Annotated in this window: 161 protein-coding genes, 2 tRNA genes and 2 pseudogenes (1 of these 165 only partly in view); 70 read left to right on the top strand and 95 right to left on the bottom strand. The window is 65.7% G+C overall.

Translation table 11 applies throughout. The annotated features are described in order from the left end of the window. The 5 genes from atpD to WJU17_RS10150 all read right to left on the bottom strand — a co-directional run. Positions 1-1,359 carry the 5' portion of a F0F1 ATP synthase subunit beta gene (atpD, locus tag WJU17_RS10130; RefSeq protein WP_346327203.1) on the bottom strand. Its footprint begins 84 nt before the window's first position, so only the first 1,359 of its 1,443 coding nucleotides appear in the window; its start codon is at positions 1,357-1,359; its stop codon lies off the left edge, out of view. Between the two features lie 23 nt (positions 1,360-1,382). After that, positions 1,383-2,279 (bottom strand): F0F1 ATP synthase subunit gamma, encoded by an 897-nt coding sequence (locus WJU17_RS10135; RefSeq protein ID WP_346327204.1) that lies wholly within the window; start codon positions 2,277-2,279, stop codon positions 1,383-1,385. 28 nt (positions 2,280-2,307) lie between these two features. Beyond that, positions 2,308-3,837: a F0F1 ATP synthase subunit alpha gene (atpA, locus tag WJU17_RS10140; RefSeq protein ID WP_346327205.1), complete on the bottom strand. Its 1,530-nt coding sequence runs from the start codon at positions 3,835-3,837 to the stop codon at positions 2,308-2,310. Beyond that, complete coding sequence (locus WJU17_RS10145) at positions 3,837-4,397, bottom strand: F0F1 ATP synthase subunit delta (RefSeq protein WP_346327206.1); 561 nt, start codon at positions 4,395-4,397, stop codon at positions 3,837-3,839. The genes atpA and WJU17_RS10145 overlap by 1 nt, the downstream gene beginning before the upstream one ends. 195 nt (positions 4,398-4,592) lie before the next feature. Continuing rightward, the gene (locus WJU17_RS10150; protein ID WP_346327207.1) at positions 4,593-6,758 is read right to left on the bottom strand and encodes a primosomal protein N'; all 2,166 of its coding nucleotides are present in this window, start codon (positions 6,756-6,758) and stop codon (positions 4,593-4,595) included. Between the two features lie 134 nt (positions 6,759-6,892). Between WJU17_RS10150 and fsa the strand changes: the two genes are divergently transcribed. The 4 genes from fsa to WJU17_RS10170 are packed head-to-tail and all read left to right on the top strand — an operon-like array spanning position 6,893 to position 9,593. Next, positions 6,893-7,549 (top strand): fructose-6-phosphate aldolase, encoded by a 657-nt coding sequence (fsa, locus tag WJU17_RS10155; protein WP_346327208.1) that lies wholly within the window; start codon positions 6,893-6,895, stop codon positions 7,547-7,549. Positions 7,550-7,552: 3 nt separating this feature from the next. Beyond that, complete coding sequence (locus WJU17_RS10160) at positions 7,553-8,248, top strand: DUF484 family protein (RefSeq protein ID WP_346327209.1); 696 nt, start codon at positions 7,553-7,555, stop codon at positions 8,246-8,248. After that, positions 8,227-9,201, top strand: coding sequence for a tyrosine recombinase XerC (locus WJU17_RS10165; protein WP_346327210.1), 975 nt, complete (start codon positions 8,227-8,229; stop codon positions 9,199-9,201). Before WJU17_RS10160 ends, WJU17_RS10165 begins: the two co-directional genes overlap by 22 nt. Beyond that, entirely contained in the window at positions 9,198-9,593 is a 396-nt protein-coding gene (locus tag WJU17_RS10170) for an SET domain-containing protein-lysine N-methyltransferase (protein WP_346327211.1), read from the top strand. Before WJU17_RS10165 ends, WJU17_RS10170 begins: the two co-directional genes overlap by 4 nt. 477 nt (positions 9,594-10,070) lie before the next feature. Here the strand turns inward: WJU17_RS10170 and lpdA are convergent, their stop codons facing one another. The 11 genes from lpdA to sdhC form a co-directional block, all read right to left on the bottom strand. Then, positions 10,071-11,474, bottom strand: a complete 1,404-nt coding sequence (gene lpdA / locus WJU17_RS10175; protein ID WP_346327212.1) for a dihydrolipoyl dehydrogenase — start codon at positions 11,472-11,474, stop codon at positions 10,071-10,073. Between the two features lie 36 nt (positions 11,475-11,510). Then, positions 11,511-12,812: a 2-oxoglutarate dehydrogenase complex dihydrolipoyllysine-residue succinyltransferase gene (odhB, locus tag WJU17_RS10180; protein ID WP_346327213.1), complete on the bottom strand. Its 1,302-nt coding sequence runs from the start codon at positions 12,810-12,812 to the stop codon at positions 11,511-11,513. Positions 12,813-12,830: 18 nt separating this feature from the next. Then, the gene (locus WJU17_RS10185; protein ID WP_346327214.1) at positions 12,831-15,734 is read right to left on the bottom strand and encodes a 2-oxoglutarate dehydrogenase E1 component; all 2,904 of its coding nucleotides are present in this window, start codon (positions 15,732-15,734) and stop codon (positions 12,831-12,833) included. A 70-nt stretch (positions 15,735-15,804) separates the two neighbouring features. Beyond that, positions 15,805-16,680, bottom strand: coding sequence for a succinate--CoA ligase subunit alpha (gene sucD, locus WJU17_RS10190; protein WP_346327215.1), 876 nt, complete (start codon positions 16,678-16,680; stop codon positions 15,805-15,807). Between the two features lie 2 nt (positions 16,681-16,682). After that, positions 16,683-17,852: an ADP-forming succinate--CoA ligase subunit beta gene (gene sucC, locus WJU17_RS10195; protein WP_346327216.1), complete on the bottom strand. Its 1,170-nt coding sequence runs from the start codon at positions 17,850-17,852 to the stop codon at positions 16,683-16,685. A gap of 85 nt (positions 17,853-17,937) precedes the next feature. Continuing rightward, positions 17,938-18,900: a malate dehydrogenase gene (mdh, locus tag WJU17_RS10200; protein ID WP_346327217.1), complete on the bottom strand. Its 963-nt coding sequence runs from the start codon at positions 18,898-18,900 to the stop codon at positions 17,938-17,940. Between the two features lie 94 nt (positions 18,901-18,994). Next, positions 18,995-20,179, bottom strand: a complete 1,185-nt coding sequence (zapE, locus tag WJU17_RS10205) for a cell division protein ZapE (protein ID WP_346327218.1) — start codon at positions 20,177-20,179, stop codon at positions 18,995-18,997. A 91-nt stretch (positions 20,180-20,270) separates the two neighbouring features. Further along, a complete protein-coding gene (locus tag WJU17_RS10210; RefSeq protein WP_346327219.1) occupies positions 20,271-21,050 on the bottom strand; it encodes a succinate dehydrogenase iron-sulfur subunit in 780 nt (259 codons plus the stop codon). 24 nt (positions 21,051-21,074) lie between these two features. After that, on the bottom strand, positions 21,075-22,865 hold the full coding sequence (sdhA, locus tag WJU17_RS10215) for a succinate dehydrogenase flavoprotein subunit (RefSeq protein ID WP_346327220.1): 1,791 nt from the start codon (positions 22,863-22,865) through the stop codon (positions 21,075-21,077). Between the two features lie 4 nt (positions 22,866-22,869). Continuing rightward, positions 22,870-23,250, bottom strand: coding sequence for a succinate dehydrogenase, hydrophobic membrane anchor protein (sdhD, locus tag WJU17_RS10220; protein ID WP_346327221.1), 381 nt, complete (start codon positions 23,248-23,250; stop codon positions 22,870-22,872). Further along, a complete protein-coding gene (sdhC, locus tag WJU17_RS10225; RefSeq protein ID WP_346327222.1) occupies positions 23,250-23,645 on the bottom strand; it encodes a succinate dehydrogenase, cytochrome b556 subunit in 396 nt (131 codons plus the stop codon). The genes sdhD and sdhC overlap by 1 nt, the downstream gene beginning before the upstream one ends. A 223-nt stretch (positions 23,646-23,868) precedes the next feature. On the opposite strand from sdhC, the gene WJU17_RS10230 reads away from it, so the two are divergent. After that, positions 23,869-24,384 carry a GNAT family N-acetyltransferase gene (locus WJU17_RS10230; protein ID WP_346327223.1) on the top strand — a complete coding sequence of 172 codons (516 nt, stop codon included), beginning with the start codon at positions 23,869-23,871 and terminating at the stop codon, positions 24,382-24,384. A gap of 65 nt (positions 24,385-24,449) precedes the next feature. On the opposite strand, the gene WJU17_RS10235 is transcribed toward WJU17_RS10230, so the two are convergent. From WJU17_RS10235 to coxB, 5 genes are all read right to left on the bottom strand, one after another. Beyond that, positions 24,450-25,502, bottom strand: coding sequence for a MaoC family dehydratase (locus WJU17_RS10235; RefSeq protein ID WP_346327224.1), 1,053 nt, complete (start codon positions 25,500-25,502; stop codon positions 24,450-24,452). A 1-nt stretch (position 25,503) separates the two neighbouring features. Beyond that, entirely contained in the window at positions 25,504-26,388 is an 885-nt protein-coding gene (locus WJU17_RS10240) for a CoA ester lyase (RefSeq protein ID WP_346327225.1), read from the bottom strand. 95 nt (positions 26,389-26,483) lie between these two features. Continuing rightward, positions 26,484-26,810, bottom strand: a complete 327-nt coding sequence (locus WJU17_RS10245) for a hypothetical protein (RefSeq protein WP_346327226.1) — start codon at positions 26,808-26,810, stop codon at positions 26,484-26,486. After that, positions 26,807-29,323 (bottom strand): cytochrome c oxidase subunit I, encoded by a 2,517-nt coding sequence (gene ctaD, locus WJU17_RS10250; protein WP_346327227.1) that lies wholly within the window; start codon positions 29,321-29,323, stop codon positions 26,807-26,809. The genes WJU17_RS10245 and ctaD overlap by 4 nt, the downstream gene beginning before the upstream one ends. Beyond that, positions 29,320-30,135, bottom strand: a complete 816-nt coding sequence (coxB, locus tag WJU17_RS10255; RefSeq protein ID WP_346327228.1) for a cytochrome c oxidase subunit II — start codon at positions 30,133-30,135, stop codon at positions 29,320-29,322. The genes ctaD and coxB overlap by 4 nt, the downstream gene beginning before the upstream one ends. Between coxB and WJU17_RS10260 the strand changes: the two genes are divergently transcribed. Then, positions 30,109-30,639, top strand: coding sequence for a DUF2231 domain-containing protein (locus WJU17_RS10260; protein ID WP_346327229.1), 531 nt, complete (start codon positions 30,109-30,111; stop codon positions 30,637-30,639). The genes coxB and WJU17_RS10260 overlap by 27 nt on opposite strands. On the opposite strand, the gene WJU17_RS10265 is transcribed toward WJU17_RS10260, so the two are convergent. The 12 genes from WJU17_RS10265 to ffh form a co-directional block, all read right to left on the bottom strand. Continuing rightward, positions 30,566-31,054, bottom strand: a complete 489-nt coding sequence (locus WJU17_RS10265; protein ID WP_346327230.1) for a CopD family protein — start codon at positions 31,052-31,054, stop codon at positions 30,566-30,568. The genes WJU17_RS10260 and WJU17_RS10265 overlap by 74 nt on opposite strands. Next, on the bottom strand, positions 31,054-31,800 hold the full coding sequence (locus WJU17_RS10270) for a cytochrome c oxidase assembly protein (RefSeq protein WP_346327231.1): 747 nt from the start codon (positions 31,798-31,800) through the stop codon (positions 31,054-31,056). The genes WJU17_RS10265 and WJU17_RS10270 overlap by 1 nt, the downstream gene beginning before the upstream one ends. Positions 31,801-31,991: 191 nt before the next feature. Then, positions 31,992-33,017, bottom strand: coding sequence for an aspartate-semialdehyde dehydrogenase (locus WJU17_RS10275; RefSeq protein WP_346327232.1), 1,026 nt, complete (start codon positions 33,015-33,017; stop codon positions 31,992-31,994). A gap of 18 nt (positions 33,018-33,035) precedes the next feature. After that, positions 33,036-34,151: a 3-isopropylmalate dehydrogenase gene (gene leuB, locus WJU17_RS10280; protein ID WP_346327233.1), complete on the bottom strand. Its 1,116-nt coding sequence runs from the start codon at positions 34,149-34,151 to the stop codon at positions 33,036-33,038. Positions 34,152-34,164: 13 nt separating this feature from the next. Further along, positions 34,165-34,785, bottom strand: coding sequence for a 3-isopropylmalate dehydratase small subunit (leuD, locus tag WJU17_RS10285; RefSeq protein ID WP_346327234.1), 621 nt, complete (start codon positions 34,783-34,785; stop codon positions 34,165-34,167). A gap of 93 nt (positions 34,786-34,878) precedes the next feature. Further along, positions 34,879-35,058, bottom strand: a complete 180-nt coding sequence (locus WJU17_RS10290; protein WP_346327235.1) for a hypothetical protein — start codon at positions 35,056-35,058, stop codon at positions 34,879-34,881. Between the two features lie 43 nt (positions 35,059-35,101). Further along, the gene (gene leuC / locus WJU17_RS10295) at positions 35,102-36,511 is read right to left on the bottom strand and encodes a 3-isopropylmalate dehydratase large subunit (protein WP_346327236.1); all 1,410 of its coding nucleotides are present in this window, start codon (positions 36,509-36,511) and stop codon (positions 35,102-35,104) included. A 20-nt stretch (positions 36,512-36,531) separates the two neighbouring features. Next, positions 36,532-36,930: a 50S ribosomal protein L19 gene (gene rplS / locus WJU17_RS10300; protein ID WP_346327237.1), complete on the bottom strand. Its 399-nt coding sequence runs from the start codon at positions 36,928-36,930 to the stop codon at positions 36,532-36,534. Between the two features lie 11 nt (positions 36,931-36,941). Then, entirely contained in the window at positions 36,942-37,649 is a 708-nt protein-coding gene (gene trmD / locus WJU17_RS10305; protein ID WP_346327238.1) for a tRNA (guanosine(37)-N1)-methyltransferase TrmD, read from the bottom strand. Between the two features lie 14 nt (positions 37,650-37,663). Beyond that, on the bottom strand, positions 37,664-38,206 hold the full coding sequence (gene rimM, locus WJU17_RS10310; protein ID WP_346327239.1) for a ribosome maturation factor RimM: 543 nt from the start codon (positions 38,204-38,206) through the stop codon (positions 37,664-37,666). Positions 38,207-38,209: 3 nt separating this feature from the next. Further along, positions 38,210-38,611 (bottom strand): 30S ribosomal protein S16, encoded by a 402-nt coding sequence (rpsP, locus tag WJU17_RS10315; RefSeq protein ID WP_346327240.1) that lies wholly within the window; start codon positions 38,609-38,611, stop codon positions 38,210-38,212. Positions 38,612-38,710: 99 nt separating this feature from the next. Beyond that, positions 38,711-40,060 (bottom strand): signal recognition particle protein, encoded by a 1,350-nt coding sequence (ffh, locus tag WJU17_RS10320; RefSeq protein WP_346327241.1) that lies wholly within the window; start codon positions 40,058-40,060, stop codon positions 38,711-38,713. 280 nt (positions 40,061-40,340) lie between these two features. On the opposite strand from ffh, the gene WJU17_RS10325 reads away from it, so the two are divergent. The 8 genes from WJU17_RS10325 to WJU17_RS10360 all read left to right on the top strand — a co-directional run bounded on the left by WJU17_RS10325 (position 40,341) and on the right by WJU17_RS10360 (position 47,810). Beyond that, a complete protein-coding gene (locus WJU17_RS10325) occupies positions 40,341-40,484 on the top strand; it encodes a hypothetical protein (RefSeq protein WP_346327242.1) in 144 nt (47 codons plus the stop codon). Between the two features lie 519 nt (positions 40,485-41,003). Beyond that, positions 41,004-41,714: a CPBP family intramembrane glutamic endopeptidase gene (locus WJU17_RS10330; RefSeq protein WP_346327243.1), complete on the top strand. Its 711-nt coding sequence runs from the start codon at positions 41,004-41,006 to the stop codon at positions 41,712-41,714. Between the two features lie 78 nt (positions 41,715-41,792). Beyond that, positions 41,793-42,593: a type II CAAX endopeptidase family protein gene (locus tag WJU17_RS10335; RefSeq protein ID WP_346327244.1), complete on the top strand. Its 801-nt coding sequence runs from the start codon at positions 41,793-41,795 to the stop codon at positions 42,591-42,593. 107 nt (positions 42,594-42,700) lie between these two features. Beyond that, on the top strand, positions 42,701-44,164 hold the full coding sequence (locus tag WJU17_RS10340) for a DASS family sodium-coupled anion symporter (protein ID WP_346327245.1): 1,464 nt from the start codon (positions 42,701-42,703) through the stop codon (positions 44,162-44,164). 49 nt (positions 44,165-44,213) lie between these two features. After that, a complete protein-coding gene (dapF, locus tag WJU17_RS10345; protein WP_346327246.1) occupies positions 44,214-45,047 on the top strand; it encodes a diaminopimelate epimerase in 834 nt (277 codons plus the stop codon). Beyond that, on the top strand, positions 45,044-46,303 hold the full coding sequence (gene mtaB / locus WJU17_RS10350; protein WP_346327247.1) for a tRNA (N(6)-L-threonylcarbamoyladenosine(37)-C(2))-methylthiotransferase MtaB: 1,260 nt from the start codon (positions 45,044-45,046) through the stop codon (positions 46,301-46,303). Before dapF ends, mtaB begins: the two co-directional genes overlap by 4 nt. Then, a complete protein-coding gene (ftsY, locus tag WJU17_RS10355; protein ID WP_346327248.1) occupies positions 46,300-47,253 on the top strand; it encodes a signal recognition particle-docking protein FtsY in 954 nt (317 codons plus the stop codon). Before mtaB ends, ftsY begins: the two co-directional genes overlap by 4 nt. After that, positions 47,250-47,810 carry a septation protein A gene (locus WJU17_RS10360; RefSeq protein ID WP_346327249.1) on the top strand — a complete coding sequence of 187 codons (561 nt, stop codon included), beginning with the start codon at positions 47,250-47,252 and terminating at the stop codon, positions 47,808-47,810. Before ftsY ends, WJU17_RS10360 begins: the two co-directional genes overlap by 4 nt. 1 nt (position 47,811) lies before the next feature. Here WJU17_RS10360 and WJU17_RS10365 read toward each other — a convergent pair whose 3' ends face one another. From WJU17_RS10365 to ccmA, 10 genes are read right to left on the bottom strand one after another with little or no spacing between them, the layout of a single operon-like run. Further along, on the bottom strand, positions 47,812-48,366 hold the full coding sequence (locus WJU17_RS10365; RefSeq protein ID WP_346327250.1) for an NUDIX hydrolase: 555 nt from the start codon (positions 48,364-48,366) through the stop codon (positions 47,812-47,814). A gap of 20 nt (positions 48,367-48,386) precedes the next feature. Further along, a complete protein-coding gene (ccmI, locus tag WJU17_RS10370) occupies positions 48,387-49,511 on the bottom strand; it encodes a c-type cytochrome biogenesis protein CcmI (protein WP_346327251.1) in 1,125 nt (374 codons plus the stop codon). Further along, positions 49,511-49,969, bottom strand: coding sequence for a cytochrome c-type biogenesis protein (locus WJU17_RS10375; protein ID WP_346327252.1), 459 nt, complete (start codon positions 49,967-49,969; stop codon positions 49,511-49,513). The genes ccmI and WJU17_RS10375 overlap by 1 nt, the downstream gene beginning before the upstream one ends. Further along, a complete protein-coding gene (locus WJU17_RS10380) occupies positions 49,966-50,496 on the bottom strand; it encodes a DsbE family thiol:disulfide interchange protein (RefSeq protein ID WP_346327253.1) in 531 nt (176 codons plus the stop codon). The genes WJU17_RS10375 and WJU17_RS10380 overlap by 4 nt, the downstream gene beginning before the upstream one ends. Further along, positions 50,493-52,466, bottom strand: coding sequence for a heme lyase CcmF/NrfE family subunit (locus WJU17_RS10385; RefSeq protein WP_346327254.1), 1,974 nt, complete (start codon positions 52,464-52,466; stop codon positions 50,493-50,495). The genes WJU17_RS10380 and WJU17_RS10385 overlap by 4 nt, the downstream gene beginning before the upstream one ends. Then, the gene (gene ccmE / locus WJU17_RS10390; RefSeq protein WP_346327255.1) at positions 52,463-52,927 is read right to left on the bottom strand and encodes a cytochrome c maturation protein CcmE; all 465 of its coding nucleotides are present in this window, start codon (positions 52,925-52,927) and stop codon (positions 52,463-52,465) included. The genes WJU17_RS10385 and ccmE overlap by 4 nt, the downstream gene beginning before the upstream one ends. Then, complete coding sequence (gene ccmD / locus WJU17_RS10395; protein WP_346327256.1) at positions 52,917-53,084, bottom strand: heme exporter protein CcmD; 168 nt, start codon at positions 53,082-53,084, stop codon at positions 52,917-52,919. The genes ccmE and ccmD overlap by 11 nt, the downstream gene beginning before the upstream one ends. Further along, positions 53,084-53,815, bottom strand: coding sequence for a heme ABC transporter permease (locus tag WJU17_RS10400; protein WP_346327432.1), 732 nt, complete (start codon positions 53,813-53,815; stop codon positions 53,084-53,086). Before WJU17_RS10400 ends, ccmD begins: the two co-directional genes overlap by 1 nt. A gap of 46 nt (positions 53,816-53,861) precedes the next feature. Further along, entirely contained in the window at positions 53,862-54,515 is a 654-nt protein-coding gene (gene ccmB / locus WJU17_RS10405; protein ID WP_346327257.1) for a heme exporter protein CcmB, read from the bottom strand. Continuing rightward, positions 54,512-55,156 (bottom strand): heme ABC exporter ATP-binding protein CcmA, encoded by a 645-nt coding sequence (ccmA, locus tag WJU17_RS10410; protein WP_346327258.1) that lies wholly within the window; start codon positions 55,154-55,156, stop codon positions 54,512-54,514. The genes ccmB and ccmA overlap by 4 nt, the downstream gene beginning before the upstream one ends. 145 nt (positions 55,157-55,301) lie before the next feature. Here ccmA and acnA point away from each other — a divergent pair, with 145 nt between their 5' ends. After that, complete coding sequence (gene acnA / locus WJU17_RS10415; protein WP_346327259.1) at positions 55,302-57,992, top strand: aconitate hydratase AcnA; 2,691 nt, start codon at positions 55,302-55,304, stop codon at positions 57,990-57,992. Positions 57,993-58,208: 216 nt separating this feature from the next. On the opposite strand, the gene WJU17_RS10420 is transcribed toward acnA, so the two are convergent. The 3 genes from WJU17_RS10420 to WJU17_RS10430 form a co-directional block, all read right to left on the bottom strand. After that, positions 58,209-59,141: a hypothetical protein gene (locus tag WJU17_RS10420; protein ID WP_346327260.1), complete on the bottom strand. Its 933-nt coding sequence runs from the start codon at positions 59,139-59,141 to the stop codon at positions 58,209-58,211. A 222-nt stretch (positions 59,142-59,363) separates the two neighbouring features. Continuing rightward, complete coding sequence (locus tag WJU17_RS10425) at positions 59,364-60,170, bottom strand: hypothetical protein (RefSeq protein ID WP_346327261.1); 807 nt, start codon at positions 60,168-60,170, stop codon at positions 59,364-59,366. After that, on the bottom strand, positions 60,167-60,634 hold the full coding sequence (locus tag WJU17_RS10430; protein ID WP_346327262.1) for a hypothetical protein: 468 nt from the start codon (positions 60,632-60,634) through the stop codon (positions 60,167-60,169). The genes WJU17_RS10425 and WJU17_RS10430 overlap by 4 nt, the downstream gene beginning before the upstream one ends. Positions 60,635-60,751: 117 nt before the next feature. Between WJU17_RS10430 and WJU17_RS10435 the strand changes: the two genes are divergently transcribed. From WJU17_RS10435 to WJU17_RS10460, 6 genes are read left to right on the top strand one after another with little or no spacing between them, the layout of a single operon-like run. Further along, positions 60,752-63,595: a monovalent cation/H+ antiporter subunit A gene (locus WJU17_RS10435; RefSeq protein ID WP_346327263.1), complete on the top strand. Its 2,844-nt coding sequence runs from the start codon at positions 60,752-60,754 to the stop codon at positions 63,593-63,595. Position 63,596: 1 nt separating this feature from the next. Further along, positions 63,597-63,947, top strand: coding sequence for a Na+/H+ antiporter subunit C (locus WJU17_RS10440; RefSeq protein ID WP_346327264.1), 351 nt, complete (start codon positions 63,597-63,599; stop codon positions 63,945-63,947). After that, positions 63,944-65,470 carry a monovalent cation/H+ antiporter subunit D gene (locus WJU17_RS10445; protein WP_346327265.1) on the top strand — a complete coding sequence of 509 codons (1,527 nt, stop codon included), beginning with the start codon at positions 63,944-63,946 and terminating at the stop codon, positions 65,468-65,470. The genes WJU17_RS10440 and WJU17_RS10445 overlap by 4 nt, the downstream gene beginning before the upstream one ends. Before the next feature lie 10 nt (positions 65,471-65,480). After that, complete coding sequence (locus WJU17_RS10450) at positions 65,481-65,972, top strand: Na+/H+ antiporter subunit E (RefSeq protein ID WP_346327266.1); 492 nt, start codon at positions 65,481-65,483, stop codon at positions 65,970-65,972. Beyond that, on the top strand, positions 65,969-66,238 hold the full coding sequence (locus tag WJU17_RS10455) for a K+/H+ antiporter subunit F (RefSeq protein WP_346327267.1): 270 nt from the start codon (positions 65,969-65,971) through the stop codon (positions 66,236-66,238). The genes WJU17_RS10450 and WJU17_RS10455 overlap by 4 nt, the downstream gene beginning before the upstream one ends. Positions 66,239-66,245: 7 nt before the next feature. After that, positions 66,246-66,653: a Na+/H+ antiporter subunit G gene (locus WJU17_RS10460; RefSeq protein ID WP_346327268.1), complete on the top strand. Its 408-nt coding sequence runs from the start codon at positions 66,246-66,248 to the stop codon at positions 66,651-66,653. On the opposite strand, the gene htpG is transcribed toward WJU17_RS10460, so the two are convergent. Next, positions 66,650-68,533, bottom strand: coding sequence for a molecular chaperone HtpG (gene htpG, locus WJU17_RS10465; RefSeq protein ID WP_346327269.1), 1,884 nt, complete (start codon positions 68,531-68,533; stop codon positions 66,650-66,652). The genes WJU17_RS10460 and htpG overlap by 4 nt on opposite strands. A gap of 510 nt (positions 68,534-69,043) precedes the next feature. Between htpG and WJU17_RS10470 the strand changes: the two genes are divergently transcribed. After that, a complete protein-coding gene (locus tag WJU17_RS10470; protein WP_346327270.1) occupies positions 69,044-69,385 on the top strand; it encodes a DUF2794 domain-containing protein in 342 nt (113 codons plus the stop codon). Positions 69,386-69,443: 58 nt separating this feature from the next. Here the strand turns inward: WJU17_RS10470 and WJU17_RS10475 are convergent, their stop codons facing one another. The 3 genes from WJU17_RS10475 to WJU17_RS10485 all read right to left on the bottom strand — a co-directional run bounded on the left by WJU17_RS10475 (position 69,444) and on the right by WJU17_RS10485 (position 73,500). Then, positions 69,444-70,184 (bottom strand): Bax inhibitor-1/YccA family protein, encoded by a 741-nt coding sequence (locus WJU17_RS10475; RefSeq protein ID WP_346327271.1) that lies wholly within the window; start codon positions 70,182-70,184, stop codon positions 69,444-69,446. 107 nt (positions 70,185-70,291) lie between these two features. Continuing rightward, complete coding sequence (locus WJU17_RS10480) at positions 70,292-72,802, bottom strand: FtsX-like permease family protein (protein ID WP_346327272.1); 2,511 nt, start codon at positions 72,800-72,802, stop codon at positions 70,292-70,294. Then, a complete protein-coding gene (locus WJU17_RS10485) occupies positions 72,802-73,500 on the bottom strand; it encodes an ABC transporter ATP-binding protein (protein WP_346327273.1) in 699 nt (232 codons plus the stop codon). The genes WJU17_RS10480 and WJU17_RS10485 overlap by 1 nt, the downstream gene beginning before the upstream one ends. Positions 73,501-73,512: 12 nt before the next feature. On the opposite strand from WJU17_RS10485, the gene WJU17_RS10490 reads away from it, so the two are divergent. The 3 genes from WJU17_RS10490 to thpR are packed head-to-tail and all read left to right on the top strand — an operon-like array spanning position 73,513 to position 75,854. Further along, the gene (locus WJU17_RS10490) at positions 73,513-74,187 is read left to right on the top strand and encodes an arylesterase (protein WP_346327274.1); all 675 of its coding nucleotides are present in this window, start codon (positions 73,513-73,515) and stop codon (positions 74,185-74,187) included. 26 nt (positions 74,188-74,213) lie between these two features. Beyond that, positions 74,214-75,251 (top strand): NADP(H)-dependent aldo-keto reductase, encoded by a 1,038-nt coding sequence (locus WJU17_RS10495; RefSeq protein ID WP_346327275.1) that lies wholly within the window; start codon positions 74,214-74,216, stop codon positions 75,249-75,251. Positions 75,252-75,269: 18 nt separating this feature from the next. After that, positions 75,270-75,854, top strand: a complete 585-nt coding sequence (thpR, locus tag WJU17_RS10500; RefSeq protein WP_346327276.1) for an RNA 2',3'-cyclic phosphodiesterase — start codon at positions 75,270-75,272, stop codon at positions 75,852-75,854. Between the two features lie 27 nt (positions 75,855-75,881). On the opposite strand, the gene WJU17_RS10505 is transcribed toward thpR, so the two are convergent. After that, positions 75,882-76,586: a DUF2125 domain-containing protein gene (locus tag WJU17_RS10505; protein ID WP_346327277.1), complete on the bottom strand. Its 705-nt coding sequence runs from the start codon at positions 76,584-76,586 to the stop codon at positions 75,882-75,884. Positions 76,587-76,653: 67 nt separating this feature from the next. Between WJU17_RS10505 and WJU17_RS10510 the strand changes: the two genes are divergently transcribed. Next, positions 76,654-77,184, top strand: coding sequence for a gamma-glutamylcyclotransferase (locus tag WJU17_RS10510; protein ID WP_346327278.1), 531 nt, complete (start codon positions 76,654-76,656; stop codon positions 77,182-77,184). 9 nt (positions 77,185-77,193) lie between these two features. On the opposite strand, the gene WJU17_RS10515 is transcribed toward WJU17_RS10510, so the two are convergent. The 5 genes from WJU17_RS10515 to ftsE all read right to left on the bottom strand — a co-directional run bounded on the left by WJU17_RS10515 (position 77,194) and on the right by ftsE (position 83,770). Next, complete coding sequence (locus WJU17_RS10515; RefSeq protein ID WP_346327279.1) at positions 77,194-80,634, bottom strand: LAGLIDADG family homing endonuclease; 3,441 nt, start codon at positions 80,632-80,634, stop codon at positions 77,194-77,196. Positions 80,635-80,769: 135 nt separating this feature from the next. Continuing rightward, positions 80,770-81,510 carry a lysophospholipid acyltransferase family protein gene (locus WJU17_RS10520; RefSeq protein WP_346327280.1) on the bottom strand — a complete coding sequence of 247 codons (741 nt, stop codon included), beginning with the start codon at positions 81,508-81,510 and terminating at the stop codon, positions 80,770-80,772. Beyond that, positions 81,507-82,115 (bottom strand): YdcF family protein, encoded by a 609-nt coding sequence (locus WJU17_RS10525; protein WP_346327281.1) that lies wholly within the window; start codon positions 82,113-82,115, stop codon positions 81,507-81,509. The genes WJU17_RS10520 and WJU17_RS10525 overlap by 4 nt, the downstream gene beginning before the upstream one ends. Before the next feature lies 1 nt (position 82,116). After that, on the bottom strand, positions 82,117-82,992 hold the full coding sequence (locus tag WJU17_RS10530; protein WP_346327282.1) for an FtsX-like permease family protein: 876 nt from the start codon (positions 82,990-82,992) through the stop codon (positions 82,117-82,119). A gap of 28 nt (positions 82,993-83,020) precedes the next feature. Further along, the gene (gene ftsE, locus WJU17_RS10535) at positions 83,021-83,770 is read right to left on the bottom strand and encodes a cell division ATP-binding protein FtsE (protein ID WP_346327283.1); all 750 of its coding nucleotides are present in this window, start codon (positions 83,768-83,770) and stop codon (positions 83,021-83,023) included. 149 nt (positions 83,771-83,919) lie between these two features. Here ftsE and WJU17_RS10540 point away from each other — a divergent pair, with 149 nt between their 5' ends. Continuing rightward, positions 83,920-84,879: a zinc-ribbon domain-containing protein gene (locus WJU17_RS10540; protein ID WP_346327284.1), complete on the top strand. Its 960-nt coding sequence runs from the start codon at positions 83,920-83,922 to the stop codon at positions 84,877-84,879. 7 nt (positions 84,880-84,886) lie between these two features. Here the strand turns inward: WJU17_RS10540 and WJU17_RS10545 are convergent, their stop codons facing one another. Continuing rightward, positions 84,887-85,753 (bottom strand): methyltransferase domain-containing protein, encoded by an 867-nt coding sequence (locus WJU17_RS10545; protein ID WP_346327285.1) that lies wholly within the window; start codon positions 85,751-85,753, stop codon positions 84,887-84,889. A gap of 114 nt (positions 85,754-85,867) precedes the next feature. Here WJU17_RS10545 and WJU17_RS10550 point away from each other — a divergent pair, with 114 nt between their 5' ends. The 6 genes from WJU17_RS10550 (at position 85,868) to WJU17_RS10575 (ending at position 89,415) form a co-directional block, all read left to right on the top strand. Continuing rightward, positions 85,868-86,701 carry an alpha/beta hydrolase gene (locus WJU17_RS10550; RefSeq protein WP_346327286.1) on the top strand — a complete coding sequence of 278 codons (834 nt, stop codon included), beginning with the start codon at positions 85,868-85,870 and terminating at the stop codon, positions 86,699-86,701. Between the two features lie 11 nt (positions 86,702-86,712). Next, complete coding sequence (locus tag WJU17_RS10555) at positions 86,713-87,288, top strand: histidine phosphatase family protein (RefSeq protein ID WP_346327287.1); 576 nt, start codon at positions 86,713-86,715, stop codon at positions 87,286-87,288. Positions 87,289-87,347: 59 nt separating this feature from the next. Further along, positions 87,348-87,890: a VOC family protein gene (locus WJU17_RS10560; RefSeq protein ID WP_346327288.1), complete on the top strand. Its 543-nt coding sequence runs from the start codon at positions 87,348-87,350 to the stop codon at positions 87,888-87,890. A gap of 15 nt (positions 87,891-87,905) precedes the next feature. Beyond that, positions 87,906-88,682 carry an SDR family oxidoreductase gene (locus tag WJU17_RS10565; protein WP_346327289.1) on the top strand — a complete coding sequence of 259 codons (777 nt, stop codon included), beginning with the start codon at positions 87,906-87,908 and terminating at the stop codon, positions 88,680-88,682. 97 nt (positions 88,683-88,779) lie between these two features. After that, on the top strand, positions 88,780-89,073 hold the full coding sequence (locus tag WJU17_RS10570; RefSeq protein WP_346327290.1) for a type II toxin-antitoxin system RelE/ParE family toxin: 294 nt from the start codon (positions 88,780-88,782) through the stop codon (positions 89,071-89,073). Positions 89,074-89,088: 15 nt separating this feature from the next. Beyond that, positions 89,089-89,415, top strand: a complete 327-nt coding sequence (locus tag WJU17_RS10575) for an addiction module antidote protein (protein WP_346327291.1) — start codon at positions 89,089-89,091, stop codon at positions 89,413-89,415. Positions 89,416-89,457: 42 nt separating this feature from the next. Here the strand turns inward: WJU17_RS10575 and WJU17_RS10580 are convergent, their stop codons facing one another. Beyond that, a complete protein-coding gene (locus tag WJU17_RS10580) occupies positions 89,458-90,831 on the bottom strand; it encodes an MFS transporter (protein WP_346327292.1) in 1,374 nt (457 codons plus the stop codon). Between the two features lie 145 nt (positions 90,832-90,976). On the opposite strand from WJU17_RS10580, the gene WJU17_RS10585 reads away from it, so the two are divergent. Then, positions 90,977-91,654, top strand: a complete 678-nt coding sequence (locus tag WJU17_RS10585) for an EthD domain-containing protein (RefSeq protein ID WP_346327293.1) — start codon at positions 90,977-90,979, stop codon at positions 91,652-91,654. A 6-nt stretch (positions 91,655-91,660) separates the two neighbouring features. Here the strand turns inward: WJU17_RS10585 and WJU17_RS10590 are convergent, their stop codons facing one another. The 4 genes from WJU17_RS10590 to WJU17_RS10605 all read right to left on the bottom strand — a co-directional run bounded on the left by WJU17_RS10590 (position 91,661) and on the right by WJU17_RS10605 (position 96,140). Continuing rightward, complete coding sequence (locus WJU17_RS10590; RefSeq protein WP_346327294.1) at positions 91,661-92,884, bottom strand: CoA transferase; 1,224 nt, start codon at positions 92,882-92,884, stop codon at positions 91,661-91,663. Between the two features lie 123 nt (positions 92,885-93,007). Continuing rightward, positions 93,008-93,547 (bottom strand): VOC family protein, encoded by a 540-nt coding sequence (locus WJU17_RS10595; RefSeq protein ID WP_346327295.1) that lies wholly within the window; start codon positions 93,545-93,547, stop codon positions 93,008-93,010. An 11-nt stretch (positions 93,548-93,558) separates the two neighbouring features. Beyond that, positions 93,559-94,836: an aromatic ring-hydroxylating dioxygenase subunit alpha gene (locus WJU17_RS10600; protein WP_346327296.1), complete on the bottom strand. Its 1,278-nt coding sequence runs from the start codon at positions 94,834-94,836 to the stop codon at positions 93,559-93,561. Between the two features lie 59 nt (positions 94,837-94,895). After that, entirely contained in the window at positions 94,896-96,140 is a 1,245-nt protein-coding gene (locus WJU17_RS10605; protein WP_346327297.1) for a cytochrome P450, read from the bottom strand. Positions 96,141-96,242: 102 nt separating this feature from the next. Between WJU17_RS10605 and WJU17_RS10610 the strand changes: the two genes are divergently transcribed. After that, on the top strand, positions 96,243-97,010 hold the full coding sequence (locus tag WJU17_RS10610) for an autoinducer binding domain-containing protein (protein WP_346327298.1): 768 nt from the start codon (positions 96,243-96,245) through the stop codon (positions 97,008-97,010). 1 nt (position 97,011) lies between these two features. On the opposite strand, the gene WJU17_RS10615 is transcribed toward WJU17_RS10610, so the two are convergent. The 7 genes from WJU17_RS10615 to WJU17_RS10645 form a co-directional block, all read right to left on the bottom strand. Beyond that, positions 97,012-97,374 carry a type II toxin-antitoxin system VapC family toxin gene (locus WJU17_RS10615; protein ID WP_346327299.1) on the bottom strand — a complete coding sequence of 121 codons (363 nt, stop codon included), beginning with the start codon at positions 97,372-97,374 and terminating at the stop codon, positions 97,012-97,014. Next, the gene (locus WJU17_RS10620; RefSeq protein WP_346327300.1) at positions 97,356-97,640 is read right to left on the bottom strand and encodes an AbrB/MazE/SpoVT family DNA-binding domain-containing protein; all 285 of its coding nucleotides are present in this window, start codon (positions 97,638-97,640) and stop codon (positions 97,356-97,358) included. The genes WJU17_RS10615 and WJU17_RS10620 overlap by 19 nt, the downstream gene beginning before the upstream one ends. Before the next feature lie 71 nt (positions 97,641-97,711). After that, positions 97,712-98,728 (bottom strand): acyl-CoA dehydrogenase family protein, encoded by a 1,017-nt coding sequence (locus WJU17_RS10625; RefSeq protein ID WP_346327301.1) that lies wholly within the window; start codon positions 98,726-98,728, stop codon positions 97,712-97,714. 5 nt (positions 98,729-98,733) lie between these two features. After that, on the bottom strand, positions 98,734-99,888 hold the full coding sequence (locus WJU17_RS10630) for an acyl-CoA dehydrogenase family protein (RefSeq protein ID WP_346327302.1): 1,155 nt from the start codon (positions 99,886-99,888) through the stop codon (positions 98,734-98,736). Between the two features lie 123 nt (positions 99,889-100,011). Continuing rightward, positions 100,012-100,716, bottom strand: a complete 705-nt coding sequence (locus WJU17_RS10635) for a hypothetical protein (protein ID WP_346327303.1) — start codon at positions 100,714-100,716, stop codon at positions 100,012-100,014. Between the two features lie 5 nt (positions 100,717-100,721). Beyond that, positions 100,722-101,669, bottom strand: a complete 948-nt coding sequence (locus WJU17_RS10640) for a GNAT family N-acetyltransferase (protein WP_346327304.1) — start codon at positions 101,667-101,669, stop codon at positions 100,722-100,724. A 31-nt stretch (positions 101,670-101,700) separates the two neighbouring features. Beyond that, complete coding sequence (locus WJU17_RS10645) at positions 101,701-102,651, bottom strand: polysaccharide deacetylase (protein WP_346327305.1); 951 nt, start codon at positions 102,649-102,651, stop codon at positions 101,701-101,703. Positions 102,652-102,744: 93 nt separating this feature from the next. On the opposite strand from WJU17_RS10645, the gene WJU17_RS10650 reads away from it, so the two are divergent. Next, complete coding sequence (locus WJU17_RS10650; RefSeq protein WP_346327306.1) at positions 102,745-103,398, top strand: MAPEG family protein; 654 nt, start codon at positions 102,745-102,747, stop codon at positions 103,396-103,398. 11 nt (positions 103,399-103,409) lie between these two features. Then, entirely contained in the window at positions 103,410-104,147 is a 738-nt protein-coding gene (locus WJU17_RS10655; RefSeq protein ID WP_346327307.1) for a glutathione S-transferase N-terminal domain-containing protein, read from the top strand. 6 nt (positions 104,148-104,153) lie between these two features. Here the strand turns inward: WJU17_RS10655 and WJU17_RS10660 are convergent, their stop codons facing one another. The 13 genes from WJU17_RS10660 to WJU17_RS10720 all read right to left on the bottom strand — a co-directional run bounded on the left by WJU17_RS10660 (position 104,154) and on the right by WJU17_RS10720 (position 124,926). After that, positions 104,154-105,431 carry a cytochrome P450 gene (locus WJU17_RS10660; RefSeq protein WP_346327308.1) on the bottom strand — a complete coding sequence of 426 codons (1,278 nt, stop codon included), beginning with the start codon at positions 105,429-105,431 and terminating at the stop codon, positions 104,154-104,156. 71 nt (positions 105,432-105,502) lie between these two features. Further along, a complete protein-coding gene (locus tag WJU17_RS10665; RefSeq protein ID WP_346327309.1) occupies positions 105,503-105,928 on the bottom strand; it encodes an RES family NAD+ phosphorylase in 426 nt (141 codons plus the stop codon). A 20-nt stretch (positions 105,929-105,948) separates the two neighbouring features. After that, positions 105,949-106,356, bottom strand: a complete 408-nt coding sequence (locus WJU17_RS10670) for an antitoxin Xre/MbcA/ParS toxin-binding domain-containing protein (protein ID WP_346327310.1) — start codon at positions 106,354-106,356, stop codon at positions 105,949-105,951. A 59-nt stretch (positions 106,357-106,415) separates the two neighbouring features. After that, positions 106,416-107,675, bottom strand: coding sequence for a cytochrome P450 (locus tag WJU17_RS10675; protein WP_346327311.1), 1,260 nt, complete (start codon positions 107,673-107,675; stop codon positions 106,416-106,418). A 77-nt stretch (positions 107,676-107,752) separates the two neighbouring features. Next, positions 107,753-109,123: an MFS transporter gene (locus WJU17_RS10680; protein WP_346327312.1), complete on the bottom strand. Its 1,371-nt coding sequence runs from the start codon at positions 109,121-109,123 to the stop codon at positions 107,753-107,755. 93 nt (positions 109,124-109,216) lie between these two features. Further along, a complete protein-coding gene (locus WJU17_RS10685) occupies positions 109,217-109,843 on the bottom strand; it encodes a nuclear transport factor 2 family protein (protein ID WP_346327313.1) in 627 nt (208 codons plus the stop codon). A 20-nt stretch (positions 109,844-109,863) separates the two neighbouring features. Continuing rightward, positions 109,864-110,388, bottom strand: coding sequence for a nuclear transport factor 2 family protein (locus WJU17_RS10690; protein WP_346327314.1), 525 nt, complete (start codon positions 110,386-110,388; stop codon positions 109,864-109,866). Further along, positions 110,385-110,921 (bottom strand): nuclear transport factor 2 family protein, encoded by a 537-nt coding sequence (locus WJU17_RS10695; RefSeq protein ID WP_346327315.1) that lies wholly within the window; start codon positions 110,919-110,921, stop codon positions 110,385-110,387. Before WJU17_RS10695 ends, WJU17_RS10690 begins: the two co-directional genes overlap by 4 nt. A 111-nt stretch (positions 110,922-111,032) precedes the next feature. Further along, the gene (locus WJU17_RS10700) at positions 111,033-113,795 is read right to left on the bottom strand and encodes a TonB-dependent receptor (protein ID WP_346327316.1); all 2,763 of its coding nucleotides are present in this window, start codon (positions 113,793-113,795) and stop codon (positions 111,033-111,035) included. 234 nt (positions 113,796-114,029) lie between these two features. Then, positions 114,030-116,579 (bottom strand): TonB-dependent receptor, encoded by a 2,550-nt coding sequence (locus WJU17_RS10705; RefSeq protein ID WP_346327317.1) that lies wholly within the window; start codon positions 116,577-116,579, stop codon positions 114,030-114,032. 236 nt (positions 116,580-116,815) lie between these two features. Next, positions 116,816-119,353: a TonB-dependent receptor gene (locus tag WJU17_RS10710; protein ID WP_346327318.1), complete on the bottom strand. Its 2,538-nt coding sequence runs from the start codon at positions 119,351-119,353 to the stop codon at positions 116,816-116,818. A 256-nt stretch (positions 119,354-119,609) separates the two neighbouring features. Beyond that, positions 119,610-122,171: a TonB-dependent receptor gene (locus WJU17_RS10715; RefSeq protein WP_346327319.1), complete on the bottom strand. Its 2,562-nt coding sequence runs from the start codon at positions 122,169-122,171 to the stop codon at positions 119,610-119,612. A gap of 268 nt (positions 122,172-122,439) precedes the next feature. Beyond that, positions 122,440-124,926 carry a TonB-dependent receptor gene (locus WJU17_RS10720; RefSeq protein ID WP_346327320.1) on the bottom strand — a complete coding sequence of 829 codons (2,487 nt, stop codon included), beginning with the start codon at positions 124,924-124,926 and terminating at the stop codon, positions 122,440-122,442. 262 nt (positions 124,927-125,188) lie between these two features. On the opposite strand from WJU17_RS10720, the gene WJU17_RS10725 reads away from it, so the two are divergent. The 4 genes from WJU17_RS10725 to WJU17_RS10740 are packed head-to-tail and all read left to right on the top strand — an operon-like array spanning position 125,189 to position 127,004. After that, positions 125,189-125,698, top strand: coding sequence for a nuclear transport factor 2 family protein (locus tag WJU17_RS10725; protein WP_346327321.1), 510 nt, complete (start codon positions 125,189-125,191; stop codon positions 125,696-125,698). A 4-nt stretch (positions 125,699-125,702) separates the two neighbouring features. Then, on the top strand, positions 125,703-125,954 hold the full coding sequence (locus tag WJU17_RS10730; RefSeq protein ID WP_346327322.1) for a hypothetical protein: 252 nt from the start codon (positions 125,703-125,705) through the stop codon (positions 125,952-125,954). A 4-nt stretch (positions 125,955-125,958) separates the two neighbouring features. Next, the gene (locus WJU17_RS10735) at positions 125,959-126,612 is read left to right on the top strand and encodes a flavin reductase family protein (protein WP_346327323.1); all 654 of its coding nucleotides are present in this window, start codon (positions 125,959-125,961) and stop codon (positions 126,610-126,612) included. Continuing rightward, a complete protein-coding gene (locus WJU17_RS10740; RefSeq protein ID WP_346327324.1) occupies positions 126,609-127,004 on the top strand; it encodes an MAPEG family protein in 396 nt (131 codons plus the stop codon). The genes WJU17_RS10735 and WJU17_RS10740 overlap by 4 nt, the downstream gene beginning before the upstream one ends. Before the next feature lie 76 nt (positions 127,005-127,080). Here WJU17_RS10740 and WJU17_RS10745 read toward each other — a convergent pair whose 3' ends face one another. Next, positions 127,081-127,860, bottom strand: a complete 780-nt coding sequence (locus WJU17_RS10745; RefSeq protein ID WP_346327325.1) for an enoyl-CoA hydratase-related protein — start codon at positions 127,858-127,860, stop codon at positions 127,081-127,083. A 115-nt stretch (positions 127,861-127,975) separates the two neighbouring features. Between WJU17_RS10745 and WJU17_RS10750 the strand changes: the two genes are divergently transcribed. The 8 genes from WJU17_RS10750 to WJU17_RS10785 all read left to right on the top strand — a co-directional run bounded on the left by WJU17_RS10750 (position 127,976) and on the right by WJU17_RS10785 (position 136,379). Beyond that, positions 127,976-128,773, top strand: coding sequence for an enoyl-CoA hydratase/isomerase (locus tag WJU17_RS10750; RefSeq protein ID WP_346327326.1), 798 nt, complete (start codon positions 127,976-127,978; stop codon positions 128,771-128,773). A 5-nt stretch (positions 128,774-128,778) separates the two neighbouring features. After that, positions 128,779-129,927 (top strand): CoA transferase, encoded by a 1,149-nt coding sequence (locus WJU17_RS10755; protein ID WP_346327327.1) that lies wholly within the window; start codon positions 128,779-128,781, stop codon positions 129,925-129,927. Between the two features lie 74 nt (positions 129,928-130,001). After that, a complete protein-coding gene (locus WJU17_RS10760) occupies positions 130,002-131,417 on the top strand; it encodes a malonyl-CoA decarboxylase (RefSeq protein ID WP_346327328.1) in 1,416 nt (471 codons plus the stop codon). Between the two features lie 142 nt (positions 131,418-131,559). Beyond that, positions 131,560-131,817 carry a hypothetical protein gene (locus tag WJU17_RS10765; protein ID WP_346327329.1) on the top strand — a complete coding sequence of 86 codons (258 nt, stop codon included), beginning with the start codon at positions 131,560-131,562 and terminating at the stop codon, positions 131,815-131,817. A gap of 76 nt (positions 131,818-131,893) precedes the next feature. Beyond that, positions 131,894-132,535 (top strand): Pr6Pr family membrane protein, encoded by a 642-nt coding sequence (locus tag WJU17_RS10770; protein ID WP_346327330.1) that lies wholly within the window; start codon positions 131,894-131,896, stop codon positions 132,533-132,535. 370 nt (positions 132,536-132,905) lie between these two features. Next, the gene (locus WJU17_RS10775) at positions 132,906-135,056 is read left to right on the top strand and encodes an ATP-binding protein (RefSeq protein WP_346327331.1); all 2,151 of its coding nucleotides are present in this window, start codon (positions 132,906-132,908) and stop codon (positions 135,054-135,056) included. After that, positions 135,053-135,706, top strand: coding sequence for a response regulator transcription factor (locus WJU17_RS10780; protein ID WP_346327332.1), 654 nt, complete (start codon positions 135,053-135,055; stop codon positions 135,704-135,706). Before WJU17_RS10775 ends, WJU17_RS10780 begins: the two co-directional genes overlap by 4 nt. Positions 135,707-135,710: 4 nt before the next feature. Then, positions 135,711-136,379 carry a hypothetical protein gene (locus WJU17_RS10785; RefSeq protein WP_346327333.1) on the top strand — a complete coding sequence of 223 codons (669 nt, stop codon included), beginning with the start codon at positions 135,711-135,713 and terminating at the stop codon, positions 136,377-136,379. On the opposite strand, the gene folE is transcribed toward WJU17_RS10785, so the two are convergent. Continuing rightward, positions 136,376-136,999: a GTP cyclohydrolase I FolE gene (gene folE / locus WJU17_RS10790; RefSeq protein WP_346327433.1), complete on the bottom strand. Its 624-nt coding sequence runs from the start codon at positions 136,997-136,999 to the stop codon at positions 136,376-136,378. The two genes, WJU17_RS10785 and folE, sit on opposite strands and share 4 nt — an antisense overlap. 170 nt (positions 137,000-137,169) lie before the next feature. Between folE and WJU17_RS10795 the strand changes: the two genes are divergently transcribed. Beyond that, positions 137,170-137,832, top strand: coding sequence for a DUF1971 domain-containing protein (locus tag WJU17_RS10795; protein WP_346327334.1), 663 nt, complete (start codon positions 137,170-137,172; stop codon positions 137,830-137,832). A 48-nt stretch (positions 137,833-137,880) separates the two neighbouring features. Here WJU17_RS10795 and WJU17_RS10800 read toward each other — a convergent pair whose 3' ends face one another. Beyond that, positions 137,881-139,128, bottom strand: coding sequence for a DUF5996 family protein (locus WJU17_RS10800; protein ID WP_346327335.1), 1,248 nt, complete (start codon positions 139,126-139,128; stop codon positions 137,881-137,883). Between the two features lie 126 nt (positions 139,129-139,254). Next, complete coding sequence (locus WJU17_RS10805; RefSeq protein ID WP_346327336.1) at positions 139,255-140,157, bottom strand: LysR family transcriptional regulator; 903 nt, start codon at positions 140,155-140,157, stop codon at positions 139,255-139,257. A 143-nt stretch (positions 140,158-140,300) separates the two neighbouring features. Here WJU17_RS10805 and WJU17_RS10810 point away from each other — a divergent pair, with 143 nt between their 5' ends. The 3 genes from WJU17_RS10810 to WJU17_RS10820 all read left to right on the top strand — a co-directional run bounded on the left by WJU17_RS10810 (position 140,301) and on the right by WJU17_RS10820 (position 143,001). Then, a complete protein-coding gene (locus tag WJU17_RS10810) occupies positions 140,301-140,954 on the top strand; it encodes a hydrolase (protein ID WP_346327337.1) in 654 nt (217 codons plus the stop codon). A 69-nt stretch (positions 140,955-141,023) separates the two neighbouring features. After that, positions 141,024-141,917: a pirin family protein gene (locus WJU17_RS10815; RefSeq protein WP_346327338.1), complete on the top strand. Its 894-nt coding sequence runs from the start codon at positions 141,024-141,026 to the stop codon at positions 141,915-141,917. Between the two features lie 82 nt (positions 141,918-141,999). Beyond that, the gene (locus WJU17_RS10820) at positions 142,000-143,001 is read left to right on the top strand and encodes a zinc-dependent alcohol dehydrogenase family protein (RefSeq protein WP_346327339.1); all 1,002 of its coding nucleotides are present in this window, start codon (positions 142,000-142,002) and stop codon (positions 142,999-143,001) included. Positions 143,002-143,217: 216 nt separating this feature from the next. On the opposite strand, the gene WJU17_RS10825 is transcribed toward WJU17_RS10820, so the two are convergent. Then, a tRNA-Arg gene (locus WJU17_RS10825) sits at positions 143,218-143,294 on the bottom strand. A 200-nt stretch (positions 143,295-143,494) separates the two neighbouring features. On the opposite strand from WJU17_RS10825, the gene WJU17_RS10830 reads away from it, so the two are divergent. Continuing rightward, positions 143,495-144,547, top strand: a complete 1,053-nt coding sequence (locus tag WJU17_RS10830) for a hypothetical protein (protein ID WP_346327340.1) — start codon at positions 143,495-143,497, stop codon at positions 144,545-144,547. Here WJU17_RS10830 and WJU17_RS10835 read toward each other — a convergent pair. Next, entirely contained in the window at positions 144,535-145,542 is a 1,008-nt protein-coding gene (locus WJU17_RS10835; protein ID WP_346327341.1) for a P1 family peptidase, read from the bottom strand. The two genes, WJU17_RS10830 and WJU17_RS10835, sit on opposite strands and share 13 nt — an antisense overlap. A 44-nt stretch (positions 145,543-145,586) precedes the next feature. On the opposite strand from WJU17_RS10835, the gene ggt reads away from it, so the two are divergent. Continuing rightward, the gene (gene ggt, locus WJU17_RS10840) at positions 145,587-147,311 is read left to right on the top strand and encodes a gamma-glutamyltransferase (RefSeq protein ID WP_346327342.1); all 1,725 of its coding nucleotides are present in this window, start codon (positions 145,587-145,589) and stop codon (positions 147,309-147,311) included. Here ggt and parA read toward each other — a convergent pair. Both parA and WJU17_RS10850 read right to left on the bottom strand, forming a co-directional pair. Continuing rightward, positions 147,308-147,940: a ParA family partition ATPase gene (gene parA, locus WJU17_RS10845; protein ID WP_346327343.1), complete on the bottom strand. Its 633-nt coding sequence runs from the start codon at positions 147,938-147,940 to the stop codon at positions 147,308-147,310. The two genes, ggt and parA, sit on opposite strands and share 4 nt — an antisense overlap. Before the next feature lie 67 nt (positions 147,941-148,007). After that, positions 148,008-149,405, bottom strand: coding sequence for a HAMP domain-containing sensor histidine kinase (locus tag WJU17_RS10850; protein ID WP_346327344.1), 1,398 nt, complete (start codon positions 149,403-149,405; stop codon positions 148,008-148,010). 199 nt (positions 149,406-149,604) lie between these two features. Here WJU17_RS10850 and rpmH point away from each other — a divergent pair, with 199 nt between their 5' ends. The 7 genes from rpmH to WJU17_RS10885 all read left to right on the top strand — a co-directional run bounded on the left by rpmH (position 149,605) and on the right by WJU17_RS10885 (position 154,027). Further along, a complete protein-coding gene (gene rpmH, locus WJU17_RS10855; protein WP_346327345.1) occupies positions 149,605-149,739 on the top strand; it encodes a 50S ribosomal protein L34 in 135 nt (44 codons plus the stop codon). A gap of 36 nt (positions 149,740-149,775) precedes the next feature. Continuing rightward, complete coding sequence (gene rnpA, locus WJU17_RS10860) at positions 149,776-150,156, top strand: ribonuclease P protein component (protein WP_346327346.1); 381 nt, start codon at positions 149,776-149,778, stop codon at positions 150,154-150,156. Further along, entirely contained in the window at positions 150,153-150,431 is a 279-nt protein-coding gene (gene yidD / locus WJU17_RS10865; protein ID WP_346327347.1) for a membrane protein insertion efficiency factor YidD, read from the top strand. The genes rnpA and yidD overlap by 4 nt, the downstream gene beginning before the upstream one ends. Further along, positions 150,431-152,224, top strand: coding sequence for a membrane protein insertase YidC (yidC, locus tag WJU17_RS10870; RefSeq protein WP_346327348.1), 1,794 nt, complete (start codon positions 150,431-150,433; stop codon positions 152,222-152,224). The genes yidD and yidC overlap by 1 nt, the downstream gene beginning before the upstream one ends. 1 nt (position 152,225) lies before the next feature. Continuing rightward, on the top strand, positions 152,226-152,879 hold the full coding sequence (gene yihA, locus WJU17_RS10875; RefSeq protein ID WP_346327349.1) for a ribosome biogenesis GTP-binding protein YihA/YsxC: 654 nt from the start codon (positions 152,226-152,228) through the stop codon (positions 152,877-152,879). A 60-nt stretch (positions 152,880-152,939) separates the two neighbouring features. Then, the gene (gene argB / locus WJU17_RS10880) at positions 152,940-153,842 is read left to right on the top strand and encodes an acetylglutamate kinase (RefSeq protein ID WP_346327350.1); all 903 of its coding nucleotides are present in this window, start codon (positions 152,940-152,942) and stop codon (positions 153,840-153,842) included. Between the two features lie 108 nt (positions 153,843-153,950). Then, a tRNA-Arg gene (locus tag WJU17_RS10885) sits at positions 153,951-154,027 on the top strand. A 44-nt stretch (positions 154,028-154,071) separates the two neighbouring features. On the opposite strand, the gene WJU17_RS10890 is transcribed toward WJU17_RS10885, so the two are convergent. Beyond that, entirely contained in the window at positions 154,072-154,509 is a 438-nt protein-coding gene (locus WJU17_RS10890; RefSeq protein WP_346327351.1) for an Rrf2 family transcriptional regulator, read from the bottom strand. Positions 154,510-154,595: 86 nt separating this feature from the next. On the opposite strand from WJU17_RS10890, the gene WJU17_RS10895 reads away from it, so the two are divergent. Further along, positions 154,596-155,375 (top strand): methyltransferase domain-containing protein, encoded by a 780-nt coding sequence (locus WJU17_RS10895; RefSeq protein WP_346327352.1) that lies wholly within the window; start codon positions 154,596-154,598, stop codon positions 155,373-155,375. A gap of 71 nt (positions 155,376-155,446) precedes the next feature. Here the strand turns inward: WJU17_RS10895 and WJU17_RS10900 are convergent, their stop codons facing one another. Further along, positions 155,447-156,790 (bottom strand): acyltransferase, encoded by a 1,344-nt coding sequence (locus WJU17_RS10900; RefSeq protein ID WP_346327353.1) that lies wholly within the window; start codon positions 156,788-156,790, stop codon positions 155,447-155,449. A gap of 352 nt (positions 156,791-157,142) precedes the next feature. Here WJU17_RS10900 and glf point away from each other — a divergent pair, with 352 nt between their 5' ends. The 5 genes and pseudogenes from glf (at position 157,143) to WJU17_RS10925 (ending at position 162,000) form a co-directional block, all read left to right on the top strand. Next, positions 157,143-159,371 carry a UDP-galactopyranose mutase gene (glf, locus tag WJU17_RS10905; RefSeq protein WP_346327434.1) on the top strand — a complete coding sequence of 743 codons (2,229 nt, stop codon included), beginning with the start codon at positions 157,143-157,145 and terminating at the stop codon, positions 159,369-159,371. 32 nt (positions 159,372-159,403) lie between these two features. Continuing rightward, positions 159,404-160,549 (top strand): annotated as a pseudogene (locus tag WJU17_RS10910) (glycosyl transferase family 1); the annotation flags it as partial. A gap of 82 nt (positions 160,550-160,631) precedes the next feature. Next, positions 160,632-160,943, top strand: coding sequence for a hypothetical protein (locus WJU17_RS10915; RefSeq protein WP_346327354.1), 312 nt, complete (start codon positions 160,632-160,634; stop codon positions 160,941-160,943). Between the two features lie 58 nt (positions 160,944-161,001). After that, the gene (locus tag WJU17_RS10920) at positions 161,002-161,310 is read left to right on the top strand and encodes a hypothetical protein (protein ID WP_346327355.1); all 309 of its coding nucleotides are present in this window, start codon (positions 161,002-161,004) and stop codon (positions 161,308-161,310) included. 264 nt (positions 161,311-161,574) lie between these two features. After that, the gene (locus WJU17_RS10925) at positions 161,575-162,000 is read left to right on the top strand and encodes an OsmC family protein (protein ID WP_346327356.1); all 426 of its coding nucleotides are present in this window, start codon (positions 161,575-161,577) and stop codon (positions 161,998-162,000) included. Positions 162,001-162,006: 6 nt separating this feature from the next. Here WJU17_RS10925 and WJU17_RS10930 read toward each other — a convergent pair whose 3' ends face one another. Further along, positions 162,007-162,753: an SDR family oxidoreductase gene (locus tag WJU17_RS10930; RefSeq protein ID WP_346327357.1), complete on the bottom strand. Its 747-nt coding sequence runs from the start codon at positions 162,751-162,753 to the stop codon at positions 162,007-162,009. Further along, positions 162,750-163,883: a PQQ-dependent sugar dehydrogenase gene (locus WJU17_RS10935; RefSeq protein ID WP_346327358.1), complete on the bottom strand. Its 1,134-nt coding sequence runs from the start codon at positions 163,881-163,883 to the stop codon at positions 162,750-162,752. The genes WJU17_RS10930 and WJU17_RS10935 overlap by 4 nt, the downstream gene beginning before the upstream one ends. 75 nt (positions 163,884-163,958) lie before the next feature. Between WJU17_RS10935 and WJU17_RS10940 the strand changes: the two genes are divergently transcribed. Beyond that, positions 163,959-164,390 carry a hypothetical protein gene (locus tag WJU17_RS10940; protein WP_346327359.1) on the top strand — a complete coding sequence of 144 codons (432 nt, stop codon included), beginning with the start codon at positions 163,959-163,961 and terminating at the stop codon, positions 164,388-164,390. A 7-nt stretch (positions 164,391-164,397) separates the two neighbouring features. Here the strand turns inward: WJU17_RS10940 and WJU17_RS10945 are convergent, their stop codons facing one another. After that, positions 164,398-166,068 carry an MFS transporter gene (locus WJU17_RS10945; protein WP_346327435.1) on the bottom strand — a complete coding sequence of 557 codons (1,671 nt, stop codon included), beginning with the start codon at positions 166,066-166,068 and terminating at the stop codon, positions 164,398-164,400. A gap of 629 nt (positions 166,069-166,697) precedes the next feature. Between WJU17_RS10945 and WJU17_RS10950 the strand changes: the two are divergent. Next, positions 166,698-167,855: pseudogene (locus WJU17_RS10950) on the top strand (hypothetical protein); the annotation flags it as partial.

Genomic DNA, 167,855 nt, shown 5'->3' on the forward strand with positions numbered 1-167,855 from the left:
ATGATCGTATTCGCCGCTGACCAGCGCCTTGAAGCCCTTGATGGTGTCTTCGATGGCGACCAGCTTGCCCGGCGAACCGGTGAAGATCTCGGCCACGTGGAACGGCTGGCTGAGGAAGCGCTGGATCTTGCGGGCGCGGGTCACGGTCAGCTTGTCGTCTTCCGACAGCTCGTCCATGCCCAGGATGGCGATGATGTCCTGCAGGTTCTTGTAGCGCTGCAGGGTTTCCTGGACGCGGCGGGCGACCTGGTAATGCTCGTCGCCGACCACGCGCGGATCGAGAATGCGCGAGGTGGAATCGAGCGGATCCACGGCCGGATAGATGCCGAGCTCGGCGATCGAGCGCGACAGAACGGTGGTCGCGTCAAGATGGGCGAACGAGGCGGCCGGCGCCGGGTCGGTCAGATCGTCGGCGGGAACGTAAATGGCCTGCACGGACGTGATCGAGCCCTTGTCGGTGGTGGTGATGCGCTCCTGCATGGAGCCCATGTCCGTCGACAGGGTCGGCTGATAGCCCACGGCCGAAGGAATACGGCCGAGCAGCGCCGACACTTCCGAGCCGGCCTGGGTGAAGCGGAAGATGTTGTCGACGAAAAACAGCACGTCCTGGCCTTCGACGTCGCGGAAATATTCCGCGATGGTCAGGCCCGACAGGGCGACGCGGGCACGGGCGCCCGGCGGCTCGTTCATCTGGCCGAACACCAGCGCCACCTTGGAGCCCTCGCTCGTCGGGTTGCCGTCGGCATCGCGGGCGATAACGCCGGCTTCGAGGAATTCGTGGTAAAGGTCGTTGCCTTCACGGGTCCGCTCGCCGACGCCCGCGAACACCGAGGTGCCGCCATGCGCCTTCGCGATGTTGTTGATCAGTTCCTGGATGAGCACGGTCTTGCCAACGCCGGCGCCGCCGAACAGGCCGATCTTGCCGCCCTTGGCGTAAGGCGCGAGCAGGTCGACGACCTTGATGCCGGTGACGAGAATTTCGGTCTCGGTCGACTGGTTGATGAAGTCCGGCGCCTGGGCGTGGATCGGGGCGCGCTGTTCGGCGCCGATCGGACCGCGTTCGTCGACGGGCTCGCCGATCACGTTCATGATGCGACCCAGCGTCTTCGGACCGACCGGCACGGTGATCTGCGTACCGGTGCTGGCGACGGACTGGCCGCGGACCAGACCGTCCGTGGTGTCCATGGCGATGGTGCGCACCGTGGATTCACCCAGATGCTGGGCGACTTCGAGCACCAGGCGGTTGCCGTGGTTGTCGGTTTCGAGCGCGCTCAGGATGGCGGGCAGTTCGCCTTCGAACTGAACGTCGACGACGGCGCCGATAACCTGGGTGATTTTGCCGGTAGTATTGGTGGTCATGGTCTAGCTCCCATACACGGGGTCTAAAGCGCTTCGGCGCCCGAGATGATTTCGATCAGTTCCGTCGTGATGACGGCCTGCCTGGTCCGGTTGTACGTCAAGGTCAGGCCGTTGATCAGGTCGCCGGCGTTGCGGGTGGCGTTATCCATTGCCGACATGCGCGCGCCCTGTTCGGAAGCGGCATTCTCCAGCAGCGCACGCAGCACCTGGACGGCGACGTTGCGCGGCAGCAGCTCGCGCAGGATTTCCTCTTCCTCCGGCTCGAACTCGTAGATCGCGCCGCCGAGACCTTCGTTGAGCGACGCCGAACCGGCCGGAATTTCCGGCAGCTGCGCCGGGATCAACCGCACTTCGGTGACGATCTGGCTGATGACGGACTGGAAGCGGTTGTAGAACAGCGTGCAGACATCGAACTCGCCGGCTTCGTACATGGCGAGCACGCGTTCGGCGATGGGCTGGGCCTGGGCGAAGCCCATCTGGCGCAGGCCGGGATATTCGATGCTGTCGATGATCAGGTGGCCATAGTTGCGGCGCAGCTGGATCGCGCCCTTGCGGCCGACGGTGAGGATCTTGACCGTCTTGCCCTGGCGCTTCAGCAGCTCGATCTTCTGGATCGCCGCCCGCACGATGGACGAGTTGAACGCACCGCACAGGCCGCGCTCGGCGGTCGCGACGACGATCAGGTGCACGTCCTCGCGGCCGTTGCCGACGAGCAGCTGCGGCGCCCCCGGCATGTTGATGAGCGAGGCGGCAAGCGAGGCCAGCACCTTCTCCATGCGCTCGGCATAGGGACGGCCGGCTTCCACCGCTTCCTGGGCACGGCGAAGTTTCGAGGCCGCCACCATTTGCATGGCGCGCGTGATCTTCTGCGTCGACTTGACGCTGTTGATCCTGTTCCTCAGGTCCTTGAGGCTAGCCATTCAATCGGTCCCGCTGCTGGGTTCAGGCCTAGACGAACGTCTTGGTGTAACGATCCAGCAGCTCGCGCAGCTTCGACCGGATTTCATCGGTCAGCTCGCGCTTGTCGCGGATCAGCGAGAGAACATCGGAGCTGCCGCTGCGGAGTTCCGCGAGCAGGCCTTTCTCGAAGCGGCCGATATCCGCGACGGCGATGCCGTCCAGATAACCGTTCACGCCGGCGAAGATCACCGCCACCTGCTCCTCGACCGGCATCGGCTGGTACTGGCCCTGCTTCAGCAGTTCGGTGAGGCGGGCGCCGCGGTTCAGCAGGCGCTGGGTGGACGCGTCGAGATCCGAACCGAACTGGGCGAAGGCCGCCATTTCGCGGTACTGGGCGAGTTCCAGCTTGATCGAGCCGGCGACCTGCTTCATCGCCTTGATCTGCGCCGCCGAGCCCACGCGGGACACGGACAGACCCACGTTGATGGCGGGACGGATGCCGCGATAGAACAGTTCGGTTTCCAGGAAGATCTGACCGTCGGTGATCGAGATCACGTTGGTCGGAATGTACGCGGACACGTCGCCGGCCTGGGTCTCGATGATCGGCAGCGCGGTCAGCGAACCGGCGCCATTGGCGTCGTTCATCTTCGCGGCGCGCTCGAGCAGGCGGGAGTGGAGATAGAACACGTCACCCGGATAGGCTTCACGGCCCGGCGGACGGCGCAGCAGCAGCGACATCTGACGGTACGACACGGCCTGCTTGGACAGATCGTCGTAGATCATCAGGGCGTGCATGCCGTTGTCGCGGAAGTACTCCCCCATCGCGCAGCCGGCGTAAGGCGCCAGGAACTGCAGCGGCGCGGGCTCGGACGCGGTCGCGGCGACGACGATGGTGTATTCCAGCGCGCCGGAATCCTGCAGCGCCTTGACGATCTGCGCGACGGTGGAGCGCTTCTGGCCGACGGCGACGTAGACGCAGTAGAGCTTCTTCGATTCGTCGCCGCTCTCGTTGATCGCCTTCTGGTTCAGGATGGTGTCGATGGCGACGGCGGTCTTGCCGGTCTGACGGTCACCGATGATCAGCTCGCGCTGACCGCGGCCCACCGGCACCAGGCTGTCGATGGCCTTCAGGCCGGTCTGCATCGGCTCGTGCACCGACTTGCGCGGAATGATGCCCGGCGCCTTGACGTCGGCGAGGCGGCGCTCGGCGAACATGATCGGGCCCTTGCCGTCGATCGGGTTGCCCAGCGCGTCCACGACGCGGCCCAGCAGGCCCTTGCCGACCGGCACGTCGACGATGTCGCCCGTCCGCTTGACGGTGTCGCCTTCCTTGATGTCCTTGTCGGTGCCGAAGATCACGACGCCGACATTGTCGCTTTCCAGGTTCAGCGCCATCCCCTTGATGCCGCCGGGGAATTCGACCAGCTCGCCGGCCTGGACGTTGTCGAGGCCGTAAACGCGGGCGATACCGTCACCTACGGACAGAACCCGGCCGATCTCGGAGACTTCCGCCCCGGCGCCGAAATTGTTGATCTGTTCCTTAAGGATATCGGAGATTTCTGCGGCGCGGATGTCCATCAGCCAATCCCTTTCATGGCAAGCTGCAGATTGGAAAGCTTCGTGCGAAGCGAGTTATCGATCATGCGCGATCCGACGCGAACGATCAGCCCGCCAAGCAGGCTGTTGTCCACGCTCGTCTCGAGCTGAATGGTGCGGCGGAGCTGGGCCGACAGGGTATCGCGCAGGGCGTTCGCCTGTTCGTCGGTCAGCGGGTGGGCCGAAACCACCTCGGCGGTCATTTCGCCGCGATGCTCGGCGAGCAATGCGGTGTAGGCATCGATCATGCCCCGCAGCGCGAACAGCCGGCGGTTGGCGGCGACCACGCCCAGGAAACGGCGGGTCAGCGGATCGGCGCCGGCGCGCTCCAGAATGGCGCCGATGGCGCGCGTCTGCTGGTCACGGGAGAAAAGCGGGCTGCGGACCAATTCGGCCAGATCAGCGTTTTCGGCGATCAGGTGCTTCAGGTCGGCGAGGTCCCGCTGCACGACGTCCAGCAGGCCGGCGTCCTTGGCCAGATCGAACAGCGCGGCGGCATACCGTCCCGCCACACCCGATGTCATGGAACTTTCAGCTGCCACGTTGGCGACTCTTCTTTGAGGGCGACTCTTATTGAGACGTTCTTCGGAGCAAAATCACCGGCGAACCGGCGTGTTTCCTCAAGCTATGGCGCGCTCGCGCTTCCCGGGGGAGCAGCGAGACGGCGGGAGTGTTAACACAGCGGTATTCACCATGCAACCAACCCCAACCGGCATTTTTCGGAAGCTGACCAGCGTTCACAGAAAGCTGTGCGGATCGATGTCGATGGCGGTGCGGACGCTGCGCCGTTCCGGCACTTGCGCCAGCCAGCCGCGCACCAGCCCCTGGATGTCCACGCCGCGTTTGGCGCGCACCAGGAAGCGGTGGCGGAAGCGCCCGCGGAGCCGCGCATAGGGCGCCGGCGCCGGGCCGAGCACGCTGATGTCGGGCCCGCGCGGCGCCCGCGCCGCCAGCGCGCGGGCATGGGCCAGCACCTCGCCCTCGTCCACGCCCGAGAGAATCAGCGCGGCAAGGCGGCCATAGGGCGGCCAGCCCGCCTCCTCCCGCTCGGCGGCCTCGTTGCGGTAGAAGGCAGGCCCGTCGCCGCCGATCAGCGCCTGCATCACCGGATGCTCGGGCATGTAGGTCTGCACCAGCACCCGCCCCGGACGCTCCGCCCGGCCCGCGCGGCCGGCCACCTGCCAGAGCTGCTGATAGGTCCGCTCGCCCGCCCGCAGGTCGCCGCCCGACAGTCCCAGATCCGCGTCGACGATGCCGACCAGGGTCAGCATGGGAAAATGGTGCCCCTTGGTGACCAGCTGGGTGCCGATGACGATATCCAGCTGATGCTTCTCGATCCGCTCGATGAAGTCCTGCGCCTCCCGCGCCGATCGCACCGTGTCGCTGGCCATGACCGCGACACGCAGCCCCGGAAACAGCGCCTCGACCTCCTCGCCCAGCCGCTCCACGCCCGGGCCATAGGGAATGATGGTGTCCTCGGCCCCGCATTTCGGGCACTTCTTCGGCATGGGCATGGTGAAGTCGCAGTGATGGCACTGCAGCCTGTTGCCGTAGCGGTGAACCACCAGCGGCGCCGAGCAATTGTCGCGCTGGACCCGGTTGCCGCAGGCGCGGCAGATCGCCGCCGGAGCGTAGCCGCGCCGGTTGAGGAACAGCAGCGACTGCTCGCCCGCCTCCACATTGGCGCGCAGCGCTTCTTCCAGGCGCGGCGAGATCCAGCGGCCGCGCGGCGTGGACTGGCGCCGCATGTCGACGGCCTCGATCGCCGGCAGGCTCGCCCCGCCATGGCGCTGCGGCAGCATCACCCGTTCGTACTTGCCGCTCCAGCAGTTCACCATGGTCTCGAGCGAGGGTGTCGCCGATACCAGGATGATGGGACAGGCCGACAGCGAGGCCCGCACCACCGCCATGTCGCGCGCATGATAGATGACCTGCTCTTCCTGCTTGTAGGCCGGGTCGTGTTCTTCATCGACCACGATCAACGCCAGATCACGAAACGGCAGGAACAGGGCCGAGCGGGCGCCGACGACGACGCGCGCGCCGCCGGTCGCGGCGCCGATCCAGGCGGCGCGGCGGGCCCGGCCGGTCAGCTCCGAATGCCAGGACATGGGGCGCGCGCCGAACCGCGCCTCGAATCGGTCGAGCAGCTGGTTGGTCAGCGCGATCTCGGGCACCAGCACCAGCACCTGCGCCCCGGACGCCGAGCGCAGCGCGGTCGCGATCGCCTCGAAATAGACCTCCGTCTTGCCGGAGCCGGTCACGCCCTCGAGGACCAGGGCCGCGAATCCATCGCCGATCTTGCCAGAGAGCCGGCCGGCGGCCTCGCGCTGGTCCGCTGACAGGACCGGGCCGGGCGTGTCCGGATCGGGCGGCGGCTCCAGGAACCCGGCGTCCGGATCGTTCTCGATGGCCTCCAGCACGCCTTGCTCGGCGAGCCCGCGCACCACGCCGTCGCTGACCGCCGCGGCCTCCGCCAGATCGGCGGCGCCGCGCGGCGGCCCGTCGCGCAGCACATCGATGACCCGCGCCCGCGCCGCCGTCTGCCGCTCGGGCTCCCTTCCGCTCCAGGCATAGGTGATGACCGGGCGCGACGGCTGGAACAGCGAGGGCGTGGCGATGGCCATGCGCAGCACCGAGCCCAGCGGCGCCATGGTGTAGCGGGCGACCCAGTCGATGAAGCGGCGCGTGCTGTCCGGCAGGCGCGGCAGATCCAGCACCCGCGCCACATTGCGCAGCTTGGCCTCATCGACCGCCGCCTCCTGCGGCGCCGGGTCCCAGACCACGCCGATTCGGCGCTTGGTGCCCAGCGGCACCTCGACGAACTGCCCGGGCGGCAACACCGCCTCTGGCGGAGTCCGGTAGTCATATGCTAGGTCAAGCGCCAACGGCAGCAGCACGCGCACGGTCGCCTGCCCGCCGGAGGACGCGTCGGGAGCCGATGGATCGATGTCGATGGCATGCGGTCTTGGCAGTGTCCGGCGCCTCTCATGGAACTGGCCCCGCGGGGCCTTCACAACGGAACCGAGGAATACCCTTCATGAAGTTCTTCGTCGACACCGCCGACATCGCCGAGATCCGCGACCTGGCCGAAAGCGGCCTGCTGGACGGCGTCACCACCAATCCCACGCTGGTGGCCAAGGCGGGCCGCGACTTTACCGAGATTCTGAAGGATATCTGCGACGTGGTCGATGGTCCGGTCAGCGCGGAAGTGACCGCCACCGACGCCAAGGGCATGATCGAGGAAGGCGAGAAACTCGCCCGGATCGCCGACAACATCACCGTCAAGGTGCCGCTGACCATCGACGGCCTGAAGGCCTGCCGCCACCTGACGGGCAACGGCACCATGGTGAACGTCACCCTGTGCTTCTCGGCCGTCCAGGCGCTGATGGCCGCCAAGGCCGGCGCGACCTTCATCTCGCCCTTCGTCGGCCGCCTCGACGACATTTCCCAGGACGGCATGCAGCTGATCCAGGACATCCGCCAGATCTACGACAACTACGATTCGTTCACGACCGAGATCCTGGTCGCCAGCATTCGCAATCCGGTCCATGTGCTGAAGGCCGCGCTGATCGGCGCCGACGTCTGCACCATTCCGCCGTCCACCCTGCGCCAGCTGGTCAAGCACCCGTTGACCGATGCCGGTCTGCAGGCGTTCCTCGCCGACTGGGCGAAGACCGGCCAGAAGATCGGCTGACGCATGGCCGCGAAACTGACACGGGAAAGCGTCCTCGCCTGGCTGGAGAAGCACCCGGACGTGCTCGCCGAACTGCTGCCGGCTGAAGGCGACAAGGGCCCTCGGGTCGTCGACTTCCACCGCCATCTGATCGAGCGTCTGCGCGAGGCGCTGAGCGCCCGCACCGCCGACCGTGACGCGCTGGTCGACACCTCGCGCAGCAATCTGGCCAGCCAGCATCAGGTCCACGAAGCCGCGCTGGCGCTGATCAGGGCCGCGACCTTCGACGATCTGGTCTGGTTCATCAATCGCGAGCTGCACGACCATGTGCACGTGGACGTGGCGCTGTTGTGCCTCGATCACCGCTGCGTCTGGCCGGAGCGCAAGCTCGAGTCGGTCCTGCTGCTGCCCGCCATGCTGCTGGAGGCCCAGTTCGCGCCGGGCCAGACCGTGGCGCTGTCGCCGGTGCGGCCCGATTCGGAGGAGTTCTTCGGTCCCGCCACCAGCCTGATCCAGTCCCAAGCCATGGTGAAGCTGGAGCTCGGCGACAACATCTTCGGCGTGCTGGCGCTGGGCGACCGCGACCCGGCGACCTTCGAGCCGGGTCACGCGACCCAGCTCGTCCGCTTCCTCGCCGATGTGCTGACCGTGCGCCTGCGGCAATTGCTGCCCGCGCCGGACGCCAGGGAAACGGCCCGTTGGTCGCGGCCGGAGAGCTGATCGAACGCCTGCTCGCCTCGCTCGCGGCGGACGACACCGCCGCGCCGCTGGCCCGTGACTGGGCCCGCAACCTGACCTCGGAACGGCGGCTCGCCGTCAATACCCTGACCTCGTACCTGCGCGACCTGCAGGATTTCTTCGCCTTCCTGCAGGGCCATCAGGGCGGCCCGGTCGGCAAGGACACGCTGGCCGGACTGGGCGTGCCCGAGCTGCGCGCCTGGCTGTCGGCGCGGCGGCGCAAGGGCCTGTCGTCCCGGTCCACCGCCCGCGCCCTGTCGGCGGTGCGCGGCTTCTACCGCTTCCTCGGCCGCACCGACGTCCTGACCAACGCGGCGGTGCAGGCCGTCTCCACGCCGAAAGTGCCCCATTCCGTGCCGCGTCCCCTGTCCGTCGGCGGCGCGCTCGCCGTGGTGGACGAGATCGGCGCGCTGAGCGAGGAGCCATGGGTCGCCGACCGCGACACCGCCATCGTCACCCTGCTCTATGGCTGCGGCCTGCGCATTTCCGAGGCGCTGACCCTGCTTCGGCGGGATGCGCCCGAAGGCGAGTCCATGGTGGTGCGCGGCAAGGGCGGCAAGCAGCGGCTGGTGCCGGTGCTGCCCGCCGTGCGCGACGCCATCCGCGCCTATCTGGCCGCCTGTCCCCATGTGCTGGCGCCGGATGGCCCGCTTTTCATCGGCGTGCGCGGCAAGCAGCTCAATCCCGGCATCGTGCAGCAGCGCATCCGCGTGCTGCGCGGCGCGCTGGGCCTGCCCGATTCGGCGACGCCCCACGCGCTGCGCCATTCCTTCGCCACCCACCTGCTGGCCAGCGGCGGCGATTTGCGCACCATCCAGGAACTGCTCGGCCACGCCTCGCTGTCGACGACACAGCACTACACCGAGGTGGACACCGCCCGGCTGCTGTCCATCTACGACGCCGCACACCCGCGCGCGGGCCGGGACACGCCGTGACCCACGTGCTGACACGCCTGGCCCCGCTGTCCATCGGCCCGTCGCCGCTCGGCGGCCGCGGCCTGTTCGCGGACGCTCCCATCGCCGAGGGCGCGCTCATCACCTCCGCCAGCGTGCTGGTGCTGCCGCCCGAGGAAACGCCGCTGACCGACCAGGGCCTGCTGCGCCACTACGTCTTCGACTGGACGCCTGACGCCGAGACCACACAGTACGCGGTGGCGTTCGGCGAGATTTCCTTCTGCAACCACAGCCCCGCGCCCAATTGCCGCTTCGACCTGGACAAGGAAAATCTGTGCATCCGCCTCCACGCCGCCCGCGACATCGCCGCCGGCGAGGAACTGACCATCGACTATGCGTATGAGGAATTTCCGTTCGAGGTAGTGGCGGGGTAGCAGGCTACGAGCAACCGGAAAGTTCGCTCAATTTCGGCGACAGCTTACGAAACTGCCTGTCCGCAACTCATCTATCGACCATCCAATCGTGAGTGTGAAGGCAAAGCCCTTCGCAGCGCAACGACACAAACAACTATACCGGTCACCACGGCGATTCCGCTCAGCCACATCACGTCGTAGGCGTCACTATACTGGCTGCCATCCGGACCGACGTACGCAGCATCCGCCCAGGCGATAAGCCCGAGGGCACCGAACGCCATTGCCAAAACCAGGCCGGTGACAAAAAGACCCCACGCCAAAAGCCTTCTGATCCCCACGATCATCGCCTTTGCCCCGCTGATTATCGGCACAGGTCGTGACGCAACGATACCGCGCCCCTCTCACCGTGACGAGCCATGCAGGCACCCAAAAACAAAGGGCACCGCGCTGGCGGTGCCCTTCGACGTTCTCCCGCCTGCGCGGGGATGACCGTGATGCCTAGAAGTGGATGGCCTTGCCGGCGACGGCGAGGGCGGCTTCCTTCATGGTTTCCGACAGGGTCGGGTGCGCGTGGCAGGTCATGGCGATGTCCTCGGCGGAGGCATCGAATTCCATGGCCAGCACGGCTTCGGCGATCAGATTGCCGGCATCGGGGCCGACGATGTGAACGCCCAGGACGCGGTCGGTCTTGGCGTCCGACAGGATCTTGATGAAGCCTTCCGGATGCAAGCCAACCTTGGCCTTGGCATTGGCCATGAAGGGGAACTTGCCGGCCTTGTAGTCGGCGCTGGCGCTTTTCAGTTCCTCTTCGGTCTTGCCGACCCAGGCCACTTCCGGCGCCGTGTAGATCACGCCCGGAATGGCGTTGTAGTTCACATGGCCGACCTTGCCGGCGATGGTGTCGGCGACGGCGACGCCCTCTTCCTCGGCCTTGTGGGCCAGCATCGGGCCGGCGGTCACGTCGCCGATGGCATAGATGCCGGAAACATTGGTGCGCCAGTGGTCGTCGGTCTTCACCAGGCCGCGGTCGGTCACCGTCACGCCCGCCTTGTCCAGGCCCAGATTGGCCGTGTAGGCCTTCCGGCCGACGGAGACGAGCACGTAGTCCGCCTCAAGCACCTCGGCATCGCCGCCCTTGGCCGCCTCGATGCTGACCTTCAGGCCATCGCCCGATGGCTCGACCTTGGTCACCTTGGTGCCGGTCTTGATGGTCATGCCCTGCTTGCGCAGGATCTTGTCGAATTCCTTGGCGACCTCGTTGTCGACGCCGGGCACGATGCGGTCGAGGAACTCGACCACGGTGATCTTGGCGCCGAGACGGGCCCAGACCGAGCCCAGTTCGAGGCCGATGACGCCGCCGCCGATCACCACCAGGTGCTTGGGCACTTCCGGCAGGGCGATCGCGCCGGTGGACGACACCACGCGCTTTTCATCGATCGTCACGCCCGGAATGGACGCGGGTTCGGAACCGGTGGCGATGATGATGTTCTTGGCCGTCACCGTGGAGGCAGAGCCGTCCTCGCCCTTCACCTCGACCGTGGTCTTGTCCTTGAAGCTGCCCCAGCCCTTCAGATAGTCGATCTTGTTCTTCTTGAAGAGGCCTTCGATGCCGCGGGTCAGGCCCTTCACGGTCTCGTCCTTGTAGGCCATCATCGCGGGCAGATCGAGTTCGACCGCGCCGACCTTGACGCCGACCTTGGCATGGGTGTGGCTGGCCGCGTCGAAGGTTTCCGAGGCATGGAGCAGCGCCTTGGAGGGAATGCAGCCGACATTGAGGCAGGTGCCGCCCAGCGTGCCGCGGCCTTCGATACAGGCCACCTTCAGACCGTTCTGGGCCGCGCGGATCGCCGCCACATAACCGCCGGGGCCGCCGCCGATTACCACCACATCATATTCGCTCATGTTTTCCCTCGTTTTATCTGTGTCCGCATCTGGCCGCTAGAGATCCAGCAGCAGGCGGTGCGGGTCTTCGAGACATTCCTTGACGCGGACCAGGAAGGTGACCGCCTCGCGTCCATCGACAATACGGTGATCGTAGGACAGGGCAAGGTACATCATGGGACGCACCACGATCTGGCCATCGACCACCACGGGCCGGTCCTGGACCTTGTGCATGCCCAGGATGCCGGACTGGGGCGGGTTCAGGATCGGCGTCGACATCAGGGACCCAAATACGCCGCCATTGGAGATCGTGAAGGTGCCGCCTTGCAGGTCTGCCAGCGCGAGTTTGCCGTCCCGCGCCTTCACGGCGGCCTCGCCAATGGCCTTTTCGATACCCGCCAGGCTCTTCTCGTCCACGTCGCGGATGACCGGCACGACCAGTCCCTGAGGCGCCGACACCGCCACGCCCACGTCATAGTGGTTCTTGTAGATGATGCTGTCACCATCCACCTCGGCATTGACCGACGGGATTTCCTTCAGCGCCATGACGCAGGCCTTGGCGAAGAACGACATGAAGCCCAGGCGCACGCCGTGCTTCTTCTCGAACAGGTCGCGGTACTGGTTGCGCACCTGGATCAGCGCGGTCATGTCCAGTTCGTTGAACGTGGTCAGCATGGCCGCCGTGTTCTGGGCTTCCTTCAGCCGCGCGGCGATGGTGCGCCGCAGGCGGCTCATCTGCACCCGTTCCTCGCGCTCCCCCGGCTCGCGCGGCGGCGCGGCGGGCTTGGCGGGCTGGGCCGCGGGCGCCTGGGCGGCGGGCGCGGCTTTCGGAGTCTCCAGCGCCTTGAGCACGTCGCCCTTGGTGATCCGGCCGCCGCGGCCCGTGCCCTCGATGGCGTTCGGGTCGAGCTTGGATTCCTCGACGAGGCGGGCGGCGGCGGGCGCCATGGACACGGCCTCGCGCGCGCGCATTTCCGGGTCGTGCTCCTCCGCGGGCGGCTCGGGCATGGCCGACGGCGCGGGCTCGGCGGGCGCCTTGGCCGCCGGGGCCGGCTTGGCCTCGGCCTTCGGCGCGGGCTTGCTCTCGGGTTTGGCCTCGGCCTTGGCGGCGGGCTTGCCCTCGCTGGCGCCGATGGAGCCGATCACGGCGCCAACCTGGACCGTATCGCCTTCCGCGACCTGGATCTCGCCCAGCACGCCGGCCGCCGGGGCGTTGACCTCGACGGCGACCTTGTCGGTCTCGAGCTCGACCAGCGGCTCGTCCTGCGCGACGGCATCGCCAGGTTTCTTGTACCACTTGGCGACAGTGGCCTCGGTGATCGATTCGCCCAGCGTCGGTACGACGATATCCGTGGACATTCGGCCGGTCCTTTCTTGTTAACCCAACAAAGCGTCATGGACGAGCTTGGCCTGCTGCGCCTGATGGCGCGCGAGCAAGCCAGTCGCCGGAGACGCGGCCGCCGGCCTCCCCACATACACGGGCCGCTTCACGAAATGGTCCAGATCCTCCAGCGTCTTCTCGATGAAGGGCTCGACGAAGGTCCAGGCGCCCATGTTCTGGGGTTCTTCCTGGCACCAGACGATCTTGGCGCGCGGGAAGCGCTCGATCTCTTCCGCCAGCGAATCGCCGGGGAACGGATAGAGCTGCTCGACGCGCAGCAGATAGACGTCGTTCAGGCCCTTGGCGTCCCGCTCCTCGAGCAGGTCGTAGTAGACCTTGCCCGAGCAGATGACGACGCGGCTGATCTCGTCATCGGGCTTCAGCTTGATGAAGCCTGTCTTTTCGGTCTGGGCATGGTCCCACATGATCCGGTGGAACGACGTGCCGCGCGCCATGTCGCTGAGGTGGGAGACGCAGAGCTTGTGCCGAAGCAGGCTCTTGGGCGTCATCAGGATCAGCGGCTTGCGGAACTCGCGGTGCATCTGCCGGCGCAGGATGTGGAAATAGTTGGCCGGCGTCGTGCAGTTCGCCACCTGCCAGTTGTCTTCCGCCGACATCTGCAGATAGCGCTCCAGACGGGCCGAGGAATGCTCCGGCCCCTGACCTTCGAAACCGTGCGGCAGCAGCAGGACCAGCCCGCTCATGCGCAGCCACTTCAGCTCGCCGGCGGCGAGGAACTGGTCGATGATGACCTGCGCGCCATTGGCGAAGTCGCCGAACTGGGCTTCCCACAGCACGAGCGTATTGGGCTCGGCCAGCGTGTAGCCGTACTCGAAGCCCATCACCGCCGCCTCGGACAGCATGGAATCGATGACCTCGAACTTGCTGTCTTCCTTGAGCGTGTCGAGCGGCGTGTAGCGCTCGCCGGTCACCTGGTCGGTGAAGACCGCGTGACGCTGCGAGAAGGTGCCCCGGCCCGAATCCTGGCCCGACAGGCGGACGCCGAAGCCCTCGTCGAGCAGCGAGCCGAACGCCAGCGCCTCCGCGGTGGCCCAGTCGATGCCGGTGCCGCTTTCCAGGGTCTCGCGCTTGCGGTCGAGCTGGCGCTGCAGCGTGCGATGGACGGTAAAGCCGGGCGGCGCCGTGGTCAGCGTCTCGATCAGCCGGCGCAGCGTGTTCACGTCCTCGGCGGTGCGGCCGCGCCGCACGGTGCCGCGCGCCCGCTTCAGCCCGGCCCAGCGGCCTTCCAGCCAGTCGGCCTTGTTCGGCTTGAACGATTCGGCGACCTCGAACTCCATTTCCAGCATGGCGCGGAACTCGTCGCGCATGCGCTTGGCTTCCTCGTCGTCGACCAGTCCTTCCTCGGCGAGGCGGCGCGCGTAGATCTGCGTCACCGACTGCTGGGACTTGATCCGCTGGTACATCAGCGGCTGGGTGAACATGGGCTCGTCGGTTTCGTTGTGACCGAACCGGCGGTAGCAGAACATGTCGATGACCACGTCCTTCTTGAACCGCTGCCGGAACTCGGTGGCGATCTTGGAGACGTGCACGACCGCTTCCGGATCGTCGCCATTCACGTGAAAAATCGGCGCCTGGATGCCCTTGGCGATGTCCGACGGATAGGGCGACGAGCGCGAATACATCGGCGAGGTGGTGAAGCCGATCTGGTTGTTCACGATGAAGTGGATCGTGCCGCCCGTGCGGTAGCCCTTCAGTTGGCTGAGGCCGAGGCATTCGGGCACGAGGCCCTGACCGGCGAACGCCGCGTCACCGTGCAGCAGCAGGCCCATCACCTCGCTGCGCGAGGTATCGCCGCGCTGGTCCTGCTTGGCGCGGACCTTGCCCATGACGACCGGATCGACGGCCTCCAGATGGGACGGGTTGGCCGACAGGGACAGATGCACGGTGTTGCCGTCGAACTCGCGGTCGGCCGAGCTGCCCAGATGGTATTTCACGTCGCCCGAGCCTTCGACCTCGTCCGGCGTGGACGAGCCGCCGCGGAACTCGTTGAAGATCGCCCGGTACGGCTTCTGCATCACGTTGGCGAGCACGTTGAGGCGGCCGCGGTGCGGCATGCCGATGGCGATTTCCTTCACGCCCAGTGCCCCGGCCCGCTTGATGATCGCCTCGAGCGCCGGAATCGTCGCCTCGCCGCCATCAAGGCCGAAGCGTTTGGTACCCGTGTACTTGACGTTCAGGAACTGCTCGAAGGATTCGGCCTCGATCACCTTCTGCAGGATCGCCTGCTTGCCCATGTCGGTGAAGGATACGTATTTGTCACGTCCTTCCATGCGCTCCTGGATCCAGGCCTTCTCCTCGGGCTCGGAGATGTGCATGTATTCGACGCCGATGGTGCCGCAATAGGTGCGCTCGAGCAGTTCAACGATCTCGCGCAGGGTGGCCATCTCCAGGCCCAGCACGTTGTCGAGATAGATCGGACGGTCGAGGTCGGCTTCCTTGAAGCCATAGGATTCCGGGTCCAGCTCCGGATGATCGGGCGACACCGCGAGACCGAGAGGGTCCAGCTTGGCGTGCAGATGCCCGCGCACGCGGTAGGCGCGAATCAGCATCAACGCCCGCAGGGAATCGATCGTCGCCGCGCGGACTTCCTTCTGGCCGACCGGCTGGCCCTTGGGCGCGGCTTTGGCGGGAGACGGCGCGCCCGGATCGAGCGCCGCCGTCATGTCGCCATTGGCGGGCGGCGGCCAGTCGGACCGCTGCCAGGATGGGCCGTCATCGCGCTTCACGGACGTGGCGGCGCCGGTCGACAGGCTGTCGAACCAAGCGCGCCATTCCGGATCCACGGACCCGGGGTCGCGTTCATAGCGATGATAGAGGGTTTCAAGAAAGGGCGCGTTGGCCCCGTTCAGAATAGCCGACAGTTCGGGATTTAGATCCATGCTCCTGGTCCGGCGCCGGATTTCAGCCGGCGCCCCTTCACGTTATCAGGCCGCCGGCATCCCCTCCGGATCAGCCCCTCAAAAGCTCCATCAAGGTCGTGCCCAGCGCGGCCGGGGATTCGGACACCCGGATTCCCGCCGACCGCATGGCCTCGATCTTGTCTTCCGCGCCGCCCTGACCGCCGGAAATGATCGCGCCGGCATGACCCATGCGGCGGCCCGGAGGAGCGGTACGACCGGCGATGAAACCCACCACCGGCTTCTTGATCTTCGACGACTTCAGGAATTCCGCCGCCTCTTCCTCGGCCGAGCCGCCGATCTCGCCGATCATGATGATCGACTCGGTGGCGTCGTCCTTCAGGAACAGCTCCAGCACGTCGATGAAGTTGGTGCCGTTGACCGGATCACCGCCGATACCGACGCAGGTGCTCTGGCCCAGGCCGACCGCCGTGGTCTGCGCCACCGCTTCATAGGTAAGCGTGCCCGAACGGGAAACAACGCCCACCGAACCCGGCTTGTGGATATGGCCCGGCATGATGCCGATCTTGCACTGGTTCGGCGTGATGACGCCCGGGCAGTTCGGGCCGATCAGGCGGGTGCCGCTGTTCTGCAGCGCGCGCTTCACCTTCACCATGTCCAGCACCGGGATGCCTTCGGTGATGCACACCGCGAGGCGGATGCCGGCGTCGATGGCTTCCAGGATGGCGTCGGCCGCGAAGGGCGGCGGGACGTAGATGACCGAGGCGTCGGCGCCGGTCTTCTCGACCGCGTCGGCGACCGTGTCGAAGACGGGCAGGTCAAGGTGCAGCGTGCCGCCCTTGCCGGGGGTGACGCCGCCGACCATCTTGGTACCGTAGGCGATCGCCTGTTCCGAATGGAAGGTGCCTTGCGAGCCGGTGAAGCCCTGGCAGATGACCTTGGTATTGCTGTCGACCAGAACGGCCATGATTACTGCTCCTCACGAACGGCTTTGGCGACCTTGGCGGCCGCGTCGGCCAGATCGTCGGCCGAGGTGATGGCGAGGCCCGATTCGGCCAGGATCTGCTTGCCCAGGTCCACGTTGGTGCCCGCGAGGCGAACGACCAGCGGCACGTCGAGGCTGACTTCCTTGGCCGCCGACACGATGCCCTCGGCAATGATGTCGCAGCGCATGATGCCGCCGAAGATGTTGACCAGGATGGCTTCCACGTTCGGATCGGACAGGATGATCTTGAACGCTTCGGTCACGCGCTCCTTGGTCGCGCCGCCGCCCACGTCGAGGAAGTTGGCGGGCGCTTCGCCATAGAGCTTGATGATGTCCATGGTCGCCATGGCCAGACCGGCGCCATTGACCATGCAGCCGATGCTGCCGTCGAGCTTGATGTAGTTCAGCTCGTGCTTGGCGGCTTCCAGCTCCATCGGATCCTCTTCGTCGGGATCGCGCAGCGCCACCACGTTCTTGTGGCGGAACAGGGCGTTGGAATCGAAGTTCATCTTGGCGTCGAGCGGGATGATCGTGTCCGCGCCGGTGACGACCAGCGGATTGATCTCGAGCATCGAGGCGTCGAGTTCGATGAACGCACGGTACAGCGACTGGATCAGCTTGCCGGCTTCGCCCACCTGCTTGCCGGTGAGGCCGAGGCCGAACGCGATCTGGCGGGTGTGGAAACCCTGCAGGCCGGTGACCGGATCGATGTAGATCGTCTTGATCTTCTCGGGCGTGTGCGCGGCCACCTCTTCGATGTCCATGCCGCCTTCGGTCGAGGCCATGATGGCGACGCGCGACGTGCCGCGATCGACCAGCAGCGCCAGGTACAGCTCGCGGCGGATGTCACAGCCGTCCTCGATGTAGACGCGCTTGACTTCCTTGCCCTTTGGGCCGGTCTGGTGGGTGACCAGGGTCATGCCGATCATCTGCTGCGCGGTCTCGCGCACGGCATCGGTCGACTTGACCACCTTCACGCCGCCGCCCTTGCCGCGGCCGCCAGCGTGGATCTGCGCCTTCACGACCCAGACCGGGCCGCCCAGTTCCTTGGCTTTCGCCTCGGCTTCTTCCGGCGTGTAGGCGACGCCGCCGGCCAAGACCGGTACGCCGAATTCCTTGAGGAGGGCTTTCGCCTGGTATTCGTGGATATTCATGCTGATGCTCTTTGCGTTTCCTCGCGGTCCCGGTTCGCGGACCCCGCGGTGCTTATATCACCGTGCGAATGACTGACAACCGCGATCAGGCGAGACCGGTGTCGATTTTCTTGCAGGCTTCGACCAGGCCCTTGACCGAGTCCACGGACTTGTCGAAGCCGGCCTTCTCCTCGCCTTCCAGCGAGATTTCCACCACGCGCTCGACACCGCCGGCGCCGATGATCACGGGCACGCCGACATACAGGTCGTCGACGCCGTACTGGCCGGTCAGGTGCGCCGCGCAGGGCAGCAGGCGCTTCTTGTCCTTCAGGAAGCTTTCGGCCATGGCGACGGCCGAGGTGGCGGGCGCGTAGAAGGCCGAGCCGGTCTTGAGCAGGCCGACGATCTCGGCGCCGCCGTCACGGGTGCGCTGGACGATCTGGTCGATCTTCTCCTGGCTGCTCCAGCCCATCTTGATCAGGTCCGGAACCGGAATGCCGGCCACCGTGGAGTAGCGGACCAGCGGCACCATGGTGTCGCCGTGGCCGCCGAGCACGAAGGTGGTGACGTCCTGCACCGAGACGTTGAACTCGTCCGCCAGGAAGTGGCTGAAGCGCGCCGAGTCCAGCACGCCGGCCATGCCGACGACCATGTTGTGCGGCAGGCCCGAGAACTGGCGCAGCGCCCAGACCATCGCATCGAGCGGGTTGGTGACGCAGACCACGAACGCGTTCGGGGCATACTTGCCGATGCCCTCGCCCACGGCCCGCATGACCTTCAGGTTGATGCCGAGCAGGTCATCGCGGCTCATGCCGGGCTTGCGCGGCACGCCGGCGGTGACGATCACCACGTCGGCGCCCTCGATGTCCTTGTAATCCTGCGTGCCGGAGAGCTTCGCGTCGAAATTGTCGACCGGCGCGGACTGCGACAGATCGAGCGCCTTGCCCTGGGGCAGGCCTTCGGCGATATCGAAGACGACGACGTCGCCCAGTTCCTTCAGCGCGATCAGGTGGGCGAGCGTGCCGCCGATCTGGCCACCGCCGATCAGCGCAATCTTCTTGCGAGCCATGAAGGTCTCCGGTTGTTGGTTCGGTTCGGATGGGCCTCGGGTTTAACGCGAATTTTGACCGCCCGCAAGAGCGAGAATTGGACTTTACTGTCTATTATATAGACAGGTCTGTAGTGTTGTAGCGGGTCGGCGCGAATTCGAAGTAATCATGGCTCTGCATCTCGAGCAGACGCGACACCGTCCGCTCGAATTCAAAGCTTCCGTCGCCCGCCGGGTACAGTTCGTCGGGCCGCGTGGCCGCCGAGCAGACCAGCTTGACCCGGTTGTCGTACAGCGCGTCGATGAGCGTGACGAAACGTTTCGCCTCGTTCCGTTTTTCCGGCCCCATCCGGGGAATGCCCGCCAGGATGACCGTGTGGAACGCAGCGGCGATGGCCAGATAGTCGGCCGCGCCGAGCGGCCGGGCGCACAGTTCCGAAAAGGTGAAGCGGGCCACGCCCTTGGCCGCCTCGGTCACCGGCAGCGCGCGTCCCTGCATCACCTGCAGGATGACCGGCTCGCCCCTCGGCAGGTCCGTCAGCGCGGTGAAGCTTTCGTCCAGTTCCCGTTCCGACTGCGGGCCGAGCGGCACGTGGTAGACCGGCATATCGCGGATTCGCTCCATCCGGTAATCGGTTGGCGAGGCGAGATGCAGCACGTCGAATTCTGTCTTGAGCATGTCGATGGACGGCAGGAAGAGCTGCCGGTTGAGCCCCCCTTCATACAGGTCGGCGGGCGCCCGGTTGGAGGTGATGACAATGACCACCCCCAGATCGAGCAGCGCCCGGAACAGACGGCCAAGGATCATGGCGTCGGCCACGTCGGTGACCTGGAACTCGTCGAAGCAGAGCAGCATTGCTTCACGCGCAATACTGGCCGCCACCGGAGCGATCGGGTCGTCGGCCTCGAATCCCTCCGCCCGGCGCTCCGCCGCCGACAGCTTGCGCCAGCGATGCACCCGCTCGTGAACTTCCAGCATGAAGGCGTGGAAATGGACCCGGCGCTTGGGCGCGAACGCGGTCGAGGCGAAGAACAGGTCCATCAGCATGGACTTGCCGCGCCCCACCCCGCCATAGATGTACAGGCCTTGCGGCGACTCCTGCCGTTCGCGGCGGAACAGGCTGCGCCAGCCGCCATTCTTGCCCGGCTGATAGGTCCTGAGCCGGCTGTGCAGGACCTCCAGCTTTTCCGCCGCCAGTTCCTGCGCGTCATCATGGGTCAGCGTCCCGTCGGCGACGAGCGCACGGTAGCCATTGAGCGGGCTGGAGAATTTCAGGGTCGCGGGAACTTGGGGCTTCATGGAGTCCGCAAAAGAAAACGGCGGTCCAACCGTGACCGCCGTTCGCTATCTACAGGCGCGGCAAGGGCCGCGCAACCGGTCATGACGCGGGTCAGACCCGACGTTCGACCATCAGCTTCTTGATTTCCGCGATCGCCTTGGCCGGATTGAGGCCCTTCGGGCAGGCATGGGCGCAGTTCATGATGGTGTGGCAGCGATAGAGGCGGAACGGGTCCTCGAGGTTGTCGAGGCGCTCGCCGGTGTGCTCGTCACGGCTGTCGGCGATCCAGCGATAAGCCTGGAGCAGCACGGCCGGCCCGAGGTAACGGTCCTGGTTCCACCAGTAGGACGGGCACGAGGTGGAGCAGCAGGCGCACAGGATGCACTCGTAGAGGCCGTCCAGCTTGCGCCGGTCTTCCTCGCTCTGCAGCCGCTCGCGCGCCGGCGCCGGGCTTTCGGTCTTCATCCACGGCTCGATGGAAGCGTACTGGGCATAGAAGTTGGTCAGGTCCGGCACCAGGTCCTTCACCACTTCCATGTGCGGCAGCGGGGTGATGGACACGTCGCCCTTCACCTCGTCCATGCCCATGGTGCAGGCGAGGCCGTTCTTGCCGTCGATGTTCATGGCACACGAGCCGCAGACGCCTTCACGGCACGAGCGGCGGAAGGTCAAGGTCGAGTCCATCTCGTTCTTGATCTTGATCAGCGCGTCGAGAACCATAGGACCGCACGTGTCCAGGTCCACCTCGTAGGTATCCATGCGCGGGTTCTGGCCATCGTCCGGATTCCAGCGATAGACGTTGAACTTGCGCACCCGCGTGGCACCTTCCGGCGCCTTGTAGGTCTTGCCTTTGCCGACCTTGGAGTTCTTCGGCAGGGAAAATTCGACCATCCCGAGCGATCCTTATCCTGAGCCTTAGTAAACGCGGGCCTTGGGTTCGATGTAGCTCGCCTCGTCGGTGAGCGTATAGGTGTGCACCGGCCGGTAATCGATGCTGACGTTACCGTCATCGTCGAGCCAGGCGAGGGTGTGTTTCATCCAGGTGGCGTCGTCCCGGTCCGGGAAATCCTCGCGGGCGTGAGCGCCGCGGCTTTCCTTGCGGTTTTCGGCCGAATACATGGTGACCATGGCCTGGCGGATCAGATTGTCGAGCTCGATGCTCTCGATAAGATCGCTGTTCCACACCAGCGAGCGGTCGGTGACGCGGATGTCGGCCATCTGGTCCCACACCTGCTTGATGAGGACCTTGCCTTCCTGGAGCACTTCACCGGTGCGGAACACCGCGCAGTTGTTCTGCATGGTGCGCTGCATGTTGTTGCGGATCTGCGCCGTCGGCGTGCCGCCCTTGGCATAGCGGTAGTGATCCAGCAGGGCGATGGCATTGGCGCCGGCGTCCTTGCCCAGATCCTTGTGCGGCGCGCCCGCCTTGATGATCTGGCCCGCGCGGTGACCAGCGGCGCGGCCGAACACCACGAGATCGATCAGCGAGTTGGAGCCGAGACGGTTGGCGCCGTGCACCGACACGCAGGCCGCCTCGCCGACCGCCATCAGACCCGGCACGACCGTATCCGGCTCGCCGTTCTTCAGGGTCAGCACTTCGCCATGATAGTTGGTCTGCAGGCCGCCCATGTTGTAGTGGACCGTCGGCAGCACCGGGATCGGCTCCTTGGTCACGTCGACGCCCGAGAAGATGCGGGCCGATTCCGAGATGCCGGGCAGGCGTTCGTGCAGAACCGCCGGGTCCAGGTGATCCAGGTGCAGATAGATGTGATCCTTGTGCGGACCGACGCCGCGGCCTTCGCGGATTTCCACGGTCATGGACCGGCTGACCACGTCGCGCGACGCCAGATCGCGAGCCGAGGGCGCATAACGCTCCATGAAGCGCTCGCCTTCGGAGTTGACGAGATAGCCGCCCTCGCCGCGCGCGCCTTCGGTGATCAGGCAGCCCGAGCCATAGATGCCGGTCGGGTGGAACTGGACGAATTCCATGTCCTGCAGCGGCAGTCCGGCGCGCAGCGCCATGCCGCCGCCATCGCCGGTGCAGGTATGCGCCGACGTGGCCGAGAAATAGGCGCGGCCATACCCGCCGGTCGCGAGCACGACCATGTGGGCGCGGAAGCGATGCAACTGGCCCGTCGCCATGTCGAGCGCGATCACGCCGCGGCACACGCCGTCGTCCATGATCAGGTCGAGGGCGAAGAACTCGATGAAGAACTGCGCGTCATGCTTCAGCGACTGCTGGTACAGCGTGTGCAGCATGGCGTGGCCAGTACGGTCGGCCGCCGCGCAGGTGCGCTGCGCCGCCGGGCCCTGGCCGAAATTGGTGGTCATGCCGCCGAAGGCACGCTGGTAGATCTTGCCTTCCTCGGTGCGCGAGAACGGGACACCGAAATGTTCCAGCTCGATCACGGCGGCAGGCGCTTCGCGGACCATGTACTCGATCGCGTCCTGGTCGCCGAGCCAGTCGGAGCCCTTGACGGTGTCGTACATGTGCCAGCGCCAGTTGTCCTCGCCCATGTTGCCGAGCGAGGCGGCGATGCCGCCCTGCGCCGCGACGGTGTGCGAGCGGGTCGGGAACACCTTGGTCAGGCAGGCGGTGCGCAGCCCCTGTTCGGCCATGCCCATGGTGGCGCGCAGACCGGAGCCGCCAGCGCCGACGACGACGACGTCATATTGATGGTCGATGAGCGGGTAAGCCTGGCTCATGCGGTCAGCCTCCAAACGCGATCTTGAGTACGGCGAACGCCGCGACGGCGCCCGCCGCGAAACAACCGAACGTATTGAGCATGTTGACGATCAGCTTGCTGCCCTCGCCATGCACGTAGTCCTCGATGATGACCTGCAAGCCCAGCTTCAGGTGATAGAAGCCGGCGATGATCAGCAGCAGCATCATGATGGCCGGGAACGGGCGCGACAGCCAGTCCAGCACATCGTCCCGGCCCGCGCCCGTCAGGCAGACCAGCGACGCAACCAGATAGAGGGTCAGCGGCACCAGGGCGACGGCGCTGACGCGCTGCACCCAGAAATGATGCGTGCCTTCCTTGGCCGAACCGAGGCCGCGGACCTTGCCGAGTGGTGAACGCAGGCTCATCAGTAGCCTCCCGTCATGGTGAGGCCGATGCCCCAGGCCAGAACGGTCAGCACCACGGACCCGATCACCACCGCCCAGCCCGAACGGGTGGCGGTCGCGACGTCGAAGCCGTGGCCCACGTCCCACACCAGGTGGCGGATGCCGTTGAGAAGGTGGAACATCAAGGCCCACGTCACACCGAGCAGCAGGATCATGCCGACGATGCTGGCGCTGAACGCCTGGACGCATTCGAAGGCTTCATAGCTGGTCGCGGCGGCGATCAGCCACCAAGCGAGCCAAACGGCGCCCGCCGCCAGCCCCACGCCCGTGGCGCGGTGCAGGATCGAGCTCGCCATTGTAACGGTCCAGCGATAGACCTGTAGATGCGGTGAGACAGGGCGTTTAACCTGCGCCATGACGGCTCCCCCGTTGACAGTCCCCGGTAAGATTGGCGCGCCATATTAGTCGTGAGACTAGTCAGGTCAACGCCATACTCCGATGTTCTGTCGCTTATACTCCGTTCATTCGTGCTGGTCAGCGCATAACGGCTATGCATGGAGCATTAAAGGGCTTCTTGTTGCGACTCGATTGCGTTTTGAGCGATTGGGGCTATCGTTGCAGACTGGAGGAACCCCGTCCGTGATCACCCAGTCCGGCATTTCGATCCGCCCCGGCAACGCCGCCGATGCCGAAGGTATCGCGCAGGTGCACGTGGAGACGTGGCGCGACACCTATCGCGGCATCCTGCCGGCACGGGTCCTGTCGGCGCAGACCTATGCGCGGCGCCTTGCCCTGTGGCGGCAGACGCTCAGCCGTGACGCGGAACGGCTGGTGCTCGTGGCGGAAAGCGGGCGCCAGATCGTCGGCTTCGCCACCAGCGGCCGCAACCGGTCGCCTGGCGTTCCGTTCACCGCCGAGATGTATACCCTCTATGTCCTGGAAGACTGGCAGAGCGAGGGCATCGGCCATGCCCTTTTCCGGCAGTCCTGCGCGCTGCTGGCCAAGGATGGTCACCGCAATCTGCTGACCTGGGTGCTGACCGAGAATCCGTCCGTCGGCTTCTACGAATGGCTGGGCGGCATCCCCGTAGCCGAACGCGACGAACGCTTCGGCCTCGCCATTCTGCGGCAGCGCGGCTACGGCTGGTGGCTGTAGCGGCCTGCTGACATGAAGAAGGCCCGCGAGCGGGCCTTCGTTTGGAATCGGTGCGCCTCGATGCGTCAGCCGCGCGGCATCAGCACCCAGTAATCCAGATCCAGCACGACGGCCGCGTGATCCTTGCCGTCAGCGCCCTTGTCGGGAAAATCCGTGGCGGGCTGGTTCTTGACGCCCACGGTGCGAATGCGCAGCGCGCCGATGTCCGGCCGGCCGGGGATCTCGGCCTTGTCGAGCACTTCCGACCACGCGAAGATCGTGTCGCCGGCAAAGCTGGGCGCCACGTGACGGCCGCCATTCAGCGCGGCGATGAAAGAAGCGTTGCCCAGCCCGTTGAAGCTGATGGCGCGGGCCAGCGAAATGATGTGGCCGCCATAGATCAGCCGCTTGCCGAAGCGGCTTTCGGCCTGCATCACCTGGTTGAAGTGGACCCGCGCCGTGTTCTGGTACAGGCGCGTCGCGAGCATGTGCTCGGCTTCCTCCATGGTGATGCCGTCCACATGGTCGATCTTCTCGCCCACCGAATAGTCGTTCCACAGATGAGCGGAGCCCGACAGGACCGTGTCATAGGCCGAGAAGTCCAGCTCCTCAGGCACCACCAGATCGCGCGCCGCGACGGCGGCGGGCAGCTCGGGAATGGTTTCCGCCGGAGCCGGCGCGTTGACGTCGCCCTTGTTGACCATCACCCAGCGCACGTAGTCCAGCACGACCTCGTCGGCCTGGTTGGTGCCCGTGGAGCGGACATAGACCACGCCCGCCTTGCCGTTTGACAGCTCGCGCAGGCCGATCACCTGCGAGACCGCCGTCAGCGTGTCGCCCGGGTACACGGGGCGCAGGAAACGGCCGTCCGCATAGCCCAGATTGGCCACCGCGTTGAGCGAGATGTCGGGTACCGTCTTGCCAAAGACGAAATGGAACGTCAGGAAATCGTCCAGCGGCGCGGCGGCCAGCCCCAGATCCATGGCGAACGGATCGGAGCAATTGACCGCGAAACGCGACCCGTAGAGCGCCGTGTAGAGCGCGACATCGCCCTCGGTCACCGTCCGCGGTGTCGCGTGGACGATCTCCTGGCCCAGGGTGAAGTCCTCGAAGAAATTGCCGCGCGCGGTCTTGGTCATGTCAGGCGCTCGCTTCCTGGAGGTTGTGGATCGCCTCGGCCAGCGCGACCACGCGCTTGGCGTTCTCCACGTGAAGATTCTCGACCAGCTTGCCGTCGACGACCACGACGCCCTTGCCTTCCTTCTCGGCTTCGGCGAAGGCTTCGATGATCCGGCGCGACAGATCGACCTCGGCGGCGTCGGGCGCGTAGACCTCGTTGCAAGGATCGACCTGCGACGGATGGATCAGCGTCTTGCCGTCGAAGCCGAATTCCAGGCCCTGCACGCAGGCATCGCGGAAGCCGCCCGCGTCCTGAAGGTCCAGATAGACGCCGTCGAGGATGGCGAGGCCTTCCGCGCGAGCCGCCAGGATGCACAGCGACAGGCTGGTCAGCATGGGCAGGCGCAGCGGCGTGTGGCGGGCATGCACGTCCTTCACCAGATCGGACGTGCCCATCACCAGCGCGGCGACGCGAGAGGAGGCCGCGGCGATCTCCTGCACCCGCAGCACGCCGCGCGGCGTTTCGATCATGCACCAGATCGCCGTGGTGGCGAGCGCGCCGCTGGCGTCCATCAGGCTTTCCAGCTCATGCACCATCTCGGCCGATTCGACCTTCGGGATCAGGATCGCGTCGGGCTGCGCCGCGCAGGCCGCCTTCACGTCCTCGACGCCCCAGGGCGTGTCCAGGCCGTTGCAGCGGATGATCATCTCGCGGCCGCCATAGCCGCCACCGATCACCGAATTGCACACGGTCTCGCGCGCGGCGGCCTTGGCGTCCGGCGCCACGGCGTCCTCGAGATCGAGAATGATTGCGTCGGCCGGAATGCTCTTGGCCTTTTCCTGCGCGCGAGCGTTGGAGCCCGGCATGTAAAGCACGCTGCGGCGAGGACGGAAAGTGGCGGCCATGGGAGACTCTCCTGCTGACGGATGGTTTTGGTGGCGCCAACCTAGAGGCGGTTCGCACCCGTGGTAAAGTTCAATTTCCGCGCGGGCCGCACCTTCTAGGCGCAGACCTTGAGCAGCACCGCCGGGACACCCGTCCACAGGGTGGCGCCGGCCGCCGCGACGGCGAGAACCAGCGAGACCCGCCGGATGAACACCGCACCGCCCGACGCTCCTCGCACGCGGCGCGCAAACCACCAGACCAGCAGCCCGTGGGCGATCAGGTGCAGCGCCAGCACCGCGATCATGCCGCCCCGCGCGAACGGCGCGCCGCCCGCCGCGCACAGCGCGCCATGCAGGCCATAGAAGGCGATGAACGCCGAACTCCAGATGCCGAACCCGGCGATCAGGCCGAGCGTCTCGGCCGGCTGGGCACCCTTGATCATGCGCCGGCCCATCGCGGCAACCCGTGGACCAGCACCAGAATTACCAGGCCGGTCAGGGCGGCGTACCGCCAGAACATGTCCTGGTTGACGGCGTCGATGGCCCGCATGGCCGACATGAACCCCGCCCGGCTGCGCAGGAAGCTGTAGGCCGAGGCGATGGCGGCGATCAGCGCATGAAAAGCGCCATAGCCCGCCAGCACCGCCACGACCGCGCCATAGGCATGCTCGGTCGGCGGCGGCGCCAGCCAGAAGGGCACCGCGAGGAACCCGGCCATGGCGAGCACACCGGCTATGGCGGCGGCCAGCAGCGCCGCCTCGCGTCCCGCCGCCGACCCGCGCGCGTTGCAGGCCCGCGCCCGCCGCGCCGCGAGGACGGCGACCGACAGGGCGAGCGTGGTCGCGGCAGGCACGCCCAGGCCGGGATCGACCAGACGCGGCGGCGGCCAGTTCGGCGCGATCAGCCACAGGAACAGATAGCCGAACACCAGCGCCGCGAAGAACGCGGCATCCACCGTCAGCGTGAACACCATCGCCCACCACGCCGTCGAACGGTCGCTGGCCGCGTGAGGCAGGACATGTTCGCCGAAGCCGATATCGATGGGCTCGGGGTCCTCGCGCAATCCCGAGCGCCACATCCAGATCAGGCTGAGCGCCAGCACCGCCACCGCGCCGATGGCCGAGAGCCAGTAGAGCTTGAACAGGAACGCGACGAAGAACAGCCCCGTCGCCAGCGCCGCGACCAGCGGCAGATAGGAGGGACCGGGCAGGACCAGAACCTGGTCCGGCTGTCCCGTCACCGGATCGACGCACAATGTCTCGCGCCGGTTGCGCGGTGCCCCGGCGAGATATCCCGCGCCAGCGGCAAGCGCGGCAGGCAGCGACGGATCGTGATGCAGCGGATCGCGGTGCTCGATTTTCGGAATGCTGGCGATGTTGTAAGTCGTCGGCGGGATCGCCATCGCCCACTCCAGCGTTCCCGCGCGCCACGGGTTCTTCTTCGCGTGAGGCGCGAAACGCCATTGCAGCACCAGGTCGATCAGCACCATGGCGAAGCCGATCGCCATCACGAAGCCGCCGATCGACGAAATCAGGTTGAGCGTATCCCAGCCCAGCCCGCCCGGATAGGTATAGACCCGGCGCGGCATGCCCAGCAGCCCGGTCAAATGCATCAGCAGGAAGCCGGCATGGAAGCCGGTGAACACCACCCAGAAGGCGGTTTTCCCCAGCCCGGTGTCCGAGCGCCGGCCGGTGATGTGCGGCAGCCAGTAATAGATACCCGCCATGGCCGGAAACACGAAACCGCCGATCAGCACATAATGGAGGTGCGCGACGATGAAATGGGTGTCGTGCGCCTGCCAGTCGAACGGCACCACCGCCACCATCACCCCGGTCAGCCCGCCGGCCACGAAGGTGAAGAAGAAGCCGAGCACATACAGCATGGGCAAGGTCAGCCGCGGCCTTCCGGACAGCAGGGTCGCCAGCCACGCGAAGACCTGGACCGCCGTCGGCACCACGACCAGCAGGCTCGCCGCCGAGAAGAACGCCAGCGACAGATGCGGAATGCCCGTGGTGAACATGTGATGCACCCACAGCCCGAAGCTGATGAACGCCTGCGCGATCAACGCGCCGACGATCCAGCCGTAACCGATGATCGGCCGTCCCGCGAACACCGGAATGATGGTCGAGATCACGCCCGCCGCGGGCAGGAAGATGATGTAGACCTCGGGATGGCCGAACAGCCAGAACAGATGCTGCCACAGCAGCGGATCGCCGCCGCGCGTCGGGTCGAAGAACGGCAGCCCGAACGCCCGCTCCAGCTCCAGCAATATGCTGCCCAGGATCAGCGGCGGAAAGCCCACCAGCATCATGGCGGCCGTGACCCAGAGGTACCAGCACAGCAGCGGCATGCGGGCCAGCGACATGCCTCCCGCCCGCACCTTCAGCACGGTGACCATGAACTCGATCGCGGCGCAGACGGCCGACACCTCGACGAAGGTGACCCCGATCAGCCACAGATCCGAATTGATCCCGGGCGAGAACGGCTTGGACGACAGCGGCGTGTACATGAACCAGCCGCTGTCGGGCGCCACGCCCGCCAGCATGCCGATGATCAGCAGCAGCCCGCCGAACAGATAGCACCAGTAGCCGAAGGCGCCGAGGCGCGGGAACGCGAGATCCCGCGTCCCCAGCAGCTTGGGCAGCATGTAGATGGTAAAGCCCTCGATCAGCGGAATGGCGAACAGGAACATCATCACCGTGCCGTGCATGGTGAAGACCTGGCTGTAGCTCGCCGCGTCGAGGAACTGGGTATGCGGACCGGCAAGCTGCGCGCGGATCAGCATGGCGAGGACGCCGCCGATCAGGAAATAGACCAGCGCCGTGACCATGAACCGCTTGCCGATCACCGAGTGATTGACGTCGGCGAGGAACCCGAATCGGCCCGGCGGCGCATCCCACAGCGGCTGGAGCAGACGGTGCAGCCGCAGCGCCTGCCTGTGCGTGTCCTTCATCATGGCGCCACTCCCAGCCAGCGCAGGACATTCTCGTAGGCGGCCCTGATCTGCCGCGAGACAGGCGGCGGCCTGTCGTCATGGAACACCAGAGGCGGCGCGGCGGCGGCGCCCGAGGCAGCCAGCGCCGCGTCGTAGTCGCCGGCCGCGTGGGCGCGCACGAGGAAATTCATGTGCGCGTGTCCCACCCCGCAATATTCGGCGCACAGTCCGGCATAGGTGCCGGGCGCATCGGCGGCGAGCACGATACGGTTGGTCTTGCCCGGAACCGCGTCGATCTTGCCGCCCAGCCGGGGCACCCAGAAGGCGTGGATGACGTCCGCGCTCGTCACCCTCACCTGGAACGGCTGGCCGGCCGGGACATGCAGGACGTTGAGCGTCGTCAGGCCCGCGTCCGGGTAGCGGAATTCCCAGCCGAATCGCACCGCATGGGCATGAATCACCGGCATCTGGTTCGCGCCACGCGCCAGCAGATGTTCGCCCCGGAACAGCGCCCAGCCCAGCAGAAGCCCCATGACGAGGACGGGAAACACCAGCCCGCCCCCGACCAGCATCAGGTTCTTCGGCACGTCGCGCCCGCCCCGACGGAGCGAGACCAGCACAGCACCCATCACGCCGGCAAGGATGACGAGAGCACCGGCGAACATGACCCACCAGATTTCCGCGACGTCGCGCGCGGCCGGCCCCGCCGGGTCCAGCGTGGACAGCGGACCCGCGCAACCGCCAAGGCCCAGCGCCGCCACGGCGAGCCATGGGGAACCCCACGGGATCGCCCGCGTTGGCTGGACATGGTCAAACACAATGAATCGCGGCATCTGGACGTCAGCTCCAGGATCGCCCTCGCCGGTCATCCCCTTCACGCCATGATGGTCACCTTCCCCATCGCGCTGGTCGCGGCGACGCTGGGCGGCGACATCCTCTACTGGCTGACGGCCGATCCGTTCTTTGCCCGCGTCAGCCTGTGGACCAGCGGCTGGGGTTTTGGCATGGGCGTGCTCGCGGGTTTCGCCGGTACCGCGGAATTGCTGGCAGGACGCGGTATCCGCCGCCGCCCGGAAAGCTGGACCCATGCGGTGGCCGCCATGATGCTGCTGGCCACCATCGGCACCAACTGGGGCATTCGCCTGATCGGCGCCGAGGCGGCCATCCTGCCCTGGGGCGTCGTGCTGTCGCTGGGCGGCCTGATCTTCGTCGGGCTCGCGGGCTGGCAGGGCGGTAAACTGGTGTTCGAGCATCAGATCGGCATCATGATCGGGGAAGAGGGCGAGGCGGATCGAGAAGACCAGGCTCCCGCATCCAGACCGGCAGGCGCTCGATAGAGAATTCCGGTTTCGCCAGGACCAGCCACAGGATCGACAGAATGGCGCCGCCGACGAGGCACCAGATCACGATGATCCGCCGGTGCGGCGGCGCGTGATCAGGATCGGCGAGATGCGCGATCAGGTGGCCTACCTGGATATGCGCGATCACCAGCACCCCCACGGCCATCAGCTTCACGAACATCCAGGGATGCAGCGCATCCGCCACGAAGACGAGAGCCGAGCCCGCCCCCACGGCGAGGAACGCCGCCGGCGACGCCAGCCCCATGTACCCCATGCGCACGGCCATGCGGACACGGCCGAAGGATTGCGGGTCCCAGGCGCTGCGATGCGCCAGCAGCAGGCCGGGCAGATAGAGCAGACCCGCGCACCAGACCAGCAGGCCGGCAATATGCACCGCCTTGAGCACCAGCATCAGGCGGATTGTTCCTTGAGAAGGGACCCCAGCCGGCGTCCCGCCAGCAGGAGGATCGCGCCGATATAGACCGGAATGCTGACGACCCACATGAGCAGGCCCGCGAGTTGCTGGTCCTCCAGCGCGGTCAGCCCCCAGGGACCGGTGGCGCCGAAATGAGGCGTGTAGAGCGGCGACGGCGCGAAGGTCAGCAACGCCCCCAGCAGCCCCATCTGCGTCATGGCGGCGAGCAGGCCGATGACCAGATCGGCGAGCGGCGCGTCGGGACGAAAGGCCTGCGTCCAGAACGCGGCGGCCGATCCGATCAGCGCCACCTGAAGAACCCAGTATAGCGTCGTGCTGGCCAGCGCCGCCTCGTACACCGCGGGTACGTGCCACACCCAGTAGACGGCCGTGCTCAGGACCAGAGCGGCGGTCATGCCGAGGCCGCGCCCGAACGCCGGCGCCGCGAGGGCGAGAAGCGGCGCCGCCACCGCGACGAGCAGCAGATGATGGGCGGCGCGGACCGAAAACAGGGCCGAGGTCAGCGCGCACAGAGGGGAAATGAACGCGGCGAACAGCACGAGAAGCGCCGCCAGAAACGCGGCGCGTTCGCGGGGCGATCGTGAGCAGGCCAGATAAAGTGCGGCCCCGAGCGCCATCACGGCCAGCAGCACCGGGTCCAGGTTCCACCGGTCGGCGAGCGTGGCGGGCAGCGGCGCGATGCCGCAATAGGGCGCGCCGGTCGCTGAAAGTGAATCGGACATCTCATCCCCGGGAAGTCGGCCGCATGCGGCTGCGCGGCCCTTCGGACCGTATTGGCTCTCAGTGCATACGCCGGGGGATGAAGAAGGTTCCCGGGAACTTTGACGAACGCAGGCCGGGGACCATGGCTGGCCCCATGAAAAAAGGCGCGCTCCGGTCGGAGCGCGCCCTCAATGCCGTGGCTGGCCGCGGTTCAGTCGCCCTTTTTGAGGTGCCGGCGGCCAAGCAGTTCGGCGATCTGGACGGCGTTCAGCGCCGCGCCCTTGCGCAGATTGTCGGACACGCACCACAGGTTCAGGCCGTGCGGCACCGTCGGGTCCTTGCGGATGCGGCTGATGAAGGTGGCATAGTCGCCGACACACTCCAGCGGCGTGATGTAGCCCTCGTCCTCGCGCTGGTCGACCACCATGATGCCGGGCGATTCGCGCAGCACGTCGCGGGCGCGGTTTTCGTCGATCGGGTTCTCGAACTCGATGTTGACGGACTCCGAATGGCCGACGAACACCGGCACGCGCACGCAGGTGGCGGTCAGCTTGATGTTTGGGTCGAGAATCTTGTTGGTCTCGGCCGACATCTTCCATTCTTCCTTGGTCGAGCCGTCGTCGAGGAACACGTCGATGTGCGGGATCACGTTGAACGCGATCTGCTTGGTGAAGCGTTCCTTCTTGATCGGATCGTTGACGAAGATGGCACGGGTCTGGGTGAACAGCTCGTCCATGGCTTCATTGCCCGCGCCGGACACCGACTGATAGGTCGAGACGACGACGCGCTTGATCTTGGCCATGTCGTGCAGCGGCTTCAACGCCACCACGAGCTGCGCGGTCGAGCAGTTCGGGTTGGCGATGATGTTCTTGGCGGTAAAGCCGTCGATGGCGTCCGGATTCACCTCCGGCACGATCAGCGGCACGTCCGGATCCATGCGGTAGAACGAGCTGTTGTCGATGACGACGCAGCCCGCGGCGGCGACCTTCGGCCCCCATTCCTTGGCCACGGTGGACCCGGCCGCGAACAGGGCGATATCGGTGCCGGTGAAGTCGTAATTCTCCAGCGTCTGGCACTTCAGGATCTTGGTGTCGCCGAAGGACACTTCCTTGCCCTGCGAGCGGCGCGAGGCCAGCGCGACGACTTCAGAGATCGGAAACTGGCGCTCGGCCAGAATCTGCAGCATTTCGCGGCCGACCACACCGGTCGCGCCGACGACGGCAACCTTGTAACCCATCTCGTGTCTCCTCGGCGCTTAGGCGGCGCGCTTGTCGAGCGCGGCCAGAATGGCGTCGCCCATGCCGGTGGTCGACGTCTTGGTCATCCCCGGCTGCATGATGTCGCCCGTCCGGTAGCCGGCGGCGAGCACGTCCTGCACCGCGCCTTCGACCAGATCGGCATCGGCGCCCAGATCGAACGAGTAGCGCAGCGCCATGGCGAAGCTCAGGATGGTGGCGATCGGATTGGCCAGGTTCTGGCCCGCGATGTCCGGGGCGCTGCCGTGCACGGGCTCGTACATGGCCCGGCGCTTGCCGTTGGCGTCGGCGGCGCCCAGCGAGGCCGACGGCAGCATGCCCAGCGAGCCGGTCAGCATGGCGGCGATGTCGGACAGCACGTCGCCGAACAGATTGTCGGTGACGATCACGTCGAACTGCTTGGGATTGCGCACCAGCTGCATGGCGCAGTTGTCCGCGTACATGTGCTGCAGATCGATGTCGGCATACTCGTTGTCATGCACCCACTGCGCTTCCTCGCGCCACAGGATGCCCGATTCCATCACATTGGCCTTTTCCGAGCTGGTCACCTTGCCGTTCGGGCGTGCCTTGGCGATATCGAAGGCAACGCGCACGACGCGGCGGATTTCCTCGGTGTCGTAGACCTGGGTATTGACGCCGCGGCGCTGGCCGTTGGGCAGGCTGGTGATGCCGCGCGGCTCGCCGAAATAGACGCCGCCGGTCAGCTCGCGCACGATCAGGATGTCGAGACCGGCGACCACGTCGCGCTTCAGCGAGGAGGCGTCGGCGAGCGCGTCGAAGCACACGGCCGGGCGCAGATTGGCGAACAGTTCCAGATCCTTGCGCAGGCGCAGCAGGCCGCGCTCCGGCTTGATCGAGAAGTCGATATTGTCCCATTTCGGGCCGCCCACGGCGCCCAGCAGCACCGCGTCAGCCTTGAAGGCCTTGTCCATCACCGCGTCGGTGACCGGCACGCCATGCGCGTCGATGCTGCAGCCGCCGACCAAGTCCTCGTCGAGGTCGAAGCTGAGCGAGCGGTTCTTCTCCAGCCAGGCAATGATGCGGCGGACCTGCGCCATGGCTTCGGCGCCAATACCGTCGCCCGGCAGGATCAGAAGGCTGCGATTGGTGGCCATGTGGTCTACTCCCTTAGACGGCGGCGCTGTAAAGCCAGGGCTGGGAAGCCTGCTGCTTGGCTTCGAAGCTGTCGATGTTGGTCTTCTTCTCCAACGTCAGGCCGATGTCGTCGAGGCCGTTCAGCAGGCAATGCTTGCGGAAGGGATCGATGTCGAACTTGATCTTGCCGCCGTCCGGCCCGGTGATCTCCTGGCCTTCAAGGTCGATGCTGACAATGGCGTTGGCGCCGCGCTCGGCGTCGTCCATCAGCTTGTCCACGTCGGCCTGCGGCAACACGATCGGCAGGATGCCGTTCTTGAAGCAATTGTTGTAGAAAATGTCGGCGAAGCTGGGCGCGATGACGCAGGTGATGCCGAAGTCCAGGATCGCCCACGGCGCGTGCTCACGCGACGAGCCGCAGCCGAAGTTCTCGCCCGCGACCAGAATCTTCGCCTCGCGATAGGCCGGCTGGTTCAGCACGAAATCGGGCTTTTCGGTTCCGTCCTGGTTGAAACGCATCTCATCGAACAGGCCGCGGCCGAGACCTTCACGGGAAATCACCTTCAGGTACTGCTTCGGGATGATCATGTCCGTATCGACATTGATCAGAGGCAGCGGGGCCGCCACGCCGGTGAGCTTGGTGAACTTTTCCATGAGTCTCTTTCCTCAATACCAAAGAGGGCCGGTTGACCGGCCCCCTGTCAGATGGTCGTTCCCGACCTCCGCCCGGGGGCGGAAGCGTCGGGGCTAGCCGTTCAGCACCTTGATGATGCCGTACTCGCCCTTCTTGCCCTCGAAATCGTCGGCGATGCCGAGCACGTGCAGCTTCTCCATCCGCTCCTTCTCGGACGGCGAGGCATGTTCCTTCGCCAGTTCGATGGCACGGCGGAGCGTTGCGGCCCAGAGTTCGTCACTGATCAGCGCCATGGTGTCGGTCTCCCCTTCTTCACCCGGTGGTCGATGCGAAAGACTATTGGAACTCGCGCACGTCGACCAGATGGCCGGCGATGGCGGCGGCGGCGGCCATGGCAGGGCTCATCAGATGAGTCCGTCCGCCACGGCCCTGGCGGCCTTCGAAGTTGCGGTTCGAGGTCGACGCGCAGCGCTCGCCCGGCTCCAGCCGGTCGGCGTTCATGGCCAGGCACATGGAACAGCCCGGCTCGCGCCATTCGAAGCCGGCTTCGACGAAGATTTTGTCGAGGCCTTCGGCTTCCGCCTGCTCCTTCACCAGACCGGAGCCCGGCACCACCATGGCGCTGGTCACGTTCGCGGCCACCTTGCGCCCCTTGGCGATGGCGGCGGCGGCGCGCATGTCCTCGATCCGGCCATTGGTGCACGAGCCGATGAACACGCGGTCGATCTGGACCTGATTCAGCGGCGTACGGGCCGTCAGTCCCATGTATTCCAGCGCGCGCTCGGCGGCGTGCCGGCGGTTGTCTTCGGCGTAATCCTCCGGCGAGGGCACGCTGCCGGTGATCGGCAGCACGTCCTGCGGGCTGGTGCCCCAGGTGACCTGCGGGATGATCTCGTTGCCGTCGAGCACGATCTCGGCGTCGAACTTGGCGCCCGGATCGGTCTTGAGGTCGCTCCAGGCGGCGACGGCCATTTCCCAGGCGGCGCCCTTGGGGGCCAGCGGACGGCCCTTGAAATACTCGAAGGTCTTTTCGTCGGCCGCGATCAGGCCGGCGCGGGCGCCTGCCTCGATGGCCATGTTGCAGACCGTCATGCGGCCTTCCATGGTCAGCGCCTCGATGACCGGACCGGCGAATTCGATGACATAGCCCGTGCCGCCGGCCGTGCCCAGACGACCGATGATCGCCAGCACCACGTCCTTGGCGGTCACCCCGACCGGCAGCGTGCCGGTGACGGTGACGCGCATGTTCTTCGAGCGCTTCTGGATCAGCGTCTGGGTGGCCAGCACGTGCTCGACCTCGGAGGTGCCGATGCCGAACGCCAGCGACCCGAAAGCGCCGTGGGTCGCGGTGTGCGAATCGCCGCAGACGATGGTCGTGCCCGGCAGGGTGAAGCCCTGTTCGGGACCGATGACATGGACCACGCCCTGACGGATGTCGTCCATGCCGTAGTAGGTCACGCCAAATTCCTTGGCGTTGTTCTCCAGCGTCTGGACCTGCGTGCGCGATTCGGGATCGTCGATGCCGTTCGCACGGCCGAGGGTGGGCACGTTATGGTCCGGCACGGCGAGCGTGGCCTCCGGACGATGCACCTTGCGCCCCGCCATGCGCAGACCCTCGAAGGCCTGCGGGCTGGTCACCTCGTGAACCAGGTGGCGATCGATGTAGAGGACACAGGTGCCGTCCTCCGCCTGATGCACCAGGTGGTTATCCCAAATCTTGTCGTAGAGCGTCTTAGGTCCGCTCATGCCGCAGGTCTCCCGCCGTCTTATTCCTGGGACGCGCCCGCTACCTTCTTGGTGCGGCCGTAATCCTTCTTTTCCACGATACGCGCCGACTTGCCGGTGCGGCCACGCAGATAATAGAGCTTCGCGCGGCGAACCTGGCCACGGCGGACCAGTTCGATGCTGTCGAGGCGCGGCGAGTACAGCGGGAACACGCGTTCCACGCCTTCGCCGTAGGAGATCTTGCGGATCGTGAACGACGAGTTGAGACCGTCATTCTTGCGCCCGATGCACACGCCTTCGAAGGCCTGCACACGCTCGCGGTTGCCTTCCACCACGCGCACGTTGACGCGGACCGTATCGCCGGGAGCGAAATCGGGGATCGTCTTCCCTTCGGTCAGCTTGGCAACCTGTTCCTGGTTGAGCTGTTCGATAATGTTCATTGCACCTGTCCTTAGCCGCTCTTGTTGTTCTTCTCGGCCACGTACCGCGCCCATAGGTCGGGCCGGCGTGACCGCGTTATATCCTCAGCCTTCCTTTTCCGCCAAGCCGCAATTTCGGCATGATGGCCGGAAAGCAAGACCGCGGGGATCTCTCTTTCTTCCCAGTTCTGCGGCTTGGTGTACTGGGGGTACTCCAGCAACCCGTCCGCGAAACTCTCCTCGTTCAGCACCGCCTCGTCGCCGACGACACCGGGGAGCAACCGCACCACCGCGTCGAGCATGACGATCGCCGCCGGTTCGCCCCCGGACAGCACGAAATCGCCGAGGCTCACCTCTTCAACCTGCCGCGCCTCGAGCACCCGCTCGTCGACGCCTTCGAACCGGCCGCACACCAGCGTGACACCGCCGGCTTCCACCCAGCGCCGCGCCATGGCCTGGTCGAAGACCTGGCCGCGCGGCGACAGATAGACCAGCGGTCGATCCGTCCTGCCCGGCTTCGCCAGCGCCGCGTCGATCGCGGCGGCCAGCACGTCCGGCCGCATCACCATGCCGGGGCCGCCGCCCGAGGGCGTGTCGTCCACCGTCCGGTGTTTCCCGAGCCCGTGATCGCGGATGTCCTGTACATCGAGCGACCAAGTGCCCCGTTCAAGGGCCTTGCCAGCCAGCGAATGGCCGAGCGACCCCGGAAACATCTCGGGAAACAGAGTCAGCACCGTCACTGCGAATGACGCGTCTATGCCGACTCTCCTTCCTCATCCTCGGCGTCATCGAGAAGCACGACGACGATGCGTCCGCCCTTGATGTCCACCACCGGCGCCGTTTCCCGCCGGAACGGGACAAGCACCGACTTGCCGGTCTCGTCGAGGCGGATGTCGAGCATGTCGCCCGCCCCGAAATCGTGAACGGCCTTGACCGTCCCCAGCACCGCCCCGCTCTCGTCCTCGGCCCGCAGGCCGATCAGATCCACGTGGTAGTAGCTGTCATCCTCGTCCGGCTCGCCCAGCGCCTCGCGGGGCACGCACAGCTGCGTGCCCTTCAGCGCCTCGGCGGCGTCCCGGTCCTCGACACCGTCGAGGCGGACCACCGCGCCGTCCTTGACCGACCGCAGGCTGCGGATCCGAAAGATCCGCCCGCCCGGCGAACCGGTCAGCGGACCGTAGGCGGCAAGGCCTTCCGGGGTTTCCGTGAAGACCTTGACCCGGACCTCGCCGCGCACACCGTGCGCCCCGGCGATCGCGCCCAGGCAGACCAGGCCCGTATCGGGCTGGCCAGCCAAGACTTACTCCGACGCTTCGGCGGCGTTCGCCTCTTCCGCGGCCTTGGCGGCGGCGGCGGCGGCGGCTTCCTCGGCGGCCTGGGCAGCGCGGATACGCTCCTGCGCCTTCGCCTTCGGCTTGCCCTGGATCGGGTTGTTCTTCTGCGCCGGCGCGGCGATCAGCTCGGCCGAGGCCAGGAATTTGGCGACGCGGTCGGTGGGCTGGGCGCCCTGCTGCAGCCAGTACTGCATGCGCTCGGTGTTGAACGTCAGGCGCTGCTCGTTGTCCTTGGCCAGCAGCGGATTGAAGCTGCCGAGACGCTCGATGAAGCCACCATCGCGGGCGGCGCGCGAGTCGGCCACCACGATGCGGTAGTAGGGACGCTTCTTCGCGCCACCGCGCGCCAGTCTGATCTTCAGTGCCATGAGGCTTTCCTTCGCTCCTCTATCGTTCTTCGTGTCGTTGCCCGGCGACGGGCGTTTTCTGTCTCTCGGCGGCCGCATGGCCACCGCCTTGCTGTTGCGCTAACGGGGCAGCAGACCGTCGAAGCCGGGCGGCAGTTGCATGCCTTTGCCGCCCTTGCCCATCTTCTTCATCATGTCGGCCATCTGCTGATGCTGTTTCAGCAGCTTGTTGACCTCCTGCACCGAAGTGCCGGACCCGGCCGCGATGCGCTTCTTGCGCGAGGCGGCGATGATCTTGGTGTTCTCGCGCTCCCGCGCCGTCATCGAGTTAATGATCGCGTCCTGGCGCACCAGCATGCTCTCGTCGATGTTCGCGCCGGCCAGCGCCTTCTTCAGCTTGCCCACGCCCGGCAGCATGCCGAGGATGCCGGCCATGCCGCCCATCTTGCGCATCTGCTGCAGCTGTTTCTGATAGTCGATGAGCGTGAACTGCCCTTTCTTCAGGCGCTTGACCAGCGCCTCGGCGTCCTTCTCGTTGACCATCTCCTGGGCGCGCTCGACCAGGCTGACCACGTCGCCCATGCCCAGGATGCGCGACGCGACCCGGCTGGGATGGAAGCCCTCGATCTCGTCCAGCTTTTCGCCCGTGCCGACCAGCTTGATCGGGCGGCCGGTGACGGCGCGCATGCTGAGCGCGGCGCCGCCGCGGCCATCGCCGTCCATGCGCGTCAGCACGATGCCGGTGACGCTGAGACGGTCGTTGAACTGCTTGGCCACGTTGACCGCGTCCTGACCGGTCAGCGCGTCGGCGACCAGCAGGATTTCGGCCGGCATGGCGGCGAACTTGACCGCGTCCAGTTCGGACATCAGGCCTTCGTCCACGTGCAGGCGGCCGGCGGTGTCCAGCATCACCACGTCGTAGCCGCCGAGACGGCCGGCTTCCATGGCGCGCTTGGCGATGTCCAGCGGCATCTGGCCGGGAATGATCGGCAGCGTGGCCACGTTGATCTGCTGACCGAGAATCTTCAGCTGCTCCTGCGCCGCGGGACGGCGCGTGTCCAGCGAGGCCATCAGCACCCGCTTGCGGTCCTTGGTGGTGAGCCGCTTGGCGATCTTGGCGGTGGAGGTCGTCTTGCCCGAGCCCTGCAGGCCGACCATCATGATCGGCACCGGCGGCACGGCGGCGAGGAAAAGCTCCTCGGCCTCGCCGCCCAGCATGGCGACCAGCTCGTCATTGACGATCTTGACCACCATCTGGCCGGGCGTGACCGACTTCAGGACTTCCTGGCCGACGGCGCGCGCGCGCACCTTCTCGACGAAGTCCTTGACCACCGACAGCGCCACGTCGGCCTCGAGCAGCGCCACGCGCACCTCGCGCATGGCGGCGCCGACGTCGGATTCATTGAGAACCCCGCGTCCCCGCAGCGTATCGAAGATGTCGCCTAAACGGCCTGACAGCGTCTCGAACATTTTTCCAAACACCAACGCCACCCGCGGGCGAACACTCGCTGACGGGTGGGTATCCTTGGACACGAAAACACGGCGCTTTCGTTGAGCGCGCGGAACCTAGGCGCGAAGCGGGGCTGAGTCAAGAGATCTGGCGTCGCGGGGCACGGCGCGGCCTGGCCGTGGTACCTGAAAACCGTGGCGATCGCGCCTCGGACAGCCAAGGTACCTTCAAATCGCCCCAATTCGCCGCCACATCCTCCCGGCGAAACGACAGAAACGCCAATAAAAGAAGGGCAGGACCATGAACTCCACCATACTGAAGCGGCTCGCCATCATCGCGCTGGCCACCCTGGCGACCGCCTGCAACACGGTCCAGGGCGCCGGCCAGGATGTGCAGAGCATCGGCCGTGCCGGCGAGAGGGCGCTGGACGGCGCGATGCGGTAGTCCGCCCTACGCCCAGTCTTCATTCGCCAGGCGTTTGCGGCCGGTAGGCTACCTCTATCTCTCCAAACGTCTCGGCCTGCTGGAAAGTGCGAGACCGGGGATCGTACGAGATCTCGAGATTGTCGGGCGTCAACCATCTCACGTCGGCCCAAGGTCCGCCCCAAGTCGACGGCTCGGCGGCCCCTCGCCCACCATCGGCGATGAATACGTTCCCTCCTTTATTCGGAAGCATGTCGCCAGTCTCGATGACCGAAATTTGCGTGGTTAAGCCAGTCGTGGCGCCGCAGTCACGCTGGAACAACACAGCTACATGACGCCCATCAGGAGAATCGGACCGCGAGACTTCGATATTCTCGCAACCGTCGGAACAACCGGCGAGAATGACCCCAGCAAAGACAACGATCATCCATCCATACATATCAGGGAGCTTATAAGGCGCCGTCCGGGTGTCAATGGACGCGGAGCTTCGCCCCACCTGCCCTATTGCCGCCGCACCGGCCCACTCCGTATGCTTGCGCCATGAACGCCGCACCGCCAGAAGCCGCGCCGCCTGTCCCTTACGGGCCGTGGGCGACGCTTGGGCTGACGGTGGTCATCTTCATCGGCGCGGGCATGATCGCCAGCGGACTGGTCGGCGTCGTCACCGGACGCGGCGTGCAGGACAGCGTCGCCGGCGGCGATACGAACGCCATGCTGACGGCCATGATCCTGAGCGGCATCATCGGCACCGCCATGACCGCCGAGCTGGTGCATCTGCGCGCGCCCGGCCGGGTCGCGGATTATCTGGCGCTGCGCTGGACCGACAACGGCACCGCCTGGCGCTGGAGCCTGCTGACCGTCGGCTACCTGTTTCTCGCGCTGCTCGTCGACAACATGGCCCGTGTGAGCTTCGACGTGGTCTCGCCGCACAATCCCCTGGCCAATGCGGCGATCGGCCCGCTGTTCCTGCTGGCCACGCTCTTCGTCGCGCCGGTGTTCGAGGAGGTCCTGTTCCGCGGCTTCGTGATGGAAGGCCTGTCGCCGACACTGCTGGGCCAGTCCGGCGCCATCACCATCGCGGCGCTGAGCTGGGCGTTGCTGCACAGCCAATACGACGTCATCACCATGTTGCTGCTGTTCGGCTTCGGCGTGCTGCTCGGCGTCGCGCGGGTGGTGACGGGATCGCTCCTCCTGCCCATCGTTCTCCACGCCGTTTTCAACACGGCGTCCATCACGCTTTCAGGCCTGTAACGAGCGGCGGGTTTCCTTTGCCAGCGGGCCCTGCCGCCGGTTACGCTTTGCGCCGACATGGCCAACGACCACGCCGAAATGACGAGGCCCGCACCCGCCTCCAGTAGCTACTGGGGCGGATGGCCCACCATTGGCCTGTCGGCGTTGATCCTGCTGGGCGTCGGCGTGGCCTACGCCGCCGGCGCCGTTTTCGTCGGGCTGGTGGGCAAGCTGCACATCGCTACCTTGCTGGTCGATCTGTTCCCGGTTCTCGCGATCCTGTTCCCGGACTCGTTCCAGTTGCCCGGCATGTTCAGTCCGCCGATCGAGACCGACGCGCTGATGCATATCTACTGGCTGGGCGCCCTGGCCGGCCTCGTGCTGATCTACGCGGCCATTCGCCGCCGCCGGGGCGTGAGCTTCGGCGAGTATCTCGACCTGCGGCCCATTCCGCATCTGGCGCTGCTGCCGTGGATCGGGGTGCTGGCGCTGTACTTCTGCCTGTTCGTGGTGCTGCCCGAGCTGGTGATGGCCCATGACGGCGTCGGCAGCGGCCTGATCGCCGGCGGCACCTTCTTCTACTTCGTCAGCGCCGTGACCATCGCGCCGGTGTTCGAGGAAATCCTGTTCCGCGGCTTCATCTTCGCCGGGCTGGCCCGCTCGAGGATCGGCATGGCCGGCGCCATCGTGCTGACCACCGCCATGTGGACCGCCGTCCACCGCCACTTCACCGTCGAATGGTTCAACGAGATTTACGGGCTGGGCGTGCTGTTCGGCGCCGGCCTGATCTTTGCCCTGGCCCGGGTGCGCACCGGCTCGCTGTTCGCCGCCATTGCCCTGCACGCCAGCTGGAACGCCACCCTGCTGCTCGTCGACGTCATGGTCCTGAAACGTCTGTGATCCTGCTTTTGGCTTGAGTCAGCTTTTGGCTTGAGTCACGGGCGCCGCGCCTCCTACAAGGCATGCGGGGAAACAGCGCAGCCGCGCCCGAAACGGGACAGTCCATCATGGCGGAAACTATGCCGGCCGCGTCGCGCGCCAGGATCATCGGCTTTGTCGCGGGCATCGCCGCGCTGGCATTGACGCTCGTCCTTCCTCCACCCGCCGGTCTTGGCGAGGCCGCCTGGCACACCGCCGGGGTCGCCTTCATCATGGCGATCTGGTGGGCGACCGAGGCGACTCACGTGGCGGTCACCTCGCTGCTGCCCATCACCCTGTTTCCCGTGCTCGGCATCACCGACATCGAGGGCGCGACCGCGCCCTATGGCAGCGCGATCATCTTCCTGTTTCTGGGCGGCTTCGTCGTCGCGCTTTCCATGGAACGCTGGGGCCTGCACCGGCGCGTCGCGCTGTGGGTGATCGCGCAGGTCGGCGCCGGGCCGCACCGGCTGGTCTTCGGCTTCATGCTGGCCACCGCCCTGCTCAGCATGTGGATCACCAACAGCGCCACCACCATGATGATGCTGCCCATCGCAACTTCCGTCATCGGCGTGCTGCTGGCCGATAGCGCGGAGGACGGCGATGACAGGGACAAGACCAATTTCGCCGTCTGTCTGATGCTTGGCATCGCCTACGCGGCCAGCATCGGTGGCGTCGGCACGCTTATCGGCACGGCGACCAACGTGGCCATGGCCAACATCCTGAAAGGCGCCCCCTTTTATATCGAGGTCGGTTTCGCCGAATGGATGATGGTCGGCATGCCGTTCGTCGCCATCATGCTGCCCTTGTCCTGGTTCGCGTTGACCCGCTTCGCCTATCCCTTCCGGTTCGCGCACGCCGACAAGGCCGGCGCCCATGTGGCCGAAGCGCGGCGCCGGATGGGCCCGATCACCGCGCCGGAGATGCGAGTCGCCGCCATCGCGGCGCTGGTCGGGCTGGCCTGGGTGCTGCGCGGCTTCTTCAAGGACGCCGTCCCCGGTGCCTCCGACGCCGGCATCGCCATCGCCGGCGCGCTGGCGCTGTTCCTGCTGCCCGCGGGCGGCGGGCAGGCCGGAACGCTGATGGACTGGAAAGGCGCCGGCCGCCTGCCCTGGGGAATCGTGCTGCTGCTCGGCGGCGGACTCGCTCTCGCCGACGCCATGGGCACCAGCGGCCTCGCCGCGTGGATCAGCGTGCATCTGGCGGTCGTGGGGACCTGGCCGCTTCTGGCGCTGATGGTCGTGATCGTGACGATCATCATCGGCGTGACCGAGCTGACCAGCAACGCGGCCATCGTGTCGGCCTTCGTCCCCGTGGTCGGCGCCCTCGCGCTCGGCATCGGCCTGGACCCCATGATGCTGGCCGCGCCGGTCGCCATCGCGGCCAGTTGCGCCTTCATGCTGCCGGTCGCCACGCCGCCCAACGCCATCGTCTTCGGATCGGGCTACGTCACCGTGCCGCAGATGATGCGCGCTGGCCTGTTGCTGAACCTGGTCGCCATTCCGCTGGTCACGGCGCTGGGCCTGCTGCTGGTGCCCTTGGTTTTCTCTTGAGTCGCCGAGGGCCCGGCCCATATAACCGCGCCAGGAACGAGCAGGCGCCATGGACCATCAGGCTACAGTGCGGGACTTCGTGAAGATGCACGGGCTGGGCAACGATTTCGTTGTCTTCGACGCCCGTTCCCATCCGCTCGTCCTGACGCCCGAACAGGCGCGCTTCGTCGCCGACCGCCATCTGGGCATCGGCTGCGACCAGATCATCACCATCCTGCCCTCCGGCAAGGCCGACGCCTTCATGCGCATCCAGAACGCCGATGGCAGCGAAGTCTCGGCCTGCGGCAATGCCACCCGCTGCGTCGCCAGCCGGCTGATGAGCGAATCCGGCCGCGACCAGGTGACCATCGAGACCGCCGCCGACCTGCTCCGCTGCGAGCTGGAAGCGGTGCAGGAGGAACTGGTCTCGGTCGACATGGGCGAGCCGCGCCTCGACTGGACGCAAATTCCCCTGGCGCGCCAAACCGATACCGCCGCCGCCGACTACGCGCTGGGGCCGCTGTCGGCGCCGGGCTGCGTCAATGTGGGCAATCCCCACGCCGTATTCTTCGTCGAGGACGCCGACGCGGTCGATCTGGCCGGTCTTGGCCCGCGCATCGAAACCGATCCGTTCTTTCCCGAGAAGGTGAACGTCAGCATCGCCCAGATCCTCTCCGGCGACGAGATCCGCCTGCGGGTCTGGGAGCGCGGCGTGGGCATCACCCAGGCCTGCGGCACCGCCGCCTGCGCGACCGCCGTCGCGGCCATGCGCCGTGGCCTGACCGGCCGCGCCGTGATGGTGCGGCTCGATGGCGGCCCGCTGGAGATCAGCTGGGGCGACGATAACCGCATCATCATGCGCGGCCCGGTCGCCACCAGCTTCAGCGGACAGGTGCGGCTGTGAGCGCGCCCGAGATCGTCACCTTCGGCTGCCGGCTGAACACGCTGGAATCGGAAGTGATCCGCCGCAACGCGGTGGCCGCCGGCCTCGACGACGCGGTAATCTTCAACACCTGCGCCGTCACCAACGAAGCCGTGCGCCAGGCCCGCCAGGCCATCCGCCGCGCCCGCCGCGAAAAGCCGGACGCGCGCATCATCGTCACCGGCTGCGCCGCCCAGACCGACCCCGCCGCCTTCGCCGGCATGCCCGAAGTCGACCGCGTGCTGGGCAACGAGGAAAAGCTGCAGCCGCGATCATTCGATTTCGGCATCGGCCAGACCGAGCGCGTCCAGGTCAACGACATCATGTCCGTGCGCGAGACCGCCGGTCATCTGGTCGACGGCATCGATGGCCGCACCCGCGCTTTCGTGCAGGTGCAGAATGGCTGCGACCACCGCTGCACCTTCTGCATCATTCCCTACGGCCGCGGTAATTCCCGCAGCGTGCCCATGGGCGCGGTCGTCGAGCAGGTGAAGCTGCTGGTCGATAGCGGCTACCGCGAGGTGGTCGTGACCGGCGTCGACATCACGTCCTATGGCGCCGACCTGCCTGGCGCGCCCTCGCTGGGCACGCTGTGCGCCAAGATCCTGAAGGCGGTTCCCGCGCTGCCGCGCCTGCGCCTGTCGTCCATCGATTCGGTCGAGGTCGATCCCGTGCTGATGGAACTGATCGCGGGCGAGGAGCGCCTGATGCCGCATCTGCATCTGAGCCTCCAGGCGGGCGACGACATGATCCTCAAGCGAATGAAGCGCCGTCACGGCCGCCAGCAATCCATCGACTTCTGCGAGCAGGTCCGTAGCCTGCGCCCGGAAATGGTGTTCGGCGCCGATCTGATCGCCGGATTCCCGACGGAAACCGAAGAGATGTTCGCCAACACGCTGGCCTGCGTCGATGAAGCCGACATCGCCTTCCTGCACGTCTTCCCCTATTCGGCCCGGCCCGGCACGCCCGCCGCGCGCATGCCGCAGCTGAAGGGCGATGTGATCCGCGAGCGCGCCGCCATTCTGCGCCTGCGCGGCGAACAGCGCCGCGATGCTTTCTATGCGCGCCAGCAGGGCCGCGACGCCGAGGTGCTGGTCGAAAAGGTCGAGGGCGGCGTCAGCATCGGCCACACCCAGCATTTCGCCCCCATCGTGATCGAGGGCGAAGCCGACGGGATCGTCCGCGCCCGCATCACCGGCCGTGAAGGCCTGTCGCTGACGGGGCGGCTCGCCGCGTGAGTGACACCGAGAAAAAAGGCTGGTTCACCCGTCTCAAGGACGGCCTGAAGAAAAGCACCTCGTCGGTCTCCGACGGAATCAGCGGCCTGTTCACCACCGGCATTCTCAGCGGCAAGCGCAAGCTGGACGCCGAGACCCTGGACGAGCTGGAAGACGTGCTGATCATGGCCGATTTCGGCGTGGTCACCGCCGCCAAGGTCACCGAGGAACTGGGCCGCACCCGTCTGGACAAGGAAGTCTCGTCCGAGGAAATCCGCCGTACGCTGGCCAGCGTGGTCGCCCGGACCCTCGCGCCCGTCGCCAAACCGCTGGTGATCGACCCGGCCAACCGGCCCCATGTGATCCTGGTCGTCGGCGTCAATGGCAGCGGCAAGACCACCACCATCGGCAAGCTGGCGCGCCAGTTCCGCGCCCAGGGCAAATCGGTGATGCTGGCGGCGGGCGACACGTTCCGCGCCGCCGCCATCGAGCAGCTTGCCGTCTGGGGCGAGCGCAACAACGTTCCCGTCATCGCCAAGCCGGTCGGCTCGGACGCCGCCGCCGTCGCCTATGAAGCGCTGGACGCGGCCCGCGCGGCCAATGTGGACGTGCTGATGATCGACACCGCCGGCCGCCTGCAGAACAAGCAGGGCCTGATGGAAGAGCTGGCCAAGGTGGTCCGCGTCATCCGCAAATACGACCCCTCGGCGCCGCACGACACGCTGCTGGTCCTCGACGCCACCACCGGCCAGAACGCGGTGCAGCAGGTCGACGTGTTCCGCAGCGTCGCCCAGGTGACCGGGCTGATCATGACCAAGCTGGATGGCACCGCGCGCGGCGGCGTCCTCGTGGCCTGCGCCGAGCGCTTCAAGCTGCCGATCCACGCCATCGGCGTCGGCGAGAGCATCGAGGATCTGCAACCCTTCGACGCCAACGAGTTCGCCAACACCATCGCGGGAGTCGCCTCATGAGCGCCGGACTGAAGCTGCTGCTCGATCTCGGGCCGCTCGTGGTGTTCTTCGGCGCCTATTTCGCCGGCCAGATCTATATCGCGACCGGCGCGTTCATGGTCGCCACCGTGGCCGCGATCAGCGTCTACTGGATCAAGACCCGGCACATTCCGGCGAACCAGCTCATCACCCTGGCCATCGTCCTGATCTTCGGCGGGCTGACCCTGTGGCTGCATGACGACCGCTTCATCAAGATGAAGCCGACCATGATCTATGCCCTGTTCGCCGCCATCCTGTTCGGCGGCCTGCTGACCGGCCGTCCGTTCCTGAAGCTGGTCTTCGAGGCGGCGTTTCCGCCCATGGTCGACCGGGGCTGGCGGCTGCTGACCATCCGCTGGGCCTGCCTGTTCGCGGCGCTGGCGGTGCTGAACGAGATCGTCTGGCGCAATTTCTCCGAGGAGTTCTGGGTCAGCTTCAAGCTGTTCGGCTTCCTGCCCCTGACCATGGTCTTCGCCATGGCGCAGATCCCGCTGATGAACCGCTACGCCATCCAGGAAAAGCCCGCCGACGAGGCTTAGGCTATTTCTTCACGCCGAGATTGCCCCACTCGCCCGGCGGATTGGTGAACGGGCTGAACGGCCCTTTTCCGTCGATCTCCCTGAACTGGTTGAGCGCCCAATGGACGCTGGGAAACGCCAGTTCGTCCCAGGGAATCTCGTCCCACGCGAACAGCCGGACATCGAGGCTCTCGGTTCCCGGCGAAAACACCGGCTCGTCCAGGACCGCCTTGTAGATCAGCTGCACCTGGCTGATCCGGGGCACGTTGTAGACCGCCAGAAGCTGCTCGATCCGGATATCCGCCGTCGCTTCCTCATAGGCTTCGCGGCGCGCACCGTCCTCGGTCGATTCATGTTCCTCGAGGAAGCCGGCCGGCAGGGTCCAGAAGTCGCGGCGCGGCTGGATCGCGCGGCGGCACAGCAGGAACCGGCCGTCATGGGTCACGACGGCGCCGACCACGATCTTCGGATTGTCGTAGAAGATCAGGCCGCAATTGTCACAGATCAGCCGGTCCCGGTTGTCGCCATCGGGCACGCGCTTGGTGAAGTTGTCGAGATGCATGGGATGATGGACCATGCCGCCACTTTGGCACGGCCTCAGTCGGCCTTCAACGCCGCCAGCGCATCCTTCGCCTGGACATTGCCGGGATCGATCCGCAGCGCCTGTGCATAGGCGGCGGCAGCTTCGTCCGTGCGCTCGAGCACCGTGTAGGCGCGCCCGAGACGAAGCCAGCCCTCCAGATCCTCGGGTGTTTCCTCAAGACGGGCGGCCAGGCGCTGCACCATGCCCTCGATCATGGCCGAGCGGTCTTCCGGCGCCATCTCCTGCGCGGCCGCCACATCGGCGGCGCTGGGACCCGGCGCGGGCGCCGCGACTGCAGCGGATGCCGGCAGGCCGAGGCGGCGCGCGGCGCGGTCGAGTCCGCGCTGGAGAATCTCCGCCCAGGCGGCATCGGGCGGCGTGTCGGCGGCCAGCGCGGTCCAGCGGTCGAACGCGGCGCGGTCCTTGTGATCCTGGAAATCGGCAAGCCCGAGATAATAGCGCGCCATGGGTTCGCCCGGTGTCAGCAGCAGCGCCTTGTCGAAGGCAGCGCGGGCCTCCCGGTTGACCATGCCCGCGTCCCGCGCCACATAGGCCTGCCCCAACGCCAGCCAGTGCTCGACCCGTCCAGGCTCGAGCCGGGCCGCGTTGGCATAGGCCTCGGCGGCCAGATCGTAACGGCCCACCGAACGGGCAAGCGGGCCGAGCATCAGCCAGCCCTGCATCTCGTCGGGGCGCGTGCGCATCACGGCGGCCATGCGGACGGCCAGTTCATCGGGAGTCGCGTCCTCCGCCGCCACATCCGCCTCGCGAACCGCCGGCGTGTCGGGCAGCCCCGGATTGCCGAGCGCCGCATAGGTCACGGCGGCGAGGATGACCGTCGTCAGCGCCACCGCCACCGCCCAGCCGCGCTGGCCGGCCGGAGACGCCGCGCTGCCCGGCTGCTCGTGCCGCTCGGAGGCCCGCAACAGGCGGCGCTCGATCTCGATCCGCGCGGCGGCGGCTTCCTCGCGCGGCACCACGCCCGCATCCAGCTCGACCTGCAGCTCCGACAGCTGCTTGCGGTACAGCGCCACGTCATAGGCGTTGCGATCCGGCAGACCGCCCCGCCGGCGCAGAAACGGCAGGCACAGCACCACCGTCACCAAAACCGCGAGAAGCGTGAACAGGGCGTAGAGCATCAGCGGTCCCGGCCCAGCAGCGCATCGAGCCGCGCCTGCTCGTCGGCATCGAGTCGTTCGGGCGCCGAGGCGGGCCGCTGGCGGCGGATGAATGCCCAGGCGCCGAAGCCGCCCGCGAGCAGCAGCAGCACCGGCGCCAGCCACAGCAAAGCGGTGCGGATGTTGAAGGGCGGCTTCATCAGGATCCAGTCGCCGTAACGGGTGACCATGAATTCCCGCACCTGCCGGTCGTCATCGCCCGCCGCGATGCGCTCGCGCACCACGACGCGCAGGTCCCGCGCCAGATCGGCGTTGGAATCGTTGATCGACTGGTTCTGGCACACAAGGCAGCGCAGATCCTCCATCAGCTCGCGGGCGCGCGTCTCCTGCGCCGGATCGGCCAGCATGGTCTCGTCGGCGCCGACCGCGAAGGCGGGTGCCGACCAGAGCAGCGCGAGCAGCAGCGCCAGCGCCCTCACTTCAGGCTCTCCAGCATGGGCTCGAGTCCTTTGGCGACAACAGCCTCGTTGAGCGCGCCCTGGTAGCGCCACACCACGTTTCCTGCCCGGTCGACGACGAAGGTTTCCGGCACGCCCGCCAGTCCCCAGTCGATGAAGACCCGGCCTGTCTCGTCGAAGCCGACCCGGCTGAAGGGATTGCCGTCGCGCGCGAACCATTCGGCGACGGCCGGACGCTTGTCCTTGTAGTCGATCCCGACCACGGCGACGCCGGTCCGTTCGGCGAGCCGCATCAGCACCGGATGCTCCTCGTGGCACGGCGCGCACCAGCTGGCGAAAAAATTGACGATGGTGACCTGTCCCTTGAGGTCGGCCGACGACAGGCCGGGCGTCCCGTCCAGGGCCGGCGGCAGGTCGAATTCCGGCACGGGCCTGTCCTTGATGGCGAACGGCGTCTCGGACGGATCCAGATTGAGATAGAACGCCGCGCCAAACGCCACGGCGATGGTCAGGAAGATGCCGAGCGGCAGGACATGCTGCGGCTTCATTCGGCGGGCACTCCCGCCGGCACCTTCGCCGCGCGCGGCGCGCCGACGCGCAGCCGCCGGTCGGACAGCGATACCGCGCCGCCCAGCACCAGGATCAGCGCCCCGGCCCAGATCCACGAGATCAGCGGCTTGTGATAGAGCCGCACGCCCCAGCGCCCGTCGCTCTGTGCCGCGCCGATCACCGCGTAAAGGTCGCCGGTAAAGAGCGGATAAATGGCCGCTTCCGTGGTTTCCTGCGGCGGGTTGCTGAAGCGTCGGCTTTCCGGATAGAGCCGGGCGATGAACCGGCTGTCATGATCATAGACCGAAAAAGTTCCGCGCACTGACGCGTAATTGGGGCCGCGCACCGGCCCCACGGCGTCGAGCACGAAACGGTAGCCGCCGACGGTCACGCTGTCGCCCGGTTCGATGACGGTTATTTCCTCGCGCTGCCAGGCGCTGGAGACGGCGATACCGAAGATCATCACTGCGATGCCCAGATGAGCGATAATCATGCCCCACGACCCGCGCGGCAGGCCCAGCGCGCGGCGCAGCGCCTGGCCGGGCGCGCGGAACAGATTGATGCGCTGGGCGAATTCGGTCAGCACCGCCGCCGTCAGCCAGACGCCATAGGCGACGCCGAGACTGGCCCAGAAAGGCCCCTCGGTCAGCAGCGCCACGGCGATGCCGGCGATGACCGCCAGCAGCAGCGCCGGCCGCAACTTTTTCAGCGCGCCGCGCAGATTGCCGCGCTTCCAGGCCAACAGCGGCCCCAGTCCCATGAACGGGATCAGCAGCGCCATCAGCGCCGGGAACACCGCGTTGAAGAACGGCGCGGCGACCGAGACCTGATAGCCCAGCTCCTTGGCGAACAGCGGATAGAGCGTGCCGAACAGGATGACGAAGGTCGCCACCGCGAGCACCAGATTGTTCACGATCAGGCTGGTCTCGCGCGAGATGGGCGAGAACATGCCGGTCGGGCGCAGGGACGGCGCGCGAATGGCGTAGAGCGCCAGCGAGCCGCCGACCACGACGACGAGGAACGCCAGAATGAAGACGCCGCGCTCCGGGTCGTTGGCGAAGGAATGCACTGAGGTCAGCACGCCCGAGCGCACGAGGAAGGTACCGAGCAGGCTGAGCGAGAACGCCAGGATGGCGAGCAGGATGGTCCAGCTTTTCAGCGTGTCGCGCTTCTCGACCACGATGGCGCTGTGCAGCAGCGCGGTCGCCGCCAGCCAGGGCATAAAGGACGCGTTCTCGACCGGGTCCCAGAACCACCAGCCGCCCCAGCCCAGTTCGTAATAGGCCCACCACGACCCAAGCGCGATCCCGGCGGTCAGGAACGACCAGGCGGCCAGCGTCCAGGGCCGCACCCAGCGCGCCCAGGCCGGATCGACCCGGCCCTCGATCAGGGCGGCGATGGCGAAGGAGAAGGCGATGGAAAGGCCGACATAGCCCAGATAGAGCATGGGCGGATGGAACGCGAGACCTGGGTCCTGCAGCAGTGGATTGAGGCCGGCGCCGTCCAGCGGCACCGGGTCCATGCGGGCGAACGGGTTGGAGGTGAACAGCGAGAAGGCGATGAAGCCGAGCGTGACCAGCGACTGCACCGCGAGCACGCGGGCGCGGAAGGCCGGCGGCAGGTTGCGCCCGAACGCGCCGACGGCGGCGCCGAACAGAGCCAGGATCAGGATCCACAGCAGGATCGACCCCTCGTGATTCCCCCACACGCCGCTGATCTTGTAGAGCATGGGCTTCTGGGTGTGGGAATTGAGCGCCACGTTCACCACCGAGAAGTCCGAGACCACATAGGCCCAGGTCAGCGCCGCGAAGGAGATCGAAACCAGGAACAGCTGCGCGAAGGCCGCCGGGCGGGCGAAGGCGATCAGGTAAGGATTGCCGCGATGGGCGCCGAGCAGCGGCAAGGTGCCCTGCAACAACGCGACCACCAGCGCCAGGATGAGGGCAAAGTGGCCGGTTTCGACGATCATTTTTCGTATCCCGCGCCGTCGCGCTGCCATTCGCCCGAGCGCTTGAGCGCGTCCGTCACTTCCGGCGGCATGTAGTTCTCATCATGCTTGGCCAGCACGCGGGTGGCGACGAACACGCCATCCGCGCCCAGCTCGCCCTCGGCCACGGCGCCTTGCCCTTCGGCGAACAGATCGGGCACCAACCCATGTTGCTTCTGGTCGTAGACCACCGGCACTTCCGCCGCCATGTCCGTCACCGTGAAGTGGACGATCATGCCGTCTTCCCGGCGCACGCTGCCTTCCTTGACCAGACCGCCCAGATGGAACGAGGCGGACGGCGGCGCCGCCAGCTGCTTCAGGTCGCCCGGGCTGTAGAAGAAGCGCACATTGTCGCCGATGGCGAAAAACACGAGCGCGCCGGCGAAACCGAGGATGGCCAGCCCGGCGGCGACGAACAGCATGCGCTGGGTCTTACGCTTCATCGGCGCCTCGCAGGGTCTCCAGCCGCTGCTCCAGCACCGCCTGACGGCGCAAGGCCGCGCGCAGCTTCAGATAGCTGGCCAGCGCGATCCCCGGCAGGATGATCGCCGCCGCCGCGTAGGACGACCAGATGTAGAACCCGTGCTCCCACATGGGCATCAGCCTTCCGCCTGCATGGCCTGGAGCGCGCGCACGCGCCGCTCGGCCACTTCGGCGCGGATGCGCCACAGCAGCACCGAGACGAAATACGCCTTGAACGCGAACAGCATTACAAACAGCGGCCACAGCATGGCCGGGTCGATGGTCGGCCCATCGCGGCGGAACACGCTGGCGGGCTGGTGCAGGGTGTTCCACCACTGCACCGAGAAGTGAATGACCGGGATGTTGATCAGGCCGACAAGCGCCAGGATCGCCGCGGCCCGCGCCGCCTTTTCCGGGTCCTCGAACACCTGCCACAAGGCCATGTAGCCCAGATAGAGGAAGAACAGGATCAGGAACGAGGTCAGCCGCGCATCGCCCCATTCCCACCAGGTGCCCCACATGGGCGCGCCCCACAGCGCGCCGGTGACCAGCGCCAGCAGGGTGAAGCCGGCGCCGATCGGCGCGCAGTTCTTGGCCGCGATGTCGGCGAGCGGATGACGCCAGATGAAGCCCATGGCGCTGAACACGGCCATGGTCACATAGGTGGCCAGCGCCATCCAGGCGGCGGGAACGTGCAGATACATGATCCGCACCGTTTCCTTCTGCTTGGCATCGGGCGGCGACCCGACCAGCGCCAGGTAAAGACCCACCGCGAACAGCAGCGCCGTCAGCGCCAGCGCCCACGGCAGAACCAGGGCGCTGAGGCGGGCGAAACGCGTGGGATTTGCGAAACGGTGCCAGCCGGACATGGCAGTCATGTAGCGGTCCCGTGGATTACGTGCAAGCGGAGTCGGATCATTCCAGCGCGAGCCGCAGCGCCGCCGCCGCGGCGACCGGCGCGAGCACCAGCGAAACCAGGCTGACCGCGCCCAGCAGCATCAGCGCCTCGCCGCCGGACTCGGCGCCGGACGCCGCCACGCCGAAGATCAGCGTCGGGATGTAGAGCGGCAGCACCAGCAGCGGCACCAGCACGCCGCCGCGCCGGATTCCGGCGGTCAGCGCCGCGCCGATGGCGCCGATCAGGCTGAGCGCCGGCGTGCCGATCAGGACGGCGAGCAGCAGGTCCGGAAACGCCGCCGGCGGCAGGTTGAGCAGCACGCCGAGCAGCGGCGAGGCGATCACCAGCGGCAATCCGACCACCAGCCAGTGCGCCAGCACCTTGGCCAGCACGGTCACGAACAGCGGCTGCGGCGACAGCGCCAGGATGTCCAGGCTGCCATCCTCGAAATCGGCCTGGAACAGCCGGTCGAGCGACAACAGCGTGGCGAGCAGCGCGGCGACCCAGATCACCCCCGGCGCCACCCGCCGCAGCGCCATGGGATCGGCGCCGATGGCGAACGGAAACAATGCCGCGACGATGACGAAGAAGCCGACCGCCAGCAGCGAGCCGCCGCCCTGGCGCCGGGCGATCAGCAGGTCGCGCCGGACGATGGCGAAAAAGCCGCTCATGCGAACACCGCCCGCCGCCGGCCGGCGATCTCCAGCACCTGCGCCCCCGGCACGTCGATGCCGATATGGGTGGCGATGACGACGCTGCCGCCGCCGGCCCGGTGCGCGGCGATGGCCGCCTCGATCCGGGCGGTCGAGGCTGTGTCCAGCGCCACAGTCGGCTCGTCGAGCAGCCACAGCGCCCGGCGCGTGACCAGCAGACGCGCCAGGTTGAGCCGGCGCCGCTGGCCCGCCGAGAAGAAGCGCACCGGCAGGTCGCGCAGCGCCGCCAGCCCGAACGCGTCCAGCGCGCCGTCCACATCGGCCGGCCCGCCCATCACTAGAGCCAGCGACGCCAGGTTCTCGGCCGCCGTCAGCACCGGCTTGAGCGGATCGAGATGACCGGCATAGTGAAGCCGCGCCCGGTACGCGGCGGGATCGGCCCACGCGTCCTCGCCATTCCAGCGCACCGAACCCTCGGCCGGCCGGATATAGCCCGCGAGGACTCGCAGCAGGCTCGACTTGCCGGCGCCGTTCGGGCCGCGCAGCACCAGCGCGCCGCCCGGTACCACCCCGCACGACAGCCCTGCGAAAACCTCATGTTCCCCGCGCCTGCAGGTGAGGTTTTCGGCGACAAGGCCGGTGGCGTCGGCATTTGGCATGAGGCGAGGAATTCTCCGCTGATCTGGCGCGAGACCTTATCCCCGTTGCCCGGCGCCCGTCCAACTTTGCGGTTGGCAAGGGAGTCGTATTGGTGCAAAACCGGCACGATCAGCCGGAAACCACACAATTCAGGAGCAGCGTGACGTGAGCGCAGGGCACGACACCTTGAAGACCCGCCGCCAATTGACGGTCGGTGACAAGACGTATGACTATTTCAGCATCGACGCGGCCAGCAAGGCCCTGGGGATCGACTTCACGCGACTTCCCTATTCCCTCAAGGTTCTGCTCGAGAACCTGCTGCGCTTCGAGGACGGGGTCACCGTCACCGTCGACGACATCAAGGCCATGGGCGACTGGCTGAAGGACAAGACCTCCGAGCGCGAGATCGCGTACCGGCCGGCCCGCGTGCTGATGCAGGACTTCACCGGCGTTCCCGCCGTGGTCGATCTGGCCGCCATGCGCGCCGCCATGCTGGAGCTGGGCGGCGACCCGAAGAAGATCAACCCGCTCGCGCCGGTCGATCTGGTCATCGACCATTCCGTGTCGGTGGATCATTTCGGCCAGAACCGCTCGTTCCAGGACAATGTGGACCTGGAGATGGACCGCAACAAGGAACGCTACGAGTTCCTGCGCTGGGGCCAGACCGCGTTCGACAATTTCCGCGTCGTGCCGCCGGGCACCGGCATCTGCCACCAGGTGAACCTTGAATATCTGGCGCAGACCGTCTGGACCAACAAGGTCGACGGCACCGAGATCGCCTATCCCGACACGCTGGTCGGCACCGACAGCCACACCACCATGGTCAACGGCCTCGCCGTTCTGGGCTGGGGCGTCGGCGGCATCGAGGCCGAGGCGGCCATGCTGGGCCAGCCCGTGTCCATGCTGATCCCGGAAGTCGTCGGCTTCAAGCTGACCGGCCGGCTGAAGGAAGGCACCACCGCCACCGATCTGGTGCTGACCGTGACCCAGATGCTGCGCAAGAAGGGCGTCGTCGGCAAGTTCGTCGAATTCTACGGCTCGGGCCTCGATCAGCTGTCGCTGGCCGACATGGCGACCATCGCCAACATGGCGCCGGAATATGGCGCCACCTGCGGCTTCTTCCCGATCAACAAGGAAACGCTGAACTACCTGGCCTTCACCGGCCGCGCGCCGGAGCGGGTCGCCCTGGTCGAGGCCTATGCCAAGGCGCAGGACATGTGGCGCGATTCCACCTCGCTCGAGCCGGTTTTCACCGACACGCTGGAGCTGGACATCACCACCGTCGAGCCCAGCCTCGCCGGCCCCAAGCGCCCGCAGGACCGCGTGCTGCTGACCGCGGTCGCCCCGTCCTTCGAGAAGGAGCTGGAGACCAGCTTCGGCAAGGCGGACAGCAAGGAGCTGCGCGTCGCCGTCGAAGGCGCCAATTACGACATCGGTAATGGTGACGTGGTCATCGCCGCCATCACCAGCTGCACCAACACCTCCAACCCCAGCGTGATGATCGGCGCCGGCCTGCTGGCCAGGAACGCCATCGCCAAGGGCCTGAAGGTGAAGCCGTGGGTGAAGACCTCGCTGGCCCCCGGCTCGCAGGTCGTGACCGAATATCTCGACCGCGCCGGCCTCACCCAGCCGCTCGACATGCTGGGCTTCAACCTGGTCGGTTATGGCTGCACCACCTGCATCGGCAATTCGGGCCCGCTGCCCGAGCCGATCTCCAAGGCGATCAACGCCAACGATCTGGTCGGCGTCTCGGTGCTGTCGGGCAACCGCAACTTCGAGGGCCGCGTCAGCCAGGACGTGCGCGCCAACTATCTGGCGTCGCCGCCGCTGGTCGTCGCCTACGCCATCGCCGGCACGATCCGCAAGGACATCACCACCGAGCCGCTCGGCCACGACCAGATCGGCAACCCGATCTTCCTGAAGGACATCTGGCCGTCCAACGCCGACATCGCCGCCGCCATGCAGCAGTCGGTCACGCCGCAGATGTTCAAGGAACGCTATGCCGACGTGTTCGCCGGCACGGAGGCCTGGCAGAAGATCGAGGTCGCGACCGGCCTGACCTATGACTGGCAGCCGGACAGCACCTATGTCCGCCAGCCGACCTTCTTCGAAGGCCTGGCCGGCGACGCGGCCCCGGTCGCCGACATCGCCAACGCCCGCCTGCTGGCGCTGCTGGGCGACAGCATCACCACCGATCACATCTCGCCCGCCGGCTCGATCAAGAAGAACGGCCCCGCCGGCAAGTACCTTATGGATCACGGCGTCGATCCCGCCGACTTCAACTCCTACGGCTCGCGCCGCGGCAACCATGAAGTGATGATGCGCGGCACCTTCGCCAACATCCGCATCCGCAACGAAATGGCCCCGGGCACCGAAGGCGGCGTGACCACCTACATCCCCACCGGCGAAGTCATGAGCATCTACGATGCCTCCATGAAGTACCAGGAACAGGGCACGCCCCTGATCGTGGTCGCCGGCAAGGAATACGGCACCGGCTCGTCGCGCGACTGGGCGGCCAAGGGCACGCGCCTCCTGGGCGTCAAGGCCGTGATCGCCGAGACGTTCGAGCGCATCCACCGCTCCAACCTGGTCGGCATGGGCATCGTGCCGCTGGTGTTCAAGGACGGCGAGACCCGCCAGTCCCTGGGCCTGACCGGCAAGGAGATCATCTCGCTGACCGGCCTGGCCGCCGGCATCACGCCGCGCATGGACGTGACCGCGACCATCACCTACGAGGACGGCACCACCAAGGTCACCACCCTGACCTGCCGCATCGACACGCTGGACGAGGTCGCCTACTACAAGAATGGCGGCATCCTGCAATACGTGCTGAAGAACCTGGCCAAGGCGGCCTAGCTCATTCCGCCAAGGACGACCGGACGGGAGGCTTCGGCCTCCCGTTTTTTGTTTAAGGTCATGCCTTCATCAAGTGTGCTGACACCGGGTCAATAGTCTTAGCTCAGCATCTCAGTCTGGGCCATGGTGGGCCGGTTTTTTCGGTTGAAAATAGCGAAAGTCGAGAAACGGCCCCGGAGCGCGTCTATGCCGATTAAGTACGGACACGCTTGCTCTCTATCGAGCGGCCTCAGCAATAAAGACAATCTTTGCTGCTGCTAGATGGAGAGCGTAGGCCGAGATATAGGCCGGCAAGTCCTTTGGCTTAGAGCCTTGGCCATGAGAAGCGTCGTTATCTCTAATTTTCGGAAGGCCGCTTTGCAGCGTCGCCAGCAACTGGTCGAAGCTATTGTCCATATAGTCAGGCCAAAGGACATTGGCGCGCGCGATCTTGACGAGATCAGAGATGCGCGCTCCTTTTTGATACGTCCACCCCTTCTGATCGAAGATCGCCTTGAAAGTACTCTCCAGAGCATTCGCCGCCATGGCCACCGCTTGACGGTGCTCCCCAGCGCGATAGTGGGTGTGAGCGGCGATGAATTCCTGCCGGGGTCCTTCAAAACCGGGGCCGCTCAAGAGGGCAAGGGCGGGTTTGACCACTTCAACGTGAATATATTGGCTGTCGACGCGGATTAACCGGTAATCTTCCACTTGATAGCCTACACCGGCCTGCTGGAGGCGGTAATTGATTTCTTCGATCGCTTGACCAGCAACTGTAGTGACCCTCCATCTCTGTCGATGCTGACGAAATTCATCGCTTCCGACCATGCCTACTCCGGTCGCGATCAATTCAACAAGGTCAAGCCAATCTTCGGTCGAGCAGTCGCGCATGAAGGTTAAAATCCGTGCGCCGGAAAAGGTCTCGTAATTCAGAGCTTCCAAACCTTTTTCGCGAAGAAACACACGCTCGATCTTGCCCCACGCCCCATTGTCCTCGTCCGCTCGTAGTACGGAATCTCCGCGATAGCCAACAGCCCCTATCGCCTCAAGTGCGATCTGTTGGATCTGAACGCGAAGGCTGGACGGGATAAGGGCATACTGAAAAAAATCAGCCTGACTCGTACCTTTGACTTCCGCCTGTCTCTTGGAGAATAGGTCGAAAATTGCCATTAATAGAATCCTTTCCCAAACCCCAGTGCAAGACGCTCGGTCTTCCCACCAAGGATAGCTGTTGCAGTCGATCTAAGGGTATAATCAGCTAGCTAATATGCCCTTATCTGTAGCGAACGCTCTTATTCGGGTACGAGTTGAATGCCTACGTCCGAGTCTTTCGAGGTCTGCTCCCCGACAAGACTTCGAAACTGGAGGCATTTTCACGTCAAACATCTATGTTTAGCTGAACATCGAAAAAAGAGGAGTCCAGATTGGAGCTGCTGCTATTGCGTTACCAGCTGCCCCACCAATGGCACCTTCAATTATCGTTTTCAACGATTTGCCTGCCGCCCTAATAATGGTAGGATCAGGCTCATCAATTAGTTGGGCTTCGATAGTAGCGACCTGCGCATCAGCTCGCCGACGTTGCGCTTTATCGAGACCGAGCTCGTCAACATGTCGCTTATATAGCGCTACAATGCTCTCAAGTTCGTCATATGAGTAAAAAGTCGCCTGCACCCCGTGCCCCCCGGGGGCAATATTTTGTATCGGAGAGTTATACATATTATTAATATTGTAAGCTACAGTGGGTGACGTGCTCGGGTTTTCCTGTGGAGGCGGCGGCAAAATTTCATTTACATAAGCCAAAAAATCACGGTTGAATGGTATTATAACTGAAGAGACGATCTTTCTAAGATTCCCAAGCAGCTTGGAGCCGCTGTAAAAATATCTAAATGCTAAATCGAGAAACCACTCTGGATTGTTAGCTGCTCGCTCGATAAGATGGATAGTTATCCCAAACTCTTCTTCGCGCACAGATGGCCAATTGAGTCGGGCACTTCCCGCCATTCCACCGCCTGGACTAGAATTCTCTAAAAATTTATCGAAATCTACTTTTGACTTCAGATCATCTGTTATAATTTTTAAGTCATCAGCGTTCAACGCTAATGCAAGTCGTTTAAGCGGGCGCTCAAACGTATTATAGTCAGCAGCCTGTAAATCCAACACTGCATAATTCACTTCACGTAGGGCCGTTTCGACCGTCACAACTCAGCACCCCGCTTCATACGGCTCTCAGCAGCACTGTCGAGGATTGCCTGCCGATACCGTTCCTTCACCTCGCTAACAAGCCCTTCGATCATATTGCTTCTGCCATAACCGCCGACGCGTTCGTCGATTGCTACTTCCACCTGCTGAATCGCAAGGTCGATGCTTTGGGGATCATGGGGGTCGAATTCAACGTTTGTGATTTCGCCGTCCAAGGCTGCTATCGCCTTTTCAAGGTCCTTCATATTCTGCATCAACTCGTTCAACCCTTTTTTGCCCATAAGAATACTCCAAAAAATTTGAATAAATTTTATCGTATCGCACGGCAGACTTCCACCATTTGTGGTCGCTGGTAGCACCAGCTGATTGTCGGGCCGAGTTCGAACACGAGCGAGCTTCAGCTCGCAGACGGATCCGGAGTGTGCTTGTTGTAGAAGGGCGCGGCGATGACACTCCAGTTCCAATCTGAGCCACTCCCGCTCCCACCCCCGACCGGTTTTGCTTGACCCCCGTGCCTCCCCCGGTACCTTGGGGAGCCAATCGCCCCGCCAACGGCGACTCCCGCTGACGCACGGACCCTCATGCGCCTTGCCCTGATCGTTCTGCTACCCTTCATCGGCAGCCTGCTGCCCGTGCTGTTCATCAGGGCCGGGCGCAATGCCTGCGCCATCGCCACCGGGCTGGTCACCGCCAGCGCCCTTGCCCTGCTGCTGTCGCTGGCGCCGGCCGTGCTGGCGGGCGAGACCATCCAGGCCCGCTGGGACTGGATGCCCGCTTTGGGCCTCAACGTCACCTTCTTCCTCGACGGGCTGGGCCTGCTGTTCGCCGGGCTGATCCTGGGCATCGGCCTGCTGATCATCGTCTTCGCCCGCTTCTATCTGGCGCGCCAGGACCCGATGGGGCGCTTCTTTGCCTATCTGCTGCTGTTCCAGGGCGCCATGGTCGGCATCGTGCTGTCCGACAACGTGCTGCTGATGCTGGTGTTCTGGGAACTGACCAGCCTGTCGTCCTTCCTGCTGATCGGCTACTGGCGCCATTTGCCCGAAGGGCGCCAGGGCGCGCGCATGGCGCTGGCCGTCACCGGCGGCGGCGGGCTGGCGCTGATCGGCGGCATGCTGATCCTGGGCCACATCGCCGGCTCCTACGACCTCACCGTCATTCTGGAACAGCGCGAAGTGATCCAGGCCTCGCCGCTCTACCTGCCGGCGCTGGTCCTGATCCTGCTGGGCTGCTTCACCAAATCCGCCCAGTTTCCGTTCCATTTCTGGCTGCCGCATGCCATGGCGGCGCCCACGCCCGTGTCGGCGTATCTGCATTCGGCCACCATGGTGAAGGCCGGCCTGTTCCTCATGGCCCGGCTGTGGCCGGTGCTGGCGGGCACCGACGAATGGTTCTACCTCGTCGCCACCACCGGTGCGGTCACCATGGTGCTGGGCGCCTGGTTCGCCCTGTTCAAGGACGATCTGAAGGCCCTGCTCGCCTATTCCACCATCAGCCAGCTCGGCCTCGTCACCATGCTGCTGGGCTTCGGCACCCCCATGGCCGCCACGGTCGCCGTCTTCCACATCATCAACCACGCCAGCTTCAAAGCGGCCCTGTTCATGACCGCCGGCATCGTCGACCACGAGGTCGGCACCCGCAGCACCCACCGCCTCGGCGGGCTGGCGCGCATGATGCCCATCACCGCCACCCTGGCCGTGGTCGCCGCCGCCTCCATGGCCGGCATCCCGCCGCTGAACGGCTTCATCTCCAAGGAGATGATGCTGGACGAGGCCGCCAACACCCTGTGGGCGGATTTCACCTGGGCGGTGCCGGCCGTAGCCACCCTGGGCGCGCTGTTCTCGGTCGCCTATTCGTTCCGCTACATCCTGCACGTGTTCTTCGGGCCCAAGCGCACCGACTATCCCAGCAAGCCGCACGACCCGCCTTTGGGCATGTGGCTGCCGGCGGCGCTGCTGGTGGCGCTGGTGGTGCTGATCGGCCTGGCGCCCGCGCTGATCGCCGGGCCGCTCGTCGCCTCCTCGGCCTCGGCCGTGATCGGCGGCGCCTTGCCCGACTACTATCTGTCGCTCTGGCACGGCGTCACGCCGGCGCTGTTCATGAGCCTGATCGCCATCGGCGGCGGCCTTTTGCTGCTGTGGCGGCACGACGCGGCCAGCGACCTGTGGCTGAAGGCGCCGCGTCCCGAAGCCAAGCTGCTGTTCGAGGGCGGACTGGACCGGGCGGTGCGCGCCGCGACGCGCCTCACCGACGCCGTCCACAACGGCTCGCTCCAGCGCATGATCGCCGTCACCCTCGGCGTCCTCGTGGTCATGGGGCTGGCGGTGTTTCCCGCCGCCGACGCCATCCAGGGCCCGCGCCCCATGCTGCCGGTGACGCCCGTGGCGCTGGCGGGCTGGGCGGTGCTGATCGCCGGCTGCATCGCCCTCGTGGTGCTGCACCGCCAGCGTCTCCTGTCGCTGATCGTGGTCGCCGTCCTCGGGCTGCTCGTCTCGCTCGCCTTCATCCACCTGTCGGCGCCGGACCTCGCCCTGACGCAGATCTCCGTCGAGGTGGTCACCCTGCTGCTGATGCTGCTGGCGCTGAACCTGCTGCCCAATGAAAGCCCGGTGGAAAGCTCGGTCGTGCGGCGCACGCGCGACGCCGTGCTCGCCGGCATGGTCGGCCTCGGCGTCGGCGCCGCCGTCTTCGGCGTCATGACCCGCGATTTCACCTCCATCTCCGACTATCACCTGGCCAATTCCTACACGGGCGGCGGCGGCACCAACGTGGTGAACGTCATCCTGGTCGACTTCCGCGGCTTCGACACCTTCGGCGAGATCATCGTCCTCGGCATCGCGGCGCTGGCCATCTTCGCGCTGATCAGCAGCGTCGGTACCGGCGCGGCGGGCCGCCGGCTGGCGCGCTGGATACCCGATCAGGCCCGCTCGAAGGATCATCATCCGCTGATGATGGTGGTCGCCACCCGCGTCATGCTGCCGCTCGCCTTGCTGGTCGGCGTCTACATCTTCCTGCGCGGCCACAACCAGCCGGGCGGCGGCTTCATCGCCGGGCTGATGGTCGCCATCGCCCTGATCATGCAGTACATGGCCTCGGGCTTTACCTGGACGCAGAACCGGATGAAGGCCGACTATCACGGCTTCATCGGCTGGGGCATCCTGGCCGGCGGCCTCACCGGCGTGGGTGCCTGGTTCGCGGGCCGGCCGTTCCTGACCTCGGATTTCGGCTACGTCACCCTGCCCATCGTCGGCACCTTCGAGCTGGCGACCGCCATGGCGTTCGATATCGGCGTCTTCCTCACCGTCGTCGGCGCCGTGATGCTGGCGCTCGCCACCCTGTCCCGCGTCGGCCGTCTCGCCGAACATCAGAAACTACCGGATACCCCCATGGACCACGATCCTTCCGCTGGCATGGCGAGGCCCTGACATGGAAATGCTGGTTGCCTCCGCCATCGCCGTGCTCACCGCCGCCGGGGTCTATCTCATCCTGCGGGCGCGCACCTTCCCGGTCGTGCTCGGGCTGGCGCTGCTGTCCTATGCGGTGAATCTGTTCCTTGTCTCCATGGGCCGCCTGGCCATCAATCAGCCGCCGATCCTCGGCGACACCGCCACCTCCTATACGGATCCGTTGCCCCAGGCGCTGGTCCTGACCGCCATCGTCATCGCCTTCGGCATGACGGCGGTGGTCGTCGTCCTGGCGCTGCGCAGCTTCATCGAAAGCGGCAGCGATCACGTGGACGGCCGCGAACCGGGCGCGGCGCCGGAGGCCGAACGGTGAACCACTGGATCATCGCCCCCATCGTCATTCCGGCCTTCAGCGCGGCGCTGATCGTGCTGTTCATGCGTCATCACCTGTCGCTGGCGCGCATCTTTTCCGTCGCCAGCACCGTCGCCGTGCTCGCCGTGTCGCTGGCGCTGACCTGGTCGGCCGCGCACAATCCGCCCGCGCTCTATGCCCTGGGCAACTGGCCGGCGCCCTTCGGCATCGTCCTCGTGCTGGACCGCCTGTCGGCCATGATGGTGCTGCTGGCCTCGGTCGTGGGCCTGATCGCGCTGCTCCATGCCGTCAATGGCTGGGATGCCAGGGGACGGCATTTCCACGCCCTGTGGCAGTTCCAGCTGATGGGCATCAACGGCGCGTTCCTGACCGGCGACCTGTTCAACCTGTTCGTGTTCTTCGAGGTCCTGCTCATCGCCTCCTATGGCCTCATGCTGCACGGCGCGGGGCGGGAACGGCTGCGGGCCGGCGTGCACTATGTGATGATCAATCTGGTGGGCTCGTCCCTCTTCCTGATCGGCGTCGGCCTGATCTACGGCATGACCGGCACGCTGAACATGGCGGACCTCGCGGTGAAGGTGCCGCTGGTGGCCGAGGCCGACCAGGCGCTGCTGCGGACCGGCGCGCTGGTGCTGCTGATCGTCTTCGCCATCAAGGCCGCGCTGGTGCCGCTGCATCTGTGGCTGCCGGGGACCTATGCCAACGCGCCGGCCCCGGTCGCCGCGCTGTTCGCCATCATGACCAAGGTGGGCGCCTACGCCATCATCCGCGTCTACACGCTGATCTTCGGCGGCGACGCCGGCGCGTCGGCGTGGATGGCCGCCGACTGGCTGCTGCCGGCGGCGCTGGTGACCATCGCGGTCGGGGCCGCCGGCGTGCTCGCGGCGCGCGGGCTGGGCTGGCTCGTCGCCTTCGCCACCATCGGCTCCATGGGCACCCTGCTGGCCGCCGTGGGGCTGTTCACCGAAACCGGGATGACGGCGGCGCTTTACTATCTGCTGCACTCGACGCTGACCGTGGCGGCCCTGTTCCTGGTGGCCGACCTGATCGCCGCGCGGCGCGGCGCCCATGGCGGCACCCTCGACATCGCGCCGCGTTTTGCCCAGGCCGAGGCGCTGGGCGCGCTGTTCTTCCTGGGCGCCATCGCCATGGCCGGCCTGCCGCCCCTGTCGGGCTTCATCGGCAAGCTGCTGATCCTCGACAGCGCCCGCGATCCCGGCACGGCGCCGTGGATCTGGGCCGCGATCCTGATCGCCTCGCTGGTCACCACCATCGGATTCGCCCGGGCCGGTAGCCGCCTGTTCTGGAAGAGCACGGCCGAGGATGGCACCATCGAGGCGGCACCCCAGCCCCGCCCGGCGCTGATGATCGGCATCGCCGCCCTGCCCCTGGCGCTGCTCGTGGGGCTGACCGTCGCCGCCGGTCCGGTCAGCGATTATCTCGCCGCGACCGCCGCCGACCTGTTCGATTCGTCGGCCTACATCGCCGCGGTGCTGCCCCCGGGCCTGAAGGCCGCTCCATGAGGACGCCGCCATGCTGAAACGCCTGCTGCCGCATCCCACCCTGACCCTGATCCTGACGGTCATGTGGGTCTTCCTGGTCAACGGTTTCTCCATGGGCGCCGTGGTGCTGGGGCTGATCCTCGGCGTGCTCATCCCGCTGTTCACCGCCCGGTTCTGGCCCGACAAGGCGCCCATTCGCAGCTGGCGGGCGGCAGGCGTCTACGCCCTGATCGTGCTGTGGGACATCATTGTCGCGAATATCCAGGTCGCCTACTGGGTCGTGTTCAAGCGCAACGACCAGTTGCACACGCGCTGGATCTCGGTGCCGCTCGATGTGAAGTCGCCCGAGGCGATCACCGTCCTCGCGGGCACGATCACCATGACGCCGGGCACCGTCTCGGCCGATCTGTCGGCCGACGGCCGCAGCCTGCTGGTGCATTGCCTGAACGCGCCGGACCCGGAAGACGCGGTCGCCCAGATCAAGACCCGCTATGAAGCCCGGCTGAAGGAGGTCTTCGGATGATCGACTATGCCCTGCTGTTCGCCATGGGCTGCCTGTCACTCGCGCTGGTGATGAATTTATGGCGGCTGCTGCGCGGCCCGCTCCTGACCGACCGCATCCTGGCGCTCGACACCATGGCGATCAACGCCATCGCGCTGATCGTCCTCGCCGGCATCCGCTGGAGCAGCACCCTCTACTTCGAGGCCGCGCTGCTGTTCGCCATGGTCGGCTTCGTCTCCACCGTCGCCTATTGCCGCTTCCTGATGCGCGGCGACGTGATCGAATGAGGCAGCCATGATCGTCGCCGAAATCGTCATCTCCCTGCTGCTGGTCATCGGCGGCCTGTTCGCGCTGGTCGGCTCCTACGGCCTGATCAAGCTGCCCGACCTGATGAGCCGTCTGCACGCGCCCACCAAGGCGACCACGGTCGGCGTCGGCAGCTGCCTGCTGGCCTCCATCGGCTATTTCATGCTGACCGAACAGCGCGTGTCGGTGCACGAGCTGATCATCACCCTGTTCCTGTTCCTGACCGCGCCGATCACGGCGAGCATGGTCGCCAAGACGTTCCTGCACCGCAATGACCGGGTGAAGGGCGACCTGCCGCCCACCAACGGCGAGACGGGATGGGCGACCTACGATCCCGCGCCCGGCCTGAAAGACGCGGACGCGGGCGCCAGGAAGCCCAGGGACGCGTCGGTCTAGGCGAGGCCCTTGGCCATCAGGTCGGCGAGGCGGCGGGCGAACGCCGCCGGATCGGCCGGCAGCTCGCCTTCCAGAATCCGCGCCTGATCCAGCAGCAGCAGCGCCGGATCGCCGAGCGCGTCCAGCGCGCCGGGCTGGTCGGCCCGCTCCGCCAGCGCCGCGATCAGCGGATGGCCCGGATTGATCTCCAGGATACGCTGCGCCTCGAACCCCAGCTGGTTGTGCTGCTTCAACAGGCGCTGCAGGTTGAGGTCCATGTCGCCATCGTCGGCCACCAGGCAGACGGCGCTGCCGGTCAGGCGGTCGGTGGTGCGCACGTCCTTCACCTGATCGCCCAGCGCGTGCTTGAGCGCCGCGATCAGCGTGACCATGCGCGCGTCGTCGGCTGGCTTCTCCGCGCTCTCGTCCTTGCCGTCCAGCTTCGACAGGTCGGCGCCGCCGCGCGTCACCGAGCGGAACGCCTTGCCCTCGTGCTCGGGCACCATGGACAGCCAGAAATCGTCGACCGGATCGGTCAGCAGCAGCACCTCGACCCCGCGCGAGGTGAAGCCCTCCAGATGCGGGCTGCGCCGCGCCGCGTCGATGTCCGGTGCCGAGACGTAATAGATCGCGTCCTGGCCCTCCTTCATGCGGGCGAGGTAATCGCCCAGCGTGGTCCAGCCGTCGCCATGGGTCGACCGGAAGCGGGCGATCTTCAGCAGCGCCCCGCGCCGCTCGCCATCCTCGTAGATGCCTTCCTTGATGACCGGGCCGAAGCTGGACCAGATCTTGTCGAACCCGTCCGCATCATCCTTCGCCTTGGCCTCGAGCGCCGAGACGACGCGGCCGGTTACCGCCTTGCGCATGCGCGCGACCACCGGGTTGTTCTGCAGCATCTCTCGGCTGACGTTGAGCGGCAGGTCTTCCGAATCGACCACGCCGCGCAGGAAGCGCAGATAGCCGGGGATCAGGTCGTCCGTGTCGTCGGTGATGAAGACCCGCTTCACATAGAGCTTCACGCGCGGCTTGCGCGCCGGGTCGAACAGGTCGAGCGGGCGCTCCTCCGGCACGAACAGCAGCGCCGTGTACTCGATCGCGCCTTCGGCCCGGTAATGCAGCGTCAGCGCCGGCGCATCGAAGGCGTGGCCCGCATGGCGATAGAACGCGGTGTACTGCTCGTCGGTGACCTCGGCCTTGGGCCGGGTCCACAGCGCCGAGCCCTTGTTGACCGATTCCTCCTCGGTCACCGCGCCGTCCTTCACCTCTGACAGGTGAATCGGGAAGGCGATGTGGTCGGAATAGGTGGTGACGATGTGGCGCAGGCGGTGGACATCGAGATATTCCGACTCGTCCTCGCGCACGTGCAGCACGATGGTCGTGCCGCGCCCGTCCCGCGCCGCCGGCTCGATGGTGTAGCTGCCCTGGCCGTCGGAGGTCCATTTCCACGCCTGCGCGTCACCCGCCTTGCGGCTGGTGACCTCGACCTTGTCCGCCACCATGAAGGCCGCGTAGAAGCCGACGCCGAACTGGCCGATCAGCGAGACGTCCTTCTTCGAATCGCCGCTGAGCTTTTCCATGAACGCCGCCGTGCCCGACCGGGCGATGGTGCCCAGATTGGCGATCAGATCGTCCCGGTTCATGCCGATGCCATTGTCGGCGATGGTCAGCGTCCGCGCGGCCGCATCGGCGGTGATGGCGATCCGGAACGCCGAATCGCCTTCGGTCAGCGACGGATCGGTCAACGCGTCATAGCGCAGCCGATCGCACGCGTCGGACGCGTTGGAGATCAGCTCGCGCAGGAAAATCTCGGTCTCGGAATAGACCGAGCGCACCATCATGTTGAGGAGGCGCGCGACTTCGGCCTGGAATTCGTGCTTTTCAACGGTCTCGGTGGTGGACATGGCTTTCTCCCGGTTCGCGGTCGGTTCGCTAGATAGGGAACCGGGACGGCGGCATCAAGACGTCAATTGATCGGGAGGGGGAAAGCAGGGCCTGAAAAGAGAAATGCCCGGCCGTCAGAGATGAAATGGGCTTGGGGGCTACAGATCCATCTCGAGACGACCGGGCGACGAGGCCAACAACGGTCATTCTACCCTGAAATGTGGCGGGATTTAGACTCGCCCGGGGCAAGGTTGAGACAGTGCGTTTTTTCTGGAAGGCGCGGCCGGACGGGAAACGACGTGCTCCGGACATGAAGATGCCCGGTCGCTTCAGACGGAATGGGCTTGGGGGCTACAGATCCGACTGATGCGACCGGGCGACGAGGCCAACAACCAGATAGTCGCTCCGGATTGTGGCGCGATTTGGCCCGACCGCGGGCAAACCGGAGGTCTTTTCGTCGCTTTTCCGAGACGGCCGCCCGGGTAAAAACCCGTGGACAACCGGCGTGTCACGGCAGTTTAATAATTGTCATGCAGAACGTTACATCGATCGCGGATTACCGCGCGCCGCCGCCCACCGTGTTCTTCCACCGGCGGGAGCTGGACCAGATTCTGCGCGTCTACGGACGCATGGTCGCCGAAGGCGAATGGCGCGATTACGCCATGAACGACGGCGCCGAACAGGCCGTCTTCGCGGTCTTCCGCCGCACCAGCGAAATGCCGCTGTACCGCATCGTCAAATGTCCGAAATGGGCCAAGCGCCAAGGCGCCTATGCGATCCTCGCGCCCGGCGACCAGATCCTCAAGCGCGGCCATGAGTTGGAGACCGTGCTGCGCTTCTTCGACCGGAAGAAGCTCAACGTCGTCGACTGACGCCCAAACGAGAACGCCCGGCACGAGGCCGGGCGTTCCGTAATCCGTGAGACAGCCGCTACTCGCGCGAGCTGCCGAACAGGCGGAGCATCATCAGGAACAGGTTGATGAAGTCCAGGTAGAGGGTCAGCGCGCCCATCAGGGACAGCTTGGCGAGCGTCTCCTCGCCATGGCCCTCGTAATACTGTTCCTTGATCCTCTGGGTGTCGTAGGCGGTCAGGCCCGCGAAGACCAGCACGCCGATCACCGAAACCACGAAGCTCAGCATGCTCGAGGCGACGAACAGGTTGACGACGCTGGCGATGATGATGCCGATCAGCCCCATGAACAGGAACTTGCCGACCGGCCCAAGGTCACGCTTGGTCGTGTAACCGTAGAGGCTGAGGCTGCCGAACATGGCCGCCGAGATGAAGAACACCCGCGCGATGCTCTCGCCGGTGTAGATCATGAAGATGCTGCTGAGCGAGAGGCCCATGAGGGCCGCGTAAACCCAGAATGTCGCCTGCAAGGCGAACACGCTGAGCTTGTTGACGCCGAAACTCATCAGCAGAACAAGGCCGAGCGGAGCGAACAGCACGACCCACTTCAGCGGCGACATGTAGATCGCCTGACCGAAAGAGGTCAGCTCACCCGCGTCCGTGACGGCCATGTTGGAAACGAGAAGGGCGATGATGCCCGTCAGCAGCACGCCCGACGCCATGTAGTTGTAGACGCCGAGCATGTACGAGCGGAGACCCTGATCGATCTCGGCCGCGGTGCCGGCGCCGACGCTATACGGCGTTCTGTAGTCTTGTGCCATTTCTGACCAACTCCTTTTCAAACAGGCCACGCACGAAGGCTAAACCAGTGGCCCCTAATATTGAGGGGAGTTCCCGGCAATTCAAGCGAATCAAGATTACGATATTGTCATTCCGTTCGAAGAAGCGGCGCGGGCTTCTCTCCGAGCGCGCGCCATGTGCCCAGGAACCCGAACGCGACCGTAACGATAAGTCCCCCGATGGCGGTAGCGACAAGAATTTCCGGCTGCCAGATCCAGCGCGCGTCCATGATCCGGGTAATGACCAGCCAGGCGCCCAGGGTGCCGAGCGCCATGGCGATGAGCGCCGTGATGAGGCCCATCAGCGCGTACTCGACCAGGTAGACCCGGGCGATGTCGCTGCGGCGCGCGCCCAGCACCTTCAGCACCACGGCATCGCGCACCCGGTCGGCATAGCCCGCGGCCATCGCGCCGGCCAGGACAACCACGCCCGCGACCAGCGCGGCAGAGGCCGCCGCCGAGACCGCCTGATTGATCTGCTCCAGCAGCGAACCGACGGTGTTCAGGATGTCGCGGACCCGCACTGCGGTGACGTTGGGATACGCCTCGGCCACGGCACGGTCGATGGCCGCCTCGTGCGCGGCGTCCACCTTGACCGTGGCCAGATGGGAGTGGGGCGCGGCCTCGAGCGTGCCCGGCGCGAAGATGACCGAGAAGTTCATGCCCATGCCGGACCAGTCGATATCGCGCAGATTGCCGATAGCGGCGGTGATCGGCCGGCCCATGATGTTGAAGGTCAGCGTATCGCCAATGGACAGGTTCATGCCTTCGGCGAGCTGGGCGTCGAAAGAGATCAGCGGCGGCCCGGCATAGTCCTTCGGCCACCATTCGCCCGCGACGACGCGATTGTCCTTGGGCAGCTCTGCCGCGTAGGTCAGCCCCCGGTCGCCGCGCACCGCCCACTGGGCATCGCCGGCGATCTTGGCGTCCTCGGCCCGCACGCCGTCGACCTCGGTAATGGTGGCCCGCAGCATGGGCGCGCGGGTGACGTCGCTGACGCCCGGCATGGCGCGCAGCATGGTCTCGAAGCCCTCGATCTGGTCGGGCTGGATATCGATGAAGTAATAGGCCGGCGCGTCGGCGGGCACGCCGTCCTCGATCTGCGCGCCCAGATTGGTGGTGATCTGGGCGACGGTGACCAGCAGGGTGAGACCGAGACCAAGCGAGAGCACCACGTTCGGCGTCGCCGCGCCGGGCCGGTGCAGATTGCCCAGCGCCATGCGCCACACCCGGCTCGACGGTCGCGGAAGCAGCGCGGTGAAACGCATCAGCGCCAGCCCCGCCAGCCAGAGCACGACGAAACTGGCCGCCGCCCCGAGCAGGAACCACAGAGTGAACCGCCGCTCGTCGGAGAACAGCACCGCGAGCCCGGCCAGGGCCAGCACGGCCGCGCCGGTCATGGCCATGTAGCGCCAGTGTGGTCGGCCCGAGACCGGCGCGACGATCTGCCGGAACAGGCCTGCCGCCGGCACATCGCGAGCGCGTCCCAGCGGCCAGACCGCGAAGGCGAGCACGGTGAGAACGCCGTAGGCGCTGGCGAGCAGCAGCGGCCCCGGATAGAGGCCGGCGCGCGCGGGGACCGGCAGCATGTCCTGCAGGAGCGCGATGGCGGCGAAGGGGATCGCGGCACCGATGACCAGACCGATGGCGACGCCCACCAGCGCGATCAGCAGCACCTGCCACAGATAGATCCGGAAAATGGTGCCGCCGCCCGCCCCCAGGCACTTGAACGTGGCGATCGCCTCGCGCTTGGTGGCCATGTAGCCGGACGTGGCGTTGGCGACGCCGACGCCGCCGACCAGCAGGGCGGTGAGGCCGGACAGCGATAGGAACACGGCCAGCCGCTCGAGGAAGCGCTTGACCCCGTCCGCGCCGTTCTGCCGGTCGCGCATGCGCCAGCCGGCATCGGGGAACCGTGTGTCCAGATCCTGCTTCACCTGCTCCAGATCGGTGTCCGGCGGCAGCTTCAGCCGGTATTGGTGGCGCACGATGCTGCCCTGCTGGATCAGGGCCGCCGCGCCGACGCTGGCGTCGGACACGATCACGCGGGCGCCCAGCGTGAAGCCGTCGCCCGCCTTGTCCGGTTCGGTCAGGGTCACAGCGCGGATTTCGTAATCCAGGTCGCCGATCCGCAGGGTATCGCCGACCGTGGTGCGTGTCTTGTCCAGCACCGCCTGTTCGGCGATGGCGCCCCAGCGGCCGTTCCGTTCGGCGAGCGCCTCGGCGAGCGGCATGGCGGGCACGAGCTCGACCGCGCCGTAGAGCGGATAGGCACCGTCGACGGCCTTGAGCTCGACCGTCGCCCGCCGGTCCAGATCGGCGGCGGCCATGGAGCGCAGCGTCAGGGTTCGGCTCACCGGATAGCGCGCCGTTATGTAGTCGAGCGCCGGCGCGGGGAGCGGCTCGCTGGTCATGCGCAACTCGATATCGCCGCCGAGGATGGGCCGTCCATGCTCGCTGATGCCTTGCATCACCGCCTCGCGCACACCGCCCACCGCCGCGATGGCCGCGACGCCGAGCACGATGCACAAGAGGAAGACGGTGAAGCCTTTCAGGCCGCCCCGCAATTCCCGCAGCGCCAGCCGCAGCGAGAGCGGCATCAGCCGGCTGCTCCGGCACGGGCGAGGATCGGGGCGCCGGACGCCTCAATGCGGCCATCTCGGACCCGGACCTGCCGGTCGCAGCGGGCGGCAAGGCCCGCATCATGAGTGATCAGGACCAGCGTGGTCCCGCGCTGCGCCTGCAGGGAGAACATGAGGTCGATGATGTCCGCACCGGTCGCGGCATCCAGGTTGCCGGTCGGCTCGTCGGCCAGGATGAGCCCCGGCTGCGGCGCCAGCGCCCGCGCCAGCGCGACACGCTGCTGCTCGCCGCCCGAGAGCTGGCCGGGATAATGTTCGGTACGCGCGCCGAGACCGACCACCTTCAATTCGCGGGCCGCCTTGTCGAACGCGTCCTTGTCGCCCATCAGCTCGAGCGGCACCGCCACGTTCTCGAGCGCGGTCATGGTCGGGATCAGGTGGAACGACTGGAAGACAATGCCGATCCGGCCGCGCCGGAAGGTGGCGAGCCCGTCCTCGCTCATATGGGTGACGTCCTGGCCGTCGATCTCGACACGGCCGCGCGACGGCTTTTCCAGCCCCGCCATCACGCTCATCAGCGTCGACTTGCCAGAGCCGGACGGGCCGACCATGCCGATCGCCTCGCCCCTGTCGATGGCGAGGTCGATGCCCCGAAGAATGTTGACGGGTCCTGCCCGGCTCTTAAGTGTTAGGTGGATGTCGTCGAGACGAATCATAAAGGAACACTCATGAGGCCGGACACAAGCCAGCGATATGGGACGTTCGGCCGGGTTGTCAATTTCTGCGCCGCGTTTCTTCTGGCCGCCTTCTGCTACGCCGCCACGGCGGCGGCGGATGACACCCTGGACGTGCTGGTGCTGGGCGACAGCCTGAGCGCCGGGTATGGGCTGGAACCCGGTCAGTCATTTCCGGCGAAGCTGGAAAAGAAGCTGATCGCGGGCGGGCTGAAGGTGAAGGTCCACAATGCGGGCGTGTCGGGCGACACGGCCAGCGCCGGCCTGAGCCGGCTGGACTGGGCGTTGGCCGGCGTGCCCGGCGGCAAGCCCGACCTGGCCATCGTGGAGCTGGGCGCCAATGACGCGCTGCGCGGCATCGACCCGAAAGTGACCATCAAGGCCCTGTCCGGCATCCTCGACCGCTTCCGCAAGGACGGCGTCCCGGTGCTCCTGGCCGGCATGAAGTCGCCGCCGAACATGGGCAGCGACTACCTGAAGCAGTTCGATGCGATCTATCCGGACCTGGCCAGGAAATATGGCGTCGCGCTCTATCCCTTCTTCCTGGAGGGTGTCGCGGGGATCAGGAAACTGAATCTGCCCGACGGAATCCATCCGACCGCCGAGGGCATCGATGTGATCGTGGCACGCATCACGCCCATGGTTCATAGTCTGCTGACCAAGCAGTAATCATAATCGAATCAGGGGGATAACACATGGAATACCGACGCCTCGGGCGCACGGATCTTACTGTCAGCGCCATCTGCCTGGGCACCATGACCTGGGGCCAGCAGAACACGGAAGCCGAGGCGCACGAGCAGCTCGACTATGCGCTGGGCGAAGGCATCAACTTCATCGACACCGCCGAGATGTATCCGGTGCCGCCCCGTCCCGAGACCCAGGGCCGTACGGAAGCCTATATCGGCAGCTGGATCGCCAGCCGCAAGAACCGCGACAGGTTCGTGCTCGCCACCAAGGTGTCGGGCGCCGGCCGCATGAACCATATCCGCGACGGCAATATCCGGCTCGACCGCAAGAACATCGAGGCCGCGGTGGACGCCAGCCTGAAGCGGCTGCAAACCGACTACATCGACCTCTACCAGTTCCACTGGCCCGACCGGAAGACCAACCATTTCGGCACGCTCGGCTATGTCCACAAGGACGACCCGGACACAATTCCCGTCGCCGAGACGCTTGCGGTGATGCAGGACATCATCAGGACCGGCAAGGTGCGCCATATCGGCGTTTCCAACGAAACCGCCTGGGGATTGCTGGACTATGTGCGCCAGAGCGAGACCAAGGGCCTGCCGCGGATCGCCACCATCCAGAACCCCTACAACTTCCTGAACCGCCTGTTCGAGATCGCGCTGGCCGAAATCTCGCACCGGGAAGAGATCGGCCTGCTGGCCTATTCGCCGCTGGCCATGGGCATCCTGTCGGGGAAATATCTGGGCGGCGCGAAGCCGGAAGGCGCGCGGCGCACGCTGTTCGACCGCTTCACCCGTTATGATCCGCCGGCCATCGACGGCCTCGCGGCCCGCTACGTCAAGCTGGCGCGCGATCATGGGCTCGATCCGTCGCAAATGGCGCTGGCCTTCGTCACCTCGCGTCCCTTCGTCGCCTCGAACCTGATCGGCGCGACCAGCATGGAACAGCTGAAGACCGACATCGCCAGCAAGGACGTCACCCTGAGCGAGGACGTGCTGAAAGGCATCGAAGAGATTCATAATTCGCATGCCAATCCGGCCTGCTGAGACGCTACGGTAGATGCCATGCTGCGCCTTTTCGTCGCTTTGCCCCTGCCCTTCGAGGTGCGTGAGCGCCTGACCGGCCTGATGGGCGGCGTTCACGGCGCACGCTGGCAGACCGACGCCCAGTTGCACCTGACGCTGCGGTTCATCGGCGAGGTGGACGAGGCGCGGGCAGAGGACATCGACAGCGCGCTGCGGGCGGTGCAGTTCACGCCGTTCCAAGTCCAGCTTGCGGGTGTCGGGCTGTTCGGCGACACCCGCAAGCCCCGCATGCTGTGGGCCGGCGTCGGACCTGAAGCGCCGCTGGCGCATCTGGCGCAGAAGATCGAGACGGCGCTGGTGCGGATCGGCCTGCCAGCCGAGACCCGCAAGTTCCTGCCGCACATCACCCTGTCGCGCTTCAAGGGGCCGAGCGGGCGGCTCGATCGCTTCCTGGCCGAATATGACCAGCTGTGGTCGCCGCCCTGGACGGTGGACCGCTTCACCCTGTACCGCAGCCACCTTGCCCATTCGGGCGCCATCTATGACCCGCTCGCCAGCTATCCCGACGACGAGGAAGCGGATGCCGGACCGTTCGAGGATGACGAGCCGGAACCGGCGCCCTGAAGGACCGGTGTCGTGACGGCAGCCCGACTAGTCGCCCCGAACCAGACGCCTGAGCGCTTCGCCATCGGCGGCGTCCAGCGCCTTGCCCCGGGCGTGATAGACGCCGTCCTTCTCGTCGATCACCAGCGTGAGATTTCCGTTCTGTCCGGGCTCGCCATAGCGCTCGAAGAGGCTGGCGAGGCGGCCGCTCGCCGCGCCGGGTGCCGCGTCCTTGACGGCGACGGACAGCGCCCGCTGTCCATCCGCCAGGAGCATGTGTCCCTGAACCCGTTCGACCATGACCGGCGCCCCGCCATCCACCGCGAGCGCCACGTTTACCGAATCGGCATCGAGACGCAGACGGCCGGTTTCGTAGCCCACCATGCTGGCAAGCCCGCGTTCGGCGGTGAAGCTACCCGACGCGCCGTCGATGGCGAAGGCGACGGGCGCATCCAGGTGGAAAATCAGATGATCGTTGTTGAGCGGCTGGAACATCACGGTCAGCGACGGCGTGGAGATCGTGTCCCCATCTCCCCAGGCCAGCGTCACATCGGTCAGCTGGACGTTCAGGCGGAACGGAAAGCCGTCCACACCGGCGACCGTCTGGCTCAAGCGCGCGCCCTCCGGCAAGGCCCGGGCCATGTAGCCCGGCACCGCGGCCTCGAGCCGGGCCGCTTCCCGGTGCCACCAGACCGCGTAACCTGCAAGGAGCAGGCCGAGGACGCCGAACAGCACCACATAGCGATTGAACATGGCGAGGCCTTTCCCTTGATCGCCCCGACTAACTAGGATGAGACGGCAGCAAGAGCAACCGAAGAGCATGCGGCAACAGGACGATCTGTGGATATTCGGCTATGGCTCGCTGATGTGGCGGCCCGGCTTCGACTTCGTGGAAGCGCAGCCGGCGCGGCTGCACGGCTTTCACCGCGCCTTCTGCATCTATTCCTGGCACCACCGGGGCACCCGCGAGCGGCCCGGACTGGTGCTGGGGCTGGATTCGGGCGGCTCGTGCCTGGGGCGGGCCTTCCGCGTCGCCCCGGAGCGGGCCGAGGAGGTCATCGCCTATCTGGACGCGCGCGAGATGGTCACCGCCGTCTACCGGCCCATCCTGCATCCCGTGCGGCTGCCCGAGGGGAAGGTACTGGCGCGCGCCTATGCGGTGGACCGCGCCCATGAGCAATATGCCGGCAAGCTGCCGGTGGAAGAACAGGCCCGGATCATGAACGGGGCCAGCGGCGTCTCGGGCGTGAACATCGATTATCTGGCCAGCACCATCGCCCATCTGGACGAGATGGGCATCAAGGACGGCCCGCTGCACCAGGTTTGGAAACTGCTGGGCGCGCCCGCCTGAGCGTCGATTCTATCCGCACTTGGAATAGCCACAGGAGATGCAGGTGTCGCAGCCTTCCTGGCGGATCAGCGACGGCGCGCCGCATTTGGGGCACGAGCGCATGGCGGGCCGCCCTTCCGCGTCGCCCACGGCCAAGCGCAGCCGCTCGGCCTTGGGATTGAAGTCCTGTTCCGCCTTGATGAAGCCGATGTCGATCAGATGCGCCTCGATCACCTCGCCGATGGCCGCGAGCAGCGACGGCACATAGTGGCCGCGCATCCACTGGCCGCCGCGCGGGTCGAACACGGCCTTCAGTTCCTCGACCACGAAGGACACGTCGCCGCCGCGCCGGAACACGGCACTGATCATGCGGGTCAGGCCCAGCGTCCAGGCGTAATGCTCCATGTTCTTGGAGTTGATGAAGATTTCGAAGGGCCGGCGCCGTCCGTCCTGCACCACGTCGTTGAGGGTGATGTACATGGCGTGGTCGCTGTCAGCCCATTTGATCTTGTAGGTCTTGCCCGGCAGCGCCTCGGGCCGATCGAGCGGACGGGTCATGTAGACCACGCCGCCCGCGGCGTATTCGTCGGCATGGCGCGGTGCGGGTTCCTCCAGCGGCAGGCGCGGCTCGTCGGCGTCGGCCTGCGGCGTCGCCTCCAGCACCGAGCCGGTGACGTCGTTGGGCCGATAGGTGGTGCAGCCCTTGCAACCCATCTCGTAGGCCTGCATGTAGACGTCCTTGAACGCCTCGAACGAGATGTCCTCGGGGCAGTTGATGGTCTTGGAGATGGAGCTGTCGATATATTTCTGGACCGCCGCCTGCATCCGCACATGATCCCGCGGCTGCAGGGTCTGGGCGGTCACGAAATAGTCGGGCAGCACGGCGTTTTCGCCGAACTGGCGGATGTATTGGCGGTAGGCGTGGTCGCTGACCGTCTCTTCCTTGCGCGTGCCGTCGGGCATCAGCACCTTGCGCGTGTAGGTGAAGCTGAACACCGGCTCCAGCCCGGACGAGACATTGTCGGCGAACAGGGAAATGGTGCCGGTGGGGGCGATCGACGTCAGCAGGGCGTTGCGGATGCCGTGGGTCCGGATCGCCTCGCGTACATCCTCGTCCATCTCGGACACGCTGGCGCCCGCCAGATATTTTTCCGCATCGAACAGCGGAAACGCGCCCTTCTCGGCGGCTAGCGCCGCCGACGCCAGATAGGCGGCACGCTGGATCCGCGCCATCCAGCGTTCGATCAGGGCGATGGCCTCGGGAGCACCGTAGCGCGCCCGGCACATGATGAGGGCGTCGGCCAGACCGGTCACGCCCAGGCCGATGCGCCGCTTGGCCCGTGCCTCATGCGCCTGCTGCTCCAGCGGGAAACGGGAAGTGTCGACCACATTGTCCATCATGCGGACCGCAATGGTGACGAGATCGTCCAGCGCGTCCATGTCGAGCGCCGCCGCCGGCGTAAACGGATCGGTCACCAGCATGGCCAGATTGACCGAGCCGAGCAGGCACGCGCCATAGGGAGGGAGCGGCTGCTCGCCACAATTGTGCACGTACAGACCGTTGGCGTCGAACGCGTTGACGCCAGGCACCTGCACGTCGAAAACCTCCGCGTCGCCATTGGGTTCGATGGCCTCGACCACGGCGACGAAACGCTCCTTGTTGAGCTGGCGGCGATAACCCGACAGGGACTGGCGCAGGCGCGCGTCCTTGTCGGTATCCTCGAATCCCACACGCTCCGCGAATACAGACAGATTATCGCCCGCGATCACCAGTTCGTGGTCGGCGCGGCATTCATAGGCCGCCTTGCCGCCCTTGCCGTCGGGCAAGAGGCGCGGGCCCGCGGGCCTGCGGTCACGGTACAGCCGGGACGCGATGCCAAAACGCGCCAGCATGCGCTGCACCGCCCGAAGGGTTTCGACATCGCTTTGCGCCAGCCTGACGCTGACACCCTTGGCATGAGTGCCCTGCACCGATCCATCGGCATCAAAGAGTGCCCGCAAAAAGCCGCGATGAAAGCCGGACGATGTGGTCTCGACCTGGGGGGTTGTCGCCTTGGTGCCCGGCGCCATGCCCAGCGATTCGGCGAGGGACTTGATGGCGGCCGACGACAGACGACGCTCGCCGCGCCCGGCAACGGCCGACCATCCCCTGAAGTCGCTGCGATGCGGCAGGCGGCGGGCCGCGTCCAGCGCGCGATCCATCACGGCGAGCACGCCAGGGCGCTCGACCGATCCGCAGACCACCATGCTGCCCGGCCATGCGGAGAGCACCGCCTTGTCGTCCTTCAGGGTGCCGTCGCCGACAAGAAGCCCCATCAGATAGCCTTCATCCTCGCCATAGGCGCCCGCCCAGCCCGGAGCGGCGCGGTGGTCATGCAGGACGACCCGGTCACCCGGTTGAAGCTCACCCGCCTTTCTCCATGCCGTTTCGCGGACATCGCGTGTCAGCCTGACCGTCACCTGCACGGGATGATCGGCTGTCAGGCGCAACTCATGCCCGGAGTCGGTGGACAGGCGCAGCACCGCCTTGCGGCCTGTCGAAAAGAATCCCTGTTCACCGGACGGCCAAACCTTGCCGTCCACCACGGCATCGAACGGCGTGCCGACAAGGCTGGAGACCTGGCGAGGGCCGCCGGCGGTCATCACCCATGTGTCGGCGGTCACGCACGGGTTAGTCGCCGCGATGGTTTCCGCGTACCACAGATTGTTTCGCTGGTTGATCCGGTCGATGAAGATCACGCCCGGTTCGGCGTAGGCATAGGTGGCGCGCATGATGCTGTCCCACAGCGCGCGGGCCGCCATGGTGCGATAGACGGTGCCGTCGAACACCAGATCCCAGGTGCCGTCGTTCCGGACCGCCTCGACGAAGGCGTCGGTGACCAGCACCGACATGTTGAACATGCGCAGCCGGCCGGGGTCCTGCTTGGCGGCGATGAACGCTTCGATGTCCGGATGATCGCAGCGCATGGTCGCCATCATGGCGCCGCGCCGGTGGCCAGCGCTCATGATGGTGCGGCACATGGCGTCCCACACGTCCATGAAGGGCAGCGGGCCGGACGCGTCGGCGCCGACGCCCTTCACCCGCGCGCCCTTGGGCCGCAGGGTGGAGAAGTCATAGCCGATGCCGCCACCCTTCTGCATGGTCAGCGCCGCTTCGCGCAAATTGTCGAAGATGCCGCTCATGTCGTCCGGGATGGTGCCCATGACGAAACAGTTGAAAAGGGTGACGTCGCGGCCCGAGCCGGCGCCGGCGACGATGCGGCCGGCGGGCAGGAACTTGAACCCTTCGAGCGCCGCGTGAAACCGCGCCGCCCAGGACTCGCGGCTGTCGGCGGCTTCCGGTTCGGCCAGCGCCCGGGCGATTCGCCACCACGTATCGTCGACCGATTTGTCCACCGCCGTGCCGTCGGCGGCCTTCAGGCGGTACTTCATGTCCCAGATCTGGGTGGAAATCGGTGCGGTCGCCGTCATGGCAGAATCCATCCTGTTGCTGCGGCCATGATAGGCCGTCCGCGGCGGACGGGCAACCGCGCGTGTTCCTGTTATGTTTCTGTCACAGAGAGCACTGAGGCGAGTTATCCACCGCCGCCCACAGGCTACGCGGCATTAATCCCCATTGTTATCCACAGGCCGGAAGCCCGACTCGGCGAGCAGCGCGGCGGTGGCGGGCTCGATCCGTCCAGCCAGCTCGGCCATGAACTCCCGCTTGTCGAGGCCGGGCGGGATGGGCGGCAGATAGTGGATGATCACCGTTCCCGGGTGCTTCGCGAGGGCGTTCTTGCCCCAGAACAGCCCGGAATTCAGTGCCACGGGCACGACGGGCACCTTGAGATGCCGGTAGAGGCCGGCCACGCCGGGGCGGTAGTCGGGCACCGCGCCCGGCGCCGACCGGGTGCCTTCGGGAAAGATCAGCACAGGGCGGCCCTCGGCCTTGATCCGGTCGGCGGCGCGCAGCATCTGCCGCATGGCGCCCGCCGAACCCGCGCGGTCGATGGGGATCATGCCCATGCGCTGGCTGAACCAGCCATAGAGCGGGATCGCCAGCAACTCCTTCTTCATGACGATGCCGGGATCGCGCAGCAGTATCTGGAACAGGAAGGTTTCGTAGGCCGACTGGTGCTTGGACGCGACGATGAACGTGCCTTCGGGCACATGCTCGGCGCCGCGCACCTCGTAGCGGATGCCGGCGATGTGGCGCACCAGCCATTCGGCGCCGGTCGCCCAGATGTTCTGCGCGTTCATCGACCAGCGCGGCGGCCCGACCAGCGCCGGCGAGAGCCCGATGACGGCGATGGCGGTCCACGCCCAGAACGACAGCGTGAACAGCACGGACCGGATCATCATCATGCGTTGGGCGCTCCGGCGATGCGGTCATAGAGGTTGGCTTTCGCCCAAACGACCAGCAGCTTGTTGTATTCGGCGAACAGGATGCGCGCGGAGGGCGCGTGACGCCACCATGTCGCGGGCCGGACGTAGTCGCTGAATACCGGATGGGGCACCAGCACCAGATCCCTTGTGTAGCGCCGGATTTCCAGCAGGCTGCGCTTCATGTGGAAATCGGCGGTGACCACCCGCAGCGAGCGGTACTCGTGCCGCGCGGCCCATTCGGCGATTTCCTGGGCATTGCCGACCGTGTCGAGCGCCTGCCGGCCAATATCGATGCAACAGGCGAACAGGTCGACGTCACGGCGCCGGTTGAGGCCCAGGCTCTGAATCAGCTCGGGGTCGTTGGTGCGGGCGTTGACGCCCGAGATCAGCAGCCGCTCGCCATGCCCGCCCGCCAGCAGCGCCACCGCCTCGCTGAGGCGCGAGGGACCGCCGGTCAGGACCACGATGGCGTCGGTGTGGCGCAGCTTGGTGGGCGGCACATCGGGCAATTCGTGGATGTAGTTGAGGAACCCCGCGAGCCAGCCCGCCGCCGCGAGCAGGACGAGGAGCAGCAGCTTGCGCATGTCAGTTCATGTCCGCCAGCGCGCGCTTCACCGCGAACCGCGCCGTCAGCATGGTGATCAGGCCGGCGGCGAAGGGCAGCACCAGCAGGCTCGCGAGCACGCGCCGGTCCGGAATCAGCTGCGGCAGCAGCGCGCCTTCCAGCCGCTGATTGACGAAATGGATCGCCAGCATGCCGAGGCCGAGGAAGATCAGGCCGAGAATGGCGCCCTTGATCCCGACCACAAGGAACCGCCGCTGGTAGGCGCCGGCGATCAGTCCGTCGCGCGCGCCCATCATGTGCACGATTTCCACCGTGTCGCGCTGCGCCGCCAGATTGGCGCGGGTGGCGAAGACGATGATGACCACCGTCGCCAGGCCGACGAGGCCGACGATGATGCCGCTGACCCATTGCACGATGCGCATCAGCACCAGCAGATCGGCGAGCCAGCGCTCGTGGGCGTCGACGCGCACGCTGGGCGCGACCTTGACGAGGGCCTGGCCCAACGCTTCCACATCCACCGTCGCCTCGGGCGCCAGCTTGACGTCGATCAGCGCCGGGATCGGCAGGTCGGGGCCGACATTGCCCTTGCCGAGCCAGGGCTCGAGCAGCGCCGCGACTTCGTCGCCTGTTTCCTCGCGCGCGTCGGCGATGCCGGGCGTGCGCCTCAGCTCGTCGAGCACGGCGGCGACTTCCCTGGCGCGGCCGTCCGGGTCGGCGTTGATGACCTGCACGGTCAGGCTGCGCGACAGGCCCTCGTGCCAGGTCTGCGCGGTGGCCTGCAGCCCGAGCGCGACCAGCATGGCCACGCCGGCCAGGAACACCATGACGGCGACGACCCAGGGCAACAGGCGGCCATGGACGTTTTCACTGGGCAGGAAGCGGATCTGTCGGAACATGAAACTCGCGAATGGTTCGGCCGGCCGGTCAGTCGCGGGAGGATCCCAGGGCCTGCGGCATGGCATCGGGCAGTTTGGGGCCGGCGAACGATCCCGGCAAGAGCGTGGCGTCGGCGCCCGGCGGCAGTTCTATCAGGTCTCCGGCCTCCAGATGAAGCCTCGGCACTTCGATACTCTCCACCAGCCGCATGTCGTGGGTGGCAATGACGGTGGTGGTGCCGAGACGATTCAGTTCGATGAACAGCCGCATCAGGCGGTCGGCCATTTCCTCGTCCACGTTGCCGGTGGGCTCGTCGGCCAGCAACACGGACGGACGGTTGATGACCGCGCGGGCGATGGCGACGCGCTGCTTCTCGCCGCCGGACAGGGTCGACGGCCGGGCCTGCATGCGGTCCTTCAGGCCGACCCAGACCAGCAGCTCCTCCACATGGTTCTTCACCTCCGATTTTGGCGCGCCGCTGATGCGCAGCGGCAGCGCCACATTGTCGTAGGCGGAGAGGTGGTCGAGCAGCCGGTAGTCCTGGAAGACCACCCCGATGTTGCGCCGCAGCCGCGGCAGCGCCGAGCGCTTGGCGGTGACGATATCGACGCCCATCATGCTGATCAGCCCGCGCGACGGTCGCTCGGACAGATACATCAGCTTCATCAGCGACGACTTTCCGGCGCCGCTGCGGCCGGTGAGGAAGTAAAAGGAACCGCGCTCCAGGTGGAAGGTTATGTCGCGCAGAACCTCCTCGCCCATGCCATAGCGCATTCCAACATTGTCAAAGCGGATCATGCATGACACCCTAACGCATCGGCTTTGGACTGTCTCAGTAAAGTGGACGGGATGGCTTCGTTCACGTTGACGCGCCCGTCGCGATCGGGGACGGTGCCCGGGCCAACCCAACCCAGTATATAACCGTTTCTCAGGTCGCATCGCCTCTTATGATCATTACATGCCCCAACTGCTCGACGCGCTACACGCTGCCGCAGGACAAGATCAAGCCGGGGGGACAACGGGTCCGATGCGCCAAGTGCGGCAATGTCTGGCATCAGCAGCCAGACGAGGCCGCGGCGCCTGAGCCGGTCGCCGAACCCGTCTTCGTGCCGCCATCGGGCGCCGATCTTCCCGCCGACGCCGCCGCGGCCATGCCGCCGGACGAGGCTCCGCCTGCCGCCGCCGCGCCGCCTGCACCTGCCGAACCGGCCCCGGCGGCCGCGGGCTTCGCCGATTTCCATCAGGAGACGAAACCGCTAAGCGGCTCCAAGGAGGAGTTGGTGCGTCCGAGGCCAGGCGACGACGGCGATGACTCGGGTGGCGCGGGTCGCAAATGGGCCATCGCCGCCGTGATCCTGGTCGTCTTCGCGCTCGGTGCGGCCGTCCTGTTCAAGGACCAGCTGGCGGCGCTGACAGGGCTCGGCGGACCGGCCGTCACCGAGACGGCCGCGCCGGCGGCGAGCGAGGCGCCGCCCGCGCCGGTCCCGGAAGAGCCGGTTCCCATGACGCTGGATTTTGAAAACGTCGAGTCCTCGGTCGAGGAAATCGACGGCATCCGGTACCTGCAGTTACAGGGCGTGCTGATCAACAAGGGCGACCGGAAGCAGACCGTGCCGCCCCTGTCCTTCGAAATGCGCGACAAGGACGGCAACAGCCTGGGGCAATGGGTATTCGAGGTAGAGACGCAGACCTTGGAGCCCTTTGCCAAGGCACCGTTCAAGAGCCGCAAGGACCTGCCGCCCGTGGCGCTTTACGAACTGGTGCCGGGCTTCTCCATTCCGGGTCAGGCGCAAGCCGGAACCGCCGGAGCCGCGCCGGGCGAGGCGGCGGCGACCGCCGAAGGCGCGCCCGCCGCTGGTACCGGCACCCCCGCGCAACCGGCGGCATCCGCGCCCGCGACCAACTGAGAGGGTCTCAGCCCTTCCGGGCGGTGACGATCCAGGCGCCCGCCGAGAGCATCACGCCGCGCTCGGTCCGGTAGGTCTCCAGCGCCGCGCGCACGGCCTCGCGCGCCTTGGCGCGGGTCGCTTCGTCCGCGTCCTTGAGCAGCGCCGAGACCGGACCGATCTCCAGACTGAAATCCACCGCGTCGTCCAGCACCAGCATGCCGCCCAGCACGACCTTGGGCGCGAAGGGCTCGATGGCGATGTCGGTGAAGCCGGCCTCGGTCAGGATGCGCCGGATGCGTTCGGGATCGCCGAACGAGAACGGCCCCGGATCCTCGGGTCCCGGCCGCTCGGGCGGCGGCACCAGCGGCAATACCGCCTTGAGCTGCAGCGACACCCACTGATTGCGGTCGAGCGGCTGCCAGCAGGCAAAGGCGATGCGCCCGCCGGGGCGTAGCGCGCCGTGGACGTTGCGGAACGCCGTCGCCGGGTTGCGGAAGAACATGACGCCGAAGCGGGAGAAGGCCAGATCGAAGCTTTCCTCGTGGAGCTTGCCGGTTTCCACGTCCACCAGTTCGAAAAACACGTTGGTCATCTCGGTCTGCGCCGCGAGATATTCGGCGCGCGCCAGCATGGGTTCCGAGATATCGACGCCGACCACCTCGCCGGTCACGCCGACGAGGCGCGAGAGGTCGATGGTGGTTTCGCCGCAGCCGCAGCCGATGTCGAGCACAGCCTCGCCGGAGCGGACGACGGCCTGGCGGATGGCCTCGGCGCCGAAAGGCTCCAGCATGGCGTCGAGGGCGTTCTGGTAGCGGACGAATTTCTCGCCGCCCTCGCCGTTCCAGAACTCGATCTGTTCGGCGTTGGGACCGGCCGCTTCAAGCGTCTGCATGAATTCCTCCCATGGACCAAGCCGGGAGTATGAGACGCGGCCCCGGTCAACGCAACATGGTGGACGGCGGCGGCGCCGCGCCATACAAATTCAACCGCACAGCGGGGAGCAGGCATGGACACGGGATTCGTCACCAGCGCGGACGGCACGCGCCTGTTCTACCGGGACAGCGGCCAGAGCGATCTGCCGGCCATCCTGTTCATTCACGGCTTCCTGCAGAACAGCCTGTCCTGGCAGTTTCAATTGGACGACCCCGAGTTGGGCGACGCCTTCCGGCTGGTCGCGTTCGATCTGCGCGGCCACGGCCAGTCCGGCAAGCCGGAAGCGCCGGAGGCGTATCTGGAAGCCCGGCGCTGGTCCGAGGATGTCAGCGCGGTGCTGGATGGCCTGGGCATCGACCGGGCGGTGCTGGTGGGCTGGTCCTATGGCGGCTATGTGATCGCCGATCATCTGCGCCATGCGGGACCGGCGCGCGCCGCCGGCCTGGTGATGGTCGGCACCAGCCTTCATCTGGGCGGAGAGGCGGCGGCCCGCATCCTGTCGCCGGACGTGGCCGGGATGTTCCCGCGCCTGGTGTCGAGCAATCCGGCCAAGAACATGCCTGCGCTGCAGGCCTTCGCCGGCTACCTGACCGCCGAGCCCATGCCGGAGTCGCTGTATTACGAATGCCTGGGCTATGCGGCGGTGGTGCCGCCCCATGCGCGCTTCAACATCCTGCACCGCGAGGCTGACAACACGGCGCTGGCGCGCGAGAGCGGCCTGCCCGTGCTGGTGCCCCATGGCAGCGCCGACATGCTGATGCCGCTGAGCGCGGGCGAGCATGTGGCGGCGTCCTTCCCGCAGGCCCGCCTGTCGGTCTATGAGGGCACCGGCCATTCCCCCTTCATGGAGGAGATGGACCGCTTCAACGCCGAGCTGTTCACTTTCGCCGCCGCCAGTTTCGCCTGAAAGGACCCATCATGAGCCAACCCGTCCGCCTTTATCTGATCCGTCACGGCCAGGCCACCGGCGGCTGGGACCAGGACATGGACCCCGGCCTGAGCGATCTGGGCTGGGAACAGGCCAGCGAGGCCGCCGCGTCCCTCGAGAGCCTCGGCCCGCTGCCGATCGTCACCAGCCCCATGCGCCGCACCCAGGAAACGGCAAGGCCCTTCGCAGCGCAGTGGGGCACCGTGCCGCGCATCGAGCCGCGTATTTCCGAAATCCCCTCGCCCAGCGAGGATCTGGAGGCGCGCAAGGCCTGGCTGCTCGAGGCCATGGCCGGGACGTGGAAGGACGACGCGGCCCAGCGCGCGGGCGAGCACGATCTGATCGCCTGGCGCGACGGCGTCATCGACGCGATCCGCGAAATCCGCGAGCCGACCGTCATCACCTCGCACTACATCGCCATCAACGTCATCGCCGGTCACCTGCTGGGCAATGACGCGCTGGTGTGCTTCCGGCCCGACAATTGCTCGATCACCGTCGTGGAAAACCATGACGGCGTGCTCAAGCTGGTGGCGCTGGGCCGCGAGGCGGAAACGGAAATCCGGTAAATCGCATTGCCAAACCCGTCCGGTCCGGGCTTCAATGGCCGCTCATCGGGGAGATGACCATGAGTGAACGCAAGGGAATGCCCGGGCTGCGCGGCGTCGAGCACATCGGCATCACCGTCCCGGACTTCGACGAAGCCTATGATTTCTTCGTCAACGTGATGGGTTTCCGGCCTTTCTACCGCCACGGCCCCTACAAGGGCGAGTGGATGGAGGGCACGCTGAACGTGCATCCGGAGGCCGAGATCAGGAAGGTGCAGCAGCTGTGCGGCGGCGCCGGCCTGAACATCGAGCTGTTCGAATACGCCTCGCCCGACCAGCGCCAGAAGATGCCGCGCAACACCGACTGGGGCGGCCACCACATCGCCATCTATGTGGACGACATGGACGCCGCCGTGGCGCATCTGAAGGCGCATGGGGTACGGATCATGAAGGGCGGCGATCCCGGCCCGGAGATCGCCAGCGGCCCCGAGGCGGGCGCGCGGTCATGCTATTTCCTGACGCCCTGGGATTTCCAGATGGAACTGATCAGCTATCCGGGCGGCAAGGCCTACGAGAAGGATTACGAGGAGCGGCTGTGGGACCCACGGCATCCTGGACGATAAGGGGGAGAACGAGACATGGTGGGACGGGTCGAAGGTAAGGTGTGCGTCGTCACGGGCGGCGCGATGGGATTGGGCGAGGCGGATTGCCGCTTGCTGGCGCAGGAAGGCGGCACCGTCATCATCGCCGACATCGCCGATGAAAAGGGCAAGGCCCTGGCGGCGGAGATCGGCGCCGAATACGTGCATCTCGACGTCACCACCGAGGCGGCGTGGATCGACTTCATCGCCCATGTGAAGCAGACATACGGCAAGCTGAACGTGCTGGTGAACAATGCCGGCATCGTCATTCCCGCCACGGTGGAAACCTGCACCGAAGACCAGTGGCGCAAGGTCAACGCGGTGAGCACCGACGCCACCTTCTTCGGCATGAAGCATGCCATTCCGCTGATGCGCGAGAGCGGCGAGCCCTGTTCGATCATCAACATGTCGTCCATCGCCGGCATTGTCGGCGTGCCTTATGTGTTCGCCTACGCGGCGGCCAAGGGCGCCGTGCGCCTGATGAGCAAGGCGGCCGCCGTGCACTGCGCTCAGAACGGCGACAAGATCCGGGTGAATTCGGTCCATCCCGGCGGCATCGTCACGCCCATGACCATCGCCGTGGGCAAGCAGGTCGCCGAAGCCCGCGCCGCCGACCCGCGCAACACCGCGCCGGTGCGCGGCACCCGCCCGGGCGAGCCCAACGACATCGCCTGGATGGTGGTCTATCTGGCCTCGGACGAATCCAAATACACCAATGGCGCCGAGATGATCGTCGACAACACGGTCACCGCCATGGAAGGCGTGGTGCCGTAGGACGCGGCGCTTCTCAGGCTATTGATGGGCTAGCACCGGTGGCCTGCGACGTGTCGATATAATTGACACCCGGGCAGAACTGTCTCATATATCAGACATGGACTACAGGGTTGAAACCCTTCCCGAGTTCGATGAGTGGCTTGACGCTATCACGGACGATGTCGCTCAGGCTGCCATCGCCAACCGGGTGGAGCGGATGCGCCGGGGTCTGTTCGGCGACTGGGCCGCTGTAGGCGACGGCGTCAGCGAACTGCGGGTGGATGTAGGACAGGGTTATCGCTCCTACTATGTCATCCGCAGGTTGACGACCGTGATCGTGCTCTGCGGCGGCACCAAGAAAACTCAGTCCAGGGATATCAGGCGCGCCAAGACATTGGCGGCGGACGTCTAGAAAAGGAGCCAACGCATGCCTCGTCAGACAAAGGCATTCGATGCGTCCAAGTACATCAGGACCCCGGCAGCCGAAGCCCGCTTCCTGAGTGACGCGCTGGAGAGCGGTCATGCCGGCCATATCGCCGATGCCCTTGGCGTCATCGCAAAGGCGCGCGGGATATCGAAGATCGCACGCGACAGCGGGCTCCCGAGAGCCACTATCTACTCGGCACTCAATCATGGCGCGAACCCCACGCTTGAGACCGTGCTGAAGATCGCGGCGGCGCTTGGCTATGGATTCACGCTGGCGCCGCAAGCAATCTCTGACAGTGAAGAGGCCATAGACCTGCAACAGGCCTGATGAGGCGGATTGCCCAGTCCGCTGGACCGCCGATCCGCCCCCCTATTCCGCAACCCCAGCCGCCGCCTGCCGCCGTCTTTCCAGTTCGGCGCGGACTTGCGCGTGGGATTCCTCGGTGATGGAGTAGCGCCAGGCGACCGCGCCGGCCGCGAGGAAGAAGACGGACGGGACCAGGGCGAACATGATCTTCAGGCCCTGGATCTGGTCGGGACCGTTGGTGAACACCTTCGGGTCAAAGCCGAACCAGGCCAGCCCCATCAGCGCCACCCAGGCGGCGAAGGAGGTCGAGGCTTTCTGCGCCACCGACCAGACGGCGAAATAGAGCGCGGCGCGGTCCTCGCCGCTGCGCAGGGAATCCACGTCGATGACGTCGGCTTTCATGGAGTTGGGCAGCGAGGCAAAGGCGCCGGCCGCGAAGCCCGAGAGGATGGTGAGCGGCGCCATCCACCAGAAATCGCCCGGGCCGTGCAGCATGTAGAACGGGTTGACGACGCTGATCATCACGAAGCTGGCGATCCAGGCCTTGTGCTTGCCGATGCGGCGCGACAGCCAGACCCAGAAGGGTACCGCGGCCATATTGAAGACGTAGAAGAACAGCAGCATGTAGATGCCGCGCTTCTCTTCGCCCACCACGTGCCGGATGTAATAGAGGTAAAGCGTGGTGGTGATGGCGAGCGCCGTGAAGCTGAGCAGGAACGCGAAGACCAGGCGCAGGAACGGCCCGTTGGTCCACATCAGCTTGAGGCCCGTCATCAGCGGCATGACCGAGCGAATGTAGTTCCGTTTCTCGTCCACCTGGGTCACGGTCAGCAGAATACAGACGGGAATCATCACGACGACGAGGATGCCGACCAGCTTCAGCGTCTCGCCGGTGCCGCCATAGCCGAACCACGCGAGCGCGATCACCGGCAGGACCTGGGCCAGCAGCTGGCCGATGACGCCGGCCATGGAGCGCCAGCCCGTGACCACCGAGCGTTCGTGGAAATCGGTCGTCAGCTCGGCCGCCCAGGCGTAATAGGGGATCAGCAGCATGGACCAGCCGATCCACATCAACATCATCCAGCCGGCCAGATACCAGATGGTGGCATCCGGCGGCGGCAGGAACAGCATGTAGAACGAGAGGGCCAGGATGGGCGCCGAGGCCAGGATCCAGGGCCTGCGCCGGCCCCAGCGCGACTGGCTCATGTCGCTGAGCCGCCCGATCAGCGGATCGACCAGCAAGTCGAGCAGCCGGGTGATCAACAGGACATTCGCCACCATGACCAGGTCGAGCCCCAGGTCGCTGGTGTAGAAGTTCGGCAGGAAAACGGCCAGCGGGATGAGCGCCATCATGACGGGCATGTCCGTCAGGCCGTAGAAGAAGATGGTCCGTTTGCTCAGGCGGGCGCCCGCGGGCGCGGTCTCATGGTTCGGCATCGCTAATTTTCTCCCCGGTAACATGTTTGCAGGCTGGTATCGGGGTTGCCAAGCGAAACCCGCGTTGCGGAAGGCCTTGAGCCTGTTACATTTCTGTCAGGAAAGCGGCGCGCAGGGGAGCGGCGGCGCGAAACAGGGGACAATCATGATCAAATCCTTCGGCATGCTGCACAAGCGCGGCGACATCAGTCAGGAACAGTTCCACGCCCATTGGCGCGGCCCCCATGCCGAGCATGCTGTGAAGCTGGTGCCCATCATGCGCCGCTATGTCCAGAACCACCGGGCGGCGACGCCCTATCCCGGATACGCGCCGCCATCGGACGGGTGCCCCGAGGTGTGGCTGGATTCGGTGGAGACGGCGAAGATCCTGACCACCATGCCGGAATACATGACCGGCGCCTTCATCGACGAGCCCGCTTTCATGCGGGTGCGGTCGGACGGCGTGCTGGTGCGCGAGACGGTGGTCAAGGAAGGGCCGAAACTGTCGCGCGACGACCGGCCCGTGAAGGCGCTGTTCTTCCTGAAGCGCGGCGCCTCCGTGTCGCAGCGGGCCTTCGAGGATTTCTGGCTGCACCGGGACACGCCGCTGCTGACGGGTGGCGATCATCTCCAGCGCTGGGTCAAGTCCACGCTGGTGCCGCAGGCCTATGCGGGCACGGACGCGCTCTATGACGGGGTCGAGGAGCTGTGGTGGCCCGACCAGGCGGCCCATGACCGCGACGCGGCGACCGCCGCGCTGTCGCTGCAGCTGGACAAGCATGTGGACCGCAAGGCGACGCGGGTCATGTTCGTCGACGAGAACCGGGTCGTCTGGGACGACTGAGCCGCCCTACTGCTTCGGCATGCGGCTGTGCAGCGCGCCCGAGGCCTCGAGCGCGCTGATCCGCTCGTCGGGCACGCCCAGCTCGCGCATGACCTCGCGGTTGTGCTCGCCAAGACCCGGCGGGTCGTAGCGGAACGAGGCGGGTGACGCCGAGAACTTGACCGGCTGGCGCATGGAGCGATAGCCGCCTTCCCACGGGTGCTGCCGGTGCTCGAAGAAGTCGACGGCGCTCAGATGCTCTTCCGTCTTCAGATCCTCGATCCGGTTGACCTTCATGACCGGCACGTCCGCCTCGGTCAGCAGGCTCATCCAGTCGTCGCTGGTGCGGGTCAGCGTCACCTCGGCCAGCATGCGGTAAAGCTCGCGGATGTTGCCGGCGATGCCGGCCATGGACTTGAAGCGGGGATCGTCATCGGCGACGGGCGTGCCGCCGAGGCGGAACACGGTGCGCCACTGTTCGCTCGAATAGGGCATGATGCAGACATAGCCGTCCTTCGTGCGGTACGGCCTGCGGTGGGCGTTGATCACCCGATGATAGCCGTAATCGCCCAGCGGCGGCTCGTAGGTGTGCCCGTTCAGATGCTCGATCATCAGGAACGAGGTGAAGCTTTCCAGCATGGGCACCTCGACGAACTGGCCCTCGCCGGTGCGCTCGCGGTGGAACAGGGCGGCGAGCGTGGCATAGGCGGCGTGCAGGCCGGTGGTCTTGTCGGCGGCCAGGGTCGCCATGTAGCGCGGCTCCTCGTCCGGGTCGATCATGGTGTTGAGGCTGACGGCGCTGGCCGCGGCCTGCACCAGATCGTCATAGGCCGGGCGGCCCGCATACGGCCCGTCACTGCCGAAGCCGACCGCATGGACATAGACGATGTCGGGCCTGACCGCGCGGACGGCCTCGTAACCGAAGCCCAGGCGCTCGACCGCCTCGAGCCGCACATTGTGGAGAAACACGTCGGCGGTCTTGACCAGCTCCATCAGCGCCTCGCGCGCGCCTTCTTTCTTCAAATCGAGGCACAGCGATCGTTTGTTGCGGTTGCAGTTCATGAAGATGGGGCCGAAGCCGGCATGGGGCGAGTTGCCCGCCCAGCGGGTCATGTCCGACTGGGGCGATTCGACCCGGATCACGTCCGCGCCCAGATCGCCCATGATCTGGCCGGCATAGGGGCCGAGCACCACGGTCGACATGTCGATCACCCGGATGCCGTCCAATGGCCCGCGCTTGTCCTGCGTCATCGATTTCCCCGTCTCAATAAAGCTGGTTGGAGGGGGATATTGCCGGGTTAACGCGACTGAAAAAAGGGCTCTGTTGTTCAAGCGGGCCGGGTCGGCCGGTTTTTATTCCAGAACCGGGACGCCTCAACCTTTCGGCGGCGTCCAGTCGATACGCCGGATCGGGTCGGTCTTGCCGTCCCACGCCTCGTGCACGTCCTTCCAGTTCTGGAAGGAGGCACGGACCTGCGGGTTGTCCTGATACAGCTCGACGAAGCAGCCGAACAGATGGCGGGCATCCATGTAGGCGACGCGGGCGGCCGAGAACAGCTCGGTCACCGTCTCGCAGCCCGCCGCCTCGTAACGGCGCTTTTCCTCGTCGATGTCCGGCACCAGAAGGGCGAAATGGTGAAAGCCCTGTTCGCCCTTCTTGTACATGTCGCCATAGCAGGACGGCACGTCGTTGTGCACCTGCACCAGCTGGATATGGGCGGGGCCGGCCTGGCCGAACGCATAGGACACGTCCACATCGCACGGCTTGCCCCGATAGACCACGTCCTTGGACTTGTGGTGCGGCATGAGGAAGAACGGTCCGGCCCCCACGAAATCGACCCAGCGCATGCACGCCGCCTCGATATCGTCGACAACATAGGCGTATTGCTGAACGGGGTACCGGACCAGACTCATGCCGTGCGCTCCTATTCCGCCGCCAGGGACTGCTGCTGGCGCAGCCGCTCATTGGTGTCGTTCGGGTGGATCCACTCGTCGGTCAGCACCGGCTCGACCTTCAGATGCGCCGGCACCTGGTTCGGGCCGATCATCTTGTCGATGTTCTGGTGCATGTGGTAGATGCGCGCTTCCTGGTAGCAGAGCGGCACGCCCTTGAACGCGTAGGATTCCACGGACTTCTGGATCCAGTCGCCGAACTGGGTGTCCTCGGTGACGACCACGTTGAACCATTCGATGTGCTGGCGCCATTCGGCGGGCACCGGGCCATTGCCCCAATCCATGGCGAACCAGCGCAGCTCGAACTTGGTCTCGCGGATGTTCACCGGCCAGAAGTTCAGCACCGGGAACAGGGTCGAGCCGAGCGGCGAGACCCAGTTCGGTTCCACGTGATAGGACTGGGTGCAGGTGCGGCCGATCTCGCCCACCGTGTCGATCTGCGGCAGGTGCGTCGCCGTGGAGGCATAGCCGCCGCGCTTCTCGCGCACCCGGTTCGGCGCCACCATGCGGGAATGACCATGCGGATAGAGCGTGTTGACGTTGCCGCGGTAATCGAGCGCCGGGTCCACCGTCTGCGGATGGATCGACTTCACATGGTAGACTTCCATGTTCGCCTCGATGGCGATCTTCCAATTGCAGTGCAGATCCCAGACGTAGTGATCAACGAGGCGCAGCTTGTCGAACTGGAATTCCTTCCACTCGTCGGCGATCGGACCGAGATACTGCAGCAGCGGCATGGCTTCGTCGTCGAAGTTGACGAAGATCAGCTTGCCGTACCGCTCGGTGCGCACCGGATACAGGCTGCGGCACTCGAAATCGAAATCGATGAAGTCGCGCTTGTCGCGGATGCCGATCAGGTCGCCCTGATGGTTGTAGGTCCAGCCATGATAGTTGCAGACCAGGCCGTGCTCGGCATGGCCGCGCTGTTCGGTGACGACCGGCGCGCCGCGGTGACGGCAGGTGTTGTAGAACGAGCGGACCTCGCCATCCTTGCCGTGCACGATGACGATGGGCTGGCGCGCCATCTCCCACAGCATGTAATCGCCCGGGTTGGGGATGTCGTCCAAGGTGGCGGCAAGCATCCAGGTCTTGCGCCAGTAGTGCTTGTTCTCCAGCTCGAAGAATTCCGGATCATTGTAGCGGCCGGCGGGCACGTCCGGGAATTTCGGGAAACCGGCGGGCGGCGACTTGCGCTTGAACTCGAAATCGATCTGTTGGCGGATTTCCTGGATTTGCTGTTCAGTCAGCATGTCACCGTCTCCTGATTGAGCATATTATGCACGGATGCATCTTTGCATGGTTCGCTGGATCAGCCAACAGCGGGGGTTAGCCGCAGCGGCAGTTTGGTCGGTCCCCGCAGCGCGAAGCTGGGGTGGTAATGGATGTCTTCCGGCGCGACGGCCAGTTCGATGGCGCTGAAACGGTCGAGGAAGGCGCGGAAGCTGACCAGCATCTCGGCACGGGCCAGCTGCGAGCCGACGCAGTGATGAATGCCGGAGCCGAAGGCGATGTGCGCGCCGTTGTTCTTGCGGTCCAGGTCGAAATCCTCGGCCCGCTCGAACTTGGCGGCGTCGCGGTTGCCGGCGGCATAACGGATCATCACCGTCGCCCCTTTCGGGATCGCGACGCCGCCCAGTTCCGTGTCCTCGGTCACATAGCGGAACAGGCCCTGCACCGGCGATTCGACCCGCAGAATCTCCTCGACGAACTTTGGCAGCAGGTCCGGCGCGGCGCGCAGCCGCGCCTGGAGCGCCTGATCCTCGGCGAGCCGCTGGAGGCCGTTGGCGATGCCGTTGGTGGTGGTCTCGTTGCCGGCGACGAGGATTTGCTCGACGATGGAGAGCACCTCCTTGTCCGTCAGCGGCCGCTCGCCATCATAGGTCGCCTGCACCAGGTCGCTCATGATGTCGTCGCGCGGCTCGATCCGGCGTTCGGCCATGCGGGCGATCATGTAGTGCTGCATTTCGACCACCTTCTCGGCGGCATCGATCAGCACCTCGTCCGGCACCTTCATGCCCAGACCGATCACCCAGGCGTCGGACCATTCCTTGAACTTCTGGAAGTCGGCGCGCGGCACACCGAGCTGGTCGGCGATGACGTACATGGGCACCGGCACGGCGAAATCGGCGACGCCGTCGCAGGCGCCGCGCGCCGCGAACTGGCCGACCAGCTCATCGACCACGTCGGTGATGTAAGCCTCCATCTGGCGGATGCGGCCCGCGCGGAAGGCGTCGTTGACCAGGCCGCGATAGATGGTGTGTCCGGGCTGGTCGTTGTTGACGATGGTCGGCATGAACCGGCCATAGCCCTTCTCGTTGATGATCCGCTCGGCTTCCTCGCAGTAGAGGCCGGCGCGGCGGCCCGACGGCGCCAGGTTGGAATAGATCTTCGGGTTCTTCATGACCTCCATCAGAAGGTCATAGGTCGTGACGATATACATGCCCGTCTCGGGCATCAGATAGACCGGCGCCTCGTTGCGAAGCACTTTGTAGTAGTCGAAAGGACACTGCTGCACGGCAGGATCCAGCAGGCTGAATTGCTGCGGCTTGTTCATCGCGAGACACTTCCCCGTATTCCCGATGTCATGGAGTTTGGGCGCTGAGGCCTGTAACGTCTACCTCTCGGAATCGACAGGTTGGGGGAGTGCCGCGCGAGGATGGGACTGAACGACGTCAATGCGTGCCTGGACGCGCTGGAGACCGCGACGCGCCTCGCCGACGGCGTCAGCCTCTTGCGACGGATCGGAGAGCTGATCGGGGTGCCGCTGGTGGCGGCGCTCGACGACATCTCGACGACCGTGCCGCTGACCGACGAGAAGGGCAACCGGCTCGCCGAGCTGTTCGGCTGGAACAAGGTGGCCATCGACGAATGGGTCGAGCAGAACTTCACCCTGCTGAGCCCGACGACGCATGCCTGCCGTTTCCAGCACCTGCCGTTCTTCTGGCAGGCCAACGACCCATGGCCGCACGAGGACACGCTGGAGCCGATCCAGCGCAAGGTGCTGGAATGGCAGGTGGCGCACGGTATCCACGGCGCCATCATCGTGCCGACGCACATGTCGCGCGGGCGGGTGGGATCGGTCTCGTGGCTCAACCGGGACCCGGATCTCGACCTGGAGCCGATCTGGCGCCGCCATCGCCGCGCGCTGCTGCTGGCGTCCATGCAGTTCATGCAGCTGGCGGACGCGGCGCGCGGCATCCAGGCGCCCGAGACCGAATTCATCTACCTGACCAGCCGCGAGATCGAGTGCCTGACCTGGGCGGCGCGCGGCAAGACCGATCAGGAAACCGGCGTCATCTTGTCGATCTCTCCATCGACGGCGCGGTTTCACATCGAGAACGCCACACAGAAGCTGAACGCGGTCACGCGGACACAGGCCGTGGCCAAGGCCGCGCAGCTGGGGATCATCGGGCCGATTTTCTAGGCTAGCGGCGCCAGTTCTCGACGAGCAGGTCCGGCACGCGCGTGAACTCCTTGGTGCTGTCGGTCACGACCGTGCAACCCAGCGCCAAGCCATGGGCCGCGATGAACAGATCGTTCGCTCCGATCAATGCGCCGTTCCGCTCAAGGTAGGAACGAATTCTGCCATAGGCTTCGTCCGCGGGGCTTTCGAACGGCAGCACGACAATTCGTTCAAGAAAGTCCTCGATCCGCCGCCGAAGACGGTCTGAGGCGCCCTTGGACAACCAGAAACGAAGCTCCGAGGCGACGACGATGCTGGTGCAGACATTCTCGCTTCCGACATCGGTCACATGCCGTGCCAGAGGACCTAGCGGATCGCGGGCCATGACCGAGAGAATGTTGGTGTCGAGCAGGTAGCTCGCGGATCGACGAGTTCCGGTGGCCGGTCGTCAATCTCAGGCAAATCCTCATCTATGGGCTCAAGCGTCGCCAGCCACTCCGCCAGGGGCTGCTTCCTGGCGGCTTCGATGATGATCCTGTCGCCTTCCTTACGCATGACGGCATCGTCACCCGGAAGCTCGAACTCCTTCGGGATACGCACGGCCTGGCTCCGGCCGTTTCTGAAAAGCTTTACCTGGCGTTCCACGCCCATGGGCGACTCCATCCGGCATAGGCCTTAGCATATGCCGGATAGTGCGCGTCGTCCAAGGCGCAAGAGCGGGATCAGGTCTGCGAGGCGAGGACCCAGAGCCGGTCGGCGCCGGCCTTGGCCACCTGGCGGCCCAGTTCGGCCTGCCAGTAGGGCTCGCCGCCGAACTCGTCGCGCCAGGCCCACATGCGGCGGGTAAACTGGTGCAGCGCGTATTCGTGGGTGAAGCCGATGGCGCCGTGGGCCTGATGGGCCAGCTCGGCGGCCACGCCGGCCGCCTCGCCCACGCGGGCCTTGGCGACGGCGATGTTGATGCCGTTATCGCCTGCTTCCGTGCTCTCGATCGCGGCATCGGCCGCCGCGGAGGCCGCCGCCACCTGACCGGCCATGGCCGCCATGGACTGCTGCACCGCCTGGAACTTGGACAGGGTGCGGCCGAACTGGACACGGTCCTGCACGTACTGCAGCGACATCGCGAGAATGCCTTCCATGGCACCCGCCATCTGTACCGAACGCGCCAGCGCACCGAGACGCATCAGCGCCTCGAACGCCACGGCGCCGCCGACGACGGTCGCGGGCGCGCCGTCGAAGATCACGGTGTCGCGCGGTTCGCCGGCCATGCTCTTGCCCGGCTCGATCGTCACCTGGGCAGGATCGACCACCACGAGGCCTTCCGAGGTCAGCACCACGATGGCCGACGCATTGCGGGCGAACGGAATACGCGTCGCCGTTCCGGAAAGCTTGCCGCCGACGACCGCGATGGTCTCGTTGGCACGGACCGGGGCGACGGTGAGCGGTCCCGCCGGCACATCGGCGCCGGCCTGCGCCAGCAGGACGCCGGCGATCAGGGTTTCGGCCAGCGGCAGCGGCGCCGCGTAACGGCCGGAGGTCTTCAGGAAATAGAGGCCATCGCCGAGCGTGCCGCCGGCACCGCCGCGTTCCTCGGGCACCGAGGCCTGGGTCAGGCCGGACTCTTCCAGGGTCTGCCACAGGCCGGCGGGCCACTCGCCCTTCTCGGCCTTGTCGATCAGAACCTGATCGCAGATGTCACGGAAGATGCGGTCCGCCGTGTCGAGGATAAGAGTGCGCATTTCGTTCATCGTAGGCCGAGCCCCCTTGCGATCATGCCGCGCAGAATTTCGCGCGTGCCGCCCTGAATGGTGAGAGACGGGGCGATCAGCGTCGCCGTCTTCAGCATGGATTCATAGGTGGAGTTGCCGCCGGCGCCGTCTTCCGGCGAGCAGATGAGGCGGGCGACCTCGGGCACTTCCTTGCAGTAATTGGTGCCGAGATCCTTCACCAGCGCCGCTTCGGTGATGGGCATCTTGCCGTCCGCCAGCATGCCGGCGACCGACAGCGCCATGCCGCGCAGGGTGGCGAGATGGGCGGTCAACCTGCCGATGGCGCGGGCCTCGGTCTCGGTCGGATTGTCGCCGACCGAGCGGACCAGCTCGACCAGGGTCTGGAAGGTGCTGAGAATGCGTTCAGGGCCGCTGCGCTCGTAGGCCAGCTCGCTCATCACCTGTTCCCAGCCATTGCCGACCTCGCCGACCACGTTCTCGTCCGGCACGAAGCAATCGGTGAAGACTTCCTGGTTGAAATGATGCTCGCCCGCCAGATTGTAGACCGGGCGCACTTCGACGCCGGGCGAGTTCAGATCGACGATCATCTGGCTCATGCCGGCATGACGGTGCTGCGGATCGAGCGGCGAGGTGCGCACCAGCGCGATCATGTAGTGGCAGACGTGGGCCAGCGAGGTCCAGAGCTTGGTGCCGTTCAGTAGCCAGCCGCCATCGACCTTGGTGGCCGAGCAGCGGACCGAGGCCAGGTCGGAGCCGCTGTCCGGCTCGGACATGCCGATGCAGAAATAGGATTCGCCGCGCACGATCGGCGGCAGGAAGCGCTCGCGCTGTTCCTCGGTGCCGTATTTCAGGAGAAGCGGGCCGCTCTGGCGGTCGGCGACCCAGTGGGCGCCGCAGGGCGCACCGGCGGCGAGGACTTCCTCGATGATCACATAGCGGTCGAGGAAGGTCAGTTCGCGGCCGCCATACTTTTTCGGCCAGGTGACGCCGATGAACCCGGCGGCGCCGAAACGCCTGGAGAATTCGATGTCGTAGCGCGCCATGGCTTCCTGGCCGCGGCTGAAGCCGCCAGCGGCATAATCCTTCTCGAGAAAAGCGCGGATTTCGGCCCGCATGGCGTCCTGTTCGGGCGCCAACGTGCGTGGCGGATAGGTCAATGCTGTGCTCATGGTCTCCCCCTGGGCATCCTGGGTTCCGGGATGGGTTGGTTCCTCTACGCGAGGGATCCGCCGCCGGATTGGTGGCGTGCAACTTAGGCCGGTTCAGGTCTGACCTGCAAGGCTGCAGGGACTCTAGAGACTTTCGAAAATGACGTAGCCGTCCGTACGTTTCAGCACGGCCCAGCGGGCCGGCCCGAAGACGTCGGCCATCTCCGGCTCGACATAGATGACCCGGACCGGCGCGCCGCCCGACGCGGCCTTGGCAGCCAGATTATCGGCGACCTGAACGAGCAGTTCGCGGCCGAAGGGATTGTAGAAATAGCAGACCAGCGGCCCGTCCGGCGGCACGAAGGCACCCGCATCGCAGCAGACGGATTCCAGATCGAAGCACTGCTGCCCCTCGCCGCGATAGACGCGGATATTGGCCTCGCAGATATCGTGCAGTTCCCGGCTGTACTCGACGCCCATGATCTTGCCGAACGGATAGGACGACGCGACCAGCAGCACGCGGCCCTTGCCCGAACCGAAATCGATGAAGGTGTGCTCGCGGTAATCCACATCGAGCGCGCCGATCACCTGGTTGATGACCTCGATGCTGGTCGCCTGATAGCGGTGGGCGAATTTCGCCGCCTCGGCATCCACATTCAGCTCGCCCACCTCGAGGGTGCGAGCGGTATCGACACCATGCTTCTCGTCGAAGTCCATGTCCTTGGACCAGGCCACGGCGCGGCGTCCGATCAGCCGCATGAAGGCGTACCAGACATTGTAGAAGATCAAATAGACGAACCGGACCGGTCCGTGCCGCTTCCATGCCAGTGCGAGCCGGCGAAAATCCATTCCGTTCATCCTTCCGCCGCCGGTCCGCGCCGCAGCCAGCGTTTCACCAGACGCTTCAGCCCCAACCGGTCGAGGAGGCTACCGGCGCCCGCGCCCAGCGCCTCGACCAGTCCGCGCGCGCCGACCAGTGCATAATGTTTCGCCGACCGGCGCAACAGGTAAACATCGGCGCACCGGACCGAGCCGGTCGCGAACAGCGTCTTGTGCGGCCCCTCGCCCTCGGTGAAGTCGAAATAGCGAAAGCGTCCGTCCTCGAACAGGGTGCGCAGGGCGAGCAGCTGCAGCACGGTGCCGGGAGAGAGTGCCGACAGCGCCGGGTCGAAGCCCACATAGGCATAGAGCAGCGCCTCGCCTTCGGCCGGGCAGTAGATATAGGCAGCGGGCGCGCCGCCAAGGAACAGCAGGAAGCCGTAGACGCGCCCGATCTCGGCCAGATCGCGCATCTCCGCCAGAAAGCCGGCATCGTCCGGCAGGCCGGCATCCAGCAGCCGTTCCTGGTAGGTGAGCCGCGATACCTGCCGCGCGAGATGGTGGAACTCAACCATCTCCGCTGGCGTCCGATAGACACGGAAATCCGCCGTGCCACCCGACTCAGTCTCGAATTTTTTCAGTTTGCGCAGCAGCGTCGAGCGGGTCTTGCCCGAGAACCGGGCCATGTAGCGCTCGTGGCCAAGCGACAGGTCGACGAAGCAGCGATTGTAGAGCGCCGGCACATAACAGATGTAGCCGTCGCGCGTCGCCAGCGGCGCCGGATCCCCGGCCACGGGCTGCGAGCGCCAGAGATAGCCGGCGCAGGCGCTCGGCAGCGGCTCGGCCGGCGTCCCCGGCAGGCCAGGCGCCCGGTCGAGAAAGGAGCCGCCGCGCACCAGCATGGTCAGCACCGGCGAGATCAGTTTCACGTCCCCCACCCGGAAAGGGAAGCGGACCTGCTGGATGCGCCAGTCGTCGTTCACCAGCGGCTTCCTGCTCAAGGACGGAGCGCGTTCACTGATAGAGCCGGCTGACCAGCTGCTCGACCATGCGGGCGCCGGTACGCACCGCGTTCGAACGGATGGGTAGGGCTTGCGGCGCCTCGGATAGCACCAGATCGGCGAAGCCTCGGGTCACGATGCCCTGCTCGCGCGCCCCGCCCAGAAAATGGCAGAGTTGTCCAAAGCGGTTGACCACCACCGGATCCGGCCTCGTGCGCGCGGGATTCATAAGCTCGAAGCCGTGCGACACCAGCACGGCGGTCGCCCGGCCCGCGACCTTGGCTGTCTTGAGCACCGCCGACATTTCGTTGAACGAAACGGCGCAGAGCTGCATGGGCCGCACATGGCCGGGGCGGTCGGAGAAATGGGTGACGGGGACTTCCCATATTCCGTCCACCTGGACAGCCGTTTCGAGTGGCTGGTTGAAATCGAGTGCGCAGTCCGAGCTCATATGGGCGAGATTGTAACTGGTATCGAAGACGAGGCCGCAGCGCGCCAGCGCCCGCAGGGTCGCACGATCGGCGCCGTAATTGCCGGCCCGGAACGCGACGATGTCGCCGACGCCGCAACGCGCCATCGCATCCAGGCCGATCTCGATCATGGCGGCCTGATCATCCTCGTCGAACTGGTGCATGTTGCGGCCCGTGCGGCCGCCGAAGGGATTGCCATCCCAGACACCGACCCATTCGGGATGCAGGTGCAACTGCACTTCGTGCCCGCCACCGCGGACCATGTCGACGGTGCGGGCCAGGAACTCGTCACCGAGCACGGCCGTATGCAGCGCCTCGATGAAGAACACGCCCTTAAGCCCGTGCGCGTTGAGGGCCTCGATCTGATAGCCAATGCCGTGCGCGCCATGCCGATGACGGCCGAGAATGCAGCGGGCGTAATTGTCGCGCGCGGCCTCGAGGTCGGTGCCGGCCGGCCAGAATTCCGTGTCCACGGTGATGAGCACATCGAGCATCCAGGCGCTCCCGCTTGTCGGCGCAAGCTGATTGTAAGGGCGCCGGAGCCATGCATTATAGTGCATGGGGAAGACACGGATAGGGGAGGAAAAATGGACGGCGTGAATCTCAGCGTATTCGGCACGACCGTGGGCCTGGCCTTCATCATGGTGGGCCTGGGCATTCTATATGCGTATCGCCGCATCCTGCCCTATGTGAAGGCGCCCGAGGCCCAGCCCCACAAGCCGCCGGCCATGATGATCGGCATCTTCGGCAACTTCATGAAGGGTTGCTATGCGTGCCTGACCGTGGGCGTGGCGCTGATCGTGGCTGCCAATGTGTTCGGCCCCGGCATTCCGCTGGCGCGCGGCCTGTCGCAGGTGCCCGTCACCCTGTACTACGCGGCGGCGCTGGGGTTGCTGTTGGTGCTCCTGACCTACAACGTGCTGCACCACCGGGTGCGCGCGGCGGTGGAGAATTTCGGCAACGAGGACAAGACGGCCGACCGGATCGCCCGGGTCCACGCCAATTACACCGAATATGTCCCCACCGGGCTGGGATTGCTGATCGCGCTGGAATGGTCCGGCGCGCCGACGGCCATGGTGCATTTCGGCGGCGCCCTGTTCACCCTGGCGCGCTACCTGCACGCCTGGGGTTACAGCAGGCATGAGATGGCCAGTTTCGGCCGCATCGTCGGCATCCAGTCGACGCTGCTGGCGCTGAGCTACATGGTGGTTGCCTCCGCCTACTTCATCCTGATTTCTTAAGGACCGGACCGATGATCGACCTGTATTACTTTCCGACGCCGAATACCTGGAAGGTCAGTATCTTCCTCGAGGAGACCGGCCTGCCCTACAAGATCATCCCGATCAACATCATGGTCGGCCAGCAATTCGAGCCCGACTTCCTGAAGGTAAGCCCCAACAACCGGGTGCCCGCCATCGTCGATCACGACGTGACCGGTCCGGAAGGCCAGCCCCTGTCGATCTTCGAATCCGGCGCGATCCTGATCCATCTGGCGGAGAAGACCGGCAAGTACCTGCCGGCCGATCCCTACAAGCGCGCCAAGGTGCTCGAATGGGTGATGTGGCAGATGGGCGGGATGGGCCCCATGGGCGGCCAGGCCAATCATTTCCGCGCCTATGCGCCGGAGAAGCTGGAGTATGCCATCAACCGCTACACCAACGAAGTGGCGCGGCTGTGGGGCCTGCTGGACGACCAGCTGGAAGACCGGGAATGGATCGCCAACGACGAGTATTCCATCGCCGACATGGCCTGCTGGGGCTGGATCACGCTACACGAGTTGCAGGGCCAGGACCTGAACGACACGCCGCACCTGAAGCGCTGGTTCGAGGCCATGGGCGAGCGGCCCGCAGTCAAGCGCGCCTATGCGCTCGGACGCGAGATCGCCGCCACGCCAGGCAAGATTTCCGATGAAGCCAAGAACCTGCTCTACGGCCAGACACGCGAGCAGTTGCTGGCGCGCAAGGCCGCCAAACGGGCGGCAAAGGGCTGACGGGTCTTACCTCTTCCTGAAGGTGATCGGCAGCTCGCGCAGCTGGTGCAGGAAGATGCTCGGCTCGTGGGTCTGTTCCGCCAGCGGGCGGGCCAGCTGGATGTCGTCCATGCGGTCGAGCATGATCTCGAACGCCGACTGAATCTCGCGCCGGGCGAGCATGGCGCCCGGACAGAAATGGGCGCCCATGCCGAAGGCAATCTGGGCGCCCGCGTTCTTGCGGGTCACGTCGAAGGTCTCGCCGTCGTCGAACTTGTCCTCATCCCGGTTGGCCGAGCCATAGGCCATGAAGATGATCGTGCCCTTTGGAATGGTGGTGTCGCTGAGCTCGACATCCTGGGTCGCCTGACGGAACAGGCCGAGAATGGGCGTCTCGTAGCGCAGTGTCTCCTCGACGAAATTCTTCACCAATGACCGGTCGGCGCGCAGACGCGCCATCTGCTCGGGGTTTTTCAGCAGGTTCCACAGGGCGTGGGAAATGGCGCTGGTCGTCGTCTCGTTCCCGCCGGTGATCAGCTGATGCATCATGTTCTGCAGTTCGTGCATGGACATGGGCTCTTCGCCGTCGAAGCGGGTGTTCACCAGCACGGACATGATGTCGTTGCGCGGGTTCTTCCGGCGATCCTCGAACACATCATAGAAGAAGTGTTGCGCGTCCAGTTCGACCCAGGCGCACTGCACGATCTCGTCGTCGGTCGCCATTAGGCCGCCGGGCATCAGCATGGCGTCGGACCAGGACTTGAGGCGCTGGTACTGGTCGCGCGGCAGACCGAGCTGGTCGGCGATCACCTTGCAGGGCAGCGGCACGCAGAAATCGCGGACGAATTCGCACTCGCCCTGGTCGATGAAGGCGTCGATCAGCTCGTGGACCATCTGGTCCACATAAGGCTTCATCTCGTTGACGCGGCTGGCCGTGAAGGTACGGTCGATATACTGGCGCCAGCGATTATGGGCCGGGGGGTCGGTCCGCTGCAGCACCTGCACATGCGCCCAGCCATAGGTGGACAGGATCTTCTCGTGTTGCGCGTGCGCCTCCTGCTGCTTGCCGCGCGACGAATGGGTCATGTCGGAGGTGAACAGTTCCGGATGCTTCTTGATGAAGCGGATGTCATCGTACTTCGTGACATAGAACATGCCGGTTTGCGGGCTCTGGTACACGGGGCACTGAGCGCGCATGGTCTGGTAATAGGGATAGGGGCAGCCCTGCACCTTGGGATCGAGGACGTTGAAGCCTTCGATGGGCAGGCCGCCCGTGGCGGTCGGTTTCTCGGCAAGCGTGCTCATGGCGGTCCCCGTTCTTCCCCGTGAATTTTCCCGCCGATCTTTACATTCGGGCGTGACGGCTTCAAGCCCGCTTACGCGAGCAGCCGGGGATCGAACGCGAATGACCGGCTGACCGGCGACGGCAACAGAGGAGCCAGCGGGTGCCGCACGTTCAGGATCAGGTTGGCGGCTTCCGGCACCAGAACGGAGGGGACCCGTGCCAGCGGCGAGCGCGCCTCGGCGATCCAGCGATCGCCCCATGCCCTGCTCTCAGGCACCTCCAGCGGCTCGGCGGGGCCGTCCTCGACGGCTGCCTCCAGCCGCGCGAGATCGACCCGCATCAACACGTAGTCGAGCGGCAGAAGATCCGGCGGTAGATCGAAATGCACCAGCACCTCCAGCACGGGCAGCGCTGCTTCCTGTGACAGATAGACCACGGCATGGCCGGGCGAGTGCCAGCGACCGCCGCGGCGCCGCGCTCCCTCGCCGGAAAGGTCCGCCCATGGCCGGCGCGCCAACCGCCAGCCGGTCAGCGGCATCAGGCGGCGAGGCCTTGATCGATGCGGTAAAGCAGATCGTCAACGAGCCGGGCGCCTTCTTCCGTATCGAGCAACGCCATGGGTGCCTGATCGCCCAGCGGCCGCGTCGGACGCTCCAGCCAGCGGCGGGCCTGATCGCCGCCGCCGAACGTATCCACAGCCCGCCGCCAGATACGGAAGAAACGGGCAACACGGTCGGACTGGGCAGGACTGAACTGGCCGCCCTGCCGGCTGTGGGACAGGGTCCGAGCGGGAATAATGCCGAAGGCGGCAAGATCGCCGATGGTCAGGCCGAGCGTCTCGGCCGCGGCGGTCACGGTTTCGAAAGGCAGCCCGACGCGAATCTGCTCGATCAACGCCAGCCGGTCGGCTGGCTGTTCGGAGAATCCGCTGAATGAGCCGGACATGACAAAAATCCTTCGGCAATCTGCCTCATTATATACGGCATATTGCCGCGCCGCGCAAGTCAACGCTTGCGGAAGCGGATCGGCAGTTCCTTCAGCTGGTGCAGGAAGACGCTGCGCTGATGGGTTTCGTCCGGCATGGGCCGAGCGAGCTCGATATCGTCCAGCCGGTCGAGCAGCGCGGTGAACGTGCTGAGGATCTCCTGCCGCGCCAGCATGGCGCCGGGGCAGAAATGGGCGCCCATCCCGAAAGCGATCTGCGCGCCCGCGTTCTTGCGCGTGATGTCGAAGGTCTCGCCGTCGCCGAACTTGTCCTCGTCGCGGTTCGCCGCCGCATAGGTCAGCACCACGAGCGAATCCTTGGGGATGGGCGCGCCGCTTACCTCGACGTCGCGGGTGGTCTTGCGGGCAAGACCAAGAACGGGCGTCTCGAAGCGCAGCGTTTCCTCGACGAAATTCTTGAGCAATGAGCGGTCGGCGCGCAGCCGCGCCATCTGGTCCGGGAACTTCAGCAGGTTCCAGAGCGCGTGGGAGATGGCGCTGGTGGTGGTTTCGTTGCCGCCGGTCAGCAACTGGTTCATCAGGTTTTGCAACTCGTGCATGCTGAGCGGCGGCTCGCCGCCCATGTCGGTGTGGATCAGCGCCGACATGATGTCGCCCTTGGGCGCGCGTCGCCGGTCCTCGAACACCTTGTAGAAGTAGTGCTGGGATTCGACCACCAGATGGGCGCACTCGATCACCCGCTCGTCCGGGCACGTCGGGCTGCCGGGCTCGAGCATGGCGTCGGACCAGGCTTTCAGCTTCCAGAAATTGTCGCGGTCGACGCCGAGCTGGTCGGCGATCACCTTGCACGGCAGCGGAATGGCGAACTGGCTGACGAAGTCGCATTCCCCGTCACCGATCCAGGAATCGATCAGCTCGGCGACCATGCTGTCGATATAGGGTGTCATCTCGCGGACGCGGCTGGCGGTGAAGGTGCGGTCGATCAGGCTACGCCAACGGTCATGGGATGGCGGGTCCGTCCGCTGCAAGGTCTGGACATTGTCCCAGCCATAGGTCTGCAGGATGCGGTCATGCTCCTTGTGCACCTCGCGCCGGCCGCGTTCCTGCAGGGTGATGTTGGAGGTGAAGTCCTGGTGATTCTTCTTGATCGCCCGGATGTCGTCGTAACGGGTGACCAGATACGTACCCGTCTCGGGCATCCGGTACACGGGACACTCGGCGCGCAGCCGCTGGAAGAACTCATAGGGACAGGCATGCACCTGCGGGTCGAGCAGGCTGTATTCCTCGAGCGGCCGGACGCCGTCCTCGCGCGTTGACATTGGTCAGTCTCCCCATTCCGACCGGGCCAGTATGCATGGCCCGGCGGAACGGGGAAACAGGTGTATATCGCCCCGGGTCAGTAGCCCTGGGTCAACTCGCGCTCGTCCGCCTCCATCATGCTGCGGGCATAGTGCTTGCGGCACAGGGCGAGGCAGGTGACGCCGATGATGCCGCACAGGGACGACAGAGTGACCAGCGACCAGCGGACACCATCATCGCCGGTGAAGATGTGGTCGTTGAACATGGCCGCCAGCACCGGGCCGAACGCCATGCCGCCGGAAACGACCAGCATGTAGAACGCGGCGACCTGCGCGCGCATGGGCGGCGGCGTGATCACGGGCAAGGCGCCATAGGCCAGGCCGAAGGGCGCGTTCACGAAGAACAGCGCGGGCGCGTAGAGGACGAACGCCCAGGTCGCGTTGGGCATCACCTGGATCAGGACGATGGAGGGAATGGTCAGGGCGCCGCCGATCATACCGGCGAGGATGTTGCCGTCCTTGCGGCCGCGACGGGTGAAGTAGCCGGCCTGCATGCCGGCCCAGACCGCGCCGGCCGGGCCCGCGATCAGGAAGATCCAGCCGAATATCTGCGAGGCAGCGGCGGCTTCCATGCCATGCACGCGGGTAAAGAAGGACACGGTCCAGAACACGAAGGCGAAACCGGCCAATGCCAGGGAGAGGAACCCGACATGGTGGTAGAACATGGTCTGCCAGTTGTGCTTGTAGAACGCGACGATCTCGCGCACCGGCACGCCCTTCGGCGCCACGCTCGGGGTGGTGCCCATGGCGGCGAGGTTCCGGCGGACCGGCTCGCGGATCATCATGATCAGCAGCACGACGAGGAAGCCGGGCACGCCGACGACGATGAAGGTGAGCTGCCAGGGGCGCAGCTCGCCCACGAGAGGCAGTTCGTTGCCGGTCGCCAGATCCTGCATCAGGCCGAGCGCCGCGCCGCCGATGATGAAGGCGATGGCCGAGCCCATGATCGCGCCGGTCTGGAACACGCTGAGCGCCAGGGGAATCTTGTCGCGGGGGAACATGTCGCCGACCATGGAATTGGTCGCGGGCGAGAGCACGGCCTCGCCGACACCGACGCCGATGCGGGCCATGAAGATCAGCACATAGCTGCGCGTCAGGCCGCACGCGACGGTCATCAGACTCCAGACGAACACGCCGGCCGCGATCAGCCACTTCCGGTTATAGGTGTCGGCCATGCGCGCCAGCGGCAAACCCGCGATGGCGTAGAAGATCGCGAAACCGCTGTAGAGCCAGCTGATTTCGGTATCGGAGAGGTTCATGTCGTCCTTCATGGGCTGAAGGACGATCGCGATGACCTGTCGGTCGATATACGAGATCATCGCCGCGACCACCAGAATGGCGACCACGAACCATGCATAGAGCGGTTTGGGGTACGGTGCCTTCACCGGCGCATCGTTGGATTCAGCCACGTCGTCTCCTTCGCTTCCCCTGGAACTTCCCGGCCGGGATCATAGCAAAGGAATCTCCATCAACATTGTTTGTTTGCAGGAAAACGCAGCGAATCAGCCGTAGAACGCGCGCCTGTGGTACAAGAAGTCTTCACGGTTCTGCTGCATGCGGATTTCCTGCGGAATGGCATGGAAGCCCTGCGATGAGGGCGATTCAATGCGCTGCCAGTCGGTCAGGCCGGTGCGGTTGGTGATCTTCCAGACATTGTCGCGCTTTTCCATCCGGTCCATGTAGCGCCCGCCGACCCAGACATCCATTTCCGTATCGTACGCGGTGGGCGATGCCAGCGGATCAGCCTTGGGGCGCAGCCGGTGATAGGCGGTGAAGTAGGCCTCGGTATAGGCGACGGTCCCGCCGGCCTCGACCTCGATGAAGATGTTGCCGAGCTGGTGGTGGGTGCGCGTGTGGGTCGCGAGCACGCCCAGCGCGTAGGCGACGAAATCACCCGGCGCGCCCGGCGCGGAGGGCCGCGACGGGTCCGAGGATGGGCCGATGAAACCGTGCCGATGCTGCGAGCCGGGATGAAACAAGCTGCGCAGCAATTCCTCGTCGCGGTGATCGATGGCGCGGCAATAGGTCATCATCACTTCGGCGCAGGCCTGCTTGTCCAGCAGCAGCTGCAGATGCGGATCGGCGACGGCGGGCACGCGTCCGGCCTGCAGCATGTGGTCGATGGTCATGGCGTTTCCCCGTTACGAATTTAATCGGCCGCGCCCAGCGTGCGCGCCTGGTACAGCAGGTCATGCGGCTTGCGCTTTCCCGCGAGGCGGCTGCGCGCCGGATCGGTACGCCAGTCGGCGCCGGGCTCGATCCGGCTCCAGTCGCTGAGGCAGGTGCGGTGCTTGATGCGCCATTCCCCGCCCCGGCGCTCGTACCTGTCGATATAACGACCCACCGCCAAGTGGTCGTGAGACACGCCGCCGACCGGATAGGAATAGTAGCCGGTCCAGTGCACTTCCCCGGTGGCCGTGTCGCCATCGAGATCGATCAGGATATTGGTGTTGTCATGGTGCACGGCCGTCCATCCGGAGAGCAGCCCCATCACCCAGTCCACGTAGTCGGGCGCGCTGCCGACGAAGGCGCCGTGATCGTCGGTACCGTCAGGCCAGTAGACCGATTCCAGCAGCTCCCGGTCGAGGCGATCGCAGGCGCGGGAATAGCGATAGGACAGCTCGGTGATCGCCTGCTTGTCCAGGAGCGCCTCGATCCGCGCGTCACGGTTCACCGGCCGTCTCCCAGGTCGGCGACCATCGCGTAGATGGGATCATCGGGATGTTTGCCGCCGATCTTGGCCGCCGGCATGGTCCACATGACGCGGTCTGACGGCGCGTCGAAACGCTCGAAATCGGCGACACCGGTTCGGCTGATGATCTTCCAGACACCGTCGCGGCGCTCGAGCCGGTCCAGGTAGCGGCCGCCGGTGAAGAAATCCTCCTCGGCGCCAGTCTTGTCGTCGACACGGCGGTGATGGGCCCAGAAATGGCATTCGGACACGGCCCTGTCGCCATCCAGTTCGATCATCACGTTGCTGATCATGTGCTTGCAGGCCTTGAGAGGCCGGCAGATGGCGATCGCCCGGTCGACGAAATCCCATGACAATCCCTCGAACATGCCGTGATTGTGCCGCGAGTCCGGATGAAAGCACGAGCGCAGCGCCGCCTCGTCCGCCCGGTCGCAGCCGCGCGCGTAGCGATACAGCACTTCGGCAATGTCCTGCTTGTCCGCGAGCGCCAGCAGGCGCGCGTTCGTATCGGTCATGAGGTTTCTCCCGTTTCCCCAGGAACCGAGGATACCCGGCACCGGATGCACTGCAAGCACCAAAGAAACGGGCGCCGGCGTCGCGGCCGGCGCCCGGGGAAAGAACCGCTTCTAGAAGTCGGCGGTCAGGGTGATGCCATAGGTGCGCGGACGGGTCGCGTGCTCGAAGGCGAACAGGAAAGCCACCGGCGTCGAGCTGAGGCGCTCCACGTCGTTGGTGAGATTCTTGCCCCAGAGCGAGACCTTGTACATGCCGCTGGGCGATTCCCAGTTGATCGCGGCATCGACCAGCAGCATGGCCCGGCGGTCGAGGCGGCCGACGCTCTGGTTGCGGGTCATGGCGGAGGTGTAGTTGACGTTGGAGCCGATACTGAGATTGCCCATGTCGCCAATGGGAAAGTCGTAGGTGAAGCCCAGATTGGCGATCACCTTCGGCGCGCTGCCGATATCCAGGTCGCTGTAGTCGGCATCGACGAGATATTCGCCGATGGCGGTCAGCGTGACATCGCCGCAGACCGCGCGGCCGCTGGCGGGCACGGCCGTGGCTTCAGGACCGTCGAGGTCGGCGCAAAAGCGGGTGTACTTGATGTCGTTGTAACCGATGTTGCCGGTCAGGGTCAGGCCATCGACAGGAATGGCCGTCACCTCCAGTTCGATACCGTAGGAGCGGGCATCGGCGGCGTTGGTGGTAAAGGTCTCCTGCCCGCTGGGCGTGGCGGCGGGGCGGATGATCTGCCGCTGCAATCCCTTGTACTTGGAATAATACACGTTGGCGTTGACGCGCAGGGCGCGGTCGAACCAGTCGCTCTTGATGCCGCCCTCGAAATTGTCCACCCGCTCCTCGCCATAGGGCGAGGCAAAGGTGAGTTCGGTCGCCGCGTTGTTGACGAAGCCGCCGGACTTGAAGGCACGCTGCCAGAACGCGAACAGCAGAATATCGTCGTTGAGCTGATAGTTCAGGCCGACGCGCGGAGCGAAATTGTCCCACGTGTCCTCGATGGGGCCGAACAACAGGGAGCCGGGACCCGTAGGAAACCGGCTGAAGTCCGAGTCACCCGGAATACCCTGCGAGATGATGTCGGTGATCGGGGTGCCGAAGACCTTGTACTTCTTTTCCCAGGAATAGCGGATGCCGGCGATCAGGCTCAACGCAGGCGTGACGTGATACTCGCCCTGAATATAGGCGGCCCAGGTCTTGCGATCCTGGCCATTGGTGCCGAAGCTCTGGAGCGGATTGTCGATGGTGAACGGGCCGATATTGGGCGTGTAGAGCTTCTGGCCGACCTGATATTGGTCCCACAGGTAGAACACGCCGACGATCATGTCGAAGGTGTCGGAGAAGTCCGACACGAAGTGGAATTCGGTCTGGTAGGTCTTGTAGTCCTCGAAACGCACCGACGAGAACAGATCCACATTGGTGCCGTCCGTGTCCGTGTAGATCGCGCTGCGCTGCTTGGCGTAATTGGCCGTCAGCGAGAAGGTGCCGAAGCTGGTGGTGTAATCGGCATTCATGGTCACGTTGTAGCTGTTGAGGTCGTTGGCGTTGGGCGAGAAGTTCCAGCCGGTGACGTGCGGGTCGCTGCCGTCGCCCGGCTCGCCCGTGCCACCATCGCCGAACGGATTGCGCGACAGGCCGCTGGTCGGGTAGAGCGCCTCGAAAAAGCTGGTGTTGCAGTTGAAGGCGGCCGGCGTGCCCGTGGCGCCGCAGAAGGGATTCGACGGGGTCCGGGGATCGTACAGGGCGTTGAGGGCGGGCGAGCCGTCGCCCCGTTCGCGGATGATCTCGCCGGTGACTGTCACGTCGAGCGCGTCGTTGGGCGTGAAGCGGACGCTCGGGCGGAAATACACATACTGGTCGCCGCCGAGGCGCGTACCCTTCAAATCCTCGTCGATATGGCTGACCACGGGCGTGAATGGCGCGGAATCGATGATCACCCCGTCATTCTTGTAATAGCCGCTGAACTTCAGGAACTGCGACGCCATCCGGAAGGCGACCTTGTCCTCGACGATTGGCATGTTGCCGACGAGGCCGACGATGAACGATCCCGCGTTGGCGACCTGCAGGCTGGCCTTGCCGCCGAACTCGGTCATCTCCGGCTTCTGGGTGCGGACCACGATGGCGCCGGCGAAGGCATTGCGGCCGTAGATGGTGCCTTGAGGACCGCGGGTGATCTCGACCGCTTCCACGTCCAGCATGTTGGACAGCGCCCAGGCATTGCGCGCCTGGTAGACGCCGTCGATGAACACCGCCGAGTGGGGATCGTCGAAACTTTCGATGCCGCCGGTGGCGATGCCGCGGATGGTGAAGGCGGCCGCATGCTGGAAAAGGCCCACATGCTGCAGCTGGACGCTGGGCGCGGCCTTGTTGAGGTCCTCGAGATCGGTGGCGAACTTGCGCTCGAGCGCGGCGCCGGAAAACGCCGAGACCGGCAGCGGCACCGATTGCTGGGATTCCTCCTTTTTCTGTGCCTGGACGGTGACCTGCTCGACCTGCGAGCGCTGGCTGAAAATGCTGCCGCTGCGCTCGGCCAGCGCCGAGGCCACCGCCGCGCCCGCCGTACCGATCCGGGCGGTGCCCGAGACCTGCCTGCCGGCGACGGTGCCGGTGTAGGGCAACGCCGTGCCGGCAGGCAGCGGCGTGTCGGTCACGATGAAATAGGTGCCGCCCTCGCAGCGGTCGCCGGGCCGTTTCCGGCTTTCGCAATCGGCCTTGCCCAGAACCGGCACCCGTTCGCCCGAAGGCAGGACAACGGCGCCATCCCGCAAATCGCCCGGCGGAAATCCGGTATCAAAACCAGTCACATGGGCAAAGGCAGCGGAACTCCAGAGCGCGGCCAGAAAGGCCGCGCCGAGTCTCGAAAATCCACGTTTCATGACAGATGTCTCCCCTAAAGCGGGACCATCTCTCCCTTGACCGTCCCGCGTGCTACAGCTTGACGACTCCCCAAAACGCGAAAATTGTCACACGTTCCTCAAAGGCGCGCCAATCAAAAATCAGCGCGTTCGACTTTTTCTTGGCCGGGACAGAAAAAGGCGCCGGTGTTGCCACCGGCGCCCTTTCAGGAAAGGCCGGATCAGGCTCAGATCCGGCCGCCCCTCCCCTCTTGTCTAGAAGTCCGCGGTCAGCGTGATGCCGTAGGTCCGGGGACGGGTGGCCTGCTCGAACGAGAACAGGAACGCCACCGGGGTGACCGACAGACGCTGGATGTCGTTGGTCAGGTTCTTGCCCCAGACCGAGACACGGTACTTGCTGTTCGGTGATTCCCAGCTGATCTGGGCATCGACCAGCAGCATGGAACGGCGGTCCGACCGAGGCAGGAACACGCCCGAGGTCGCCATCTTCGAGGTATAGCTGAAGCTGTTGCCGATGCTGATATTCCCCATGTCTCCGATCGGGAAGTCATAGGTCCAGCCCAGGTTGGCGATCAGCTTGGGCGCGAAGCCCAGCTTGAGGTCACTGAAATCGGTGAACGCGATCCAAGTACCGTTCGGCAACTGAGTGGAGCCGGGGCCACAAAGGTCGCGGCCGTTAGCCGGGGTCGCGAATGGTTCCGGGCCGTCCAGATCGGCGCAGTAGTTGGTGTACTTGATGTCGTTGTAGGCCATGTTGGCGTTGATGGTCAGACCATCGGTCGGAATCAGGACCATTTCCAGCTCGACACCGTAGGCGCGGGCGTCGGCATTGTTGGAGATGAACGTCTCCTGGCCGGACGGGTTGTTGGCCGGGCGGATGACCTGGCGCTGCAGGCCCTTCAGCTTCTGATAGTAGATGTTACCGTTGAACTGCAGCCGGCTGTCGAACCATTCGGTCTTGAAGCCGCCTTCGAAGTTGTCGATCAACTCTTCGCCATAGGGCGAGCCGACGAAGGTGGTGTAGGCCGAGGCGTTGTTGACGAAGCCGCCCGACTTGTAGGCACGCTGCCAGAAGGCGAACAGCATCACGTCGTCGTTGACCTTGTAGTTCAGGCCGACGCGGGGGGCGAAATTGTCCCAGGTGTCGCCGTCCGGATTGGACCAGAAGGCATAGCAAGGATTGGCGGTCGTGCCCAATGAGCCGACAGGCGAACAGTCAGGCGCGCTGGAGTTGGTCGGGAACCGCGTCCAGTCGGAGTTCGGGTCGAGGCCTTGGTTGACGACCGAATTGTTCGGGGCCGAGAAGATGTTGTACTTTTTCTCCCACGAATAGCGGACACCGGCGACGGCGCTCAACTGGTCGGTGATGTGCAGCTCGAACTGGGCATAGGCCGCCCAGGTCTTGCGGTCCTGGCCGTTCTGGAAATAGGACATCAGCGGATTGTCGTAGGTGAAGCGGCCAATGTTCGGAGTCCACAGAATCTGGCCCAGCTGATAGCTGTCATACAGGTAGAACAGGCCGGCGATCAGGTCGATGGTCTCGGAGAAGTCCGACACGAAGTGGGTTTCGAACTGATAGGTTTCGTAGGTCTGGAACCGGGTCGACGCGAAGAAGTCGATGTTGGTGCCGTCCGTGTCGGTATTGATCGCGTCGCGCTGGTGCTGGTAGTTCGCCAGGAAGCTGAACGTACCGAAATTGGTGGTGTAGTCGGCGTTCAGCGTCGCGGTATAGCTGTTCAGGTCGGAATTGTTGTACGGCAGATTGTAGCCGACCTCGTAAGGATCGTTATTCTTGTCCTTGGGAATTCCCAGTTCGGCGTCGCCGAAGTAGTTCTTGGTCAACCCGGGATAAAGCACTTCCATCAGGCTGGTGTTGCAGTTGTAGGCCGTGGGCGTGCCGACGCCGCCGCATAGCGGGTTGGAGGGCGTGCGCGGGTCGTAGGATGGATTGAGCGATATGGTGCCATCACCGCGCTGGCGAATGAACTCGGTGGTCAGCGTGACGTCGAGCGCATCGTTCGGCGTGAACCGGAAACTGGGCCGGAAATAGACGAACTTGTTGCCCTGGATCCGGGTTCCCTTCAGGTCTTCGTCGACGGTCTGGGTGATGGGATCGTAGCCGTCGTTCTTGTAGAAGCCGTTGTCCTTGTAGAACTGGCTGGCAAGTCGCATGGCGAACTTGTCTTGCACGACCGGAATGTTGCCGATCAGACTGACGACCAGCTTGCCGGGATTGCCGTATTGCAGGCTCGCCTTGCCGCTGTACTCGCTGGTATCCGGCCTGTTGGTGGTCAGCGTGATGGCGCCCGAATAGGCGTTTCGGCCGTAGATGGTGCCCTGCGGGCCGCGCAGCATTTCCACCGACTCCACGTCGAGCAGGTTTGCCACCGCCCACGCGTTGCGCGGCTGATAGACGCCGTCGATGAAGATGGCCACATGCGGGTCGTCGAAGCTTTCGATGCCCGACGTGCCGATGCCGCGGACGGTGAACGAGGATGCGTTGTGGAACAGGCCCACGGTCTGCAACTGGACCGACGGCGCCAGCTTGTTCAGGTCCTCGAGGTTTACCGCGAACTTGCGCTCGATGGCGTCGCTGGAGAACGCCGTCACCGGGATCGGCACTTCCTGAACCGACTCCTCTTTCTTCTGGGCCGAGGAAATGACGGTTTCGATGCCGCCGCGCTGCGAGAACAGGCTGCCGCTTTGACCACCGGAGTCCGCCGGCGGATTATCCTGTGCGAAGGCGCCGGTCGCCGCCATGGCGAACGCAGACGCCGATATAAAAAACGCGAGCCGATGTCTCATTCTTCAACCTCCCCGTTTTTGGTTGCGCCAGACTCCCCCGAACCTGGGCGCGGTTATGCTTGTCGCTTGGCCGATGGAGCGACTCTGCCACAGCCGCGCCATTTACAGCAATAAAAACAAACATCATGGTTTAAAACAGACAGACGTCATTTTATTGCCGACTGGCAAAGAAAAAGCGCCGGCGTTGCCGCCGGCGCTTCTCCACACAAGGGCCCGAAAGCCGCCTGTTCCGCGATCTAGAAGTCGGCGGTCATGGTGATGCCGTAGGTACGCGGCTGGGTGCCCTGCTCGAAGGCGAACAGCGAGGACACGGGAGTCACGCTGAGACGTTCGATGTCGTTATTCAGGTTCTTGCCCCAGATCGACACACGGTACTTGCTGTCCGGCGACTCCCAGCTGATCTGGGCGTCGAGCAGGAGCAGCGGGCGACGGTCGGTGCGCGGGTTGATCGGCACGGCCGTCACGGCCATCTTGGAGGTGTAACCGGCGCTGGCGCCCAGGCTGATGTTGCCCATGTCCCCGATGGGGAAATCATAGGTGAAGCCCAAATTGGCGATCACTTTCGGGGCGAAAGCCAGCGGCAGGTCCGAATAGTCGGCCTCGACCAGATACTGGGTGATGGCCTGGCCACCGATCACGGCCGGCACCGCGGTGGTGCTGCCGCAAACGGCGCGGCCGCTGGCGGGAACCGGCGTGTTTTCCGGGCCGTCCAGATCGGCGCAGTAATTGGTGTACTTGATGTTGTTGTAGCCGATATTGGCGTTCAGCGTCAGACCGTCGACCGGTACCGCGACCAGTTCGAGCTCGAAGCCGTAGGAGCGGGCATCGGCCGAGTTGCTGATGTAGGTTTCCTGGCCCGACAGGTTGTTGGCGGGGCGGATGATCTGGCGCTGCAGACCCTTCAGCTTCTGATAGTAGATGTTACCGTTCAACTGCAGACGGCTATCGAGCCATTCGGTCTTGAAGCCTCCTTCGAAATTGTCGATCAGTTCTTCGCCGAAGGGATCGTTGAAGGTGGTGATGGTCGCGGCGTTGTTGACGAAACCGCCCGACTTGTAGGCGCGCTGCCAGAAGGCGAACAGCAGGATATCGTCGGTGACCTTGTAGTTCAGGCCGACGCGGGGCGCGAAATTATCCCAGCTGTCTTCCTGCGGGCCGAAGAATACCGAGTTCGGGCCGATGGGGAACTTGCTCCAGTCGGAGTTGGGATCGAGCCCCTGGCTGGCGACCGACGTGTTCGGCACCGCGAAGATGTCGTACTTCTTTTCCCAGGAATAACGCACACCGGCGACGGCGCTGAGCTGGTCGGTGACGTGATATTCGAACTGCGTATACGCAGCCCAGGTCTTGCGGTCCTGGCCGTTCTGGAAATAGGACATGCGGCCTTCGTTCAGCACGAAGGGCGCCTGGCCCGGCGTCCAGAGGATCTGGCCGACATGGTACTGATCCCACAGGTAGAAGACACCGGCGATCATGTCGATGGTTTCGGAGAAGTCCGACACGAAATGCGCTTCGAACTGGTAGGTCTTGTAGTCTTCGAAGCGGCCCGAGGAGAAGATGTCCTGGTTGGTGCCGTCCGTGTCGGTCAGGATGACGCTGCGCTGCCAGCCGTAGTTGCCGGTGAAGCTGAACGTGCCGAAATCGGTGGTGTAGTCGGCGTTCATGGTCAGGTTGTAGCTGTTCAGGTCGCTGTCGTTACCGGCCGGCAGGTTGTAGCCGACGCGGAACGGATCGCTGCCATCTCCCTTGTCGCCGGTAAGACCGTCGCCGAAGGGATTCACCGAGAGACCGTTCGGCGGATAGAGGGCCTCGAACACGCTCTTGTTGCAGTTGAACCCGACCGACGTGTACGCACCGCCGCAATTGCCGTTGGACGGCGTGCGCGGATCGTACTGGGCGTTCAGCGACACCGTGCCGTCGCCGCGCTGACGGATGACTTCGCCGGTAATGGTGACATCGAGCGCGTCATTGGGCGTGAAACGGAAGCTGGGCCGGAAGTAGACATACTTGTTGCCCTGGATGCGCTGGCCTTCCAGTTCAGGATCGATGTGAGTGATGGTCTGACCGCCGACCACGCCATCAACCACGATGCCGTTGTTCCGGTAAAAGCCATCATCCTTGTAGAACTGGGTGGCGAGGCGCATGGCGAACTTGTCCTCGACGACCGGCAGATTGCCGACGAGGCTGACGATCAGCTTGCCCGGATTACCGTATTGCAAGCTGGCCTTGCCGGCGTATTCGCTGGTGTCCGGCTTCTTGGTCCGCAGCGTGATGGCACCTGAATAGGCGTTGCGGCCATAGATCGTGCCCTGAGGACCGCGCAGCATTTCCACCGCTTCAATGTCGAGCAGGTTCGACAGCGCCCAGGCGTTACGAGCCTGGTACACGCCGTCAATGAACAGCGCGGTATGGGGATCGTCGAAGCTTTCGATGCCTGACGTGCCGATGCCTCGGATGGTGAACGCCGAGGCGTTGTGGAACAGGCCGACATGCTGCAACTGGACAGCCGGGGCGGCCTTGTTCAGGTCTTCCAGGTTGACGGCGAACTTGCGTTCGATCGCCTCGCCCGAGAAGGCCGTGACGGGGACCGGCACTTCCTGAACGGATTCTTCGCGCTTTTGCGCCTGCGAGACGACGGTTTCGATGCCGCCGCGCTGGGAGAACAGGCTGGTGTTTTCCTGCTTCTCCGCCGGTGCGGCATCCTGTGCGATCGCTGAACCACCCATCATGGCCAAGGCCATGGCGAGCGGCACGATCGGTTTGCTTCGTGACATTGAGCAACCTCCCTTGCTGCGCGGCAAGCGGGCTTCTCATGTCCCTGCCTGCCGAGATTATTATTTTTGAGCGGCGGGACATTCACATATCGCGATCTAGTTTTTCAATACAAACATGATGAACTTTTTTAGTCTTATTGGATTGTTTTTATACTCCGGTGCAAACATGATCGGACGCAAAAACGCCGGCGTTTCCGCCGGCGTTAAAGACGTAGGGGAAGGACCTTAGCGGCCCTTCCCCGATGAAGCTCAAGTCTTAGAAGTCGGCCGTCAGGGTGATGCCATAGGTCCGCGGACGAGTGCCCTGCTCGAAGGCGAACAGGTTCGACACGGGGGTCATCGACAGACGTTCGATCTCGTTGGTCAGGTTCTTACCCCACACAGAGACGCGGTACATGCTGTTCGGCGATTCCCAGCTGATCTGGGCGTCGATCAGCAGCATGGAGCGGCGGTCGGCGCGCGGCAGATCCGCGTTGCCGGCGACGACCATCTTCGACGTGTAACCGAAGCTCTGGCCGATGCTCATGTTGCCCATGTCCCCGATCGGGAAGTCATAGGTCCAACCCAGGTTGGCGATCAGCTTCGGCGCGAAGGTGAGCGCGGTATCCTTGTAGTTGGTGGCGACGATCCAGCTGTTGTTGGGAAGCTGGGTGCGATCGCCGCAGACTTCGCGACCGCTGGCCGGGTTCTGGGTCGGCTCGGGGCCGTCCAGATCGGCGCAGTAGCTGGTGTACTTGATGTTGTTGTAGGCCATGTTGGCGTTGATGGTCAGACCATCGGTCGGAATCAGCACCATTTCCAGTTCGACGCCATAGGAGCGGGCATCGGCGGCGTTGGTGATGAAGGTTTCCTGGCCCGTGGTGTTGTTGGCCGGGCGGATGACCTGACGCTGCAGGCCCTTCAGCTTCTGGTAGTAGATGTTACCGTTGAACTGCAGCCGGCTGTCGAACCATTCGGTCTTGAAGCCGCCTTCGAAATTGTCGATCAGCTCTTCACCGAAGGGCTGCACGAAGGTGCTGTATTCGGAGGCGTTGTTGACGAAGCCGCCCGACTTGTAGGCGCGCTGCCAGAAAGCGAACAGCATCACGTCGTCGTTGACCTTGTAGTTCAGGCCGACGCGGGGCGCGAAATTGTCCCAGCTGTTGTCGACCGGACCCCAGTAGGCGACGCAAGGCGCGGCGGCGGTACCCTTGGTGCCGATGGGGCTGCAGAAATTGCTGGGATCGCCGATCGGGAACTTGGACCAGTCGGAATTCGGGTCGAGGCCCTGGTTCCGGACGGTGTTGTTCGGCACGGAATAGACGTTGAACTTCTTTTCCCACGAATAGCGGATACCGGCGACGGCGCTCAGCTGATCGGTGAAGTGCCATTCCATCTGGGCGTAGGCGGCCCAGGTCTTGCGCTCCTGGCCATTCTGGAATTCGGCCATGCCGGGATTGTCATAGGTGAAGTCGCCGATGCCCGGCGTCCACAGCAGCTGACCCAGCTGGTAGGTGTCGTACAGGTAGAACAGACCGGCGATCAGGTCGATGGTATCCGAGAAGTCGGACACGAAGTGGGTTTCGAACTGATAGGTCTCGTAATCCTCGAAACGGGTCGAGGCGAAGAAGTTGAGGTTGGTGCCGTCCGTGTCGGTGTTGATGACCGAACGCTGCCAGGCGTAGTTGCCGAGGAAGCTGAACGTACCGAAGTCGGTGGTGTAGGCGGCGTTCAAGGTCGCCATGTAGCTGTTCAGGTCGCTGTTATTGTACGGCAAGCTGTAGCCCACACGGTACGGATCGGCGTCCTTGTCGCGGTCGATGCCCAGACGGCCATCGCCGAAATAGTTCTGGTTCAGGCCCGGATACAGCACTTCGAACAGGCTGGTGTTGCAGTTATAGGCCGTCGGCGTACCGACCGTACCAGCACCGCCGCAATTGGTGTTGGCGGGCGTACGCGGATCGTAGGACGGATTCAGCGACAGGGTGCCGTCGCCGCGCTGACGGATGAACTCGGTGGTCAGCGTGATGTCGAGCGCGTCGTTCGGCGTCAGGCGGAAGCTGGGGCGGAAGTAGACGTACTTGTTGCCCTGCAGCCGCTGGCCTTCCAGATCGGGATCGATGCTGGTAATGGTCTGGCCGCCGACGACACCTTCGACGATGACGCCATCGTTCCGGTAGAAGCCGTCATCCTTGTAGAACTGCGTGGCCAGACGCATGGCGAACTTGTCTTCCACGATCGGCAGGTTGCCGACCAGGCTGACGATCAGCTTGCCCGGGTTGCCGTATTGCAGGCTCGCCTTGCCGCTGTATTCGCTGGTGTCCGGCTTCATCGTGGTCAGCGTGATGGCGCCCGAATAGGCGTTGCGGCCGTAGATGGTGCCCTGCGGACCGCGGAGCATTTCCACCGTCTCGACGTCGAGCAGATTGCCCAGCGCCCAGGCGTTACGCGGCTGGTAGACGCCGTCGATGAACACGGCGACGTGAGGATCGTCGAAGCTCTCGACGCCCGACGTGCCGATGCCGCGAACGGTGAAGGACGACGAACCATGGAACAGGCCGACCGACTGAAGCTGGACCGACGGGGCCAGCTTGTTCAGGTCTTCCAGGTTGACGGCGAACCGGCGCTCGATCGCCTCGCTGGAGAACGCGGTCACGGGCAGCGGAACTTCCTGAACCGATTCCTCTTTCTTCTGGGCCGAGGAAATGACGGTTTCGATACCGCCGCGCTGAGAGAACAGGCTGTTATTTTCCGCAGGCGCCGCGTCCTGCGCGTGTGCGGTGCCGGCGGCCATGGCCGTGGCGATCGCCAATGAGATGACTGGAATGGTTTTCTTCACGAGCACTCCCCTGTTGTTGCCGACGGGAGAGTCGTGTAGCGAGCCCCCCAGTCGCGTATCGATCGTTTGTTTTTTTGATTCGTTGATCTGGATTTCTACACTCGGGTCTAATGTCGGCAAAACATTATTCGTCTACACAGCTTTTAATAAGCAGTGTTGGTTGAAAAGCGTTGCAGTTCTGCAACAGCCCTTCGCCCGCGCCAGACCCATAAAAAAGGGCCGGCGTTTCCGCCGGCCCGAGGAGTCGTGAAGATCGTGTGACCGGGTTCTAGAAGTCGGCCGTCATGGTGACGCCGTAGGTCCGCGGCCGGGTCGCGTGCTCGAACGTGAACAGCTGCGAGACCGGGGTCGAGCTCAGACGCTCGATCTCGTTGGTCAGGTTCTTGCCCCAGACGGACACGCGGTACTGGCCGTTCGGTGCCTCCCAGTTCAGCGACGCATCGACCAGCAGCATGGAGCGGCGGTCGGTGCGCGGCGCGTTCTGGACCTGGGTCGCCATCTTCGAGGTGTAGCCCAGGTTGGTGCCGAAGCTGAGGTTACCCATGTTCCCGATGGGGAAATCGTAGGTGAAGCCCAGATTGGCGGTGAACCGCGGCGCATAGTTGAGACGCAGGTCCGAGTAGTCCACGTCGACGATGAAGCCGGCCGGGGTCAGCTCGACCGCGCCGCAGGGCGTCCGGCCGCTGGCCGGCGTCGCGGTGGTTTCCGGGCCGTCCAGATCGGCGCAGAAGCTGGTATATTTGATGTTGTTGTAGCCGAGGTTGCCGTTGATGGTCAGACCGTCGGTGGGAATGACCGATACTTCCAGCTCGACGCCATAGGCGCGGGCGTCCGCGGCATTGGTGGTGAAGGTTTCCTGGCCGCTGGGAATGTTGGCCGGACGGATGATCTGGCGCTGCAGGCCGGTGTGATCCTGATAGTAGGCGTTCACATTGACGCGCAGGGCACGGTCGAACCATTCGCTCTTCATGCCGATTTCGTAATTGTCGATCCGCTCCTGGCCGTAGGGCGATTCGAACGTGTTCTGGGTCGCGGCGTTGTTGACGAAACCGCCGGACTTGAACGCGCGCTGCCAGAAGGCGAACAGCAGGATGTCATCGGTGGCCTGGAAGTTCAGGCCGACGCGCGGCGCGAAGCTGTCCCAGGTGTCCTCGATGGGGCCAAGACGCAGCGAGTTCGGACCCGTGGGGTATTCGCTGAAGTCCACGCCCGCCGGAATACCCTGCGCCGCGATGGTGGTGATCGGCGTGCCGAAGACGTTGTACTTCTTTTCCCACGAATAGCGCACACCGGCGACCGCGCTCAGACGGTCGGTGAAGTGATATTCGCCCTGGACATACGCGGCCCAGGTCTTGCGGTCCTGACCGTTGGTGCCGAAGCTGAGGCCCGGATTGTCGGGCGTGAACTCGCCGATGCCCGGCGTGTAGAGGATCTGGCCGACCTGATACTGGTCCTTCAGGTAGAAGAAGCCGGCGATCACATCGACCGTGTCCGAGAAGTCCGAGACGAAGTTGAACTCGGTCTGGAACGTCTTGTAATCCTCGTAGCGGACCGAGCTGAACAGATCGACATTGGTGCCGTCCGTGTCGGTGCCGATCTCGCTGCCCTGCTTCGCGTAGTTGGTCGTCAGGTTGAACGTACCGAAGTCGACATTGTAGGACGCGTTGGCGGTGAAGTTGTAGCTGTTCACGTCCGTGTTGTCGTTGCGCAGGTTCCGGCCGATCACATAGGGATCGCTGCCGTCGCCCTTCTCGCCGATCGTGCCATCGCCGAAGGGATTCTTGGCGAGACCGTCCGGCGGATACAGCGCCTCGAACACGCTGGTGTTGCAGTTGAAGGCCGTCGGCGTGCCGACCGTGCTCGGACCACCGCAATTGCCATTGCTGGGCGTGCGCGGGTCGAACAGACCGTTGATCGCCACGGTGCCGTCGCCGCGCTGGCGGATGATCTCGCCCTGGAAGGTGACGTCGAGCGAGTCATTGGGCGTGAAGCGCAGGCTAGGACGGAAGTAGACGTACTTGTCGCCGCCGTGGCGCGTGCCGGCCAGATCCTCGTCGATGGTGTCGGTGACCGGATCGTAGCCGCTGTTCTTCCAGAAACCGCCGAACTTGTAGAACTGGGACGCCATGCGGAACGCCACCTTGTCCTCGACGATCGGCACGTTGCCGACCAGGCCGACGACCAGCTTGCCCGCATTGGCGATCTCGAGGCTCGCCTTCCCGCCATAGTCGACCATGTCCGGCTTGTTGGTGCGGACCGCCACGGCGCCGGCATAGGCGTTACGGCCGTACAGCGTGCCCTGTGGGCCACGCATGATTTCGACCGCCTCGATATCCAGCATGTTGGACAGCGCCCAGGCGTTGCGCGCCTGGTAGACGTTGTCGATGAAGACGGCGACGTGCGGGTCGTCGAAGCTTTCGATGCCCGAGGTCGCGATGCCACGGATGGTGAACGCGGCCGCGTGGTGGAACAGGCCCACATGCGACAGCTGTACCGCCGGCACCGAATTGTTGAGATCTTCCAGATTGACCGCGAACTTGCGCTCGAGCGCCACGCCGGACAGCGCGGTGACGGGCAGCGGCACGGACTGTTCGGATTCAGCGCGCTTTTGCGACTGGACCGTGACCTGCTCGATCTGGCCGCGCTGGCTGAAGATGCTGCCGCTCTGGCCTTCGGCCGGCGGCGCGGCCGGAGCCGCCGTGTCCTGCGCCCACGCGCTGCCCATGCACAGGGCAGTCGCCGACGCAGCAAGCATGAGTACTCGCCTATGATGTTTCACTGTGTATCCCCTTCGGAATCCCGCCAGGCGGGTTCTTCGTTTCATCCCGTCGCAGGCCTGGATTTTCGATCCTGGGCTTTTACCTTCTGGTCCTGAGACACAGGCGGTTTAGCACCGCGATGTTACCGAAGTCCAAGATAAAAAATATTCTCCAACGCTTTTTTTGTTTTCTTTGCGCGGTCTCCCCCAGCAGGCTAGGCTTCGGCCACGTCGACCGGGACTATTAGGGGAGGGAACCATGTCCGACGCCGCGCAACGCGCACTGGACCACATCGAAATCTATTCGACCATGAGCCGCTATTGCCACGGCGTGGATCGCTGCGACCTGGCCGTGCTGAAATCGACCTTCTGGCCGGATGCCACCTGCAATTACAGCGACCAGGAACTGGACGCAATGACCTGGGCCGAGAACTGCGTGGCCGGGATCAGCCAGATGGAACGCACCATGCACACCATCGGCAATCACCTCATCGAGGTCGATGGCGACAAGGCGACGGGCGAAACCTATTGCCTGGCCTATCACCTGCTCAAGAACGCCGAGGGTGTCCTGACGGACATGCTCGTGGGCGGCCGCTATCTCGACCACTTCGAGAAGCGCGGCGGTGAATGGAAGATCAAGAGTCGCTTCTACGTGATGGACTGGAACCACAACATTCCGTCCACCGGCAACTGGACCACCGGATTGCTGGGCGGCCTGAACCGGGGCGCGCGTTCGCCCAACGACCATTACGACCGCATCTTCGGCTGATCCCATGGACATGATCGACTGGTACGCCTGGCGCATCATCATTGGGCTGGGCTGCATGTGGCTGGGCGGCGGCATCTTCATCGTGAAGGGATTGCCTCGGCAGCTGAAGCGTGGCCCACAACCGACGGCGCCGAAGGGCACGCCCGAGGCGTTCGGCCTCTTCTGGCTGGATCAGTACTGCTATATCGGCCTGACGCTGCTGATCGGCGGCGCGGCGCTGGCGGCGTACAGCCTGATCACCGGACAGGGCGCGTAATCCCATGGAGTTCGATTTCCGGACCATGGAGCGGATGGACCGCTACAAGCTGATGGTCTCGTCCATCGTGCCCCGGCCCATCGCCCTCGTCACCACCATCAGCAAGGATGGCATCGTCAACGCGGCGCCGTTCAGCTTCTTCAACGCCGTGAGCGCCGAGCCGCCGCTGGTGGTGCTGGGGCTCGAGGTGACAGACTACGCGCCGCGCAAGGACACCGGCGACAACATCCGCGATACCGGCGAGTTCGTCGTCAGCCTGGTCAGCGAGTCCATCGCGCAGAACATGAACCTGTGCGCCATGGATTTCCCGGCGGAGGAAGACGAACTGGCCGAGACCGGCCTGACGGCCATGCCCAGCACGCTGGTCACGCCGCCATGGATCAAGGAATCGCCAGTCAGCTTCGAGTGCAAGCGCATGACCACCATGGAAGTCGGCACCGGCAACCGGGTGGTGATCGGCGAGGTGCTCTACATGCACATCGACGACGCGTTCGTCGACAAGGACAAACTCTACGTGGACGCACCCGCCATGCAGCTGATCGGGCGCATGCACGGACGTGGCTGGTACGTGAAAACAGGGGACGCGTTCGACATGCCGCGCATCGACTACAGAGTGTGGGCGGCGGAACGGGACAAGAAGCGGAGCGAACGGGGATGAACACGGGAGCCATACCGGCGACGATGCTCTATGCGGGCATCATGGGGCTGCTGGCGGTCGCGCTGGCCACCCAGGTGCTGTGGGCGCGCATCAACGCCAAGAAATTGCCCGACTGGAAACCGGACACCACCATGCGCGTGCAGGCGAACTTCGTCGAGAACGTGCCGCTGGCGCTGATTCTGCTGTACCTGCTGGAAGCCGGCGGCGCGCCGACCGTCATGGTCCACGTGCTGGGCGCGGCGCTGGTGATCGCCCGCCTGCTGCATGCCTGGGGCTACAGCGGCAATCCCGGCGCGACCTATCCTCGGCTGATCGGCGCGCAGACGACCTTCCTGCTGCTGTCGATCATGGGCTTCGGCCTGATCTATCTGGCGCTGGCGCCGCGCCTCTAGACGAGCGGCTATCGCGGAAATGAAAAGGGCGCGACCCTCGCGGGCCGCGCCCTTTTTCAGATCGAATGGCGGCTGCTTACCGGCCCTTCCAGTTGGGCTTGCGCTTTTCCGAGAACGCCTTGGGACCTTCGATGAAGTCCTCGCTGTCGCGCATCTTCTGGGTCATGGGATAGACCGTATCGATGGCCTCTTCCAGGGTCGGCGCGTCGAAGCCCTTATAGACCGCTTCCTTGGTGGCACGGACCGACAAGGGCGAGGCCTCGAGGATTTCGGCGGCCCAGCGACGGGCGACGGCCATCAGCTCGTCATGAGGCGCGACCTCGTTGACGAAGCCCATGCGCAGGCCGTCCTCGGCGCTCATGCGCTTGCCGGTGAGCATCATGCCCATGGCCTGCTTCAGCGGCATGGTGCGCGGCAGGCGGTGCACGCCACCGGCGCCGGCCATCAGTCCGACCCGCACTTCCGGTAGCGCGAACACGGCCTTTTCGGACGCCACGATGATGTCGCAGGCCAGCGCGATCTCGAAGCCGCCGCCCATGGCGACGCCGTTGACGGCCGCGATGACCGGCTTGAACAAGTCGAAGCGCGAGGTGATGCCGCCGAAGCCGGTATCGACCTTCCAGCGCTTGCCGCCGGCGGCCTGATACTTCAGGTCGTTGCCGGCCGAGAAGGCCCGGTCGCCCGCGCCTGTGACGATGGCGACCCACAGGTCGTCGTCGGCCGCGAACTCGTTGAACGCCGTCTGCATTTCCTCGTGCATGGGCGAATGGCAGGCATTCATGACATCCGGACGGTTCAGGGTCAGGATGAACAGGTTGCCGTCGCGTTCGGTCTTGATGAATTCATAGTTGGACATGCACGCTACCCCGTTGCGAGATCTGGTGCCGCGCCGCCGATTTTTCCTTGCGGAGGGGGGCGAAATGCCCTTTGTTGACGCGGCCTGAATAGAGTTTCCCGGGGAGATAAAGCACATGAAGAACGGCAAGGTCAAACTGGATATCGCGGACAACATCGCGGTCCTTACCCTGAATGATCCGGTGGCGCTCAACGCCGTTTCCATGGGCGTTCTCGAGGATCTGATCGAGGCGCTGACCGTGATCGAGGACAAGAACAGCGGCGTGCGGTGCCTGATCTTCACCGGCGAAGGCCGCGGCTTCTGCGCCGGGGCCAATCTGGGTGGCGGCATCTCCAAGGAGCCGGGTTCATCGGACAGCGACGCCGGCGACGTGCTGGAACGCTTCTATCACCCCATTCTGAAGCGCCTGCGCGACCTGCCCTTCCCCATGATCACCGCCGTCAACGGCGTCGCCGCCGGCGTCGGCATGAGCTTCGCGCTGATGGGCGACATGATCCTGGCGGCCCGGTCAGCCTACTTCCTGCAGGCGTTCCGCCGTATCGGCCTGGTGCCGGATGGCGGCTCGACCTATCTGCTGCCGCGCCTCGTCGGGCTCGCCCGCGCCAAGGAACTGTCGCTGATGGCCGAGAAGCTGCCCGCCGAAAAGGCGCTGGAATGGGGCCTGATCAACCGCGTGTATGACGACGCCGCGCTGATGGACGAGGCACGCAAGCTGGCGAGCGAGCTGGCCAACGGTCCGACCGTGGCGCTGGGCCTGATCCGCAAGCTGTACTGGAACAGCCCGCTCAATACCTATGACGACCAGCTCGATCTGGAACGCCAGAGCCAGAAGATCGCCGGCCGCACCGAGGATTTCGGCGAAGGCGTCAAGGCGTTCTTCGACAAGCGCCCCGCCCAGTTCAGGGGCAAGTAGTCCCGATGGTGGACGGGCCGCTTTCCGGTCTTCTCGTCATCGACCTGACCCGCGTGCTGGCAGGCCCGTACTGCACCATGGTGCTGGCCGATCTGGGCGCGCGGGTAATCAAGGTGGAGACGCCGGGCACCGGCGACGACAGCCGGCACATCGGCCCGTTCATCGAGGACAAGTCGGCCTATTTCATGTCGCTGAACCGCGGCAAGGAGAGCATCGCGCTCGACCTCAAGGCCGACGGTGATCGCGCCATCTTCGATGACCTCCTCGCCCGCGCCGACATCCTGGTGGAGAACTACCGGCCCGGCGTGATGGAAAAGCTGGGCTATGGCTGGGAGGCTCTGCACGCGCGCTTTCCCCGCCTGATCTATGCCGCCGCGTCGGGCTTCGGCCACACTGGCCCGTACAAGACGCGGCCGGCCTATGACATGGTCGTTCAGGGCATGGGCGGCATCATGAGCATCACCGGTCACCCGGGCGGGCCGCCGACCCGCGTCGGCAGCTCGGTGGGCGACATCACCGCCGGTCTGTTCGCCACCATCGGCATCAACGCCGCCCTCTATCACCGGACGGCGACGGGCGAGGGCATGAAGATCGACGTGGCCATGCTGGACTGCCAGATCGCCATCCTGGAAAACGCCATCGCCCGCTACGCGGCGACGGGCACCGCGCCCGGCCCGCTGGGCGCGCGGCATCCGTCGATCACACCCTTCGCCGCCTATCAGGCCCGGGACGGCTACATCATCATCGCCGCCGGCAACAACGGCCTGTTCGAAAAACTCTGCGGCGTGCTGGGCCGGCCCGACCTGATGGCCGATGCGGATTTCGCCAGCAACGACAGACGGACCCAGAACGTGGACCGGCTGGCGCACGAGATGGAACTCACGCTGCGGCACGAGACCGTCGCCCACTGGATGGCGGCGCTGGAGGCGGCGGGCGTGCCCTGCGGCCCCATCAACGATGTCGCGCAGGCGCTTCACGACCCGCACGTGCGGGCGCGCAACATGGTGGTGACCATCGACGACCCGGTGACGGGCCCGCTGGAGATCGCCGGCAACCCGATCAAGCTGTCGGCGTTCGCGGATCCGAACACACGTGGCGCGGTGCCCGATCTGGATGGCGGCCGGGACGCCATCCTGGCATGGCTGGGCCGCTAGACCAGCGGCTGCCGCAAGGCAAATGTCACAATCGTGCGGTGGTTGACGCGGGTGTTCTGTGATACCACCGAACCATGAGCAGCCAGTCCCTCATGATCCCGCCCCAGACGCGGGAGACCTTGCTGAACCGGACCCTGGTCCGCCTGCGCCGGGCCTGGAAGGATGTGCGCGCCGGCGCCGCGTCGCTGGTTGAAAGCGGCGATATCGGCGCCGATCTGCCCCCGGGGAAACTGGAGACGGTCCGCCGCCAGATCGCCGACTGCATCAACGGACCCGGCGGCGAGTTCGCCGCTCGCGCCCGGGCGGCCGAGCTGGGCAGGCTCTACCTCTCCTTCAACGACACCGGACGAAAGCGTTTCCTCACGCTGCTGGCGGAACGCTTCGCCACCGAGGAGCATGCGCTGAGCCTGGCGGCGGCGCTGTGGCGCGACGCCGCCACGGCGCCCGAGAGGCTGCAGGCCGAACGCGCCCTGAAAGAAGCGCTGATGCCGCCGCGCCTGCGCCTGCTGCGCCAGTTCAATGCCCTGCCCGAAGGCGTCAAGTTCCTGGTCGACCTGCGCGCCGACCTGCTCGGCATCCGCGATCCGTCGCCGCAGCTGGCGGCGCTGGACGACGATCTGCGCGAGCTGCTGGTGTCATGGTTCGATCTGGGGTTCCTCGATCTGCGCCAGATCACCTGGCAATCGCCGGCGGCACTGCTGGAGAAGCTGATCGCCTATGAGGCGGTACACGAGATCCGGTCGTGGGACGATCTGCGCAACCGCCTCGAATCGGACCGGCGCTGCTTCGCCCTGTTCCATCCGCGCATGCCCGACGAGCCGCTGGCCTTCGTCGAGGTCGCTCTGGTGAAAGGCCTGGCCGGCGACGTGCAGGTGCTGCTCGACCGCACCGCCAGGGTCGATGATGCGCCGGGCGCCGACACGGCCATCTTCTATTCCATTTCAAACACCCAGCGCGGCCTGCAGGGCGTGAGCTTCGGCGAGCATCTGATCAAGAAGGCCGCCGAGGCTCTGTCTCACGACGTGCCCCGGCTGAAGCAGTTCGCCACCCTGTCGCCCGTGCCCGGCTTTCGCCGCTGGCTGGAGCGCGTCGCGGCCGAGCACGCGGCCACGCTTTTCCAGCCCGGCGATGCCGAGCGTTTCGCCACGTTGCAATCATCGACCTTTGGCGAGATGGCGGACACCCCGGACCTGCGCGATTTCGTCCACCGCATGGCCGCCTGGTACTTCAGGCAGCGCAACCCGCAAGGCCTGCCCATCGATCCGGTCGCCCGCTTTCATCTGCGCAACGGCGCACGCCTAGAGCGTCTGAACTGGCCCGCCGACCGGTCGGCCAACGGCTGGAAGCAATCCTGGGGCCTGATGGTCAACTATCTTTATGATCTCCAGCGGGTCGAAACCAATCATGAGAGCTATGTACGCGACGGAACTGTGGTAGTGTCGCGCCCGTTGAGGGAGCTGACACAGCGAACGCACCAACTGGGGTCCTAGGGTCATTGCGGGTAAGCAACTTATCCGCCATGGCAAAATCGACGGGCCTTCGGCCTAGGTGTACTTGCTGTTTGTAAGATTCCATTGGATGTGCAAAAGTTGCACGTCCTATAGCCGTCTCTGGGAAGAGGAGTAAAATCGAATGAAAGGGATGTGGAAAATCGTTCTGCCGTCCGCAGTAATGCTGATGGCGCTTTCCGCTTGCGACCAGTCCAAGGAAGAAACCACGGTAGTCCCGGCTGAGCCGGCTGCCGAGGCCCCCGTGGAGCCGACCCCCGAAGCCGCACCGATGGAGCCCGCCGTTGAAGCTCCGGTCGAAGCCCCGGTTGACGGCACCGTGCCGCCGGCCGAAGGCGCTGCGCCTGCCGAGGAAATGAAGGAAGGCGCGCCCGCCGAGTAACGGGCAGCTTCTTGAGTTTTGGAAAGGGCTTCCGGGGCAACCCGGGGGCCCTTTTCGCTTGCACGGGAACGTCTCCATGACACAGCCGCTGCCATCCGGGGCCGTGCGCCTGACGCTGGCCGGCCTTGCCGGGCTGATCTGGATAACCCTGATCCTGCGGTTCTATCTGACCCTGTCGCTTGTCGTGGACGGGGGCGGCACGATCACCGACGCGCTCGTCGTCTACTTCAGCTACTTTACCATCCTGACCAATCTGCTGACGGCCCTGGTGCTCAGCGCCTGGGTGCTGAAGCCACATGACTCCGTCTGGCTGACGCGATCGGGCGTGCGGGCCGCCGTCGTCGTCTATATGAGCGTGGTCGGCATGGTCTATGCCCTGCTGCTTCGGGATCTGTGGGCACCGACCGGGCTGACCAAGTTCTGCGATGTCATCCTGCACGACGCCATGCCGGTGCTCTACCTGATGTGCTGGCTTGCCTGGGCGCCCAAGGGTACTCTCCGATGGCGCCACGCGGCCCTCTGGCTGTGCTATCCCGCGGCATATTTCCTGTACTCGCTGGTGCGCGGCGCGGTAACCGGCGTCTACCCCTATCCGTTCATCGATCTGTCCAAACTCGGCGCGGCCGGGGTCGCCGCCAACGCCGTCCTGCTGCTGGCGGCATTCTGGTCGCTGGGGTTGATGGTGGTCGCGATCGATCGCTGGCGCGCCCGACGCTGACGGCAAGCAGCCGGCAGCCAGAGCGACCATCCCATCGCAGGCTGCCGGCGCGCCGATCCTGTGGGACTGACTCCCATGCCGGTCGAGGCCATGGTCAGGCGGAGTTGCGAGGACGGAACCGTTCAGCAGCGACGCGGTCCCTGAGGTGCAATCCGGCGCCCTCCACCACGGATCGTGATGGGCCCTTCGCCGGGGTAGCACCGATATCCCCCTGCCATCGGACGGACGATATCCCATGCCCACGGCGCCTCGTATCCCGCGAACGCGGGAGAGCGTGCATGGCAACAGACAAACCAGGCATAAGGTTTTACCCTGTGCGCCTGCCCGCCGGGATCGGGCACTGGACGAGGTGACGAAAGGGTCTGTGGGGGTGAATTTCTGGGTTCCGAGCCGTCTGATGCTGGCCGCGCTTCTTGTCTGCGTGACCGCGTCGGCGCTCACTCTGTGGATGGCGCTCGACCAGCCCCGACTGGGCCTGGTGCTGCGTCCCGATACGGAACGCGACAGCGTGCGAATCGAGCGGGTCGATCCCCGCGGCCCGGCCAGGGACCTGACGGCACCGGCCGATCTGGTGGCGCTCGCCGGCGCGGATGGACGGCGGCTCACGCTGCGGCCCGACGATGTGGTCGAGGAGTCGGATTATTTCGACAGCTATGACCGGATCGCGGCGTTTCAGGTCCGGCAATCGGCACTGAACGACATTCTGCACCAGCCCGAACTGACGCTGGAGGCGCGCGCGCCGGACGGCACTGCGGCGACGGTCACCGTCTCCCCCGCGCCGCGCCTGCCGGTGCACCTGCCCCCGCCCTTTTGGGTGCAGCTTTTCGTCGGCGCCGGCGCCTTTCTGATCAGCGCCTGGGTCTGGGCGCTGCGGCGCGAAGACTGGGGCGCCCGCATGCTCGTGGCGGCAGGGCTTGCGATCATGCTGTCGTCCTTCTCGGCGGCCATCTACAGCACCCGCGAGCTGGCGATGGACGGCGACCTCCACCGCGTCCTGTCGGCGCTCAACCATTTGGGATCGCTCGGCTTCGGCTGCGCCATGATCGCGCTGTTCCTGCTCTATCCAAGACAACTGGTGCGCCCGGCGCTGCTGTGGCCGCTGCCCGTCATCGTCGCCACCTGGCTGGCGGCGGACATCTCGCGGCTGGCGCCGGACCCGGCGACCGGCAGCCAGCTGCCGACGCTGATCGAGATGCTGCTGATCGTGATCTGCATCGGCCTGCAATGGCGCGCGACGCGAGGCGACCCGCGCGGGCGCGCGGCGCTGCGCTGGCTGGGACTGGCGGTGATCATCGGCGCGGGCGCCTTCGTCGCCACCATCATCACACCTGTGCTGATCGGCGGGCTGCCGCCCCTATCGCAAGGCTATGCCTTCCTGTTCTTCCTGCTGATCCATGCGGGCGTCGCGCTGGGCGTCAGCCGCTACCGGCTGTTCGAGCTGGACGAATGGGCGTTCCGCATCCTGTATTATACCGGCGCCCTGCTGCTGCTGCTGGCGCTGGACGCGGCGCTGATCTTCGCGCTGCATCTGGAGCCGGGTCCGTCCTTCGGCCTGGCGCTGCTGGCCGTCGCCTTCGGCTATCTGCCGCTGCGCGACGGGCTATGGCGCTGGGCGGTGGCGCGCCGCAAGCTGGGCGAGGACGAGTTGTTCCGGTCCATCGTCGATGTCGCCTTCGCGGCCACCGAGCAGGAGCGCGCCGCCCGCTGGCGCGGCCTGCTGACCCGGCTGTTCGATCCGCTCGAAATGCTGCCCGCGCCCGAGCCGGTCGCCACGGTCGATGTGCGCCAGGAAGGGCTGGAGCTCGCCCTTCCCGCCATGGCCGACGCCCCGGCGCTGATCCTGCGCTGTCCCTGGGGCGGACGCGGCCTGTTCGGTCCGTCCCACCTGGCGCTGGCCCGGCAGCTGACGACGCTGATGGCCCGGATCGAGCAGGGCCGCGATGCCTATGACCGGGGCGCCAGCGAGGAAAGGCGCCGAATCGCCGCCGACCTGCATGACGACGTGGGCGCGCGCCTGCTGACCAGCCTGCACCGGGACGGCCTGGACGACACCCGCGAGACCCTGCGCGACGTGCTCACCGACATCCGGGCCATCGCGTCGGGACTTACCGGCGACCGCAAGCCACTGGCCGCCGTGGCCGCCGATCTGCGCCATGAAACCGGCCAGCGCCTCGACGGCGCCGGCCTCGACATGGAATGGCGCGCGAGCGGCATCGAGGATGGCGTGCTACTCGACTATCCCGTTTACCGCAACCTGATCGCCAGCCACCGCGAGATGCTCAGCAACGCCATCCGCCATGCGCGCGCCAGCCGGGTCAGCGTCGAGCTGTCCCGGGCGAACGGCATGCTGTCGCTGGTGGTTGAAGATGACGGCATCGGCCTCGATCCGGACGCCCGGCGAGGCAACGGGCTCGCCAACCTGTCCCGGCGAATCGCGGGCCTCGGCGGCGAGATCGCGTTTCCGTCCTGCGACAGCGGCACCCGGATCATGCTGAGCCTGCCGCTGGAGCAAAGCGCATGACCGCCCGCCGCGCCCTGGTGGTGGAAGATCTTGCCGCCACCCGCCACTGGCTGACCGCGCTGGTCGCCGAACTGTTCCCCGGCATGGCCATCACCGCCGTGGGCGACCTGGCCGCCGGCCTGGCCGCGGTCGAGGCGATACCGCCGGGCAGCGACGTGCTCGCGGTCGCCCTGGTCGATCTGGGGCTGCCCGATGGATCGGGCATCGACCTGATCCGTGTCCTCGCCGAACGCCATCCGCGCGCCCTGCCCATCGTCACCACCATCTATGATGATGACGGGCACCTGTTCGAGGCCATCGCCGCCGGCGCGCAGGGCTATCTGCTGAAAAGCGAGACGCCCGAAGCACTCAAGCGCACCCTGCGCCGCATCGAGCAGGGCGAGCCGCCGCTGTCGCCCTCCATCGCCCGCCGGATGATGGCGCATTTCCGCAAGCCGGCGCCGCCGGCCATGGCAGAAGTCGCGCTGACGCCGCGCGAGACAGAGGTGCTGACCTGCCTTGGCCTGGGCATGCGCATCCGGGATGCCGCGCGCGAGCTGTCGATCAGCGACCACACCGTGGGCGACCATGTGAAGGCCATCTACCGCAAGCTGAACATCGCCACCCGCGCCGAGGCCGCTGTCGAGGCGGTGCGGCGCGGCCTGGTCTGAGGGCGTGGGCCCGCTCGGCTACATCCGCAGCCATCCCTTCTCGACCATGGCGCTGTGCAACATCGTCGGCGATTTCTGCTATCTGGGCTTCGCCTTCGACTCGGATGCCGCCGTCAGCCTGCCCAAGCTGGCGGGCGCGCTGTTCACCATGCTGGCCCACACCATCCTGCTGGCGTTCGGCGACGATCAGGCGCGCACCATCGCGGGCGAAAAGGGCGCGCTGTCGGCGGCGGTCCTGAAACTCCGGGCGGGCGCGCAGCGCCTCTTGAGCCGGCTGCCCGACATCGCCGCCAAATGGGCGCGGGTGAAGCCGGTGGGCGTCTCGTTCTCGCTGCTGACGCTGAACGGCGCCGGGCTGCTGCTGGACGCCGCCGCGCACGGCACGGGAAACCTGTGGGCACACGGTTCGCAGATCGCGCTCGGCGCGCTGATCGTCGCCGGATGCGCCTGCTTTGCCGCGGCGGACTTCGTGCACGGCCAGCGCGCGGCCGACATCCTGACCAAGCTGGCCCCATCGGCGCTGACGTTGGCGTCGGCGGCGAGCTGGGTGCTGGCCGCCGCGACGCTCAATCCGTTCCTGATCGTCTCCGTGGGCGCCTTCGCCGTCTCGAACCTGGCGGGCTTCTTCACCCGCATCGACAAGAGCGGCGCGCCGCACGGCCGAGGCGATTAGCCGCCCCGGATCATGGTCAGGAATTCTTGCCGGGTCGCCGGGTCGGTCCGGAAACAGCCCAGCATGGAACTGGTCACCATGGCGACGCCGCGCTTGTTGACGCCCCGCGTCGTCATGCACTGATGCGCCGCCTCGACCACGACGGCGACACCGCGCGGGCGCAGCACGTCGTTGATCGCCTGGGCGATCTGGGAGGTCATCTTTTCCTGGATCTGCAAACGCTTGGCGTAGACATCGACCACCCGCGCCAGCTTGCTGATCCCCACCACGCGCCGCTCCGGCACGTAGGCGACATGCGCCTTGCCGATGATCTGCACCATGTGATGCTCGCAGTGACTGCCGAACTCGATGTCGCGCAGAACGACCATCTCGTCATAGCCCTCGGTTTCCTCGAAGGTGCGCTCGAGGATCTGCACCGGGTCCTGATCGTAGCCGGAAAAGAATTCATCATAGGAGCGCACCACCCGGTCGGGCGTGCCGAGCAGGCCTTCACGGTTGGGATCGTCGCCCGTATAGGCGAGCAGGGTGCGTACGGCGGCTTCCGCCTCCTCCCTGCTGGGACGCGCGGCCAGCACCGGGGCGCTTTCCACATCGAGGGAACGGGCGAGAGACGGAGGCATGGCGTTCATGAAATATCTCCTGACAAGTACTTCATCCTCTACGCAGCCACCGCGCCCACTGGATCAGTACCCGGATACCGATTGACACGCGCACGCCTCGCGCTGTTCCGCGCCGGGAAAGCGGCCTATGTCAGGTCTCACTGCATAGGGCGATCAACAGGGAACGGTGCATGACCACGACAATGGACGAAGCCGGCCTCGCGGTTCTGGTGGAGCGCTTTTATGGCAAGGTGCGGCAGGACGATCTGATCGGCCCGGTGTTCAACCGCGCCGTCGACGACTGGCCGCATCACTTCACGACGCTGACGCGCTTCTGGTCGTCGGTGATGTTCACCACCGGCCGCTACAAGGGCAATCCCGTCGCCGCGCATGTGCGCCACGCCCGCGAGATCACGCCCGTCATGTTCGAGCGCTGGCTTTCGCTGTGGGGCGAGACGACAACCGAGATGTTTTCCGCCGAAGAGGCCAAGGTGCTGCAGGAAAAGGCCGCCCGGATCGCCGAGAGCCTGAAGCTGGCCATCGGCTTTCATCTGGGCGAGCCGACGGTGACCGGCCCCCGCGCACGGCCCGCGCCCTACCGCTCCACCCCAATCTTCGACCAGGACACCCTGCCCCCCGGTCTGCGCCGCGATCACCGCACCAAGGCAGGCACATCGGGCGTGATCCGGGTGCTGGAGGGCGCGCTTACCCTGCACTTCACCGATCCGCCCCGCGCCCTCCCGCTCGAAGCCGGCCAATCCGCCACCGCCGCCCCGGGCGAAACCCACTGGATCGAGATCACCGGCCCCATGCGCATGCAGGTGGATTTCCACGACAGCGAGCCGCCCGTGTGAGCGGAAGCCGGGCCGCGAAAAGACGTAACCCAAAAAACTCCATAAACGTCAGCGCAGCACGTCCTGCAATTCTGGATGCCGGTTGAACTGCGCCTTGGCAAACGGACAGAGCGGGATGATGGCGAACACTTCGCGCCGTGCGTCATCGACTGCCTGGCGCACCAGCCGCTCGCCGATCCTCCGCCCCCGGAGGGCGTCAGGCACATCTGTATGATCGATGATGACGAGCGTTTCGCTGGCACGGCTATAGGTCATCTCCGCCTCGATACCGTCGACGACCATGTAGTAACGACCCTTGGAAGGCCCATCCTCCCGCTGGACGGCCCCGTCTGGCAGCGGCGCCGTGGATGCGGTCGACGCCGAGTCCGGCGGGCGCACAGTGGCGGGGCGGCCCAGCCCGCATTCCAGCATATCGCGATCCCACCGCCCAAGATCGGCGGCCGCCTCGTAAGTCGTTTTGAGAAAGGCCAGCAAAGCAGCATCGCCATCCTGCGCCGACTGAACTGCTTCGTACGGCAGAATGAATTCCGACAGACCTTCGTGCCAGAACGCGGCATCGGGCTGCATCGGCGCGGATCGATATCCTGCCGGGGCAGGATAGGCGTAGGCATAGAAGGCCGGATAATCGATGCCGCCACCGCCCGGCCAGAAGCCCGCGGACGAAACCTCGCGATCATAGGCTTCTTGCGCCACGTCGTCAGGTAACGCCGGAACGCCGCCGCCGTGGAGCGGCGCACGGCGTCCGGAAAATCGGGTGACGGCCATATCGAAACTGCCCCAGAACAGATGAACGGGGCTGCATTTGCCAAGAAAGGAGGTTCGGAATGTCTTGAACACCCGATCGACCGCCATCAGCGCCTGATGAAATCGCCGAACGGCCTCGCGATCATAGGGGCGGTCGCGATGATCCTCGATGAATGGCACCGGGTTCGGCACCTCGTTCGGTTGCCCGTCGAAACGGGGGGTGCCGCCGAGTTCGGCGACAAGGTGGCTCAGACCGGCGTGAAATTCCGCGACCGTCATTGGAAGCAGAGGAAACGAAGCCGTTCGACCGTCACCGCTCGTGCCAACAACCTGATGATCATGAAAGTCGAACAGGATTTCGACGCCGGGTCCATCGGGGATCAGCGAAGAAGTCAATCCCCGGGGCGTGACATAGAAAGTGGCATGCCAGGAATGATTGACCCAAGGCGTGTGCGCCAGCCGGTACTTGCCGGCCACCTGCAGATAGAGATGCAAGGCGGAACATGTATCGCGCCAACCGGGATAATCGAGGCTAGGCCAATGGTTGCTCATTTCCGCTCCTTCGCGCCCGCATGCGATTTATTGACGTCAGGGTGGCTTGTTCAGCCTGCCGGTCTGATCTGCCGAGAGCTAGTCCTGTCAGCCGCTACGCTGTGTCGCGGGAAGCCGAACGACACGTCACTCGGGCAACCGCGCGGAGTCCGCGTCTTTCGGCATGTGATCGAAGGACGCGATCAACATGTCCGTCAGGACACGGATCTTCCTCGAGCGGAACGGGCTTGGCGGACGGACGACATAGACACCTGCGGGCGGCGGCGGAAAACGCGTCAGGACGGGGACGAGCGCTCCCGAAGCGATATGATGGTTGATCAGACCATCAGGAACACGCGCAATACCCAGACCCGCGATCGCCGCGTCCACCAGGGCAACACCGTTATCGGCCTTGAAACGCCCATTGGGGCGAAGCGTGATGACTTTGTCCCCATCCATGAACTGCCAGGGCTCGGTGCCCTGCATGAGAGCTTCATGGCTGAGAAGGTCGTCCAGGGTCTCGGGAGAACCGCGCGCGTTTATATAGCTCGGACTGGCGACGCATTTTCCGAAGATCGGGCCTATCCGCTTTGCGATCAGATAGGAATCTTCCAGCGTTCCGACCCGAATCCCGCAATCGAATCCCTCCGCGATAAGATCAACGAAACGGTCCGTGTAGCAGGTATGAATGTGGAGCCTGGGATGAAGCAACGCCATCTGAGCCAGCACGGGCGCGAAATGAGTTGGTCCGAAAGAAAGCGGCGCGGCCACCCGCAAGCGGCCATGCAGGTCGCCGGCGGGAAGCATGGTCTCCCTGGCCTCGTCGATTTCCGCGAACGCCCGCGCAGCGTGGTCTCGAAACGTTTCCCCGGCTTCGGTAAGGGCAGCACCGCGGGTTGTTCTTGCCACCAGCTGGACGCCGAGCTCTTCCTCGAGGCGGACCAGGCGTCTGCTTACGATCGACTTCGACAGGTTGAGCCGACGCGCGGCGGGCGAAACGCCTCCTGCGTCGGCCACTTCCACGAAGATGCGTAACGCCTCGATATCCACTTAGCGTTCCCTGATGCGCGACACAGTATGCCACCTGAGGAAGCTACCGCATCACGCGCCGTAATGGCAACGTTTGCCGAAGTAACGCCCTGTTGGCGGGCGTCTCTCACAATCATCTGGCTTGCTAGAATCGGAGCATTGTCATGGCATTACGCAATGGGCTCAGTTCGCTTCTTCGTCCCGAGGATTCGGTGCTCGTTCTCATCGACCACCAACCCTATCAGCTTGCAAACTTGAACAGCCACGACCCGCAGGCCGTGGTCAACAACACCACGGCCCTCGCCAAGGTCGCGAAGGTGTTCGGGGTGCCCACCATTCTCACCAGCGTGATCGCTGCCCGTGGCGGCGTCATCTTCCCACATATCACCGAGGTCTTTCCGGAACAGGAAGTGATCGATCGAACCTTCATCAACACCTGGCAGGACGAGAAGGTCGTCGACGCGGTGAAGGCAACCGGACGCAAGCAGCTCATTATCGCCGGCCTCTGGACCGAGATCTGCGTCGCCATGCCCGCGATCCAGGCGGCGGGCGAGGGCTGGGACGTGACGGTCATTACGGATGCGTCGGGAGGCACGTCCGTCGAGGCGCATGAAGTGGCTATTCAGCGCATGATCGCGGCCGGCATCAACATGATGACCTGGCTGGCCCTGGCATCCGAATGGCAGCGCGACTGGGCGCGCGGCGAAACCGCGACCGATCTGAACGATGCCCTCAAATATCACATCGGCGGCAGCGCTATTGCCTATCTGTGGGAGCAGCAGCTGCTCAACACGCCGGTGCCGGCTGCGGCGGGCTGATTCGCGCATAGTCGGCCGACCCGCTGGCATTCATCGAGGCGTGATCCGCGCCGATCAGGAGGGAGCAGCATGATTGAAATGGTCATAGAGCAGCGCCGCCGGGACCTTGGCGGCGGCCTGGCCGTCGGGCGCGTCCTGCCATTCATGAGGCGACGCATGGTCGGCCCGTTCATATTCTTCGACCATATGGGGCCGATGGACCTCGCTCCCGGCATCGACCGCACCGTCGACGTCCGGCCGCATCCGCATATCGGTCTGTCGACCGTGACCTATCTGTTCGCCGGCGAGATCATGCATCGCGACAGCCTCGGCTATGCGCAGCCGGTCCGGCCAAAGCAGGTCAACTGGATGACCGCGGGCAGCGGCATCACGCACAGCGAGCGCTTCGAGCGCGCGCGGGCGGAGGGCGACCATGTTCACGGGATCCAGGCATGGGTCGCCTTGCCGGAGGGGATGGAGGAAACCTCGCCGTCCTTCTCCCATCATTCCGGCGGCGACCTGCCGCAATGGAATGACGCGGGCGTAACCGGCCATCTCATCGCAGGCACTGCTTATGGGCTGACGGCCGGCGCCAAGACGGACTCGCCGCTGTTCTATGCGCATCTCGATGTGGCGCCCGGCGCAACCGCGGAAATTCCGGGCGGATACAAGGAGCGAGCCCTCTATATCGCGACGGGCGCCGTGGAGGCGGACGGCGAACGCCACGAGGCCGGCCGCCTGCTGGTGCTCGGTGCCGGCGCCTCGCACGTGCGGGCGGTGGACGCCGCGACGATCATGGTTCTCGGCGGCGAACCAGTCGGCGAGCGCTTCCTCTACTGGAACTTCGTGTCATCTTCGAAGGACAGGCTCGCCCAGGCGGCGACGGACTGGAAGGCGGGTCGGATGAAACTGCCGGACGCCGATGACGCGGAGTTTATCCCGCTGCCCGACGACCCGGCGCCGCCGGCGCCGGCCATGTCCTGAAGGCCAACCGGTTGCCACGGCCCATGGCATCCCTCCCTATGGTTCGATGAATTTCATCAGGCCGCCTAGACAAAGGAACGTCATGACCAGCACCATGAAAGCGATCGTCCTCAGCAAATTCGGTGGCTTCGATGCTTTCGAGATGCGCGATGTTGCCGTTCCGGCCGTCGGCCCGCGGCAGGTTCGCGTGCGGGTTCACGCCTCCGCCATCAATCCGCTCGACTATCAGATCCGACGCGGCGACTACGCCGACCACGTACCCCTCCCCGCCATCATCGGTCACGACGTTTCCGGCGTCGTGGAGGAAAAAGGGGCGAATGTGAGCGAGTTCGACATAGGCGACGAGGTCTACTACACACCAAGGATATTCGATGGCCCGGGTTCGTACGCCGAACAGCACGTTGCCGATGTCGATCTTGTCGCCCGCAAACCTCGCAACATTACCCATTTGGAGGCCGCCAGCCTGACACTGGTCGGGGGGACGGTCTGGGAGGCCTTGGTAACCCGCGCCCAGCTTGCCGTTCACGAGACAATTCTCATCCATGGCGGTGCCGGCGGCGTGGGCACGGTGGCCATCCAGCTTGCCAGGGCGATGGGAGCGCGGGTGATCACGACGGCACGCCGCAGTAATCACGAGTTCGTGCGCTCGCTCGGCGCGGACGAGGTCATTGATCACACCTCCGAAGACTATGTCCCGGTCGTGGGCGAACTGACGCGCGGGCAAGGGGTGAACGTCGTATTCGATACGGTCGGCGGCGACACCCTGACCAGAAGCGCGCTGGCCCTCGCGGACGGCGGACGGCTGGTCAGCATCGTTGACATCGCACAGCCGCAGAACCTGATCGAAGCATGGGGAAGGAACGCCGCCTACCATTTCGTGTTCACCCGTCAGAATCGAGGCAAGCTCGACGCGCTGACAAGTCTTGTCGAACGAGGCCTGATCAAGCCGGTGATTGGCGCGGTGCTTCCTCTGGCTCGCATCGGCGAAGCGCATGAACTGCTCGAAGGCGGCAGCTCCCGTGGACTTCGGGGCAAGGTGGTGATCGACGTCGCGGGCCAGACTGTCGAGCTTCCCGCGGGATGATCAATCCATCGATGCGCTGCCGGGATATTCCCGCGACACCATCCCTTCGGGAAGGCCTGGCAAGGCAGGGAACGGCGGCAATCGCGGACTGATATCCTGAAGCACACCGATTCCACGTTAGGCCCATCGTAAGGCCTGGTGGCGCCTCAAATGCCGCCGGGAAAACCACGCCAGTTCCGATAGAGCCGCCGTTTTCGTCCGTGCCAGGATTTGTAATGGCGCGCCCGGAGAGATTCGAACTCCCGACCCCCAGATTCGTAGTCTGGTGCTCTATCCAGCTGAGCTACGGGCGCCAAGCGAAGGGAGTGCCTTCGCGGGTCATCAGGCGGCGGAACCTACTCAAATCGATCCGGCATTGCAAGCCGCATGACACGCTTTGTTGCGATTGATCGTCGCGCCCCTTGCGGCCGCCTTCATGGCCGCTGACATCCTGGAGAGGAAAACAGGGACATACCCATCATGCGGGCGGGAAAGCTTGTGGCGGCAGGGCCGAATGCCTAAGATCGCCGGCATCGTCAATTATCCCCAAGCCGTGTCCATGCCCGCTCCGATGAGCCGCTGCCTGGTGGTTCTGTCCACCCTGTTTCTCGCGAACTGCTCGTCCCAGGATGTGGCATGGCCCAATCTGGCGGATGTCCCGCCGGTTCTGAAGACCGATGCGGCCGCGACGGCCACGCCGCCCGCGCCGCCGACGCCGAGCGTCGCGCAGGCCGACGGCGTCCTGGACAAGGCAAGCACCGGCACCGCCGCGCTCGCCTCGCGCCTGGCGCAGCACGAAAGCCGGCTGACGATGCTGAAGACCGATCTGGCCCGCCAGGCCGCCGCCGTCACCAGCGCCGTGGATGCCGGGCGCGGCGCCGATCCGGATCTGTGGGGCAAGGTGCAGGCGGATATTTCCGGGCTGAACCAGGACATCGACACGCTGCGCGAGGTGCGCGCCGACGTGGCCGACGACGCGGCGGCCGGCGCCGGTATCGTCAGCGATCTGCGTCCCCTGACCCAGGCGCCGGACCTCGATGCCGCCAGCGCCGAGCGCACCGCCGCGGCCTCGGAGGCGATCAACGCCGTGCTGGCCCGGCTGGGCACGCTGGACCGGGAGATCACCGACTCACTCGCCGAGTACGAACGCTTGAGCGGCAGCCAGGCCGCGCGGCTGGAAGGCCCGGCCATGAGCCGCCCGGTGGTGGAGCCGGCGCCCGAGCCCGCGCCAGCGAAACGCCCGGCCCTGCGCAAGCCGCGCCCAAAGCCGCAGGCCGAAGCCGCCGCGCCGCAGGACAGCGGCGACCGGTTCAAGGGCCGCCAGCCGCTGGTGACCTTGACCTTCGACGACCCCAACCTGGATTTCGAGACACGGCTGCGCGGTCTGATCGACAAGGTCCGGGCGCAATATCCCGACATCGCCTTCGACGTGGAAAATCTGGGCGCGGCGCCCGAGCAGCTCCAGAAGGTGCGCGCCATGCTGAAATCGCTGGATATTCCGCTGGCGCTGTACAACGCGCCGGTGCCGGCGAACGGCACGCCGTCGATCAAGCTCTATCCGCGCTGATCGCGCCGCCAGTCGCGGTAGCCCGGCTTGTCGCCGAGGCTGTCCGCCTCGTAGACCGCCCGGCCGATGGCGCGGGCGAGACAATCGGCCGCCAGGGCGCCGATCCGCGCCAGCAGCAGCGGCGTCACCGCCATGGCGCGCGATCCGGTGGAGACGGCGAACACCGTGTCGCCATCGAACGGCGTGTGCGCCGGTCGAACGGCCCGGGCGATTCCATCCTGCGCCATCATGGCGACCCGCTTGAGTTGCCCCTTGCCCAGCGCCACATTGGTCGCCACCGCCGCGATCACCGTGTTGGTGACCGGCGGCGCGGCGGCGGGAAATCCCGACGGCATCGTGTCCGGCATGCACGCGGGTCCCCGCTGGCCGCCCATCTCGTCGGCCAGCTCGAACGGCCAGCTCCACAGCGCGCCGCTGCCCGGCATCACCGCCTCGCCCCAGGGGTTGGCGCCGACGATGGCGCCGACCTGAACGCCATCGGCGTCGAAGGCCGAGGCGCTGCCGAGCCCGCCCTTCAGCGATCCGGCCTTGGCGCCGACACCGGCCCCCGCATTGCCCAGGGAGAAATCCCGCGACGCGGCCTCGCAGGCGGCGCGGCCCAGCGCGGCATAGGGACTGGCCTCGCCCCACTCCTTGTCGCCGCCATTGTTCAGATCGAACAGGATGGCGGCGGGAACGACCGGAATGGCGCGCGGTCCCATCGGCAGGCCGATGCCGCGCGCCGACAGCCAGCCGGTGACGCCGTCCGCGGCGGCGAGACCGAACACCGACCCGCCGCTGAGCACCAGCGCGTGAAACGCCTCGACCAGCGTGTCCGCCGCCAGCGCCTCGGTATCGCGCGTGCCCGGGCCGCCGCCCCGGACATCGACGGCCATGGCGGCGGGCGCGCGCGGCAACAGCACCGTGGTGCCGGTGCGCGCCCGCCAGTCCTCGGCGTTGCCGACGAGCAGGCCGTCCAGATCGGTGATGAGATTGCGCGGTCCAGGCACTATCATGGCGCTACCGTACCGTCGCCCTTCCCTACCGGCAAAGGACTATCATGGCTCCGCGCTTCCTGCTGATCGGCATTCTCACCCTGTGGCCCATGGCGGCATTCGCCGAAGCCCCGGTGGAGACGCCCCGCGCGGCGGTGACGGCGTCGCGCCAGATGGTGGCGACCGCCAACCCGCACGCGACCGATGCCGGCGTCGACATCCTGCGGCGCGGCGGCTCGGCCGTGGACGCGGCCATCGCGGTGCAGATGGTGCTCACCCTGGTGGAGCCGCAATCGTCGGGCATTGGCGGCGGCGCCTTCATGCTGCTGCACGATGCCGAACAGGGCGGCCTGACCGCCTATGACGGGCGCGAGACGGCCCCGGCCAAGGTGGACGACACCCTGTTCCTGGGGCCGGACGGTCAGCCGCGCGACAAGGACGAGGCCATGCCCGGCGGTCAGTCGGCCGGCGCGCCCGGCGTGGTGCGCATGCTGGCCATGGCGCACAAGGAGCATGGCAAGCTGCCCTGGGCCGACCTGTTCCAGCCGGCCATCGCGCTGGCCCGCGACGGATTCATTGTCTCGCCGCGCCTGCAGTACCTGATTTCGACCGACAAGCACCTGAAGAAATTCCCCGCGACGCTGGCCTATTTCTTCAACGCCAAGGGCGAGGCGCTGCCAGCGGGCACCCTGCTGAAGAATCCGGCGCTGGCGGACACGCTGGAGCGCATCGCGCGCGATCCCGAGGCGTTCTACACAGGTGAGATCGCCGCCGACATCGCCCGCGCCGTCCAGACCGCGCCGATCAATCCGGGCACGCTGAGCGAAGCGGACATCGCCAGTTACACGCCGCTGAAGCGCGAGGCGGTCTGCGCGCCCTACCGCGTCTGGAATATCTGCAGCATGTCGCCGCCCTCGTCCGGCGGCATCGCGGTGATCCAGATCGTGCGGCTGCTGGAGGACCTGAACATCGCGGGCGCCAAGCCGGCCAGCCCGGAGGCGATCAACCTGTTCGTCGAAGCGTCGCGCCTCGCCTATGCCGACCGCGCCAAATGGCTGGGCGATCCGGATTTCGTCGCCGTGCCGGTCGCCGGCCTGCTCGACGACAACTATCTGACGGCGCGCAGCGCGCTGATCGCGCCCGGCACGGTGATGGAGGATGCGCCCGCCGGCGATCCGCCCGGCGCGCCGCAGGCATTTCGTTCGATCGAGCCGGGGGAAATCCCCGCGACCACCCATTATTCCATCGTCGATCAATGGGGAAACACGGTCGCCATGACGTCCAGCGTGGAAGCGGCTTTCGGCAACCGGATCCTGGTGCGTGGCTTCCTGCTGAACAACCAGCTCACCGATTTCAGCTTCGCGCCCATGGATGGCGGCGCGCCGGCGGCGAACCGGGTCGAGCCCGGCAAGCGGCCGCTCAGTTCCATGTCGCCGACCATCGTGTTCGACGCTGAAGATCGTCCGGTGCTGACGATCGGATCGCCGGGCGGACCGCTGATCATCGGCTTCGTCGCCAAGACGCTGATCGGGGTGCTGGACTGGAACCTGTCCGTGCAAGACGCCATCGAGCTGCCCAATCTGGCCTTCTTCAACGGCAAGCTGTTTCTGGAACGCGGCAGCGCCGCGCTGGCCGCCGTCCCGCGGCTGACGGCCATGGGCTACGCGCCGCAGGAAGCACCATTGGTCAGCGGCCTGCACGGCATCGCGATCCGCTATGGCGCGGACGGCGGTCGGACCCTGGAAGGCGGCGCCGATCCGCGCCGAGAAGGCACCGCGGCGGGCGACTAGAGCGCCGCCAGCACCTCGGCGGCAAGGGCGCGGATTTCGTCGGCGGCGACACTGGAAGGCTGTGATTCGGTCACGCCCTTGCCGTCCAGCAGGCTGGCCGCGAACGCCATCCGGTTGCCGAGAGCGGCATCGGCCAGCGGCACGTTCTCCTTGGTCAGCGACACGCGCAGTTCATCGGCCATCTTGCCGCGCGGCGGCACCCGGTTCAGCACCAGCAGAACGCGGGACTTCTCGCGCTCGGCCATCTGCAGGGTGGTGCGCATGGCCCACATATCCATGGGGCTGAGCTGGACCGGGACGATCACCAGGTCCGCCTCGCGGATGGCCAGACGAGCCGCCGTTTCCGCATGGGGCGGACTGTCGATCAGGATGATGTCGGCCTCGCCTTTTGCCCGGAAGATTTCCGACGAGGCTTTCCAGCCCTCGAAACTGGCGAAGGTCAGGCCAGCGGTCTTGCCGACGAGGCGCTGGCGCATCTCGAACCACGCGGTCAGGCTTTTTTGGGGGTCGACGTCGAACAGCGCGACCTTGTGGCCCATGCCAGAAAGCGCCACGCCGAGATGCGCGGCCAGGGTGGTCTTCCCGGCGCCGCCTTTCTGCTGCGCCACGGCGACTGTCTTGGCGGCCATCAATAGTCCTTCGTCAATGATCAGGCATGAACTCTAGAAAGTTTCATGTTGCAATGCAACATGAAACTCAGACGGCATGCTGCAAGGCAACATGGCCGCTACGCGGCAGGACCAGCCGAAAGACCGTGCCGCCCGGATCCGAGCGCGCCAGGAGGATATCGCCGCCATGGGCATGCATGATCTCCTGAACATTCACCAGGCCGAGGCCCGCGCCATGCTTGTGGGTCGTGCTCTTGAACGGCTTGAACAAATTGTCGCGCGCATGGGCCGGCAGACCCGGCCCCGTATCGCACACTTCGATGACGGTTTCGGCGCCCGAATGATGGGCGCGGAGGATGATCTCGCCGAAACTGTCGCCGATCGCCTCGCCAGCGTTGCGGATCAGGTTCTGGAGAGCCCGGAACAGATGCTCCGGATCGGCCTCCACCTCCATATGCGGCGCGATATGATTGAGGAACATGGGGCTCGTCTCATCGGATAGGCCGACCGCGTGGGCGACCTCGTCCGCCAGCGGACGCAGCTCGAACAGGACGACGCGCGGCTGCAGCGCCTGGGGGCGGCCGAATTTGAGCGTATCCGAGCAGATCTCGATGGCCCGGTCGATCGCCCGCATCAGGGTGAGCGACAGGCTGCGCACGCCGGGATCGTCGCTGCGGGACAGGCGGTTCGACACCAGTCGGGCCGTCGCCAGGATGTTGCGCAGATCGTGGTTCACCTTGGCCACCGCCTCGCCCAGGCTGGCCAGCCCTTTCTGCTGGGCGAGCGCGTGACGCAGATGATCCTCCATCTCGTGCAGGACACGCTGCAAGGTGCCGATTTCGTCGCGACGGTCCGACACGGGCATCACGCGGCGCGCATCCTCGGGCGCGTCGCTGAAGCGCACCATGTTGGCCGCCAGCTCCTGCATGGGCCGAACGAACAGGCGGAACAGGCTGATGTAGATAAGGCCGGCGGTGAACAGCGAGATCAGCAGCGACAGCAACAGCAGGCCGCGGGCATGAGCCAGCATGGCCGTTCTGAGCGGCGCCTCGTCGACCATGATCGAGACATACTCGCCGCCGTTCTGTTTGGCCGGCGCGATTACCCGAACCGTGCCGGCCGATCCCGACACCATGGTCCGCCAGGCATCCCGCGCCAGCAACAGCGGCACGGATCCGCGCAAATCATAGGTTCTGGCGGCCGCCAGCGGATCGTGATCGCCGAGGACGAGGCTGCGTTTATCGTCGCGGGTGAGCATGACGCCCGTTACAGAGGCATTGGCCAACAGCTCATCGCGCAGCGCCGGCGAGACCGCGCCATCGGGCGCGGCCTCGAGCGCGAGGCTCGCCAGCTGCGCCGCCGCCAGGCGTTCCTCGAGCCACGTGATCCGGAATTGCGCCACCGACGGCACGAGGATCATCACCTCGGCCAGCATGACGAATGAAATGGTCAGCACCAACAGCCGTGCCGACAGACTGTTAAACATGCGGAGCTCCCATAGCTTCGCTATCCCCCTCGACTTGTTATACGACAACAGACTTTCCCTGGGATCATGCAATTGCATGAAATGCTGGAAATGCGTCGCCGCGGCATGGAAGCCGGGCCCACCCGGGAATTGACTCGGCTCGGGGCAGCGCTTATACAGCCCGCTTCCAATTCGGCACCGGCCGACGAACGGAGATGACATGAAACGTACTTATCAACCTTCCAAGCTGGTCCGCGCCCGTCGGCACGGTTTCCGCGCCCGCATGGCCACCGTCGGCGGCCGTCTTGTCCTGAAGGCGCGCCGCGCCCGCGGACGCAAGCGTCTTTCCGCTTAAGCCGCCCGGCCGGCCCGTATCGCCGGCCTTTTCGGGATGGCTGAAACGCACGAGAATATCGTCCCGCTGGACCGCCTGAGGCGGCGGGGCGATTTTCTGCGCGTGGCGCGGGTGGGCACCAAATGGGTCGCGCCCGGCCTGATCCTGCAGGCCGCCACGCGCCAGAATGCCGAGCCCGGCGGTCCGATCCGCATCGGCTTCACCGTCAGCCGCAAGGTCGGCGGCTCGGTCGAGCGCAACAGGGCGCGCCGCCGCCTGCGCGAGGCCGCGCGGCTGGTGATCCCGGCCAAGGGACGCCCGGCTATTGATTATGTGCTGATTGGCAGGCATACAACGCTGTCGCGCCCATGGGCCGACCTGATCCACGACCTCGAAACCGCCCTGAGCCGCATCCGGATCGACGAGACCGCACGATGAGAACGGCCTTAAGCTTCCTGCTGGCGCTGCCGATCAGGTTCTACCGGTATCTGATCTCGCCCATGCTGCCGCCAAGCTGCCGGTATTCACCTACCTGTTCCGCCTATGCGCTCGAGGCACTGAAAATTCACGGACCTTTCAAGGGATCCTGGCTTACCCTGCGCCGCCTGGCGCGCTGCCATCCCTGGGGCGGCCATGGTCACGACCCCGTCCCCGCCGCACCGTGCCGCGGTCACCCTCCGTCCAACGCGCCAACCGGGAGCCAGCCGAGCTGATGCAGTCCGAAGACACCCGCAATCTCGTGCTCGCCATCGCCATCGTCCTCGCCATGATGATCGGCTACGAGCTGCTGTTCGCCAAACAGGTCGCGCCGCAACCCGACGCGCGCACCCAGCAGAACATCGAGGCCGGCACCGGCCAGCCGGCCCAGCCTGGCGCCGCCCCCGCGCCCGGCACGGCCGCGACACCCGGCACGCCCGATCTGAGCGTGCGCGAGGACCGCGCCACCGCGCTCAGCAGCGCGCCGCGCATCGCCATCAAGACGCCGCGCCTGAGCGGCTCGCTGCGTCTCAAGGGCGGCCGCATCGACGATCTGACCCTGCTGGGCTACCGTCAGACGGTGGAGAAGGATTCGCCGGACGTGGTGCTGCTGTCGCCCGGCCGCACGGAACACCCATATTTCGTCGATTTCCTCTGGCTCGACGCCGCCGGCCGCCCCGGCACGGCGCTGCCGAGTCCTGAGACAGAATGGCAGACCACGGCAACCACGCTGTCCCCGGGTAAGCCGGCGGTGCTGACATGGGACAACGGCCAAGGCCTGCTCTTCACCCGCACCTACAGCATCGACGAACACTACCTGATCACCGTCGATGAAGCCGTCGAGAACACGACCGGCGAGCCGGTCAGCCTGAAGCATTACGCGCTGGTCGACCGCGTGGGTATTCCGGAAAGCGCCCATTCCGCGCTGATCCACGAAGGCCCCATGGGCGTTCTGGCCAAGGACACGGGCGACAGCTCGCGCGACCTCAAGAACGACATCACCTACAAGAGCCTGAAGGAAGACGCGCTCGACGAGAACCGCACGTCGTCGCAGACCAGCTATGGCGGCACCACGGGCGGCTGGCTGGGCATCGCCGACAAATACTGGCTCGTCGCCCTGGTCCCGGACAACGCCGCGCCGTTCACCGGCACCTTCGCCTACAGCCTGGTCAATGGCAGGGACGTCTATCGCAGCGCCGCGGATTCCGCGGCGCGCACCGTGCCCGCGGGCGGCAAGATCGCCACCAAGACCCGGGTGTTCGCCGGCGCCAAGGAAAGCCGCCTGCTCGAGGCGTATGAGAACGAACAGGGCATCACCCTGTTCGACCGCGCCATCGACTGGGGCTGGATGCCCTTCCTGGCCAAGCCGGTCTTCTGGCTGCTGGAATGGCTGAAGACCTTCCTGGGCAATTTCGGCCTGGCGATCCTGGCGATCACGGTCCTGATCAAGCTGGCCTTCTTCACCCTGGCCAACAAGTCCTACATCGCCATGGGCAAGATGCGCAAGCTGACCCCCAAGATCACGGCCTTGCGCGAGCGCTACAAGGACGATCCGACGAAGCAGCGCGAAGAGATGATGAAGCTGTACCAGACCGAGAAGGTGAATCCGGTCGCCGGCTGCCTGCCGATCCTGGTGCAGATTCCGGTCTTCATCGCGCTTTACCAGGTGCTGATGGCCTCCATCGAGATGCGGCACGCGCCGTTCTATGGCTGGGTCAAGGACATGTCGGCGCACGATCCGCTGCTGGTCACCAACCTGTTTGGCCTCATTCCATGGACGCCGCCCAGCTTCCTCGCCATCGGCATCTGGACGCTGATCATGGGCGCGACCATGTACATCCAGCAGCAGCTGAACCCGCCGCCGCCGGATCCGATCCAGGCCAAGGTGTTCCAGTTCCTGCCGCTGCTGTTCATTTTCATGTTCGCCAGCTTCCCCGTGGGCCTGGTGATCTACTGGACCTGGAACAACATCCTCACCATCGCCCAGCAATGGGTGATCATGAAGCGCCACGGCGCGTTCAACGACTGACGTGGACACGATCGGCGACATCAGCGACGAGGAACGCCTGGAGCGGGGACGCCTGTTCTTCGCCCAGGAATGCACCTTCATGCTCGGCGTGGCTGGCCTGGGCCAGTTGCCCACGCCCGGCCCCATCGAAATCGCCTTCGCGGGGCGCTCGAACGTGGGCAAGTCCAGCCTGCTGAACGCGCTCACCGGGCGCAAGGATCTGGCGCGCACGTCGAACACGCCGGGCCGCACCCAGCAGCTGAACTATTTCAGCATCCAGCATCCGCGCTACGGGTCGCTGTATCTGGTCGACCTGCCCGGCTATGGCTATGCCAAGGTGCCCAAGCCGCAGGTCGACGCCTGGATCCGGCTGCTGAAATCCTATCTGCGCGGTCGCCAGACACTGCGCCGCGCCATGCTGCTGATCGATTCGCGCCACGGCATCCTCGCCGCCGACCGCGAGATCATGACCATGCTGGACGACGCGGCCGTGTCCTATCAGGTGGTGCTGACCAAGATCGACAAGGCCAAGGGCGACCGGGCCGCGCTGATCGACCGCACGGAAACCGAAGCGCGCAAGCATGTCGCCGCCTTTCCCGAACTGGTGGTGACCAGCAGCGAGACCGGCGAAGGGATCCCCGAGCTGCGCGCCATTCTCGCCGGGCTGGCCGAATAGCGGCCACTTCCGTCGCCTCCGGCAATCGGCTATAAACCGCCCCGGAATCGGGAGAGAACCATGTCGCAAATGCCCGCCGGATACAGCGAATTGCTGACCGCCACGACCCTGTCCGAGGCGCTGCCCTTCATGCGCAAATATGCGGGCGCGACCATCGTCATAAAGTATGGCGGCCACGCCATGGGCGATCGCACGCTGGCCGACGAGTTCGCCCGCGACATCGTGCTGATGAAGCAGGTGGGCATCAATCCCGTCGTGGTGCATGGCGGCGGCCCGCAGATCAAGCAGATGATGGACCGCCTGCGCATCGAGAGCGAGTTCGTCGATGGCCTGCGCGTGACCGACGCGGCGACCATGGAAATCGTCGAGATGGTCCTGTCGGGCCGGATCAACAAGGAGATCGTCGCCGCCATCAACCGGGCCGGCGGCAGCGCCGTGGGCCTGTCGGGCCGCGACTGCGACCTGCTGCGCGCGCGCAAGGTCACCCGCACCAAGCGCGACCCGGACAGCAACATCGAGCGCGTGCTCGACATGGGCTATGTGGGCGAGCCGGAATCGGTCAATCCGCACGTGCTCGACGTGCTGGCCCGCTCCGACCTCATCCCCGTCATCGCCCCGATCGGCTATGGCGACGAGGGCGAGACCTACAATGTGAACGCCGACACCTTCGCCGGCGCCATCGCCGCCGCCGTCGGCGCCCGCCGCCTGCTGATGCTGACCGACGTCAAGGGCGTGCTGAACAAGGCCGGCGAGCTGATGACCAACCTGTCGCCCGCCGACGTCAATGGCCTGATCGGCGACGGCACGGTGAGCGGCGGCATGATCCCCAAGGTCGAGACCTGCCTGAACGCCGTCCTCGGCGGCGTGGACGCGGCCGTCATCCTGGACGGACGGGTATCCCACGCGGTGCTGCTCGAGCTATTCACCGCCCACGGCGCCGGCACGCTGATCGGCAAGAGCTGACGCCGCACCGCCCGCAACGACGCACCGTGCAACAATCCCCGCGCCGCGTGGCAGCGGGGTTTACACGGGGTGCGGCTTTCCCTATTCTCCGCCGCGATCGAGACACCGGCACCCGTAGCTCAGCTGGATAGAGTGCTGCCCTCCGAAGGCAGAGGTCACAGGTTCGAATCCTGTCGGGTGCGCCATTTTTCCAGTGACGCTGGAAATTGGTCTACGCAAGGTTGGAAGATCACCGCCCGGCGTGATCTGCGCAATCCACGTCGAGAGTTTGGCTAAGTTCGGCGAGGCTCACCGCCGCCAATCGCTTGACCAGCAATGCCTCGGCATCGCGCAGGGCATCATCGACCGCCGCATTGACAAGCCGCTCGACCGCGCAATCCGGATGTGAGTGCTCGTTGCCGATTGCAAATAGCCTGGGGCCGCCGACCGCGCGATAGACATCGAGCAGCGATACACGTTCCAGATCGCAGGCAATGACCCAGCCACCGCCATGCCCCTTGTCTGACCGGACGTAGCCCGCATCGCGCAACCCCGCCATCGTGCGACGAACCACGACCGGATTGGTCCGCAGCATCACGCCGATGGCTTCCGAGGTCATAGGTCCTTGATGACGCCCCATATGGAGCAAGACATGCAGCATTCGGGAGAGGCGGGTGTCGTTTCGCATGGCTGATCTTTCGCATAGATCGCGCCATTGGCAAGAACAGTCGATCATGATACTTTATAAGTTACGTGATTCGAGAGGTCGAGGAAATGCGGGAATTCGAAAGCCAAGATCACTGGGACAGAGCGGCCAGCCATTATCAGCGGACTGCGCACCCTTTCACCGCGCTCTTTGCGGAGGCGGCGCTCGCGCGCATCGACCTTTCGCCCCAGAGCTATGTCCTCGATGTAGCAGCCGGAACCGGCGCCCTCGCGCTGGCGGCGGCGCGCACCGGGGCACGGGTGCTGGCGACCGACTTCTCGCCCGGCATGGTGGCATGCATTGCCGCCCAGGGATGTCCAAACGTCGAGGCGCAGGTGATGGACGGACAGGCGCTTGACCTGCCCGACGCTCAGTTCGATGCCGTCTTTTCGATCTTCGGCGTCATCATGTTCCCCGATTGGCGAAAGGGTCTCGCGGAGATGCTGCGGGTTACGCGGCCGGGCGGGCATGGCGTCGTCGCGACCTGGCAGAGCCGGGGCGCCGCGACCTTCCTGCTGCTGGGTGAAATCCGGCAGAAGCTGTTCCCTGATCGTACAGGTATGGCAATGCCTGAAGCCGTACACACCCTGAGCGATCCGGAAGATTTCGCCCGCGCCCTCATCGCTGCCGGCTATCGCGCGCCCCGGATCGAGGCGGTGACCCACGATTTTCTACTCGAGGTGGCGGCGCTTGACGCGCCTGATACTCTGTTCGGCATGTCGCCGGACTGGACGAGCCTGAACGACGTGGAAAAGGCGGCGGTGATTGCCGAGGTGCGAGACAGGGCCGGTGATCGTCTGGTCCTGCCCATACCCTCGACCGCGCTCATTGGCGTGGCGGAACGATAAGCTCCCCTTCCTCTGCGTAGCACGATCACCGCCAGCCGGCCGCAATGAATGCGCTTGTATCAGGCCCCGCCTCACCCCATCCGCCGCCGCAGATCGTGCACCGGGCCGAAGCGCACCAGCGCGGCGCCGATGAGGGGGAGCGCGACGATCCACAGGCGCACGCCGGTGATGCCGAGCGGACTGGCGATGCTGAAGACGGCGCTGGCGGCAAGTCCGGCCGAGATCAGCAGCAGGCCGGCGATCAGGCGCCATCCGGGAATCGGTTTGTTTTCCCGTTCCAACACCTGACGGCTCGGGCGCTCGAAACGGGCGAACAGCAGGATCAGCGGCACCAGCGCGGCGATATAGAGCGCGAACCACACCGGGCGGGCGAGCCACCAGGCTGGCGTGCCGGGCATCACCTCGAGCCCGACGCCGCCGAGCAGCCAGGCGCCGACCATGATCGCCACGAAGGCGGTCAGGTGCCACAGATAGATGGTCATGATCATGCCGTTGATCAGCACGACGCCCGTCCACAGCCGCAGATCATCCAGCAGCCGCCGCGCGGCGGGCTGAAGCGCCAGGGCGAAGCCGGTCTGGGCGATGCCCAGCGCCAGCAGCGCGACCGTCGGCGGCATGGAATTGCTGAGCGGCTCGCCCGGCACGCCGATCATGGCGACGGGATAAGGCCCGAGCGCCACCAGCAGCACCAGCGCGGCAAGGCCGCCCAGGCCCCAGAGCAGCGCCCGCGCGGGGCGCTCGAAGACGCCCTCGCTCCAGGCGTAGCCCAGCTGATGGACGGCCAGCCAGACGAAGGCGAAGTTGAGAAAGTTCACATAGGGCACGTGCAGGGCCAGCGTCGCCGCGTCGATGGCGACCGCGCCCGCGGCCAGCACCCAGAACGAGCCCAGTCCGAACCGGCGCCACAAGGCGGCGGTCCACGGCACCACGGCCGCGACCATGAGATAGACGGCGAGGAACCAGACCGGAATGAGCGCCAGCTGCGCCGCCAGCCGGACGATCTCCCGGTCCACGCCCATGACCGTGCCGAACAGAGCAAACAGCGTCCAGATCAGAAACAGCGGCAGCACCGGATTGACCAGCCGCTGCAGCCGGCCGGTGAACCATTCGGCATAGGTGCCGCCCGTGCGCCGGGTCGCCGCCCACGAAACGTAGTTGGAAAAGCCGCCGACCAGAAAGAAGATGGGCATCACCTGGAAGCCCCAGGTCAGCCACTGGGTCCATGGCACGATGCCGAGCAGATGGCCGCCCTGCACCGCGCCGTTCTCCATGTAGGGCGCCGCCACCAGCCAGTGGCCGATGACCACGGCAAGGATGGAGAAGGCGCGCAGGAAATCCACGTAGCGGTTGCGCTCGGGCGGCGCCTGCCGCGCCAGCGCCTCGGCGCGCGACCAGAGCGTGGGTTTGTCGGGCATTGCGGTCACTCGGTCCTCGTCTTGATCGGCCAGCGCGAAGGGTAGCGCCTGTCCGTGCCGGATGCACGGCCCTTCCCCGATCATCCTTGGGCGAGGCCCCGGATGGCCGTTGTTTTCCCTGAGTTTTTCCTGCCCAGACCCGGCGGAACAAACTTCGGGGATGCGAGTTTTCTTGTTGCGCTGCCGCATAAGACAGCGTCCCTTCACAAGGAACAAGCGCATGACGGACGCCTCTCTCGGGGTGAATGCCCCTGCTTTGCCCGCTCACGGCCACGTCGCGGCCGATCTGCCGCTGTTGATCTGCTTCTCGCACTTGCGGTGGAACTTCGTGTTCCAGCGGCCGCAGCACATCATGACACGGCTCGCGAGAACCTATCAGGTGGTCTATTTCGAGGAGCCGGTATGGGTAAGCCGCGAGGCCGCGCCAGGGCTGAACTACCACCATTGCGCGGCGAGCGGCGTCACCGTGGTGACGCCGCGCCTGCCCGAGGGTGCCGCCCAGGTCGATGTCCTGCTGCGCGAGTTGCTGGACGGCCTGCTGGGCGACCCGGCGCGGCGGCCGCCCGTGCTCTGGTATTACACGCCCATGATGCTCGACTTTTCGCGGCATGTGCCGGCCAGCCTCGTCGTGTATGATTGCATGGACGAGCTGTCGAACTTCCGCTTCGCGGCATCCGATCTGGGCCAGCGCGAGTCCGATCTGCTGCGCCGCGCCGACGTGGTGTTTACCGGCGGCTACAGCCTGTACGAGGCAAAACGGGACCGCCATGTGAACATCCATCCGTTTCCCAGCAGCGTCGACAAGGCGCATTTCGCCCAGGCGCGCGACCTGTCCGGCGAGGCCGCCGAGGACCAGCGCGGCATTCCGGGCCCAAGGCTCGGCTATTTCGGCGTCATCGACGAGCGGCTCGACCTCGCCTTGCTGGCCGCCCTGGCCGACGCGCGTCCGGACTGGTCGATCATCATGGTCGGCCCCGTCGTGAAGATCGATCCGGCCGAGCTGCCGCAGCGGCCGAACATCCACTATCTGGGCGGCAAGTCGTACGAGGCCCTGCCGGAATATCTCGCCGGCTGGGATGTGGCGCTGATGCCGTTCGCGATGAACGAAGCGACCCGCTTCATCAGTCCCACCAAGACGCCTGAATACCTCGCCGGCGGCAAGCCGGTGGTCTCGACGCCCGTCTTCGACGTGGTGCGCCGCTATACGGACCTGCCGGCGGTTCATATCGCGGCGGATACGGGCGGCTTCATCGCCGCCTGCGACGCCGCGCTGGCCATGGCCGGCGGGCCCGGCGACTGGCTGAAGACCGTCGACGAGGATCTCGCCCATGTCTCGTGGGACGCCACGGTGAACGACATGAGCCGGCTCATGGACGAGGCGGCGCTGTCGCAGGGAGACAGCGGACATCCCGCTGCACGACAGGGCCGGCGCAAGGTCGATTATCTGGTGGTCGGCGCCGGTTTCGCCGGTTCCGTCCTGGCCGAGCGGCTTGCCGCCGGGCTCGGCCGGAAGGTCATGGTCATCGACAAGCGTCCCCATGTCGGCGGCAACGCCTACGACCGGAAGGACGCGGCCGGCCTGCTGATCCATCAGTACGGCCCGCACATCTTCCACACCAATTCGGCGGACATCGTCCAGTACCTGTCCCGCTTCACCGAATGGCGCCCGTACGAGCACCGGGTGCTCGCGGCCTGCGACGGCACGCTGGTGCCGATCCCGATCAACCGCACCACGCTGAACGCGGTCTACGGGCTCGATCTGGCGGACGACGCGGCCGCCGCCGCCTTCCTCGCCGCGCGGGCCGAACCCCGGCTCCTGCGCACCTCCGAGGACGTGGTGATCGCCAGCGTCGGCCGCGACCTCTATGAGCGCTTCTTTCGCGGCTATACCCGCAAGCAGTGGGGCATGGACCCGTCGGAACTGGACAAGAGCGTCACCGCCCGGGTCCCGACCCGCACCAATACCGACGACCGCTACTTCACCGATGCGTTCCAGCAGATGCCGGCCGAGGGTTACACGCGCATGTTCGAGCGCATGCTCGATCACGAGAACATCGAGGTCAGGCTGGGCACCAGTTATGCCGAGATCATCGGCGAGGTGGAGGCCGGCCACGTCATCTACACCGGCCCCATCGATGAATTCTTCGATTTCCGTTTCGGCAAGCTGCCATACCGGAGCCTGCGGTTCCGGCACGAGACGCTGGACCAGGAATGGCTGCAGCCGGTCGCCGTGGTGAACTATCCGGACGAGGCCGTCGCCCATACCCGCGTGACGGAATACAAGCATTTGACCGGCCAGACCCATCCGCGCACCAGCATCACCTATGAATACCCGGCCGATGCCGGCGATCCCTATTACCCGATCCCGCGCCCAGAGAACCAGGCGCTGTTCAAACGCTACGAGGCGCTGGCGGCGGCGACGCCGGGCGTGACCTTTGTCGGCCGCCTTGGGACCTACAAATACTACAACATGGACCAGGTCGTCGGTCAGGCGCTGGCGACATTCCGGCGCATCGCGGCGAGGACGGCTTCGGCCGGTGGTCCCGCGCCCGGCGACGAAATGGCGGCGGCGGCCGAGTAGCCGCCGCGATGCCCGCCGCTGGCGGCACCACGCTGTTCCGGAGCTTCTTCCAGGGCGGCTTCGAATGCTCGACGCACCGCCGCCTTGACGGGCGGCGGCTCGACGTCATCGCCGCCATCGGCCATGACCGCCATGCCCTCGAAGACTACAGGCAGCTTGCCGGCATGGGGATCGAGACGGTCCGCGATGGCTTTCGCTGGCACCTGATCGAGCCATCGCCGGGACACCATGACTGGTCCAGCCTGATCCCCATGCTGCGCGCGGCGCGTCAGTCCGGCGTCCAGGTCATCTGGGATCTGCTGCACTATGGCTGGCCCGACGACATCGACATCTGGCGGCCCGCCTTCGTGTCGCGTTTCGCCGACTTCGCGGGCGCGGCCGCGAAAATCGTGAAGTCGGAAAGCGACGGCGTTCCGTTCTATGCACCGATCAACGAAATCTCGTTCCTGTCCTGGGCCGGCGGCGACGCCGGGTATCTCAATCCGTTCGCCAATGGCCGGGGTTTCGAGCTCAAGGTGCAGCTGGTGCGCGCGGCGCTGGCCGCCATGGACGCCATCCTGGCCGTGGACCCGAGGGCACGGTTCGTTCATTGCGACCCCGCCATCAACATCGTCGTCCACCCGACCCGTCCCGAAGAGCATGGCGCCGCCCGGGGACATCATGAGGCCCAGTTCCAGGCATGGGACATGATCGCTGGCCGGCTGTGGCCGCAACTGGGCGGCGCGCCCCGCTGCCTCGACATCATCGGGGTCAATTATTACCCCAACAACCAGTGGATTCTCGGCGGCCCGACGATGCAGAGAGGCGACCCGCTGTACCGTCCGTTCCGCCACCTGGTCGCCGACATCCATGCCCGCTACCAGCGCCCGCTCTTCATCGCCGAAACCGGCACCGAAGGCGACGACAGATCCGGCTGGCTCTCCTACATGATCGAGGAAGCGCAGGCCGCCATGGCCATGGGCGTGCCTCTGGAAGGACTCTGTCTCTATCCCGTGGCGGACCACCCGGGATGGGATGACGACCGTCCGTGCCCGAACGGCCTGCTCGGCGCGTCGGTGTCGGCGGCCGGAAGGGAGGTCCACGCTCCACTGGCCGAGACCCTGAAAAGCCGGCTCGTGGCCGCCGCGCGGGGCGACGTCCCGGCCGCTGCAGGAACCGCTTCTGCGTCCGCGCGTTAGGATATCGAACATTCATGGGTGGTTCAGACCGGAACCACCAACCTCACCCCGGCCAACAATCACTCAGGCACAGGAGGACGTGATGAAGAAAACACTGATTGCCGCCGCCGCCGCGTTGCTGGCCATCACCAGCGCGCCGGCCATGGCGCAGAATGCCGACTACCGCCAGTACAAGCAGGACCAGCGGATCGACCACGGCGTGCACAATGGTGAATTGACGCGCGGAGAAGCGCGCAATCTGTACCGCCAGCAGGACCGGATCGACCGCTACGAAGATCGTGCGTTGCGCGATGGCCGCCTTTCCTACCGCGAGCGTCAGAAACTCGACCGGAAGCAGGACCGCGCATCCGACCGGATTTATCGGAAGAAGCACAATGGCCGGGACTATTGGTGACCGGGCTCACCAGAATTTCTCCGGCCATGGCGGGGCCATACGTCACGGGGAGAGTGCGATGAGCCGCGTGAGCGTGTTTGCTCTTGCGGCCATCGTCTCCCTGGTCGGCGGCACCGTCTGCGCGCAAGACGCCGATCCGGGCCGGCCGATGGGCTCGCCTCAAGGGACGCAGGCCTGCACGAACGATCCGGCGCTGATCAATGATGTCCGCGCCTACGATCCGGCCTGTGTCGAAGACACGCCGACGCTGAAGCCGAAAACGGAAGATGCCTTGCCGGCGCCCGAAATGGATACGCCTGACTCGGACGCCGCGACGGTGGACCCGGCCTCCGGAACCTCGGACACGACCACGCCGGTCGGGCCATAACCAGCCCAAGCGTCACGACAAGGAGCCCGAGCGCGAGGCGGACGTGGCGATCACTGCCGAATTCGGGCTCACGCCGCCGGTCGAGAACGCCGGTTTCAAGCGCACGTTGACATCTTGGCGCGTCGCCGCGATCACCATTGTCCTCGGCTTCATTATTTGATTTTGGTGCTGCAGATCATCGTGTAGCGCCAGCCGCCAAACACGGTCCGCCATTGCGGCGTTGGTGCTAGACTTTCCCCATCGTCAACCATGAGGAGACATTTCATGAGCACGTTTGGTTCGGCCAAATGGCAGGGCGGCATCAAGGACGGCAAAGGCACCATCTCGACCAAGAGCGGCGCGCTGAGCGATTATCCCTATGGCTTTTCCAGCCGCTTCGAGGGCAAACCGGGCAGCAATCCGGAAGAGCTGATCGGCGCGGCCCACGCCGCCTGCTTCACCATGGCGCTGTCGCTGATCCTGGGCGAGGCCGGCTTGACCGCCGACCGCATGGAAACCAGGGCGGACGTCACGCTGGTGAAGAAGGATGACGGCTACGCCATCACCGCCGTGCATCTGAGCCTGACCGGCAAGGTGCCCGGCGCCGACAAGGCGACCTTCGAGGAGCTGGCCAGCAAGGCCAAGGCGGGCTGCCCCGTCTCCAAGCTGCTGAAGGCCGACATCACGCTAGACGTGACCCTGGAAGGCTGAGTCCGCTCAGGCGGTATAGCCGCCATCGGCGGTGAGTACCGAGCCGGTCACGAACGACGCCGCCGGGCTGGCGAGAAACAGCACGGCGGCGGCGATTTCCTCCGGTCTGCCATAACGGCCCAGCGCGTTGGCCGCGCGCTGGATATCGGCGAAATCGCCGATGGCGGGATTCATGTCGGTTTCCACCGCGCCCGGTTGAACCACGTTGACAGTGATGCCGCGCGGGCCCAGATCGCGCGCCGCGCCCTTGCTGTATCCCACGATGGCGGCCTTGGACGCCGCGTAATCGGCGACACCGGGGAAACCGGCGCGGGTCGCGGCGCCCGAGCCGATGCTGATGATCCGCCCGCCATCGCCCATGACACGCGACGCACAGCGGATCGCCGTGATCACACCCATGACGTTGACCGAGTACTGGCGCGTCAGCGCGTCCACGTCGGTATCCGGACTGTCGACCGGCCCGCCGATGAAACTGCCTGCGTTGTTCACCAGAATATCGAGGCGGCCAAAGGCTTGCATCACCTGCCCGATCAGGCTCTCGACCTGCGCCGTGTCGCCCTGATCCGCCCGGATCGCCATCGACCGGACGCCGCCGGCATGAAGTTCGGCCGCGAGCGCTTCGGCCTGGGCGGCCGATGCCGAATAGCTGATCGCCACATCGGCGCCCGCGCCGGCCAGCGCGCGGGCCGTCGCCGCGCCGATGCCGCGCGCCGCCCCGGTCACCAGCGCGACCTTGCCCGACAGCAGACTCATGCCGCCGGCTTCACGCGAATGAGCTTGCCGCCTTCGCCATCGGTCAGGATGTAGAGCAGACCGTCCGGCCCCGTGCGCACGTCGCGAATTCGCGCGCCCAGTTCCTCGAACATCACTTCTTCACGGGCGACCTTGCCATCCTTGATGTCGATGCGGTGGATGTTCTGCGCCGCCAGCGCCCCGACGAACAGCGAGCCGTTCCACTGCGGAAAGGCATCGCCCCGGTACAGTGTCAGGCCGCAGGGCGCGATGGACGGCGTCCAGCCGACGATGGCGTTCTCGGTGCCCTTGAAGTCCTTGTAGGGCGTGATGACCGCGCCGGAATAATCGACGCCTCTGGTGGCCAGCGGCCAGCCATAGTTCTTGCCCTTTTCGATGATGTTGAGCTCGTCGCCGCCGCGCGGGCCGTGCTCATGGGCATAGACACGGCCGCTTTCGCCGTCATGAACGATGCCTTGGGCATTGCGGTGGCCATAGCTCCAGATCTCGGGCAACGCGTCCTTGCGGCCGACGAAGGGATTATCCGCGGGAACGGTGCCGTCATCGTTGAGGCGAACGATCTTGCCGTAATGATTGTCCAGCTTTTGCGCCTGTTCGCGGTAGTTGAAGCCGTCGCCGCCGGTCACCAGCAAGGTGCCGTCGGGCAGGAACACCATGCGGCCGCCATAATGGACCGAGGTCTTGCGGGCCGGGGCACTCTCGAAGATCACCTTCAGATCCTTCAGCGCCGCGCCGTCGAGCCGCGCCCGCGCCACCCGCAGCGTGTTGCCGCCGTCGCCCGCGTGGGCATAGGAAAGATAGACCAGCTTGTTCTCGGCGAATTTCGGGTGCGGAATGGCCTCGAAAAGCCCGCCCTGGCCGGCGAACTCGACCGCCGGGACACCGGAGAGGGGAGCCGAGACCTTGCCGCCGCGCACGATGTGGACCTGGCCTGTCAGTTCGGCGAGCAGCATGCTGCCATCGGGAAGGAAGGAAAGGCCCCAGGGATGGTCCAGGCCCTCGGCGACAGTCTCTGTCACATAGGGTTTTGCCTGCGCGGCCGAGGGCGCCGGAGCGGCAAGCAGAGCGTACAGCGCCAGCATTCCCGCGCCGCAGCCGGCGGCAAGCCGCCGGACCATCGCCTTTGTCATGGACTTCCTCCCGTCATATCCCCAAAGATGCGACTAACTTAGCGCGTAAAGCGCAAAAGGGAACTGGGGGATCAGATGGGGAAAATGAAGCTCGTGCTGGCCTATGTGGCCGCGGTCATCGTCGCCGCGGTCCTGGGCGTGGCGGTCAACACGCAGTTCGTGGTCAACGGACTGAACGAACTGGGCGCGGGTATCGGGGCGCCCGAGCGCCTCGGCATCGCCGCCAACGACGTGATCGGCATGGGACCGGTCTACGGCATGTTCCTTGGCGTCGCCCTGGTCATCGGGTTCCTGATTACCGCCCTGGTTCTGCGCCAGCTTCGCTGGCCGCGGGCGCTGGGCTATGCCATCGGCGGCGCCGCGGCCGTCGCGGCCATGCTGGCGATCATGAACGCGGTGCTGGGCATCACCATGGTCGCTGGCGCGCGCACGGCGGGCGGGTTTCTGGCGCAGTGCGCTGTCGGCGCCGTCGCCGGCTGGGTCTTCGCCCGGCTGAGCCGGCGCTGAGGCAAGCTCAGTCTTCCTCTTCGGCCGACAGATCCCTGCCCTTGGTTTCCGGCATCAGCACCAGCCCGATTACGACGGTGGCAAGGGCGATGGTGACTGGATACCACAAGCCAAAATAGACATCGCCCGTCTGGGCTACCATGGCGAAGGACGTGGCCGGTAACAGGCCACCGAACCAGCCATTGCCGATGTGGTAGGGCAGCGACATGGCCGTGTAGCGGATGCGGGTGGGAAACAGCTCGACCAGCGCGGCCGCGATGGGACCGTAGACCATGGTCACGTACAGCATCAGCACCGTCAGGATGCCGATGATCCCCAGCACGCGGCCACCCAGCATGTCCCCCGCGCCCCGGATGCTCACGATGTCATCGTGCCCGGCCACCGGGTAACCCGATGCCGCGAGCGCGGCCGACAGATCCGTCTCGAAACGGGCGGCTCGCGCCGCGAGCGCCGGGCCGGACAGGACCGCCGCGTCATAGGCCTCCACCACGCGTCCGGCGATGACGATCCGCGCTCCTGTCTCGCCCTTGCTGTCGACGGTCTCATAGGCGACCGACCCGCGCGCCAGCGCCGCCTTGGCGATATCGCAGGGGCTGGTGAAACGCGCCACGCCGGCCGGGTTGAACTGGAACGAGCAGGTATCGCGGTTCGTCACCATGGTCACCTGCACCTGCTGCTGCGCCTTGTGCAGCGCCGGATTGGCCAGGCGACTCATGCCCTCGAACAGGGGAAAGAACGTCATCCCCGCCAGCAGGCACCCGGCGAGAATGATCGACTTGCGCCCGATCCTGTCCGACAGGCTGCCGAACAGGATGAACCCGCCGGACCCCAGCACGAGCGCGCAGGCCAGCATGATATTGGCCGTCGAGGGATCGACACGCAGGATCGACTGCAGGAAGAACAGCGAATAGAACTGGCCCGTGTACCAGACCACGGCCTGCCCCGCGAGCAGACCAAACAACGCGATCAGCCCGAGCCGGGCATATTTCCAGCGCCCAAAGGCTTCCGTGAGCGGCGCGCCGGACTGCTTGCCCTCTGCCTTCATCTTGCGGAAGACCGGTGATTCCTCCATGCGCATGCGGATATAGACCGAGACGGCGAGCAGCAGGATGGAGACCAGGAACGGGATCCGCCAGCCCCAGTCATTGAACTCGGCCTCGCCGACCGCGATCCGCGTACCGAGGATCACCACCAGCGACAGCAGCAGGCCCAGAGTCGCCGTCAGTTGAATCCAGCTTGTCCAGGCGCCGCGCCTGTCCGCCGGCGCATGTTCGGCCACATAGACCACCGCCCCGCCATACTCGCCGCCCAGCGCGAGACCTTGCAGGATTCTTAGCGAGATCAGCGCGATGGGCGCCGCCCAGCCGATCGCCGCGTAGTTCGGCAAAAGCCCGACCGCGAAGGTGGACAGACCCATGATGACGATGGTGATCAGGAACGTGTATTTGCGGCCCGCCAGATCGCCCAGCCTGCCGAACACCAGAGCCCCCAGCGGCCGGACCAGGAAGCCGGCGGCGAAGGCCAGCAGGGCGAAGACATTGCGCGTCGATTCGGGAAATGCGCTGAAGAATTGCTGGCCGATGATCAGCGCCAGCGACCCGTACAGGAAGAAATCATACCACTCGAAGACCGTGCCCAGCGACGATGCCAGCACGACCCGTCGCTCTTCGCGGGTCATGCGGCGCACGGGACGGGCCTCGCGTTTGCGGAGAGTCAGGGCCATCAGACCGCACGCGCGGCGAAGCCGCGAAGGGAACTCATCGGCGTCTCGCTCCGGCCAGCCAACAGCCAGCAGCGGCAAGTCGGTCGCCGCGCATCCCTTGCCCCATGAACCCTCATCACCCCTCCGCCCGATCGTTACGCAAGAGTAGCCCCCTTGCAGTGTCCTGCCAACAGCGCGCCGTGCCTCGACCGGCAAGGCGCGGGACGTGAGCACGATAAAAGCTTCAAATTTTAACATTACCTCGCCGCACCCCCAGTCTTGAGGGATTGCTTCAGCAAGTTAGTGAAAGTCATCATTCACAAAGGGGCCATATCGAAAAACAAAAAATAAGACATCGAACTGGGGTTGTAGGGGGATCTACTTCGACCAATCGAGAAAGAGGGAGCAGTTAAGTGATATATAAGTCCAGAAATGGCCCGGCATCAGTGCGCCTATGGGTCGACTATTTGAGCGGAGCACATCGACACCCTGTCTTTAAACACAAGGCCGTCAAGCTGGCCATGCTTGCGACGGTCTTTTCCAGCCCCATGGGATATGTCTCCCCCGCCCAGGCGCAAGTTCTGGATGTTTGCGCGGGGTTGAGCGTGGATATCAATACACCGGATATCGACCTGGGCATCGTCACCGTTCCTGGACTTGACCTGTCGCTGCCCGTCCTGGCGGGCGCGTCTGTACTGGGTCCGAACGCTGCCTGTACCGTCAGCGCCACGACAGTGGTCGGTGATGTGGGCAGCTTCGATACCGTCATTGGCGGTACCGGCAGCTTCGACACCGTCATCGGCGGCACCGGTAGCTTCGACACGGTCGTCGGCGGCACCGGTAGCTTCGATACCGTCATCGGCGGCACCGGGAGCTTCGACACGGTCGTCGGCGGCACCGGTAGCTTCGACACGGTCGTCGGCGGCACGGGCAGTTTCGACACCGTCATTGGCGGTACCGGCAGCTTCGATACTGTCGTCGGCGGCACCGGTAGCTTCGATACCGTCATCGGCGGCACCGGTACCTTCGACACGGTCGTCGGCGGCACCGGTAGCTTCGATACCGTCATCGGCGGCACGGGCAGTTTCGACACCGTCATTGGCGGTACCGGCAGCTTCGATACTGTCGTCGGCGGCACCGGCAGTTTCGACACCGTCATCGGCGGCACCGGTAGCTTCGACACGGTCGTCGGCGGCACCGGCAGTTTCGACACGGTCGTCGGCAACACCGGTAGTTTCGACACCGTCATTGGCGGTACCGGCAGCTTCGACACGGTCGTCGGCAACACCGGTAGTTTCGACACGGTCATCGGGAACACCGGCAGCTTCGACACTGTTTCCGCCGGCACGGTCTCCACTGACACCGTTCAGGCGACCACCGGCAGCTTCGACACCGTCTCCGCAGGCACGGTCTCCGCTGACACCATTCAGGCGACCACCGGCAGCTTCGACACCGTCTCCGCAGGCACCGTCTCGGCTGACACCGTTCAGGCCACCACCGGCAGCTTCGACACCGTCTCCGCAGGCACGGTCTCCGCTGACACCGTTCAGGCGACCACCGGCAGCTTCGACACCGTCTCCGCAGGCACGGTCTCCGCTGACACCGTTCAGGCCACCACCGGCAGCTTCGACACCGTCTCCGCAGGCACCGTCTCGGCTGACACGGTTCAGGCCACCACCGGCAGCTTCGACACCGTCTCCGCAGGCACGGTCTCCGCTGACACCGTTCAGGCGACCACCGGCAGCTTCGACACCGTCTCCGCA

Origin of the sequence: Iodidimonas sp. SYSU 1G8, from assembly GCF_039655775.1 — a bacterium.
GTDB lineage: Bacteria > Pseudomonadota > Alphaproteobacteria > SMXS01 > SMXS01 > RI-34.

What these genes read in the sequence shown, in the direction of transcription:
- WJU17_RS10260 (WP_346327229.1), top strand. Translation starts at nt 30,109, where the DNA reads ATGGTCAAACACAATGAATCGCGGCATCTGGACGTCAGCTCCAGGATC.
- rpsP (WP_346327240.1), bottom strand. Translation starts at nt 38,611, where the DNA reads ATGGCACTGAAGATCAGACTGGCGCGCGGTGGCGCGAAGAAGCGTCCC.
- WJU17_RS10590 (WP_346327294.1), bottom strand. Translation starts at nt 92,884, where the DNA reads ATGACGCAGGACAAGCGCGGGCCATTGGACGGCATCCGGGTGATCGAC.
- WJU17_RS10830 (WP_346327340.1), top strand. Translation starts at nt 143,495, where the DNA reads ATGCCTAAGATCGCCGGCATCGTCAATTATCCCCAAGCCGTGTCCATG.
- WJU17_RS10475 (WP_346327271.1), bottom strand. Translation starts at nt 70,184, where the DNA reads ATGGCACAAGACTACAGAACGCCGTATAGCGTCGGCGCCGGCACCGCG.
- WJU17_RS10675 (WP_346327311.1), bottom strand. Translation starts at nt 107,675, where the DNA reads ATGTCAACGCGCGAGGACGGCGTCCGGCCGCTCGAGGAATACAGCCTG.
- thpR (WP_346327276.1), top strand. Translation starts at nt 75,270, where the DNA reads ATGCTGCGCCTTTTCGTCGCTTTGCCCCTGCCCTTCGAGGTGCGTGAG.
- sucC (WP_346327216.1), bottom strand. Translation starts at nt 17,852, where the DNA reads ATGAATATCCACGAATACCAGGCGAAAGCCCTCCTCAAGGAATTCGGC.
- htpG (WP_346327269.1), bottom strand. Translation starts at nt 68,533, where the DNA reads ATGTCCACCACCGAGACCGTTGAAAAGCACGAATTCCAGGCCGAAGTC.
- WJU17_RS10290 (WP_346327235.1), bottom strand. Translation starts at nt 35,058, where the DNA reads ATGGCGCTGATCAGTGACGAACTCTGGGCCGCAACGCTCCGCCGTGCC.
- WJU17_RS10450 (WP_346327266.1), top strand. Translation starts at nt 65,481, where the DNA reads ATGCTGAAACGCCTGCTGCCGCATCCCACCCTGACCCTGATCCTGACG.
- WJU17_RS10580 (WP_346327292.1), bottom strand. Translation starts at nt 90,831, where the DNA reads ATGCCGAACCATGAGACCGCGCCCGCGGGCGCCCGCCTGAGCAAACGG.
- WJU17_RS10765 (WP_346327329.1), top strand. Translation starts at nt 131,560, where the DNA reads ATGAAAGGGATGTGGAAAATCGTTCTGCCGTCCGCAGTAATGCTGATG.
- WJU17_RS10495 (WP_346327275.1), top strand. Translation starts at nt 74,214, where the DNA reads ATGGAATACCGACGCCTCGGGCGCACGGATCTTACTGTCAGCGCCATC.
- folE (WP_346327433.1), bottom strand. Translation starts at nt 136,999, where the DNA reads ATGCCTCCGTCTCTCGCCCGTTCCCTCGATGTGGAAAGCGCCCCGGTG.
- mdh (WP_346327217.1), bottom strand. Translation starts at nt 18,900, where the DNA reads ATGGCTCGCAAGAAGATTGCGCTGATCGGCGGTGGCCAGATCGGCGGC.
- ccmE (WP_346327255.1), bottom strand. Translation starts at nt 52,927, where the DNA reads ATGAAGCGTAAGACCCAGCGCATGCTGTTCGTCGCCGCCGGGCTGGCC.
- WJU17_RS10240 (WP_346327225.1), bottom strand. Translation starts at nt 26,388, where the DNA reads ATGGCCGCCACTTTCCGTCCTCGCCGCAGCGTGCTTTACATGCCGGGC.
- WJU17_RS10815 (WP_346327338.1), top strand. Translation starts at nt 141,024, where the DNA reads ATGATTGAAATGGTCATAGAGCAGCGCCGCCGGGACCTTGGCGGCGGC.
- WJU17_RS10725 (WP_346327321.1), top strand. Translation starts at nt 125,189, where the DNA reads ATGTCCGACGCCGCGCAACGCGCACTGGACCACATCGAAATCTATTCG.
- WJU17_RS10160 (WP_346327209.1), top strand. Translation starts at nt 7,553, where the DNA reads ATGGCCGCGAAACTGACACGGGAAAGCGTCCTCGCCTGGCTGGAGAAG.
- WJU17_RS10365 (WP_346327250.1), bottom strand. Translation starts at nt 48,366, where the DNA reads ATGGTCCATCATCCCATGCATCTCGACAACTTCACCAAGCGCGTGCCC.
- fsa (WP_346327208.1), top strand. Translation starts at nt 6,893, where the DNA reads ATGAAGTTCTTCGTCGACACCGCCGACATCGCCGAGATCCGCGACCTG.
- odhB (WP_346327213.1), bottom strand. Translation starts at nt 12,812, where the DNA reads ATGTCCACGGATATCGTCGTACCGACGCTGGGCGAATCGATCACCGAG.
- coxB (WP_346327228.1), bottom strand. Translation starts at nt 30,135, where the DNA reads ATGCCGCGATTCATTGTGTTTGACCATGTCCAGCCAACGCGGGCGATC.
- WJU17_RS10745 (WP_346327325.1), bottom strand. Translation starts at nt 127,860, where the DNA reads ATGTCCAACTATGAATTCATCAAGACCGAACGCGACGGCAACCTGTTC.
- WJU17_RS10555 (WP_346327287.1), top strand. Translation starts at nt 86,713, where the DNA reads ATGAGCCAACCCGTCCGCCTTTATCTGATCCGTCACGGCCAGGCCACC.
- WJU17_RS10720 (WP_346327320.1), bottom strand. Translation starts at nt 124,926, where the DNA reads ATGCTTGCTGCGTCGGCGACTGCCCTGTGCATGGGCAGCGCGTGGGCG.
- leuC (WP_346327236.1), bottom strand. Translation starts at nt 36,511, where the DNA reads ATGAGCGGACCTAAGACGCTCTACGACAAGATTTGGGATAACCACCTG.
- WJU17_RS10920 (WP_346327355.1), top strand. Translation starts at nt 161,002, where the DNA reads ATGAGCCGCGTGAGCGTGTTTGCTCTTGCGGCCATCGTCTCCCTGGTC.
- WJU17_RS10780 (WP_346327332.1), top strand. Translation starts at nt 135,053, where the DNA reads ATGACCGCCCGCCGCGCCCTGGTGGTGGAAGATCTTGCCGCCACCCGC.
- WJU17_RS10810 (WP_346327337.1), top strand. Translation starts at nt 140,301, where the DNA reads ATGGCATTACGCAATGGGCTCAGTTCGCTTCTTCGTCCCGAGGATTCG.
- WJU17_RS10615 (WP_346327299.1), bottom strand. Translation starts at nt 97,374, where the DNA reads ATGGCCCGCGATCCGCTAGGTCCTCTGGCACGGCATGTGACCGATGTC.
- WJU17_RS10210 (WP_346327219.1), bottom strand. Translation starts at nt 21,050, where the DNA reads ATGGTCGAATTTTCCCTGCCGAAGAACTCCAAGGTCGGCAAAGGCAAG.
- WJU17_RS10735 (WP_346327323.1), top strand. Translation starts at nt 125,959, where the DNA reads ATGGAGTTCGATTTCCGGACCATGGAGCGGATGGACCGCTACAAGCTG.
- WJU17_RS10945 (WP_346327435.1), bottom strand. Translation starts at nt 166,068, where the DNA reads ATGACCCGCGAAGAGCGACGGGTCGTGCTGGCATCGTCGCTGGGCACG.
- zapE (WP_346327218.1), bottom strand. Translation starts at nt 20,179, where the DNA reads ATGAAGCCCCAAGTTCCCGCGACCCTGAAATTCTCCAGCCCGCTCAAT.
- WJU17_RS10570 (WP_346327290.1), top strand. Translation starts at nt 88,780, where the DNA reads ATGGACTACAGGGTTGAAACCCTTCCCGAGTTCGATGAGTGGCTTGAC.
- WJU17_RS10420 (WP_346327260.1), bottom strand. Translation starts at nt 59,141, where the DNA reads ATGGCAATTTTCGACCTATTCTCCAAGAGACAGGCGGAAGTCAAAGGT.
- rnpA (WP_346327346.1), top strand. Translation starts at nt 149,776, where the DNA reads ATGGCTGAAACGCACGAGAATATCGTCCCGCTGGACCGCCTGAGGCGG.
- ccmB (WP_346327257.1), bottom strand. Translation starts at nt 54,515, where the DNA reads ATGAGCGGCTTTTTCGCCATCGTCCGGCGCGACCTGCTGATCGCCCGG.
- sdhA (WP_346327220.1), bottom strand. Translation starts at nt 22,865, where the DNA reads ATGAGCCAGGCTTACCCGCTCATCGACCATCAATATGACGTCGTCGTC.
- WJU17_RS10505 (WP_346327277.1), bottom strand. Translation starts at nt 76,586, where the DNA reads ATGTTCAATCGCTATGTGGTGCTGTTCGGCGTCCTCGGCCTGCTCCTT.
- WJU17_RS10185 (WP_346327214.1), bottom strand. Translation starts at nt 15,734, where the DNA reads ATGGATCTAAATCCCGAACTGTCGGCTATTCTGAACGGGGCCAACGCG.
- WJU17_RS10455 (WP_346327267.1), top strand. Translation starts at nt 65,969, where the DNA reads ATGATCGACTATGCCCTGCTGTTCGCCATGGGCTGCCTGTCACTCGCG.
- WJU17_RS10835 (WP_346327341.1), bottom strand. Translation starts at nt 145,542, where the DNA reads ATGATAGTGCCTGGACCGCGCAATCTCATCACCGATCTGGACGGCCTG.
- WJU17_RS10480 (WP_346327272.1), bottom strand. Translation starts at nt 72,802, where the DNA reads ATGCCGCTCTCGCTGCGGCTGGCGCTGCGGGAATTGCGGGGCGGCCTG.
- lpdA (WP_346327212.1), bottom strand. Translation starts at nt 11,474, where the DNA reads ATGAGCGAATATGATGTGGTGGTAATCGGCGGCGGCCCCGGCGGTTAT.
- WJU17_RS10330 (WP_346327243.1), top strand. Translation starts at nt 41,004, where the DNA reads ATGAACGCCGCACCGCCAGAAGCCGCGCCGCCTGTCCCTTACGGGCCG.
- yidC (WP_346327348.1), top strand. Translation starts at nt 150,431, where the DNA reads ATGCAGTCCGAAGACACCCGCAATCTCGTGCTCGCCATCGCCATCGTC.
- atpA (WP_346327205.1), bottom strand. Translation starts at nt 3,837, where the DNA reads ATGGACATCCGCGCCGCAGAAATCTCCGATATCCTTAAGGAACAGATC.
- WJU17_RS10325 (WP_346327242.1), top strand. Translation starts at nt 40,341, where the DNA reads ATGAACTCCACCATACTGAAGCGGCTCGCCATCATCGCGCTGGCCACC.
- WJU17_RS10335 (WP_346327244.1), top strand. Translation starts at nt 41,793, where the DNA reads ATGACGAGGCCCGCACCCGCCTCCAGTAGCTACTGGGGCGGATGGCCC.
- WJU17_RS10670 (WP_346327310.1), bottom strand. Translation starts at nt 106,356, where the DNA reads ATGTCCGGCTCATTCAGCGGATTCTCCGAACAGCCAGCCGACCGGCTG.
- WJU17_RS10650 (WP_346327306.1), top strand. Translation starts at nt 102,745, where the DNA reads ATGGACGGCGTGAATCTCAGCGTATTCGGCACGACCGTGGGCCTGGCC.
- WJU17_RS10400 (WP_346327432.1), bottom strand. Translation starts at nt 53,815, where the DNA reads ATGTCCGGCTGGCACCGTTTCGCAAATCCCACGCGTTTCGCCCGCCTC.
- WJU17_RS10600 (WP_346327296.1), bottom strand. Translation starts at nt 94,836, where the DNA reads ATGCTGACTGAACAGCAAATCCAGGAAATCCGCCAACAGATCGATTTC.
- WJU17_RS10750 (WP_346327326.1), top strand. Translation starts at nt 127,976, where the DNA reads ATGAAGAACGGCAAGGTCAAACTGGATATCGCGGACAACATCGCGGTC.
- WJU17_RS10760 (WP_346327328.1), top strand. Translation starts at nt 130,002, where the DNA reads ATGAGCAGCCAGTCCCTCATGATCCCGCCCCAGACGCGGGAGACCTTG.
- WJU17_RS10645 (WP_346327305.1), bottom strand. Translation starts at nt 102,651, where the DNA reads ATGCTCGATGTGCTCATCACCGTGGACACGGAATTCTGGCCGGCCGGC.
- ggt (WP_346327342.1), top strand. Translation starts at nt 145,587, where the DNA reads ATGGCTCCGCGCTTCCTGCTGATCGGCATTCTCACCCTGTGGCCCATG.
- WJU17_RS10525 (WP_346327281.1), bottom strand. Translation starts at nt 82,115, where the DNA reads ATGCGCAAGCTGCTGCTCCTCGTCCTGCTCGCGGCGGCGGGCTGGCTC.
- WJU17_RS10685 (WP_346327313.1), bottom strand. Translation starts at nt 109,843, where the DNA reads ATGACCATCGACCACATGCTGCAGGCCGGACGCGTGCCCGCCGTCGCC.
- WJU17_RS10490 (WP_346327274.1), top strand. Translation starts at nt 73,513, where the DNA reads ATGAGGCCGGACACAAGCCAGCGATATGGGACGTTCGGCCGGGTTGTC.
- WJU17_RS10550 (WP_346327286.1), top strand. Translation starts at nt 85,868, where the DNA reads ATGGACACGGGATTCGTCACCAGCGCGGACGGCACGCGCCTGTTCTAC.
- WJU17_RS10595 (WP_346327295.1), bottom strand. Translation starts at nt 93,547, where the DNA reads ATGAGTCTGGTCCGGTACCCCGTTCAGCAATACGCCTATGTTGTCGAC.
- rpmH (WP_346327345.1), top strand. Translation starts at nt 149,605, where the DNA reads ATGAAACGTACTTATCAACCTTCCAAGCTGGTCCGCGCCCGTCGGCAC.
- WJU17_RS10360 (WP_346327249.1), top strand. Translation starts at nt 47,250, where the DNA reads ATGAGCGCCGGACTGAAGCTGCTGCTCGATCTCGGGCCGCTCGTGGTG.
- WJU17_RS10740 (WP_346327324.1), top strand. Translation starts at nt 126,609, where the DNA reads ATGAACACGGGAGCCATACCGGCGACGATGCTCTATGCGGGCATCATG.
- WJU17_RS10610 (WP_346327298.1), top strand. Translation starts at nt 96,243, where the DNA reads ATGGGACTGAACGACGTCAATGCGTGCCTGGACGCGCTGGAGACCGCG.
- WJU17_RS10755 (WP_346327327.1), top strand. Translation starts at nt 128,779, where the DNA reads ATGGTGGACGGGCCGCTTTCCGGTCTTCTCGTCATCGACCTGACCCGC.
- WJU17_RS10530 (WP_346327282.1), bottom strand. Translation starts at nt 82,992, where the DNA reads ATGTTCCGACAGATCCGCTTCCTGCCCAGTGAAAACGTCCATGGCCGC.
- WJU17_RS10245 (WP_346327226.1), bottom strand. Translation starts at nt 26,810, where the DNA reads ATGATCAAGGGTGCCCAGCCGGCCGAGACGCTCGGCCTGATCGCCGGG.
- WJU17_RS10545 (WP_346327285.1), bottom strand. Translation starts at nt 85,753, where the DNA reads ATGCAGACGCTTGAAGCGGCCGGTCCCAACGCCGAACAGATCGAGTTC.
- yidD (WP_346327347.1), top strand. Translation starts at nt 150,153, where the DNA reads ATGAGAACGGCCTTAAGCTTCCTGCTGGCGCTGCCGATCAGGTTCTAC.
- glf (WP_346327434.1), top strand. Translation starts at nt 157,143, where the DNA reads ATGACACGGCTCGCGAGAACCTATCAGGTGGTCTATTTCGAGGAGCCG.
- WJU17_RS10935 (WP_346327358.1), bottom strand. Translation starts at nt 163,883, where the DNA reads ATGACAAAGGCGATGGTCCGGCGGCTTGCCGCCGGCTGCGGCGCGGGA.
- WJU17_RS10540 (WP_346327284.1), top strand. Translation starts at nt 83,920, where the DNA reads ATGATCATTACATGCCCCAACTGCTCGACGCGCTACACGCTGCCGCAG.
- ccmI (WP_346327251.1), bottom strand. Translation starts at nt 49,511, where the DNA reads ATGCTCTACGCCCTGTTCACGCTTCTCGCGGTTTTGGTGACGGTGGTG.
- WJU17_RS10510 (WP_346327278.1), top strand. Translation starts at nt 76,654, where the DNA reads ATGCGGCAACAGGACGATCTGTGGATATTCGGCTATGGCTCGCTGATG.
- dapF (WP_346327246.1), top strand. Translation starts at nt 44,214, where the DNA reads ATGGACCATCAGGCTACAGTGCGGGACTTCGTGAAGATGCACGGGCTG.
- WJU17_RS10460 (WP_346327268.1), top strand. Translation starts at nt 66,246, where the DNA reads ATGATCGTCGCCGAAATCGTCATCTCCCTGCTGCTGGTCATCGGCGGC.
- WJU17_RS10620 (WP_346327300.1), bottom strand. Translation starts at nt 97,640, where the DNA reads ATGGGCGTGGAACGCCAGGTAAAGCTTTTCAGAAACGGCCGGAGCCAG.
- WJU17_RS10895 (WP_346327352.1), top strand. Translation starts at nt 154,596, where the DNA reads ATGCGGGAATTCGAAAGCCAAGATCACTGGGACAGAGCGGCCAGCCAT.
- parA (WP_346327343.1), bottom strand. Translation starts at nt 147,940, where the DNA reads ATGGCCGCCAAGACAGTCGCCGTGGCGCAGCAGAAAGGCGGCGCCGGG.
- WJU17_RS10585 (WP_346327293.1), top strand. Translation starts at nt 90,977, where the DNA reads ATGATCAAATCCTTCGGCATGCTGCACAAGCGCGGCGACATCAGTCAG.
- WJU17_RS10235 (WP_346327224.1), bottom strand. Translation starts at nt 25,502, where the DNA reads ATGACCAAGACCGCGCGCGGCAATTTCTTCGAGGACTTCACCCTGGGC.
- WJU17_RS10915 (WP_346327354.1), top strand. Translation starts at nt 160,632, where the DNA reads ATGAAGAAAACACTGATTGCCGCCGCCGCCGCGTTGCTGGCCATCACC.
- WJU17_RS10520 (WP_346327280.1), bottom strand. Translation starts at nt 81,510, where the DNA reads ATGATGATGATCCGGTCCGTGCTGTTCACGCTGTCGTTCTGGGCGTGG.
- sdhD (WP_346327221.1), bottom strand. Translation starts at nt 23,250, where the DNA reads ATGAGCCTGCGTTCACCACTCGGCAAGGTCCGCGGCCTCGGTTCGGCC.
- WJU17_RS10435 (WP_346327263.1), top strand. Translation starts at nt 60,752, where the DNA reads ATGCGCCTTGCCCTGATCGTTCTGCTACCCTTCATCGGCAGCCTGCTG.
- WJU17_RS10800 (WP_346327335.1), bottom strand. Translation starts at nt 139,128, where the DNA reads ATGAGCAACCATTGGCCTAGCCTCGATTATCCCGGTTGGCGCGATACA.
- WJU17_RS10265 (WP_346327230.1), bottom strand. Translation starts at nt 31,054, where the DNA reads ATGCTGGTGCTCAAGGCGGTGCATATTGCCGGCCTGCTGGTCTGGTGC.
- WJU17_RS10770 (WP_346327330.1), top strand. Translation starts at nt 131,894, where the DNA reads ATGACACAGCCGCTGCCATCCGGGGCCGTGCGCCTGACGCTGGCCGGC.
- WJU17_RS10900 (WP_346327353.1), bottom strand. Translation starts at nt 156,790, where the DNA reads ATGCCCGACAAACCCACGCTCTGGTCGCGCGCCGAGGCGCTGGCGCGG.
- ftsE (WP_346327283.1), bottom strand. Translation starts at nt 83,770, where the DNA reads ATGATCCGCTTTGACAATGTTGGAATGCGCTATGGCATGGGCGAGGAG.
- WJU17_RS10930 (WP_346327357.1), bottom strand. Translation starts at nt 162,753, where the DNA reads ATGAGTCTGCTGTCGGGCAAGGTCGCGCTGGTGACCGGGGCGGCGCGC.
- WJU17_RS10730 (WP_346327322.1), top strand. Translation starts at nt 125,703, where the DNA reads ATGGACATGATCGACTGGTACGCCTGGCGCATCATCATTGGGCTGGGC.
- WJU17_RS10575 (WP_346327291.1), top strand. Translation starts at nt 89,089, where the DNA reads ATGCCTCGTCAGACAAAGGCATTCGATGCGTCCAAGTACATCAGGACC.
- leuB (WP_346327233.1), bottom strand. Translation starts at nt 34,151, where the DNA reads ATGGCCACCAATCGCAGCCTTCTGATCCTGCCGGGCGACGGTATTGGC.
- WJU17_RS10655 (WP_346327307.1), top strand. Translation starts at nt 103,410, where the DNA reads ATGATCGACCTGTATTACTTTCCGACGCCGAATACCTGGAAGGTCAGT.
- WJU17_RS10485 (WP_346327273.1), bottom strand. Translation starts at nt 73,500, where the DNA reads ATGATTCGTCTCGACGACATCCACCTAACACTTAAGAGCCGGGCAGGA.
- WJU17_RS10635 (WP_346327303.1), bottom strand. Translation starts at nt 100,716, where the DNA reads ATGGATTTTCGCCGGCTCGCACTGGCATGGAAGCGGCACGGACCGGTC.
- WJU17_RS10795 (WP_346327334.1), top strand. Translation starts at nt 137,170, where the DNA reads ATGACCACGACAATGGACGAAGCCGGCCTCGCGGTTCTGGTGGAGCGC.
- WJU17_RS10630 (WP_346327302.1), bottom strand. Translation starts at nt 99,888, where the DNA reads ATGAGCACAGCATTGACCTATCCGCCACGCACGTTGGCGCCCGAACAG.
- ccmD (WP_346327256.1), bottom strand. Translation starts at nt 53,084, where the DNA reads ATGCCCATGTGGGAGCACGGGTTCTACATCTGGTCGTCCTACGCGGCG.
- WJU17_RS10890 (WP_346327351.1), bottom strand. Translation starts at nt 154,509, where the DNA reads ATGCGAAACGACACCCGCCTCTCCCGAATGCTGCATGTCTTGCTCCAT.
- WJU17_RS10275 (WP_346327232.1), bottom strand. Translation starts at nt 33,017, where the DNA reads ATGGGTTACAAGGTTGCCGTCGTCGGCGCGACCGGTGTGGTCGGCCGC.
- ffh (WP_346327241.1), bottom strand. Translation starts at nt 40,060, where the DNA reads ATGTTCGAGACGCTGTCAGGCCGTTTAGGCGACATCTTCGATACGCTG.
- WJU17_RS10700 (WP_346327316.1), bottom strand. Translation starts at nt 113,795, where the DNA reads ATGAAACGTGGATTTTCGAGACTCGGCGCGGCCTTTCTGGCCGCGCTC.
- WJU17_RS10710 (WP_346327318.1), bottom strand. Translation starts at nt 119,353, where the DNA reads ATGTCACGAAGCAAACCGATCGTGCCGCTCGCCATGGCCTTGGCCATG.
- WJU17_RS10470 (WP_346327270.1), top strand. Translation starts at nt 69,044, where the DNA reads ATGCAGAACGTTACATCGATCGCGGATTACCGCGCGCCGCCGCCCACC.
- WJU17_RS10560 (WP_346327288.1), top strand. Translation starts at nt 87,348, where the DNA reads ATGAGTGAACGCAAGGGAATGCCCGGGCTGCGCGGCGTCGAGCACATC.
- argB (WP_346327350.1), top strand. Translation starts at nt 152,940, where the DNA reads ATGTCGCAAATGCCCGCCGGATACAGCGAATTGCTGACCGCCACGACC.
- WJU17_RS10385 (WP_346327254.1), bottom strand. Translation starts at nt 52,466, where the DNA reads ATGATCGTCGAAACCGGCCACTTTGCCCTCATCCTGGCGCTGGTGGTC.
- WJU17_RS10135 (WP_346327204.1), bottom strand. Translation starts at nt 2,279, where the DNA reads ATGGCTAGCCTCAAGGACCTGAGGAACAGGATCAACAGCGTCAAGTCG.
- sucD (WP_346327215.1), bottom strand. Translation starts at nt 16,680, where the DNA reads ATGGCCGTTCTGGTCGACAGCAATACCAAGGTCATCTGCCAGGGCTTC.
- WJU17_RS10820 (WP_346327339.1), top strand. Translation starts at nt 142,000, where the DNA reads ATGACCAGCACCATGAAAGCGATCGTCCTCAGCAAATTCGGTGGCTTC.
- ctaD (WP_346327227.1), bottom strand. Translation starts at nt 29,323, where the DNA reads ATGATGAAGGACACGCACAGGCAGGCGCTGCGGCTGCACCGTCTGCTC.
- WJU17_RS10940 (WP_346327359.1), top strand. Translation starts at nt 163,959, where the DNA reads ATGGGGAAAATGAAGCTCGTGCTGGCCTATGTGGCCGCGGTCATCGTC.
- WJU17_RS10705 (WP_346327317.1), bottom strand. Translation starts at nt 116,579, where the DNA reads ATGAGACATCGGCTCGCGTTTTTTATATCGGCGTCTGCGTTCGCCATG.
- sdhC (WP_346327222.1), bottom strand. Translation starts at nt 23,645, where the DNA reads ATGGCGCAGGTTAAACGCCCTGTCTCACCGCATCTACAGGTCTATCGC.
- rplS (WP_346327237.1), bottom strand. Translation starts at nt 36,930, where the DNA reads ATGAACATTATCGAACAGCTCAACCAGGAACAGGTTGCCAAGCTGACC.
- WJU17_RS10625 (WP_346327301.1), bottom strand. Translation starts at nt 98,728, where the DNA reads ATGCGCACTCTTATCCTCGACACGGCGGACCGCATCTTCCGTGACATC.
- WJU17_RS10565 (WP_346327289.1), top strand. Translation starts at nt 87,906, where the DNA reads ATGGTGGGACGGGTCGAAGGTAAGGTGTGCGTCGTCACGGGCGGCGCG.
- WJU17_RS10660 (WP_346327308.1), bottom strand. Translation starts at nt 105,431, where the DNA reads ATGAGCACGCTTGCCGAGAAACCGACCGCCACGGGCGGCCTGCCCATC.
- WJU17_RS10380 (WP_346327253.1), bottom strand. Translation starts at nt 50,496, where the DNA reads ATGAAGCCGCAGCATGTCCTGCCGCTCGGCATCTTCCTGACCATCGCC.
- ccmA (WP_346327258.1), bottom strand. Translation starts at nt 55,156, where the DNA reads ATGCCAAATGCCGACGCCACCGGCCTTGTCGCCGAAAACCTCACCTGC.
- WJU17_RS10515 (WP_346327279.1), bottom strand. Translation starts at nt 80,634, where the DNA reads ATGACGGCGACCGCACCGATTTCCACCCAGATCTGGGACATGAAGTAC.
- leuD (WP_346327234.1), bottom strand. Translation starts at nt 34,785, where the DNA reads ATGGAAAAGTTCACCAAGCTCACCGGCGTGGCGGCCCCGCTGCCTCTG.
- WJU17_RS10695 (WP_346327315.1), bottom strand. Translation starts at nt 110,921, where the DNA reads ATGACCGATACGAACGCGCGCCTGCTGGCGCTCGCGGACAAGCAGGAC.
- WJU17_RS10850 (WP_346327344.1), bottom strand. Translation starts at nt 149,405, where the DNA reads ATGTTTAACAGTCTGTCGGCACGGCTGTTGGTGCTGACCATTTCATTC.
- WJU17_RS10925 (WP_346327356.1), top strand. Translation starts at nt 161,575, where the DNA reads ATGAGCACGTTTGGTTCGGCCAAATGGCAGGGCGGCATCAAGGACGGC.
- WJU17_RS10440 (WP_346327264.1), top strand. Translation starts at nt 63,597, where the DNA reads ATGGAAATGCTGGTTGCCTCCGCCATCGCCGTGCTCACCGCCGCCGGG.
- WJU17_RS10340 (WP_346327245.1), top strand. Translation starts at nt 42,701, where the DNA reads ATGGCGGAAACTATGCCGGCCGCGTCGCGCGCCAGGATCATCGGCTTT.
- WJU17_RS10605 (WP_346327297.1), bottom strand. Translation starts at nt 96,140, where the DNA reads ATGAACAAGCCGCAGCAATTCAGCCTGCTGGATCCTGCCGTGCAGCAG.
- WJU17_RS10270 (WP_346327231.1), bottom strand. Translation starts at nt 31,800, where the DNA reads ATGTCCGATTCACTTTCAGCGACCGGCGCGCCCTATTGCGGCATCGCG.